Genomic DNA, 230,686 nt, shown 5'->3' on the forward strand with positions numbered 1-230,686 from the left:
ATGATAGGGTCGTTTTTAGTACCTGTAGCTTCAATTTTAGAGTCACGGCTAACAACTAGGTAATCAGAACCGCTGTTACCGAATACTACCGCACCTGCTTCAATCGTTAATGTTGCACTGTCTGCTTTATCGTTACCAACAAATACTGCACCATCAAGTGCCCAGAATGCGTCTGTTGATAATGTTGTATCTTCAGTGATTACGCCTGAAAGAACTTGTACTGTCACATCACGACCTAATGCAGCAGACACTTCATTCGAAAGACTTTGGCTGTATACACCCGGTAACTCTTCAGTTGTTGGTGGTGTAGTTGGGTTAGTAGGTGTAGTTGGTTGCTCAACTGTTTCTTCTACGTTGATGTTGATATCACCACCGCCACAACCTGCTAGTGAGATTGCTGTAGCTACAAGACTAACCTTGAATAAGCCAGATAATTTCATTGTTCACTCCGTTAAGATAGATATTTAATTATTGTGTTAGCGCATAAACTCAAGTCACCAAAAAGCACTGAAACTTAATGCTTTTGGGTCACTTGAGTTTTAAACTGCGACTACCTTACGGGAGCTGTATGACAAACTAGTTACACTTTAATAAACATAAAATGACAATATTAATTATTTAAAAAAGAGTAAGTTAGTTTATTTTTAAAACGGAAAAAAGCCGCCCGAAGGCAGCTTTGGTGTTGCGATTATAAATTAGTTCTTTTGTACGCTTACCTGTTGAATACGATTTAGAGTAAAGCGGTACGTAATGTTTCGGCGTGCACTTTTTCACGCTTCACATACTTGATCCATTGCTCAGCTAAACGCTGCGACTTTTTGTGTTTTTCCGCTTGTTCAAACGCTAAAATCGAGGCATCAAAGTTTTGTAAATTGTACTGCGCCATACCTAAGGCAACATATACATTTGATTCGAACTCTAAGCCGCCTTTATCTAGAGCTTTACGTGCTGCATCCGCTGCTTCTTCGTATTTTTCAAGATTAATACTTACCTCTGCAATACGTTGTTCGTACTGACCATGCGTTACTAAATCAGCGGCTTTTGCAAAGTAAGCAAGTGACTTTTCAGCTTCTTTTGCTTGTACCATTGCTTCTGCAACAAAGGCATAGTTTTTCGCTGATTTTTCAGCGACACCGTCTTGCATAGCTTTACTCATCACGTTCGCCGCTTTAAAAGCCAGGCCGTTGTATAAATACACTTGTGATAATTGACGTAAATCTGATTTAGATTTCATGAAACCTTGTTGGTATGCCGCTTCTAAAATCGCTAATTGCTTTTTCTCTGCGCCTGTTTCACCGTACATGCCACCTAACTGAACCCAGTACTCTGGCTTGTTGTAAAGCTTAACTAAACGCTCAAGTACCTCGACCACTTTGTCAGACTGATTAAGTGAGTAGTACATTGCACGTTGTAAGATTAACCAGTTTTCTTTTGGCATTTCACCTTTGCTGTCGGCTTCTGCGATAGCTAGGTTAATGTTCTCAATGCCTTTTTGGTAATCTTTAAGCTGATAATACGCTTGAGATTTCAATACGTAATAAGCATCTGTTTTAGGCTTGTCGTTAATCACATCCCACTGTGCTAAATATTTGATTACCTTTTCGTAATCGCTATTAGCCATTGCAAGTTGCGCTAAGCTAAAGGTGGTGCTTACACGTAATGTTTCTGGGATCGCATCTTCGTTCACTACTTTTTCAAACGATGCAATTGCTTTATCAAGGTCGTTTTCGTTGTAGTAAATAAAACCATAGAAATTATGCATCATGGCAATTTCATACGAGTTCATGCTCGAAGAGCGCTCTTGAATACTATCAAGAGCTTCTAGCCCTGCTTTTGCATCACCATCATCAGCCAGCTTCTGTGCTCGTGCTAATTGGCTATACACTTTTTCGCGCAGTGCAGGTACTCGTTTAGTTTTTTGTTCTTGTGCGTAAGCTGTTGCCAGTGTTACACCTGGTAACATGCTAACAACGCTTGGGACTACAAGGCTGCTTGTGAAAGCAGCCGCGCAAATCACGGCAACTTTTAAAGGTTTCATAATCGCATTCCTCTTTTCTAACCGTTAATTTGGAAAGAAATTTTGTTCTGTACGCCCGCTACTTCAACAGCTTCACCGTTAACAACGCGCGGTTTATATTTAAATTTAAGTGCTGCATCCATCGCAGCGCGGTCAAACAATGACTCTGGTTCAGCTTTAATAACTTTCGGGTCACGTACTGTGCCTTGCTTGGTTACTGTAAACTCAACAATCACATAGCCTTCGATCCCACGCGATAAAGCTCGGCGCGGATAAACAGGCGCTACTTTTACAATCGGTAAGTATTCACCGTCGCTTGATTCAAGGGCTAAGCCGCCAGCTAAGTTAACGTCGGCTTCAACACTAGCACCAAAGTCAAAATTGGCATTGCTCGCGTTAGGATCACTGTTTTGCATTTGCGGTGATTCCATTGGCGGAGGTGGCTCTTTTGGCGTTGGTGGCTTTTGCGGTTTACGTTCTTTCTTTTGCACTGTCTCTTCTTTTTTCAGACGAACAAAATCAAGTACGTTTCCTTTTACGGGCTCAGACATGGCCCCTTCACCACCGGTGATCAGTGCCTGCATGCCTAAAAACAGCATGACAGTCACGATACCAGCGATGATTAATGCAACTATATAACGCATCGCTCACATTCCTTATGATGCTTCTTGCGCAGCAATCGACACATCAAATGCGCCTGCAGCTCGCGATGCATCCATTACTTTAATAAGTACATCGGTTGTGGCTTTTTTATCAGCTTGAATAACCACGCTACCTTGTGGGTTTTCAGCTTTTAAGCGCTCGATATTTGCTTGTACTGCACGAACATCTACTTGGCGTTTGTTGATCCAAATTTCACCTTTGTCAGAAATAGCAACTAAGATGTTGGCACGCTCTTTTTTCACTGCCGTTGCTGCTTCTGGGCGGTTTACATCAATACCGGCTTCTTTTACGAATGATGCTGTTACGATAAAGAAGATAAGCATGATGAAAACAACGTCTAGCATTGGCGTCATGTTGATTTCTTCTGCGTCGTCTTCTTGAAATAAGTTACCTAGTGGCGCTCTCATTGTTAGTCTCCTAATGGGTGATGCTCACATCACCCTAAAATTCGTTTAGTGGTCTAAGACCATGTTGTCTTCAAGTAATTGCACTTCGCGTTTTGCACGACGTTGTAAGAACGTTGATGCGAAAACCCCTGAAAGTGCACCCACCATACCGGCCATTGTTGGGATAGTGGCTTTAGACACCCCTGATGCCATCGAACGTGCACTGCCTGTGCCTGTGATTGCCATTACATCAAATACTTCGATCATGCCGGTTACGGTACCTAACAGACCTAAAAGTGGACATAACGCAACCATTACGTTGATTAGCGCAAGGTTATTATTTAGTTGCATGCCAGCGCGTGAAATCATCGCTTGGCGAATTTGCTCTGCGTTCCAGCTGTTACGCTCTGCTCTATTGCTCCAAGTGCTTTTTACGTCTTTCTTGTAGCGTTTAAAGCCACCAAAGAAATACATAAAACGCTCAAGTATCAATAACCACATCGCGAAGATGAGGACCCCGATGACCAAGAGAACTTGGCCACCTGTGTCGAGGAAATCACGTAGAGCATTGATTGCATCAATCAATAGCACCATGATTTATGCTCCTTTCTCGCTTCGCTCTGCGATGATACCTGCGCTTTGCTCTTGTAAAATCAACAGCATATTTTTAGAACGCGTGTTAAGAAGTGTGTATAAGAATACTGTTGGAATAGCCACAACCAGACCAAGTACCGTTGTTACAAGTGCCTGAGAAATACCACCCGCCATTAGTTTAGGGTCACCTGTACCGAACAAGGTAATTGCTTGGAAGGTGTTAATCATACCGGTTACCGTACCTAGTAGACCAAGTAGTGGTGCTACCACAGAGATAATCTTAATTAGTGTCAGGTTACGAGTAATTTTTGGCATTTCACGAATGATTGCTTCGCTTAATTTAAGCTCAAGCGTGTCGTACGCTACATCTGGGTACTGATCTTTCACTTTCATTACGCGACCAAGTGGATTGTCATCACGTGCCACTGTGTCTTTAAGCTGACGACGGATTTTACTACCCATAATCATCAGAGATACAAAACGCTCAAGTGCAATTAGTAAAGCGATTAAACCAACACCTAAGATGATGTAACCAACCGTACCACCTTGGTGAACTTGCTCTTCAGTATCTGGTGCTTGTACTAAAAGACCTAAGATTGAACCGCCAGTTGGGTCAAGTGCAAACGGTACAACACCTGAGTTTGCTTGTTGTAAATCAGCTGCAGTTGCTGTGTAACGGCTGCTTGGCTGACGCGTAAGCTGGCTGATTGTATTTGTAGCCGGTGTGTACTCAAGGTATTTACCATCTGCGATTAAGTTAAATGCACCAACACGCACCACTTCTTTTTGTGCTTTGCTGCCACCTTCAACGATTACATCTGTTGTAAAGCGAGATACTTTACCTTGTTCAGTCATTTCGCGTTGTAATTCAAACCAAACTTTTTCGATATCATCGATAGAAGCAAGCTTTGACGTTGAACCCATTTTTTGTGCTAGCTCATCCATGAAGTTACTACGACCAGGAAGCTCTGCAGAAACAACTGACGTCATGAATTTATTGCTTGAATCGCCCGCTACTTGTTGTAACACACCGAATAGCTCTTTAAGTGAACCCATACGGTTTGAAAGCGTGTCTGTTAAGTTAGCTAGCTTTACTTCGTTTTCTTCAAACTGAGTTTCTAATCGCTCAGATTCGTTAAGCATTGCAGTACGTTTTGCTTGTGTATCTTTAAGCATTTGTACTTGTTCGTTTTGACGCGCCATGAACTCTTGTTCACGTTGCTTATTCTCAGCGCTTTGTTGTGCTTTACCTTGCTCTAATGTTTTTAGTAATGAGTCTAAATCCATTGGCTCAGCCGCTAGGCTGCTACCAGCAAAACCAAGGCCAGCTGCAAACACGGCCATTTTTGTCATTTTCGTTAATAATTTCATCTCAAACCTCTTATTCAGCAGCGTGGACTGGCAGTGTTAACATATCTGGGGCAAGTTGCTTACGTGCAATGCGTAAACCTTTGTTGATTTGGCTGATTGCAGAATCTGGTAATTCAACAAACGATTTTGTTTCTTTATCCCAGCTACCTGCTTTTTTGCCGTCGCGTGTTAAATAAATAAGTTCTAAACGACCGATGCGTAAGAAATCCACTTCGCGCTCTTGGCCATCTACATTAAGTAATGCTGTGTACGCTTCGATAGTGCGACCGTAATCAACTTCTACTTGGTAAGCTTCAAGTAAGCGGCGGAATTTTTCACTTGAAGTGATGTCTGCGCGGTCCATCATTTCTTTTAATGATGCAATACGCTTGCTACGCTCTTCAGTTAAGAAAGGTACGTCTAGTGCAACAAATTGCTCAAGACCTGTGATCATACGCATCATTAACGGCGTGATTTGACGCTCGATAACCGATACCTGATCCATTGACTCGTTTAACGCGTCCATTTCAGCAATTTGGTTGTTTAATTGCTTAGTAAGTTGCGCGTTATAAACAGTTAAGCCGTCAATTTCTTTATTAAGGGCTTTGAATTGTTGTAAACGACCTTGCATTGAATCTGCAATCTTGTCGATTTTAGTTTGTGATTGCGCTGCAGATTTGTTTATCTCGCTGCTTTTATCAATTACTTTATCTAGATCGTTTGCATGTACTGCTGCAGATGCCGCTACAATACCTGCTAAAATCAGTGGTTTAACGCCTTTCATCGCATACACCTTTACTCGTTAAGTTAGCTTAATTTGCTAGTTGGGTTGTTTTATTGTGCGAAAGGATAACGATGAAAAATGACAAGCATGTTGCGCAAAAAATACAAAAATATGACAGCTGTAACAATTAGTTTATATTGGGCAAGAATAAGGCAAAAGTTGCAGAATTGTGTCCTTATTAATTTTCAATTTTTAGCTTTGGGTTCGGTTTGTTACCCTAAAGAAGGGTAAAATACTAACAAAGTAGAATACTAAAAAGTTTCTTTGATATATTACAACTCAAAATATATCTGAGATAAACAGTATGGGTAAAGTCAGCTTCTTAAAATTAAACGGTAATATTGCAGATCAAGTTATCAACCTCAAAGTTAAAGAATCTCAAAAGCATCTTATCGACAACAATGCCGAGTGGATTATTCAAGCTATTTTCAACGAAGATAGTATCAGTTATGGCATTTATGTAGATAATAAACCTGCTGGTTTAATATCTTTAATCGATCCAAGAATACTCGAAGATTTCGATGAACATTTTCAAAAAGATTATCTCTACTTGTGGCGCGTTATGGTTGACTATAATTTTCAAGGTCTTGGGCTGGGAAAACAAGCAATTAATTTTAGTAAGCAATACGCCTCACTCGTAGGTTTGCAAGGTGTGTCACTAACCACAATGGATAAAGAAGATGGTAATGCACTTTCAATTTATCAAAAGCTTGGATTTGCTCCAACAGGAAGAAGACTAGATGATGAGATTGAATTGATTTTTAATTTTGAGCATATACATTTGGCCTAACTCCCTGATATATGATCTTTATTTGAGCTATTTTCATCTTCGGGCTCGTTACAAAGCCAAAACGAGGTTAATTATCACGTTTGGCTTAAAACTTTTTAATTCAATAGGCTTAACCAGCAACCAAATTAAATAACGTCTATAATTTGCTGATAATTGCTTTGCCAATCTAAATAATTAACCGGGATAGCAGCATACTTCCCTTTATTTTCAAGGACTAAAGATGGAAAACCTTGAATAGGTAAGCTTCTCGCTTGGTTTATTTCGGCCATAAGCAATGAATTTATTTTTTCACTTTCAATTTCTTTAATGAATACGTTTTTTTCTAACCCAATTTGCTCTGCAAGGCTTGTAAGGGTGCTGATGTCAGATGGATTTTGTGCATCTAAGTAGTAGGCTTTTTGAATGGCGTGTAGCATCTCTTGCTCTTTATTGTGCTGCCTTGCAAGAAGCACAGCACGGCATGCAGGGTAAGTAGAGCGTCGTGGTTGCGCGGTATGCCAAAACTCATGATTGAATGGCGTGCCAAGCTGCTGTTCAATACGTTGCCATGTTTGCTGTAAAAACTGCTGCATATCTTTTGGCATTGGCTCATCTGAATCAGGCGCGAGGCCACCCACTTTATATTCAATAGCAAGTTTATCGCCAAGGGCTGCTTGGAGTTTTAACCAGGTTTCTCTGTAGCCCCAACACCAACTACACATTGGGTCGTATACATAAATTAACTTTGCCATTTAGCTTATCTCAGTTAGATCAGAGACCACTACATTACGCCCTTTTGCTTTGGCTTTATAGAGGTTGTCGTCAGCTTGTTTAATCGCTTTACTAAATTGGCTACCACGTTCTAGGCTGGCAATACCGATACTACAGGTAATAGTCACAGACTGCCCCACATCATAAGGGATCTGTTTCTCGGCGACATAACTACGCAGTTTTTCAGCCACGGCATGGGCAATATTAAGCCCCGCTTTTGGTAGCAAAATAATAAACTCTTCGCCGCCATAACGGGCTTTTATATCTGTGCCACGTAACTTATCGTGCAGCATAGAGGTAAAGGCTATTAATGCCTGATCGCCAAAGTCATGACCATAAGTATCGTTAAGTGATTTAAAGTTATCTAAATCAATTAATAATACCGACATAGGTAAATAATTAGCCGCTTCAGCTTCAAGGCGCGGCTGAATATGCTCATAAATGTAACGACGATTGGCAAGACCTGTTAGCGGGTCTGTTAATGCATCGCGTTTTTCTATTAAAGTAATGTCAGCAATTTTTTGATGGCTTTTTTGCCTAAAGTATTCACTGATCCCAGAAAACAAAATCACCATAGAGAAAGAGGCTAAAAAGCGTGAGGTTTCAACTTGCCCGTAATGCGCTTGCCCGAAGTTGGGGCTAAACAGCAGTGCAACTGCACTAGCATACATAATCCCAACCAACACACTGCCCACTTTTAACCCTAAGGTGACATAAGCCACAATAGGGTAAAACATAAGCCAATATAAAGCGGTGTTTTCTTTGCCGCCGGTGTATACCAATGCTACACAGAGCAGCAAAATGATCGATAAAATAATGCAGCTTACAGAGACTAAAGCACCAGTGCGAAAGTAATAGAGCATGCACAGCACAATAGTTATATCGCTCACCACTAACATAATAGTGAGCGGTAAGGCGTAAATTTGATAGTTAGATAACACTAACGAAGTGATTAATACGATGGCAAAAAAAGCCATGGCAAATAACGTGAAGGCACGACGCTGTTTATCCGCCGTGTCGACACTGTTTAAAGTAATGGCATTAAGCCAATTTTGATCCAAAATTGCAGTCTCTTAACAACTAAACTTTAAATTTAAGTACCAATTGCTCAAGCTCATAGAACTGGGCTTTCAATTTAGTGCACTCATTCAAGGTGTTATTAAGATTGCTTTGACCTTGATTTGAAAGCTCACTAATTGAGTGTATATCACTGTCTAGGCTTTGAATCACTTGGTTTTGCTCAGTCGTGGCATTGGCAACACTGTGGTTCACCTCATCAATTGACTCAATGGCACGGGTTACCTCAGCCATTTTATCGCCTGCTACATGAGCTTGCTCAACACTCTTTTCACTGTCGCGGATACTGGCCGTCATAACTTCAACGGCAGACGCAGAACCTTGTTGTAACTGAGAAATGGTGTCTTCGATTTCTTGTGTTGATTGTTGTGTACGGTGCGCAAGTTGGCGTACTTCGTCGGCTACAACCGCAAAACCACGACCTGCTTCACCTGCACGTGCTGCCTCTATCGCTGCATTAAGTGCTAGCAAGTTAGTTTGCTCACTCACACCTTTGATCACTTCAAGTACTTGGCCAATGCTTACAGTGTGTGCATCTAAGCTATTAATGGTTTTTTGCGCCTGCTCCATATTACGAGATAAAGCATTAATAGCTGATAAGTTGTCAGCTAATGCAGATTGGCTTTGTAATGATTGGCTGTTAGCACTGGTTGCTAACGTTGACGCATTACTTGCACTATTTGAGATTTCTACCGCACTCGATGTCAGCTCATTGATTGCAGTTGCCACGTTATCAGTACGTTTTGTTTGGTCAGCATACATGTCGAGCGTGCCTTGAGTTTGATTAACTAAACTCTCAACTAAGCGCTCAAGCTCAACGGTGGTATTTTTAACTTGCTCAATTGATGTATGAATTTTCTCGATGAACGCATTAAAGTAATGGCTTAGCTCGCCAAACTCGTCATTGTTTTCAACCTCAAGACGGCGGGTTAAATCCCCCTCACCCTCTGCAATATCTTTAATTGCATCGTTTAAGCGCTGCATTGGACGCATTAAATAGCGAAGTAAAAACTGCATCATTAATACAATCGCAACTATACCTAATAGCATGTAAATAGCCGCCATATTTCTAAATGAGGCAACTGATGAGTAAGCAATTTCTTCGTTGATCACCACACCTAAATACCAATCAACGTTTTGAATTCCTTTGATTTTGGTAAACGATACTAATTTATCTAAGCCACCTACCTGTACTTCAACAAACTCAGATTGTAACGACAAGCTTTTACCGAACAAGTCACTCATGTTTTTGTCGTTAAATTTAGTTTCTGGGTGGCTTAAAATGCGCCCTTCACTATCTAGTAAAAAGCCATAACCAAACCCTAAAAAGTCAATTTCGTTGACGATTTTAGTGATGGTTTTCATGTCGATGTCGGCACCTGCAACACCGCTAAACACACCGTTAGCTTGCATTGGCGCTACGGCCGAAATAGTCAGTTCATTGGTGGTTACATCAATATACGGGGCAGTAAAGGCTGTGTTTGTTTTGTTTTCAACAAGCTTGTACCACGGACGTGTTGTTGCATCGTAGTCAGGTGGTAAGACAACAGATTGGTCATTCAATACAAAGGTACCGTCGGTGATACCGATGTAGGTATTTTTAAAGCTCCCCGCTTTGTCGGCAGTGTTCAGCTGAGTAAGTGTAAGCTCTTTGCTATCACCAAGTTGATAGGTATCAGCAACTGACGAAACAATGGCTAATTTAGCATTTAACCAGTTAGCTATATTTTGCGACACTGACTGAGAAATCTCTTGAAGAACAAGCGAAAGCTGCTCCTGCGTTTGGCTGCGCATAGAGATGAAGTTATTAATGGTGAATAAACCGAGCACTATCACTAAAACCAGTGATGCAGCCACAGTTACCTTGGTGGTAAATTTAAGAGTGCTTTGCATGACAAACCTGTTTGTTATTTTTTTCGTTGTTAGCCTCTTTATATTTAACAAATTTAAAGCTCTTTGTCTTATAAAATTAAGCTAAAACTAGAAAAACGTTCCTTTTATTAAAGTACGCTTTCTTTGAAAATCAATTACTTTGTTAACGGCAGCCAATTTCACTTCTTAAGTCGTATTAATAAAAAAGCAGCAAAAAACCACTTGGAACGTTCCTATAAATTATTGCTTAAACCGTCCCTGAATACGTATTCATTAAATCATTCTGTCATCTAGTTTTTTCGGTATAGCAAAAAAATGGCACAAAAAAACCCCGCAACTCAGTGCGGGGTTTTTATTGATAGTAATTTTAGCCGATGCGTTTTTTCCAGCTATCAGCTAAACGTACAACATTTAAGCCATACCAAGCGATAAATGCATAACAAATCACTGGTACAAAGAAGCTTTGTTGGATGTTTACTGTATCAGCAACTACACCTTGTACTAATGGTACTAAGGCACCACCAACGATTGCTAAACATAACCAACCCGAACCTTTACTGGTTAGTGAGCCTAAACCTTCAATAGCAACAGAGAAAATAGTCGGGAACATAATTGAGTTGAATAAACCAATTGCAAGTACAGAGTAAAGCGCCACATCACCTTCAGTGAATATAGTCACTAACAGCAATACAATAACCATCATGGCATTAAAGAATAACGCTTTTGAAGGCGCAATTTTTTGCAGTGCTGCAGAGCCAATGAAACGACCTACCATTGCACCGCCCCAGTAATAAGCAATTAAGCTTGCAGCCGCATGCTCTTCAAGGCCAGCGATGTGTTCTTCGCCAAAATAGTTAACTAAGAAGCTACCAATTGAAACCTCTGCACCTACGTAACAGAAGATACCTATAACACCCATCATTAAATGAGGTGCTTCGGCAAGGCTGTGGCCTTTCGCTTTACAGTCTTGCTCTTCTGTATGCTCTGCAATCACTGGTAATTTAAAGAAAGCAAATACTACAGCAATGGTCAGTAGTGCTGCTGCAAGCATAAGGTAAGGCACTTTTACAGATTCTGCAGTTGCTGCGTTTGCAGCTAGTGTGCCTGCTGTACCAAAGAATAAAATACCACCCACATATGGACCAACGGTGGTACCTAGTGAGTTAAGTGCTTGAGCTAAATTTAAACGTGACGACGCCGTTTTTTCAGGACCTAACGCCACAACATACGGGTTAGCAGATACCTGTAATACGGTAATACCTGCTGCTAGAACAAATAACGCACCTAAGAATAACCAGTACTCATGCACAACAACCGCTGGGTAAAATAACATACAGCCAATTGATGCCACGACTAAGCCGGTTAGTACGCCATTTTTGTAGCCCATTTTTTTAACCAACATACCCGCAGGTAGCGAAACAATAAAGTAAGCACCAAAGAAACAAAACTGAACCAGCATTGCCTCTGTGTAGGTTAAATCGAATACCCCTTTTAAGCGCGGGATCAACACGTCATTTAAAACTGTAATGAAACCCCATAAAAAGAACAGGGTTGTCATTGCTGTCAGTGGTAGCAGGTAGTTTTTATTTTGCTGCGAACCATCGGCGACAAACGATTGGTTTGTATTTATTTCACTCACGTGGTTTTCACTCCGTTAACAAGTTACCTTTGATTCTACACATTGAAGTAAAAATAGCACAAAGATTTACTAGGAACGTTCCAATTTTTTTATTTCCTGCTATAGTTGCAAGATGTACACAGATTTATTAATAACCCATGGCCAAAGTTGACTTTAAAAGCCCCGATTTTCTTAAGCAGCATATTCAAGATACCCTTGCTTTTTATCACCCCCATTGTGTTGATCATTCAGCCCATGGCTTAGCTGGCTTTTATCAGTTCTTTAAAAATAATGGCGCGATTTACGATAAACACACTCGCCATTTAGTCTCGAGCACCCGCTTTGTTTTTAACTATGCAATGGCGTACATAGAGTTTAAAGACCCAGAATATTTAAGCCTCACTAAACATGGTTTAGCTCACCTTGAACATGCGCATAAACAAGCATCTGGTGGTTATGCTTGGCTTATTGAGCAAGATGATAACGGCAAAGTAACCGTGTTAGACGACACCAACCATTGCTACGGGCTCGCTTTTGTAATGCTTGCAAACGCGGTTGCTTTAAAAGCAGGGGTGAACGACTGCAAAAAAACTATTTCACAGGTATGGGATTTATTAGAGCAGCACTACTTTGAACCACAGCATAATGCCTATCTAGATGAGCAAAATGCCGATTTTAGCTGTGCAGATGACTATCGCGGTCAAAATGCCAATATGCATTTATGCGAAGCCTTACTCATGTGTTTTGAAGCAACTAACGAGACCCGTTATTTAAAACGCGCTACAGAGCTTGCCGAAACTTTTACGGTAAAACTGGCAGCTCAGAGTCAGCAGTTAGTGTGGGAGCACTACTCTAAAAATTGGCAAATCGATTTAGATTACAACAAAGATGACCCGCAGCATTTATTTAGGCCTTGGGGATTTCAACCAGGTCATCAAACTGAGTGGGCAAAACTGTTACTTATTTTAAACCGCCATATTGATGAACCTTGGTTGGTGACGCGCGCTAAAAGCCTGTTTGATGAAACCCTGAGCATCGCGTGGGATCAGCAACATGGAGGCATTTTCTATGGCTTTGCACCAGATAAACAAATTTGTGATAGCGATAAATACTTTTGGGTGCAAGCCGAATCATTAGCCGCAGCGGCCCTACTCGCTGATGCCACACATGACGAAAGCTATTGGCAATGGTACGAAAAAATTTGGCAATACAGTTGGCAACATATGGTAGATCACCAATATGGTGCCTGGTATCGCATTTTATCAGCACAAAACCAACCATACAGTGACGAAAAATCGCCAGCAGGCAAAACCGACTACCATACTATGGGTGCCTGCTACGAAGTATTAAGAACCTTAACCTTGAGGAATGCATAATGAGTTTAGTGTGTTTTGGCGAAGCATTAATCGACTTTTTATCAGATGGTAAACAACCAGAGTCATTTACCAAATACGCAGGTGGCGCACCTGCCAATGTTGCTGTTGCAGCAGCAAAACTAGGCCTAAACACCAGCTTTTGCGGCATGTTAGGCGATGATATGTTCGGTCACTTTATTAAACAAGAGCTTGACCAGCATGCAGTAAACACCCAGTACTGTACATTCACCGATGCGGCTAAAACAGCATTGGCGTTTGTATCTCTTGATGACAGTGGCGAACGCTCGTTTAGCTTTTATCGCCCACCAGCCGCCGATTTACTATATCGCGTAGACGATTTTGACTATGCAATGTTTGCAAATCACGCCATCATGCATGTATGCAGCAACAGTTTGACTGAGCACAACATTTATCAAACCACTATTTATGGTTTAACTCAGGCGAAAAAAGCCGGTGCAATTTGTAGCTTCGATATGAATCTGCGCGAAAACCTATGGCCAAGTATGCGCCATACGCTTGATAGAATGTGGCATGTTATTTCTCTGGCAGATATCGTAAAACTCTCATTTGAAGAGCTTGAGTTTTTAAATCAAAAAAGCCATCAAGAAATGCCACTTGAGCATACCATTGATGCCATTTTAAAGGCCGGTGTAACCTGTTTGCTAGTTACCAATGGCGGCGAAGCAATCAGCTTTTACCACGCAGACTTTAAAGGCCAAGTTAACCCACCAGCTACGAAAGTGGTTGATACCACCGCCGCAGGCGATGCGTTTATTGGCGGCATGCTATCAAAGATTGGTCAGCACTGTGAAAACAAACAAAGCTTTAAAGCGTTTTGCCAAACCCCAGCTAATATCGAACAAACCATTGCTTATGCAGCTAAAGCCGGCGCTTTTGCTGTAAGCCGTTATGGTGCATTTGCGTCTTTACCAAGCGCAGCCGATTTAGCCTAGAACTTTGTTTAGGTTGAGTAAAAAGCCCGGCATCAGTAATTAATGCCGGGCTCATTCGCTATTGCTCCGTTTTACATTTATCGATAATTGGTAAATACCTAAACACCTTCATGTTTGGATCGACCACCACATGATCCCCCGCTTTTAAAGCAATGCTAATCTCGCCATTTCAATGTTAAGTTGTTCACTGATTGAATAACAAAACGAAAATATTTCATCATAAAATCAATGCAAAAAAGCCCAGCGTTTCTATAATTAATACTGTGATTTACTTAAAAGGATTTGATTATGCTCACTTTAAAACAACCTCGTATGTTAACGATTTTATCTTTCGGTTTAGTATTCGCCTCACCAACTGTTTATGCCGACCAATGGCAATTTTCTGTAGAGCCTTATTTAATGGCCACTGCGATTGATGGCAGCTCGGCAATTGGCACTATAGAAGCCCCCCTTGAAGTCGAATTTGATACCATTTTAAACAACCTCGACAGCGCATTTATGCTCCATCTTGAGGGATATCATCAATCAAACTGGGGTTTTATTGCTGACTGGGGCTATATGGATTTAAGTAAATCTCATAACGCCCCAAAACTTGGCGTGCTCAGTGCTCGGGTGCGTCAAGCGGTGCTCGAATTAAGTGTTGCTTACCGTTTTTCTAGTCCTTCGATGGGTGATTGGGTTAACTATGTGGGTATTCGTCGTTGGGATAACACCTACGAATTCGATCTTGATCCTAACTTTATGTCACAAGTGTCCGTAGTCGACAGAGATGAAGATTGGATTGATCTCATTTTTGGCTTTCACTTTAACAAACAATTAAGCGAACATTGGCAATTAACAACTGCTGGGGATCTCGGTGGCTTTAACTTAAATGCTAAATTGACTGGCAGCTTTAAATTAGGTGCGGTGTATCAAATAAACCCGCATTGGGATCTGGGTATGAGCTATAAAACCACTTATGTAGATTACCAAACAGGCCAACGCGGAAATAAAAACTTCTTTAGTTATGATACATTTACCCACGGCCCGCAAATAAGCGTGAGCTATCAGTTTTAGTCGTTAGCCTGCTAGTAATTTGTTTCTATTTCATGGTATGTTTTTTAACTAATTAAAGAAAAAGGAATTCATCCTATGAATAATAAGCTTCTTGCTGGGGGCGCAATTGCTATTGTTGCAGGTGCGTTGTTGTACTCACAAAATAAAGCCAGTGTTGATGTAGATTTACCTGAGCTTGCCTACGTACCTGCCGACACGGCGGTTTTTTATGGTCAACTTAAACCGTTTCCGTACAGCAAATACTTTGCGCTTATGCCAGATGCAATGAAAGGCACGAGCGATTTAACTCCCATCATTGCTGAGCTTAAAACAGTTGATGATAAGAATGCCCTATTCCTTGCATCACTGATGGAAAAATACCAACAATCACTGAGCTCTTACGATGCCTTCAAATCGATTTGGGGCTTTGGTGATGACTACAAAGGCATGATGTATGCGCAAGGTTTAATGCCGATTGTACGTTTTCAGGTCGCTGATCAAAGCAGCATTATCAATAGCATTAAGCAATCTGCTGATGAAGCAGGTATTGCGTATACAACAGAAAGCCTTGAAGGCGTAAGTTACACGCGCTTTACCATTGAACTTGAAGGCTTAGATAACTTCAACCTAATTGCATCAACTCACAACAATTGGGCTACCATCACGCTAACCACTGCGCTTTCTAATGATCAAGATTTACGTATTGCCCTTGGCGTAGAAAAACCGGCTCAATCACTGGCTGAAACTAAAAAACTACCTGAGCTTATTAAAACTTTCTCACTTGATGGCAACTCGGTTGGCTTTGTTGATCATCAACGTATCGCTAATGCTGTAACAGGCAAAGAGGACTCTCGCTTACACCAGATGCTTAAAGAGCTACTTGATAAAGCCCAGCAATCCAACGCATTAGCAATGATTTCAACACCTGAGTGTCAAGATGATATTGCAGCTATTGCCGCTAAATGGCCTGCAACAGTATCAGGCACAACAAAAACCCGTATTACCGCCGACTACGCCGACTTTGACGTAAAAGCGGTACTGCAAAGCACAGATCAAGACTTACTTAATACGCTACAAGCCGTGCGTGGTTTTGTACCAAAACATACCACTGAGCTTGACGGGCAAATGATGAGTGTTGCCTATGGTATTGATGTAGCAAAAGTACTGCCGCTTGCCAACACACTAACCGGTGCAATTAAGTCAGCTGAGTTTAACTGTGGCCCAATTGTCGCACTACAAAATGAAATGCAAGAAGTAAGCACCGCTGGCCTTGCTATGATGTCGGGTTTTGCAAACGGCGTGCAAGGTATGAGTGTGAGTGTTCAAGACGCTGCATTGACCATTGATGACTACAACGGCCCACAAATAGACAAACTTGATGCCATCGTTACCCTATCTGCGACCGACGCCCATGGCTTGTATTCAATTGCGCAAGGTTTTGTGCCGCCACTTGCGAACATAAAACTACCAGCCAATGGTGATGCCGTACTGATCAATGAATACATTCCATCGCCTGTGCCACTTAACTTTGATATTAAAATGGCCCTTAAAGGAAATCATATTGTGATTTTCACGGGTGATAAGTCAGCGCAGATTGCCGAGACTTTAGAGTCGCAAAGTGTCACTAAAAATGGCTTTGTGAACATGGCATTCGACGTACAAAAAATCTTATTACCTTTGCTTGATACGATTGCATCAACGGGTCAATTAAGTGATGAAGAAATGGCTGAGCTTGATTCGCTACGCGACCAACCTGTGGGTGTTTATTTTGCCACAGACATTACCGACAACGGCATTGGCCTTGAAAGTAACGTACAAATTACTAAAAAGTAGTTTTGAGTTTGAATCTAAAAAGAGCGCTATTTAGCGCTCTTTTTTTGTTGCCATTTAAGTGAGTTGTTAGTGTCTCGACTATTACAAATGGTGTCGTTTGAACTCTCAATACCACCGAGTTTGGCAAGTCGGTCGTACAGCACAACATTGCAGGTTGCGGCTAGGTTCATACAGCCTATGGTTGGCACATACACTACTTCATCACACCATTTCAGCACGTCTTTACTGACCGAGCCATCTTCAGGGCCAAATACATAAAATGCGTTTTCAGGGTGCTTAAATTCAGGCAGTGGCGTTGCACCTTCAACAAGCTCAATCACCACCGTTGTGGCACCTTCAGGCTTTGCTTGCTCAAGGCTTTCGACTTGCGTGAGCGGAATATGCTCAAGCACATTTTTGGTATCGGTGTGATACTTATTAGCGCGTAAATAGCGGCTACCAGTAAAAAACACCTGCTTGGCGTTGTAACAACCCGCGGCACGTAATACGCCCCCCACATTGGTTGGGCTTTTTGGGTTTAACAGGCCAATGCTTGCTTGAAGGGCGCTCATTAATCAATGTCTCTAGTTGGCCACTCGGCCACGTATAGATCAAAGTCATCTAGGTCTACATCACAGTCTTTTACTGTTTTGTCACGCACAGAAATACCCAACTCATGCATCATGTCTTTACTACCACCGTTCAGTAGCGGGTGCCAAGACGCAAGGCCACGGCCTTCGTAAAGGCGGCGGTAGCTACAGCTTTGCGGCATAAAAAAGATATCTTTGAGGTTTTCTTTAGTGAGCTTTACACATGAAGGCACCAAGGTTTGGCGGTTCGCATATTCACTGCAACCACAGGTGTCGTTGTCTAGGTATTGGCAAACGATATTAGTGAAGATGAGTTCTTCACCCTCGCGAAGTTGATCCGTAGCGGTAAATTCATCTTCGTCTTCACTGTCGATAAATGTGTTTAAACAACATTTACCACAGCCGTCACAAATGGCTTCCCATTCGGGTTGTGACATTTGCTCAAGCGAGCGCTTAAGCCAAAATTGATCTTCTAACATGGTATTACTCAAAGCCCCTAAACAGCGCGCATTCTAGCGTAAAGCCAGCATGCGCGCAAAGGCGGTTATTTTTGCTCGTTAACCCAACGCTTAATTTTCTCTTCAAGAATTGGCATAGGTAATGCGCCATCAATCAGCACTTGCGTATGGAAAGCTTTAATATCGAACTTATCGCCTAGCTCTTTGCTAGCGTAGTCACGTAGTTCTTGAATTTTGAACTGACCTAACTTGTACGACAACGCTTGGCCCGGCCATGCAATGTAACGCTCAACTTCGGCAATAATATCGCTTTCTGCCATTGATGAGTTAGCCAACATGTAATCAATACCTTGTTGACGTGTCCAACCTTTCGCGTGGAAACCTGTATCAAGCACTAAGCGCATTGCACGTAATTGCTCATCTGATAAACGGCCGTACCACATGTAAGGGTCGGTAAATAAGCCAAGCTCTTTACCTAAGCTTTCTGCATACAATGCCCAACCTTCTGCAAATACCGTATAGCCACCAAATTTACGAAACAGCGGTAATCCTTCAATTTCTTGTTGCAAGGCAATTTGAAAGTGGTGACCCGGCGCGGCTTCGTGAATAGACAGGGTTTCTAGTAAAAACTTAGGCTGTGCTTTTAGGTTAAAGGTATTGATATAGAAAATACCTGGGCGTGAGCCATCTGGTGCTGGCGACTGATAAGATGCACCCGCAGCTGATTCAGCGCGGAAATCTTCAACTGCTTTTACAACGTATGGCGCTTTTGGCGCAATATCGAACATTTGCGGCAGCTTAGCATCAATCTTTTCTTTTACTGCTTCGTACGCGGCAATTAACTCTTCTGGCGTATCGTAGTAAAACTCATCTGAGGTTCTTAGGTGTTCAAAAAACGCTTTTAAGTCGCCTTCAAAACCGACAGTCTCTTTAACTTTTTTCATCTCAGATAAAATGCGCGATACTTCGCTTAAACCAATATCATGAATTTCATCGGCGTTTAAGCTAAGCGTTGTATGCTGTTTAATTTGATACTCATACCATGCTTTACCATTTGGCAGGTCGCTGTAACCAATGCTTTCACGGGCATTTGGAATGTAATCATTCGCTAAAAAATCAGCCATTTTTTGATACGCAGGCACTAAACGCTCACTGATCATCGCCATGTACGCGCTTGTTAGCTGTGCTTTTTGTTCGTCGCTGAAAGACTCAGGTAACTGAGCAATTGGGCCCCAGAATAATGACTCTTCTGGTTTTTCTACAATATGAGTTTGAAATTGCGGTAACAGTTTTTCAGCAAGCGGTTTAGGAAGAACCACTTTGTCTTTCATGCCTTGGCGCATTGATTGCTCAACACTGTCTAACCAAGCGATGAAACCATCAGCACGTTTTTCAAATGCTTGATAATCTTCAACCGTATTAAAAGGCTGTGCGCTTTGCCCAGAGCCTAACGCAGCAAAGGTATTATGCGCCCCGCCCATTTGGTTAATTGGCATTAAGTAACTTGGAAACTGAGCGCCTTCAATCGCAAGGTCTAAATCGCGGGCTAGAATTTCGTAGCTCAATAATGACTGACCCGTTAATTGCGCTTTGTCGATATTTGCTAGTTTGTTTTTGTATTCTTTAACAAAGTTAAGCTGCTCGTCGCGGTTTGCTTTACTAATAGGTGCAATAAATTGGTCGTTATATTCGCTACGGCCAATGTAAGTACCGCCAATTGGATTAAACTTTAAGCCTGCTTCAAAGTAGTCTGCTAGTAATGTATCAAGTTGCTCTGTGGCTGACGTTGCGCTTGGTGCTTGTTTGCTTACTGCCTGAGTTGTTTTTTCGTTGCTTGGCGTTGATTCATTACAACCAAGTAATGCAAACATCACCGCCGAACTAAGTAGTGCTAGTTTTACGTTTTTCATTCTTTCCCTGCCCTTATATTAAGTACGCGTAAATTATGAGGGTTTAGTTCCCTATTTAGCAAGTAGCGCTGCAACTTATCGCAGTTTATTTACACTTTGTGAGCTGATTGCTAGAGTGACGCCTCGACTTACCAATTTTGAATAAAAATGAAAAAGACAGCTCTCGCTATTAGCCTAGGCCTAGCTTGCCTAACCTCTTTAAATACCTACGCAACAACCTACTTATCGGCAAAAGCCATGGTAGATGTAAATTCAGGTAAACTGATTAAATCACCACTTATCAGTATAGATAACGGTCAAATTACAGCTGTACAAAGCAATAAACAGCCTAGCTTAAAAGACGGCGATAAGCATATTCAATTACCAGAACTGACTTTGGTGCCAGGTTTAATGGATATGCATGTGCATTTAACGAGCGACCCTACCGTGCCGCGCAGTGAGCGAATTGGTCAATCGATTCCGCGCAAAGCAATTAAAGCGGCGCATTTTGCCGAAAAAACACTGTATGCAGGTTTTACAACGCTGCGTAACTTAGGCGCAGAAGGCTACAGCGTGATTGCAGTACGCGATGGCATTAACGCAGGCGACATTGTTGGCCCACGTATTTGGGCGGCTGGCCCGTCTTTAGGTGTTACTGGCGGTCACTGCGATAACAACCGTTTACCACCAGAAATGAAATACACCGCCGAAGGCGTTGCTGATGGCCCATGGGCTGTGCGCGCTAAAGTGCGTGAAAACATTAAGTACGGTGCCAATGCTATTAAGTTTTGTGCTACAGGCGGGGTATTTTCAAAAGGCACAAAAGTCGGTATTCAACAATATAGCCAAGACGAAATGAACGCCATTGTTGACGAAGCTCATTTACGTGGCCTAACCGTTGCAGCCCATGCGCACGGTACCAGTGGTATTAAAGCAGCCATTGTTGCTGGTGTAGACAGTGTTGAGCACGTTAGCTTTGTCGATGACGAAGCCATTAAACTTGCCAAAAAACACGGCACTTGGTTCTCAATGGATATTTACAACACTGAGTACACGCTTGCCTTTGGCGAACAAAACGGGGTTGCAGAAGAAAACCTTAACAAAGAACGCCAAGTATCTAAAAAGCAACGTGATAGCTTTAGTCGTGCAGTAAAAGCAGGCGTAAACATGGTGTTTGGTACTGATGCAGCGATTTACCCTCATGGCGATAACGCGAAGCAGTTCTCGCGTATGGTTGAATTTGGTATGACACCACTGCAAGCCTTACAGTCTGCCACCATCAATAGCGCTAAACTGCTAAAAATGGATGATCAACTTGGGCAAATCAAAAGCGGTTTCTTAGCCGATATTATCGCCGTTAAAGGCAATCCGCTTGAAAACATTGCAGTACTTGAAGATGTACAATTTGTTATGAAAGACGGTAAAGTTTTTAAATAAGCTATTTTGCTGGCTTTGCATGAGTGGAGCCAGCAACCCTTCCTTGTATCTATATCGTAAACAAAATTTCCAATCATAAAACCAATTGTTAGCAACTTGTATCTAAATAAAGAAATTACCCAAAACAGATAAATAAAACTTGAAATGAAAATAGCTCGCATTATCATTGCCGAAAAATTTCGACAATTTACCTATAATGACGACACATAAATACTCAATTTTAGCCCTTGCCTGCTTAAGCGCATTCAATGCAAACGCCAACGATTTAGACTCAGTTGAACGTATCACCGTTTACGACAAACAAAACCGTGTAGTACTTGATTCGGGCCTTGCCACTAAATCAAATATGACCCTAATGGAAACGCCAGCCCCGGTTGTAGTTGTTGATCAAGAGCTTATCAACTCGCAAGGCGCAACAAACTTACAAGACTTAGTGCGTAACATCAGTGGTGTAACCCAAGCCGGTAATAACTACGGTATTGGCGATAACTTAGTGATCCGCGGTTTAGGTGCAAACTATACATACGATGGCATGTACGGCGGTGCAGGCCTAGGTAACACTTTTAACCCAACACGCTCAATGACCAATGTTGAATCTGTAGAAGTTCTTAAAGGCCCTGCAACTGGCTTATATGGTATGGGTAGCGCAGGTGGTGTTATCAACCTTATTGAAAAGAAACCACAATTTACTGAAAAACACACCGTTAATGCCGAGCTTGGTCAATGGGATAGCTACTCATTAGGCTTTGATCGCACAGCAGCATTAACCGACAATCTTGCTTATCGCGTTAACGCAAAAACCGCACGCAGCGATGGTTACCGCGATTTAAAAGACGACCGTGATGAAATTTATGGCGCGTTAAAATACGTATTAAGCGACAAACAAGACATCATGATTTCTGCCGCTTATATCAAAGATGCCATTGCCGTTGATTCAATTGGCCACCCTATTCGTATTTTTAACAGCGACTCAGTGAATGGCAAAACCGCAGGTGAAGTAACCGCTGCCGATTTAATTAACGACGCAACGGCACAAGGCCTGCAACTAACCGATCAGCAACGTCAGCAATTAGCAGACTCACTGGCAGCAAATGATGGTTTAACACCTTATACCTTTGGTCATAATGGTATTATCTCGCCAATGGCAAATGATAACGAAGGCGAAGAGCTGCGCTTTAAGTTAACCCATAACTACTTCATTACTGATAATTTATTTTTAAATCAGCAACTACAATACCGTAATTACGAATCAAGCTTTGCCCGCCAAACGGGTGCTTATAACTATGTTTATTGGAACCGCAGAGGCGTGATCAATGCCGACCCACGCGCTCCTTTAGTGGTTGATGACGAACTTTACCCATTTGCCGCTCGTCGCCAAGAATACCGCCAAGTAGAAGCTGACGAAAAATCATGGCAATACTTTGCTGACTTGCGTTATGACTTTAGCTTTGCCGGAATTGATAACGAGCTACTTGTAAACGCTAACTACGAAGACCGCGATATTCGTTTTAAACAATACTCAATTTACGATGCCGACAAGGTTATTAAAAACAAAGATGGAGAGGTTATTTACCAAGGTCAATTACCTTACATTTTTGATATTCGTAACCCGAGCTGGGGCGAAGGTAGTTTTTTTGATTACGACCCGCTAAAAACCAGCGATTACAACAAAAAGGTTCAGGCTTGGGGTGTAGGTATTCAACATGTTGCCTATATTCACGACACATTCACTACCCGTGTAGGTGTTGCGTTTAACCGTATTAAACAAAGCTACGAACACTTTGGTGTTGATGCGCGCTACCGCGCTAGTGCCGCCGAGCCAACGCCAGAAGCAGATACATCAGACAGCGGTATGACCTACAACCTAGGTGCAACCTACAAACTGAGCGATGATATTTCGTTCTTTGTAAACCACTCTAAAGGTCGTACAGCTTACAGCGTACTTGGCAGTGTATCGGGTAACGAAGCAGACCGCGATGACGCCGAGTCAGTCAGTAACGACATTGGTATGCGTGTAAAAGCCTTTGACGATCAACTACTAGCCTCACTGGTGGTATTTGATAGTGCCCGTACAAACCTTGAGTATGCCAACCCAGATTACGAAGCCGGTGTATCTGATGCTTCAGTACCAAAAAGCTTTTACGATGGTGAAGAGCAAACCAAAGGTGTTGAGCTTGATTTAAATGCTGATTTAAACGAGCAGTGGAAACTTAACGTAAACGCGGTGTATCAAGACGCCCGCGATAAGAAAAACCCTAACTCATCATCTTTCGATACTCGTCAAAAAGGTGTGCCTTATGTAACAGCAAGCAGCTGGTTAAGCTATGACGCTAAATGGTTTGATTTAGCCGAGCCACTGACAATTAACGCAGGCGTGCAATATGTTGATGACCGCAGCACAAACTCAACCTCGTTTGGTATTCCTGATGGCTACGTACCAAGCTACACGGTTTACGACGCCGCCATTAAATACCAAACAGATGATTGGAAACTACAGTTAAACCTAAATAACTTGTTTAACAAAACCTATTATTCAAAAGCAATGTTCTTAGGCGGAATGCCAGGAGAAGAACGTAATGCTAAATTAACCTTTAGCTACACACTTTAATTGTGAATTGATAGCAAAAAGTTTGAAGAGAAGACTGGTTTGTGTCAAATCGACTACGGTACTAACTCGTTTATATGCCAAAATGAGTAAACGAAAATGTTCAGAGGGTGGCTTAGAGCGTTCAAGAATAGTTCTTAGTGAATACTTTCGAGTGGACATATAGCCTACAATGTAATTTAAATAAGGGGATTGAGTTTTCATTTTCAATCGCTCACATAGTCAAGGAAACGACCCAATCGCGCGTTTTATACATCCAAGATAAGCAAGATACGCTGGATTTTATTAACACTGGCAATTAGTTGACAAATTTGTTAATAATTAACCAGCGGGCTAAGTTAAGGTAAAAAGCGCGCAATTAGCTCGCTATAAGAATGTTAGTTGTTACATTAAACACCGGAGGTTTAAATGAAAGATTATTCAATTTATGTTTCAATGCTCGCCTTACTACTATCATTTTATACGTGGTATAGTCAAAAGCGTGATGCTCGAGCGAATGTTACATTTACACATAGGTTATTATTGAACTCAAAGAATTTAAGAATAACGTTAACAAACCTAAGTACTAAGCCCTTAAATATCATTGAAGTAAAGTACGCATCTAAATCATCAGTAATAGACAGAAAAATTAGTTTAAAGTCTAGTTTACAAATTCAACCTGGGGTCAGTGTTGATATTGATATCGATTTAGAGAAAGAATCTGAGTATTTAGATGGGGTGACTGAATTCGAATTTATCTCATCAGTAGGTGTAAAACATATTTATAAACTTCAGCACCCACTTACTGTTGATCTTCAAATTGAATATTTAAAACTGGCAGCAACTTCTTTCGAGACAATAGATAAAGAACATAAAAAAGCTCAGACTGAACTCATAAATAATCTTGATCCAAATATTACCAATAACTAACTTTTAAAAAGTTGGCTTTAGGCTCGCTCTTGCTTCGCTTATATTAACCAACGATTTTTTGCTTCTCAATGGGCGTCAGCATTATTTTTAGTTCCGAGTTAACTAGGGTATTTAATAAAATGTCGACAAAAAAATATTATTCGTTCTGATACTGGTCTTTATTGCTGGCTTTATATCAAGCCAAGTAGCCGACCTTTCTATCCCACAATACGCAGTTACTTTTATGGCCATGATTAGTGGCTTTGTGGCAGTAGCTTTAAATAGGTGAAAGCACTTGGATGACCTTAATTTAACACGCAAAAAAGATGCAACTTTAGAGTATATAAAATATTTTAGCGAGTACCGTTCAGCTCTGCTTAACTTGATTGAGCCCGCTGTAAAAGAAGAAACATTTCATTCTAATTTAATGGAAGCAACCAAGAATATGATCGCCTCCCTAAATAAGTTTCATGTCGTATCTAAAGATTTAGTATCTGTTAAAATAGAATAAAAAAAACGCTCAGCTAGTAACGCTAATGATAAATTTCAAAGCTAAATCTAATGAATATGGCGAAGATAAAGCGGCATTACTTAAGTGGTTTGTAGATGAAGATATAGGATCTAAACTCAATATCATAAGGTATGAGGTAATCTTACTGATCAACTCTGAGGTTGGTGACGGCTCAGGCACTGATAGTTTTAAATCAGCAATTGAGTCAAATAATGCTTTTTTTTAATTTCGGACCTCTCCAAATAGAATGCTAACAAATCACTAATCTCAGAGATTTTATTCGCTAAGCTCTCCAAATTCTGGTGAGAGGGGGAGGTAGGGCTAACTTAGTTTTCAAATAGCTTAAGGCAACGAATGCAAAATTTTGATTTCATAAACTCGGATTTAATATCCATATTTTCAGCATGTGTCGGAGTTCTTTCCATTGCTGTTGCGATATACTTCGCAAGGAAGACTCACAACTATCAGAAACAAATTGCAGAATCCCAAGGTGTATTTAAAAAAGGGGATATAAAGCTTTCTATTTTCAACTTGGATAAAGACTTAAATGGTGGCTTCCTAGACTACCTCTTTATAGCAGGGCCGATAAGGAAAGATACCATTTCATATCTACCATTTCCGATTCAAGTTACTAATGAAGGTTCTAAATCAGTTAATGATATTGAAGTTATGACTCGAATTCATAGGAGCTTACGTGTAGTTAATAGTCAAGATATGGGGGTAAAGTTATCTTCAACGGTGAAAAATATTAGATATAGCTATAATGATTCTGGTAATCACCAAATAAGCTCTCTTTATATCGACAGTATTAATCCTAAGCTTTCGGTTAATTTTGAGGATGGTTTCTTACTCAAAGATGCACTTCCAATATTTATGGATATTAAAAATGAGATAAATTTATCCTTTCACTTTATTGCATCAACACAGTTGACTATGAATCTATACATGAAAGATGAAGAGCCAATTATGCGTAATTTAAAGGTCGTAGTTATTGACACTTCAGAATCTACATTGAAGCACCAGCTTAATCAATATAATAAAGCTATGGAGCAGTCCTATAAAAAGCCTAGTTTTTTCAAATGGCTTTTGGGGTCGAAAAATAACATAAAAAAGTTTACGCTGTTAGAGTTTGATAAAGAAAGCTATTTAGATAGTAATTCGGGCCTCTCTAAAATTGATTTAACTAGTGTAAATGCTACTTCTGGATTTTTTAATATAAACGGAACTATACATTCACATTATCAATGGAATAAATAAAGTCCTAACAATTTAAATTAGTGAACTTGAAGGTGTATATGCACTCTGTCTTACGAAAGCCCCGTAAACCTATCATCATTGGAAGGTATTTTCTTCTGGCTCTAACGGAACATGTATAGTCTTTGACCGTGAGAAAATTTATTGCTGCTATAGAAAGATTAATGGAGTGTCAGCCAAACCTTTTAAATATAAAACCATTAGTGAAATGCATAGTGTATCCTTATCAAAAGACGATTTGCCATTTTTAAAGCGCTCCCTATACAGTGATGAGTGTGAATTTCGTTTATTTAGTGCCCCTTCAAAATCAAAAAATGGAGTACTAAGATTAGCTATTCCGAAAATCACAGTTAGTCAAATAAGCTTGAGTCCTTGGTTGCTCAAATCAGTGGTTACCCATGTGAAGCAATTACTAAAGGGCATAACCCATGCCTGACCATAAACTCATGAATGTCCAAAAACGAGTTTCTCGGAATTATCGTTCAAAGCAAACCTTTGCGCATCTACTAATTCCAGTTACGTAACATGCTAGACAAGATCTTCATTTGTCATTATAAAAACTGTCAGATTCAATTGAGTCACTCAACCAAACCTGACAGTAATAGTTAATTAACCTAGCTTAAAGCGTCATTACGATTCGGCCAGTGATGTCGCCTTTTAGCATGTCGTCAAATATATCGTTGATATCTTCTAGGCGTTTTTCTTCAATTATGGCCTTAACTTTACCTTTAGCAGCAAAGTCTAAGCATTCTTGTAAGTCTTTACGCGTACCAACGATTGAGCCTACAACAGACACACCATTTAACACGGTATCGAAAATTGGCAATGGCATATCTTCGGGTGGTAAACCTACAAGTACGCATTTACCGCCACGGCGCACGCTTTTATAAGCTTGCTCAAAACCGGGTTTTGATACAGCTGTACACACAACACCATGTGCCCCGCCCACTTGCTCAAAAATGGTTTCTGAAGGCACTTGCTTCATAAAATCTATGGTGATGTCTGCGCCAAGCTCTTTGGCTAATGCCAACTTGCTCTCGCCGGTATCAACGGCAATCACATTAAAACCCATTGCTTTTGCGTACTGCACTGCTAAATGGCCTAGGCCACCAACACCGACAATTGCCACCCAATCACCCGCTTTTGCATCGGTCACTTTAAGCGCTTTATAGGTAGTAACCCCAGCACAAAATAGTGGTGCGGCTTCTGCAAACCCTAATCCTTCAGGAATTTTCACCACGTAATCACCATGGGCTACACAGTACTCGGCGTAACCACCATCGACTGAATATCCTGTGTTGTGCTGCTCAAGGCATAAAGTTTCTTTACCTTCTAAACAAAACTCACAATGACCACAGGCGCTGTATAACCAAGGAACACCGACACGGTCGCCTACAGATAAGTGTTTAATGTTTGCGCCTACTTTTTCGATAGTACCCACCCCTTCATGGCCCGGCACTAATGGCATTTTTGGTTTGACTGGCCAATCTCCATGACAAGCATGTAAATCTGTGTGGCACACTCCACATGCGGCAATTTTAACTAGCACATCGTTAATTCCCACCTCTGGGCATGGGATATCTTCGATAGTTAATTTACCCTTGTACTCTTTATTTACTGCAGCTTTCATAACGTTCCTCCATGGTATTATTAGATTTCAGCCTATACGATAAACTTATTAACTGTCACTATTATTGATCCACATCAAATAGCTAATCACTGCGACATTTAATTAAACTTTTATTTAAATTCAATGGTTTAAATTTAAAATATGGCGTATCTACACTTTAGTAGTAGCAGATTGCATAGTGGCTATTTCTTTTAGTTATACCCCGAGCGTGCTAGCATTTAATTTCTGAAATTTTTGAATACTAAAAATTATGAGCCTATCTGAAAAAAACTTAGCTTTTGTTATGCACTGCGGTGAAATGGGTAGCCGTTGGGGCTTTAACCGCACCATTGGTCAAATGTGTGGATTATTAACCATTACTAAAGAGCCAATGACCGCCAATGAAATTGCCGATACCTTAAGTATCTCGCGCGGAAACGTAAGTATGGGTATTAAAGAGCTACAGTCTTGGCGCTTAATTAAAGTGCATCATATTCCCGGTGACCGTAAAGAATACTACGGCCCTGCTGGCAGCATTTGGGATATGGCCAACCGCGTATTCGAAGAGCGTAAAAAACGCGAGATAGACCCAACCCTTAGCCTGCTTCGCGATAACATTTTAGAAGAAGCCCACACTGATGATGAGCGCTTTGCTCAGCAGCAAATGCAAGAAATTCACGACCTACTCGAAACTGTAACCAAGTGGTCAGCAGAGCTACAACGCTTAAGCCCTGAGCAGCTTCAAAGCCTAATGAAACTAGGTTCTGGCATTGGTAAAGTGCTTGATTTTAAAGACAAGATTTTGAAAAAGCCGGGGAAAGGGGAATAAGTTAGCGAGTTACAAGGGGAAAGTTTCGAGTTACAAGAGTAAAGTTTGCAAGTTACAAGAGTAAAGTTTGTAGGAGGCGTTTTAACGCCGAACATGAAGCAGCGATTTTATATCGCGTCCCAGAGCCTAAATCCTAGAGCCTAATGTTTTCTATCTTAGGCGTGAAACTTGTTTCGCGCGCTCTCTTGTAGGTCGTGCTTTAGCGCGTTTTGAACGCGGCAATCATAACTACACTTGCCTTTGCTATACTAATAATTAAGTGTTTATTTACGTTCTGACTTAAAAGGATATTAATCTATGTATAAACAGACAGAAATAAATTACTCGTTAATTGTTATTTTATTAGTGATTAGTGTCTTTATAATTTTATCGCCTGAACTGGCTGACCTCAAAATAATTATATTATCGATAAACCTGCTTGTTACTTTGTTGTTCTTTTCACTAACAATAGTCATCAATGAGCAAACGCTTCGTTGGTATTTTGGGTTTGGGATTATTAGCAAAGATGTTGAATTATCTCAGATTGCAGAGACCTCAGCTTACAAAACAAAGTGGTATCAAGGAATTGGCATTCGTATGCTAAATGATGGCTGGTTATACAATGCGTCAGTTGGACAAGCCGTTAAAATAACTTTAACTGACGGAAAAAACATATACCTTGGCTGTAAAGACGTTGATGCACTGCAACAAGCACTCAAGGTAAAGGTTTAAAAATTGTATCGAGGGGAAAGTTTGCGAGTTTGTAGGAGGCGTTTCAACGCCGAATAAGTTAGCAAGTTGCTCGGGTAAAACTTGTAGCTTTACCCTTGGACCTTGCTAACTTTTATTAATCAATTACTTAATCGCTGGGTAACCGATGCGATCTGATAAGTAACCAACACTGGTTGCAAAGTAATACGAGCGATTCCAGTGCATAAGTGCTTTGTAGTTATCGTAGGCTAGATACATACGGCCGTTTACGTCATCTGGCATTACCATTGCGGCAGTAACATCAACGTTTGGTAAGTCGCTACCATCCATTTTACGAACACCGATTGCTTGCCAATCAGCAAGGCTGCGCTCTGAATCTTTCCAATACTCTAACCATTGGCTGCGTGTTCTAGTGCCACGCTTAAGAATATTTGAGTTATCAAAGCCTTCTGGTAGTTTAACTTGGCGACCCCAGGTTAAATCATCGTTCCACCCTGCTTGCTTTAAGTAATTGGCGATTGAAGCGAATGCGTCTTCTTCTGTGGTCCAAATATCTTTGCGGCCATCACCATTGTAATCAACAGCGTAAGCGTTAAATGAGGTTGGCATAAACTGCGTTTGCCCCATTGCACCAGCCCATGAGCCTTTGAACTTATCAAGGGTAATGTGGCCCTCTTTTAAGATATCAAGCGCTGCCCAAAGTTGGTTTTTATACATGGTTTCGCGGCGACCATCAAAAGCAAGTGTAACTAATGATGCAATTACACTGTGACCACCTTGGATTTTACCGAAGTTACTTTCAAGGCCCCAAAGTGCAACAATAAAGCGTGCTTGAACGCCGTATTCTTTAGCTACTTTTTCAAGAACCTCTTGGTTTTCTTTGTATAGCTTACGCGCGCGGTCAATTTTCCATTGCGGCACACGTTTTGGTAAATAAGTTTCGAGGGTTTCTTTTACTTCTGGCTGATTTTTATCAGCTGAGATCACTTTCTTTTTGAATTTAGCTGTTGCAAGTGCTTGATCAACTAAGGCTTCATCATAGCCTTTTTCAAGTGCTTCTTTTTTTAATGCTGCAACATAAACGTCAAAATCAGCTTGTGTTTTTTGTTCTGCCAATACTGAAGTACTTAGTGAAGCACTGAGTAAAATGACGGCAAGTTTTTTAATCACTCTCAACTCCCTTGTCTTTTTTAAATTGGGTTAACAGATTTTCTTCCGGCGGAGGTAATTGCAAGTAGAACCCTTGGTCAATTAACGCTTGCTTAACCGCGTCTAAGTCTGCCACACCTAACTTTTCACGGCTTGCTAGATTAATCATCATCACGTACTTAGGTTGACCAAACGTTTCTAGTAATGGTTCAGGTACGCGTGAGAAATCATCTCTTTTTTCTACAAAAAGGTATGTATCCGCTTTTTTAATACTTTTATACACCGCAGTTAGCATTATGGCCCTATAATATCTTGCTTAACGAAGGCGCACACTATAACATGAGTGATATAATAAGTTAGAAAAAATAGATTAGATTTTTACTGTATATGCCTTGTTCAGCCTGTGTTTATACTTAAATAATGCTAATCCAGACAATTCAATTGAGCGTGTATGTCGGAACAAATTTTTGAATTAAAAGGGAACCTTTTTACGTTATCTGTTTTACATTTATTTTCAGCAGATACAGCCCTTTTAAGTAAGCAGTTAGATGAGAAAATCGCCCAAGCACCTAAGTTCTTTGCCGGTGCGCCTATCGTAATCAACTTAAGCGACGTACAAGATGAAGCGCTTGATTTCTCTTTCTTAAAATCAATGTTAAGCGGCCTTTCGTTAAACCCTGTTGGGGTTTGTAATGGCTCTCAAGAGCAAAACGAAAGCGCAAAAGCTGCGGGCCTGTCGGTGTTAAATTATTCACAAGACGTTAAGGGTGCAACCGCTAAACAACAAACAAATACATCTATCGTTGAAAAAACCGTTCACCTGCCTGCGCAAGTTATTCATGGCACTGTACGTTCGGGCCAGCAAGTGTATGCAAAAGACCGCGACCTAATCGTAATTGGTGCTGTAAGTCATGGCGCCGAAGTGATTAGCGATGGCAACGTGCACATTTATGGCACCCTTCGCGGCCGTGCAATTGCAGGGGCTAAAGGTTACAACGAAGCAAATATATTTTGCCAAAAATTAGAAGCAGAACTTGTTTCGATTAATGGTAGTTATTGGATCAGCGACTCTCTACAAGGTGAACACTGGGGCAGCGCAGTACAAATCCAACAAAAAAATGATTCATTAGAAATTTCAGCTTTGGTTAAAGGATAAATCTCATGGCAAAAGTGATTGTCGTTACTTCTGGTAAAGGTGGTGTTGGTAAAACCACATCGAGTGCTGCGATTGGCACAGGTTTAGCGCTTAAGGGCTTTAAAACCGTTATTATCGACTTTGATATTGGTCTACGTAATCTTGACCTTATCATGGGTTGTGAACGCCGTGTTGTTTATGATTTCGTAAACGTAATCAATGGCGAAGCTAACCTAAATCAAGCACTTATTAAAGATAAGCGCGTTGATAAGCTGCATATTTTACCTGCCTCACAAACCCGTGATAAAGACGCCCTAACCCGTGACGGTGTTGAGCGCGTATTAAACGAGCTGAAAAAAGATTTTGATTACATTGTGTGTGATTCTCCAGCGGGTATCGAAGCTGGTGCAATGATGGCAATGTACTTCGCTGATGAAGCGATTGTAACAACGAACCCAGAAGTATCATCAGTACGTGACTCTGACCGTATTCTTGGCATTTTACACAGCAAATCAAAACGTGCTGAAGAAGGCCTAGAAAGCGTAAAAGAACATCTACTATTAACTCGCTATAATCCTGAGCGTGTTGAAAAAGGCGAAATGCTTTCGGTAGAAGACGTACAAGAAATCTTAGCGATTAAACTACTGGGCGTTATTCCTGAATCACAAGCTGTACTTAGTGCATCGAACTCTGGTCAACCGGTTATCCTTGATGGTGAATCGGATGCAGGCCAAGCATACACAGATGCAATCAATCGTTTATTAGGCGAAACTGTTGATTTTCGTTTCTTAGACGTAGAGAAAAAAGGCTTATTTAAACGGATTTTTGGAGGTTAATGTGTCTTTACTTGACTACTTCCGCTCAGAAAAGAAAAGCAGTGCGTCATTAGCAAAAGAGCGATTGCAGATCATTGTCGCGCACGAACGTTCACAGCGTGGTACACCAGATTACCTACCACAGCTAAAACAAGACATCCTTGATGTTATTCGTAAATACGTGAATGTAAACACTGATGCTGTTCAGGTGCAGTTTGACCAAAACGAAGATGACTTAGCCGTACTTGAGCTAAACGTCACCTTACCTGACGAAGAAAAGAAATAGTCAAAATTGGGCGCTTAGTTTTTATAACAGCGCCCTTTTTTATTTCTGCCACTGCATATGAAACTCATAGTCGTCTTCGCCTAGAGTTTTAAACCCTGCCCGCTGATATAGCCCATAAGCTGGATTCGCTTTTAGCACCGTTAAATTGATCTCTGCTGTTTGCGCTTTGAGTGCATCTAACACCTTAGTGCCTAACCCTTTGCCCTGCTCTTTAGGTGCAATTTGTAGCTGTAATAAACTGATTGCTTGGTCACTCACGATGAATTTGGCTGCGCCTACACATTGCCCATCATTTAACACTAAATGACTGTATTCAAAGTGCTCTGCTACTCTTGCTTTATGCTGCTCAAGTGATAAAAATAACCCCTGATTTTCTAAGTGCTCAACCATGGTATTTAATCTTAAGTCGAGTAAATAGGCTTTGTCTTGCTCCGTTGTTTTTACAAATTCAATCATTATTGTCTTAAAAAAGAAAAAGGTACTTTAATAAAAGTACCTTTTTAGGTTGCAACAAACAACATCTCTTGGGTTAGAAATTATAATTTGCGCCTAGGTAAAAACGGCGGCCTGAATATTGGTTATAGGTAAAACGATTGCTTTGTTTCCAATATCCTTCTTCTATTTCTTCTGTTAGGTTCACCACTGACGCGGTAAACGAAAGATCCTCTGTTAAGTTATACGAAGCATTCACATCTAGCTGACCATAATCTTTGGTATACAAGTTGTAGCCTTGGTGAATACCGTTGGCACGGTCATCTTTCCAGTTGTAAGACGCACGAACACTAAAGTCGTCATTTTCAAAGTACACCGACACATTATATTGGTGCTTAGCGGTACCTGGTATTTCGGCCTCTGTTTTTTGCCCGTCTGTCGAGACTTCGCTGGTGCTGGTATCTGTGTAGGTATAGTTAGTTAAAATACCAAAACCATTATCAAATGAGTGCTGGAAGAACAGCTCTAAACCTTCTGACTTTGCATCACCACCACCTACTTTGGTGTTCATTTCGACTTCTATTGGGCCGTTACAGCAATCGTGTTCACGCTCTACAATTTCTACGGTCGAAATTGGTAAATTAGAAATATCTTTAGAGAATAACGTGGCACCCAGTGCAGAGCCATCGCCGTAATACCATTCAATACCCAAATCGAATTGATCAGATAACATAGGTTCAAGGCCTGTGTTTACCGAGGTACCATTACCACGGCCAGTCCATGAATCTGGCGAGTTAATATTAACTGGAGGACCGTATGACTCTGCTTGGCTTAAGTCTGAATAGCTCACTCTTGCCATGGTGCGTGCTGCTGCAAAGCGCACCACAAGATCTTCGGTTGCATCCCATGCAAGGTTAAAGCTTGGTAGTACTTCACTGCCATCGCTACTGCGCTCATTTGGATCGGTATCGTCATCGTCTTGACCAATGACATCATCGTAGGTCAAGGTGCTAAGCTCTGTATTAACATAGCGCACACCGACATTACCGCGGAAGTCTTGCCATTCAAAATCAGCTTGGGTGTAAACGGACCAAATTTTTTCTTCTAGGGCGTACGTGCCCGAAAGTGTTGGCACCACTGTTTGGCTAAAGTTTTCTTTTAAGTAGTTATCAAGGGCTCCAAAATCAAATGCTAAGAAGTTAAATGCACCTGTATCACCTGCACTGTTATCAACTACATGGTCGCTTACCAATGTTGGTGCATCTGGGTGAAAATCTGGATTATGGAACCACTCAGTTCCTGGTAAGTAGCCGCGGTAGCCACCGTTATCCGCTATACCGTCATCCCAACGAAAGTCGTTACGAATACCTTTGATTTCGTGGTCGCGGTATTTAGCACCTACATACACACGGGTGAAAAAGTTGCCATCAAGGTCAAATTTTACATCTGTTTGAATGTAATCTTCTGAGTCTTCATTTTCAGATGAGTAAGAGTCAAACCAATCATAATACTGGTATGCTTCTTTATCGGTGGCTAAATCAGTCGACACTTCGTAGCTTGGTTTTCCGTTTTCAATAGACCACAACCAGCTGTTTACTGAGCCTAAACGTGCATCAATATTGGCGTAGGTTTCTTTTGAAGTTCCGCCTTCAGCTTCAGTATGACCAAGTTTTACTGTAATGCTGTAAGTGTCGCCATAATAAGTACCTTCAAAATCATAGGTGTTTGATTTTGACTCGCCAAAACGCTCACGTCCTGTTAACTGCGGTGATAACAAACCACGGCGAACAGCCACACCACCATTTACATCGGCATCACCCCAGTTATTATCATTAAGTAAACCATTATCGCCATTACCGTAGGCAACCACAGTATCGCCATCAAGCACAATGCCGTAATACGGGTTGTGGTTATCGTTCCATTCTGCAAAAGTAATGCTTTGCCCTGTTTGGTCGTAGCCTAACTTGGCACCAAAATAGTTAAAGTTTAAATCAAGTCTGTCACTCGGTGCCCACTGAACAGCCACTTGATACCCATCGCGTGTACGGTCTTGGTTTGAGTTATTAACACTCATCGCACGAGGTGCCCATACATTGTTGTACACTTCGCCAGTGGCTTGGTCTACCAGCGCTGGGCGTTCTGCCCCTTCAACGGTATCTGAGTGAAAACGCCAGTGTGATGCGTTGTTAGTGATGGTTGTTACGGTGCGATCTTGACGTGTAAAGCCGGCCAGTACACCAAAGTTTTCGTCGTCATTTTTCCAAGAATACAGCACGTTGACTTGTGGCTTAGTGTCTTCAGACACATCATCGTAAGTCACCTCTGCACTTAGCGCCCCTGAGTTTGCTTCCATCTCAAGAGGTTTTCGGGTGTGTAAAATAACCGTACCACCAATACCGCCTTCATCGATGCGTGCTTCAGCACTTTTGTACACTTCTACACTTTTGATCATGCTTGAAGGCAATAACGTGTAATTAAAACTACGGGTAGGAGTACCAGAACCTGATGAAGCAATATAGTTACCGTTTAATTGGGTGAGAGTCCAATCTGGTGACGTACCACGAATACTCACGCGGCTACCTTCGCCACCGTCGCGGTCAATCAAAACGCCCGATACACGTTGCAATGAGTCAGCGACGTTTTTATCAGGAAACTTACCAATATCCTCTGCGGTGATTGCATCAACTGTCGCCGTTGAAAGTCGTTTTATTGCTAAATTCTCTGCGGTTGAAGAACGAATACCACGTACTTCAATCACTTCTACATCTTCATTTGCTTGCTCTGCTGCATAGCTTGTATTGATTGCCGTCAGTAGCGAAATTAAAATTGCATTACGCTTAAAATGCCTTCCTTGCCCTTTTGTTTTTATTGCAGTTTGCTTGCCCATGCCTATCTCCAGTTGTGTGTTCTGTTTTTGTATAAGAGGTTTTAATTCTCAAAAAACGATTTATTGTTGTCGGTTTTTAAACTGATTATTGGTAGTTAACAGCTTGTTAAACTCAAACTCAGAATAGGGTGAGTGGTCAAAAAGTGATAATAAAAATTCGGTGAGAGATATGACAAAATCGGCGTTAGGAATATTTTATATTCATTTTTATATTTTCTGAATTATAGTTAAGCTCAGCGAATTTGAGTTAACTGGCTCAGCAAAACAAACTCAAAAATACATTTAAAATATTGATAATAAATAACAATTTAACATGTTGCGTATTTATTGATGACTCAGAAATTGAGTGACTAAAAGATAGGTGTAATAGATATGGTAAAAACACGCCCATGAAAAATGGTAAATTTCTTGAAGTATGCCTAAACGAAGGGTGCTTAAAGCAGCTTGCTAACAACATTTCAATGGCTAGTAACTTAGGCGCGAAACGCTTTGAGCTATGCAGTAATTTACACCTAGGTGGCTTAACACCAAGTGTTAATGCGATTGACTGTGCTGTGAAAAACCTGACTAATAGTGCAGAGTTAGTGGTGATGATACGCCCCGAAGCAGGCAACTTTTTTGTTAGTGCTGAATGTCGCAACCTAATGCAAAAACAAATTACACTGGCAGCGAATGCGGGGGTGCACGGGGTGGTATTCGGTGCAGTAAAACACGGCTTACTTGATTTAGAGGTGACCCGCTCTTTAGTTGCCACAGCCAAACAGCATGGCCTGATGGTGACCTATCACCGTGCATTCGATACCCTTACAAACCCGTTAAGCGCACTTGATAAACTGATTAGTTTAGGCGTTGAGCGCGTATTAACAGCAGGCACGCCATGGCAAAGCGGTCAAAGTGCTGTTGATGGTCTAAATCAGCTCAACACATACTTAGCACACAGCGCTAATCAGATAGAAATTGTTATGGGTGGTGGCGTTACTTTAGAAAACGCGGCAACACTTTGGCAATTAATAGAAAACCATTCAGCAAAGGCGGCTGTGCATGTACACTCATGCGTCCACAACGAAAATGGTGCAATTAATGCTGAGGATATCAATAAGCTTCTTTCAAAGGATTAAGCATGGCAACGTATTTTTTAGGTATTGATGGCGGCGGCAGTAAGTGTAAAGTTCGTTTAGAAAATGAAAATGGCTCACTAATTAGCGAAGCCATAAGTGGCTCAGCAAACGTGGCCACCAGCTGCAAACAAAGCCAAGAGTCAATACTGCACGCTACTGAACTTGCATTTCTTGAGGCAGGGCTTGCCTTAAGTGAGCTGAAAAACACTTATGTGCATGCAGGACTTGCCGGTGCTAATATCGACTCTGCCTATCAAGCTATGACCAAATGGCAGCACCCTTTTGCCAAATTTACCCTGTCAACAGATATGCTGATTGCCTGTAAAGGCGCGCATCAACACCATGATGGTGCGGTGATTATTCTGGGCACAGGCTTTTGTGCGGGTTACCAACAGCAAAACCAATTTAGCGAATTAGGTGGCTACGGATTATTACTAAGCGATGGTGCCAGTGGTGGTTGGTTAGGCTTACAACTTTGCCGAAAAGCATTTGCAGTGCTTGATGGTGTTGCGCAAAGTTCAGCTGCAATAGATACCCTACTCACCGAGCTTAACTGCGACTCAAGCCAAGCATTAAGTCAGCGATTAATATCAGCGCGCCCGGCTGAGCTTGCCAAATTTGCGCCGCTCGTTTTTAGCCATTCTGACGATGCTTTTTGCCAGCAATTAATCAATGAAGCTTGCGCATACATTACCCGCTATATCGCTTACTTTGAAAAGCAAGGCATTGAAAACGTTACTTTGATGGGCGGTATTGCTAGTGCTATCACGCCTTACTTAACTGATGCCAGTAAAGCGCGTTTAACCCCCGCCCTTGCCAGTGCAGAGCAAGGGGCTATTTTAATGGCGAGAGAGGCAATTTAATCACCTAATTGCGAGCGCATTTGTGAGGGAATTTCGCCAAACAAACGCCGAAATTGTTTACTGAAGTAACTCGGTTCAGAAAACCCGCACTGATAGGCCACTTGTGAAATGGGCAGTTGCGTTTCAATCAGTAGCTTGCGGGCATTTTCGAGACGCACTTCGTTTATAAATTGATTAGGTGTTTTTGCTAAGTGTTTTTTAAAACGGCGCTCTAAAGCACTTACCGACAAGTGTGCAAGCTCAGCTAATTCATCAATGCTGATATGACGATGATAATGCTCGCGAATAAATTTTACCGGCTCTTCAATTGCCCTTACATGAGAAAGCGCTTTTGAGGTTTTTTGTAAATGTCGGGTCACTCCGTAAGTGCCGATCACATTGCCATCGTGATCTTTTAAAGCATGCTTTGATGTAGAAAACCAACCAAGCTCACCTTGCTGGGTTTGGTTAAGTTCTAAACGGTCAGTCACTATATAGCCTTCCATCACTCGTTTATCGTCATTGACGTACTGAAACGCAAGGTGCTTTGGTGAAAAATCGAAGTCTGTTTTTAGCAATATTTGCTCCAGTGTTTTATAACCCTGATGCTCAATAAAATGCTGATTACAATGCAAGATTCTACTATCTGTGTCTTTTACCCAAAAGAGGATATCTGGCAGTAAATCAAATGCAGCAATCAACTGATTTACGCCAGCTTTTTTTATTATTTCTTGAATATCCATCGCTTAATTTTGTCTCAATAAAGAACAGCCCTATATATTTTAAACGCCGATTTTGTTGCATTGTCAACCGAATTTTTATTAGCGCTTATTGGCTAAGCTTTCCTATTATCAATAACATGATATTAACAGTAGCAAACGCTATTTAAATTAGGAGCGCTTAAGATGAGCAAAGCTAAGATCCGCATGGCAATGGTAGGCGGTGGCGATGGTGCCTTCATTGGCGCTATTCATCGAATTGCAGCGCGATTAGACGGAATGATTGAGCTTGTTGCAGGCGCATTCAGTTCAGACGCAAACAAATGTAAAGCAACTGGCGAACTACTTGGGCTTGATAGCAGCCGTTGCTACGACAGTTACCAAACGCTTTTTGTCGAAGAAGCAAAATTACCTGCTGATGAGCGTATTGATTTTGTGGCTATTGTCACGCCAAACCACTTACATTTTCCGGTCGCGAAAATGGCGCTTGAACATGGTTTTCATGTGCTCTCAGATAAACCTGCAACGCTTACTCTCGCAGAAGCAGAGCAATTACAAAGCATTATTGCAAAACAGCAAGTTTTATATGGACTGACCCATACTTATACCGGTTACCCAATGGTCAAAGAAGCCAAGCATCGCGTTAAAGCTGGTGAGCTTGGCACCATACGTAAAGTAATTGTTGAGTACACTCAAGGCTGGTTAGCTCAAAGTGAAGACGAGGGCTCAAAGCAAGCGAGCTGGCGTCTAGACACCAGTAAGGCTGGCATTAGTTGTTGTATGGGCGATATTGGCGTGCATGCAGCTAACTTAGCCGAGTATGTCTCTGATCTCGAAATCACCGAGCTTTGCGCCGATTTAAATCATGTGGTTGAAGGCCGAGCCCTCGATGATGATGGTACTGTGCTTCTTAGATTCAATAATGGTTGTAAAGGCGTTTTACTGGCAAGCCAAATTGCCATTGGCGATGAAAACAACTTACGCCTGCGTATTTATGGCGATAAAGCCAGCCTTGAATGGTCGCAACTTGAGCCTAATAGCTTATGGCTACGAGGCCACAATCAAGCCGCAACATTACTTAGAGCGGGCTTAGGTGAGTTACACCCTGACACACAAAATGCCCTGCGCGCCCCTGCCGGCCACCCAGAAGGTTACCTTGAAGCATTTGCCAACATTTACAGCAATTTTGCAGCACAAATTCATGCATTTAAGCAAGGCGACAACGCAACAAATTCAGCATTTGATGTGCCAGGCATCAATGAGGCTGTGCGTGGTATGGCGTTTATTGAGCATGTTGTTGCTTCAGCTAAACAAGATACTAAATGGCACAAATTACAGATTGGATAAAAAAGAATGAATAAAATCAAAGGGCCAGCAATATTTTTGGCGCAGTTTATTTCAGAGCAAGCACCCTTCAATAACTTTAAAGGTTTATGTGAGTGGGCAAGCGGTTTAGGTTACAAAGCGATTCAAGTGCCAACCTCAAACCCTGAAATTTTCGATTTAGAAAAAGCAGCTCAAAGCCAGCATTACTGCGATGAAGTCACTGGTATTGCTATGGAATATGGACTTACAATTTCAGAGCTATCAACACATTTGCAAGGCCAGTTAATTGCTGTGCACCCTGCCTACGATGAAATGTTTGATAACTTTGCCGCAGAGCATGTAAAAGGTAACCCTGCAGCTCGAACTAAGTGGGCAACAGAGCAACTGATGATGGCTGCTCAAGCAAGTAAAAACCTTGGCTTAACAACCCATGCGACGTTCTCAGGATCTTTTTTATGGCATACCTTTTACCCGTGGCCACAGCGTCCACAAGGACTTGTTGAACAAGGCTTTAGTGAACTTGCTAAGCGTTGGTTACCCATTTTAGATTGCTTTGACGAGTATGGCGTGGACGTGTGTTATGAATTGCATCCGGGTGAAGACCTGCATGATGGTGTGACATTTGAGCGCTTTTTAGCAGCAACCAATAATCACCCACGCGTTAATATTCTTTATGATCCGAGCCATTTTGTATTGCAACAGCTCGACTATTTAGCGTTTATCGATATTTATCATTCGCGCATTAAGGCGTTTCATGTCAAAGATGCCGAATTTATCGCAAATGGCCGCTCAGGTGTTTATGGCGGATTTCAAAACTGGGAAGACCGACCAGGGCGTTTTCGTTCTTTAGGTGATGGCCAAGTAGATTTTAAGCAAATCTTCAGCAAGTTAACTCAATATGGTTTTGATGGTTGGGCTGTACTTGAATGGGAATGCTGCTTAAAGCACCCAGAAGATGGGGCAAGAGAAGGCGCTGAGTTTATTAAAGCACACATAATAAACCCAACAGATAAAGCCTTTGACGATTTTGCCAGTGGCGCAACAAACACTGAGCGTAATAATCGAATTTTAGGTTTATAAAACCGACAACAATAGAACACACAGGACACACAATATGGACAACAATAATTATAACCGCATTGTCTTTCGGCTTTGCTGTATAGCACTGATTGTGACCTCTATGACCTTTGCCATCCGTGCTGGTATTTTGGGTCAACTTGGCAGTGAGTTTGGCTTAACCGACACCGAATTAGGTTGGGTTAATGCCATGGCATTTTTAGGTTTTCCCGTTGCGACTATGGTCGGCGGTATTATTTATAATGCCATTGGCGCGAAGAAATTAGTGGCTTTAGCGTTTATTTGTCATTTACTTGGTCTTGTTTTAACTATCACTGCTGATGGTTTTTGGGGCTTACTGGTTTCTACCTTTTTGATTGGTTTTGCCAACGGGGCTGTTGAAGCGGGCTGTAATCCACTGATTGCAGAAATGTACCCTAAAAATACCACCACTATGCTAAACCGTTTTCATGTTTGGTTCCCTGGTGGCATTGTGATAGGCGCACTTGCGTCGAATTTTATGTCGGGAGCGGGTTTAAACTGGCAATGGCAAGTGGCTTTAATTTTAGTTCCTACGGTTATTTATGGCGCTATGCAGATCAAAGCGCAGTTTCCACGCTTTGATACACGCACTCACTCAACTAGCAGCAATATTCGCCACTTATTCACGCCGTTATACATCTTTTTAATTGCCTGCATGACATTCACCGCAACCACTGAGTTTGGCACACAACAATGGATTGAGCGTATTTTAGGTTCATCGGGTGCCTCTCCTATGGTGGTATTAGCCTTGATCACTGGCCTAATGGCTGTTGGTCGCTTCTTTGCAGGCCCCATTGTGCATAAGCTCAACCCTACTGGTGTATTACTTGGATCTGCCATTTGTGCAAGCTTAGGTATCTTCATGATGAGCCAAGCCGAGGGCAGCATGATATATCTAGCAGCGATGCTTTTTGCACTTGGCGTTACCTACTTTTGGCCGACCATGCTTGGCTGCGTTGCTGAATACATTCCAAAGTCAGGGGCGCTGGGTATGTCGTTAATGGGTGGTGCAGGCATGTTTGCTATGAGCATTTGGAACCCTGTAATTGGTAGCTGGATAGATACCGCACGCTCATCGGCACAGGCAAGTGGCGCAAGCGCTGAACAAATTGAAATTTTAGCCGGACAGGCTGTATTACAAAACCTACTGATCTTCCCAATTATTTTAATCGTCGCATTCATTGGGTTGCATCTAGTAATTAATAACAACAAACGCACCGAAAAATGTGCGTCTTAAGCAAGTAAATCGTCGAGGAACACTATGTTTAAATCTCTTAAAGCACTGACTTTAATGCTCACCGTTAGTAGCTGTGCACTCGCTAATGCGGCTGATAATCAGCTTACACAACAAGAAAAGCAAGCTGGCTGGCAGTTGTTGTTTGACGGCAAAGATATGTCGAAATGGCGTAATTTTAAAAGCGAATCTTTAAATCCTGCATGGGTCGTTGAAGATGGCGCTATAACATTAACCAAAGGTGGTGGCGACCTGCTTACTAAAAAGCAGTACCAAAACTTTGAATTACAGATTGATTGGAAAATCTCTACCAAAGGCAATAGCGGTATTTTTGTGTTAGCTGATGAAACCGGACAGATGATTTACTCTCATGCGCCTGAAATTCAAATTATCGATAACGAAGAACACCCAGATACCGAAATTGACTCGCACTTAGCAGGGTCAATTTACGATTTATTTGCAGCGCCAGTTGCGGCGCACAAACCAGCAAATAGCTGGAACCATGTACGCATTAAAATGCAAGACAACCACTTACAAGTTTGGCAAAACGGTATTAGCACCACCAGCATTGTGATTGGCAGTACAACATGGAACACCCTTGTTAAAGGCAGTAAGTTTGCAACTTGGAAAAACTTTGCAACGGCTGAACAAGGTCATATCGGGCTTCAAGACCATGGTGACAAAGTGTGGTTTAAAAATATAAAAATCAAGGAGCTATAAGATGTCTGATTTTAAACATAAGGTATTAGTTGTTGGCTCTGGTGCTGGCGGTGCAATGGCCGCATACACGTTAACCAAGCTTGGTCACAAGGTGTTATTACTTGAAGCGGGCCGTAATTATGACCCGAAAACAGAAAGCCCGATGTTTCGTCGTAACAACGAAGCCCCACTTATGGGTGCAGGTAACAAAGACAAAAACTTTGGCTTTTACGACGCAACCGTTGATGGCGGCTGGCAAGTACCTGATGAGCCATACACGAGTGCCAAAGGGAGCGACTTTTATTGGTGGCGCGCACGTATGTTAGGTGGTCGAACTAACCACTGGGGCCGCTATTCATTACGCTTTAGTGAGCACGATTTTAAAGGTAAAAGCCGTGATGGTCACGGTGCCGACTGGCCATTTGAATACGCTGATTTAGCACCTTGGTACGATAAAACAGAAGAGCTTGTTGGCGTATGTGGCACTAATACAGGCCATGAAGATATGCCAGATTCGTCACCGGGTATTTTACAGCCGCCACCAAAACCGCGTGTGCCTGAACTTCTAATTGCCGCTTCTGCAAAGAAAATGGGCATTCAAGCAGTGCCGATGCATCGCGCGGTATTAACTCGCCCGAAAGATGATCGCATGGCGTGTTTTTATGCAACACCTTGTGGCTCTGGTTGCTCAATTGGTGCTGCTTTCCAAACTACGACATCATTACTGCCAATGGCAAAAGCCACCGGAAACTTAAAAGTCATTACCGATGCTATGGTTAAATCAGTTAAGGTTGATGAGCAAGGTAAAGTCACTGGCGTCACTTATGTTGATAAACACACAATAACCGAACATGCTATTGATGCCGATGTGGTTATCTTAGCCGCCAGCGCCTGTGAATCAGCACGTATTTTATTAAACTCAAAGAATAAAAAGCACCCTAAAGGCCTTGCTAACTCAAGTGGCCAAGTAGGTCGAAACTTGATGGATTCGACGGGTGCATGGTTAGGTGCGCAAATTCCGGCACTTAAAGGTCGCCCACGTTATAACGAAGATGGACATACCGCTAATCACTTATTTATTCCTTGGTGGGGTCATCAAGCACAAGCTAACAATGAATTAGATTTCCCACGTGGTTATCACTTTGAAATTGGCGGTGGCTTTAGACAACCAGGCTCGGGTGTATCGGGTGATAAACAAGGCTATGGCCCTGCCCTTAAACAGCAAATTCGTGATGCATATGGCTCTTACGTTGGTTTTGCTCTGCGTGGCGAGATGTTACCGAACAAAGATACCTACATGGAAATTGACGAAAACGTTAAAGACAAATGGGGTATTCCGGTATCAAAGTTCCACTTTAAGTGGTCTGACAGAGAATTAAAGCAAATCGAACATGGTTTAAAAACTGCGAAGCAAATTCTAGAAAACATGGGGGCGACCGTTGGCGAACTCCCGCCTGCTGAAAAAGCAATTTCAAAAGGTGGCGAAATCATCCACGAAGTGGGCACAACACGAATGGGTAGCTCCAAGAAAGACTCGGTCACCAATCAATGGGGTCAAACATGGGATTGTAATAACCTATTTGTAATGGATGCGGGCGTATTTGCTTCTAACCCTCATAAAAACTGTACGCTCACCATCATGACACTGGCAATGCGTAATTCAACTTGGCTTGCTCAACAAATTGATAACGGGGTACTTTAATTATGCATCATCGTAACGAACACGACTCATATAACTATGTTTCAAACATGAGCCGCCGTGAGTCTTTAAAATGGCTTGGTCTATTAGCTGCGGGCTCAGCGGTTGGTTTAACTGCTGGCTGCACAAAAGCACTTGAAGATGACGGTGCAGTCTCTGCAAAAGAGCATTGGCCTGATTTAGATATTAAGCCTGTGACCGCTAAAGGCTATGGTCAAGATCCAAATTTAGTGATGCCACCAGAATCACCTTGGCCGCTGACCTTAACGGCAGACGAGCTTACGTTGGTAGCGCTATTAGCTGATTACATTGTGCCACGAGAAGGCGCTATTCCTTCAGCCAGTGAGCTAGAAGTACCGGCAGTTATTAATGAGTGGGTAAGCGCGCCTTATGAAGGCCAACAACGCGATAGAATTAAAATTTTAAACTCTCTAGCGTGGCTTAACGATGAAGCGCAGCTTCGCTTTAAAAAGCAATTTGTTGCGCTTAACGAAAAGCAACATCGTGCGATTTTAGACGATATTGCATTTTTAAACGAGCAAACACCTCTGCAATTTCAGCGTATTGGTAAAGCTTTTTTACGCTTTAAAGAATTAGTGCTTGCTGCCTTTTTCTGTACACCTGAAGGCTGTAAAGACATTGGTTACCTTGGTAATGTACCTATTGCAGGTGATTACCCTGGTCCTTCTGATGAAGCAAAAACCCATTTAGATCAGGTTTTAGCTGAGCTTGGTTTAAGCGAGTACGCCTATATCGATTAACTTTCCCCCTTGTGTTATTTGTAACACAGTGCAGGGGGTCAGCCCCCTGCTTTTTTTAGGATTGAAGTATGTTTAAAACCCGCATTTTATTGCTCATTATTAGCCTTGTATTTAGTGGTCAATTATTCGCAAAACTGCCAGTGAGTGTGCAGCTATGGTCAGTCAAAGACACCTTAAAAAGTGACTTTCATGGTACGCTTAAGTCTCTTGCCGAAATGGGGTTTGACGGCGTGGAGTTTGCCGGAGACTTTGGCCCATACTCAAATAATCCAGCAGCCTTAAAAGCAGAGCTCAGTGAATTAGGCTTAGTTGCCAGTAGTGCCCATATAGGCTTTGATGCACTCAGTGAAAACACTATTGATAGCACCCTGCTGTTTTACAAGACCCTTGGCGTTACTACACTTTATGTACCTTGGGATGAAAGAGCATGGCACCCTGAGGGAGTTAAATCTCTAGTTAAAGAGCTTACTAAAGTCAGTGATTATGCGACCCGCTTTGATATGAAGATCGGTTTTCACAATCATAATAAAGAGTTTAATGCTTTTAATAATGCAACGTTTTGGGATTACATTGCCAGTAATACCCCCAAGACCATGCCATTGCAGTTAGATATTGGCTGGGTCAATTACGCAACTAAAGATCCAATCTACTTTATTAAAAAGTACCCTAACCGCACGCTTGCTACGCACATTAAAGTTCGTACGATTGAGGGTAGCAACATGAGCCCGATAATCGGCGAAAACAACATTGATTGGCCTGCCATCATCGATACTTTAGAGTCACATGGAAACACCAAGTGGTTAGTGCTTGAGCAAGAAGAATATCCAAGCGGATTAACCCCACTACAAAGCGTTGCTAAATCAAAACAAAACTTAGATAAGATTTTACTTGGTTTGTAGGGTTATTTTAGAAATGAGCTCGCTTTAAACAAGTGAGCTCATGGCTTGGATTTAAAAAGTCGTTCACTCATAGCTCTATATTAAGGTTCATCTTGCCAAGAGCTACTACCTTCAGTACGTTTTGCAAAGCTTTCTGGTTTCCTAATTGGTTTATCTATGCTTTTATAGAATATCAAGATTCCAGCTCCACCTATGACGGGGAGTAACCAAACCAGAACTATTTGTGCTACTTTTTGAAAAGTTTCAAAATCATTTCTTTTATAAATTTCTAAACTAATCAAAATATTGAACACTATTAGCAACCCCAAGCCTGCTAGTGTATAGTTTTCCATATCTTAATCCTATTGATGTCAAAAACATTCAGTAAAAACGACCGAACGACGGCTTAAATTGTTTGTTATACGCTTTAAAACGAACAGCTAATCGTCCTTTCTTCGGTGTTTAAAGATAAATCGCCCAAATTGAAAACACAAAACCAAAAATACAATGAGAAATATAAGTCCATTTACCCACTCAGGCAAAAACTCCACAATCTTCGGAGCAATGAGTTTTAGAATACCGAAAACTGCTACGATGAGAAGAATGAATGCAGTCCCTTTCACAAAAGCACTCCTAAATTTCCGTTCAATGCATCTGTTTATATTTTAAAATACCAACGTCAAAATTAATTGCGGGAATATCCTTAAATGTACCACCCATCTAGCATAGGGACAAAAAGGATGGCTATATTAACAAGCGGGGACGATTCACATTCTTTAATCCCAGCATGTTCCTCCCAGATCTACAGCGGTTTGTTATGTGGCTTACCTCTTTGATATAGTTTTAACAAATTACTTAAGGCATTGCTATCACAAGTTTTTTAAAATCTTTTATGTAAAATTAAATACATTAATATGCTCGCGTCGATCATTTTAATAAAAATATGTGCAAAGAACAGCTTGGCAGTTTTCAATGGCTCATAATCCTTAATGAAGATATATAACGTGACTTATTCTACCAACCTATTTTACATTTATTCTTATATCTTTCATCGTTTAACATCTTATTTAATTTCAACAAGCTAAATAAAGCACAGCATTAAAAATTAATAATAAAACATTAAAAATAGCGTTTACTTTCATTTGTTCGGCAGATTGTTTTATCTAAGTAGCGAAGTACTATATTAAAAAAGCCTCTCAGGGACTGAGAATGAAAGTATTGAATTTAAGGAAGAGTTCAGAGAAAAGCACACTTGCGATCCTCGTGACTTTAGCCGTCTTAACATTGTCTATTCTAAAAGCGACATCCCAAAAGCATCCACTTTATGACCTGCTTTTGCTGGCTTTTATGCTTACATCGTTAATAATTATTTTATTGGTATTGAGCAGTAAAAATGAGCTGACTATATGTCGACACGGTATTTTTTATAGCTCAGCGTTTGGAAATGTTCATATTGAACCAAACAAAACTAAACTAATTAAACAATACTCTAAATATGGTTTTAATTGTGTGGTAATCATTGGTCATGGCTACTTTATATTCGCGCCATTTTATTATTTAACGTCGAAACAAAAACAACGACTTAAAAGATATGATAATAACTTACTGCATTGGCTAGAGGTTACGCGTAAACGCAGTAAGTTTCAGGGCTTTTAGTACGAATACAAAGCATACAAAAGCCCTTTAAAAAGTTAGTTACTTAGTTTTGCCACTCTTTAAGTACGTCTTTCACATACTCATAGCGCCATGAGTTAAACAGATCTGGCTTTGATGCAGCTTTACGCTCATCGGCATCGAGCTTCCAATTCCAGCTGATCAGTTGGTTAATCTGTTTTTTAGAGGCCAATACATCTTCAGGAATACCCTGCTCTTTTGCAGCTTTGGTAATTTTTTGTTTAATATCTTTAGCCGCTTTTTTGTATGCCGGAAAATCAATTAAACGTTTTAATTGTGCAGGTTGTTCGCTATCAGGAACGGCTTTACCACGCTCAATACATTTTAAAATTTCAACACCCGAACGGTTCACTTCCATTGGCTCAACACCCGGTACTCTGCGTAACGCATTTAGACTTGCAGGCTTACGCTTAGCAATTTCAACCATGTTATGCTCTTTTACCACGAAGTTAAGCGCGAGGTTTTTGCGCTCTGCCTTTTCACGGCGCCATGCGGCAAGTTCGCGTAATACTGCTAAGTCGTGCGGTCGTAATTGCCAAGCATTTTTAATATCTTTATAAAGCTGATCTGCTGGTGGTTGGTAAGCACGTTTTTGCGCGACTAACTCGCTTTCGCTGATCACGATGTCAAAAAAGCCAGCTTCATCAATTTGTTTTTTAATAATTTCAAAACAAGGCAGTAAGTGATACGTATCGGCAGCGGCATAATCTAGTTGTTTTTCTGTTAGCGGTCGCTGTAACCAGTTAGTGCGCGATTCACTTTTATCTATTTCGATATCAAGTAACTCTTTAACCATGTGGGCAAAGCCCATGCAGTTTCCATGACCTAGTATTTGTAGAGCAAATTGGGTATCAAACAGCGGTGTTGGTACAAAGCCAGCGTATTTTTGAAACACTTCAATATCTTCTGACGGTGAATGCAATACTTTTAACACCTCTGGGTTTTTAAGTACTTGCCAAAAATCAAAAAGCGACAACTCAGCCAGTGGGTCGATTAACGCTAAATGCTCACCATCATATACTTGAATAAGTGCAACTTCAGGGTAAAGCGTACGACGACGCATAAACTCGGTATCAATTGCCAGTACCGGTTTTCCTGTTATTTTTTCTACAAAATCATTTAATTGATTTTGAGTTTCGATCAGTTGATATTGCACTTATACCCCTTTCTTTACCATAAAAAAGCCGGCTAATGCCGGCTTTAATTATTTTTCTTCGTCCTTTAAGGCTCTTCTTAGAATCTTACCAACGTTTGTTTTTGGTAGTTCATCTCTAAACTCAACGAGTTTAGGCACCTTATAGTTCGTTAAATTATCACGACAGTGCTTTATTATATCTTTTTCAGTTAAAGATTGATCTTTTTTCACGACAAAAACTTTAACTTGTTCGCCACTGACCTCATGAGGGATACCGATTGCCGCTACTTCAAGCACGCCATCGTGCATAGCAACAACTTCTTCGATCTCATTTGGGAACACGTTGAAGCCAGATACAATAATCATGTCTTTCTTACGATCAACAATATAGAAGAAACCTTCATCATCGTAAGTTGCAATATCACCTGTTGCAAACCAACCGTCTTTTAAGCACTCGGCTGTTGCATCAGGGCGGTTATAGTAACCTTGCATAACTTGTGGGCCTTTAACCCAAAGCTCGCCTGGCTCACCTTTCGCTGCTTCTTCACCATTTTCAAGCATAAGCTTAATATCAGTGCTAGGAGCAGGTAAACCAATTGAACCGTTATAACCTTCAAGGTCGTAAGGGCTAACAGTTACAAGTGGTGCACACTCAGTTAGGCCATAACCTTCCATTAATTTGGTTTTTGTTACAGCTTGCCATTTTTCAGCAACTGGACGCTGTACCGCCATGCCACCGCCAAGTGACATTTTTAGGCTTGAGAAATCAAGTTCAGCAAAACCTGGGGTATTTAGTAAACCGTTAAATAGCGTATTTACACCTGTTACCGCAGTAAATTTGTGTTGTGCTAACTCTTTTACAAAGCCAGGCATATCACGAGGGTTTGTAATAAGTACGTTTAAACCACCGTATTTCATAAATGTTAGGCAGTTCGCAGTCAAAGCAAAGATGTGATAAAGCGGCAGTGCTGTAATAACCACTTCTTTTCCGCGATCTAAAACGTTATCTAGACAACCTGAAACTTGTTCAAGGTTACCAACCATGTTGCCATGCGATAGCATTGCACCTTTAGATACACCCGTTGTACCGCCTGTGTATTGCAAGAATGCTAAGTCGTTTAAATCAACATCTGGCTTTTTATAGCTTGCTTCGTTACCAGCAAGTGTATCGGCAAATTTGATTACATTTGGCAATGAGTAGCTAGGCACCATTTTCTTAACGTGCTTAACCACAAAGTTAACGATGTGCTTTTTAAGGCCGCCCACCATATCACCCACTTGGGTAACCACAATGTGCTTAACGTTGGTTTTTGGTAATGCTTTTTCTAGGGTATCGGCAAAGTTAGCAAGAATGAAAATTGCTGATGACTCTGAGTCATTTAACTGATGCTCTAGTTCACGCACGGTGTAAAGTGGATTTACGTTTACCACTACACAGCCTGCACGAAGAATACCTAAAATAGTTACAGGCGTTTGCAGTAGATTCGGCATCATCACCGCTACTTTATCGCCTTTTTTCAGACCAAGATCATTTTGAATGTACGACGCAACACGTTTTGTAGCACTGTCTAACTCACTATAGGTCAACACTTTACCCATGTTGGTAAAGGCTGGAAGGTCACTATAGTCAGCAAAACTTTTTTCAAACAAGTCGAGTAGCGAGTGATAATGCTCAGGGTCGATTGTTTCAGGCATACCTTCTGGGTAGCGTTTAAGCCAGATTTTTTCCACTCTTAGCTCCTGTTTATAATTATATTTTTTAATAACCTTAATCTAACTAAGGCCGTTTCTCAATGGAGTAAATACTCTAATGGTGCAGATAATCCCACATTTGGTGCAATTATACAATTAACTTGCTTTATACTGCCCAATAAATGCATGAATGTGCTCTAAGGTTAATGCAGGACTTTGCATATGGCAATGGTGACCTCCAGGTATCTCATGAATTTTTAACTCCTTGTAATATTTACCATATGCCTCTAGGTTATCCCTAACGAAAGGGTAACCCTTATCCCCTAAGATAAGCTGACATGGTGCGTTAATTTGTTTGATGGTTGCAATACATTGTGCCTCATCAAAGCGAAATCCTGAGTGATTTTTAAGCTTAGGATCGGTTGTTAAATACCACTTACCTGCTTTTTCGTAACTATTCCGTGTCATTAAAAGCTCTGCTTGTGGGTATTCAAGGTCGCCACTTGCAAGCCTTGCACTAATAATGTGCGCTATTGAGTCAAATGCACGAGGGCCTTTGCTGTTTACCCGCGCTCTATTTAATATCGCTTTACGAAGTTGGCCGCTCATTTCATTGCTGTTGGTTGTAACGCAGCCAATTCCCTCAATAAAGTTTACCGATGCCACCTTTTCAGGGAAGCAGCTCGCAAAAACGCCAGCGACCATAGCGCCCATAGAATGGCCAACTAAATGCACTTTCGTTACATCAAGCGACTCAATAAACTTATAGACGTCATCAATGTAGTCAATAAAGTAATAATGGGCGTCACTACTTCGCCAATCAGATAAACCATGGCCAGGAAAATCAAGGCAATACCAACGCTGATTTAGCTGCGCATTTTGTAACATAGGTATGTAACTATGTGCGTTATCAAGCCAACCATGTAAGGCAATCACAACCTCTTTGCCATCACCAAAGGTTAGGCCATGCATTGCCTGAGTGCCAGTTTGAAAAGAAAAAGGTTGCACAATTACTCCTATTTATTAAGCGTTTCAACTTAAAGGCGTTTATTTATCGTCTGGCTAGTATACAATAATCCTCGCAGTATAAATAAGGGCACAATAATAAGGTTACATCAATGAAATTAAAATTAAGTCTTTTAGCATTATTATGCTCAGCAGGCTCAGTAATGGCTGAATCAGCACCAAAAAACATCATTTATATGATTGGTGATGGTATGGGCCCGGCATACACAACTGCATATCGTTACTTTAAAGATGATCCAAATACTAAAGTTGTTGACCCAACTGTTTTCGATACTATTTTGCGTGGTATGGCACATACCTACCCTGACGATCATACCTATGTAACAGACAGCGCAGCAGGTGCAACAGCTCTGAGCAGTGGTCATAAAAGTTATAATGGCGCAATTGCCGTTGATACTGATAAAAAACCAGTAAAAACCATGCTTGAGGTTGCTAAAGAGCGTGGCATGACAACAGCACTCGTAGCTACTTCGCAAATCAATCACGCTACACCAGCAAGCTTTGCTTCACACAACGAATCACGCCGTAACTACGACGAGATTGCTAACGACTATATCGATAACAAAATCGCAGGTAAATTACCGGTTGATTTAATGCTAGGTGGCGGCACGAAATATTACGTTCGTGAAGACCGTAACCTTGTAGAAGAGTTTAAAGCGGCTGGCTATCAATACAGCGATGACTTTGCAGCAATGAATGACTTAAAGCAAGTTCCTGCTCTTGGTTTATTTGCTGAAGTTGGTTTACCGTTTGCGCTTGACGAAAATCCAACGCGCCTTACGCAAATGACAACTAAAGCACTTGATTTACTTAATGGTCAAAATGACAAAGGTTTCTTTGTGATGATCGAAGGTAGCCAAATTGACTGGTGTGGTCATGCAAACGACATTGCATGTGCAATGGGCGAAATGGATGACTTTGCTAAATCGATTGAACAAGCAAAAGCGTATGTAGATAAAAACCCTGATACCCTGCTTGTTATCACTGCCGATCACTCAACAGGAGGCTTAACACTCGGTGCTCATGGTCAATATAAGTGGGAAACTGACATTGTTAAAGGTGTTAAAGCAACAGCTGGCACTATCACAAAAGATCTACTTGAAAGCGATGACTTAAAAGCAGTATGGCAAAAGTATTCTGATATCGAGTTTACTGATGCAAACAGCATTAAGCTTAGCCAAGCTAAGAAAATGGGCGAGAAAGCGTTGCTACTTGCAGTAAAAGATATCATCAATCATGCCAGCTTCACAGGTTGGACTACTGGCGGCCACACCGCTATTGATGTACAAGTATTTGCCTATGGTAAACGTGCTGAAGATTTCTACGGTTCGCAAAACAATACTGCGATTGCCGACAAGCTGATTGATTTTATTAAACAGTAATTTATATTGAATACAGTCCAAGCATAAAAAAAGCCTAAACATTTTGTTTAGGCTTTTTTTTGTGAATTCAGTTTTACCAATTAGCTAAGCATATACATCAACGCCAATAAGGCTTTGCACTTCGGCGCGGCGCTCTAAGTTAGCAAATTCCGTATAGGTTGAAATAGCGCGACTGGTTTTTGGGTTGCTTGGTTTATCATAAATTGTTTGCTGATAGCTTTGCGACTCAGCTTTAAATTCATCAGCAATAGCAACAGCTTGAGGGCTTGATTTAACATACTCTGTTGACGATTTTTGCTCAGCCGTTTGGTCTGATATCGCTTTAGGCTTATCAGTAACGGTATTTTTACGGCTATATTGACCGGGAATGTCACCGGTATAAAAGCCTGAGCCAATAGGTAAAGTCAAACTCGTAATTCCACATCAAACATGACTAAATTATGTGCCATAACTGACGGGCACGCAAGTCCCGTTATTCTTTCTGTTATTCTCGGCCTGGTAGCTTTTTCCAAGTCACTGTATCACGAACATATTTAGGCTGCGCATTAGCTGCAGTCACCGTTTCACCGTTAGCGAATGCAGTGGCAACCGAGGCCAGCATGTACTTCGCATCAGGCAGTAAAATGTTTTCATTTAAACTTACATTTGCCAGATCTGTAACAAGTGCAGGATAGGTCTGCCAACCCGTCCCCACCGCTGCCGCCGTTGTTTCAGGTAACGTTAGCAACTCAGGTTTAATGACTTGCTCTTCATCAACAAGCGTCATTAAGCCATTATCATCAGCTTTATAATGAGCGTAATAAATCTCACCCATACGTGCATCAATGGCAGAAAACACATCGCTGGCTTGATCTTGTTCAAACGCTTGTTGCGCCATCATCTGCAATGTTGATACGCCAACCAAAGGTAAGCGTGCGGCATAAGCTAAACCTTGTGCAATCGCAACACTGATACGCACGCCCGTAAAGCTACCCGGTCCTTGGCCAAAACCAATTACATCTAAATCGGTTAGTTTACATTGCGCCTTTGCGAGTAACTCATCAATTAAAGGCAAAATCTTTTGGCTGTGCTGCTGAGGGCACTCTTCAAAATGATGAAATGTTTGCCCTTGATAATGTAGCACCAGCGATAAAGCTTCAGTTGATGCATCTAAGGCAAGAATATTGTGTTTAATCATCTAAGTTACTCTAATTGATCTGTTCTAAAAACGCGTTTGCCATTGCTAAGTCGCGCGTGCGGCGCATGGGTGGCAAACTTTTTAAAAATACTTGGCCGTAATGGCGTGTTACTAGGCGGTTATCGCAAATAACCAACACACCTTTATCTTTACTATCGCGAATAAGTCGCCCTACCCCCTGCTTTAATGCAATGACCGCTTGGGGTAATTGAATATGCGCAAATGGGTCTTTGCCTTGTAACTGGCAATCTTGCATTTTTGCTTGCAATAATGGGTCATCTGGTGCGGCAAACGGCAATTTATCAATGATAACACAACTTAATGTGCTGCCTCTAACATCTACGCCTTCCCAAAATGAGGCTGTACCGAGTAAAACGGCATTACCGTGACGGGTAAACTTCTCAAGGATAATGCGTTTAGACATTTGCCCTTGCATATAAACCGGATAATCCATTTGTGTGGTTAAACCTTCCGCCACTAAATGCATCATACGATAGCTAGTAAACAGCACAAAGCAGCGACCTTTTGCTGATTTAATCAACTCAAGGGTCAGCTTGATAATAGCATGAGGCATATTATTCGCATGAGACTCAGGTAAGTAGCGCGGTAAGCAAAGTAGCGCTTGTTGTTGGTAATCAAACGGACTTTCAACAATCATGCTTTGCGTTGGTTTTAAACCAAGGCTAGCGTTAAAGTGTTCTAATTCGTTATCGACCGATAGAGTCGCCGATGTAAACACAAAGCCTGCTCCTGTGTCTTTCATCATTTGTGCGAATTTAGCCGATACATTAAGCGGTGTAATGTTTACCGTTAGGTATCGGCGAGTGGTTTCATACCAATAACTATAGCCCGTTTGTGCGGTATCAAATACCCGCTCTAACTGACCTTTAAAGGCCAGCGTACGCTCAAACGGATGCTCTATTTTTTCGCTACGGTCTAAGCATAACTTTAATACTTGGTATAAAAAGTCGAGGTCGCTAATGACCCGGTGCAGTGCTGCACAAATATCTTTATCAGCCAGCTTTTCACGCCAATCACCACGGCTACCATCAACCCCAAACTGCAAGCGTAAATCTGCCACGCTGGTTTCTAACTTGTTGAGGGTTTTACCTAATTGCAGCATATCGGGGATATCGGCACGGTAAATTGCTCGTAAGTCATTAATTAAATCCACCAGCTTTTTGGTGCTAACACTTTCACCAAAATAGTCACTGGCAATTTCACTGAGTTGATGAGCCTCATCAAAAATATAGGCGTCTGCCGTTGGCATTAATTCAGCAAAGCCTGTGTCTTTTACAGCCATATCAGCAAAGAATAAATGATGGTTGATCACCACCACGTCAGCTTCCATGGCATTTAAGCGGGCTTTACGAATATAGCAATCTTGAAAATCGGGGCACTCTTTACCCAAACAGTTATCAGCGGTTGAGCTAACATAAGGCAGTACTTTGGCGTCTTCTTCTATGCCAATACAATCTGCTAAATCGCCTGAACGGGTTTCACTGGCAAACTTTGCCACCATCGCGAGTTGATGCATTACATCAGGATCATCTGTTGGAACATGCGCAACATGCTGACTTAAACGATACGTACACAAATAATTCGCGCGTCCTTTCAAAAGGGCGACTTTTTTAGTGGCGCTCAGTGCTTTGACTAAGTTGGGTAAATCACGGTGAAACAACTGCTCTTGTAGTGCTTTTGAACCCGTTGAGATGATGGTTTTGCCTTTTGATTTTAACGCAGGCGCTAAGTAAGCATAGGTTTTACCCGTGCCTGTGCCCGCCTCAACCACTAATTGGTGACGTTTTTTTAAGGCATCGTCAACTGCAACAGCCATGTCAATTTGTGGCTGCCGAGGAGTATATCCATCAAGAGAAAGTGCAAGGGGGCCAGTGGCACTGAAAAGTTGTTTGATAAACTTCGCCAATAGATTAAAAGTGATGGGCAGATTTTACGTAACTGACTTGCCAAGGGCAAGACTAAATGAGGAAGCGTTGCTTCCTCATGGTTAAAAGTATGATTGGGTTTAAATCATTGTCCTTGAATCGTTAATGTAACGCCCGATACAGCTCGATAACCTTGTAAATCTATGTACCAAGTACCAGCTTGTGGGTTATCAAATTGACAACTTTCTTCATTACCATTTTTGTACGGCCGACAAAGATAATTTGAACTTGTTGACGCTGAGCCATAGTTAACATACAAATCTGCATCGCCACTACCGCCAGAAATAGTCACTGTTAAATTACTGAGGCCTGCGGGTATTTGTTGAGTAAAGCGCTGCCAACTTCCGGTAGCCACACTCACGTTTGTCTCAGTTCGGTCAACGTTTTCGCCGCCACCTGAGGTGCTATAACTTCCCGTGAGTGACACATTCGAAATCTCATTCCACGCTTCAACCATGACATGATACGTGCCAGTTTGAACTGACGACATCACACAGCTTTCATTACTTGTAGAGGTTGTGCTTTTACAATCAAAATCCTGTAAGGTCGGCTTACTGCCAAATTTAACGTATAAATCGGCATCGCCCGAACCGCCCTCGGTTACAAACTCAAGGTTACTGCTCATTGCAGGTACCTCAAGCGTAAAGAATAGCTGCTCTTTTGCTGCGCCCGACAAACCTGTTTTAGCTACGCCATTTTCAAGCTGATTAGTCGGCTCAGTTACCACATCACCAGCGTTCTTTGCCATTTCAGCAACATAGCTCACTGCCAATTTTGCAAATTTACTCGCGTGAGCCGCATCAAATTGGGCATCATTTGATGTGTGGATCAATGGGTTAATATCACTCATTGTTGATTCAAATGGCATTGAGGCGGCAAACCCTTGTTGATACCAAGAGGCATGATCTGAGCAGCCGTAACCACATTGATCAAAGCCATAGCTCACTGTGGGCTGGTAAGCATCGAGCAACTGCGATAAATACTGATTTTGCGAAGAGTTTGTGTAATCGGTCATCATCACAATATCTGTGCTGCTGCCGTTATTGCCAGTCATATCAAACTGCACCATACCTACAACATTCTTACCCTGAGTTTTATAACTCTGAGCAATATCTTTTGAGCCCCTAAGACCCACTTCTTCAGCGGCAAACCCCATAATTTGAATGGTTCGCTGAGGTTGGTAGTTATTTTCCACAATTGCTTTGAGGGTTTGTGTGAGCACTGCAATACCAGAGGCATTATCATCTGCACCAGGAGCACGACCATTACTTGGATTAGACTGATTGATTGAGTCTAAATGACCACCAATAACGACGATTTCATCTGCTTTTTCTGCACCAGGAATGGTCACAATAACTGATGATTGCGAAAAACTATGGTTAAAATACTCAACGCTTATATCACTGCGGCTACTGGCTATTTGCTGCCAATGGCTCTTTAACCAATCAGCTGCATCAATACCACTTTGCACTGAATAATATCGGTTATGAAAGTTCATCATGCTATTAACTGTATCGCTCAGCTCACTACTATCAATCGATGATATTAGCGCGTTAACTGTCGCGGCATTATCAATACTGTAGTTTACTAGGCTCGCATTCATAGCTGTCTGAGATACAGCATTTAATTGCTGAGTATAGAGCTCGGCATCTGCTAATGAGTCATGGGCTACAAAACCACCGCAGCGATGATAGTTATCGTGCATAAACTCACTTAAACCAGCGATATCCTGCTTGTTAACGCGCATAAAATTAACTTGATTCAAAGCCGATTTTTGCATCGCAAAATTACTGCTTTGTTTACGTTTACTTACTGTATCTTGTTGAAAGTGCTCTGCAGCCAGGGCATCAATAGTGACCCAAATTGTTTCGTCTTGCGCTGCATAACTTAGTTGGCTCAGTGACAGTGTGGCAAAGCCCACTAGGCACTGTATTAGGCGGGTTGTCATAATCAATCCTTTTATGATTTGCATTTTAATGAAAATAAAAAAGGGAGCCGAAGCTCCCTAAAAGGGTGGCTAGTTAGCCGAAATGGTGAGTGTTACACCACTTGCAGCGCGATAGCCGCGAAGGTCGATATACCAAGTACCCGCTTGTGGGTTTGTAAATGTGCAGGTTTCGCTATTGCCGTTTTTATATGGGCGGCAATCATAGCTCGATGTTGTCGATTGAGAACCAAAGTTCACATACAAGTCAGCATCACCAGAGCCACCAGAAATAGTCACATCCAGTGACGAATAACCCGCATCTAGCTCTTGCGTGAAACGAGTCCAGCTATTTGTGCCAACACTTAAGTTAGACTCAGTACGGTTTATTGGTGTTACACCACCACCGCTGCCCGAATCAAAGCTACCTGTAAGTGATACACCAGAAATTTGATTCCACGCTTCTACCATTACGTAGTAAGTACCCGCTTGTACATTACTGATAGCGCAGCTTTCTGTGCTAGTAGATGAAGTACTTTTACAATCAAAGTTGCTCAGTGTTGGTTTTGCGCCATACATAACGTAAAGGTCTGCATCACCACTTCCACCTGTTGTATTGAATTGTAAATTCGTTGCGTCTGCTGGTACTTCAAGAGTAAAGAACATTTGCTCTTTCGCCGCACCACTTATCCCAGTGCGTGCAACGCCATTGGTTAGCTCTTCATCACCGCCCGGAGGTGGCTCAGTTGTACCACAGCTACTACCCGCACTTAAGCTTGAAGTCACACCAACCGCCGCAAGCGCTGCTTGAACATCGGCTGGGTCATAGCTTAAATCACACGCCGCATCCATCACGCCGTTACCTGCTAAATCCCAGTTTGTGCTGGCAGTCCAGTAAAGTTGGTTAGCGCGCGCCATCACAACAAACGCCTTTTGCGTATCCCAACCTGGTGTGGTTGCAAGGTTATAAAATGCCTTGTTGAATACACCTGAGCTGTAATGTACATCCATACCAGAGTAGTAATTGTTTTGATGATCAATTGAGCTGCCATCTTGGGTTGGGTTATTCATGTAACGTAATGCACCGTTACCTTTAAAGATTTCCTGACCCACTAACCAGTCATTTGAGCCTTTCATGTAAAACTCGGCCGCTTCACCTGCCATATCAGAGAACGCTTCATTCAAACCACCTGATTTACCAGAATAAACGAGACCTGAGTTTTGCTCGGTAAAACCGTGGCTTACTTCATGTGCTGATACGTCAAGACTTACCAGTGGATAGAAGGTATTTTGACCATCACCAAAGGTCATAGCACTACCATCCCAAAACGCATTTTCGTAATTACTGCCGTAATGAACGCGCATTTTTAATTGGAAAGTTAATGGTGCAGTGCCTACCCAATCGTTATACATATTAAAAATTACATTACCGAAATAATGCGCATCATTTAAAGGCGAGTACGCACCGTTAATTTCTTTAAAGGTATTTTCAGGACATGTAAACGAATACGCTGTTGAACCACTTGTACTACCATTTAAGTTAATGGTTCTTACATTGGCGTTATTCATCGTACAAGTATTGCCAGATTGGGTAACATCTAGACTATCAAAGTCAGTACCGTAGATGTATTTACCGGTTTTTAAGTTACCACCAGGGCCTGTTGCACTAGCATGTTGTAAGTTATCGAAGCTAAATAAAACTTCACCGCTGTTGGCATCAATAATTTGATACGGACGAGATGGGTTATCACCATAAGTCACATAAGATACTTCATACACTAGGTGTGCAACGCTGTCTTCATCAAGCCAAATTGCTAAACGTGACTGTTCATTATGCTTTTTTAACCCAACCGATTTAATTGCAGCAGGTGAGTTCGCAAGGCCTTTCGCCATTGCTTTTTTCTTGTTTAGTGCCGGAGACACTGAGTCGATGTCGGCGGCGATATCATACACCGCTGCACCATGTGCACGTTTTAATTGACCATTATCATCAAATGTGAGGCTAACCGTATCGCCGATAACTGGTAGACCTTGATACATCTGCTGATAACGGCGCGTGGTGTTGCCGTTACTGGTTTTGATTTCTTTTAATACAACTAAATCATTCCCTGCACCTAAACCAACTAACTGATTTGGATTTGCACTCAATACTGATGACGCATTGGTTTGCAAAGCTTGGTTAATCCCTGTTTGTTCGTTTAGGTATTTCTTGTTCGCAGCTACTGCACTTGTTGCTTGAGTCAAAGCAAAAGCAGCAAGAGTTGCTAATGTGATTTTAGATAAATTCACGTTTACGCTCCGTTAGATTGTTATGTATTTAATATTTTCCTAGTAACCGGACTGCACTGTTCCCGATTAGTGACCAGCCTAGATTGAATGGAGCGAAATTGAAAATGAAACAAAAAATTTACAAACAAAGTATTAGCTCTAAAATAAAAGCCCTTAATTAACAGTAGGATAATAAATTTTAAGTTTATTAATTGTTAACAGATAAACTATCCGTGTAAATTTATTGATACAAAATAATAACATTTATTAAACATTTGTACCTTTTATTTGTTTTTATTTTGCTCACCTTATTATTTGTGATTCACAGCTAAAAGGATTAGATATCCATAGAAAAAGTCTGGGTACATAACTTGCAGCAATGCCAAGTATCTAGGATTTAAGGACTAAGCATGATTACTGATCTGATACAAAACGAATGGCTAAATGAGCCATGGCTGGTCGTCATTGGTGGTACTGTATTAGCCGCCACAGCTTTGTTTTTATTAAAGTTTGTAATCATCTATTGCTTAAAGAAATGGACCCAACGAACCGACTTTGTTTTCGACTCATTACTGGTTGACTCACTGTCTACACCATTGACCTTGTGCACAATGATGGTGCTTGTGATCATTTTTGGTCAGTTATTAAACACCACCGGCTTTATGGCTGAGCACCCCTTACCTATTGCGGCCACTGCTAAAGCCATTTGTATTTTTGCCTTAGTGTTATTTTTAGATCATTTTTTATTTGGTACCATTGATTATTACAGTGCCCGCTCAGTGGTAGTTTCCAATAGTCATAGCATCATTAAAGGATTAATCCGCTGCGCAATTGTGTGTGTTGGCTTATTGGTGTTATTAGGCACGTTGGGTATATCAATCACTCCGATTATTGCCTCTTTGGGCATTACCTCTCTTGCCGTCGCTTTGGCTTTACAACCGACACTCGAAAACTTCTTTTCTGGCGTTCAGCTGGTGATTGATAAACCTATTCGGGTCGGCGACTTTATAGAGCTTGAAAGTGGCGATCAAGGCTTTGTTGAGAAAATTGGTTGGCGCTCAACCTGGGTAAAAATGTTGCCAAATAACATGATAGTGATCCCCAATAGTCAGCTGTCTAAATCGCGCATCATTAACTATTTTTACCCAGAAAAAGAGCTCAGCGTCCCCGTTGAAGTGGGTGTTCATTATGGCTCAGACCTTGAAAAAGTTGAGCAGGTTACGTTGGATGTTGCTAGGCAGATATTAAAAAGCCATGAATGGGGCGTTGATGATTACGAGACCTTTGTGGTCTTTCATACCTTTGATCAATCAAGTATCAACTTTACAGTCATGTTAAGAGTAAAAGAGTATTTTAATCGCTTTTGGGTGAAATCTGCGTTTATCAAAGCATTACATCAACGTTACGCAGAAGAAGGAATTGTGATCCCTTATCCAATTAGGGCAATTAATACCAGCCAAGAATCAGCTCAATTTAAACAGGCTGATTGACCTAACTGAGGTTATCACTATTGCGCTTTTATCAGGTTTATTTTGTCTCTTTTGAGACATTATTAACAGCGATTATACATATGCAATCAGCGCCTTGAATTTTTACTCTAAAATGTCATAAAAATCGCATAAACACTGTGACATACCTATTTTAGAGGCGTACTATATGCGGCCAGAAAGTGACTGCTTTCTGCGTCTTGTTATACAAATATTTAAGGTCAAACAATGAATGCTTGGTACCTCATTTGTTTTCTTTCAGCATTAGCTATTTTTATTGCTTTTGCTAACCAATTCATCCTCAAAATGCAAACCACGATTGCTATAACAACTGGCTCTGTTGTTATTTCTTTACTACTTATTCTTGCCGTTAAAATGCTTGGCGATACTACCGCCCTCGAAATGACCCAAATTGTTTCTAGTATCAACTTTAATCAGTTGCTATTAAAAGGCATGCTCGGCTTTTTGCTATTCGCAGGTGCGCTGGAAATCAACTTAGCAGCCCTTCGTAAGCAACGGTGGGAAATTACCGCATTAGTATTATTTTCAACCATTACCTCAACGGTTATCGTTGGTTACTTAAGCTATTATTTGTTTGCTTTTGTAGGCTGGCCAGTACCGTTTATTTATTGCTTGTTGTTTGGTGCTTTAATCAGCCCAACTGACCCGATTGCAGTTTTAGCCATTATTAAACAAATGCGAGCCCCAGAAGGTATTTCTGTGCAAGTTGAAGGTGAGTCTTTGTTTAATGATGGTATTGGTTTGGTGATTTTCACAACGATATTTTCAGTGGCCTTTTATGGCACCGAAGCCACCTTTACTGACGTTGCTGAATTGTTCTTAGTTGATGCAATTGGCGGTATCGTGTTTGGTCTCGTGATTGCGTTAGTCGGGCATTTTTTAATTATTAATAGCCGCGATGTGAACATTCGTTTGCTACTAACCTTGACCATTCCAACAGCCGGCTTTGCAGCAGCGAATATTTGGGAAATCTCAGGTGCGCTTGCTATGGTCACCAGTGGTATTTTACTTGGCAATATTACTCGTTCAAAAGCAACAGAGCGTACGGGGCCTGAAGATACTCGCTACGTAAAAGACTTTTGGCATGCCACCGATAGCTTTTTAAATGCCTTGCTGTTTTTGATTATCGGTATGCTAATTGTCACTATGCCGATTACTCTTGAAGAAATTGGCTTAGGTTTACTGATGGTACCTGTGGTGTTGCTAGCGAGATTTATAAGTGTAGGTGCGCCATTTGTATTCTTTAAAAAGTATCGCCAATACGATAAGCACTCGGTGAAAATACTCACTTGGGGTGGCTTACGGGGTGGTTTAGCACTAGCAATGGCAGCTGCTATCCCACGCGATCAAGTGATGATTGCAGGCTCAGATCTTCACAACCTAATTGTTATTGTCACCTACGTGGTAGTGATTTTCTCGATTATCGTACAAGGTTTAACAATTTCGCCGCTGATCCAAAGTAGTATTCAATCAGCAGAAGCGAAAAATTAAGCACTGTTTTTTATTTTAAAGGCTCGTTTATCGAGCCTTTTTTTGTGCTTTTTCTGCATACATTCGCGCGTCTGTAACAGACAGCAATTTAGTCAGCGAGCAAGGCTGCTGATCAGAAAAATCAGCAATGCCATAAGAGAAACTAAGCTCAATTTGATTATTAAAGCTATTAGGTAAGTGACTGAATGATAATAACAAGCGCTGCATTATAGTGTCGCATTCACTGCTATTTAAATCTGTAAATAAAATTACAAACTCATCACCGCTCAAACGAGCAAGTAAATCCGCTTTGCGACAACAGTTCTCTAGTAATCCTGCAAAATCTTTCAGTACTCTATCGCCAGCGGCATGACCAAATTTATCGTTAATTGTTTTAAAATTATCTATATCAATAAACACTAATTTTGCTTTTAAGTGCTGGCGAATACATAAATCAAGGTAATGCTCTGCAGTGCCAATAAAGCCGCGACGATTAGGCAATAAGGTAAGCTCATCGGTAGTGGCTAACTGCATAATTGCAAACTCTCGCTCGACGATTGCAGCAAAGTCTATTAGCGCTTTAGTTTCTTGTTTGCTAAAACTGCGTGGTTGATGATCGATAAGGCACAAAGTACCAATTCTATTTCCTGATTTAAGTGTAATTGGGCAGCCCGCATAAAAACGGATATTCGGATCTCCCATTACCAGTGGGTTATCTTCAAAACGCTTATCGTTTAAGGCATTTTCAACTACTAGCGGGTCTTTGTATAAAATTGCATGGGCGCAAAATGAAATATCTCTTGCGGTCTCTGTCACATCTAGCCCCACACATGACTTAAACCACTGTCTATGCTCGTCAATTAAGCTAATAACACAAATGGGTACAGAGAAAAATTGTTGGGCAAGGCGAGTTATTCGGTCAAAGGCAGGCTCACTTTGAGAGTCTAAAACATTCAACGAACGAAGCTCTTCAAGTCTAGCTTGCTCGTTTAATGGTAATAAAGGTCGTTCCATTGAATTGCCTTGTAAGTAACAACACAAGTGTCTCTTAACGTTAGCAGAAAAAAACACTCAGTTGCATAAAAACAAATTCTTATATGGAGTATTAAGCCCATGTATCTAGGTGTTTATTACCCTCTTCATCTTCTTCTATGGCACTTTTGTTGCCTTTATCATCTTTTTTCGCAGCTTTTTTGCGGCGTTCTATTTCACGTTTTTGGCGCTTTTCAAGCTCAATTCGCAGCACGTTCGCATCTTTTACGCCCGCAATATGAAACGCACCTTTACTTTCCACTTGTAAACGCGTTATTCGACCTAAAAAGGGGATCATGATATCCATTTGTACCTCCTGCTGTACCTCCTATCTAACCATTATATATCGGCAGTTATAAGATATACTTTAATTTCGAAAAAAAATGCTTGCCAAAGATTAGCAAAGCATGTTTATCTATATACGTAACTTATTTAAACAGATATACGCACTGGTTTACAAAAACGAGTGCAATACAGGAAAAATTATGCGCTTCAATCTGACAACTATCCATCATCACCATCATTCACCGGAATAGCCTGTCAGGTTTTTCGCTGAGAGGTTATTCCTAAAAGGAACCTCTGGCGAGTAATCAACCAAATTATTTATTTTCGCCCTGAGGTTCCCTCGGGGTTTTTAGTTTTTGAATTAAAGGAAAATGAATAATGAGCAATACCAACCGTTTACGAATCGCCATCCAAAAAGGCGGCCGCTTATCAAAAGACTGCCAAGATTTACTAAAGCAACTTGGTGTTAAATTAAATCTTCGTGAACAACGTTTAATCGCACACTCTACCAACATGCCAATTGACGTACTACGCGTGCGAGATGACGATATTCCGGGCCTAGTAATGGACGGTGTGTGTGACCTAGGTATCGTTGGTGAAAACGTACTTGTTGAAGTTCAAGCCGAACGCGAACGCCAAGGCGTGGCATTCGAAGTAAACAAACTTTCTAAACTTGATTTTGGTTACTGCCGCCTAGCACTTGCATGGCCACAAGAACTTGGTCCACAAGATAAAAGCTGGTTTGAAGGTAAACGCATTGCCACTACCTACCCAGAAATCTTAAGCCAATACCTAAAACGTGAAGGCATTAATGCAAGCACCGTCATGTTAACAGGCTCTGTTGAAGTCGCACCGCGTGCTGGTTTAGCTGATGCAATCTGTGACCTAGTGTCTACCGGTGCAACCTTAGAAGCTAATGGCTTAATGCAAGGCGACACCATCTTAGAATCAAATGCATGTTTAATTCAAAACAAAGACCTTACTGATCAAAGCAAACTTGATTTAATCAACACGTTAATGCCGCGTTTACGTGGTGTGCGCCAAGCAAAAGAAAGTAAATACATCATGCTACACGCACCAAAAGCAAAGCTTGATGAAGTATGCGACTTACTACCAGGCACAGGCCAACCGACTTTACTATCGCTTGCTGGTAGCGACGATTATGTAGCACTACACATGGTTAGCAGCGAAACCCTTTTCTGGGAAACAATGGAACAGTTAAAAGCACTGGGTGCCAACTCAATTCTTGTTATGCCAATTGAAAAAATGATGGAGTAATTATCCATGTTTCGCTGGAATGAGGAAAATCAACAAGCACAGCAGGCGGTTCTTACCCGCCCTGCTGTTACTGCAAGTAAAGAGGTTGAAGCAATTTGTATCGACATCTTAAATGCAGTTAAAACTGAGGGTGACGCAGCGTTATTAAAAATGGCAAAAGAGTTTGATAAGCGCGAAACACCTCGCTTATTAGTGCCAATTGAAGAAATTAATCAAGCTGAGCAGTTATTATCAAACGAGTTAAAAGCCGCCATCGAAACGGCCTATGCCAATGTAAAACGTTTTCACCAAGCACAATTACCAAAAGACATTAAGTTAACAACGCAACCTGGCGTATTGTGTGAACTTAAATATCAAGCCATTGAAGCGGTAGGCATTTACGTGCCAGGTGGCAGTGCGCCACTGCCATCGTCAGTGATTATGCAAGGGGTACTTGCACAGTTAAGTGGTGCACAAACCGTTGTGCTTACTACACCTGTAAAAGCCGATGAAACTATCAACCCAGCCATTTTATATGCGGCAAAACTATGTGGTATTAAAACCATTGTAGAAAGTGGCGGCGCCGGAGCGATTGCAGCAATGGCATACGGTACAGAATCAGTGCCTAAGGTGAACAAGATTTTTGGCCCGGGAAATAGCTTTGTCACCATGGCAAAACAACTTGTTGCGCAAACTATTCCGGGCATGGCGATTGATATGCCAGCGGGCCCTTCTGAAGTGCTAGTGATTGCTGATGAGCGTGCAAACCCAGAGTTTATTGCGGCAGATTTATTATCGCAAGCAGAGCACGGTGCGGATTCACAGGTTATTTTACTGTGTAACAGCGAACGCATTATTGAAAAAACACAGCAAGCATTAACAGAGCAGCTAGCAAAGTTGAGTCGTAAAGACACTGCCGAGCAAGCCCTTGCTAACTCAAGCTTGATATTAGTCGACTCGGTTGAGCAAGCCTTTGCAGTGTCTGCTGAATATGGCCCTGAGCACCTTATTCTTCAGCTTGCTGATGCGCAGCCTTATTTAAGCTTAGTGAAAAATGCCGGCTCAGTATTTGTAGGTGATTACACTCCGGAGTCTGCCGGAGACTATGCATCGGGTACGAACCACGTACTACCAACGTATGGTTACAGTGCGACCTATTCGAGCTTAAACTTACTGGACTTCTTTAGAACTTACACAGTGCAAACCATCAGTAAAAATGGCTTACGTGAATTATCTAAAGCAATTTTACCTTTAGCTGCAGCAGAGGGGCTTGATGCTCACGCTAATGCTGTTTCAATTCGTCTTGAGGCTATGAACAATGAGCGATAATTCAAAAATAACAACGCTGTTGCCAGATAACATTGCAGCGCTTACAGCCTACAGTTCGGCGAAAAGTGAAAAGCTGACAGGCACAACCTGGTTAAATGCCAATGAAAGCCCTTATTCTCGTACGCCAAAAATCAATTTAGCTGATTTAAATCGCTACCCAGATCCGCAGCCTCAGCAAGTGATCAATCGTTACGCTTGCTATGCTAATTTAGAGCCAGAGCAAGTACTGATGACTCGTGGCGCTGATGAAGGTATTGAGCTATTAGTACGTACTTTTTGTAGCCCAGCTAAAGAAAGCATCGCACTCTTTTTGCCAACTTACGGCATGTACAAAGTCACTGCTGATACCCACAACATTGCGATTAACGGTTTAACTCAAGAGCTGTTATTAAAAGGCACGGTTGATGAAATTGTCACTGCAGTTGCTGATTCAAAGCTGGTGTTTATTTGTAACCCAAATAACCCTACCGGCAGCATGACAAGCTTAGACAAAATCAGAAAAATCACCCAACAACTTGCGGGTAAAGCGATTGTAGTGGTTGATGAAGCTTATATAGAATTTTGCCCAGAACAAACAGCGGCAAGCCTAATCAACGAGTTTAGTAACCTTGTGGTACTAAGAACCTTATCAAAAGCATTTGCACTTGCAGGTTTAAGAACAGGCTTCACGCTAGCCAACAGCGAGCTGCTTGCACCTATTCGTAAAGTGATTGCGCCTTACCCTGTATCAACGGTGGTGGCGAGCATTGCAGCAGATGCATTAAGTAGTGACAACATCGCTTCAATGCGCCGTCAGGTGACTATTCTAAATAGCTTAAAAGGCAAACTGAAAAGCTGGCTTGAGCAATCACCTGCCGTTATCAAAGTACTGAGCGGTGAAGGTAACTTCGTCACCTTAAAACTAAAAGACAAACAATCATTTAATATCGCACTTGAGCAAGGACTCGTGATGCGTGCCTTCACCTTATATGGTGAAAATGATTGGTTACGAATTTCTATCGGTAACGAGCAAGAACTAGAACAAGTAAAAATTTGGTTAGATGGTTTATCACTGACCAGCAAAACAGTAGAACAGGAATTATCATGAGCAACCCGTATTTATTTATTGACCGCGATGGCACGATTATCGAAGAGCCTATCACCGACAAACAGGTTGATAGCCTAGAAAAATTAGTGTTCTTGCCGAATGTGATCCCTGCTCTATTACAACTTCAAGCGGCAGGTTACCGCCTTGTGATGGTTTCAAACCAAGATGGTTTAGGCACTGATAGCTTCCCGACAGCTGATTTTGATATTGCCCAAGACAAGATGATGGATATCTTAAACAGCCAAGGGATTAAATTTGATGAAGTTCTGATCTGCCCTCACTTTGATGAGCAAAATTGTGACTGCCGTAAACCAAAAACTGGTTTACTTACTGAGCTGATGCGCTCAGGTAAAGTCGATTTAGCACGCTCATTTGTGATTGGCGACCGCCAAACAGATATCGGACTTGCTAATAACTTATGCTGCGAAGGTATTTTGTATGATGGCAGTTGGGATGCCATTGTCACTAAGCTGACAACCGCGAACCGTGAAGGCCGTGTCACTCGCAATACCAAAGAAACGCAAATCGATGTGCAAGTTAATTTAGACCAAACAAAAAATGGCGAAATTAGCACTGGCCTTGGCTTTTTCGACCACATGCTTGACCAAATTCGTACACACGCCAATATCGGACTTAATATTCAAGCCACTGGCGACTTACACATTGATGAGCACCACCTAGTTGAAGATATCGGCATTGCACTTGGCCTTGCCCTTAAACAAGCGCTAGGTACAAAAACGCAAATTGGTCGCTATGGTTTTGCACTCCCTATGGATGAATGTAAAGCAGAAGCGCAAATTGACTTATCGGGCCGTGCCTCGTTTGTATTAAATGCTGATTTTAGCCGTGAAAAAGTCGGCGACTTAGACGTACAAATGGTTGAGCACTTCTTTAAAAGCTTAAGTGATAATGCCGCCATGAGCTTAATTCTGTCGGTTAGCGATGGTAATTGTCACCACCAAGTTGAAGGCCTTTTTAAAGCGTTTGCAAGAGCACTTCGCGCTGCGATTGCAAAAGATGCTTCGCAACAAACAGCAAGCTCTAAGGGGTGTTTATGATTGCCATAATTAATACCGGTTGCGCCAACATTAACTCTGTTCGTTTTGCCTTTGAACGCTTAGGAAAAACGCCTGAGGTTATCACCTCACCTGAGCAACTAAAAGGCTTTGAACGTGCCATTTTACCCGGCGTAGGTCATGCTTCTGTTGCCATGAAACGCTTAAAAGACGGTGGTTGGCAACAAGCAATTGATGAATATCAGCGTCCGTTGATGGGCATTTGTTTAGGCATGCAATTACTTTGCGACAGCACTGAAGAAGGCAATGTTGATTGCCTTGGCAAAATTCCAGGTATTGTTAAGCACTTAGATGTGGGCACATTAACTTCACCGCACATGGGCTGGAACGACCTAAGTGTATTAAAAGAGCATGCCCTCACCAAAGGGTTATCAGCGCAAGATCAAGTGTACTTTGTGCATAGCTTTGCTCACACAGTGAACGATGCCACCCTAGTTAGCGGTGAATACGGGCAAGCTTTTTCAGCAATTGTTGCCAAAGATAACTACGCAGGCATGCAGTTCCACCCAGAGCGAAGCGCCAAAGTAGGCACACGACTTTTACAAAACTTTTTAGATTGGCAGCTGTAAGCGCAGCAAAAAATAAGAGAAATAAACGTGATTATTCCAGCACTCGATGTATTACAAAACCAAATTGTGCGCTTATACCAAGGTAAGTATGATACCGCACAATTTTACCCTTACGAACTTGGCCCACGCTTACAAGAGTACGCAAATAGCGGCGCAGGCAAACTACACTTAGTTGATTTAGAAGGCGCACGCGATCCAAATAAAAAACAGTGGCAGCATATTCAAGCTGCAACCAAAGCGCTTAATGTTCCTTATCAAGTTGGCGGCGGTATTCGCTCTGAACAAGATGTTGCTGACTGGCTTGAAGCCGGTGCTAATCAAGTCGTGATCGGCTCAATGGCCGTTGAAAAACGTGAGCAAGTACAGGCCTGGATTGAAAAGTTTGGCAGTGAACACTTTGTTATCGCACTAGATGTTAATAAAACTGACAACGGCTGGGCACCAGCAACACATGGTTGGTTAAGTGAATCTGAGTTTGGCTTGTTCGAACTTGTTGATTTTTACGTGGCACTGGGTGTGGTTGATTTTCTGTGTACTGACATCAGCAAAGACGGCACCATGACCGGCCCTTCGTTTGCACTTTATGAAGATTTAACTAACCACAACAGTGAGATTAAAGTTCAAGCATCAGGCGGTGTAAGCTCACTGGATGATATTGCAAAGCTGAAAAAACTGGGTGTTGGCGGTGTTATCTTAGGTAAATCATTACTCGATGGTGCCTTTAATGTTGAGGAGGCGCTAGCATGTTATCAAAACGCATAATCCCTTGTTTAGATGTAAAAGACGGCCAAGTCGTTAAAGGCGTTAAATTTAAAGGCCATGAAGTGGTTGGTGATATCCTAACGCTTGCCAAAGCCTACAGCGATGCCGGTGCAGATGAACTGGTGTTTTATGAAATCAGTGCCAGCGTCGAAAAACGCCTACTTGATGTTAATTGGGTAGAGAATATTGCACGCCACATTGATATTCCATTTTGTGTAGCGGGCGGCATTAAATCTGTTGCTGATGCAGCACGTGTTTTAGAGCGTGGCGCAGATAAAATCAGTATTAACAGCCCTGCAATTGCTCGCCCAGAGCTTATCAAAGAATTACACGATGAGTTTGGTAAACAATGCGTGGTTGTGGGTATTGATAGCTTTTATGATGAAAACACTGACGAGTATTTAGTGTATCAGCTGACTGGCGACCCAAATGCATCAAGCCGTACTCGCTACAAAACCGAAGAATGGGTTAAGCGTGTGCAAGACCTAGGCGCTGGTGAAATCGTGCTCAATTGCATGAACCAAGACGGCGTGCGTAAAGGCTACGACAATGTTCAGCTATCAAAAATGCGTGCACTGTGCGATATTCCACTAATTGCATCGGGCGGCGCAGGTACGATGCAAGACTTTGTTGATGTGTTTCAACAAAGCCAAGTTGATGGCGCGCTCGCTGCCAGCGTATTTCACAAGAACGTCATTGATATTGGCGAACTAAAACAATTTTTAACTGATAATAATGTAGCGGCTAGACTATGCAATTAACCAAAGACACTCTTTCTCAAGTCGATTTTGCCAAAAGCGAGTTGATCCCAGCTATCGTGCAAGATGCACGCTCTGGGGTGATTTTAATGCAAGGCTTTATGAATCAAGATGCATTAGCTGCCACTTTCGACAAACAAAAAGTAACCTTTTACTCGCGCTCTAAAGAGCGTTTATGGACCAAAGGCGAAACATCAGAAAACTACCTTGAAGTAGTCTCAGTTCACACCGACTGCGATTACGACTCACTATTAGTCCTGGCAAACCCACTTGGGCCAACATGCCACCTTGGTACACAAAGCTGCTTTGGCGATGATGCTAAACCTAGCTTGTCGTTTTTAGCTGAGCTTGAACAAGTGATTGTTTCGCGTAAAGACGATGACCCGAGCAAAAGCTACACTGCGTCTTTGTTTGCAAAAGACTTAAGCCGTAGTTGCCAAAAAGTGGGTGAAGAAGGTGTTGAAGTTGCCCTTGCAGCCATGAAACATGATAACGATGAATTAACCAATGAATCGGCAGACTTACTGTATCACTTAACCGTGTTATTACAGCGCCAAGGCCTATCATTGGCTGATGTGGTGAACTGTTTACAAGGCCGCCATAAGTAATAAATATAGAGTGTGGTATCTAAATACCGCACTCTATTGCTGTTTTAACGCTTCTAACACAATTTTAAATGCAGGCGAAGGTTGCCTTCGGCTCGGGTAATACAAATAATAACCGGGAAATGCGGGGCACCAATCAGCTAACACTTTAATTAAATTACCATTTTTTATATGCTCACCAAACTCTTCTTCAGGTAGAAACGCAATACCTAACCCCTGTAAAGCCGCATCAACAATATGATGAGAGGTATTAAAGATTAATTGACCGCGTACATTCACATTAAGTTCTTCACCCTCTTTTTCAAACTCCCACGCATATAAACCGCCATGAGTCGGAAAGCGAATATTGATACAATTATGTGCAGTAAGATCCTTTGGTGTTTTAGGCTTTTGATGCTTAGTAAAATACTCAGGGCTTGCAACCGCTGCCATATTGAGCTCTTTACCAATAGGCACTGCAATCATATCTTTATCTATAGTTTCGCCAAGGCGAACACCAGCGTCGATACGCTGAGCAACAATGTCTGTGTAGCCATAGTTAACATTAAACTCAATATTAATATCTGGGTATTGCTTTAATACATTGGCCAGTTTTGGGAGTAATGTGTTCTGAATGATAAAATCACCACAAGTAATTTTTACCGTACCCGCAGGTTTGTCTCTGAGTTCAGTTAAGGCTTCTAGCTCATTTTCGATATCATCAAAACGATGCCCGATTGCATTGAGTAAACGCTCCCCGGCGAGTGTCGGTGATACGCTTCGAGTTGTTCTGGTTAACAAACGAATATCTAAGTTTGCTTCTAGTGAACGAATAGCTTGACTCAAGGCAGACTGAGTTACGCCTAACTGAGCAGCAGCACGCGTAAAACTGCCAGTTCTTGCCACAATGACAAAATAGTTCAATTCATTGAGGTTTTGTTTGATCATCCACCAGCCTATTAATAAGTATTACTAATAAAGCATATTAGTATTCATTAGCTAGTCTATTCAACCTATGTCTGAAAAAATACTCCATCACATTTAACTGTATGGACTAGCATGACAAGTTACTCAACCTATCAAGATGATCAGCCTATCGAGCAGCAAGCTAATTGGAGTGGGGTTTTTGCGATGACATTATGTATTTTCGCCTTAATAGCCTGCGAGTTTATGCCTGTAAGCTTATTAACACCTATGGCTGAAGATTTATCAATTAGTAAAGGCATGGTTGGTCAGGGGTTAGCAATATCTGGCTTTTTTGCGGTGGTCACAAGTCTATTCATGAGTCCTTTATTTGCTAAAAGTGATCGAAAAACCTTACTAGTCGCTCTGACCTTGATAATGCTACTGTCAACTTTAACAATCTCTGTAGCTGATAGTTACGCTGTTTATATGCTTGGTCGTGCGTTAATCGGCTTAGTCATTGGTGGCTATTGGTCACTTTCAACTGCTTCTGCAATGCGCTTAGTTCCCGAGGAAAAAGTGCCTAAAGCACTGGCAGTATTTAATGGTGGTAATGGTCTTGCCATGATAATTGCAGCACCAATTGGCAGTTATTTAGGCAGTGTTCTTGGCTGGCGAGGCGCGTTTATGTGTTTAGTGCCATTTATCGCTATTGCTGTATTTTGGCAATGGCAGGCTTTGCCTAGCATGCCAGCTCAGCAGCAATCAAAAGGACCTTTTTCTGCATTTAAGTTATTTAAAAAGCCACTCGTCCGTTTTGGTATGCTAGCTGTCGCGCTGCTATTTATGGGGCAATTTACTTTATTTACCTATGTAAGGCCCTTTTTAGAGTCAGCGTTTCAAGCCACCAGCCAACAAGTCTCTATGGTGTTATTTGTTATTGGTTTTGCAGGCTTTATTGGCACCTTATTGATCAGTAAGGTCATAAAACTCAGTTTAGCGTTTGCCTTAATAGCTGCCCCTACGGTTATGGCTTTAATAGCATTTTGTTTAGCTAATCAAATATCTCTTTTTAACATCAACATCGTATTACTTGGATTATGGGGGTTAATTGCAACTGCAGCGCCTGTTGCTTGGTGGAGCTGGGTAGCTCGTGCTTTACCAAAAGATGCTGAAGTTGCAGGAGGATTGATGGTAGCAATTATTCAATTTTCGATAGCGCTAGGCTCAACATTCGGCGGCATATTATTCGATGTTTATGACTACCCTATTACCTTCTTTGTTAGCGCAGCTATCTTATTTTTTGCAGCCATTGCCAGCTATTTCACTATAAAAACACCCTAAAAAATCATTAGGTGCTCATACTTGGGCTACCTAATGTTCATTTTAAGCACATAAAGATACAATCGACACTTTTAGGCAATAAATCGACTGTTCTAATATAACGCCAAACTGCACAAATAACCGACAATAACCTCATCAAAGCTGCATTGTGAAAACAAATTGCAGTCCCTGTTAATCAAAAAATAGGAGAGTGTTATGACAACCTCAACTGATAATTTTTACCAAAGCGATGCTGTTAACTTTGAAAAAGTAATTTTCAAAAACCAATTACAAATGAATGTAGTCGGTAATCTTTTTACACCTAAAAATGCAGAAAAAGGTGCGAATCTTCCAGCACTTGTAATTGGTCATCCTATGGGTGCGGTAAAAGAGCAAAGTGCTACTTTATATGCAACTAAACTGGCAGAGCTAGGCTTTGTAACTTTGGCAGTTGATCTTAGCTTCTGGGGCGAAAGTGACGGCGAACCACGTAATACTGTACTACCTGATTTATACGCAGAGTCATTCAGTGCCGGTGTCGATTACCTTGCTAGCCGTTCATACGTCAACAAAGAAAGCATTGGTGGTTTAGGTGTATGTGGTAGTGGTGGTTTCATCATTAGTGCCGCAAAAATTGACCCACGTATCAAAGCTGTGGCAACAGTTAGTATGTATGACATGGGTGGCGCAACGCGCAATGGTTTAGGCAACTCTATTGATCTTGATATGCGTAAAGATATGCTCGATGAGGCTGCAGAGCAACGTAATGTTGAGTACCTTGGTGGCGAAGTACAATACACTGGCGGCTGCCCCCATCACATTGATGAAAGCTCACACCCAATTGCAAAAGAGTTTTATGACTTTTACCGCACTGAGCGTGGTGAATATACACCAGAGCGTTCATCAGCAGATTTAACAACTCACCCAACATTAAGCAGCAATGTGCGTTTTATGAACTTTTATCCATTTAACGATATTGAGACTATTTCACCACGTCCATTACTGTTTGTTGCCGGTGAACACGCTCACTCATTTGAGTTTAGCCAACAAGCCTATGATTTAGCTGCTGAACCTAAACAATTATTGGTTGTACCAAATGCAGGTCATGTTGATTTATATGATGATGTGGGTTTAATTCCATTCACTAAAATTGCTGAATTTTTCACAGCAAGTCTTTAACTAAAACGTGTCATGGTAACGAATGGGACATAGGGATATGCCCATTCGTTTTTTATACCAATTCGCTTAATTAACTATTATTGCCCATTGGTATTATATGTAGCCGGCTATTTAGCCGTTGCTAAAAACGCCTCTACATCTCGTTTTGGTGATAAACCAAAAAACCGAGAATACTCACGAGAAAATTGTGAAGGGCTTTCGTAGCCAACCTTAAAAGCAGCACCTGAGGCATCCATACTCTCGCCAACCATCAACCTTCTTGCTTCCATTAACCTTAAACGCTTTTGATATTGCAACGGACTCATTGAAGTTAGATCTCGAAAATGATGGTGGAAAGTCGATTTACTCATTTTCGCAAGACCCGCTAAGTCCTCTACACTCAAGGGTTGATCATAGTTTTCTTTTAACCACTTAACACTACGTGCAATTCTAAGCCCTTGGCTACCTGTTGACACTATATGGCGAAGCTCTGCCCCATGCTCACTGTTAAGTACACGCCAAAAAATTTCGCGTTTAATTAATGGCGCAAGTACTGACATAGACTCAGGATCATCAACCAGATCAATTAATCGTGTAAAAGCGTTAAGTAGTGGCTCAGTCATCTCACCTAAGGTCATTCCCTTATTGAGTGATTGCTTGTTTAATTTGTCGAGCGGTATTTGCGAAATCAGTTCACCTAACATAGCCAAATCAAGCTTTAACACTAAGCCTAAATAAGGTGCGTCGTCTTTTGCTTCAAGAACTTGCATTTTTGCAGGCAAATCAATTGAGGTAATCAAGTACTTGTGTGGGTCATACTTGAAAACATCTTCGCCCAAGGTCATGCTTTTTGCCCCTTGTAGCACCAGTGCAATACTTGGTTCAACCACACACATTGAACAAGAGGTGGCGGCCTGTGTTTGTCGATAAAAAAACAAATCCTCAATCACGCTATCAGCGGTTTCTTGCTGGCCAATAAGCGGCGCAATCTTATCTGCTAAAGCAGCGCTCATTTTAGCAATAGCATCATAATCTGAATGCATAACCAACCCAATTAAATTCAAGATACTTAACTATACGCTCGGTTATACAATATTGACCAGTGGTAAATTTGCCGCCTCGGACTAATAGGCAATAACTTGCGTGCATTGTACTTTTTAAAGGCACAGTTTTTAGCCAAAATGAAGATTCGTTCGGTTACAAACACATGGAGAAAAGTATGAAGTATATTATCGGTACCCTTATCTTAACGATGAGTGCATTTAGTCATGCAGAAAACGCCTCTTCACAACGTTTAGAATTACCGCAAATCACAGTGCAAAAAAATGGCACTCAGTACCCAATGACTGGGCTCGACAAGTATTTCACGGGCAAAGTACGCGTCGAGCCTAGTTTCCAAGCTCATGGCGAAGCGAAAGCCGCTGGTGCCATGGTAACCTTTGAGCCAGGTGCTCGCACAAACTGGCACACTCACCCTGTTGGCCAAACCTTAATTGTTACATCAGGTATGGGTTGGGTTAATCCGTGGCACGGACAACCTCAGGTTATAAAACCAGGTGACGTTGTACATATTCCTGCTAATGTTAAACATTGGCACGGTGCTACAGATAAAACAGCCATGATGCACTTAGCTATTCAAGAGTCAAAAGACGGTAAGGTTGTTGATTGGTTAGAGCCAGTAACAGATAAGCAATATTTAAAAAAGCAGTAAAGATGGTAAGTGAAATGCAAATAAAGTTCACCAGTAACGGCAAAACTATGCAAGCGACTCTAGAAAGTAACAATGCCGCTAAGCATTTTTATCAACTTCTACCACTGACTCTAAAAGTAGAAGACTTTGCCAATGCTGAGAAAATTGCCACTTTACCAGAGAAATTAAATCTACAAGGCTTACCTGCTGGCACTGATGCTAACGCAGGAGACATTACTTATTACGCACCTTGGGGTAACCTTGCGCTCTTTTATAAGCAGCAAAGTTATGCAAATGGTCTGATAAAACTTGGTAAAATAACGGGCGATAGTCAGTTTTTTAAAAGTTTAGGCCAAGCGGATGTCACTATAGAGCCCTTGTAGTAGATACTAACTCTCCAGTTAGCAAAGCTGCTTCTGTACGCCACAAAGCAGCTTTTTTATTGCCTGACTTTATCTGCCCAGTGCTTTTAAAACATCACGAGCAAAATCATGCTCACTAAAGCCTTTAAGCCCTGCAAGGTCGTACCCTCGCCTAACAATCACTATCTGCTCGCTTGGAATGATCACTAAAAATTGACCACGGTTGCCTCGCGCTGCAATGGTATCGTTTGGTAACTCAGGAAAACGTTCGTTATAAAGCCACCACTGTGCGCCGTATCCTGGTGCCGTTTCTGGGGGTTGAGCAGGGGCTGGTTTACTAATATAACTTAACCAGTCTTTTGGTAATATTTGCTCACCTTGCCAGCGGCCATTATTCAGGTGTAATAGCCCTAAGCGAGCAAGATCCCGAGAAGTAGTCCACACTTGCGATGACAAAATATAGTCACTTTGCCAATCTGACTCTAAAAACGTGTGCTGCATGCCGATTTTATCGAGTAAATTGTCATATGGATAACGTAAATAGCTCGCTTCATCGTTAAACGTTTCTCGTAAGGTACGTAGCGCTAACATGGTGTCGTTATTAGCGTATTTCCAACGGCTACCTGGCTTAACTTCTAACGCAGTATGCGTTGCTGTGTCAGACACTAAACCTCCGCCCATATAGACACGATCCGTACGATTGCCCGCTTTATTACTGTCTAAGCCCGATGCCATATGAAGCAAGTTTTCAAGGGTAATTTCGCCGCGTGGGTCAAGCGGGTGAGACCAGCTTTCAAGCCCCGCAGGCTTAGTAACATCAAGTCGCTTTTGCGCTACCGCCACACCAATAATGCTCGCGCCAATACTTTTTGCAACAGACCAAGTACGCTGGGCGGTTTCAGGGGTAAAACCGGCTTTATATTGCTCTGCTAGAATCGCCTCAGGGCTTGCTATTAAAATTGCCGAAGTTCGTGCGCCTTCACCATAATGACGAGTAAAAGCCTGTGCAATAACCTCATCAAGCGCCTTATTGCCCGTCGCTTTATTAACACCATTTAGCGTTTGCCAAGGCTTACCATCATCCTTTTGATAGGCTAAGTTTTCTTTAAACGGTGCTTGCACGAGTGTTGCAGCTTTAAGGCTTACCCCTACGGGTAAATCAACACAGCCTAAACGAGGCCGCCACACCGATATACGTTGCTTATCTTTATCGTAATCAACAATGACTCGTTTATGCTCAGTATCAATGTTCGCTTTTAGTGTTTTTACAGTGTCTGCGATTAAAGGGTAAATACCGGTAAGTTCATCAATATCGATTTGATCTTTGCTTTTGCCAGCGTTAAACGTGGCACTACAGGTAAAATTGGCGACGTACCCAGCGGCATAAGCGTTCAAGGTTGTATCTGTTTCTTCGCTACAAACAAAAAAGCTAGTGCACAACAACGTACTCAGGAAGGTTATTTTTTTCATTATTACTCCATGGAGGCCAAAGAGTTTAAGTTAGCAAAAGAAAAAAATAATGATATGTTTTTACGTCAGTATTCGCTCTTTAAGCGATAAATCACCGAATAAAAAAGGAACAACAAAAAACGCCATACTGGGTATGGCGTTTGGCTTACTCAATCTAAAAATTATTTAAAATGTCGAGGCATCAATTACATAACGATAGCGCGCTTTTTTCTCCACCACGCTTTGCCATGCATTATTGATTTCAGAGGCTTTGATTAACTGGGTTGCTGGCAGAATATTATTCTTAGCACAGTAATCAACAACTTCTTGCGTTTCTTGCATATCACCAATTAACGAAGCATTAAAGTTTACCCGGCTTGCAGCCAATGCTAATGCATTCATATTTAATGAAAACTCTTCTGGCATACCCACTTGGGTATACGTGCCGAATGGTTTTACTAATGATGCATATTTAGCAATATCATATTTCACTGGCAAGGTATTAATTAAATAATCAAGCTGCGACTTATGTTCGTTGTAAGCGTCTTCACCGTCAACAACAACCACTTTAGCGCCAAAGGCTTTAATATCAGCTACTTTATCTTTAGAGCTTGTGAATGCATAAACATCAGCACCTTGCGACACAGCCAATTTAACAGCTAAGTGCCCAAGCCCACCAATACCAACAACACCTACTTTATCGCCTTTTTTCAAGTTAAATTTAAGCAACGGAGAATACGTTGTAATGCCGGCACATAATAAAGGAGCAGCATGCTCTAAACTAATGTTTTCAGGAATATGCACTGCAAAATGATCGCGAACAACAATGTTATTCGAGTAACCACCTTGTGTGATACCCGTCGGTGAGCGTTCATCAGGGTAGCCATAAGTGAATTTTGTTTCTGGGCAATATTGCTCGCCTTGATCTTTACAGCTATTACAGTCAAGACAGCTATCAACCATACAGCCTACACCAGCACGGTCGCCCACTTTAAACTTAGTCACATTCTTACCGACCGCAGTTACGATACCTGCAATTTCATGACCTGGTACTTGAGGGTATTGCTGTGCGCCCCAATGCCCTTTCATCTGATGAATATCTGAGTGGCAAATACTGGCGAATTTAATTTCGATTAAAATATCGTTATCGCCTACTGGGCGTCTTTCGAACTCCCATGGTTTTAGTAAGCCTGAATTATCAAAAGCCGCATAGCCACGAGATTTTATATTGCCATTTGCAAGCTGCTCAGATGATGCTGCAAATGAAGGCGCCGCAAAGCCACCTAATAACAGGCCTGCACCTAAAGCTGAACTCGTTTTAATAAAATTACGACGTGATAAGTCTTGCGTTTCATGTTTGTCACACATTTCAATGTACCTTATGCTAAATAATCTTCATCTGAAACAGCTTCGAACCAGTCAACAGGTTTACCATCGAGTGCTTCTTGAACTGCTACATGCTTCATTGCACTATCAGCAGTCGCACCATGCCAGTGACGCTTTCCGCAGTTACACCAAATTAAATCACCTGGATTGATGACTGTTTTCTCACCACCCTCGCACTGTGTCCAACCTTGACCTTCTGTAACTAATAAAACTTGGCCGAGTGGATGAGAATGCCAATTTGTACGAGCTCCTTTTGAAAACTCCACCACAGCAACACCAACGCGAGCAGGTGCTGGTGCATTAAATAAAGTACTGATTTGCACTTTACCTGTGAAACATTCTGCTGGCCCTGCGATTGGATCTTGAGAACCTGACTTAATTACTTGCATATCGCTTGTTTGCGCTGAATCACTCATATGTTTCTCCTTGGGTTGCTTAGTTTTTGGTCTACTATTTCAGTCTAAAGCATCGCGAAAAACCATAAATGCCTGAAGCTCGCGCTTTCTTGCCTATTTGTGTAAAAAAAGTTTTTAAAGCCTTTAAACCTTTTTTATCAGCACCTGCGACTAAGCTAATAACACCACACATATGAAAGGGAAGAACCATGTTAAGTACAGTAAAAACACTCTCACTAATTGCCGCAGGCTTATTATCAGCACAAACATTTGCTTGGGGTGATATGCCACTACAAGAAACAAAAAACCTAACGCTAGATGCAGCCTCATTAAGCGCTTTAAAAGTAGAAGCGGGCTCTGGTTTTTTACACATTACTGGTAGTGACAGTGATGAAGTAACCGTTAAAGCCGAGATTTATCAAGAAAAGCCTCATGATGAATATTGCTTAAACCTTGAAGCCAAAGGCAATAACGCAGCACTTAGTGCAGGCCAGTGCGATTACCACACCAATAAGCAAACTCGCATTGATTTAACCGTTGCGATCCCTCGCTCATTTAATGTTGATGTACACGATGGCTCTGGTGAAATTATCATTAGCAAAGTTGCGAATACTGTGATCAACGATGGTTCTGGTTCAATTACCGCAAATGACATTACAGGCACATTAGAAATCAATGATGGTTCGGGTAGCATAGAGGCACGTAATATCAGCCGTGATATTAAAATTCATGACGGCTCAGGTAATATTGATGTTGCCAACGCACAGGGCAATATTGAAGTACACGATGGCTCTGGTGGTATCGACTTAAATGATATTTCGGGTGATGTTGTCGTTTCAGATGGCTCAGGCAGCATTCGCGTTGATACTGCAGCAAACTTTGAGTTACTTAGTGATGGCTCTGGCTCAGTAAAAGTAACCAACATTGCAGGCAAAACCAAGATGTAAGCTTACGCTTTTATAGTTTTTAGCAACTAAAATGCCTTCCTTTGCGAAGGCATTTTAAATTGTAATAGCTAATCTTTATTAGCATTTTTACAAGGGCTTAGGTATCCTTTAGGAAACGTTTAAGGAACTGCTATTTAAAAGGATAGCCTGATATGAAAAAGCCACTCGCCGCCTTACTAACTGGCCTTGTTTTAACAGGTTGTACAGGACTAACAACTGAACAACAAACGGCCATTGATAACTTAACCCCTTGCGAGAAAATTAACGCCCTATTAGGTGCTTACGACAACCGCTTTGAAGGCTTAAAACGTAGCCGTGTAAATACTAAATACATGGAAACATGGACAGCGAAATACAACCTTATTGCCGATAACTGTCAAATCACGGCGCTTGATAAAGACAATGTTACCTACCGCTGTGTAGGCAATTACGAGCAACAGCAACAGGCTGTCGCCGATCACACCCGTGCGGTTAATTTTACCCAAGCGTGTTTAGCGGGTAATAATTGGCATCAAACACAAAAAGAGTCAGCTGAATCGTTACGTACCACGTTTGTGCTTGACGAAAACAACCCTGTTATCTCAATTCATTCGGGTAAAACCCTATCACGCAAACAGCCTTGGTCTACCACTCTTGAAATTGGTAAGCCAATTGAAGGCAAGTAATACACTAATGAAGGCTACATTAGCCTTCACATCACTATGACAAAATCAAAAAAACCAACCAGCCAATTTAAAACAGATTGCATCGGTCAATGTCATCGCCTAAATGGCTATTGCACTGGCTGTGGTCGCAGTAATGATGAGATTTTTGATTGGATCATTTTATCCGAGCAAGAAAAGCAATCTATTTTAAATACTCCTCGCCCTGACATAAAAGCGAAATAGTTCTGACACCCAAGCGTCATTAAAGCTTGTTAGCCTGATTCAAACTGACCATCAGGTAACGATAATGACCGCTATTTTTGTAATTAACTTAGCAAGCTCTACTGAACGATTAAACCGTGTTAGCCATGAGCTAAATGCACAAAATTTGGCATTTGAACGCCTTGATGCAATTGATGGTAGAGAGCTGTCTGATACAGAGATAACCAAGCACTATAGTGCTGATTTAAACCTAAAAAAATTCCATAAGCCCTTGAGTAAAGGTGAGATTGGCTGTTACCTGAGTCACAGAAAAGCATGGCAAACCATTGTCGATAGGCAATTAGATTACGCCATTATTTTAGAAGATGACTTTCTGCTCGACCGCTCTATTCACAGTGCAATTGAAAACATTAGTACATTAAAACAGCCTTGGCAGCTAATAAAATTGGCCGCTTATAAAGACCGAAGTCGGGAAATTGCCTTTACAAAACCCCTTGCTGATGAGCAACACTTAGTCATTCATAAAAAGCTTATGTCTGGCTGCTGTGCAACGGCTGTTAGTTTTGAAGGTGCAAAAGCGCTGTTAAAAGCCACTGCCGAATTTGGCCGCCCCGTTGACTGCGATTTACAGCATGTGTGGGAAACCGGTGTTTATGGATACTCTTTGCTGCCCTACCCGGTATCACAACCCGATAATGCACAAAGTGATATTCGGGATAGATCAACCAAAGTTAAAAAGTCATTTTGGCGACGTAAAAAACAGCAACTTCACAGTGCACTACTAAACACAAAGTACACAAAGCAGTTTGTAAAAGCGCAGCAAGTACCAAACAAAAAAAAAGGAGCCGCAGCTCCTCTCTTACCAATAAAAAATCATTAACGATTTATTTTGCTTAGCTGTTATTTAGCTTGATTTGGGTGGTCAACACCCATCCATGCTTTAAACAATGCCATTTGAGCTGGTGTTGCATCTTTTAATGCTTTGACCTTTTTCTCTTTATCAAAGTCTTCGCTAAGTGTTAGCGTTGTGCTTTGTAATGCATCGCGTCTAATGAAATCAACAGTCACTGTGTCGCCTGCTTTAAACGTTTCGAGGCTGGCTGTTAAATCTTTACCAACATGCTTTTTGTTAAACGCCACGATTTTGTCATCAGTCGTTAAGCCCGCTTGCCATGCAGCGCCACCACGGCGAACATGAGTTAGGGTTAATAACTCACCGCTGTTTTTTGCAAACGAATCAATACTAGGTACTGATTTTGCGCCTTCAGGGCGAATTAAACCTAAGCCTACTTTTGCAAGTAGCTCATCAAAGTCGATAGCAGCTGGCTCATCCACATTCGTTTGCCACCAAGCGCTGTAATCACGACCTGTTAGCTCTTTTAAAATTGCTTTAACATCATCTGGCGTAAAACCATCTGGTAAACGATGCTTGTTGTAAAGCGCGCGGTGAACGTCGCGGTAACTGATTTTGCCATCGCTGTTTTCTAGCAAATCAATATCAAGTGCCATTGAAATCAATGAACCTTCTAAATAGATATTGGTGCTGTAGTTGCGAGCGTGGTCGCCGCCTTGGTTGATCCACTTATCAAAGCTTGTTTCAGTTGCGCTTTGTACTTCGCGACCCGGTGTTTGTAAGTGACGATTAACGGTTTTCGTTAACGTACCGAAGAACTCATCAGTTGTTTCAATGCCCGCGCGCACCATTAAGTGATCTTCAAAGTAGCTGGTTGAGCCCTCTGCAATCCATAATGTTTTTGCGTAGTTAATATTGGTGTAGTCATACGGCGCAATACCTTTAGGACGGTATGCTTTTACGTTCCAAGTATGAATAAATTCGTGAGCTGCGGTGCTGATAAACGCAAGGTAATCTTTACGAGAACCAAAACGGTCACGTGGGCGCTGGATAATTGTTGAGTTTAAATGCTCTGTTGCACCGCCTGCACCTGACGTAGCATGTACCATAAATACATAACGCTCATACGGGTAGTTATCCCAAATTACGTTGCCCGTTGTCACTAGCTTTTTAAGGTCAATTAGCATTTGATCTACATCGTAGTTGCCTTCACCCCAAATAACGAGTTCGTATTCACGACCATCAACAGTGAACTTGTGTAGCTCATTGATACCCGTTTCGATTGGTGAATCAACTAAAATGTCGTAATCAGCGGCTTTAAAGCTGTGTTTAGAACCCGCATTTTCCATTCCCGATACTGAGCGCCATTCTTTTGGTACATTTAGCTCAACTTTAACTGGGTCTTGGCGGAATGATTCGCTGAACATGAAAAAGCCAGATGCATCAATGAAGGCATGACTGTCATCAATATGACGAGCACGTTTACCTAGCTCGTTAGCGTACACTTGGTAATCTACATTGACTTGAGTAGGTTCGTTTAGGTGAACACGCCAAGTGCTGTGGTCAATTTTTTCCCACTTTAATGCCTTACCATCATCATCTTTTGCTTCGAAAAAGCGCACACCATTGGCAAGATTTAAAATTTCGTAACGGCCAGTACGCCAAGCTGGAAGTTTAATATCTAAATGCGCTTGCGCTGTTTGCGGAAACTCAACACTTACATTACCTAAATGGTGCTCAGGCTGAGTGATAGACAGTGAGTAGTTCACATCTGCAAACGCACTGCTAGAACAGGCCGCCAAAATAGACATTGCCAAAAACTTTTTCATAACAACTCTTTTTATTACTATCAAAATTGCGAAACAGCCTAACAATTGCGAGAAAAAATGTGAATTAAAAACCGATAAACAGCCATTGCAACAAGTTTGATAGACAAAATAGCTAAGTTTTTGACTTGGAACCTACATTTCGTATTAATTTGTTGTAAACTTAGCGTATAGCAATTTGAATTTTTGATGGCGGTATTACTAGGTGCAGCAACAGCATGATGTTCTTAATAAAAAGCTAAAGCAAGCGATCGACGCTCGAACAGTGGTCGAAGATGCGCGCAAACATCAAGTTGAAGTTCTTTCTCAGTTTGCAGCGAAACTATCGCTAAGCTGTAAAGGACTAGACATTGAACTAGACAATCGTTTAGCGAAATTTAGAAATGCCCTTAAAAAAGGGGTTAAATTCGAATTACTCACCCCCTTTATCGATGATGTGCTTGGCCTGTTAAAACAACAAGAAACTAAGCAAATGGCACTGCAACGTGAGCTAAATGAAAGCGTCACTGACGCTGGCAAGCAACTGCAAAAAGTACGAGGCTTGCCTGAAGATGCTCGTCGCTCGCTACGTTACTTACTCGATCACGAATTAAATAATATTCAGTCTAATCATGACTTTGTGCCACTACTTTCAAAGCTGATTTTAATTTATCATCAAGCCTTACAAGCCAAGCTTGCAACAACAAATACAGCTGAGGCGCAAATAAGACCAGAGCTTGCCACACAGCTGCTTTCTCTTGCCAATGACTTAGTGCTCGAAGATGAAAGTGCCGAGCAAATTAAGACTATCAAAAGTAAAATAACCCATAATGATAGTGTTGACGATCTGCTTGATTCTGCACTGAATATTATCAGCATCGTTACGCGCAATATGAGCAAAGAGCGCCAATCAGCGCAAAGCTTTTTGATCTCATTAAATCAAACAATCGAAGATTTACATCATTCCATTGTTTCTACCAGCAAGCATTCAGAATCTCTGAGCGCTGAATACGACACGCTTAACAAGCAAATCGAAAGCAAAATTAAAAACCTGCATACGCAAACACAGCAAGCGACGTCTATTTCTTCGCTTAAAGAGCTTGTAGAAGAAGAATTAAAATCATTAAGTGATGATTTAATTGCGAAAGAAAAGCTAGAACAAACCGAACGCGAAAACTTACTAGCCAGCTTTAACGATATTAATAGCCGCATTAGTCATTTAGAAACCAAGCTTTCGACCTATAAGCAGCGCCTAAATGAACAGCGCTTTAAAAGCTTACTCGATGGCCTAACTAAGTTGCCAAACCGTGCGGCGTTTGATGAACGCTTTAATCATGAATTTAACTTATTTAATGTGCAAGAATCAGACATTACCTTTGTAGTGATTGATGTAGACCACTTTAAATCAATCAATGACCAATATGGCCACAGTGCTGGTGATAAAACACTGCAAGTAATTGCTAAAGCATTACAAAAATCAATTCGTAAATCAGACTTTATTGCCCGTTACGGCGGCGAAGAGTTTGTGTTACTAATGAGTGGAATGTCGATTGAAAATGCCACTGTGCCGCTTGAAAAAATGCGCAAAACAATTCAAGGCATTCCGTTTAAATTTAAAAATAAGCAAGTAGAAATCACCATTTCTCTTGGTGCAACCCAGTTGAAAAAAGGTGATACCCCGCTGATTGCCTTTGACCGTGCAGATGAAGCACTATACAAAGCCAAGAACGAGGGACGAAATAAAGTTTGCATTAGCAAATAAAGGCCTCATCTAGTATGTGAGGTCTTTGACACACAATGATAAAGGCTCATAGACGAGCCGGGAGAGTGCTTATGTTAAAACAACTGAATCCTACAGGTGTACTGGATTTACTATCGCAACTAGAAGTTGATCTACTCGAACAATCATCCACCAGCGAGCGCTATAAATTATTTAGGAACTGTGTGCTCGCTGTTCTCAATGTGGGCAGCCACACCGATTCAAGCTTAGAAATTTACAATAAATACGAAGACTTTGATATTCGCTTATTAAGCCGCGAACGCGGGATTAAGATCGAACTTGAAAACCCACCCGAATCCGCCTTTGTTGATGGCGAAATCATTACCGGTATTCATGAACATATCTTCTCGGTTATTCGCGATATTCTGTTTATTTGTCAAAAATACGAAAAAGATTTAACAGAGCAAAAAGCCATTACTCATATGGTATTCGATATGCTGCGAAACGCAGGCGCATTGAGAGTAAATAGTGACCCGAGCATGATAGTTTGTTGGGGCGGCCACTCTATTAATGAAGTGGAATACAAATACACCAAGCAAGTTGGTTATGAGCTAGGCCTTCGTGGCTTAAATATTTGTACTGGCTGTGGCCCTGGTGCAATGAAAGGCCCGATGAAAGGCGCAACCATTGGCCATGCCAAGCAACGTATTACTAATAATCGTTACTTAGGTTTAACCGAGCCAAGTATTATTGCCGCTGAGCCACCTAACCCGATTGTAAATGAGCTGGTGATTTTGCCTGATATCGAAAAGCGTTTAGAGGCTTTTATTCGTACAGCCCATGGCATTATTATCTTCCCAGGTGGGGCGGGTACCGCAGAAGAGCTGTTATACCTTTTAGGTATTTTGCTACACCCAGATAACGAAAAACAATGTTTACCAGTGATCCTTACTGGCCCTAAAGAAAGTGAAAACTACTTTATTGAGCTGTGTAAATTCGTTGAGAAAACACTCGGTAAAGCGGCGCTAGATAAGTTTGAAGTGATCATCGATGATCCAGAGCGAGTTGGTAAAACGCTTAAAGCGAAGATGGCTGAAGTACGCGAATACCGTAAAAGCCAAGGTGATGCTTACTACTTTAACTGGACGCTAAAAATCGATCATGATTTCCAACAGCCGTTTGCACCAACACATGCTAATATGTCGGGCTTAGATTTACATTTAGATCAACCAACTCAGCAACTCGCAGCTAATTTACGCCGTGCGTTTTCAGGCATTGTAGCTGGTAATGTTAAAGACGAAGGCTTACAAGCCATCAAACAACATGGCCGATTTGTGCTAAGTGGTGAACCTGCGCTTATGGCTGATATGGACAAACTACTGGCAGCATTTGTTGAGCAAGGCCGAATGAAATTGCCTGGCAGTAAGTATATTCCTTGCTATGAGATAAAAGCCTAACAGGAGCCTATGTGACAACCCAATTACTTTTAATAGATGCGCTAAATCTTATTAGGCGCATCTATGCTGTTGATAGTAATCAGAGTCATCACAGTGAAGAGCATATGATAAAAGCAAGCTGTGCCCGAGTGGCACATGCTTGTAAAAAGTTACGCCAGCAAACGAATGCGACTCACGCGATTGCCGTGTTTGATGGTGAAAGAAGTTGGCGTTATCACTACTTTGAGGCCTACAAAAGCACTCGTTCACCAATGCCTGACACCCTCAAGCAAAACTTATCACGCTTTAAACAAGCAATTGAAGACACTGGCATTGTGGTGTTTTCACCTGATAATGATGAAGCCGACGATATAATTGCTACTCTTGCTTACAAGGCCGCAACTAATAATGTGCCTTCTACCATCGTTTCTACCGATAAAGGGTTTTTGCCGTTTTTATCTGAGCAAATTACAATTTTTGATTACTTTAAAAAACAGTATATTGAGCTTGAAGATATCAAGCAGCGCTTTGGTGTACCAAAGCATCGGCTTGCTGATTTTTGGGCATTAGCAGGTGATAAAACCAATGATATTCCGGGCGTTAAAGGGATAGGTAATAAGTCGGCGCAGCAATTAATCAACGATTATGAGTCGATAGAAGCGGCCATGAACGATGATGAGCTAAACCCGACTCTAAAACGTAAGCTGAGTTCAGAAATGGACATGTTCGTAATATCAAAAAATCTTGTTATGCTGCGTACCGATATTAACTTAGGCTTTAGTTTAAAGCAGTTAAGGCTCAATTAGTCGCAATCTCGTAGCACAGTTTGCCAACTGAGCGTATACTGAAAATTCGCGTTAGTTTTATAGAGTTACACATGTTCAAAAAGGTTTTCCAATATCTGGTACTTGGGTTAGGTGTTTATGCACTGATAGCAACCCTAGTGATCACTTTTTATAAAGATGATCCGCAAGCCATGATCTGGCAAGACCGCGAAGCTTTTAATAAACGCTATATCGCAAAACTATCGATTGATAAGCCTGAAAACCTGAATGCGGTGCTTGATTATTTAGGTAGCCCCGATCTAACCTATGCTAAACGAGTCGAAGACAATGTTTGGCAGATTATTTTTTACCGCACTCAGCATGTTAAATCTGATGGCATAACCACCATCGATGAGTGCACAGGCCTACTATTTAAAAATGGTCAGCTGGTATTATGGGGGCCAAGTGCCTATGAAAGCTATCAACAAGAAACTTAACCGCTTATGATGGAAAACGTGACGCCACGGGAATTGGCACGCTTATTTGATAGTACACACCAGCTACTTAAGCTTTATCATCAAAAGCAAAAATGGTCACAAATTTTCCCTTTGTTAAGTAATCTAGCTGAGCGTTATTACCTGCTGTATCAAGCCTGCCCAAAAGGTATGCAAGCACAACTAAGCTTGTATGTACCGAACCATGGTTACACCACAAACTTAGTTGTAAACCAATGTGTTGTCGCTTGCATTTTGTGCCGCAGCCTTAACTACAACCAAGCCATTAGCGAACAAATTATTAGTTGCTGTTTAGCCAATTACCTTTGCGTTCAATCCCAAAGTAATAAGTTAGCGGCAGGACAGACCCTGACGGCTCAAGATAAAAAGCTTTGGCAGTGTCGCCATCAATTAGCAGCAAAATTACTAAAAGACTCAGGCCCACATACGCTTTCTATTCAGCATTTATTAGCGCGATTAAATAAATATAAACAAGCCCTATTAAGCGCGCCAAAAATTATGATTTACGATGGCGCAACAACCTTAGTTGCTTTGGCTAATATTATTGCCATGAATACGACTTACCGCGAGTCAGGTGGTCACATTAGTGTGCACAAAGCCTTAGCTGATATTTATTTACGCACCCCTAATGAATTTGCCCAAAATGCTATAAAAGCACTGATTGCGCATATTGGCCCATACATTCCGGCCAGTGAAGTAAAGTACGCCGAACAAGTACTTATTTATTTAGCCACAGATGAACATGGCCGCCATATATTGGTTGATGCCAGCCGCCCTGAAAAAATTCGTTGGCATCGCTTTAAAGCAAGCTTAACTATTTTTGACAAACAAAGGCATTGTAAAGACTCTCGTTTGCTATACACAGTTTGGTTTAGTGAAAACATTAACTTTGCTGAGCCACAGCCAATAAATCAGCAGCGTAGGCAGCAGTATTTAGAGCTAATTAGCACGTTAAAAGTATCGCAGGAATATAGCTATCGTGGCTTAAATAAGCTTTTAAGCCCCTACCCTGAATTGATAACCCAGCTTACCGTTGCTTCTAAACCCTACAATAAAGAGCAGCAAAGAGCTAAAGACTTGCGCCATTGTTTGTCTATGGTCGGATACGATAACGCCCCTGCTATTATCCAAAAAGTATTATTTCAACGCTTGGTTGCAACCACATCACACCCGCTTTTTCAGCATATATCTAAGCGCCTTGAGAATATGGTGCGCATTATTCAGGCGCTATTTAAGCACAACGATTCAATTCAATTTGAGCAAGTTACTTTGCCCTTATATGCCTATGTTCTTTATCTTTGCGAACATCAAGCAACCTGTATTTCTCGTAAAACTGTATTTGAGCAGGCCGAAGAGCAAGTAATAAGTCCACCGCTTGCCTGTTTGTTTGGGGTTAGTCACTTAAATCAAGAGCCACTAACGGCGTATTTAAATCAACTGATTGGCGATAACAGTTGGACACAGCATTTACTTGGTAGTGAGCAACATAAAAAGCAAACACTCGATATCAATGAAAAACATTGGGTCGCGATTAAGCTATTTACTTATTATGTTTTTCAACCCAAAGCGCTATTTAGTAGTTGGCAAGAACAGATTATTTTCGACAGCTTATCGGCTGCTGGTTGGCAATCAAAAGCAGATTTTTATGCATATCTGAAAAACTGTGAATTTGCAGACAATTTTTAGATTGTGTTGTTAAAAAGTGCGAAAACGTTAAATAAATATGAACTTTAGTCTGTTTATAGTCAGTATTCACAGGATAAACTGGCAAAAAGCTGAATAAATTGCTATAAAAGCCGCTTAAATTTTCAAACACATCCACGTAAACCCTCTAACAAGTAAATCGCATGCTATTTCGCGATAAGTTTACGTGTTTATCTACTCATAAATAGGAAAAGTAAATGGCTAAACAAACCATCACAGTGATCAAAGGCGACGGCATTGGTCCTAGCATTATTGATTCAGCACTTGAGATCCTTAAAGCTGCAGGTTGCGATTTTGATTATGAATTCGTTGATGCTGGCCTTGCTGCCCTAGAAAAAACTGGTGAGTTACTTCCGCAAGAAACAATCGACACAATCGCGCGTAACAAGATCACTTTAAAAGGTCCTTTAACGACGCCAGTTGGTGAAGGTTTTACCTCAATCAACGTAACTTTACGTAAAAAGTTTGGCCTTTACGCTAACGTTCGCCCTGTTAAATCATTCGCAGGTACACAAGCTCGTTACGACGACATCGATATCATCACTATTCGTGAAAATACACAAGGCATGTACTCAGGTCTTGGCCAAGTGGTTTCTGAAGATGGTAACGAAGCAGAAGCAATGTCAAAAATCACCCGTGAAGGTGCAGAAAAAATCGTTACTTTTGCATACGAACTAGCGGTACGTGAAGGCCGTAAAAAAGTAACTGCTGTACACAAAGCTAACATCCTTAAATCAACATCTGGTTTATTCCTAAAAGTTGCACGTGAAGTAGCTGAGCGTTACCCACAAATCGAATCAACAGAAATGATTGTTGATGCAACTTGTATGAAACTAGTTATGACTCCTGATGAGTTTGATGTAATTGTTACTACAAACTTATTCGGTGACATCCTATCTGACCTATGTGCTGGTCTTGTTGGTGGTTTAGGTATGGCTCCTGGCGCAAACATCAGTGAAGATGCAGCAATCTTCGAAGCTGTACACGGTAGCGCACCAGACATCGCAGGCAAAAACCTTGCAAACCCAACGTCAGTGATCTTAGCATCTATCCAAATGCTAGAGCACCTAGGTATGGGCGACACTGCAGAGCGCATCCGCAGCGCAGTTGCTGATGTTATCAAATCAGGCGACCGTACAACTCGCGACCTAGGCGGCAGCCACGGTACTACAGACTTCACTCAAGCTGTAATTGAGCGTCTATAAGAGAATACTTGTTTAAGGCTTATGACAAGCTAATAACCCTTAAACACCTCCTTCCAAAAGCCAGTCTAAGACTGGCTTTTTTATACCCTCTATTAAATTGAATACTTAATTGGACATCCACTTTTATTTTTTTAGTAAAACCTCAACATAAAGCTAGACACCCATCTTTAAATTTCTCACTTCTCAAAATTATGACTAAACTTAAATTGTTCAACTCATGGAGGAGAAGAGCATGGCAACCCCACGTAGAAACTTAATTAGTGTTTCAAATACACCTTACTATCACTGTATTTCACGCTGCGTTCGTCGCGCTTATTTGTGCGGGCAAGACCCACTAACGGGTCGTTCGTATGAACACCGGCGCGATTGGGTTGAAAAGAAACTACTTCAACTTGGGCGAATATTTTGTATTGATATTTGTGCCTACGCAGTTATGAGTAATCACACACATCTAGTTCTTCACATTGATATAGCAAAAGCAAAGCGCCTAAATAATAAAGCGATTCTTATTAGATGGCACAAGTTATTCAAAAGTACATTCCTTTGCCAACGATTCTTAAATGGCGAATTGCTAACACAACCTGAACACGCTGCGGTTAATACCAGAGTAAATTTATATCGAGAACGGCTCAGCAGCATTAGTTGGTTTATGCGCGTGCTTAATGAAAGTATTGCACGAAAAGCGAATCAAGAAGATGAGTGCAAAGGTCGATTTTGGGAAGGTCGCTTTAAATCACAAGCTTTACTTGATGAAGCAGCACTTGCTGCATGCCTTGCTTATGTAGATTTAAATCCTGTTAGAGCAAAAGCGGCTGATTTACCTGAGCAATCTGACTACACCAGTATTAAATCTAGAATTAATGCAGCTCAAAATAATAAGCAACCGAAATCGCTTATGCGCTTTGCAGGTAAACCTCGTAAACATATGCCTAAGGGACTACCATTTGAGCTCAAAACATACCTGCAACTTGTTGATTGGACTGGGCGGTCAATACGAGAAGATAAGCCAGGGAAAATCCCAGAAAAGGCATTACCAATACTTGAAAGGTTAAACATTTGTACTGAAAACTGGCTCACACTCACCACTTCCTTTACCCGCTCGTTTAAAAATACTGCAGGTAAAGAACAAGCAATCACAGCTTATACTAATCATATGAAACGAAAACGAAGAAGCTCTATAACTAATAGCTTAGCCTTATTTACTTAGTTACGCATTCGACACTAGAAGTCAATTTTACAAATCCAATCCTTTTAATTCTAGAGGCATAACGACTACTGCGACTAGCGCTGACCAGTGTGTAAAACTAAAAAATTAACTCAGCACATAAGGCTGAAATTTAATTGATAACAATAAAAAATCACCATTCTTATAGCAATTCAACTTGTTCTGAATAATTCACATCTATCTTTAGCTGATTCTTATTAAAAATAAGATGGGTGTCTGGTTAAATATTTAAGTTGGCTGTCTTTTAAAAATTAACCAAACCTTATTGTAGCGAGGTGTTAAAGTGGGTGTCTAATTATAAAAAAGAATCCGATTCTGATAGTAGCTAAGTTATGCAAGGCAGTAACGTAAATGCATTATCTATTGGTATAGTTAGTAATTTGCCACACGAACAATTCAATGCATAGTTACACCCCAAAATAATGACAACTAAGCATCTAGATGCAACAAAAATATCAAAAAACTCAAATATAGAAAAATTAATGCAAAAAGCCACATTTGCGGTTGACATCAGTTTCCAAAACGCTTAAAAATACTCCTAACATTTTTTAAACAGCAGCCATCTAGTCGGCTGTGCATTTTTTAAAAGAAAATAAAAGATAATGAATATTCGCCGTCACCTTTTAGTCGTCAACGTTCTCGTACTGGTCTTAGTTACAAGCCCAGCGGGAGGCTATTAAAAGGTGAAAGCACGCTTTTTAAAAAACCCCCGCCCTATGCGGGGGTTTTTTTATGCATTTATGCTTGCACACACAGAGGAATGAGGATGAGTACAACTGAATATAATGGATCCGAACTAGTTGTTCGGGCACTTAAAGAATTGAATGTTAAGTATATTTTTGGCTACCCTGGCGGGTCTGTTCTTGATTTATATGACGCGTTATTTCAACAAGAAGATATTGAACATATCTTAGTACGTCACGAACAAGCAGCTACTCATATGGCTGATGGTTATGCCCGGGCTACCGGTGAAGTCGGTGTGGTGCTAGCAACTTCTGGCCCTGGCGCTACAAACTGTGTAACAGGTATCGCAACAGCATACATGGACTCTATCCCAATGGTGGTGTTATCTGGCCAAGTTCCTACTGGTTTAATTGGTGATGATGCATTCCAAGAAACTGATATTGTTGGTTGTTCTCGCCCTATCGTAAAGCACAGCTATAACTGTCGTAGCGCAAAAGATATTCCAACAATCTTAGCTAAAGCATTCTACTTAGCCAGCACAGGCCGCCCTGGCCCGGTTGTGGTTGAATTACCTAAAGATATGCTTAATCCAGAGTTAAAGTTCCCATTCGAATTTCCAAAAACAACTGAGCTTCGAACTTATAACCCGAACACTAAAGGCCACTCAAAACAAATTCGCAAAGCGGTTAGCGCAATTTTAGAAGCTAAAAAACTGGTTATTTACTCAGGTGGCGGCATTATTCTATCAAATACCTCTGAGCAACTAACTCACTTGGTTGAATCATTAAATGCGCCAATCACTAACACCTTAATGGGCCTAGGTGGTATCAGCGGTACTCACCCTAACTTTATTGGTATGTTAGGTATGCATGGTAGCCTTGAGGCAAATAAAGCCATGGCAAATGCTGATGTTATTTTAGCTTTAGGCGCTCGATTCGATGATCGGGTAACAAATAACGTTAAAAAGTTCTGCCCTAATGCCACGATTGTTCATGTTGATGTTGACCCAACCTCAATTTCTAAAACAATTAAAGCGCATATCCCGGTTGTTGGCTGCTTGAAAACAGTGCTTGAGCAGTTACAAACGGCGATTGATAAGAGCCCTATTTCAATTGATCGTTCGGCACAAGAAGACTGGTGGCGTCAAATTATTAGCTGGCGTGAACAAAAATGCCTAAGCTACAGCACTGATGGCGATAAAATCAAACCTCAAGCGGTTATCGAGGCAATTTACAAAGCAACCAATGGAGATGCTTACATTAGCTCTGATGTAGGTCAGCATCAAATGTTTGCTGCTCAGTATTATCCGTTTAAACACCCTCGCCAATGGATTAATTCGGGTGGCTTAGGCACCATGGGCTTTGGTTTACCTGCGGCAATGGGCGTTAAGCTTGCCTTCCCTGAAAAAGAGTCTATCTGTGTGACAGGTGATGGTTCAATTCAGATGAACATTCAAGAGCTATCAACTTGCTTACAATACAATTTGGCTGTGAAAGTTGTGTCGTTGAATAACCGCTCACTGGGCATGGTACGTCAATGGCAAGATATGATGTACTCTGGTCGTCACTCATCTTCTTACATGGAATCACTTCCTGATTTCGTAAAATTAGTTGAAAGCTATGGCCACGTAGGTATTCGTGTTGATCATATTGATGAGCTTCAGCCTGCTATTGAAAAAGCCATGTCTATTAACGACAGACTGGTATTTTTAGACATCTGTGTAGATGAAAAAGAACATGTTTACCCAATGCAAATCAAGCTAGGGGCTGTCGATGATATGTGGTTACGTAAAGGAGTAAAAGCATAATGCGCCGTATTTTATCAATCTTATTAGAAAACGAACCTGGCTCGTTATCGCGCATTGTAGGCTTATTTTCACAGCGCGCTTACAACATCGACAGCTTGACTGTTGGCACGACTGACGATCATTCTCTTTCGCGTATTACCATTACAACCATGGGTGATGATCGCATCGTTGAGCAAATTACTAAGCAGGTTAACAAACTGGTAGATGTTCTTAAGATTATTGACTTAACCGAAATGGCGCACATCGAGCGTGAGCTATTATTGGTTAAAGTTTTTGCCCAAGATGAAACCACTCGAGCAGCGGTAACGCGTGTTGCTGATGTGTTCCAAGGTGCTATTTTAGATATGGGTCGCCACAGTTACACACTGCAACTTGTAGCGAGCACAGAAAAAATTGAATCTTTTCTTGATACCCTGCGTCACGAATCAGACATTATTGAAGTTGTACGTTCAGGTGCGGTTGGTATTGGTCGTGGTGATAAAGCGTTAAAGGCATAAGCCTTTTTCGCTAGCGCGACAAAACTCCAGATACAAAAAAAGGGCTATAAGCCCTTTTTTCAATAATTAGTAAGTTACCCTATTAAGGATTAACTTGGTCTTTAAGACCTTTACCCGCTTTAAAGCTTGGGATAGTTGCTGCTGCGATTTGGATTTCTGCACCAGTTTGTGGGTTACGGCCAGTACGCGCTGCGCGCTCTTTTACTGAGAAAGTACCGAAACCAACTAATGCTACTGAGTTACCTTCTTTAAGAGAGCTAGTAACTGCGCCAGTGAATGCATCTAGTGCACGAGTTGCTGCCGCTTTTGAGATTTCTGCATCAGTAGCAATTTTTTCAACTAATTGAGCTTTATTCATTGTTAGATTCCTATTCGTTATTATTTTGCCTTCGCAAAACCTATCTTTATGCATTTTTGAGAAGTTAGCAACAGCAAATTGCTATTTTTACGTAATTTATTCAAAAATGACTACTATTTAACTATCAATCACAAGGTTAGTGATATCAGTATTAATAAAGACTTAATTTAACTTCCATCACAAAATTTTATGATAGCTAAACCATCATTCAATTTTCTCGATAACCAAGGTAACTTCCCCGACCTCAAAGCCAAACTTATCAATAGCGGTACGGTTTATCAAGCGTGATTGTGTTACCAAGTACATCCAATCATCGAAATTTACCACTAAAGTACTACCATCATATGGAAGCTCGACAGAATATGTCCAATGGAACACGCTTCCATTGCTCTCACCCTTTGCTTCGCCAATCACATCTGATGCTGTCCCTGTGATACTGCCATCATCATTAATGGTAATGTACCAAACACGCGTTTGCGTTTCGCCATCATCATAAACAAATTGCTCGTCAATCACTCCCTGATTGCCGTTCCAAGATGCTTGCATGTCAACAACCAGCTTACGTGTTAACTCACCCTTGTGGTCTTGCACAACGCCGTAGGCTTTGAGCTCACCACTAAAAAACTGCTTAAAGTCAAACTTAGGCTCTGTGCCTTGATAATAATCAACATCAGGCGCAGAGCAGCTGGTAATTAACAGTACCATAGCGAAAATAAAGAGTGCTTTGAGCTTAATCATGTTTCCCTCCAATAAGCTGTTTACGAAGTGATGGTTCAGACGTGTCGGCGCTTAGCCAAATTGCTAAGAAGTTGTCAGCGAATCTATTATCATCGATCCGACCTAGCTTTTTATCATTAAAGTAAAAAGTACCGATCCCTTGCTCGTTGGTTTGAAACGACAACGAATCGTTTTTTTTGATATCAGGCCAAAGAGTTAATAATTGTTTATCGTAAGCACCTACCATGTCATTAAGCTTTAAATGTTGCCATTGCTCGTTGGTTGCTTTGACGATATCTTTCGCATCGAAATCCCGCAAATAGGTGAGTGTAAGTTTGCTGGGATGTTGGCCAAACTGATACGAACCCGATGGGGTCTCTAATTTCGCGTTATAAACATCCCAAAACAGATACTCCATTTTCGCTTGGCCCACCGTTTTAAAGCCATTTGCATACACGCCCGCAGAGAACAATAACGCAGCAAATAAACTTAAATTAAGTGATTTTTTCATCAAATAATCCTTAAAGTTGTGTTGTTAAACACTACGAAAAACCACCTAAAACTGATCATTTAGCCGCTAAAAATCGCTTATTTATAGCGATTATAGCCATAAACATACTTGCCCAACCTAAGCCATAAACAAGCCAAAATTGCCAAAGAACAAGCTCAGTATTAAGCACTCCAAAGCGCATTCCAGCGTAGTAACTAGCAGGAGCAAATAACGCGCAAACACCCCAAGCAATATACCAAGGCAGCTTTTGTAGAAACTGCATCGAAGTATTAATGGTTAAAAGCAGTGCAGCCCAAAGTACAGCAAGCCATAAAGGAAAAGGGCTTACTTTAAAGGCAAGTAAGTTTAAGCTGCTGGCAAGCCATTCATAGCCCAGTGCGAGAGGCAAGCCACATAAGAGTAGCCAACTATCTTGCTGGCGTTGCTTTGATAGATAAATCATCAAAGCGACAACAGCTAAAGCGGGTATCAGAGAGTTATGCTCAAGGAGTAAGGCCATAAACCAGACTCCTTGAAACAGAGCAAAATTAATAATCGAGCGCGATATCATCGCCAGAATGGCCAAAACGAGGTTTACGGGCAGCTAAATGAACTGTACTGATAGCACGGGTTCTAAACGCACCTTCACAGTAAGCTAAATAAAATAACCATAAACGATAGAATCGCTGGTCAAATTTGACTTTATCTATTTCAGGCCAGCTAGCGACAAAGCGCTCTCGCCAATCAGCCAGTGTTCTTGCATAGTGAACACCAATATCTTTTACACTATGCACAACCATGTCTGTTTGCTGCTTTATTTGCTTATTCATTTCGTCTAAACAAGGTAAACAACCACCCGGGAAGATGTACTGCTGGATGAAATCGGAATTTTTAAGGTAATGGCTGTAACGCTGATCAGCTATGGTGATTGCTTGAATAAGCATGGCACCACTGTCTTTTAATAAAGACTGACATTTTGCAAAAAAGCCAGGCAAATACTCATGCCCGACAGCTTCAATCATTTCAATTGATACAAGCTTATCGTACTTGCCTTCTAAAAGACGATAATCCTGCTTTAATAAAGTAATTTTATGCTCAAGGTTAAGCTCTCTAACCTTTTGTTCAACATAGGCATGTTGCTCATCAGAAATGGTGGTCGTCGTTACATGGCAATCAAAATGCGTTGCTGCATAAATCGCAAAGGCGCCCCACCCTGTGCCAATCTCAATCACCGAATCACCTGGTTGTAAATCAACCTGCTCACAAATCAATGCTAGTTTGTGCTCTTGGGCCTGTTCAAGGCTAGCTTGTTTAAAAGGGTAAACAGCACATGAATACAACATTTCGTCACTTAAAAATGCACTGTATAAGTCGTTGCCTAAATCATAGTGCGCCGCAATGTTCTTTTTTGAACCGCTTGCTGAGTTTTTATTTTTAATGTGATTAACTCGGTGCGAAATGCCACTTAAAAAGGCAAATTTTTTCTCGAATGCATCTAGCTGGTCTTGATTTAAAGCGAATATTTCAATAAGTTTAGTGAGGTTGTCACAATCCCAATAGCCAAGAATATAAGCCTCTCCGGCACCCACACTGCCAGATAACGCAAATGACTTATACATAGCAGGATCATTTACCGTGACCGTTGCATGTAAATCACTTGTAATGTCACCGAATTGCTCTTTTTGATTACCCTCTTTTAGGGTAATGCAACCGACATTGATACTGTTGAATGCACCTATTACCAGTTTTTTATAAAGCTTTGTCATCCAGCCGGTCGTTTGGGCTTGTGTTAAATTTGATACTTTTTCCATCACATCACCTAGTTGAATTCTCTTGTTTGCCCGAGTGGCCAATAAATGGCACACGTTTGCAAAACAACTTCAAAGCATGAAGGTAAATACCTTTAAAAATACTTAACGTCATAGCCGGAAACTGTTTAAGCACGGCACTAACCTGCTCTTTCGTGAGAGGGTGCTTTTGCAAACGCAGGGTTGCATCAAACAAAAGAGTGTCGTCTTTTTTATTTTCAATATGAATCATGGTGTTATCAGAATTCATTCTAATATGCCAATGATAGTTCATATCTAAGTTCATGAAAGGTGATACGGAGAAAACCTTTTTAAAGTTCACTTTTTTTTCAAGGGGTACGACATAATAATGACGTTCATTCCAAGGTGTGTTGCTGACTTCAGCAAGCATGTGAGTGAAATCGCCATGACTAGTTTGAAAGAAGAAAAAATTAACCGGGCTAAAATAAATTCCTAAACAGCGCACCTGTCCGAGCATAAAAACATGGGTAAATTCATCGTCAATGCCAAGCTCTTTAATTTTATTAAGTGCACGCTGTTTGAGTGGCAGCTGCATATCGGTTTGATAATTAAAATAGTCGCTCTGATTAAATTTAAGCGCCTTGAAACCACTTAAGCCAAGCCAAGGATGAACTCCATTAAGCTCATCAGGCTTAGCTAAATCGACCCACATCATATAAAGCGGGTATTTAAAGTGATGCTCTTTGACGGCAAAGCGCCTGTGGCGAACATCACCTACATATATGGCGCTATTCAAACTCGACTCCGAGTTGCTTTGCCACATTTACAGCACTTCTTACACCGTCTTCGTGGAAGCCGTTGTACCAGTACGCACCGCAAAAATAGCTATTATTTTTACCGTCAATAAGAGACTTTTGCTGCTGAGCGGCAATCGACTGTTTATTAAATACCGGATGATGATAAGTAAACTCACGCAGAATTTTGTCTTTTTTAATGCCTTCAAGGTGATTAAGCGTGACACAAAATTGCGTGTCGCTCTTAATGCCTTGCAAAATATTCATCTGATAAGTCACAACAGCAGCTTTGTCTGTGTTGTTATTTAACAGATAATTCCAGCTCGCCCATGCTGCTTTGCGTTTTGGTAGCAGTGTAGTATCAGTGTGTAGTACCACTGAATTAGCCGTATAAGGTATAGCTGATAGAACACTTTTTTCGTCTTCAGTCGGATCTAATAACAGCTTTAAAGCTTGATCTGAATGGCAAGCAAACACAACTTTGTCGAATGTTTCACTATGGCCATCATCGAAATGGACATGCACACTATCATCTTTTCGAGATACCGAGCTGATATTACTATTTAAACGAATTTTATCAGCAAAACCTTGGATCATAGGTTTAATGTATTCGCGAGAGCCACCCGGAATAACATACCACTGCGGGCGATTCGTGATATCCAACAAACCGTGGTTATAAAAAAACTTAACAAAAAACTCTACGCCAACTTCCGCCATTTCTTTAATGCTTGTTGACCAAATAGCAGCGCCCATCGGCAAGATATAATGAAAACGGAAGAACTCGTTAAAATCATGCTCGTCTAAAAACTCACCTAGAGTTTGATTTTCTTTATAATTTTTTTCAGCATGTAATGATTTACACACATCATTAAAGCGTACAATGTCTTTTAAAAGTTTCCAGAATTTAGGGCGAAAGATATTGCGTTTTTGTGCGAACAAACTCCAAAAAGTATGACCGTTATATTCAAAGCCTGTTTGTTCGTTATGCACACTAAAGCTCATTTGGGTTTTCTGACGCTCAACGCCCAAGCGCTTAAGTAGCTTTTCAAAATATGGGTAAGTTCGGTCGTTAAAGACAATAAAGCCAGTATCAACAGCGTACTCAACGCCATCAACTTTTACGTCTATGGTTGCAGTATGGCCACCTATGTAGTCGTTTTTCTCAAATACGGTTACATCGTAGTGTTTATGCAATAGGTGCGCACAGCTTAAACCCGCTATGCCAGATCCAATAACAGCCACTTTTTTCAACGTGATAATCCTTTTGCAAGCTTCAGCCAAAGTGGCGTAGGAAGCATTCTTAAAAATTTTAAAATGAAGGTAAAACGGTGCGGAAAGTGCACTTCTTTGCGCCTTTTCGCGACCCCTTTATAAATATAATTTGCCGCTTTTTCTGCACTCACAGCCATAGGCATTGGAAAGTCATTTTTGTCTGTAAGCGGCGTTTTAACAAAACCTGGGTGAACTAAAGTGACATCGATATCTTTTAAATCAACCGCTAAGCTATTAGCTAAATAACTTACACCGGCTTTAGACGCACCATATGCTTGGCTGCGTGGTAAGGGTAAATAAGTCACACTAGAGCTTACTATTACAAGCTGACCACCGGGCTTTATTTTTGGTAATAACGCCTCCAGGCAATAGCCCATACTGAGCAAGTTGGTCGTGATCACCCGCTCAAACAAACTGCTGTCAAAATTGCGAGCATCATCAATGTATTCACAATTGCCAGCATTTAGAATAACCCGGTCAAATTGTGTATAAGCCACTGTGCTCGAACGAATATCTTGAAGGTCGGTTGCGTCAAACTGGCAAGACTCTATATTTTGATGCTGGCTCAATTTAGCAAGCTTTTCTGTATTTCTACCGCATGCAATGACCTGTTCATTATTGTCTGCATAAAGCTTTGCTAATGACTCGCCAATACCTGAGGTTGCACCTGTAATTAATGTCGTCATTATGCACTCGCTCTTTTATCGATGTATTTCACAGCCGAGCCAAGCACTGGAATATGCCTGTAGAGCATAGCACCTACATCAAAGTAATCGCGATGGTTAATTATTTTATCGCCAGCAAATTTTAAACGACTATGGCCTGCAACCGAGATTGCTTGGCCTTTATTGAGCTTTGGATGGCGATAATGCATGGTCCAATAAATAAACGCGATGTCATCTTTGCTCTGAATATTTTCAGTCACATAGCTGTCTTCGATAGCGAATTCGCAAGAAAGCACATTGGCATAAAGGTTTTTAAAATAGTCACGCAGCTCCCCAAGACCATTTACCGCATGCAAGGGATCTGCAAACTGAATATCAGGATGATAGATTTCATCCAATAACTGTAAATTGTCTTTATTGAGTGATTGATAAACATCAATAAACCTATCAAGGGTCGCCTTGTCCATATCACACCTTAAATGCGTTTAGCGCTCGCTCTCGCGCGGCTTTATGATCAACAATTGCTGCCCAATAACTGCTCGACTTACCCTGTTTCGCTAAATAATCATGCGGAAAATGGATTTGTTTGGCAGGTATTTTTTCCAGCTCTGGTAAATATTTACGGATAAATTCACCATCTGGATCAAATCGCTCGCTTTGGGTGATAGGATTAAAAATTCGAAAATACGGCTGAGCATCACACCCCGTACTTGCAGCCCATTGCCAGCCACCGTTGTTAGATGCAAGGTCGCCGTCTATTAGGTGCTGCATAAAAAAACGCTCGCCTTTACGCCAATCAATTAATAAGTGCTTGGTTAAAAAGCTCGCGACCACCATGCGTAAACGGTTATGCATCCAGCCAGTTTGCAGAAGCTGCCTCATTGCAGCATCAACTAACGGGTAGCCTGTTTTACCTTCACACCATGCCTTAAAGTCGCTTTCATCATCACGCCACTTCACAGCGTTGTATTTCTCATTAAAGTTATCGTATTTATTTAGGTTTGGATAAATCGCGATAAGATGGCGGTAAAATTCACGCCAAATCAACTCATTAACCCAACAAAATAAGTTACTTTTACTGCTGCGTAGTACATCTGGGTGGCGCTGTTGGATCAGTGCCAATAATTGATGAACGCTGATAATGCCAAGTGCTAAGTAAGGGCTTAAACCTGAGGTGCCTTTAATGCTTGGGATATCACGCTGGTCTTGATATGTTGCTAGCTTCTCTTCAATAAAGCGCGCGCAAACGTGGCTGAGCGTTTCATCATCAACAGGCCATTTTTCTGACTTGCCGTCTGAGGCTAATAACTCACTTGGCTGCCACTCAATGGGTTCGAACATCTGTGGCGGCTCAGCAAAATAAAAGTGGGTGTCTTGGTAAACTTTTAGCCATGCATTTTTAAATGGCGTGAATACTTTAAACATTTCGCCGCTTTGATTTTTGATGCTTCCCGGTGGCGCAATTACATCACCGTCGTATGCATAAAAAGCAATATTTTTACTGTCAGCATGCTGTAAAAACGCTTTATCTCGGTTTACTTCGTTAAGCTCATATTCGTTGTTAGCGTATACATTTTTTACCTGATGTTGCTCACAAAATGACGCTAATTTTTCAACACAACCGGCGTAATCAGCTGCATCAATAATATGTAATTCAATACCTTTGCTAGCTAAAAGCTCCCCCAAGAAGCTAAGCCTACGCTTTAATAAATCTAACTGAATAGCAGCCACATCATGCTTTTGCCATTGCTTTTCAGTAATAAAAAATACCGCATTTCGGCAACCATTTTCGATAGCCTGATACAAAGCGTCGTTATTAAAAAGGCGCAGATCGCGCCTAAACCAAAATAATGTATTCATTAAATTCCGTAGCGTAGTTTTAATTCGTTCGGATAGGGGTCAAGATACACTTGCTTAGCAAGATACTCGTTTGGGTGCACTTTTAAATGATGCTTAATTAGCGTAAGTGGTACGTATAGTGGCACCAAGCCTTGGCGATATTCATCGATGGCATCACGTAGTTCTTGCTTTTCAATCTTAGAAAGCGATTTTTTAAAATAACCTTGCAAGTGCATTAATGTATTAGCGTTATTTTTACGTGAAGCTGGTTTTTTAAGGGCTGTCATTAACCCTAAAATGTATTCATCAGCCAAAGTTTGGATATCTTCGCCATCAAAAGTGCCAAGCAGATTTCCTAAGCTACGGTAAGCTTCGTAGTTATGTGCCATCAATAAGTACTTATATTGGGCATGAAACTGAGTCAATCTATGTACTGTGAGTGGTTGCTCGCTTAATGTTTGCCAGTGCTTATAGGTATAAACACGCATTACAAAGTTTTCGCGAAGATGCATATCATTTAAACGACCGTTTTCTTCACATGGTAACAATGGGTTATGTGCCATTATTTGCTCTGCAAAAAAACCCACACCTTCTGAAGTATTGCCAGTACCCGCTTCGTTATAAATTTTAATACGTTCCATACCGCAACTAGGACTTTTCGCGCAAAACACAAAGCCGCTTAACTCAGCGGTTTGCTCTGTTGCCACTCGTTTACCATATTCTGTTAGTTTAGGGCCAACATCGCCTGTGCCATCTGGGCGGCACACTTTAATAGTATCGCCAACACGCACTTGGCGAATAGTTGGTCGAGGGATTGGCAGACCTACCGCCACTTCAGGACAAAACTTTTTATATTCAACATGGTTAGCCAACTCATCCATGCAAAAATTAGATTTTTTGTGGCCGCTGTCAAAGCGAACCTTGTCGCCTGCTAAGCAGGCGCTTAAACCAATTTTAATTGTCGATTGCTGCATATAAACTCTACTAATAGATTAGATTACCAATTGGATTTAGTAATTTACTAATACCTTTATTGAAGTGTAGGGCACTACTAACAACTGTAAAGCACAAGCACCCTTCAATTGTTTTTGGCGTGTGATTGTGGCGACCATCTAACATCATAAAGTCACCTGGTACATAGTGTCCGTCTTCATCACTAAACTCCCCATCTAATAATAAAGTGAGCTCAAAACCCGTATGTGTGTGCTCAGGTATTTCACCACCCGCATCAATGTGCAGTAGACTTGCTCGTAATGGACCGTCGTCTAAATCTATGCGAGAGCGAGCAAGTTTACCTATTTGCATAAAGTTACTGTGTCCGATACGTGTAAGTGCTCTAGGTAAAGTGTAGGTTTTATCTTTAACATCAACCGACACTTGTTCTTGCTCGTACACTTCATCAATTGATTCATCAGCGGTGATGGCATCAAAAAGTGTTTTATCGAACATATCATCCGAGTCGGTAGCTGATTCAGTAAATACATTGTCAGCATTTTTCGCTTCGAGCGCAGCGAGTTCTTTTTGACACACAGGGCACATTTCAACATGAATAGCGACTGCAACACTCAAAGTGGCAGGTAGATTACCTTCACTGAACTTGGCAAGTAATTCGTTGCTAGGATGGTGCTTAATCATGGTGATCTCCCATTTCATTGCGTAACTTCTGCAAGGCTAAGCGAAGACGAGATTTCACTGTGCCTACGGGAATGTTTAAATGCTCAGCAAGCTGTTCTTGCGACATATCTTGAAAGTACACCCCGCGCACAACTTCACGTTGCGCAAGCGGTAATTTATCAAGGTATTGTTTGATCTGTTTATCTTCTAAGTGGTCACTAAATTCGTGCTGGCCGGGCTCGGCTTCATCAATCAATGGCCAGATATCTTCACTAATGCACTCTTCTTTACTGCTCTTCATTTTTCTTAGCATATCGAAAGAGGCATTACGCATTACTGTGTATACCCAAGTTGTCGCTGCACCTTTTTCTTTATGGTAAAGGTGTGCTTTACGCCAAACTGAGGTTAGTGTTTCTTGAACTAATTCCATCGCTTGTGCTTCAGAACCGAACTGCTTTATTCCAAAACGTTTAATTTTTGGTGAGAAATATTGGAAAAGTATTGCAAACGCACGTTTATCACGGTGCTCAGCAACAGCAAATAAAGCATCTGCAAGCTCTTTGCTTGGAGTATCTGGCATGGCAGAGTATTGACCTGTGTTAGGTTTACAACCTGTTTGAAGTTGTTGACTTACCATCTTTATGTCATCCAATTATTGTCGTTAGAAGTAATACGGCAAAAAGTTGATGTTAGATCACATTAATCAGTAAATTCGTTGTTGATTAGAGTATGGAGGAAACTTAGCAAGTTTTCAAAGTTAGATTTATAAGCAAGTTGTTGTTTTTTAACTAACGATATAGGCAAAATTTCAAGCCAGCGAGCAACAACCCAAGCAAGGTTATCAAATTGTGGGGCTTTATATAGACCTGCTAAATCCGGCTGATTTGCAAATACAGCACGAAGTGTGTCACTCAATAAAGTGTTTTCGTCATTAATTGGCGTGCTTACATACCATGAAGGTGACGTAATTATTTCGATGTCAGCATGTCGAAGTTGCTGCTTATCCTGAAAAGCGTTATGCATAGACACTGCATGCTCAGCATAAACATCAATTAATAATTGACCATTATCATCTTGATTGAAGTCGGTTATTTGCACTAAACAACCAATTTCGGGCAAGTTAAGATCTGTATCGTGTTGGTAAGTGCACAGCACAAAACCAGTGTTATCTTGTACAGCTTCTTTGACCATCGTTAAGTAACGCTGCTCAAAAATTCTTAGCTTGGTGAACCCTTCAGGTAAAATAAAAACCGGTAAAGGAAAAATCGCACGCTTCATAAAGTCTACTATTCTAAAACCACATGCCTTTAATTACGTGCGCTTTTAATCCGCCGATCAATATTTCATGAAATCTTAATATCTACTTTGTACCTTAGAAGTTGAACCATTGTGCAACGTTACGAAATAATTCGATAGATGCATATGCACTGAGTAAACTCAAAACCGGTGCAACCATAAGTAAAAATAAGCTGATTTCACTACTCATTGTCTTGTTTCCTTACTGCTTGTTTGTTGCTTTAGGAGCTTGAGCAACTTTTAACTCTTCTTCTTTCGAAGCAATTGCATCTTCACTCATGTAAGTATCTAGTAACTTTTGAGCATCAAACTCAATGCTGTTCATTACGCTTTCCTTCAGCTCGTTACTCGCTTGTTGAACATAGCTTTTAACAGATTGTGTAATTGTGTTGCTGATATCTAATTCAAAGTCAGTAGCACTTGCTTGAGTTGACCCTAATACAAGTAACGCAGCAGTAGTTAATTTAAGTGAGTTATTCATAGTGGTATTCCTTGTCTCTTTAAGTAATTAGTCGTAATTACTTAATCAAAGGTTGTGCCACCCTGAAAATAAATTTTAAACTATTGATTTTTAAGATTTTAATTATTGATTGGTTTTTTAGCCTTATTCAGGGTTGGTTAATAAAACCAATAGATTTAAATGTTTTGACCAACATTTAGTGAAAAAATAAGCATTGCCAATTTCAGCGCACACTTGTACACTGAAACTGTTTTATTCACTCATTTTTAGTAGATAGATATGACAGAGCAACTCCCTTATTCACGCCAAGAAGAACAACTTAACGTGCTTACTCACGGCATGGGAGTCCTGTTTGCGGTATATGTACTGTGGGACTTAGTTTCACAATCTAAAGCTGTGTCAGCTACGGTAAGTGCCATAGTGTATGGCTCAAGCCTACTGGTATTATTTTTAGCCTCGACCTTATATCACGCCAGTACCAGAGAGCGTATACGAGCCATTTATAAAAAATGTGACCACTGTGCGATTTACTTGCTTATTGCAGGTACCTACACGCCTTATTTGGTTATTTCGTTATCTGGGGCTTGGGCAATTGCTGCTTTAGTGTTTATTTGGTCTTTAGCGCTTGGTGGTGTTGCATATAAATTACTGGTCAAAAACACGAATAAAAAAGTCTCGCTCGCTACCTATTTATTAATGGGCTGGTTTGCACTAGCACTTGTTTATCCACTTTATTTGAACCTTGATTTAAGCGCTTTATGGTGGCTGCTAGCTGGCGGGATTGCCTACAGTTTAGGCACTGTATTTTACAGCGCTAAAACCCGCCATTACAGCCATGCAATTTGGCATGTATTTGTGCTAGTTGGATGTGTTTGTCACTACTTATCAATTAGTTTGTATGTTTATTAGTCCCATTGATGCAGGCGCATATTAATTTTATCCTTATTAAAAGTAACACCTTCACTGAGTAGTTTTTGTCGTTGCTCAAGGTGTTTATTGCTGCCTTCTGGAAACGATATTTTACCTTGGCTATTAACCACCCGGTGCCATGGAATGCTTGATCCCTCGGGCATCACTTTTAATAACCGCCCCACTAACCTTGAGTTATTAGGGTATCCCGCAAGCTTTGCTACTTGCCCATAACTGGCAACTTTCCCCTCAGGAATGGTGCAAATAATGGTATAAATTAAATCTTCTTTAGTTGCCTGCTGCACGACTCGACTCCAAATACTGTTTACTGACCTCGCTAAAATCTTGCCAAATAGCTCTTGCAACAGGGCCATGATGAACTGAGTGCTGTCTAAAAACTCGAATTTCTGCGCCAAACTGGTGTTCACGATCGATAATTTTAATTTGTTGTAATAAACCAGCATCGATTTCCGCTTGGCAATGTTGCAAACTGATCATTGCCCAGCCCGCACCAGAGAGCAAAAACGACTTAACACTGGTTATATCGTCAATTTTCATTAACGCAGAGCCTAGCGTATAAGAAAGCCTATCACTGTCAAAACTCAAGTCACTTTCAAACATGGCTAAACACGGGTAATTTTGAATATCTGCAAAACTGATTTCACTTGGCACTACATCAGGCGCACTAACTATACCTATATCAAATTTACCAATCGGTAAACTTTCAAGGTCTCCTGTTGCATGAAACAAATCAAACCAAGGGCCAATTCCTAAATCAGCCTGATGACTATTAACCTGCTCTAGAGATACAAAGCGCTTACCTGAAGAAATACTAAACTCAGTACTAGCAAAACGTTTGAAGGTTTGGCTGATCACTTGGTTATAACTATTTTGATGGCAAAGTTGCTCGTAACAAATTTTATAATTGGCTTCATTACCTAGTGCCAGCTCTTTTGCAAGTGAGCTTAACTCACTGTTTGCATTAAGTAATTGCTTGGCCTCACGATAAAAAATACGGCCCTTCTCAGTTAAATGCAACCTGTATTGGCTTCGGTCTAGTAGCTCAAACCCTAGCTCTGATTCTAGCTTCTTAATAGCTAACGTGAGCGCAGGTTGAGTCTTATGCAATTTAAGTGCGGCTTGGCTCAAACTAGAGCTTTGCACAATAGCATCTAGAATGATTAATTGATTTAAATTCATTAATGGCAAACTATATAAATAAAACTTATGCTGTTTCTAAAATTTAATAATTTTTATTTTATATCTTTGCAGCGTATCCTGCAGCAAATTTATGCTTTCTTATCTATGGAGAAGACAATGAGATTGGCAACCGCCGCGTTAATGAGCAGCATGTTTTTGCTTCTTGCGGCATGTTCAGAGCAAGCACAGCAAGGTGAAGCAGAGCCGGTAGTACGTCCTGTTAAACTTTTTAATATTGGCAATAATTCAGAGCAAAGCATTCGCAGCTTTCCTGCTGAAGTGGTTGCTAACCAAGGTTCTTATCTCGCTTTTAGAGTAAATGGTGAGTTACTTGAGTTCCCTGCACTTGCGGGCCAACACGTTGAAAAGGGAGAGCTTTTAGCAAAACTGGATCCTGAAGATTTTCAACTGCAGTACGAAGAACGTAAAGCACGCTTTGAACTTGCTGCGTCTCAACTTGAGCGTGTGCAAAAGCTTTTTAACCGCTCTATTGCCAGTCAATCTGAGTTAGACCAAGCCCTTGCCAATAAACAGGTTGCTGAGTCAGCGCTAAAAATTGCCAAAACCAACCTCGATAATAGCGAATTACGCGCGCCGTTCGCCGGTACTGTAGCAAAGGTATTTGTGAAAAACTTTGAAAACATTCAAGCAAAACAAAATATCCTTCGCCTTGAAACCCGCGACCTAATGGACGTGGTTATTCAAGTACCCGAAAAACTCATTGCACGCATCGATAAAGACGTTCACTACCAACCTGATGTTGTATTTGATGGTTACCCAAACAAGTCATATCAATTAACGGTCAAAGAGTTTGATACCCAAGCCGACCCAATTACTTTAACGTATAAAGTTGTGTTTTCTTTACCTGTGCCAGAAGATTTTAATCTACTTGCCGGTATGACTGGCCGCGTTGATATAGATTTAAGCAAAATCACCAGCTCACAGTCACCTTATACACTACTGCCAGTTGAGGCGGTATTCTCTGAGCCTACTGAGTCTGAAAACGATAACAGCTATGTGTGGCTTTATGACGAAAACACCGGTTTAGTGCACAAACAAGCTGTTGAAGTTGGCCAATTACACCGTGATGGCATTGAAGTACTCTCAGGTATTAAAGAAGGCCAAATCGTTGTGGCTGCTGGCGTGCACTTTTTAGAAGAAGGCATGAAAGTGCGTCCATGGCAAAAAGAGCGAGGCTTATAATGAGCTTTGCTGCACTCGCTATTGAAAGAAAAGTCATTAGCTGGATGTTCGCGCTGTTTTTACTGATTGGTGGAACGGTCGCTTACTTTGGCTTAGGACAACTAGAAGACCCTGAATTCACCCTAAAAAAAGCCATGGTGATCACCCTTTATCCTGGCGCGTCACCACAGCAGGTTGAAGAAGAAGTCACCTTCCCTATTGAAAATGCAATTCAACAGCTGCCGTATGTTGATTACGTAACCAGTATTTCATCACCGGGTAAATCGCAAATTACCGTTGAGATGAAAAGCAATTATCGTAAACAAGACTTACGCCAAATATGGGATGAGTTGCGTCGCAAAATCAATGATCAGGCATCGTCGATGCCCTCTGGTGTTTATCCAAGCAAGATTATGGATGACTTTGGTGATGTATACGGAGTGATGTATGCAGTCACTGGCGATGGTTATTCTTACGATGAGCTAAAAGATTACGTTGATTATTTAAAACGTGAGCTTGTTTTGGTTGATGGCGTTAGTAAAGTAACCGTGGGTGGCGAGCAACAAGCACAAGTCATGGTCGAGATTTCAACCCGCAAACTGGCCCAGTTAGGTATTTCGCCTAATCGAATTTATCAGCTTTTACAAACTCAAAATAGCGTGTCGAACGCAGGTAAAGTCCGCGTTGGCGATGAATCAATTCGCTTACACCCAACTGGTGAATTTAAAGACGTAAAAGAGCTCGAAAACTTACTTATTTCTAAGCCAGGTGAAAATGAGCTTATTTACTTAGGTGATGTTGCTACCGTTTTTCGTGAGTACGCCGAAGTCCCTAACAATATTATTCGCTATAACCAACAGCAAGCATTACTGGTAGGCGTATCGTTTAGCACAGGCGTTAACGTTGTTGATGTAGGCGCAAATATTGATGCCCATTTAGCGTCACTGGAATATCAACGACCACATGGTATGGAAATAAACAGCGTTTATAACCAACCTGCCGAAGTTGAAAAGTCAGTAAGTGGCTTTATTATCAGCCTACTTGAAGCCGTTGCCATTGTTATTATCGTGCTTTTAGTCTTTATGGGCTTTAAGAGCGGCGTATTGATTGGTGTAATACTCCTACTGACCGTACTAGGTACCTTCATTTTCATGAAGTTATTTGCCATTGATTTACAACGAATTTCGCTTGGTGCTTTAATCATTGCCTTAGGGATGCTGGTAGATAATGCCATTGTGGTAACCGAAGGCATATTAATAAACCTCAAGCGCGGACAAACAAAACTGCAAGCTGCAACTAATATTGTTAATCAAACCAAGTGGCCATTACTGGGGGCTACGGTTATCGCAATTACTGCCTTTGCGCCGATTGGCTTGAGTTCAGATGCCAGTGGTGAGTTTGCTGGCAGCTTGTTCTGGGTGTTATTTATTTCATTGTTACTAAGCTGGATCACAGCCATTACTTTAACGCCTTTCTTCGCTGATTTAATGTTTAAACAAGCCACTGAAAAACAGCCACATCACGATGAAGACCCTTATCAAGGTGTTATTTTTAATGTTTATAAAGGCGTATTGCATACAGCAATGCGGTACCGTAAAACTACGCTACTGCTGATGGTGATCCTGCTTGTTAGCTCAGTTTATGGCTTTAAATTTATCAAGCAGTCGTTCTTTCCTGCATCGAATACTCCTATGTTTTATGTTGATTATTGGCATACGCAAGGCGCTGATATTCATACCACTATGGATGGTGTTGCAAAACTCGAAAAATTCTTACAAGCCGACCCACTGGTTGAAGAAATAACCACAACGGTTGGTCAAGGTGCACCGCGTTTCATGCTGACTTACGCACCTGAAAAATCATACCCAGCTTATGGGCAATTGATTATTCGAGTAAAAGACCGCGAAGCTGTTACAACCATGATCAAAAAAGTACGCGATTACCAACACGAACATGTACTTGATGCTCAGCTTAAAGTTAAACGTATGGAAATTGGCCCATCAACAGATGCAAAAATTGAAGCGCGTTTTTCTGGTGCAGATCCTGTTGTACTTCGCCAGTTAGCAAAAGAGGCGAAAGATATTCTGCATCAAGATGCGGGAGCATTTAATATTCGTGACGATTGGCGTGCTCGCTCAAAGTTAATTCGTCCGCAATTTAACGAGCAAAAAGCCCGTCGTTTAGGAATTGCCAAATCTGACCTTGATCAGCTGCTGTTAACTAGCTTATCGGGTAAACAAGTGGGCGTTTATAAAGACGGCACACAAATGCTGCCAATTATTGCTCGATCGCCTGCTGAAGAGCGCTTAAACGTTGAAAGCCTGCGAGACTTACAAATTTACAGCCCAGTGTTAGGTGTGTTTGTACCGGTGACACAAGTGGTTGACGACTTTGTTGTTGAGTGGGAAGACAGCTTGATCATGCGACGTGATCGTAAGCGTACCATCACTGTAATGGCCGACCACGATGTCATTGGCGATGAAACTCCAGCGAAGCTCTTTGCACGTGTTCGCAAAGACATTGAAGCTATTGAACTACCACGTGGTTATGAATTGCAATGGGGCGGCGAATATGAATCGTCAACAGATGCGCAAAAAGCTATTTTCGGTTCATTACCTCTTGGTTACTTAGCCATGTTCGCAATCACAGTGTTACTGTTCAATTCAGTTAAAAAGCCTTTAGTGATTTGGGCAACAGTGCCACTAGCCATTGTGGGTGTATCAGCTGGTTTATTACTAATGAATGCAGCATTTAGCTTTATGGCACTGCTTGGCTTACTGAGCTTAAGCGGTATGCTCATCAAAAACGGCATTGTATTAGTTGATCAAATTAATCTTGAACTCGATAGTGGTAAAGACCCTTACAAAGCAGTATTCGACTCAGGTGTAAGCCGTGTTCGCCCTGTAGCGATGGCTGCAATTACCACCATTTTAGGCATGATCCCACTGCTATTTGACGTGTTCTTCCAGTCTATGGCGGTAACCATTATGTTTGGTCTTGGTTTTGCGACAGTGCTGACACTAATTGTTGTGCCTGTGCTCTATACCATGCTGTTTAAGATCAAAGTACCTAAACAGCGTCACGCTAATTAATACAGATTGGCTCTCAACCAAAAGCCCTAACAGCAAACTGTTAGGGCTTTTTCTTAATTAGAATGACTGGTAACTAAAACTGCCACAGCTTAAAAAGCTATTCAAACACTACATTTTAAAAGCTCAAGCTTACTTTTTCAGGCTTAATGTACCTGTGCGTTTGGTGCTGCTACGTTTCGTTTGATTTGGTTTTGCTGAGTGCGAATTGCCAGCCTTTGCTCTTGATTGACCTTGTTTGGCATCATTACGTGCTTTTTTCACGTATTTAGAAAAATCGCGCTTTTTTTCTTCTTCATTGCGTGGTTTTTGCTTAGCACGAGCTTGCGTTGGCTGTTTGTTTTCATCAATTGAGCGCTCTTCTGTTTTACCTGAGTCGGCAATTGAGTTATTGATCTCTGCCATTTCTTGCTCGGTTAAATGACGCCACTGCCCTACTTTTAAACCTTTTAGGGTAACGTTCATGATACGTGTGCGTTTAAGAGTCACCACTTCATAACCTAAATATTCACACATGCGGCGAATTTGGCGGTTTAAGCCTTGTGTTAGCACTATAGTAAATTGCTGCGGGCCTGTTTGTTTAACCTTACATTTTTTAGTAACGGTATCTAGGATAGGAATACCGTTTGCCATCTTATTCACGAACTGGCGATTAAGTGGCTTATCAACCGTCACTACGTATTCTTTTTCATGATTATTACCAGCGCGAAGAATTTTATTAACGATGTCGCCTTCGTTAGTTAAGAAAATTAAGCCTTCTGAAGGTCTATCCAAGCGTCCGATTGGGAAAATACGCTCTGGGTAATTAACGGCTTTAACAATATTGCTTTGGATTTTTCGCTCAGTCGTACATGTAATACCAACAGGTTTGTTATAGGCAATATAAACCAGCTTAGGCTTTGCTTTTAAAGGTTTGCCATCAATAAGTACATCATCGGCTTCACTAACTTTTACGCCCATTTCAGGCAAGCTGCCGTTAACAGTAACACGACCTTCTTCAATATATTTATCTGCCTCACGGCGTGAACAAAAACCTGTTTCACTGATAAATTTATTTAATCGCTTTAACTCTGTCATGGCACACTTCTGTCTGGATTTTAAAGCCGCTAGTTTATACCAGAAGCCTTTACCAAGCTAGGTAGAATCTAGGCTCTTTCACTACACTTTTAGTGTTGCGCTGCGTTTTTGGGCTTTTCGCTCAATAAACTATGTAGCGTATCAAAATCGAAGGCGTACTCAGTGCTTTTGCTGTTTTGCAGTAAGAAGGTTTCAAAAGGGATAACCGACCAATCTTTGATGTTTCTTAGCCAGCTATAACTTTGAATATTGTGCTTTGTTATCACCCCAAGCTGAAACTTAATCTCATCGTGATTTTGCCAATAAGGGTTCCCATTATGATGATCGACCACGCTAATTAAAGCCCATGCTCCCATCATAAAATGCCCGCCAACACTGGCTGTGAGTTTTTGTTGTTCTATTAAGTCTAAATTATCATCAAGCCAATCAATGCCACCAATGAAATAGGCTTTATCTTTTTTACCTTTTACTGCTTCTAGGGCACCTTGCGCCATTAAATCAGACGCACACCAAATCACATTCGTATCTGGGTATCGTTGTAATAATCGGCTCACTTTATTCTCGGCTTCTTGCTTATTCCAACTGGCATACACAACTTGCTCAAGCTCAACATCTTGTTTTCGTAAATAATGGACAAGGCCGTCACTACGGGTGTCAGATTCAGTGCCATAATGGCCATTGATAGCAACAAAGTGAGGTGTTTGCTTTGTATTTATCGCCTCATCAAGTAAGGCTTTGCCAAGTTGCTCACCCGCTTTGAAGTTATCGTGAAATACTTCACCTAACCAATACTTAAAGCGCTGACGGGGTTTACCCACTTCGTCACGCTCTACGCCAACAATCGTTTCTTCAAGGGTGATAAAATTCACTTTATGTTGTTCAAGCAAGCTCATTGACTGCTCTGCACCACCTGGGTAATTGATTAAAATTGCGTAATCAGGTTTGGGCTTATATTGCAGGTATTGTTTGAGTTCGGCTAATTGAATGTGGCGATTTCCACCACCATAAATTGTTGTGAGAGAAACATTATTTTGCTTGGCAGCAACCTGCATCACATCAGTGACTTTTTGCCAAAATACATCGCTTTTAACTGAGGGATTAACTAACAGCACAGAGAATTGCTCGCCAGCATAAAGTGGTGAACAGCAAAGCAATGTAAAAACCAACAAGCAAACTCGCATTACCACTCCGCTTTGTTTTTCTTTGATTGTAGTATACGAGGAATTATCTAGACAATTTCCGCCAAATTAATTCACACGGACCATTTGTAAAGTACTGACTATACACTTTACAAAAAAACAATTGAAAAACAAGCACAATAGCAATAACCAACCAATAATCTATGCGATCAAAATTAAGTGCTGCGGTTGGATATGCGACTTTAAAAAACAGGATAAAAATCACTGTTTGCATTAGATATAGCGTTAATGACATGCGACCGGCTTGCTGTAACAGCAACCAGTTACTGGGGGAATTTTTAACTATTTTCACAATGATGTGGCAATAACAAATGGCCATAGCTAAAGCAGCAAGCCAATTAATCGGTTCAGCAATCGCGTACATGAATACACTTTGGTCAGGCTCTATCATCAACCTTAGGGCCGTAAAACTTATCGCTGCAGCAGTAATCAACTTAAGCTGAGAGTGTGTTAAACCTTGAACAAATACCCCTTGTTTATATAAATAAACGCCCACCAGCATTAACCCTGCAGCCATCCACATTGTGATGAGTGGCACAGCAATAAGCATTATTATAAAAATCAAAAAGTTACTGACGAATCCTGCAAAATAAGAAGAATAAGCCGCGTCATATGCCATTAAAAAACTCTCAGAGCTTCTCGTTACAGGGCTAAACTCTGGCTCTATAAAGGAGAGTAAAAATGAAATGAAGGCACCAAGAAGTAAAAACAGCATGCCCATACGCAGTATTTTTTCGTCATCTTGCTGGCTAAATTTAAGCGTTAACCAGCCTGCACAAGAATAAATAAACAAAATATCGCCAGCCCACAATAAAAAACCATGGGCAAGGCCTATAAAAGCCAAAACTTTTAGTCGCTTATGTTGCTTCTCGACGCTTTGCCAAAGCTGCCATTGAATAACTAAAGAGGCACCAAATAACAAGCAAAAAAGGCTCCTAAAGCGCCCATCAATAAAAGCAGTATTAAAAATGTATATTAGTGAATCTGAAAGTGGTGGCGTAGCACTTGGGGTATAATCGTACTCGAACACAGCAAAAGTGTAGATGTTCATAAACATCAAGCCGAGTACTGCAATACCCCGTAAAACATCCATATTTATATTGCGCATAAATCCCTTATAGGTTCTGTCTGCAGCTATCGCTCCAATTTACCGCATTTTCGTATATCTTGGGAAGGTCAGCACTTTCAATACTTAAATAGGCAACAGCCTGTTCAAGTGCCCACCAACTGCCAGTTTCGTAAGCTTTGACGGTTTCTAGTATGTAATAGAGGATATTTTTTTCTTGCATGAGAGCAGCATGAATTTCGTCAGGAAACGGCAATCGATCCAATAGCTTTTCCATTGGCTGATCTAATATGGCATCGAGCAACGAAAACAGTCCCGTTAAAAATGCCTCACCTGTTTGTTGCTTAGCAACACGCTGCGCTATTAATTCGCAAAAGCGCGCTCTAACAACACAAAGCCGAGTAAGCTCGGCTGGTTTTGACTGGGCACTGTGGGCAGTAATAATTAGGCTAACAAACTTTTTCAGTCGTTCATGGCCTAAATATACAAGCGCTTGTTTTAGAGAGCCAATTTTGCTTTTAATAGGAAACACGCCGCTATTAATTAAGCGCAGCAATTTATAAGCAAGTGCGGTATCTAACGAGAACAAGCCCGCAATTTCACTTATATTTGGATCTGGGCGCATGACTTCAGCATAAATTGATAATACCAGCGCGTAGTTGTAATCAATATCGCGATGCTGAATCATTTTGGGTTTAGCAAAGAAATAACCTTGAAAGAAATCAAAGCCCATTTTATAGGCTTTGTCGTAATCATCGGCTGTTTCAAGCTTTTCTGCCAAAAGCTTTATTTTTTTATGTTTTTTAAGCTTATTTACAACAGGGGCAATTTCTTCAAAGGGTGTTTGCTGAACATCAAACTTGATAAGACGAATAAGTTTTAAAAAGCGATCCCACTCAGGTTGGTAAACAAAATCATCCAGTGCCAACTTGTAGTTGTTGTGAAAAAGCTCGCGACAATATTCGTAATTTTCGTCGGTAGGTTCCATAGTTTCGAGTAACTCAATCACCACATCTTGAGTTGGCAAAAACGCACAAAGGTCCAGCTTCAAAGACTCTGGACCTATATTAATTAATGCTTTTTTGCCCGACGTAATATGACGGGTACCTAAATTGAGCTGGTTTTCCATAATCAGCCGAGCCGTTGCCGTACTCTCTGACACATCAGGAAAACTATTTTTTAAACTATCTCTAAATAGTAGCTCATAGGCGACAACTTGTTGACGACGATTAAAGACCGCTTGCCTAGCAACAAATACAGCCACTTTACCTACTTTTTATATTTTATCTCACACTAAGTAATTAATAGCTGAAATTGACAAAAAAGTCACTTAATTACCATGAATCACGCATTTTTTATTGATATAAGCCTGATAAATAGCCTTCTGCAACGGATTGCCACGTAAAACGGGCATTTTTAGCCTGTTCACAAATTGCACACCATTGTTCTGGTTGTGATTTTTTAAGCTCAAGCGCATCGCTAAAACTAGTAACAAGTTCGTAGCTTTGTGATGCTAAACTCTCACCTTGGAAACTAAAACCACTCACATGATGCTCTACCGTATCACGCAAACCGCCAACACCGTGGACTAAACATGGCTGACCTGCTCGCATTGCTAACATCTGACTGATACCACATGGCTCAAACGAACTTGGCATTAAAAATAAATCGCCTAAGTGATACATGTATTCGCCAACAAAATGTGCGTACCCTTTTAAAAATAGCAGGTTTTCTTGGCGAGCCATAACCGATGTCATAATTTGCTCAAGTTCAGCATCCCCTGAGCCTAAAATAATCATATAGCCGTTATGTTGTTTTAAGCGCTGACACAACTCATCTAACACCAGTCCTTTATCAAAAGACTGGCGAAGTAACAGTGCTTTTTGGTCCGTTAAACGGCCCACACTGGTTACTAATGGCCCTGAAAACGGCTGAGTTTTAAATTTAAGTAAGCGTTGATGCGCTATGTAATAGCTTGAATCTAAAACAGGACTTTTTGCCATCCATTGAAATAATGCATTTTCGGCATGTTGATAAAGGCTCGCTAAACTAATGTCCTCAAGCTTCATTCCAGGGTATTCGCAACCATTAAGAATGCCCACTACGCGGCCTTGTTCATAAGCAGCTTGTAGGTCAGCTTCAAGCCCCTCACCACCAAAGAAGCCTTTTTCTGCATCACTAGGGCGCAATACTTCTTGGCAATAAGTTGGCGATACAAGATGAACTTTATCCACTAGATTAATTGCGCTGCGCATTGGGTTAAAACAATCAAAATAACGCGGATCGCATAACCTTTCGCCGTTATAACCTAGACTTGGGAACCAGGCTTCTAGGCTTGAGCTATCGCCTTTGAAAGGGCGTATCCCTTGCAATGCAAGGTTATGTACTGTGTAAGCTAAAAATAAGTGCGATAGTTTTTTATAGCGGCTATCTGTTTTAAGTAATAGAGCAACACAAGCACTGTGCCAATCATGTAAATGCACAACATCCGGCGTGCGGATAAGCCCTTGTAATAAAGCCTCGCAAACTGCAGCGTTGAAAAGAGCAAACTTACTTGCATCGGTTGCAAACGGGCGGCCTGGTTCATCATTACAATAAACAGCACCATTATGGCGGCTAAATTCCCAATGAGATATAAGCAGTTGCGTTACACCTTCATCACTTTTAGCGAGCTTCCACACATCCAGTTTTTGCATTTGACCTGCAAATGGCACATGCACAACACCTATGTGATGACGCTCCAAATAATCAAAGCCATAATCAGGGATCACCACATCAACACTAAGGCCTTTTTCAACTAAAGCTTTAGGACAATCTCTAACAACATCCGCTACACCACCGACTTTTGCATTCGGTAATGCATCATTCTCTGCAGCTACCATCAATACATGCATGCTTTGCAGTACTCCATAAAACTGTTATACCAATCAGCAATAATACTTAATTAAGCGAATTGGTATTATTCAAATATAAATAAGGGAGGGACATGCCCTCCCTTTTTCATTTAACGCGATTGCTTAAGCAAGTCGTTTATTATCTTGCTCTTGTTGTTTTAACTTTTTTGCAAGTTCATTCAACATATCACGAGTTACCAACACAATCCCTTTTTTCGAGACTCTAAAGCCATTTTCTTTGTCAGCTTTGTGATCGTAGCCAATTTCTAGACCTGCTGGGATCTCACAATTACGGTCAATAATAGCACGCCTAATTCGGCAATTTCGCTGTATTTTCGCACCAGGTAAAATCACAGACTCTTCAATTTCACAGAATGAGTGAACATATACATTCGAGAACAGCAGTGACTTTTTAACTTTAGAGCCAGAGATAATACAGCCACCCGAAACTGTTGAATCAACAGCCATTCCACGTCTGTCATCATCATCAAAAATAAACTTAGCAGGTGGTAACTGCTCCTGATAAGTCCAGATTGGCCATTTTGGATCATAAAGGTCAAGCTGAGGCTCTGGCATTACCAGCTCCATGTTAGCTTCCCAGAATGAATCAAGCGTACCCACATCGCGCCAGTATGGTTGACCATCTGTGTTAGAGTCTCTAAACGGATATGCAAACACGTTATGCTCTTCGATGATAGCTGGGATGATATCGTGACCGAAATCACGGCCTGAGCCTTCCGTTTCTGCGTCTTTTTTCAATTGTTCAAATAAGAACTCAGTATTGAAAATATAGTTACCCATTGATGCTAAGCAGGTTCCTGGTTTACCCGGTACAGACGTTGGCTCAGCAGGCTTTTCATCAAAACGACGGACACGATTACTTTCATCAACCGTCATTACACCAAATGTATCTGCAGCTTCTTCGCAAGGTACTTCAATACAACAAACCGTCATATCAGCACCTGTCTCAACATGTTTTGCCAACAAACCACCGTAGTCCATACAATACACGTGGTCACCAGAGAGGATCATGACATACTTAGGCAGTTCATGACGGATGATATCCATATTTTGGAATACCGCATCAGCTGTACCGCAATACCACTCGTCACCATATCGCTGAGATGCAGGTAAAATCTCTACAGATTCACCCAATTCTTTCTTAAAGTGACCCCATGCACGGTTTACGTGACGAATTAACGAGTGCGACTTATATTGAGTAGCAATACCAACTCGACGAATACCTGAATTAATACAATTCGACAATGGAAAGTCGATTATTCGGTGTTTACCACCAAAATAGACTGCTGGTTTAGCACGCCAGTCAGTTAATTCATGTAAACGTGAGCCGCGACCACCGGCAAGAATTAGGGCATACGTTTCTCTGGTTAAACTACTTATGTATCGGTTTGCATAACTTGGCATAACTCTCTCCGTCTTAAGCTAGCTGCTTTTCTTCTGTGTGTTTTGCTGTGCACTAGTATCCAGTAATGGCTCCAAATGCCAGATGTCGTCACTGTATTGACTAATGGTTCTATCGCTCGAAAACATGCCACTGGCTGCAGTATTCAAAATACTCATTTTGGTCCAGTGAGCAGTGTCTAAGTAGGCTTGTTCAACTTGCTCTTGCGCTTCTACAAAGCTGGCAAAATCATGAGCAACTAACCATGGATCGTGCGGGCTCTTAATTGCCGCAATAATGTCGTCAAATAAATTAGGCTCAAACAAATTGAAGTGACCGCTCTCAAGTAATTGCATTACTTTATAGAGGCTGTCAGTTTGGTGAATAATCTGCTCAGGGTTATAGTGCGCTTTGATATCATCAATTTGCTCTGCACGTGCACCAAATAAGAAGAAGTTGTCAGCACCCACAGCATCACGAATTTCGATGTTAGCGCCATCTAACGTACCTATAGTCAATGCGCCGTTCATCATGAACTTCATGTTACCTGTGCCAGATGCTTCTTTACCTGCTGTAGAAATTTGCTCAGATAAATCCGTCGCTGGGCAAATAGTTTCCATTGCTGTCACGTTGTAATTAGGTAAAAAAGCAACTCTTAAATACGGTTTAGCAAGCGGATCTTTGTTGATCACTTCTGCTACGTTATTAATTAATTTAATAATTTTCTTCGCCATGTAGTAACCTGGTGCAGCTTTGCCGCCCAATAGCACACAACGAGGAACAATGTTTGCTGTATCGCCTTGGCGAATACGGTCGTAAAGGTGAATAACGTGCAATACGTTTAATAGCTGACGCTTATATTCGTGAATACGTTTCACTTGCACGTCAAACATCATTTCGGCATCAAACTCTACGCCACAGCGGTTTTTCACTAACTCAACAAGGCGTTGCTTATTGCTGTGTTTTACAGCTTGCCATTGTTTATGGAATTTAGGGTCGTCATATAAACGACGTACCTGACTAACTTTACTAAAGTCTGCAACCCATTCATCACCAATATGTTGATTAAGCAGTTTAGCCAACTCAGGATTACAATGTGCTAACCAACGACGAGGTGTTACACCATTGGTTTTGTTATTAAACTTCTCTGGCCATAGCTGATAAAACTCATTGAATAGGCCCGCTTTAAGTAGCTCAGTGTGAAGTGCAGCCACACCATTCACCGAATAGCTACCAACAATCGCTAAATACGCCATGCGAATTTGTGGCTCAGGGCCTTCTTCTATAAGCGATAGCGCACGTTGTTTTTCAACATCACCTGGCCATGCTAACGCAACTTCAGCGAGGAAACGTGCATTGATTTCGTAGATTATTTCTAAAATACGCGGTAATAATCGAGCAAATAAAGATACTGACCACTTCTCTAATGCTTCAGGAAGCAAAGTGTGGTTTGTATAAGCCATAGTTTTAGTCGTGATAGACCAGGCTTCTTGCCAATCAAGCTCATACTCATCAACCAAAATACGCATAAGCTCAGCAACAGCAATACTAGGGTGCGTATCGTTTAATTGAAAAACATGGTAATCAGCAAAATCAGAGAAGTCTTCGCCATGTTTGCTAACCCACGTGTCAATAATGTCTTGTAAGCTCGCTGATGATAAGAAGTACTGCTGACGTAAACGCAGTTCTTTACCGTTCTCACTGCTGTCATTCGGGTAAAGAACCATGGTAATTTGTTCAGCTAAGTTTTTACGCGCTACTGCTTCTGAGTAACTACCCGCATTAAATTCGCTTAAATCAAATTCGTCTGTTGCTTCTGATTTCCATAAACGTAAGGTATTTACAATATCATTCTTGTAACCCGGAATTGGCACATCATAAGGCACAGCTAAAACATCATGAGAATCTAGCCATTGACGGTGCTCACGACCATATTTATCAGTATAACTTTCAACATGACCAAAGAATTTTACGCGCTTTGATTGCTCAGGTGCACTTAGTTCCCAAGGGTGTCCCTCACGTAGCCAGTTATCTGGTTGTTCAATTTGATGACCATTTTCAATAGCTTGATTAAACATGCCGTATTCATAGCGAATACCATAACCAACCACAGGTAGTGCAAGGCTTGCACAGCTATCTAAGAAGCATGCAGCTAAGCGCCCTAAACCACCATTACCAAGGCCTGCATCATGCTCAGCCTCAGCAACTTGCTCGAGCTCTGTGCAGTATTCTTGTAACGCTTTAGCGACTTGCTCATCTAAGTCTAAGTTCAAAATCGCATTACCAAGAGCACGCCCCATTAAAAACTCAAGTGATAAGTAAGCTGTTTTACGGCGTTTTTGTTCATGGATTTGCTGTTTGGTCACACGGCAACGAGCAACTAATCGGTCACGAATAGTTAATGCTAATGCATGGTATAAATACAGCTGTGATTTACCCACTTTGTCACGCCCAAGGGTGTAATAAAAATGGCGTGATAAGTCATCATCTAGTGTACTTTCATCAACTGTAGGCGCATCCTGCCAGCCCTTTACAATACATACTTGATCGGCATTTTTAGCCATGATTTAGATCCTCTGAATTGGCGGTAAAAACCCAGCTGCTCATTGCAGCAATCTGGTGTTCCTTATCAACAAATTGTGCTGACATAGGATGAATGCTGGTCAGTGCTAACTGCCACTTTCCTTTATCTAAACTAGGAAGTTGGCAAGTTACCGGCTCTGCTCCTGCATTTAATATGATCAATAAAGCTTGATTTGTATGCTTGTCGGTCAGGCTGTATATCAACACTTGGCGATCACCTTGATGCCAATCATCTTGTTGCATATTGGAGCCTGATTCGGTGAACCACGCGACTTCATAACGTGGGTCATTATCGTGAACAAAAAAGCGGTGTTTAAAAATGCTGAACTGCTTACGAATGCGCAGTACATCGTCAATAAATCGAGTCAGAGGATGACTGAATTGAGAGTCTTTCCATGCAAGCCAGCTTGTACGATTGTTTTGACAATAGGCGTTGTTGTTACCGCCTTGTGAGTGTGCCATTTCGCTTCCTAATGAAAGCATAGGCACGCCTTTAGAAAGTAACAAAGTTAACAGCATATTTTTTTGTTGTTGTAAGCGTAATTTGCTCACTTGTGGATCGTTGGTAAACCCTTCGACACCACAATTGAATGAGTGATTGCCACTGTGGCCATCACGATTTTGCTCACCATTAGCTTCGTTGTGTTTATGCTCGTAGCTGACTAAATCAGCCAGCGTGAAGCCATCATGACTGGTGATAAAGTTAATACTGTTAAGTGGCCCACGTAGGTTGTGCTCAAACAAGTCAAACGAACCATGTAAACGTTTTGCAAGCTCGCCAATTACGCCCTGCTCTTGTTTCCAAAAGCGTCTTATCGTATCGCGATACTTATCATTCCATTCACGCCAAGGCGCAGGAAAAGCCCCTAATTGGTAACCACCTGGGCCAATATCCCACGGCTCTGCAATCAGTTTAACTTGGCTTAGTACTGGGTCTTGATTAATCGCTTGGAAAAACGCATGTGCCTGATTAAAGCCATTTGGGTTACGCGCTAAAATGGTTGCTAAGTCAAAACGAAAGCCATCGACCCCCATCACTTCAACCCAATAACGCAAGCTATCAAGTACCAGCTGTAAAGAGCGAGGCGAATCAATATTTACGGTGTTACCACAGCCGGTATCATTAATATAATGCTGGGGTTTATCAGCAACGGTGCGGTAGTAACCTAGATTGTCTAAACCACGTAGCGACAAGATAGGTCCATCTGTGCCCGCCTCTGCAGTGTGGTTATAAACCACATCGAGTATTACTTCGATATCTGCTTTGTGAAGCGCCGCCACCATTTCTTGAAACTCGCTAATATCATCATTAACCAGATACTCTTTATGCGGTGTAAAGAAATTAAGTGTGTTGTAGCCCCAGTAGTTTTGTAAGCCTTTGGCTGTTAAAAACTGCTCACTGATAAAAGCATGAACGGGTAATAACTCTAAGCAAGTCACACCAATAGTACGTAAATGTTCTATAAAACTAGGATGGCTTAAACCTAAAAACTTACCTTGTAACGGTTTTGGGATCTCAGGGTGGCGGCAGGTTGCACCAACCACATGACACTCATAAATTACCGTTTTTCCCCAGCAGTGATTCGGTTTTTTACCTGTGTAAGGTGCCAGTTCACGGACTCGTGATTTTGGCATATCAATGGCATTATTAACCTGACTTAACTTTCCTACAGGCATTTGCCCATAGTGACGTTCACTCCAGGTAAACTCACCATACAAATCGCGGGCATAAGGGTCTAACAGCAATTTGTGATTATTAAAAAATAGTCCTTTTTCAGGTGCGTACTCACCATCAGCTCGAAAGCCATACAAGGCGCCACTTTTCAGAGGGCTCACTTTCAGTGTCCAGATGCCACCTTCGTTCATATGCATCGCAAGGGTAAGAATTTCTGAATGACCGCTGCTATCAAATAAGCACAGAGACATATGCTGTGCTTGTGGTGCGTACACAGCAAAGTTTACGCCCTCACCAACAACAGACGCCCCTAAAGGTGAGCTCACACCGACTTCTAGTTCGACACTATGACTCATCGCTCACCTTCTTAAGGTAAATTGTCGCAAGGCCAGGCAAAGAAATACTAATACTTTGATTAAAGCCATGACTTTCTTTCGCTTGGCTTACAATTATTTGCTCTGCATGATTAGTTGCTTCAACGCCGGAACCAAAATAATCCTCTTTGTCGGTATTCAAAATAACTTGATAGGTACCAGCTTTTGGCACACCAATCACGTAGTCGTGATACACCTGCGGCGTTAAATTACAGATCACCACCACAAAGTCTTCAGCTTTTTTTGCATAGCGAATAAAGCTAAACATACTTTGCTCAGCATTATTGCTATCAAGCCACGCAAAACCCGCAGGGCTTGTATCCTGCTCGTATAAAGCTGGCGTGCTAGTGTATACAGCATTTAAATCTTTAATCGTTTGCTGCATGCCTCTGTGGCTAATATGTTCAAGTAAATGCCAATCAAGCGATTGGTCGTGATTCCACTCTTTACGCTGGGCGATTTCTGCCCCCATAAACAATAATTTTTTACCTGGATGTGCCCACATAAAGGCATAATATGCACGTAAGTTCGCAAACTTTTGCCAGTCATCCCCTGGCATTTTTTCAATTAATGAGCCTTTACCATGCACCACTTCATCGTGGCTAAGCGGTAGAATGTAGTTCTCGCTGTAGGCGTAAACCATTGAAAACGTCATTTCATGGTGGTGATGCGAACGGTAAATTGAATCGCGCTGCATATAATGCAAACTGTCGTTCATCCAGCCCATGTTCCACTTATAACCAAAACCTAAACCATCATGGTCAACTTGGCGCGTAACACCAGGCCATGCTGTTGACTCTTCGGCCACCATCATAATGCCCGGATTTTTTGCATAGCAGCGCATATTGACTTGTTTTAAGCACTCAATGGCGCCTAAATTTTCTCTGCCACCGTATTGATTTGCAACCCACTGCCCTTCTTCACGGCTATAGTCTAGATAAAGCATTGAGGCAACCGCATCAACGCGTAAACCATCAATGCCAAATTCATGCAGCCAATACATTGCATTCGCAATTAGGAAGCTACGAACCTCTGCGCGATCATAATTGTAGATATAGGTATTCCAATCAGGGTGAAAACCTTGCCTAATATCAGCATGTTCGTATAGATGGGTGCCATCAAAACGATGTAAACCATGGGGATCACTTGGGAAATGACCTGGTACCCAGTCAAGAATAAGGCCAATATCGGCTTCGTGACATTGCTCGACAAAGTAAACAAAATCTTCAAAGCTGCCATAGCGACTGGTCGGGGCAAACAATCCAACAGGTTGATAACCCCAAGAACCATCAAATGGGTACTCGCTGATTGGCATTAATTGTAGATGCGTAAAACCGAGCTCTTTTGTGTAAGGAATAAGATTATCAGCAAGTTCACGCCATGTGAGATAGCGCTCGCCATCATCTCGTCTTTGCCAAGAACCCGCATGCACTTCATAAATACTAACAGGCGCATCAATACTGTTTCGTTTTGCACGATTTGCTAACGCCTTTTCAGAAAGCTGAATACCTGTTTTTAGCTTTTGTAGCACTGACGCCGTACCCGGTGCTTGTTGCATCTTAAACGCAAATGGATCGGCTTTATCAAGCACTTCTCCTGTTAGAGTGGTGATAGCAAATTTATAGCATTGATGCTCTTTAAGCCCAGGAATAAATAACTCCCATACCCCACTGGCAGGATGAAAACGCATAAAATGACGATTACGCTGCCAATAGTTAAATTCACCAATAACCGATACACTACTGGCATTCGGCGCCCACACTGTAAAGCGAACACCATCAACGCCTTGTTGAGTCACAAAATGTGCACCAAAATGTTGATACGCATGCTCTAAACTGCCTTCATTAAACAGATACATTGCCTGTTCATCTAAGCTGCTTTCAAAGCTGTACTCATCGTATTGTTGATGAGTAAATTCATTGCTATAGCTAACATCTAGCTGGTAGTCAGGCTTAGTTTTTGATTTGATATTTGCGATAAATAAATGACTATCACCTTGTTGCTGCGCAACGATTTTTTCTGTGCCAAGCAGAATCGAAACACTGCTTGCGCCAGGCAAAAAGCAACGAATTTCATAGCTTGTAGGGCCACTTTTATGCGCCCCAAGAAAGCTGAAAGGATCTCTAAAACAACCACTGGCTAATGCATCGATTTGTTTTTGATAAATAACAGGTTGTGCACTTTGCTCTTGACGAACACGACTTCGCATTATTGATTCCTTATCGAAATTAAATTGGCTAAGAATGACTGTTGCGCTTCGATAATCTGCGCCGCTGGACGCGACAATAAACGCCGCCAATTTGGGTACTCTTTATCAGTACCGGGGATATTTACAGGCAGTATTTGCTGATCTAAGTCATCTATTTGAATAGTAAATAGCTTTGCTGGTGCTGCCGCTAATGAGGATGCCAACGCTTCATAAACCGTAAAGGCATCTGTTTCTAACGATAAATGCTGATTTGACTCTCGTGCGATAAAATTAAGCATACGATGCTTTTCAATGTTTCTCGCATCGAATTGAGCCCGAGTTTGCTCATCATCAAGCAAACCATATTGTTGTTTAATCGTAATATCATGGCCAATCCACCAGCCTTTAAATGGTGGTACGTCATGGTTGGCTATCATTAAAAGACTATGAGGAGCAAAATGCTCAGCCGCTAAAAACTCACCTTGGTGGTCCTTTTCAAAGTAAAACAACCCGTTTGAATAGATTGCACTTGCTTTTAGTGCTTCACGCACTTCATTAGGTACAACACCTAAATCTTCGCCAATCACCACACATTGATTGAGGTGAGATTCAATCTTTAGAATTGCTAATAGTTGTTCAAAGGGATAATAGACATAACAACCATCTTGCTGGGAGTTATTTTCAAAACACCACCAAAGTCGGCGTATCGCCATAACGTGGTCAATTCTAAGACCACCAACATCTTCCATATTGGCGCGGATAAGTGAGCGATAAAAAGCAAAATTGTCTTTACTTAACTTTTGTGGATTAAGTGCCGGTAAGCCCCAATTCTGACCATGTTCAGCCCAAGGGTCTGGCGGAGCTCCAACATGTGCATTTTCGGCAAATAATTCATTTTGGCTCTTGAACTCACTACCATCACCTGCACAGCCAACGGCTAAGTCATTAATAAGACCAATTGCCATACCACTGTCACGGGCAGCTTGCTGGCAGATATTTAATTGAAGGTGAGCTTGCCATTGTAAATAGCTAGCATAATCACGGTCCCCAACCAACATAGTTGCAAGACTGTGTTTATGGGTTTCACAAAAACGAGTGAACTGCTGTTTTCGCTCTGCTGAGCCAAATTCACAAAAGTGTTGATATAAACAGCTAAACACTTGATATTTAAAGTCACTAACTGATGTATAATCAATGTAAGTCGCATCGGTTTGCGGTTTATCCGCTAACAATTTAATAAGTGCATTATTATTTTTGGCGTCTTCGCATAATGACACTGCAATATACAGCGGGTTCAATAACGCTCGGCTATTTGGACTATAGGGACTCGCCCTCTCTGGGCTGTGTTCAAACAGTAAATGCAGTGGATTAAGCAACACATAATCCATGTTTTTAGTCGCGGCTGCTTTAATAAGCTTTGTTAAGTCAGCGAAGTCACCAATTCCTAACCCCTCTTCATTGCATAAGCTATAAAGCTGAATGGATAAGCCCAAACGCTTTTTGTCATCAATAGAGAAGCTTTCTTTAGGTGTGATCCAAAGCTGACTGTGAGATTGCTGATCTGCCACAGTAATGAGTGCATCATGATAACCAATTGGCATTTCAGGAACTGGCAATGCAAGTTCAAGATAACGAATACCGTTTAGACCATAATCACCAAGAATAGCTAAACCTTGTAAGTTTTCACAAGTAAAATGAATATCAAGCGAAGGCACGCTTAGAGTACATGAGCGTGATAATAAACGCTCATCAACGCGTACTTTCAAAATTGGGTGGTGTGCCTCAATAATGCTTGTATGAGGCAACAAATTCAGCCATGTACCTGCATCCAATGCAAAATTAAGTTGGTTAACTGCATCAGTATCCTGAGTATCTACACCACAACAACTAAGTGCCTGCATGCGTGTACTTTCATCGAAAATAACATGCTCACCAGTGTATTTAGTATATTCATAGCCTATGCCATGCAGGTAATATAACTGCGAAAGTGACTGCATCAAAATACCTAAGCGCGTTGGGTATTAACAATGCTGTTATCAGTACCAAAACCGTTAGGAATATAACCATCTGCTTGGTGGTCATTGTCCCATGTTTCGCCATTGATTAAGTAACGGAAGTGAAATTCTTGATCAAGCGGTAAGCGCTGCTTGCATTTGAATACTTGTTCTTTTTTATTAAACTTCATTGGCACTGGCTGCCAATCTGTGAACTCTGCAACTAATTGCACATCATCAGCATCAGGGTGTTGAAATTCAAAGGTAACTTCTGTTTCGTCTTTAGTTTTAAAAAAACGTTTACTTAGCATAGTGGGCTCCAATTCAACCAATTGGTAAATTAATCCTTGCCACAGTACCGCATTCAACGACTCATTCAGCGGAAGCTGTGCGTTTCAGGTTTCTAAACTTGCTTACTAAAACATCAAGTTTGAATCTAGTAAACCAAACCTATATTTACGCATTATGACAGTGCATCTGTATGTTTTTCGCACCACCATAGTGCATAAAACACACAAAAACTACAACAATCATATTGCTGTATTATTACGAGCAATAACTGAACCAAGTTGATAATAAAATATACTTTATTTTCAGTACCTTTTTTATCAACCCTATTCGCAACTTATAAAAAAATAGATAACAATTTAGATTGGGTAAAGTGAATAAAATTGAAGTGAAAAGTTAGAGCAATCATACTAAAATAAACACAACTTCGTTCGTCAAAAATACACTGCCAACAATTTATAAAAACAAGACAAAACAGATTTACACCGTACATCCTCGTTAAATAAATTAACAAACAAGATGGTAATAAAATCTTTATTTTTGACTGATTTTTAATTTTTTATCACATGAAAAATGATAAAACGCAACGCAAATTTAATTTTATAAACCAGACGCTAATCCCGCACTACCCAATTAACGTTTTTAAAAATTATCTCAGTGCATATACAAACACAATAAGTAGAAAAGCGTAAATTCGAACGGACTACCAATCCCTGAAAGCATTAACAGTGCTGCTTTTCAGTAATGTTATAACCACTTTTTCTGACCACAAGAATAGCTAGGTTAAAACTAGCAGGCCACATCAAAAGTTGGTATATAACATTTAATAATTAACAATCAGCCGAAAAAATAATAAATTCCACACATGGCGAGAAGAGATAATAAAATAAATACTAAGTGGTGACTTATTGTTTAGCTAAACAATAACCATAAATATTATTAGTATGAAAGTATCTAAGCATTTTTATCGTACCAGTGCTAAAGTTTGCTCGATGAATAGCAACAATGCAGTATAAAAGTAAGACTTCAATTAACTAGCATAAGAAAAACATTTTAGAGTATTAACACTAATGACTATGAATTTTCACATTCTATACTCATCCATGCCCCAAAGTATGAGAAAGGTTTTGTCTAATCTAGATACAAACAATATACTCGATGTATTAACTGGTGAGGTTTTATTGTAAAACAAAGACACCACAATGGTAGTAATGTATGGCCAATGCTCTTCGAACTTTATCAATAAGTATTATAACTTTAATAGCTTTTATATATGGCTTAAATATCTTCTTGACTAAACAGGTCAATGATTTGATGTACGCGCCAAAAGGCTTAGAACTACATACCTTCCAAGGTACAGATGTTACAGTGGTAACAGCTCCTTGGTATAACCTCGTGTTAAGTGGCCAGCATTTAGTTTACGATAATAATATTTCTTATATTGTTATTAATACAACAAATGAGTCAGTCGTAACCGCGATGACTTCGGATCTTATACTCACTACATTATTCTCACCGGTAAACATTATCATTTTAATCTTGTTAGCATTAGCCATCAGTTGGTTAGTTAACTTAAGATTTCAAAATAATCATGAGAAATACACTCTCAAGATGCTCAATACTAAAGCAATTGAATTACTCAACAGCCTAAACTTAGCCAGTGAATCAGGTATAAACAAGCATACACAGCTTGAACAGTTACAAGTTAACTTTCAAACACTTACAACCCATATAACTAATTACACACGTGAATCTGAAGTCAGTATTTATCAAGATAAGTTAACCCACCTTATTGACCGACATGCCTATATAGAACACCTTGCCAAACAATTGAGACTTGCTGAGATGGATAAATTCAGCTGTGCTTTACTATTTATAGATTTAGATGGATTCAAACAAGTAAATGACTCTTTTGGTCACAGTTTTGGTGACGATGTGTTAATTCAAGTAGCAACACGCTTGAGCAGTGTTTTACGCCATCATAAAATAAGTAATATTTCCCCAATTAGTCAATTAGAACAAAACTTAGCACGCCTTGGTGGTGATGAGTTCTCTATTTTCATTAACTTAAAAGATGATAAAGACAAAGCATTAGAGGTTGCACAAAATGTGCTGCACGAAATCGAACGTGATTTTGTCTTAGGTAACAAGCTAATCAAAATTAGCGCTAGTATAGGTATAGCGGTTTACCCAGATAGTGCATCCACCCCACAAGCATTACTGCAGATGGCTGATGTTGCCATGTATCGAGCCAAAACAGATGGTCGTGGAATTTTTAAAGTCTATTCTCCTGAAATGGGTAAAAAGATTAGGCGCTATCATTACTTGCTAGAAGAAATGCGTCTTGCTATTGCTAGCAGCAGTTTTCATTTGTCTTTTCAACCTATTGTACATGTAGATGATTGTGCCATTGACTACTTCGAAGCGTTAGTTCGCTGGGATCACCCTGTTGAAGGCTCAATCACGCCTGATGAGTTTATCCCCATTGCTGAAGAGTCTAATCTGATACTAGAACTTGGTGATTGGATCATGCTGGAATCATGTAGGCAAATGTCTGCTTGGTATAATGCGGGGATGAAGAAAGTATCTATTTCTGTGAATATATCCGGCGTGCAATTAAAACATTACGATATTTATGAGTGGGTCATGGAGAAGCTTGCCAAAACGGGGCTGCCTGCAAAAGCGCTGATGCTAGAAATAACCGAATCAACCTTAATCAAAGCAAGCAACAAGATTATTCAATCGTTAGAAAAACTCAGAAGCGAAGGGATCACCATTGCGATTGATGATTTTGGTACCGGTTTTAGCTCGTTAAGTACTCTTGCAGACTTACCTATCGATGTGATCAAACTTGATAAACTGTTTGTTGCGCAAGCTAACGACAACCTTAAATACAATGAAATAATGCACTCTGTCAGTGAACTTGGCCGAAAACTCGGCCTTAAAGTTGTCGCCGAAGGAGTTGAAGAACTCGCTCAATTTGAACTAGTTAAATCGATGGGCATAAACAGTGTTCAAGGCTACCTAGTGAGCCACCCTGAGTCGTCTGTTAATGTTGGCCATAAAGTATTGCAAGATAACATTAACTTTATGTCTGTTACTGGAACAGGGGTTTGGAATATACAGCAACCGCTTTAGTAAGTTATACTAACGACATTATTCAAAGCCATTCCCTTGTTAATGTTAAAAAAAAGCTTACTTACAGTTTTTATCTTATCAGTCACCATCATTGGATTATTGGTCGGCTCTTCTATTTATACCCTTTACAGCAAAAAACGTTTAACGGTAGACCCAAAACTGAGAGAAATCTCCGGTATCGAATTTGATAAGTTCAATCGACTCTGGGCTATTAATGACAGCGGTGACGAGCCAAAACTTTACCGTCTTAATGAAGATGGCTCTATAGCAAAAGAAATTTTGGTAACCAATGCTAAAAACATTGACTGGGAAGATATGACACAAAACAAATTTGGTCACTTTTTCTTGGGCGACTTTGGCAATAATAAAAACGACAGAAAATGGTTAACTATTTATAAAATAGAAAACCCTATCGATATCAAAAGCGACACCACAGAAGCAGAGATAATCAAGTTCACTTATCCTGAAATGGACGGCAGCCCAATCCAACCAGATCAACGTAACTTTGATTTGGAGGCCTTTGTAGCCCTTGGCCGACACCTCTATTTATTTACTAAAAATCGCACTGAGCCATTTGATGGTATTACAAAAGTGTATAAAGTTGGCGATCATGCGGCTAACTTTGATGCACAATTAATAGATTCGTTTCAAACTTGCACCACAATGGAAAAACTTTGTTGGATCACTTCTGCGGCTCTAAGCCCTGATAGAACCAAGTTAGTTCTACTAGATTCAACCAGCATTTGGTTATTTGAAAACTACCAAGGCGATAAGTTTTTTTCCGGAGATGTATCTCGTATTGATCTCGGGATCGTAACGCAAAAAGAAGCAATCACTTTTTACGATGACAACACAATTGTTTTTACAGACGAAGAGTTTAAAGGCATTGGCGGTAATGCCTATGTTATAAAGCTCGATGAAGTCGAAAAGAAAGTCATTCGCAAAGCGCCCAAAACCAATCAATGACTAAGTGCGTTATTAGAGAGCGCTTTTTCGATATCTACACCTAATATCAGCACTCCCATGTGCTGATTTTCCTTATCAAATATGGGCACACTAAACTGTACCTGAAAGTGTTTAGTCGATTCATCAAACTCCACTGTATCAATGTAATAGTCATCATCTTGCTGGTACATATTTAAAAATTTGGCTTCATCACCCTGCCAATAGTCAGTTGTGACTTCACTAATAATGACATTTTTACCTTGTTTATCGCTGACAATTATTTCTGTAATAACACCTAGCATCTGCTTTTGCCATACTTGTAAGAATTGTGAACCTTCAAGTTTTAAGTAGCGCTCTGCCAGTATAGATGTATTGTCACGGACTTGTTGTGCCCACTGATGATCAAGCTGTTCGAGATCTTGCTGTGCGAGTGGTTGCTGATTACTTTTAATTACTGCTTGCTGCACCTGTTCTGAATTCGCTAATTGCTTTATTTTTTCTAAAAGCCCTTGCACTAAAGTAAGTTTTTCAATTTTTGACAACACAAAAGGGCTTTGTGAGCAGCTACTTATGTGGCTGTTAAAGGTTTTTAAAAACTCAGGAAACTCCTCGAGTGTTTTATTTGCTGCAAATAAACCCAAAGGTACGTAACGATAGAATGTTTGAGTATATTCATCCGGCTTTATCTGTAACTGCACAGCATTGAATTCAAACTCTTCTAAATCAAGCAAAATTCTATCTACCCGCTGCTTTTTAAATACTTTTATAAGCTCTTGGGTGGTATTGACTTCGACTTCAATTTTCCGATTAGTTAATTGATACCAATCCGCCTGATGACTCCCTCTTACTACGCCATAACGAAGATCGTGTTCGGCTATTGAAGCTGAATCTGCATGGGTAAACCAGTACCAGTTTTCTAAAAACATCGGGGCAGAAAGCTCACCATACTCTTGCATTTGCGATAACAGGTTTGCGGTAAAGTAACCATCGAGCCGATTTAGCTGCACTTCCCTTTTAGCCCTTAACCAAGGTAACTTCTGCAAGTGAAATGGCACATTGATTTGCTTGAAAATACATTCAACATGCGTAATTGCGTTGTGTGGTGCGTTAATTGGTAAGTTAGTACCTAACTGAAAAGGCTGAGCTACAGTGAGTGACAGCAATAATGAAGCAAGCATCAATACAAGCCTAAATAACTAACGAGTAACAGTTATTATAGACAAAAGAAGCGGTTTTACCTGATTAAGGGTTAACGCTTAAACTTTGTCTCTAAAATCACAGACGACGTTGTTCGCTCTACGCCATCTAAGTTACCTATGTCATCTAATAGGTGACTTAACTTTTCAAGGTTTTGCGCTTGCACAACAGCAATCAAATCAAATTCACCACTAATTGCATAGAGCTGTGAAATAGCATCAATCTGCTTTAGTTCAAGATTCGTTTTGGTGGTCAGTTTTTGTTTCACTTTAATCGAAACGTGGGCCGATACCATTTGGCTCAAATAGGCGTCACCATAGTCTACGCTGTAGCCTTTGATCACACCTGTTTCTTCTAATTTCAACATTCTGCTTTGAACAGTTGAGCGCGATAAATTAAGCGCTCTCGCTAGGTCAGAAATACTCGCACGCGCGTTGGTTCTTAAGATAGCTAATAGTTTTTCATCTTGTGAAGTTATCACTTTGACTACTCTTTTCGTTAATTTGCTTTTTATTTTAGTCATTTTTCACAAAATAGCACTGCAAATTTAAGTCCCTAACCCAGATAATAAGAAAAATAGATAAGAAAAATAATCTCATCGTGCTTAATTAGGCAGGAACGGCTTAACTGACCTATTTTTTGCAATTTAACTTTTTTCATACTAAGCCAGATTTAGGTGCAATAAATGCAAGTAACAAGAGAACTTTTTAACGACGTAATGGTACCAAACTACAACCCATCAGAGGTGATTCCTGTTCGCGGTGAAGGCTCACGTGTTTGGGATCAAAACGGTAAAGAATTTATCGATTTTGCAGGTGGTATTGCCGTTAATTGTTTAGGCCATTGTCACCCAGCTCTTGTCAATGCCCTAAAAGAGCAAGGCGAAAAAATTTGGCACTTATCAAACGTAATGACAAACGAGCCTGCACTTCGCTTAGCTAAAAAGTTAACTGACGCTACATTTGCAGATAAAGTATATTTTGCAAACTCAGGTGCAGAAGCTAACGAAGCGGCATTAAAATTAGCGCGTCGCTGGGCATTAGATGTACACGGCGAGCAAAAGAACCAAATCATCGCGTTTAACAAAGGTTTCCACGGTCGTACATTCTTCACTGTTACCGTAGGTGGTCAAGCTGCTTACTCAGATGGTTTCGGTCCTAAGCCTGCTGCAATCGATCACTGTGACTATAACGATTTAGCGGCGTTTGAAGCACTTATCAGCGACAACACGTGTGCTGTGATGATGGAGCCATTACAAGGCGAAGGCGGTATCATTTCGCCAACGAACGAATTTATTAAAGGTGTTCGCGCGTTATGCGACAAACACAATGCTTTACTTATTTTTGATGAAGTACAAACAGGTGTTGGCCGTACAGGTGATTTATACGCATACCAAGGTTTAGATGTAACACCAGACATCCTAACTACAGCAAAAGCGCTAGGCGGTGGTTTCCCAATTGGCGCGATGATCACAACAACTAGCATTGCAGAGCATTTAAAAGTAGGCACACATGGTTCAACTTACGGTGGTAACCCACTTGCATGTGCTGTAGCAGAAGCGGCTTTTGATACTGTGAATAGCGAAGAAGTACTTGCTGGTGTTAAAGAGCGTGAACAACTTTTACGCGATGGCTTTGCAGCAATCAACGAAAAATACGACGTATTTAGTGAAGTACGTGGTAAAGGTCTATTATTAGGTGCGGTTCTTAACAGCAAATTCGAAGGCCGTGCACGTGACTTCCTAGTAGCAAGCACTAAACACGGTTTAATGAGCCTTGTTGCTGGTACAAACGTTGTGCGCTTTACGCCATCTTTAGTTATTCCATTAGAGGATATCAAAGAAGGTTTAGCTCGCTTTGAAAAAGCGGTTGCAGACGTTGTAAACGGTTAATCCTAGTTGGCGCATGCTCAAAGCATGCGCCATTGGAGTGCACTTAATGCAAGTATTACGTCCTATAACAGCAAATGATTTTGCTGCGTTAAAACAAATTGCTGTTGAATCTGGTCATGGTTTTACCTCGTTACCGGTTGATGACAATTTACTACAAGAAAAAATTGAACGCGCTGAACGCAGTTTTGCAAAAGATATTAATAAACCACAAGACGAAACCTACTTATTTGTATTAGAAGACAGTGAAACGGGTGACGTTATCGGCACAACGGCTATCGAAGCTGCCGTGGGTATGTCGGTTCCTTTGTATCATTACCACCAAGGTAAAACTGTTCACCATTCACCTACTCTCAACGTATATAACACGGTTGATATTCTGAGTATGTGTAATGACTACACAGGTTGCTCTGAGATTTGTACCTTGTTCTTACGGGAGCAAAATCGCAAAGGCTTAACAGGTCGCTTTTTATCACGTTCTCGCTTTTTATTTATGGCCCAACACAGCGAACGTTTTGCTGACACCATTATCGCAGAAATGCGTGGTGTGAGTGATGAAGACGGTCACTCGCCTTTCTGGCAGTGGTTACAAGAGCACTTTTTTAGTATTGAGTTCCCACAAGCTGATCACTTAGTGGGTTTAGGCGATAAAGTCTTCATCAGCGAGTTAATGCCTAAGTACCCTATTTATGCCAACTTACTGAGCAAAAAAGCCCAAGCTGTGATTGGTAAGGTTCATGAAAAAACCAAGCCTGCGCTTAAACTTTTGGAAAAAGAAGGGTTTGAGCACCGTGGTTATGTTGACCTATTCGATGCAGGGCCAACGGTTGAAGCAAAGCTTGGCAATATTCGCAGTGTCCGTGAGTCACAAGTGTGCCCTATCAGCATTGGTGAGCTTGCGCATATCAATGAGCAAAGCTCAGATACATTAGCTATTTGCAACCAAGGCGTGAATGACTTTAGAGCCACATTCACCAAACATGCTCATTACAACCACGCTAAGCACACATTAATCGTCAGCCAAGAAGTGGCAGATGCACTTAAATTAAAACAAGGGGATGCAGCACGGTTCTTCCGTTTGTAACCACTTAAGGAGTTTAAAATGAGTGTAACAACTCAACTTATTGCTAACCAATGGCAAGCAGGCCTTGGTCATGATTTTAGTTCAATCAACCCAAGTAATGGCGAGGTTGTTTGGCAAGGTAAAACAGCCACGGCTGAACAAGTCGCCGATGCAATTAAAGCAGCTCGTAATGCGCAGCTAGGCTGGGCTGATATGACTCTTGAAGAGCGTATCGTTATTCTTGAAAACTTTGTAGCAGAGCTTAAAGAGCATAGCGAAGAGTTTGCAACGATCATCGCCCGTGAAACAGGTAAACCGCTTTGGGAAACACGTACCGAAGTAGGTGCAATGACGGGTAAAATCGCCATTTCGGTCAGAGCCTATAACGAACGTACGGGTACCACAGAAAATCCAATGCCTGGCGCTAAAGCGTTTATTCGTCATAAGCCACATGGTGTTGTTGCGGTGTTTGGTCCTTACAACTTCCCGGGTCACTTACCAAATGGCCATATTGTGCCAGCTATTTTAGCGGGTAATACAGTTGTATTTAAGCCATCAGAACTAACGCCTCATGTTGCTGAGTTCACCTTAAAGCTTTGGCTAAAAGCAGGCTTACCATCCGGTGTCATCAACCTTGTTCAAGGTGAAGTTGACACAGGTATTGCTTTGGCATCTCACCAAGATATCGATGGCTTATTCTTTACGGGTAGCTCAAATACAGGTCACCTATTACATAAGCAATTTGCAGGTCATCCAGGTAAAATCTTAGCGCTAGAGATGGGCGGTAATAACCCACTGATCGTAAAAGATGTCGCAGATGTAAGTGCGGCTGTTCACGACATTATCCAGTCTGGTTTCATTACGTCTGGCCAACGTTGTACCTGTTCTCGTCGTTTATTCATCGAGAACTCGGCAAATGGCGATGCAATTTTAGAAAAATTAATTGCTGCAACAAAAAACATCAAAGTAGCCGACAGCTTTAGCGAAGATCAACCGTTCATGGGTGCAATGATCAGCGAAAAAGCGGCTTTAGGTATGGTTGCAGCTCAGCAGCAGTTACTTGATATGGGAGCAACCTCTCTTGTCGAACTTAAGCATCTTGAACCGGGTACTGGTTTTGTAAGCCCGGGTATTATTGATGTAACGGCTGTTAAAGATATGCCTGATGAAGAGCACTTCGGTCCTCTTATCAAGGTTTATCGCTACACAGATTTCGATAGCGCGATTAATGAAGCAAATAACACCTCATTTGGTTTATCTGCTGGTTTATTAAGTGATGATAGCGATGACTACCAACATTTCTTAAAACGTATTCGTGCCGGTATCGTTAACTGGAACCGACCAATTACAGGCGCATCAAGCGCTGCACCGTTTGGTGGTATTGGTGCTAGTGGTAACCACAGAGCGAGCGCTTATTACGCTGCTGACTACTGTGCTTACCCTGTTGCTTCTGTTGAAGCCGAAAAAGTTAACTTACCACAGACCCTTGCGCCGGGCTTAATTATTGAATAATTGTTTGGCGGCCTCGCCGCCTTAATTGAAGGAATTAAACATGCACACAGATGTAAACGCCCTATTTGAAAACCTATGGGACAACTATTTATCAGTTACGCCATCGGCGGTAAAAGTACATGAGTTACTTGGCTCTACACAAAAAGATGACGTGATTAACGATCACATCGCACTGCGTACTTTTAACCATGAGAAAATCGGTTTAGAGAAACTAGCTGCGCACTTTTTAGCAGTTGGCTACAAAGAATGCGGCGAGTACCATTTCGAAGCGAAAAAACTATACGCAAAGCACTTCGAACATTCAGATCCTAAGCAACCTAAAGTTTTCATTTCTGAATTACTTGTTGAGCAATGCTCAGAAGAATTACAAGCTATCGTTAACGACATGGTTGAACAGATTGACGAAGACGCTGTAACAGCGGATAATTTCCTATATTCAGGTACGCACTGGCAAGTAAGTTCAGACACTTACAAAAAGCTGCTAGCAGAAAGCGAATACGCTGCATGGATGTCAGCATGGGGTTACCGTGCTAATCACTTTACTGTGAGCATCAATGAATTGGCTAAATTCGATGATATCGAAAGTGTAAACCAAGCACTTAAAGATGCAGGTTTTGCGCTAAATACATCTGGCGGTGAAATCAAAGGTTCACCAGAAGTATTACTTGAGCAATCTTCGACTCTTGCTGATGACAGCGAAGTTGAGTTTAGCGATGGTGTTGTTGCTGTACCGAGTTGTTTTTATGAGTTCGCTCTGCGTTATGCAAAACCAGATGGCGAGCTATACACAGGTTTTGTGGCAGCATCAGCTGACAAAATTTTTGAGAGCACCAATGCTCGATAAGTAAGTTATATTTTAATACTCAGGTCATTATGAAAAAACTAGCGTTTAACTATCAAAAAAATCGTTTTTTTTATCAAATGGCTTGGGTATTTAACCTTCCTTTAGTACTTGTTGTAACCTTTATTAGTATAACTGTTAAAGCCAATGAAAAGAGTTCTTTAACTATTCTAACTCCTTCCTATTTTGCGAATGAGTATGACGAAAAGAACATAAATCAACACTTTTATAAAGTGATTGAACCTGCGTTAAGTGATGAATTTCAGCTAAGTGTCCAATTAACTAATCACGCTCGGTTAATGAAACGCCTAGCAAGCGAAAAAACGAGTTGTACTTACAATGCGATTAAGACACCCGAACGAGCTAAAAACATGTTGTTTTCAAACGTGCCTACGTATATGCACATGCAAAGACAACTGTTCGCTTTAAAACCGAATATCGAGAACCTTCCATCTTCTGCATCCGTTGAAAGCCTTTTAGCAAATAAACAAATTTTTGGTGTTATAGGCTCTACAAGCTACCAACAACTGGACCCTATTTTTGACAAGCATAATACGAAAATAGCCCGTATTTATGGTGAAAACCCGTTTTTACAATTAAGTAAGTTACTACTAAATCGACGTATTGATTATATCGTCGCGTATCGAGAGTCTTTATATTCGCACCTAGACGCGCAGCAATTAAAATTGCTCAGCTCACGAACGATAAAAGAATACCCTCAATTTATTAATGGCTTTTTTACCTGCAGTAAAACCGCGGCGGGTTATCGTGCCATTGCACTTATCGATGAATATATGAAAAGTGCAGAAATGGCTGCCTATATTCAGCAATTACACAACCAAAGTAATCACCCAGATGACGCAAAAGCCATGCTCAACATTTATACACAAAGCTATGGAATACGCTTCGAAAACAGTGACTAAGCCAACTCGATTTGCTGTACAAAAATAACTCGAAATATTATAAAAAAATACTTGCGCAAATAAAAAAGCAGATCTATTATCTCGCCGCTTCTTGATGATAGCCAATCCGAGTACATTACAAACTCTGTTTGTAGCAAGGCGATAGAGCAACTATCCAAGAGTGTATTTGATTGCACAGAACATACTGTGCGCTTAATAACACTCAACTGACTCGGACTTCCATTTTTCCGAGCAGTTGCTTAATTGCCGGAGAGTAAAATGGCTATTTCACCACTTACACAAGACTTAACAATCAAAGTACCTGCAGCGTCGGTTGCTGCAAACGAACCAGTCGCACAACCATCAAACCAATTTATTGAGCAACTTGTTGCACAACATGGCGCGCCATTAATGGTGCTAGATTGTGAATCAGTTCGTCATCAATACCGTGCATTAAGCCGTGCTTTACCTGGCGTTGCTTTACACTTTGCATTAAAACCACTGCCTCATCCAGCGGTTGTTCGTACGCTTTTAGAAGAAGGTGCCAGCTTTGATTTAGCAACCAGCGGTGAAATTGACTTAGTCGCCAGCCAAGGCGTACCAAGTGACCGTACGATTCACACGCACCCAATCAAACGTGATCGTGATATTCGTGATGCACTTGAATACGGTTGCAATGTGTTTGTGGTAGATAACATCAACGAACTAGAAAAGTTCATTGCATACAAAGACCAGGTTGAGTTACTTGTTCGCTTAAGTTTTCGTAATGCGGAAGCTTTCGCAGATTTATCGAAAAAATTTGGTTGCAGCCCAGCAATGGCCATTGAAATCATTAGCTACGCGCAACAATTAGGTATTCGTATCAAAGGGTTGTCGTTCCATGTTGGCTCGCAAACAGCAAGCCCAGCTAAATATGTCACTGCTATTGCTGCATGTAACCAAGTGATTAACGACGTAGCCACATTAGGATTACCAGCGCTTAGTACGCTTGATATTGGCGGTGGTTTCCCAGTGCCTTACAACAAAGACGTGCTGCCAATTGATGAGTTTTGTGCGCCTATTAATGATGCCTTAGCACAGTTACCAGAGACAGTTCGCGTAATTGCTGAACCAGGTCGCTTTATTGTAGCCAGTGCTGTAACCAGTGTTGCATCAGTAATGGGTCAAGCAGTTCGTGATGGCAAGCCTTGGTACTATTTAGATGATGGTATTTACGGCTCATTCAGTGGTTTATTGTTCGATGAAGCCTCGTACCCTATCGACTCGTTAAAGCAATCAAACGAGCGCGTAGAGTCAGTATTAGCAGGCCCAACTTGCGATAGCATCGACTTAGTAAGTGAGTCAATCATGCTACCAAAATTAAACAATGGTGATTTAATCATCAGCCGTATGATGGGTGCTTACACATTAGCAACCGCAACAGATTTTAACTTCTTCAAACGTGCAGAAGTTATCGTACTGAATGATGTAGTGCAGGTTGACGCACTCACCGGTTAATCGTTTCCTCGACTAAAAGCATGTAAGGCAACATGCTTTAACTCTTAAAATGCAGCTGCTCATTCCAGCTGCATTTTTTTATATATTTATTCAAATAAAGAGTGGTTTATAGTCGTTTTCTAATTGCTCAAACGACAAGTTACCGATAAAACGGCCAAAGCTTAGCCAGGTTGCTAGGCCTCGTAAGTCTTTAAAGTGTGGCGGAATAAATTTAGGGTCTTCAATCACACCTAAATCATGTAATTGCGATATCAGTCTAAAATCATCAATTGAGATTTTACCGACCAATAACAAGTGCAATTGATCAATTCGACCTAACTGAATGGCAACCCGAATAAGGTTATACACCAACACGAAACCTTTGATGTAGGCGATATCTTTGGTAAAAGGTAAGCCTGTTGCTGTACTGCCTCTAAACACCCGCTGAGTAAGCGTATAACTGTCGTCTTTACTCAAACCTTGCGCTACATAATCACGATAAATATCAACGAACTCCGCGCCATCAATAACCTTAGTAATACCTTGAATACGGTTCACTAATTTTGCTAAACGTCGTGGCGTCGACTTTAAAGTAATAATTTCGGTTAAGACAGCAAGGCCCTCTTGGGTCACTGTAGAGCTCGGTGTGCCTTTACTTAAACAGGTTAAATAGGGCTGAGCAAGACCGTTTTGCGTGGTCCCCACATGAATCCAGCCTTCATGCACCTCTAGAATATCTAGCTCTCTTTGAGAGAATTTAACATCTTGATTAAGTTTAATATTATTTGCACCTGCCGCAGCATCACTCACAATACCGTCGCTCAGAATAACCTCAACATCGATACCCGGCATCGTTTGAGCCACTTGTGATGCTAGAATTTTCACTGCATCTTGTGCATCTATGTTTTTTGGATCATCCGGTAAAATATCCGCATCAAGCATACTCTTTAGCGGCTGCTCAAGCATGGTTGCAAGCTCAGAAAGTGAAGGCTCCCCTGCATGGAATAAATCCTTGGGATGACCGAACAACTCAACTGACAAATCATGAAATTCAGGGGTACCACGATACTCAATCATACTGAGTACTGTTTTATATTCAGTGCACATCTTGCTCATGTATTGGGCAATTGGGTTTAGCTGCCCTAACTGGCTGATGATATCGCGATTTAAATCAGAAAACGCGCGGCGCAACTCGCTTGGTACAAAACCAAGATCACGCTGTTGGTAATAGGCTTGATCAACCGTTGGGTTCTTTTGGCATTTATGCTTAAAAAACTCTTCTTTGATTTGTTTATCCCAGTTGATCGCATCAAGAATACGAATGGGTGTTTGCAATGCGATTAATCGGTCAGATAACTCGCGTGTTTTTGCTAATAATGCCTTATCTATCATGCTCTAGGCTCACTGTTAAATGAGCCTTGAGCATAGGCTAAATTTGCATAATTACAAAGTAAAATTAAGCGGTTTTGAGCTAAAATTTAGCATGCTTAGAAACTAATTTTCCATCGTTGTAGAGAAGTAAACTGGGTACTGAATTAATGCCATTTTCGATAAATAAATCATTACCATAATCGATTGAAACCGGCATAGTTGCAGAGAATTTATCAACATATTCTTGCACTGCACTTTGATCAGTCCACAGCTGACTCACTTTAACCTCGACATCAATTCCTTGCTCTGCCAGCTTATTAATGTGTTGCTGCGCTAGTACACACTGTTTTGCCATTGCAGGGCGCGTGTCGGCTAAGTACCAGTCGCACCACGTAGCGGTGAACAGCACGGCTTTTTTACCTTTGTTCGGAATTACCAAAGGAGTCGCTTGGCCTTGCTTTTCGCCTAGTAAACGCGCTTTATCAACTTTGCCATTGTGTGATAACAAACGTAATGTGTTATCAAGCGGTTTATCTGCTTCGTGGCCCTGAAAAATCACCTTTTTATCACTATCAATCAACACATGAAACGGGGTGCCCATAAATTCATAATGTTTAGCAACCTGGGCTGTGTGATCAGTAAATAGTGGCATAGTGAGTGAAAAACGCTCTTTAACCTTAGCAACAGCGTCTGCGTCATCATTAAGGTCAATATTAATAGCCACAAATTGAATTTTATCGCCATATTGCTCATATGCATGCTGAAAATGTGGCATTTGCTCCATACATGGCTTGCACCAAGTCGCCCAAAACTTTAAGTAAACGGGTTTTTCGCCCAAGTAACTGTGAAGTTTGACTATTTTCCCTGCTTCATTTTCTAAAACCAAAGGGGCTGTATTTGCCGATGTGCTTTGGCTTACAAGCAACAAGCCTGTTAGTAGTATCAGGGGTATAAACTTATATTTCATTGTGTGTCCCTAAAATAAAATCTATCTTAAGTTTAAGGTAAGAGAAAATATTGTAAATTTTCGACATCTGCTATCTAAATGTGATTTTAGTGATTTATCGCAAAGTAAGGTTATAAAAACACACAGCACGTTTAATACCTGCATAAAATAACACTAAACTTTTTATAGATCTGAAACGTATTACTTCAAAAAGGAGTCATCATGAAAAATGAGCTAGACGGTAAATTAATTCTATCTGTGTATGAAAAAATCATTCAACACGGTGAAGATCATGAAGATGGAAAGCTTTATGAGGGTATTTGCGCTTTTTCGGATATCGATGGTTATACGGTATATCTAAAAGGCAGTGGTGTGTTACTGCGCTTTGGCTTTCATAATACTTACCACCTTGACTATCAACATGAAAAGAACAAAGAAGACTTTTTAAAGAAAGTGCTTTATATCGCAGAACAGGAACTGTAAAGAAGTAATGAAACGACGGGTAAAAGCTGAATCAAAGCAACAGCAGGCATTTATCAACCAAGTTATTAATGAACTAAAAACTAACCCAAGTAAGTTAGATATTATTCGCGAAAACCTTAGCTACTATCGCGAACAACAGTTCCTCAAGCGTGGCTTTTTGCTTGCTATTGAGCGCTTTGATTGGGTATTTGAAGCAAGTAACGATGTAGATCAAATCTGTGCGCAAATTTTAGCCGATGATTACATTGGCAAACGTTTGCGCCTATACCCCTTGCTATATAAGGGCGTATTGGAACGTACCTATTAGATATCCCACCGCTAAAATATGATCTGTTCGGTAAAAAATGCTAGGTTAGCGCCATTTTGAAATAATGAGAACTGGACATGTCAAAAACTATAAACTCTCACAACACCCATGAGGGTGGCAATAATGGGTTGTTTAACCGATTTTTAGCCACTGTTGAATTTTTGGGTAATATGCTACCCCACCCTATCACTTTATTTGCAATGTTCTGCGTTGCCATTATAGTTTTTAGCGGCATTGCCGATTGGTATGGTTTAAGTGCTATCGACCCACGCCCAGAAGGCGCTGCAGGTCGAGACCCTGATGGTGTTATTGAAGTTGTCAGCCTACTTAGTGCCGAAGGCCTGCAGCGCATCGTTACAGGCCTTGTTACGAACTTCACCAGCTTTGCACCACTTGGTACGGTACTGGTTGCTTTATTAGGTGTGAGTGTTGCAGAGCACTCTGGTTTACTCTCTGCTGCTATGCGCGGCATGGTAATGGGCGCATCTAAGCGTTTAGTTACTTTTATGGTGGTGTTTGCTGCGATTTTATCAAATACGGCATCAGAACTTGGCTACGTCGTACTAATTCCATTAGCAGCCATGATATTCCACAGCCTTGGTCGTCACCCTCTTGCCGGTCTTGCTGCGGCATTTGCTGGTGTTTCAGGTGGTTACAGTGCAAACTTATTGCTCGGCACCATTGACCCGCTACTTGCTGGTATCACCACACCTGCAGCACAAATGATTGATCCAAATTACCAAGTTGGCGCTGAAGCAAACTGGTATTTCATGATGATTTCAGTATTTCTAATCGCTACTCTAGGTACGTTAGTTACAGAGAAAATCGTTGAGCCTCGTCTTGGCAAGTACAACCCAGATGAAGCAAGCAATGATTTGCCAAAGAACGACATTGCAGGGCTAACTGATAAAGAAAAGTCAGGTCTTAAGTGGGCAGGTATTTCTCTGTTAGTGGTTTCATTATTACTTGCTTGGACAATTGTTCCTGAAGACGGCATTTTGCGTAACCCAGAAACAGGCCTTGTTGCACACTCGCCATTTTTAAAAGGCATTGTGGTCTTTATCTTTGTGACTTTCGGTATTCCGGGTTTTGTTTACGGCCGCGTTGTTGGCACGATGAAAAACGATAAAGATGTCATCGATGCCATGAGTAAAAGCATGAGCTCGATGGGGATGTATATTGTGCTGGTTTTCTTTGCAGCACAGTTCGTTGCTTTCTTTAAATGGACCAACCTAGGCACAATTTTAGCTATTAACGGCGCCGCTCTGTTACAAGCATTAAACCTTACTGGCCCAGAAGTATTTGTGCTCTTCATTTTAATGTGTGCTTTAGTAAACTTAAGCTTGGGCTCTTCATCTGCACAATGGGCTGTAACGGCACCTATCTTCGTGCCAATGTTAATGCTCATCGGCTATGCGCCAGAGACTATTCAAGCGGCGTACCGAATTGGTGACTCGGTAACTAACCTTATCACCCCAATGATGAGTTACTTTGGCTTGATACTGGCTGTTGCGACTAAGTATAAGAAAGACATGGGTATTGGTACATTGGTTGCGACCATGCTTCCATACAGCATGATCTTCTTTGTTGGTTGGGTTGCATTATTCTACTTATGGGTATTTGTTCTGGGCTTCCCAGTTGGCCCTGAATCACCGATTTACTATCAGCCTTAATCTTCTTAGAGAGGTAAAAAGCCAAGCATTAGCTTGGCTTTTTTGTACCTGAGATTGTTGAAAGCTAACTTTACGACTATTATTAAGACATTAATTTTTATTGTTATTTTATATGAAAAAGCTATTTAAGCTGTGGTTTCTATTGCACGCATTAAGTGTATTTAATTTATATGCCAATCCAACAAAGCAACTCGAAACCGCATTTGCAACGTCGTTAGTTTTAACGGATGGTGACAGTATTACTCTTGGGTTTGGTGATTTTGATCCACAAACACTGTTTGACCCGCAACATGCCAACAAAGATGAAGACAGTATCGCACTTAGGAAGGAGCTTAAACTCTACAGTATTCCTTACACTTGGCAGCTTGATGAGCCAATTTATCAGCACCAACTAAGTGTAACCAGCAGAATAAGTTATTTAAATCAATCAGATTTTATCTCACTGTATGAGAATGTCGCTGACGACTATATTTCAGAAACGGTGTATAACGGGATGCTCGGTTTTAATGCCGAAAAAGCACTTGGCTCTAAATGGTCATATCAATTTGGCTTTAATACTCACTACTTACATTACAACAATGACTATGAGTATAACTCTCCCGAGTCTAGGCGTAACTTTAAGCCTTTAGCTGAAAATCTTTACACCAACCTCAACAGTAATGCGCTGGTGTTAAACCCAAATGCGACCATGATCTACCGCTTACCTAGGCATTGGGGCTATTACGAGTACAAGCTTAACTTCAATTACTACTATGGATGGGCACTCTCTCACCCTGATGGGATAAGCAATGCAACACCCGAAACATGGCGCACACTTAATGGTATTAAAGCTAAATTTAACATGTTCAAAATCGGGGTTTTTGAGCAAGCTTTTTACATTAAAGGCCAGCGTATCGATTTAGGCGGCGATAGTCGCGTAGCATTTGAGACCGATCACTTTTATGAATATGGTATCGGCTTATTATGGGACAGTAGAAAGTGGACGTCATGGTTTGACAACTTTGGCATTGGTATCAACATTCACAACGGTAGTAGCCTCGATGGCGCAGCTATTGTCTTGTACTTTAACGAAATTTAATACTATTTTTTAAAGACAAAAATTTTAAACAGACTATATTCTTAGACATAGTTAAAATTCATGGAAGATTTATATGAAACATCACCTCGCAATCGCTTGTTCATTACTTGCCTTAACGGCTTGCGATAACCCCCCTGAACAAACAGTTAAAACCCTACCTCTGCAAGTGAGTGCTGCAGATACCATTTATTACGGTGGCGATATTCTTACAATGGCTGGCGATGAACCCGAGTATGCGCAGGCTATTGCTACCCAAGGTGACAAAATCATCTTTGTGGGTGATAAAACTAAAGCCCTTGAGCATAAGTTTGGCAAAACAAAGCTGATTGATTTGCAAGGCAAAACCTTAATGCCAGGCTTTGTTGATGGCCATAGCCATGTCTATGGTGTTGGTTTGCAAGCCATGGTAGCCAATGTATTACCTAGCCCAGATGGAGATGCCAATAGTGTTGAGCAAATCGTTAATATTCTTACCGCCGCACAAAATAACCCTGACTACACCACATTTATTGAAAAAACGGGTGCTATTTTAGGCTTTGGTTACGATGATGCTGAGCTTGATAGATACCCAACTAAAATGGACTTAGACCGCGTTAGCACCGAAAAGCCGGTCATTATCATTCATACCTCGGGTCACTTAAGTGTCGCAAACAGTAAAGCCTTAGCCATGGCGGGCATCGACGAAAACTCAGAAAACCCTAACGGCGGGCTAATTCGTCGTATGGCGAACTCACAAGAACCCAATGGGGTGCTCGAAGAAAATGCGCACTTTGGTTTACTGTTTAAGCTCATGCAGTCGTTTGATCCTGACTTACAAGATTTAATGCTGCAAGAAGGGCAAAAACTCTACACAAAATACGGCTACACCACAGCACAAGAAGGCCGAGCAACTCAAGAAGCCTATGATTCGATGGTAAGAGCATCCAAAGCCGATAAGTTCGTGATTGATGTGGTTGCCTATGCCGATATGGCCACCAGCAGCAGTTTTATGGACTCACCCTATAACAGTAAAAACTACACAAATCATTTTCGTATTGGTGGTGTAAAACTTAACTTTGATGGCTCACCACAAGGGAAAACCGCTTGGTTATCTCACCCATACTTAAAAGCACCTGAAGGACAAGAGCAAGGCTATGCAGGCTACCCTACTTTTAATGATGAACAAGCTTATCAGTATATTGAAACTGCCTTTGCCAATGACTGGCAAGTGATGACTCATGCAAATGGTGATGCCGCTATTGAGCAATTTTTAAATGCTGTTGAAAGTGCCAATAACAAGCTTGGTAAAAAAGACCGCCGCCCGGTACTTATTCATGGCCAAACTATTCGTCAAGATCAGGTAAACCGTCTTAAAGAATTAGGCATATTTCCATCGCTCTTCCCAATGCATACCTTTTATTGGGGCGACTGGCATGTAAATTCGGTGCTTGGTCACCCCCGTGCAGATTTTATTTCACCCACCCATGCGGTTCGCAAACAAGGATTAATGTTTAGCACCCATCATGATGCACCTGTAGCTCTGCCCAATGCACTGCGTGTATTAGATGCAACGGTTAACCGTACGACCCGTACAGACCAAGTATTAGGCCCAGATCAACGCGTTTCTGTGTATACTGCACTACAAGCAATGACGACATGGCCGGCTTATCAACACTTTGAAGAAAGCTTAAAAGGGCAATTAAAACAAGGGATGCAAGCAGATTTAATTATCCTTGATAACAATCCGTTGAAAATAAAGCCTGCAGAGCTACATAATTTACAAGTGCTAGAAACCATTAGCCGCGGTGAAACCGTCTACAGCAAAAACTAAACACTTTTCAAGGAGTAACATGAATAAGTTTATACAATTAGCCTGTGCTGCGCTGCTGTCATTTTCAGCGTTAGCAGCACAAACAGCTGCTACAAAACTGGATATTTTAAATCTTAAGGCGCAGTCTGAGCATGTGCTAACTTCTGGGCAGCCAAGTCAAACTGATTTTGCGAAATTAAAACAACTTGGTGTTGAGAACATTATCAACCTTCGTGGTGATAACGAAACGAATTGGTCTGAGCAAGAGTTAGTCACTGAGCTTGGTATGAACTATTACCATATTCCTGTGCAATCTAAAGCTGATATTACCATTGAAAATGCTACGAAACTTCAGGCTTTGCTCAATGAGCACCAACAGCAAACCACCTTACTGCACTGTGCGAGCAGCAACCGTGTCGGCGCTCTTGTAGCGCTATACAATGCCATAACCTTGAAAAAGCCAGTTGATGAAGCTGTTGAGATTGGTAAGCAATGGGGCTTAAAAAGCCTTGAAGGCGTGGTAAGAAGTAAAGTAAACGAAGAAGTTGGTCAGCTATAAGCTGACCAACATGCTGCTTTATATTGCCTTTTTCTGACTTTCTTGTTGTTTCTTAGCTTCAACTTGCTGAAACATCGAATCAACGAGCTCAATGATTTTTTCGTTCGCATCAATAAACTTATCTAAACCACCACCCGTGCGATAGCTTGCCTGAGCAATTGTTTCAGTTTGGTCAACATTAGTGACCCAAATATTGGCATATGCCATATAAAGGGCTAAATCCCAACGCCAGTTAGCAACATAAAACGCAACAGCATCACAACCATCTGTGTTAGCAGTTGAGATGTCTGTTTGATACGCTTGATGTTTCATAACATAGTTGGCTGGGATCACACGCGTTTTCACGTTATGTTTTGCAAAGCCTGATTGTAGTGATGTTACAACACCTTCTTTTACCGCTTGATGCTCTGCAATACACACGGTTTTTGGTTTTTCCGCTTCAAAACGACTTACATCTTGTTTCGCTGCACAACCCGCAAGTACAGTAGCTGCAACTGCAACAGCTGATATTTTTGCAATATTCATTATGATTTTCCTTTTTTATAATTTTTAAAGCTGCCATGCATAGCTTAGCTTAGTGAATAAGGTACGCTGATCTCGCTCAAGACTCTTCAACGAATCATCTTGATACCCTTTATCAGAATATCCTAAATAAAACAGTGTCTGCGAGTTAATCTTGTACGAATACACTAACTGACTGCCATAATCACGGTTAGTTTGGCTTACATCAAATCGATAAGCTTCGTTGTTTCGATCGACATCTTCAAACTGCAAAACGAGTTTCAGCATTGAACGCATATTAAATTTATAATAAACGCGTAGATCCGTTAAGTTAGCAGTATAAACACGCTCATTTTGCTCGTTATCTAGGTAGCTGTAGCTGTGCTCTAGTTGCACCTGCCAATGATCGTTTATATCCCATGTCATCTCAGGTTCAATGCGAACCATAGTACCTAAAGCTGCATTATTGTAATCAATTTTACTGCCATATTGAGCATACAATAAAAAGCTAATGTCACGAATGGGTCTAAAACCGCCGTAGATATAACCTATGTTTTGATTAAAAAACTCGCCAGCATAAAACTCATTACGATGGATAAAGCCAATTTCTGTTTGCGACTGCATCTTACCTTTAAAGGTAAAAAAGCCATCGTATTCTTCTTCGAGTAGGTCGCCATTTTGCGCCCATGTTTTATCCCACTCAACATTGTAGCTGTACTCTGTGATTGCATCATCAGCATCGCGATACCATGTTTGCCCACCACCTAATTGTACTTGCTCGTAATCAACTTTAGCTTGGTAACCTAAGTCTGAGCGGTATTCTTTACCTATATTTTCGTAATTAGCATAAACTTCGTAATCACGCTTAGTTCTTGTAAATTCAATAGCATAAGCTTGATCTGATTGATTTTTATCAATGCCATAATAATCAACTAAAAATTCTGAGTTAGTGGTATCTGTGCTTGCTACTTGATACTGCAAACTATCTGATTGATTAAACCAGTAACTACCATCTAAAGATAACACCGTATTATGATAATCATCATTTTCACGGTGCGTGCTCATCACACCAATTGTGCCTTTTTGGCCAATATCAAACTGATAACGCCCCGCTACTGCTTGCGTTTTATCTGCCAGATTAGCAAAGCCCGAACCTTGATTTGTCGGAAGTAAGACACTGGTATTCTGATCGTCAGCGTACATAAAGCCATAGCTGTGCGCGCCGGTTTTACCTGTTAATTTTAAACCCACATCAGGTTCAGCAATCATTCGCGTGTATAAAAGCTCTAGTTGGCTGGTATCAAAATAAGACGCCCCATCTAAAAAGAATGGGCGCTTTTCAGCATAATAAATTGAGTAAGTAGTATTTACATCAAGCTCAAGTGAATCTGCCTCGACCTGCGAAAAATCAGGGTTAATGGTGGCATTAATAACCGCATCTTGCGTCACCCCCCAACGTAAGTCCAAGCCCGCTTCAGTATCAATATCACCATTTTGCCAATCACCCGGCACTTTATCTTTGGTATCATGGCGAAGCGCAGTTAAAGTGGGCGTAAGCTGAATGTTTTGGCTTTCTGTCATGTTGGCAAAGCCTGTGAGTTTATCAAACTGGCAAAAGCTACATTTCACATCTCGGTCAAAACCAACATTCGACATTTGATAATACACATCACGCGGATAATTTCGCCAAACTGCAAAACTCCACGTCAACTCTGTTTGATCTTTTGGAAAGCGAAGTGCAGTGAATGGAATACGCATTTCAACCACATAACCGTCGTCGGTAATTTGCCCTGCACTATCCCAAATGGCATCCCATGATGGATCTTCCACCCAATCATCAATATCCGTCATGCGCATATCGCCTTGCGCACCCAGTGGGTTTACATAAAACTCATAGCCGGTTCGTTCATCATTGAAGGTATCAATCATCAAGGCAACATTGTCGTCTTGCCAAAGCGTATCACGATCTCGAAGGGCGGCACGAATTTGAGAAGGGTCATTATCTTTTGCAATAAAACCAACATACAAGTATTTACCATCTTCATACATGTAGGCATCGGTTTGTACGAGCGGCGTGCCTTTTTCGGTTGGCTCATTCTGATATTTTAATGGTACTTTTGTGGCGTATTGCCAATGCGACTCATCCATCACACCATCAACGCTAATAGACTCTTTAATATGGGCAAGGGAGAACTCTGCTTTATCAAATGCATTGGCAGAAAAAGGCATACAGGCAACACTAAGTAAAAAAGTAGGGGCGACTATTTTATTTATTATTCTTTTTAAGTACTGCATAAACATCCATTTAGACACTGACGCGCTAGAAACGCTACTTGACTGATTTCAAAGCGATTGTAATTCAGTAAGGTACATTTGTTAATCTAATTTTCAGTTTTGTGTCATAAAATTTAACAAAATACTCCATTTGTACTAATAAAAGAGCCAAAAAAGCCCCATTGCCAAACAGCAATGGGGCTTTTCATACGTTTGTTATCGAAACCTATTACTTTTTAAGGCTTAATTTATTGCCTTTCAAAGATTTGCGAACATTTGCGATTCGTGAACGGTTCTTTGCACGCGCTTCACCCGTTGCCTGACCCGAAGCCTTATTTGTACGGCTACGACGTAAGTGCGACGGCTTCTTACCAATTTTATCAATCAGTACTTCACGGCTGCTTACTTCGTAACCTGGTAAAACAACACGCTTGATGCGCTGTCCGATTAGCTTTTCGATATCGAATAAAGTGTTTTCTTCTTCACGGCTGACAAACGAAATTGCTTGACCCGGCTTACCAGCACGACCTGTACGGCCGATACGATGCACGTAGTCTTCTGCAAGCCAAGGTAGATCGATGTTGATCACACGTGGCAACCCTTCAATATCAATACCACGAGCAGCTACTTCAGTTGCGACCAGCACGCGAACTTTACCTTCTTTAAACTCGCGTAAAGCGCGGCGGCGGTTACCTTGGGTTTTATCACCATGACAAACAACAGCAGGAATACCATCAAGGTTAAGCTCTTTTACAAGCTCATCGGCAGTTTCTTTCATGTTTACGAAAACAAGTACCTGCTGCCAGTTTTTCTTACCTATCAATTCAGATAAAAGCTCTTGCTTACGGCGCTCTTCAACTGGATAAACAACGTGTTGCACTGTTTCTGCGGTACTGTTGGTTTGATCTACACGAATAATTTCAGGCTGCTTTAGTACTTTACTCGCAAATTGTTTAATTGCCGCCGGGAAAGTGGCAGAGAACAATAAGATTTGACGCGCTTCATCACAGCCATTAATAACCGTTTGCATATCGCTGATAAAGCCCATGTCTAGCATACGGTCAGCTTCATCAAGCACTAAATGCTTAACATTAGCTAAGCTGATGTTACCTAAACGAAGATGATCAAGTAAGCGCCCTGGCGTTGCAACTACGATATCGACACCTGCTTTCAAATCGTTAGCTTGACCCGCTAGATTAATACCACCAAACAAACACACTGTTTTGAGTTCGGTGTATTTTGCAAACGCTTTAAAATTATTGGCGATTTGCTCAGCTAACTCGCGGGTAGGTGCAAGCACTAATGCACTTGGTGCATTATTTTCACTAACCGCTGATTCTGATAATTTTTGGATAAGTGGTAAAGCAAATGCAGCGGTTTTACCCGTGCCTGTTTGCGCACTAACAAGTACGTCTTTGCCTTTTCTTACCGCAGGAATTGCACTACGTTGAACGGGAGTAAGCGTTTCGAAATTAAGCTCTTCTAATGCCTGTAAAAGCTCAGAAGAAAAACTAAATGATTTAAAATTCATGCTGTATAACCTGCGGCCATCATATCAAGGGTCGCAAATTATACAGAAAAAAAATGACTTTAGTTAGTTATAACTTAACTAAAGTGCCTTTTAATGCCACGCCGGCAACAAATGTGCCCGCACCACATTGATATTCTGTTTGGCTAATAAACTCACGCTTCTTGTAATACGACTGAATATTTACAACTGCATTCATGCCTTCACGAACAGCACGCTCTTGTAATGCTTTTAAAGCACTCAGCATTACCCACTCACACGCCTCTCGGTCAGTTTTATTAAATGCGTTAGTTTTCTTGTTGGTGATCACTTCACCATAATTGGTTTTAATGCTGTTATGGCTTTGATCAGCAAAATACAGCGGAATATCTAACAGCGCTTGTTTCGCTTTGCTAGTTTCAAGTAGTGCTTGTACAGGTAGCGTTTGTATATCATCACGAGCAAAACTGTTTATTGAAAACAAACAAGCTACTAAAACACAGGCAAGGGTCAATAACTTCATTTAAAAATTCCTTCTATAAAATTTCCATGCAACACCAAAACCGACTGAAACATTATAATCTTGCTTCACGAGTGGGCTTGCATCTTGTTGACTGTTAGCAAGGTGATGATATTTAACAAAACCACCTAACCAATACTTTGGTGTGTCAAAATGTACCCCAATTGATACATCAGCACCAGAAAAACCTGAACGACTTGAGTATGCTTGGCGAGTTTCATTGCTATGTAAGTCACTCACTCCATAGTAGTAATCAAGGTATTTATCGCTAGCAAAGTTGATATTGCCACGAAACGCTAATGAAAATTGTGAATCCGCCTTTTCGATGATCGGCACTCGATAATACACACTTGGCCCATAACGCCAGCCAATATCATCAATACCTGAGAAATCTGTCGCAATGGCTTTGCGTGCAAACAGGCTTAAATACAAATGCTGTTTAGCGTTTGGTTCACCTATTAGGTAGTAATTAAGTGAAGGCCCTAATTCAAACACCCAATCTAGATCATCCATACCTTCTCGGGCTTTGTTGTCCTCACTGTCTACTGCAAGACCTACGTTGGCAGATAAATCTAAATGGAGATTTTCTTGTTGCCACAAAAAGCCAGTGAAGTTATTACGGTCGATGGCCATTTTATCACTTTGATAACGAAAATAAGGCACAGGCAATAGGTATTGCTCACTTTCATCTGAACCTAAATAATGGGGGATATCAGCATAAAAAAGGCCTGCACCGAACTCCATTTTTGCAGTGCCCTTTTCTACACTGTCTTCTGCAGCATAAGCATTAAAAGTTAGAATAAATAAAATACTTATGATGCAGCGCTTGATCATGCTTGCCACTTTTTAAAAATTAACGAGGTATTGATGCCACCAAACGCAAAGTTATTACTCATAATGTAATCTGTTTGCATTTCACGGCCATCGCCCTTGATATAATCTAAATCAGCACACTCAGGATCGACATCTGTTAAATTGATAGTAGGTGCAAACCAACCATCATTCATCATATTGATACTTGCCCATGCCTCAATGGCGCCACATGCTCCTAAGGTATGACCTAAATAACTCTTTAATGAGCTAATAGGTTTCTTACCAAGGGCATTGAAAGTCGCCAGAGACTCCGCAATGTCACCCCGATCTGTTGACGTACCATGAGCATTCACATAGCCAATTTGGTCGGCAGTAAGCTGTGCATCATTAAGTGCCATTTCAATAGCTACTTGCATTGTTTCTGCGGTAGGTTGCGTCACATGTTGACCATCTGAGTTGCAACCAAAACCGACGAGCTCCGCATAAATGGTCGCGCCACGGGCAAGGGCATGCTCATACTCTTCTAAAATGAGTGTGCCTGCACCTTCACCAATAACCAGACCATCACGATTTTCATCAAATGGTCGTGGCGTACTTTTCGCATCATCATTTTTTGTGCTGGTCGCATACAAGGTGTCAAATACCGCAGCTTCTGTGATGCATAACTCTTCTGCGCCACCAGCCACCATGGCTTTTTGGCGACCATACTTAATCGCTTCATAAGCATAACCAATACCTTGCGAGCCTGATGTACACGCAGAGCTGGTAGTGATCACCCGACCTTTTAAACCAAAAAAGACACCCACATTCACAGGCGCTGTATGCGCCATCATCTGGATGTAACTGGTGGCCGTTACGCCTGTCATTTCGCCGGTTTCCATCATTTTTGCAAAAGCCAATAATGGTGGCGTTGACCCCGTAGATGAGCCAAAAGCAATGCCTGTAGAGCCGTCGGTTAGACTTGAGTGCTCTAATAGCCCGGCTTCTTCTAAAGCAAGCTCTGTAGTACGGGTCGACATCATAGCAACACGCCCCATTGAGCGAACTTGTTTACGCTTATAGTGGCTTGGTTTAGTAAAATGAGTAACAGGTGCTGCTAGTCGAGTGTTTAATTCTGGCGCCACATCCCAGTCAGTCATGTACTGAACAGCATTTTCACCTTTTTGCAAAGCGGTTTTAAACTCGCCCCAGGTATCACCTAATGCAGTAATGGCAGACATGCCTGTAACAACAACGCGCTTCATTACACCATACCGCCATTCACAGAAATAACTTGGCGGGTGATATATGCAGCGTCATCGGAACACAAGAACGACACAGTACCCGCGACTTCACTAACCGACCCCATACGTTTTAATGGGATCATTTTTAGCATTTCATCAACCGGTAAATCGTCTGTCATTTCGGTTTCGATTAACCCTGGAGCTACGCAGTTAACGGTGATCTTACGTTTTGCAAGCTCAAGCGAAAGCGCTTTGGTCGCACCAATAATGCCCGCTTTAGCGGCACTGTAGTTAACTTGCCCGCGATTACCGGCAATCCCTGACACTGACGCCATAGTGACAATACGGCCACCTTTACGACCTTGCACCATTGGCATCACCGTTGGATGAACCACATTATAAAAACCGTCAAGGCCAGTACGGATCACTTTATCCCAATCATCACCTTGCATCGCTGGGAACGCCATATCATTCGTGATACCTGCATTACAGATGACCCCATAATACGCACCGTGCTCGGCAATATCAGCTTCAATTTGTTGTTTTGCAAGCTCTCTATCGCAAACATCAAATTGCAATAAGCTAGCATGACGACCAAGCGCACTGATTTCTTCACAGGTTTGCTCTGCTTCAGCCACACCACTGCGACAATGAACAGCAATATCAAAGCCATCGTTAGCTAATCTAAGTGCGATTGCTTTGCCAATACCACGGCTTGAGCCGGTGACTAAAATACGTTTTGTCATTGATTTTCTCTTATAAACTGCATTGGGTCTTGTGGTTGAAACACATTAATTTTTGCTTCTGCTAAGCATGTTTCATCGCTATGTATTTGACACTCAAATACACTTAACCCTGATTCTTCTTGATATAATTTTGTCACCGATACTTTAAGCGTTTGCTCGTTTTTAAATACCGGTGCATAGGTTTTATATTTGCGCGTACCAATTAAAAAACCGATTTGTACTTCATTTCCTTTGTCTTTTGCCAACGCACCAGCATACGCTGCGATAGTTTGCGCCATATATTCACAGCCAATATAACTGGCAACGCCATTTAAGCTCTCGTCATAAAACGGGCTGTGTGAACTTATATCCACTTCACAACAACCTGACTCTTCGCTGTAATTGGATAGGCGATTGAGCAATATCATTGGTTCGCTATGAGGGACTACTTGCTCAATTTTATAGTGATTCATTTAGATGTCCTAGTACTACACTGACATTATTGCCACCAAAGGCAAACGAATTTGATAAACAAGTGTTAATTTCTGCCGTTTCTGGTTGTGTTATTAAACCAATTTCAGCCAATGATTCGTCTTTTATAACCTGATTGCATACTAATTGATTAAATTCTGGGTAAGCCAAATAGAGCCAACATAATCCAGCTTCTAAAGCACCTGCAGCGCCTAAGGTGTGGCCGGTCAAATGTTTAGAAGAACTGACCTTAGTATCTTTGCCAAATACCTCACTGATTGCCAGAGATTCCATGGCATCATTTTGCGGTGTGGCTGTTCCATGGGCATTAATGTAGTCGATATCTGAAGGCGTTAAATTCGCGTCTTGCAACGCCGTTGTCATAGCAGCAATAGCGCCAGAACCGTCTGCAATCGGTGCTGAAATATGGTGGGCGTCGGAGCTTTCACCACCACCTAAAAAGGCAATACTTTGTTTTGTATGCTGCTCTTTACTCATAACAAATAACGCTGCGGCTTCACCTATATTGATGCCTGCTCTGTCGCCACTAAACGGCTTACAAATTTCATCGCTGATAGACGATAACGAATCAAAGCCATTAATAGTGAGTTGGCACAAGCTATCTACCCCACCACAAATTACCACATCGGCTAAATCGGCATTGAGTAAGGCGCGCGCACTAATAAGCGCCTTGGCACTTGAACTACACGCAGTTGAAATGCTGTAACTTGGCCCCTTCGCAGCGAGTTTTTTGGCAATATAATTGGCAGGTGCGACGAGCGCTTGGTCGTAATAATCAAATTCCTCTGGCCACTTTCCCTTAGCTGAATGGGTAATTCGGCCTCTTTCACCTTCTTGAATTGCAGCAGTACTGGTACCAATCACCACCGCAATACGGCTGCTCGGAATGTCTATGTTTGCTAATGTGTCAGCAATTTGCCCCAGCGCTAAATCGATTAGCTGATAAAATCGCATTGATGCTGTTAATGGCAGTTCATCAACCAACCCCACAAAGGTTGGGCGCTGCTCAAATGCAAGCGACGTCACCTCTGTGAGTGTTTGTTTAGGTTGCAAGCTGATACTTTGCATTGTTTGTTGATGACCAACCCCCAATGCACTAACAATACCTAAGTCGTTAAGCCAAAATGGCATAATCAATTAACCCTTTGAAATTTAATTTTGTAATCTCGCTGAAAGTTTACAAGTTCTGTTGTACCGTCTAAATAGCGAATTTCACTAATTAACTGCTCACCCTGATATAAGCGTCGCGTTGAGCCTTGTTCAACCAAGTTCAAGCCATAAAGCTGCGAGTTAAGCACAGTAACCGGCCAGTGTACAAGCATGATATCAGCAAGAATATAGCGAGGATCAACCGCGTTGATAGGAAGCATTTTTTCGCTTTTAATTGGCCCTAGTGGCGCTTTTTCTAACTGAAAAATTGGCATACCTTGAGCCGTCATAACAGCCAAGTTAATACCCGTTTCACTGTTTAAACTCAGTTGCGCTAGTAATGTATGCTGCTCATCGCCATGGCGTACTTCAAGCACTTGCTGCCAATTATCGGCAACTAATGACGGCGGTGGATCAAGCAAATAAATCCCTGCATTTGGCGCTAAATCAACGCCCGTTTTTACTGCAAATTCACTGGCACAACTTGCCACTAATATGCTCAAAGATAAGAGCAAAGAGCGTGTTAGTCGCGACATAATTCAACCAACGTATTTAAGCGTTTGTTGCTTTGTTTTACAAATGGGTTTTGTAAGTCCCATGCATAACCCGCAAGAATAGCACTGATCATCTCGCGCACTTGTTGGTTTTTCTCACTGTAAAAAATCACGTCCTGAAAGGAGCCATCATACCAAGCACTGACGTAGGTTCTAAAGCAATTAACTCCTTGTTGCAAAGGCTCACTGTAATCGTTTTTGAAATCAACTTGCTCACCACGTAAGTAGCTATCAACTAAAGGAGCGACCAATGAGGCTGATTTTAATGCAATCGTCACCCCAGATGAAAATACCGGATCTAAAAACTCACCGGCATTACCAAGTAGTGCAAAATGTTCACCATACAAGCTCGACACATTAGCCGAATAGCCTTTGATAGCACGCGCTTCGCCAATTGCTTCACGATTGGCTAATAACTCACTTAAATAGCTATCTTGTTCGATAAATTCATTTAAACCAGCGAGTGGTTGTTTATCATTAAGCTGCTCTGGTTTACCAACAACACCAATGCTTGCCGTACCATCACTAAATGGGATCAGCCAATACCAAATATCTTTATGCTCTGGATGAACATTAATTAAGATTTTTTCACGGTCAAACTGGGTATCGCTAATATTATCTTTAAAATGGCTGAAAAAAGCCCAACGTACAGGGAAATTTGATGCTGACTCTAAATCAAGTAAGCGAGGTAATACCCTGCCAAAACCACTAGCATCAAGTACAAAACGCCCTTTAATTTGATAGCCTTGCTGGTTTTCATCCGTAACATCAAGTAAAGCGCCATCCTCACAATCGGTGAACGCTAACACGCTATGTTGGTAACGTATTTCAGCCCCTTGCTGCATGGCACCATCGGCTAAGCATTTATCAAAGTCAGCGCGTTTTACCTGAAAAGTCGTGCCAGGGCCTTCGCTAAATTTCTCGGTAAAATCGATTGTGGTGTGGTCGCCACGACGCTGAAACGCCGCACCATTTTTAAACTGAAACCCAAGTGATTGTGCCTGTGCTTGCACCGCTTGCTCAAGGCCTGCTTCTGCTAAAAAGCTCATGCACTGGGGTAATAAACTTTCACCAATCGAAAAACGAGGAAAGGTTTGCTGCTCTAACACCACCACATGCCAACCTTTTTTCACCAGTAAACTGGCAGCCACGGCACCTGAAGGGCCAGCACCAATAATAACAACATCAGCCTGTTGAACTTGATTATTCACCTATTATTTTTCCTTATTTTTAGGTAATGCAATACTGAGCGGCGCCAGGATATAGATACAAACTAGCCCCACTAATACCGTTAATCCGAAACTGAAAATGGCCGGTGTTTTCGAAACGGCCAACATGCCAAATACCCACATCGATGATGCCGCTGACAAACTAATTGCGAGTACATTGCTCGAGCTTAAATTATTAACCTGATAAAACACCAAGTAATCGATTGCCAACGCTAATATCAATAAACAGCCTAACAAATTAAAAATCGATAACTGAGATTGCAGCGCACTGCATAGTAGCAGTACAGCTGCACTTGTTAGTACAAGTACTAACGTTTGTTTACACGCCGTTTTAAAACCAAATTTAACGCTAAAGAGTAGTAACGCAAAGGTCATCGCAATGGCCAGTGTCACCAGTAACGAATTTGAGTAATGACTTAAACCTTCGCTTATCATCGCGACTTTATCGTAAACAATTAAATCTGGGTCAGCGTTGGCTAAATCCATCAGCTCGGATTTATTTACACCGGTTACCATAAACCAGCTTGCGGTTAGTGTATTGTTTGAGATCACTTGGCTAGCGATTAACGGCGCTAACGGTGAATTAAGTGCCCCGTTTAAATCAAGCATTGATGTTGAAAGCTCAACAGGCGTCCCTGTCATTTGGCTAACTACACTCATAGCTTGCTGGGCTGAATGCAACTGCTCATAGTTTTGCTGTTGTAATTGTTTACTAGGCACTAAGTCACTAAGCATCACAGCAGTGCCATTAAGGCCGCGAATAGTTGCTTTTAATGCTTCTTGTTCTACTAATAACTGCTGCGCATTATCGGCAAATAAAATCATGATTTGGCCATTATCCTTACCTAATAAAGACATATGCAAAGCTTCGTTTTGCATTAAGTCAGCAGGACTTGCATTTAACAGCTTTACATCATCATTAATCACAGGGGGTTTTAGTAAAGCAAAGGCACTTAATAGCACTAACATCAGCATACTGAGTGCGACGCGGTAATGCGTTAAGCGTTTTAAATAACCACTTAACATGTTTGCTAACTGATGCGCAGCAGTGTTAATGGTTAATCCTGTTTGCCAATAAGGCAATAAGATACGTGTGCAGAGCCAAGCTGTAACTAGCCCTGCAACAACAAACACGCCCACTTGACTGAGTAACTGCACCGGTGAGAAAAACAAACTCGCGTAACCGAGTGTGGTGGTTAGTAACGACAACAACAGTGCCAGTTTGAGCCCTTGGCTAAAACCTTGTGGCTGCTCAGTTAAATCAAGCATGCCATGAAATGCATAATCAATGGCAATACCAATCAGCGTCACGGCAAACACCATGGTTAATACATGGATTTGACTAAAAATACAGATCAGCGCAATGGTGCCGCCAATAGCGGCGCTTATCACGGTTACAGAGGCCAGCCACAATGCATTTATCGAGCGAAACACCCACACCACCATCACAATAAGCGCCAGCAAGCTCACCGAACCAAACAAGGTCATTTCAAATTTGGCTTGCTGCGCATTTGCTGCGGTGTGAAATAAAGCACCAGCATAACGAATTTGTGTATCGGGATAGCGGCTTTCAAGCTCAGCGATATAGGCAACTATCCCATTGCTTAAAGCTATTGATTGATTTATTGAAAAGGCATTGTCAGCACTTTGCACGAATAACATTAAATACTCATCACCTTGATAGTTAATGTTAATTCGGCCATCTTGCAGCTCAAATTGCTGCATGTGTGCCATAGCCTCAGATAAGAACCCCGCTGTGGCAAGTGTAGGGTCTTGGTTGATAGTGCTTGAAACAAAAGGATCAGCGACTTTACTCAATTGGCTAAAGTAATACTGTTGAAAGCGATTAGCATCGCCAATCGCTTGCTTATATTCCTCGGAAACTAAATGCCCTGCGTACTGACCGTAAAATGCTGCCAACTGGGATATTTCTGGTAACTTAAAACGAGGCTCAATATGTTTACTCGCCAGCCACTGTTCTAAATTATCATAAGCTTTTACTGCATTTTCACCACGAAAAGAAAAGCTCAACTGCTGTTTATTAGCCGCAAAAAAGTGTTCTTCGACTTGCTGTAAACGCGGTTCTGACTTTGGTAACAAAGCCAAAATATCATTATTCAACGTAGGCTGTTTTAGAATAAAAACAACCACTAAGGCGCTAACTAATAGGCTCAGCCAAGCAAGCGTTAGGCCCCATGCTTTCACTGTTTTTGCTCTTTATGAGGATAAGCAAAGCGTAATACAGTAAAGTTACCATTTGCTTCTTGCAGACGCACACGGCTCACTTGCTCTGCTGCTACACATAATTCGAACTGACTAAATAGCTGCTTTAGCAAGTCATCTTTAGGCAATAAAGTCTGACAACCGGACTCTGCATGCTCTGCCATCGTAAATTGCTCAGCAAGTGCCACTTCATTATGCTTTAAAATTGCTTGCAGTAAATTAACGTAAGGCTCAGCGCCTTTTTGTAGCTGCGGCTCATCTTGATCGTTAAGGGTATATACTTGCCCTTGCTTGATTAATAGCGTGCTTTTAACCGGAGATTCAACCTGCCAAGTGAGGCCATCTTCAGTAAGTTCAAACGAACCTGTTGAAATAAAAGGTTTACTAAATCCTTTAAAATGCTTCTCTTGGCTAAATGTGCCTTGCTCTGTCACCGCGCTTGATGCAAACACAGGGAAAAGAACTAGCACACTCAGTAACAACACGCTTAATCGCATTAAATCACCTTTTGAAGTTTTTCATGTAGCACAGGCGGCGAAACAAACTGCATTTCTTTTTTCTCTATATCAACCGCAACTTGGATAGTCGTTGCTTTGGTTAACTTTTTACCTGTAGCACAATCAGTGATTACGTAATCAATACGTAATCGAGTTTCATATTCTTTTAAGTAGGCATCAACGCGGATTTTTTGTGTAAACAATGCAGAGCCGACGTACTTAATATGCATGTCAATAATCGGCCATGCATAGCCAGATTCTTGCATTTGCACATAATCATAATCAAACAAACGCAGTAATTCACAGCGCGCGACTTCTAAATAGCGCGGGTAATTACCATGCCACACCACATTCATTGGATCGCAATCATGAAAAGGAATTTCAATCTCAACATGAGTACTCAACAGCGAGCCACGACTATGCATATAAACTCCAACGTTTTGTTTGAATAGCGTCTACCGTAAAGCGAAGAACAGCCTCTAGAGGACGGTCTTCATCAAGCAGCGGGAAAAACTCGCTAATGTCTTGATACATACTTTGTACATCACTAGTTAAACTAGCAAATTCAAGCTCACCGCTATTAATACGTAAACGTAGACCTTGAATACTCGCAAGCAAGGTACTTGCAACCACTTGTTCGGTTAGCTGTAAGATACGCAAACAATCTCGTGCAGCGATGGTTCCCATGCTCACTTTATCTTGGTTATGACACTCGGTTGAACGAGAAAACACACTTGCTGGCATGGTCAGTTTTAATGCTTCAGCCGTGTATGCACTGGCGCCAATTTGGACCGCTTTAAAACCATGGTTAATGTAACGACGTTCATCATTACTCGCCGATAAATTAGAAGGCAAACCATTGTTATAGCGCGTATCAACTAAGGATGCGATTTGTCTGTCTGCTAAGTCGGCTAAATTAGCAACAGCAGTTTTCATGCTATCCATTACCATTGCAATATGACCGCCATAGAAGTGACCACCATGCAGTACGTGTTCACCTTCACCATCGATGATTGGATTATCATTTGCCGAATTTAGTTCATTTTCAATCATTTGCCTAAACCACGGCAAACTATCTTGCAGCACACCAATTACATGTGGAGCACAGCGAATTGAATACCTATCTTGTAAGCGGTCTGCATTACGGGGGTGTTCTACATGGTTTAAGTCTCCACGGATCCATGCAGCTACTTGCTGCTGCCCTGGATGTGGTTTCACTGAAAACAAAATATCATCAAAGTGATGACTGTTACCTTTTAATGCAAGGCTTGCAAGGGCTGTTATACGGCTGGTCAATTTAACTAGATAATCAGCTCTATCATAAGCAAGGCATGCCAAAGCTGTCATCACGGCAGTGCCATTCATGACTGCCAGCCCTTCTTTCGGGCGCAGCTTTAATGGCTGTAAGCCAAGTTCTTGCATCACCTCTAGACTGTTTTTTATTTCGCCTTTGTAATACACATCGCGCTCGCCAACCATAGCACCGGCTACATACGAAAGTGGCGTTAAATCACCACTGGCTCCCACTGACCCTTCTTGTGGGATCACCGGTACGATATTGTGATTTAAAAAGTCACGTAATAAATTTAACATCTCCCAGCTAACACCAGAATACCCTTGTGAAAGCGAGGTCAAACGAGTCGCTAAAATAGCGCGCCCTTGGACTTGATTAAACACATCACCAAGGCCACAACCATGAAAACGAGTAAGATGCAGTGGTAACTCATTGACTAAATCAAGTGGCACTTTTACGGTTACTGAGTCGCCATAACCTGTGGTAACACCATATATCACGCCATCGTCTTCGAGCAACTTATCTAAAAAGGCCACGGCGCTGTCTATTTTATTAGCAAATTGACGGTCTGATGTTAACGCAACAGCACCTTGCTCTAATGCAATATGAACAATATCTTCGATTGATAAACGCTGTTGGCCAAAAACGGTAGTCGAGTGCTCTGACACCTTAGTTCTCCTTGTTTTGACTACGAGACACTTGCTCGTCATTTTGCCAAAAATCATAAAAATTAAACCATTGATACGGATAGGCCGCAGCATAAAAACTGAGCCTTTGCGCATAATCGCTAACAATTTGTTGTAATGTTTGTTGCCTCGTTTTACGTGGTAAAACGAGCTTGTCGGCGTATTTTTCAAAAATCACGCGGTAAAATGTTTCGCCATTGGGCTTTTTATCTTTTAAACAAAACAGATGAAAAACCGGGCAATCTAACAGCGCAGCTAAAATAAATGGCCCTTGTGAAAAAGGGGCTGGCTTACCTAAAAAGTCAGCTTCAATAACTCTTCCTGCGGTGGTTGTACTGGTTCTATCACCGACAATCACCACAATTTCACCCTGCTCGACTTTTTCTTTGAGCATAATTGCCATATCAGGGCCAAGATCGGTTACTTGAATGAGGTTTACCGCAACATCCGGATTAATACTTTTCAGTAATTTATTAAATTCAACAGCATGATGCGTAAACACCAATACATTGATTTTTTTACTGTTTCGATGTTGGCTAAGAGCTCTACATACCTCTAAGTTACCAAGGTGTGAGCCGATAAAAATAGCCCCTTGCTGTTGCTCATCAAGTTGTTTAAACAGCGCTTCGTTGGTGTAAAGAATATTATGTTGCTGAATTCGTCCAAGCCAGGCATCTATTTTGTCAAAGGCGCTGTCAGCGAAGCAGCGAAAATGACGAAAGCTATCGCGCCAAGTAACTGCTTTACTATTGCCATTCACCTTGCGCGCTTGGGTTAAGAATGCATGTGATGCTTGGCGGGCAGTTTTGCCTGTTAAAAACAAATAAAATACCACCGGAAACAAAACCAACCACAAGCCTTTTCGACCAAATACGCGATAACATACGAGCAATATTTGCATGCCTAAGCGATTGCCACGTTCTTGCATTTTTGACCAGTGCTTTACAGCCATTAGCCTGCCACCTTACGCCAAAGTAGCTTAGGTGAGCGTAGCAACATGCCAAAGAATAAGCGCGTGTGCAGCCAAGAAATACCTACATTATCGTGTAAGGCTCGAAAATGAGATACGCCACTTTCAGGGTAAATGACCTGGGTTGGCAAAAACGTGACTTTAACACCTTGCCAATAAAGCCTGACTAAAATTTCAATATCAAAGTCCATGCGCTTGCCAAGCGTTTGCTTAGCCATTAATTGCTCAACGGCTGCTAAGGGATAAACCCGAAAACCACACATTGAATCAACAATATCAAAGCTGAGTGTTTCTACCCAAACCCAAAAATGGGTGATATAACGACTCAAATAACGATGCTTTGGCACGGAGCTATCATAAATAGGACAACCACTGATCACCTTGTTAGGTGATGCATTACTTAGTTCAATCAACTTACTAATATCGGATAACGAATGCTGACCGTCGGCATCAACCTGAATGGCATGGCTAAATCCTTGCTGGTAGGCAGCCATCAAGCCAGTTTGAACTGCACCACCCTTACCTTGATTTTCAGCATGGCTTATCAAGGTTAAAAAATCGTACTGTGCGTCAAGCTCTGCAAATACTTGCTTGGCATCTGCGTCACTGCCATCATCAACCATGATTATCGGCAGCTTTAGCTCTTTTAGCTCATCGAGTACTGCAGCGATAGCATGGGTGTGATTGTAATTAGGAATAACAATACAAAACTGGTTCATGGCTTAATCACAAAATACAATTCGACCAGACGCATGCTGGCCTTTTTCTGATTGATAGCTAAACAAACATTTGCCTTTTGCATTGCGCTCAAGGGTTAGGTTTACCGTCATATCAGGGGTTGTTACTACCTGAAACTTTAACACTTCTAAATCTTGTATTAGTTTGCCAAAACCCAAATATTGCTGAGCATATTTTACTGCCCAATCCAGCTGTACTACGCCTGCTAAAATTGGCGCATCAGGAAAGTGGCCGCGAAAATAATCTAAATCAGCCGCAATGGTTAACGCTAAACTCACGCTAGTTTCTGTTTGTGATAAAACGGCCACCTCTGGGGTCACGTTATTCAGGCTTGGCAAAATACTGCTCCAATGTTTTTAAACTTAATTTAGCTTGGCTGTTAAAAGGAAGTGCATCGATGTAGCGCCATTTACGTGGTAAGCAAATACGTTCAAAGCGGTTTGAGAGGTGTGCTTGTAAAGCGCGGTTAATTGCCAATTTACCCTGTTGTTCAAGCTCTTTATTTGCCTCATCACTGAGTACAACCACCGCACCAATTTGCACGCGCTTAGCTGGAATAACCACCACTTTTACTTCTTTTACCCAGTCGTGACTTTGCAGATAACTCTCAAGCTCATCTAGATTCAAACGTTTTTCTTCAATTTTTATCGTTCTGTCTATACGGCCCAACAGTTTAAATTGACCATTTTTATGAATAAGCGCTCTATCATCTAAAGGGAAATTCGATTGCTCTAAAATCGCAGAATCTAGCATCAAGCGCCCTTCATGATTCAGCGATAAAAAATTACCATTAAACGGCTGCCATGGTACATCAACCGCCGCCTGTGTAACTTGTCGATAAGCAATACCGCCGGTTTCGGTACTACCAAATACTTGGGTAGCAGGGCGAGCTAACTGGTTAAATAAAGTTTCGGCATGCTCATTATTGAGTGGTCCGCCAGAGGAGAATAACCACTTAATTTTGTCGCGATCAGGAATTAACACATTATCAGCACATAAACGGCCAAGTTGCGCAGGGCTTGAAACGAGCGCTGCATAACGAATATTTTTTAGTCTTTGCGCAATATGTTCAGGATACTGAATTTGTTCACTATCAATTATATGGCCTTTCGCCAACGGCCAAAGTAAACGAAATAATAAGCCGTAAATATGTTGATGCGAAACAGTTGCTAAAAACGTAAATTGGCTGGGTAAGTCAAATGACATTGAAAGTACTGCAAGCTCTCGATTTAATACCCGCCACGGTTTTACTATCGGTTTAGATTGTCCAGATGAGCCTGACGTATAAAATATAACCGCTGTGTTTGTTGGCCATTGTAAACGGTTAGTTTGCAAGGGCGTGTGACCAAGGCTGTGCTCAAGGTTAGTAAAAAGCACATCGTCATCGATATTGGTCGCATCGCCGGCAAAAAAAGCAGACTGTGCTAGCAATAAACTTAAGGTTTCGTGCTGACCATTAGGTGGCAAAATAACATTATAACCACTACACGCTAAGGCAAATAAGCGCACTGCAAATTGGTAGGTATCAGGATGGAATAACACCACATGGCTGCCAGCTTTAAGCGCTGTGAGCTTACTTTGATAAGCCGCAATATCAGCAAAAAACTGTGTTTGTGTTATTGGCTGCCCTGTAACAACAAATGCAGCGTCTGGGTGAAATTTCAGGTTACTCGCTACCATTACTTTTAACCTTTTGTCTTACAAGCCATTCCACAAGGCCTAAGAGAGCTATCAGAATATAGGCTATTAATCCGTTATACAGAGTCCATGTCTGTAACGAAGTAAATAGGCTAGTGTATAACGCAATACTGCCATTAATAATAAAAAACGCGCACCATACTTTAGTAACTTGGCGCGTGTAATTAACCCCTTTTTCATCAAGATCAGGCTCTTTAATTCGAGCAAAACTTTCAATGACTGTTGGGCCACTTTTCAACGAATAAGCAAAGGTTATGGCCATTACTGTATTTATAATGACTGGGTAAAGCTTTAAGCCCAGATCACTGTTAAAAAACTGCGTCGTTGCTAAAGCGATAATAGCCAAAATAGAGGCTGGCTTTATCCATGGCATAGATGTCAGTAACTTCTTGCTAAGTAAAAGCCTTAAACCTAACAATACCATCAATACCAAGCTCACTTGCCTTAATGAGATATGCTGTAATCCAAAATACACAATAAATGGGTATAAAGATAAGCATACTAAGAGCAGTGTTGTGGTTATCACTTTGAGCATAGTAATGTTTATGAAACGAGCTTTTCTACTTCGTTTACAACATCTTGCACAGTACGCACTTGCTTAAATGCATCTGGCTCAATTTTCTTACCAGTGATTTCGCGTAGTTTTACAACTAAATCAACAGCATCAATGCTATCAAGATCTAGGTCTTGATACAGGTGCGCATCTAGGCTGATATCATCAGCATCGATCTCAAATTCATCTACTAAAATGCCCTGTAAAACGTTGTAAATGTCAGCAGCGGTTTTCATGCTTATTCCTACTTCTAAGTCTGTATTATGATTGGTGTTGGTTAATAAATTCTGCCAATGCATCTACCGATGCAAAATGGGCTTTTGTTTGTTCTGAGTTTGCGTCAATCTTAACGTTAAACTCTTTTTTAATGGCTAAGCCAAGCTCAAGCGCATCGATACTATCTAGGCCTAAACCATCAACAAACAAAGGTTGGTCATTTTCAATATCATCCACGGTAATATCTTCAAGATCTAAGCTGCTAATGATTAATTGTTTTATTTTGTTCTTTAGTTCAGTCATAGGTGCCTGAGTTCCTCTGAAAAGTAATGTTGCAAATCACGGGTTAATTGTCGTGCTTGCATGGCGGGTTGTTCATTATTAAATGTGTCGTTAAACGTAAATGGGTCAGTGGCAAAGCGCATCTCAAAATGCGCTTTTGTTGCGGCAACGCAATACCATGGTGTGCCTTTAGTCAAAGTGCTGGGTTTCATACTAATCAGCACTGAGGTAATTGGGGCTTCACAACGCGCAGCAATATTCGCAGCGCCACGCTTAAATTTTAACTGTTCACCTGGGGTTGTGCGGGTGCCTTCAGGAAAGATAATCAGGTTATTTCCAGCAGCGAGTGATGCTTCACAATCATTAAGTAACTCTTGCGGGTCTTCATTACTAATATAACCTGTGCCTTTAATGACACCGCGCATAAATGGATTTTTAAATAGGTGTGCTTTGACCACGCAGTCAGCATTTTTAATCACAGATATCAGCACCACAACATCAATTAATGAAGGATGATTGGCAAGTACTAACTGCCCTTTAAGATCATGAAATTTCTGTTTATCTTGCACAGAGAAATGGATAGCACCGGTGTAATGCATTAAGGCAACAAAGAATTTAAAACTATAGTGAACCGTTAAACGGGCTTTTTGCTTACGTTTCGCTTGGCAAGGTTCAAATAAACGTTGTAGAGGCAAAACCAACAAGGTGAGTACAATACCGCCAAAACCAAATACAGAAAAACAAAACCCGGTTGCCAGTACCCGCCAAATTTTATTCAACTTAATGTAAACGTTAGTCGCCATGGTACTGTAGCATCCAAGCTGATTGTTGATGTGAAAGCAGCGATTGTGATCCTTTGCTTGTTAAAGCAGCTGCTAATTGCAAACTCAGTGGTAAACACGAGTCACTTTGAGTATGTTCTGATTCAGGAAGTTTCGTTAATTCAAAATATGGCTTACCGGTCTGCGCTGTTGATAATACGAACGATACACTATGAGCAATTTGTTGCTCGTCGCTAAATGCTAAGTACTCATCTGGTAATACACTTTCGGCATGAGCAATCAAAATTTGCTGTTCAATACCACTATGAACACGCGCAAAACCATCTATCATGGCTGAAATAATACTGTCTTGACCACCAGCAATAGCATTCATCGGGGCTTTATTTTTTGCAATAATCGAAAATAATCCGGTTGCAGCATTATGTACACTCAAACCAAATGCGGTCGGAGAAAGAGGTTCTTGTTCGACAAGTGAATGTAACAGTTGCGATGTTTTTGGTAAGTCGCCATGACGCGATGAAAAATTAACAGCTAGCTGCTGATACTCACCTTGCGCTTGATGCATAGTATGAAGCGCCATTTTCATAAATGGGCTTAAGCGGCGGCGCTGCATCGGTGCAACCCAGCTTAAATCAAGGTCAGCAAGATTGAGATGGCTTAATTCTGCTATTTGTTGCTCGGGTGCAACCCATAAACTCAAATTCTCAACAACAAATTTCACAAATATTATTCTTATAACGCCAAACGATTGCTAATTTTACCTATTAGCTACAAAAAAGTAAAACAATGGTGCTTAATTACAGCCGTAATTAAGCACTCATTCATTTTTATCGTAAAATAACGTCTTTTTCGGTTAAAAGTTGTGCTTTTTCACCTACTATATCAGCAACATCGAGTTCGTTAATGTAACCTAAACCGATTTGTTGCTGAGCACTTGTTAGTGGCACATAAGGAAGACGGAACACAGGATTTACCGCGCCTGTCATCATAAGTGCCGTATTGATTGCAATTGGATTAGGCTCGCAGAATAACCAGCCCATAAGTGGCTGTAGTTTTGCATTAAGTGCATCATTTTGCTCATCCATTAACTGACGGAATAAGCCTGGAATAATATTAGATGTAACCGAGATAACACCGTGGGCTTTATGAGTGTGTCTTGCATCATGCGCTTCATCGTCGTTACCTGACCAACAAGCAATACCTTGCTGTTCATAATGAGCAATACGCTCATTGCCACCGCACTCTTTTACACCGATAAAGTTTTCGTGCTTCGCAAGTGGCTCAATGATATCGGGTGTTAAGTCTTGGCCTGTACGACCTGCTACGTTGTAGATAAACGCAGGACCAATATCAAGTAAACGGTTAAAGTGCTCTTTCACGCCCGCCAGCGACGTACGTCCGTAATAAGGGTTAATTTGTAGCGCTGCATCCATACCGGTGGCAAAACCATACTCGGTTGCTTTAATCGCTTCGCGTGTATTGTTGCTACCTGTATTACCGACAATTAATAAACGGTCAGAGAATTTGCTAACACTGTGAGCAATTAGCATTAAGTGTTCTTCCCAATTCATTAATTGCCCTTCACCTGTGGTACCACCGACAATAATGCCATCAACACCAGCTGCAATTTGCTGTTCAACAAGGTCGTCATAACATGCAAGATCAATTTCACCATTGGTTAAATAAGGTGTTTTTATAGCGGTGATCAAACTTGCTTGTTTAATTGTTTCTAGGTTGCGCATAACTTTTTTAATGTTTGGAAAATTTGCGCTAGTTGTATCACAAACACAGGCATTTTCCGAGTAGTGTGCTGCAATAAATAAAAATACTTGAGAAAAAATCAAAGTTAAGCCAAAATCAAACACTGTATAAATTAACAGTGTTTATTGTGAGTATTTGATAATGCAACTTTCAAAATTTTTGGCAACCTACTTTTATACCACCGAAGAGCTGTGCCATACCCTCTCAATTGATGAGGAGACGCTATCGGCATGGCAACAAAGTAGTTTATTTCCAAAGCCGAGTTACTGTTTGCAGAGTCAATTAGAATGCTGTTCGTATTCGGGCATTTATCAATGCGAAGAATATCAAGACTATTACCCTCGTGGTGCCGCTAGCTGGGGGCAATTAATTATCAAACATGACATAAGCTCATCCTGCCAAGCATTTAATTATTTTGCTCAGCAATATTCAAATCAACTCAGTAAGCTTGCTGAGCAAGGCTTTGCTATCGATGAAGAATTATTTGGCAGTGAAATTGACGAGCACTTACAGCAAGTTTGGCAGCAGTTTTTATGCAGTAAATACGGTGTGCTAACACAAAATGGCTTAGTTGAAGAAGCCGTACAGCTCGATGTGGCTAAATTATTAATTGATGATATTACGGAATTACGCACAAAAACGGGTTTAAGCGTGGAAGAGCGCCAAAGCTTACATAAAGCGCTCAAATTAATGAACCGCGCGTTAAGCCATGGTACGGGCAACGAAGGTAAAAACACCTTGCGCCATCGTTATATTGATGACGTAGTGGCAAAGTACGATCTATCGGTAAAATAACCTCTCATTTTTGCGCTTAAAATGAAGCTAAACTGAATGACCGCACAAAGTTACAACAGTGTTTATTTTGTTATAAATAGGTTAATACAATTTGCTACCTTTGTTTTGTAGGTTTTCATCTGCTTGATCGATAGATTGGTCTGGTTGAGTTATTGCTCTTGTCATATTTGTTATTTTGACAGCTAGCAATAACTCCTTTCTTCCAAACTAATTACATCAAAATAAAGGATGAAAAGATGAAACCTTTTCCAAGGCTTGGTCGCTTAAAGGCGACCTACTTAGCCATGCTCGGCTTATCGATTGCCCAACCAGCAACCGCAGAAGAAACATTTGTTACACAACAAAGTAAAGCGGATGCCCTTACATTCACTTTGATCACTGGGGACAAAGTATCGGCTGTTGTCAATAAAGACGGCAAGCTAGGCGGCATTCGATTAGTGAATGCAGATGGTTCAGATACATTCACCAGTATCTTTAAACGTGGTAACAACACCTATGTTGTTCCAAACCATGCTCAAGCCTTAGTTGATTCAAATGCGATCGATTTAGAGTTATTTAACATTAATAAGTTATATGAATCGGGTTACGATGATGCATCAACCGACGCGCTCCCCGTCATTGTTGAATACCGCGATGGCACCCTTGCAGGACCTGCAGTCCCAGCAACGCTTGCTGGTATGTCATTAACCGGTGAAATTGAGCTAATCGACAGCGCCGCATTTGCAATCAACAAAGACAAAGCAGCGCAAACTTGGCAAACCCTGGTTGCACAAGCTGACGTTGAAGGTATTTGGCTTGATGCTGTCGTTCATGCTCACAAGGTTACCCAGTCAGAAACACTGACTCCAACAGTCCCACTAACCGGCGCATATGGTGAGTCAGCGATTAACTATAATGGCGAAGGTATTAAAGTTGCCGTACTTGATACAGGCTACGACACCGAGCATCCAGACTTACTAGGTCGTGTCATTGCATCACGTGATTTTACGTATTCGAGCAACGGTGTAGATGACTTAAATGGTCATGGAACTCATACAGCCTCAACCGTTGCAGGCAATGGCCATGAGTCAGCAGGCAAATGGGTCGGTGTGGCACCAGCCGCCGATTTAATTATCGGTAAAGTACTTGGTAATACAGGAGGAGGATCAACCTACGGTATTTTAAATGGCATGCAATGGGCGGTGCTTTCAGAACAAGCTGACATTGTAAATATGTCATTGGGTGGCACAGCAACAACCTGTAGTGGCCCATTGGTTGAGATGGTTGAAGCGCTTAGCGATAAAGCTTTATTTGTTATCTCTGCGGGCAATAGCTTTACCCGTGAAACGATTGGTTCACCGGGCTGCGCGCCAAGTGCATTAACCGTGGGTGCTATTGATCGTGATGGTAATACGGCGTCGTTCTCTTCACGCGGTCCATCGCCAGATGGCCACTCAGCAAAACCAGATATTGCCTCGCAAGGTGTCTCTGTGGTTGCCGCGGCTTCTGGTGGCTTAGGTGATACGGCCTACCGCGTGTATTCAGGTACATCAATGGCTGCCCCTCATGTTGCCGGTGGTGCTGCAATTGTAATGCAAGCTCGCCAAGACCTTACGCCAAAAGAAATTAAAGACGTGCTTACATCATCTGTATTTAGTAGTGATGCTCACGTCCTTGAGCAAGGTGCCGGTGCCATGAATATCGACCGTGCCATTGACCAAGCTATTGTGGCCCCTGCAAACCGTGAACTTGGCTACTTTGATAATGCCAATAGTGCATTTACCGAAACACAGATCACGTTAACAAACACCTCTGATGAAAATATTAAATTAAAATTGAAATTAGATTTAATCGGTGAAGATGGCAAAACACAATTACCGGCGACCTTGGCAGGGTTAGATGTTAAATCTGTAACAATCCCAGCCAAAGGTGTTGCTCAAGTCCCTATATGGATTGACCCTAGTGTGGCACTTAATAACAGTGCTTATGGTGCAATTACAGGTCGTATCACAGGCACAACCGTTGGCAATGCAGATCAGCAAGTGACTGTACCAGTGTCATTTTGGATTGACCAACCTCACGTTAATTTAACAGTAAACCTAACTGATCGCTGGGGTAATCAAGCAGGCTCGCCATCTAAGCTTTACTTAATTAATGAAGAAGATGATTGGGGCAGTCTTGTTAGGCTCACTGGCGGTAAAGCCAATATCGATGTACCTGCTGGTTACTATACGTTGATTGCTAACATTATGACTTACGATAACCCGCAAACCAGCTCTGGTTTAGTTGAATCAGCGGCACAAATGGCTGTATTAAATCGTAAGATTGATGGCAAAACAGAGATTAACTTTGATGCACGCAACGCTCAACCTGTCACCTTTAAAGCTGACCAGCCTCTTGATCCACAAGGTTATTCATTTGGCTTTACTTACGCGATTGACGATCAAGAAGTTGCGAAGCTTGCAGCTATCGAAATGGCTCCTGATTACGTAAATGATATGTATGCTTGGTCACAAGGTCATGACGATCGCTTTCGCTCATTTATCACCACCCGCGCAGTGGCTCCAGAAACAACCGTCACAATGCAAAACGGGGTTGAACTTGATTACATCAAACAAGGTTTAGCACTGTCTTTTCATGGTGAAGGCTCTGCAGAAGTCGTGCCAGTAGGTGATGCTGGTTACAGCACTGACTGGAGCCAATTTGAGTTAGACGGAAAAATTGCGCTTATTGCTAACCCTAATTACCTCACGTCTTACATGGTCGGTAATGCAATGAAAAATGGTGCCAGCGGTGTGATTTTTTATCGTCCTGGTCGTGGCGGCCGATATAAAGGCGCGATCACAGGCACACCAAAAGTACCCGTGATTGGTATTAGTACCGAACAAGGTGAAGCCTTAATGGCAGAAATCGAAGCTGGCAACAATATCGTTAGCTGGTCTGGTATTGCGGCTGAACGCTCACCTTATGCTTATTCAATAAACCATATTACTGATGGCCGAATTCAATCTGGGAAAATCAATATTGCTGAACATAAAATGCATAAAATAAGTGCGTCTTATCACTCGCAAAATGATGAGCGCCCTGCATGGACTGATGTTATGGCAATGACCAACAGTACCGGAGAGTTCTACTCAACAGGTAGCTCACAGTTAATTATGTTGCCTCATCAGCGTGATGAATATTACACAGCAAGTACAAAAAATGCATGGACGAATGTCGTTATGCCAAACTATCAAATTCAAAGTGCTGGCGCTTATTTTGATGGTCCACGCGCTATGACTGAAGGTGCAGAGCAAAACACCACTTGGTTTAAAGGTCCACGTGCTGGTAGCTTAGGCAGCAGTGGCTCGGCGATTATTAGCCGCGATACCAACGTTCTTTACTTTAACCTTGCCTCGTTTGGCGATGCCGCAAACCATGATGGTATTTTTGGCTTTATGGGTAGCTCAGCCTTTGGTTTAAAAGTAAATGGTGAGCCAGTATCTCCGTATCAAGGTACGTTAACTCTTGAGCCGGGCTCTCATCAAATTACCTTAGAAATGCGTTCTTATGCCCGTGGTGTTGGTGAGCGCTCTCCAGTCAATGATAAGCTAGGTTCTCTTTACCAAGGTTTCTATACATTTACGGCTGACGAGCAGCAACAAGGTGTTCAGCCAATTTTAGTGCCTATGGTTGATTTACCTGTTGATATTAACAACAGCATGAAAGCAGGTGAAGCGGCTCAAGTTAAGTTAACAGGTTTACTTGACGGTGTAGGTGAAGTGGCGCTGGCAGATGTACAGTTCCAATATGCGTACGGCCAAGAATGTACGATTGCTAACGTGCCTGCTTATATCTATTGCCCTGTATCAACGAAGTTCTCAAGCGAAAACTGGTTAGATGCACAAGTTGAACACATTGACGGTGAATGGGTAGCTACGATCCCTAATACTGGCAACGTCGGTGACTTTGTCCATATTCGTACGATTGTTTCAGATTATGGTTCAAGCCAAGCCGAGCAAATTACCATGCGAGCTTACATGTTAGATTAATTAGTTAGCGCTAATCAGCAAAGCCGCCTTCGGGTGGCTTTTTTCATGTAAAAACAACATGATCAAGTATTAAGAATCTAAATGCTCGTACTGACCACGATACACTTCGAAAGTCTTCACAACGGTGTGTTGCTCTTTACTTAGATTATCAAACCAGGTATCGAAACGCTCATCATCATCTTGCTCACTCAGAGCTAAATACTGTGCCAACAACTCAATAATATCGTTGTGAGTACACGACAAGGTGTCTACATGATTAGCTAAAACAGAATGGTCTTTATCGCGAAGCGTGTTCATTACATTTTGATCTAGTTCTTCACGGCTAGTTTTATCATTCACTTCCTTATCCTTCTTTAAAATAAGCACGCATACCTAGTTATAACAGCCTTACCGACAATATCCAGCTTTTTAAATCTAACTGCTTATTGATTGTTCAGCTTGTACAAAATTAAGACAACCCAATATAAATAAGAATCATTTTTATCTTGACCCAAATAGTCAACCACTCTATACTTGCTACATTATCACATAACAAAAAGGTGCATTATGAAGCCAAATATCCACCCTGATTACCAGCAAGTCGCGTTTCATGATACAGCGGCAGACAGCTATTTTATTATTGGTTCGACAATTAAAACTTCGCGCACAATTGAACTTGAGGGAAAAACCTACCCTTATGTGCCAATTGACGTATCAAGCGATTCACACCCGTTTTATACCGGTAAGCAAAAAGCCGTTGCAAGCGATGGCCGTGTTGCTGCGTTTAATCGTCGTTTCAAAAACTTAGCGAGCAAGTAGTTGCTATAGGTAAGAACATGAAAGTATTAAGTTCATTAAAAAGCGCGAAGAACCGCCCGGGCTGCCAAATCGTAAAGCGTAAAGGTCGTGTCTATGTTATTAATAAAGACAATCCGCGCTTGAAGGCAGTTCAGGGTAAAAAGAAAAAGCGTTAAAAAAGGTGCCTCGGCACCTTTTTAAAATTATAGTAAATCTAACTCAATAACTTTACTTACCAAATAACAACTCCCAAAAACCTGGCGGCTCATGTAGCTCATGGTATTTCTTACGTAGCTCATCAATAGATTTAAGCGGCGCTTTTGCAGCTTCAAGGCCACGGGTCGTTGCAAGTTGCTTAGCTTGCTTTGCTTGATTTATGACTTTATCAAGCCCTTCTAAAGACGCTGTTTTATGCTGTTTAAAATCAGCTGTTTTGGCTGTCTCTAACAACTCAATAAATTCATCGATAGCGGTATTAAAGGTGGCTAAATCAGTTGCTCGCACTGAGTTTTTATAAGCAAGCCCCATGTTTTTCATATTGGCCTCAAGGTCAATATTGTTGGCCGCGCTCAGACTGGAAAAAACGATTAAAAAACTAATAAAAATGGCTTTCATACACTCTCAACCAAATACAAATTATGCACCCATTATAAAGCGAAACGCTACGTAAACCTAATGCCATTAAAATACCGAATACAGCAACAAAGTAAATATTCTGTAATCACCTTTTCACAACAAACAAAAAAAACACCTAAACCCCACAAAGAACCTAACACACTGTTTAAATTGAAATTAGATGTGTACAAATTGATACGTAGTTTTTGTTTGCAAATAATAGGGACAATGATAAAGTGCACCGCGTTAACATTTTAAGAACAACCGTTAACAACCCTTTAAGGGATAAAATAAAAACTAACAGGTGAAACAATGAAAAAACATAACATCTTAGGTGCAAGTATTAAGCTTGCCCTGTGCACATCTGCACTTGCAATTTCAGGTCAGTCATTTGCTGCTGATGAAGAAGGTGTACAAACAATCGACCGTATCGAAGTAACAGGTTCTCGTATTTTACGTGAAGGTGCTATTGCCCCTGCGCCAGTGACAGTTATCACTGGTGATGACTTAGTTAACACAGGCGCGGTTAATATCGGTGAGGCACTTAATAAATTACCAGCTCTTGGTAATACTTTTTCACTTTCAAACTCTGGCCGTTACATCGGTACTGCGGGTTTAAGTATTCTTGACTTACGTAATATGGGTACTGACCGTACGCTAGTACTTGTTAATGGTAAACGTCACGTTTCTAGCTCTGCAGGCTCTCAATCAGTTGATACAAATACAATTCCAAGCACATGGGTTGAGCGTGTTGAAATTATCACCGGTGGTGCGTCAGCTGTATACGGTGCCGATGCTGTAACGGGTGTAGTTAACTTCATTCTTAAAAAGAATATCGAAGGCTTTAGCGCAAGTGTAACTCGAGGCGAATCAGACCTAAGCGATTACAGCAACGAAAAAGCAACACTCTCTTACGGCACAAACTTCGATAATGATCGCGGTAACGTGGCATTCTCTGTTGAGTATTCGGGTCAAGATACTTTAAATGCGTTAGACCACCCTTGGACTGATGGCTCTTACCGCAATATGCGCAACACAGCTCAAACAGCTGAAAACAAAGATGATCCAGCTTTTCCTGACTACATTTATACGCCAAATGCAGGTTACTATGCGATTAATAACGCAGGTGTGTTTGCGCTAAGTAATGGCTTTGTAAATTCATTTAACCCAGATGGTACTTACCGCGAACTTAACATTGGTGACCAAGTTGATGGCCTTGCATGTGCTAACTGTGATTCATTTAACCTAGCACAGTTTAACCAAATTCAACCTGAGTTTGAACGCTACAACATTAACTTCAAAACGAACTACGATATCGCAGAGGGCATGAATGCGTATCTTGAAGCAAAGTATGTTAACAGCGAAGGCCAAAGCATTGGTCAGCCTGCATTCTTCTTCTTTAACCCAAATAACAGCATCAAGATTGATAACCCTTACCTTGACTCAAGCGTTAAAGATCTAATGGAACAAGAAGGTGTTAGCTCAATCATGGTTAACCGCATGATGACTGACTTAGGTCGTCGTGTTGAAAACAATACACGTGAAACAACCCGTTTTGTTGCAGGCTTAAAAGGCACGGTATTCAATGACTGGGAATTAGATGCGTCAGTTGTATATGGCCAAACTGATTTAGAGCGTGTTAATGGCGCTAACATGATCATGGCAAACTACTACAATGCCCTAGATGCTATTGATGATGGTTCAGGCAATGTTGTTTGTCGCAGCGAAGAAGCACGTGCTGAAGGGTGTGTACCTGTTAATATCATGGGCTTTGGTGCACCGAGCCAAGAAGCGATTGATTACATCAATACTGTTTCAGTAGGTACTTCAAAGATTACCCAAACAGTTGTGTCTGCTTCACTTGCAAATTCAGCAATTTATGAATTACCAGCTGGTTACATTGGTTTTGCAGCGGGTGTTGAATACCGTAAAGAAGAAAGCGAAACTGAAGAGCCAGACAACGCAGCCGGTACCTTCTTTAACGCGCTTGGCGAAGACAAAGGTGAGTTTGATGTAAATGAAATTTACTTCGAAGCATCAATCCCACTTCTTTCTGACTTACCTCTTGTTCAAGATCTAGTACTAGATACAGCGGTACGTTACGCTGACTACAACACAATTGGTGATGCAACAAGCTGGAAACTTGGTTTAGATTGGACTGTAAACGATCAACTACGTGTACGTGCAACACAATCAGAAGCACTTCGTGCTCCAAACATTGGCGAAATCTTTGGTGCACCGAGCCAAACATTCTACAGTGTTGACGATCCATGTTTAGCTGATAACTTGAATGATCTACAAAATTCAGAAGTACGCCGCGCGAACTGTGCAGCTCTTGGTGTACCTGCTGATTTTGAATCAGACTACGATGCGCAAACACTTGAAGGTTTAGTAAGTGGTAACCGAGATGTGAAAGGTGAAGAGTCAACCAGTACAACAATTGGTTTTGTTTACCAACCTTCATTCATTGAAAACGCTGTAGTGACAGTTGACTACTGGAAAATTGAACTTGAAGATGCGATTTCGACCATCGGTTCACAAGACATTCTTGACCGCTGTGTAGATGCAGAAGGTGGTATTAATAACCAATACTGTAACCTAATCACGCGTGATAGCAGCTCACATGAAATTACACTTATTCAAAACTCAGTTCTGAACGTGTCTGGTCAAGAAGCATCAGGTGTTGACTTTGAATTAGGTTATGACTTTGATGCACTAGAAGGCAACTTCTCAACACGTTTAATTGGTACGTACTTAATTGAGCGTAAAACTTTCCCATTCCAAGACCAACCGAGCGACTACTATGAGTACGCAGGCACAACTGGCGAAGCGAAATGGCAAGCAAACCTTTCAATTTCTTATAAGCGTGATGGCTTCTTTACAACGTTTGATACACGTTATCTAGATGAAGTAAGCCTTTACACAGACCAAGAACTTGCAGATAACCCGAATCCAAATAGCTTAATGACATTTGGTACTTACGTTATCTCTGATGCAACAATTGGTTATAACTTTGAAAATGGTTTTGGTGTGAAGCTGGGTGTAGATAATATCTTCAACCGCAAACTTCCATACGGCACGTTAGGTACAGGTTCTGGTAGTGCAAGTTACGACAACATCGGTCGTTTCGGCTACTTAAGACTATCTTACGATTTCTAATCGTAAAATATTTGATTCTCTTGGGGCTGCACATTTGTGTAGCCCTTTTTCTATCAGATATTTAAAAACTATCCTATGCCAATCATTTACTTAAAACCTGACAATTCAAGCTATACTCTTTCCTATCGGCCTTTTAACTTAATAAGACTATGCTCAAAACGGTATTTATCATTATCTGCCTATTTTGCTTACCAAGTGTTTTTGCCAAGCAAAAAATTATTTTTATAAACCCAGGTCATGCCGATACCAATGTCACAGGCCCGTTTTGGTTTGAAGTGTCAGAGTTGATGCGTGATGCTGCTAAAGACTTTGATCTCGATTTAACAATTCATTATGCCAACCGAAATCATATTGAAATGAAGTCATTAGTGGCTAATGCGATTAAAGCAAAGCCAGATATGCTGATTTTAGTTGATGAGAAAAGTGTGCTTACCCAACAACTTTTAAGCTTAAAGCACATCTCTACGCCCATCTATTTTTTACTTAACCGCCCATCAGAACAAGAGCTAAAACGTTTGATTGATCATGGCATTAATATCGCTGGTAGTGTGGTGCCCGATAACAAACAAGCGGGGCAACTATTAGCCGAAAAGCTATTTGAACAAGCTCAGCACACGGCAAATATTCTCGCGATTAATGGTGATTACACGACCCATGCAGCACTTGATAGAGAACAAGGTTTAGAGCAAAGTGTTCAAGCGTATGATAATGCTACTATTACCGCTAAAACAGTCGCCAACTGGTCAGCAACACAAGCGTATCGCCAGAGTCTTGGCTACTTTAGCCATCAATCTAACATCAATATGGTTTGGGCTGCCAATGATGCCATGGCATTAGGGGCTATTGCAGCGCTTGATGAGTTAAATAAACGCAAAGATGTATTGGTTGGCGCAATAAATTGGCCACTCAGAGTTGTGGCAGAAAAAATAGACGTCACTATCGGCGGTCATGTCACACTAGGAGCTTTAGCTATAGTAAATGTTCATGATCTACTCAATAATTACGCAACCGGAACTATGCATCATGAAGTGGCCATTTTCAGCCAACATAGCGAACAAACGCTTAAGCTAGTTGAACAAATTCACAGTGATAACTTAGCAATTAACTTTCGCGTTTTCAGTAATGCGAATAAAAATGCCCTTCCCTTCAGTGTTGAATCACTTCTTTTAGAGGTAACCAATAGCAAACTGTAAAGGGCATTTACATTATTTATTACTGAGCCAAACTGCTTGATATGGGGTTAGCGACATTGTTTGTGTTTGCTCAGTAATTTGCTCACCGCTAATTAAATCTCGCCATTGCTCGGTACCAATCAAATTTAAGTCGGCAAGCGTAAGCGTTTGCGGCTCGTCACTAATGTTATAAACACAAAACATACTTTGCGAACGGTTGATACTTTGTCGCCAAAAACCAAAGAGCCCTTCGCTTAAATGTAACGTATATTGCGTCGCATTAGGGTGAAATGCACTTTGCGCCTTACGAATAGCCATTAGGTTTTTCATCGCTTTAAACACAGTACGATGATGGGCATTTTCATTACTCAGCTTTGCTAGTAAATCTGACTCTTGCCAGCGGTGTCGGTTAATCGCTCGGTTATGTTGGCTGTTTTCAAAGCGTTCATAATCATTGGTGGTACCGAGTAAGCTATGAATATACAAACCTGGAATACCTTCAAGCGCAAACATAATGGCATGCGCACATAAAAAGCGTGCAACACCCCATTTATCTGGGCCTTTATGGGTACCTTGCAACGCATCAAATAAGGCAATGTTTAACTCATAAGGGGTATTGGTGCCATCTGGGGCGGTACGTAATGAAACTTTTCCGCCATATTTCGCAGTCGTATTCACCATTTCGGCAATTTCACTTTGCTCTAACAAGCCTTCAACGGGGCGCAAGCCAATACCATCATGTGAAGCTATAAAGTTAAAGTATGCCGTCCCTTCTTGAGGAGGAGGCATACTCATCATCCAATGTTTTAATGCGGTGCTGTCACCACTGAGTAAAGTGTGTAATAACAGCGGTGGTAATGAGAAGTTATAGATACAGTGCGCTTCATTGGCATTACCAAAGTACGATAAGTTTTCACGGTTCGGGATATTAGTTTCTGTGATAATAATCACATTAGGCTCAAAATGCTCAATAAGGGTGCGAAGCAGCCTGATCACTTCGTGCGTCTCAGGCAGGTTAATGCAGCGGGTATTGAGTTTTTTCCATAAAAAAGCCACCGCATCAAGGCGGAATATACGCACACCGTTATCTAAATAATGACGAATAATGCTGACAAATTCATTGAGCACATCTGGGTTAGCAAAATCAAAGTCGACTTGGTCATGACTAAAGGTACACCACACATGTTGCAAACCGTCTTTAGTTTCAACCGCCTGTAAAAGGGGTGATGTTCTCGGGCGAACAACTTGCACAAGGTCATCACTCTGGCTTGCCGTTTTAAAATACCCTTTTCCCGGCTCTTTGCCCTGAATAAAGTTTTCAAACCAAACGCTACGGCTAGAGCAATGGTTGATCACCAAATCTGCCATCAACCTAACATCCGCTGAAATATCGCGGATATGTTGCCAACTACCTAACGCTTCATTCACTTGCACATAATTCATTACCGCGAAGCCTTCATCTGAGCTATATGGGTAAAACGGCAAGATGTGTAGTGCATTAAGCTCAGGTAAGCATTGGTTTTTTACAAAGCGATGTAACGTATGCAAAGGCGGCTCTTCAGGCTTAGCAACTGCTTCATCCGTATTAGCATGACGAATAATCGAATCACCGTAGGCAATTAAAATCATATCTTGCTCATCCCAACGGTTTTTATGCGGCGTTGGGTCTCGAACAGGATCATCACCTAACATGGTATTGATTAATCTATCTGCGAGTTGTTCAAGCGTTGTTGATAACTCAACTTCGCCGTAGATGCAGGTTAAATGCTGAATAACCCTTTGTTGCAAAAGCTCTAAAGTCACGTGCCTTCCCCGTTAAATATATTCTTTGTTATCAAGCTCTACGGCTTCTTCTAAGCGAGCAAACACCTCCGGCATTGCCGAAGCTACTCGGTTCCAACTCGGCACAAAGGGTGCTTCCATTGGGTTTTCTAAAAAGTGCTGACCTGCATTCATAATATTTTGAGCAAACATTTCAACGGCTTTTTCTTCATGATGAATATCAAGTGTTAAGCCATTCATTAACGCATCGTTGTGATAAGTTTCAATAAAATCGAGAGCAATACGGTAATAGGTTGCCTTTAATGAGCGAATCGTTTCTGTCGTAAAAGTCACCCCTTGGGTAGCCAGCTTTCTGAATAAAGCTTTGGTGATATCAATCGACATTTTCGACAAGCCCGCCGCTTGGTTTTCTAGCGATAAGTCTTGGTGTTTGTGATCATAGTTATCAGCAATATCTACCTGACATAAACGGTTATGCGAGTAATTACGATACATCTCTGATAGCACGCCAATTTCTAAGCCCCAGTCACTTGGAATACGAATATCATTAAGTACATCACGACGGAATGAAAACTCACCCGCTAGCGGGTAACGAAATGAATCCATATATTCTAAATAATCGTTGCTACCTAAAATTGTTTTAAACGAACGCAATAACGGCGTTACCAGCAAACGTGACACACGGCCATTAATTTTGCCCTCAGCGGTGCGCGGATAAAACCCTTTACAAAATTCATAGTTAAAACGAGGGTGAGCAACGGGGTAAATTAAACGTGCTAATAGCGCTCTGTCGTAAGTCAAAATATCGCAGTCATGCAGTGCAATTGACTCTACTTTTGAGGTTGCCAACTTATAGCCCATGCAATACCAAACATTGCGACCTTTACCTAGCTCTCGTGGCGCAACGCCCAATTTTTGTAGTTCTTTATCAAGAGCTTGTAAACGCGGGCCATCATTCCAAAGTACCTTATGAGGCTGATCAAGCTCCGCAAAAAACTGCAGTGCATGGCGATATTGGCTTTCATCAGCGCGATCTAGACCAATGGTAATTTGCGATAAATAAGGCACATGTTTCAGCTCAGCAATAATATTTTGCAGAGCGGGTCCTTCTAACTCACTGTAAAGCGAAGGCAAAATCAGGCCCATTGGGCGTTGTTTTGAAAAGCCCAACAACTCTTTTTCTAGTTCTTCTACTGGGCGGTCAGCAATATTGTGTAAGGTCGTGATAATGCCATTTTGATAAAAATCAGCCATGAGATTGCTCCTGTTTTGCTGCAAAACGCGCTTTGATGATAGTTAACGCAGAAACTTCTTGAACCCAACCTGCTGGGGCGGGCTTTTCGCTGAGCTGCCATGCTTTTTGTAATATTTGTGATTGCACTTGGCTGCCAGGGTTATTGATTAAAATAGCGGTGTCGGCCGCCTTTAGCATGGCTACATCGTTTTGACTGTCGCCAAGCGCTATCACAGTAAAAGGATTGCGATAGGCTTTTTTGAACTGATTTAACAGCCACTTTTGTGCAAGTCCTTTATTGTTACCTTTGGTTAAATGGATAAAACGCCCGCCAACAAGCACTTCGTAGCCTGCTTGGCTCATTGCATCTATCAAACCTTGCTTTTCTTCCTCACTACCCGAAAAACAAACCGGATCTGAGTATTGTCTTTGTAGAGCCAATTCACTTTTATCGACGGGGAGTCCTGTTAACTCGGCTATTTCTTGTGCACTAAATTGGCTAAACAAACGTACACAATGACTAAATTGGCTAGCATATTGTTTAAGATCTTCATGCAATTTATCGGTACTTTGCGTCATGGCAAAGCGCCAATAACCTTTATATTCATCACAGCCAATCGGCTTTACTTTGAAATAGTCTTTCGGGATATAAACAGCAGCACCATTTTCCACAATAAAGGGCTGGTGATGATCCAAACCTTTTTGAATATCAGTGACTTCAGCAAAGGTTTTGCTGGTGTTAAAAATCACATTGACACCGGTATCATTCAACTTTGCCAAAAATGGTTTGATCACCTCACATTCGTAACTATCGTGATCGAGCAATGTGCCGTCTAAGTCAGTAAAAATAAGTGGCTGAGCAATCTGGTCAGCGAGAAGTTCCATCTTGGTGATATCACGCTCGGTATCAAGCAATAATAACGCATCCACGCTGTGCGCAAGAGTGGCTAAGTTTTCCCGCGTAATACGTTCAAAATGAGAGATAAAACGCTTTAAACTCACTTCGTCAAACGTGCCCTGCCCCTGGCCTTTTTTGGCAATTAGTTTATGCTCTTGCTCTAAGCGCCACGCATACACATCTTCAAATGAAGGCGCTTTTAACATAATGGTGTAATCGGCCATTGCGAATACATTTTGATATTCATTCGCTAAGCAACTATTTACGCAGCGACGCCAAATGCCGTCGGCATCTTCTAGTTGCTCTAATTCATTTACCGGAGTTTGCAGTTGATAAGGCTGCTGAGGTGTACTGGCTACACACCAGCCTTCAAAAAACAGGATATCAATCGGTTTTTGGTTGCTAGGCCACTGGTCTTTTGGCACCGGATCATCAGTTAGTTTATCAAATTGAGGTAATGGCACTTCCACTTTGCCTGCCAACAAAGCTGATAAGGTTTGTTCCATTAATTGCGTATCATGCGTACCCGGTACACCACGACTCGCAAACAAAGGATGAACATCTTTAGCAAGCTCGTTGCGTGCATCACGACTTAAATAAAAGTCATCGATTGATAATGACACGCTATTAAATTCGGTATTGCTATTAACCCAGGTCACTAAGAAATCAGCGAGGGTCGTTTTACCTGAGCCTTGGCAGCCATTAATCGCCACCAGCATAGGTTGGCCGGTCATTTTTGCGCTTAAGATATCGTGCGCGAGGGGTATAAAAAACTGCTCACTTAAGTATTGATACTTGAGTGGTAACTGATGCTTCGCTAAAAACGGGGTAATATCCACAACATTTGCCTCTTGCATAATCGCTCCTACCAGTATGACATAGAGATAAATGCAGTTAGTAGACCAGTTTTATAATTCCTTATTTTTTAAATGGTTACAAAAAAAGCGCATATTTAATGCGCTTTTTTGGTGCAATATTCAAGCAGTTTTTAAGTTCTAATCAGCTTGTTGCACTGCTTTGGGGAGAACAGCATTTAAGATAATCCCCAAAATTGCGCATAAGCTCACACCTTGCAAACTAAACTCATCACCACCGATATGCATACCACCAATACCAAACACTAAAATCAGTGCGATGATAGTCAAGTTGCGAGGCGCGGTAAGGTCTTCACCTGATTTTACTAAGGTATTTAAACCAACAACGGCGATAGAGCCAAATAGCAAAATCATGATGCCGCCCATCACCGGTACCGGAATCGTTTGTAAACCCGCGCCCATTTTTGCCACAAACGCCAGCACAATAGCGATGATTGCGGTCCAAAGCATCACTCGAGGGTTGAAGTTACGTGTAAGCATTACCGCCCCCGTTACCTCAGAGTACGTTGTATTAGGTGGACCACCAAAAACCGATGCCGCAGAGGTTGCTAAGCCATCACCTAGTAAAGTGCGGTGTAAACCCGGTTTCTTTAAATAGTCTTTACCTGTTACTTGGCTAATAGCCATCATGTCGCCAATATGTTCAATTGCTGGCGCAATAGCCACAGGCACCATAAATAAAATAGCCTGCCATTTAAACTCAGGATAAGTAAATGCCGGTACCGCAAACCAGTTTGCTTCGGTGACCGCATTAAATTCAACAATACCTATAAATAACGAAGCAAGGTAACCTGCTACCACACCAGCAAGAATAGGAATAAGTTTAAATACACCTTTACCCCATACCGCAAAAATCAGCGTAACCAGTAATGATAAACCAGAAACCCAAATTGCTTGCTCATAAGGAACTAATTGTGCACTGCCATCCCCTGCTTTACCCATTGCCATATTCACAGCGACTGGGGCTAAGGCTAGACCAATCACCATGATCACAGGGCCAACAACCACAGGCGGTAACACCTTGTGCAGCGCATTCACGCCTTTAAATTTTACTATCAAGCTAAGCGCAACATAGCAAAAGCCTGCCACCATCAAACCGCCCATAGTTGCGGGAATGCCCCACATTTGCACCGAGGCGATAATAGGTGCGATGAAAGCAAAAGACGATGCTAAAAAGATGGGAACTTGGCCTTTAGTAACCACATGAAACAGTAAAGTTCCTAAACCTGCGGTAAATAAAGCCACATTGGGATCAAGGCCTGTTAGTAACGGCACAAGTACTAGTGCGCCAAATGCTACAAACAGCATTTGCGCGCCAGTTAGAATGGTTTTTAACGAAAATGTTTGATGATTTTCCACGTGAGCGCCTTACACTGTGCCAAAAATCTTGTCACCGGCATCTCCTAAGCCTGGAATGATATATCCTTTTTCGTTTAAATGACTGTCTAAAGATGCTGTGAAAATTTCAACATCAGGGTGGGCTGCAAGGGTTTTTTCTACGCCCTCTGGTGCTGCCACTAATACAATCACTTTAATATCTTTACAACCTGCTTTTTTAAGCATATCGATAGTTGCAATCATTGAACCACCGGTTGCAAGCATTGGGTCAATAACAAGGCTTAAACGCTCATCAATTTTACCAACCAGTTTTTCAAAATAAGGCACTGGCTCCAATGTTTCTTCGTTACGCTGAAGACCAACAACACTTACTTTTGCAGCAGGTAATAACTGCATAACACCATCCATCATACCAAGGCCGGCACGTAGAATAGGCACAACAGTAATTTTTTTACCTTTGATATGTTCTACATCTAATGTTGAACCATCCCATCCAGTGATTTGTACGCTTTCTAATGGTAGGTTTTTTGTTGCTTCGTAAGTAAGCAAAGTACCTACTTCAGACGACAGCTCACGAAAACTTTTAGTACTAATACCTTCTGCACGCATAAGGCCAAGTTTGTGTTGAACTAACGGATGAGTAATTACATGGATAGACATAAGTAGAACCTAAATGAGATAAATTACGCCTATTTTAGCGCAAAATAGTCTTCTCGACTGCAAAAAATGCATGTTCATCGCATTAATTCTTTGAATTGGTCTAAAATTACACTATCAGCTGCAAATATTAATTTTTTTGCAACAACACGCACCGGCAATGTTTAACATTTTATTTATTTTGGGCCTGCAGTAATGAAAACGTTTATCTTCACTTCGATACTACTTTTGTGTATTTGCCTACCGGTCCACAGTGAAACACTCGATATTCAAGTTATGGCAGACTTTGTTCCGCAAGATGGCGGTAACCCTGAAAATGAGGCCACCACGTTTTTGCTGGCTGCCGCAGCTGAATTAGGCGATGAAATCAGCCTACATTTTATACCTGCAAGCCGCTTAAGAGAGTGGCAGCAATTAAGAAAAATGAACAATGTTTGCTTGTACAATAAATTAAAAACCCCAGAGCGTGAAGCTCATGCTGTGTTTAGTCAGTACCCTCTGATGGCATTTCCTTCAAATAAACTGGTGGTATTTAATAAGCCCACCATTCCAGACGCTATTACCCTACTACAAGCTATCTATTACTATGACTTAACAATTGGCGTCACTAAAGGCCGTTCATACTCAGAAGAGATTGATAAGTTTGTTCGTTTAAATGATGAGCACTTTTTTATACTCGATGGGGCAACAAATGCACCAAGGCTCGGGCAAATGTTATTTCAAAATAAAATTGATGCCGTTTTAGAATACCAAACTGTATTTAGCAACCGTTATAAACGTTTCCCCGGTCTGAGTAGTATTCGTTATATAAGCCTTAAACCAGAAAAAGCCGCCGTGTTTGGTTATATTGCTTGTTCACCAACAGAGGTCGGCAAACAAGCAATCGCGCTGTTCAATAAAGCGCTTAAAACTGAAAAGGTACGCACATTAATTAGTGAGCGCCTGATGGAGTTATTTCACGAAGGTGAAAACACACAAATAGTAAATGCCTTCAATGCAGCGTTTGAGCACTAAGCCGATAAAATCTGCTCCATAACCCAACTTGTGTGTAGTGCGCTCTCACCGGTTGATGGGTGGGGTTGCTGAGCATGAAAATAGTTCGCCATATTTTCAACATGATATTGTTGAATATGTGCAGGGTTATCAATTACGAACTGTTGTTTGCCCTGTGCGTTGTTAAGCACAATCGGTTTTTCGTCAAACACACTAAAGCTAAGCTCGCCTTCACTGCCATAAATCATCACATCATCAAAACGATTTGCTGAAGCAAAGTTCCAGCTCCCGGTGCCGGTAACACCAGATTGATGCTGCCAGTGCGCGGTAATAGCATCGAATGCTGAATATGAGCCCTGTTGATTAGCACATAAACCATGCACCGTACTAAAGTCACCTAAAAGGTAGGCAAGTAAATCAAGACCATGGCTGGCTAAATCGTCGAAGTAACCTCCTCGTGCCACATTTTGATCTGTGCGCCAGTTGTACTCACCCGATAAATCAAGAGCGTTAGGAGCTTTACTTAAATGCCAACTAACATGACGAGGCTTACCAATCGCACCTTGCTCTAATAACTGTTTAACGTGATTAAAGCGTGGTAATGAACGGCGATAATAAGCCACAAATAGCGGCTGTTTAGCCTCTTTAAACGCTGCAACAATATCAAGGCTGTCTTGATAACTTGGCGCCAGTGGCTTTTCAATACAACAAGGTTTACCTGCCGCAGCAACCTCAAGAGCATACGCTTTATGGCTATCTGGCGGCGTGGCAATATACACGGCATCAACACTGGTATCGTTAATGAGTTCGCTTGGCGATGCGAACACCTTTGCGACATTATGGCGTTTAGCGTAATCATGTGCTTTTTCTAAGTCGCGGCGTGTCACCCCAATAAGCGCAATACCTTTTGCTTGTTGATAAGCAGGGCCGCTTTTCACTTCAGTTACAGCACCACAGCCGATAATGGCAAATCGCATTGGCTTATTCATTGCTAATCCTTTATTTTTAAATACGTTACAAATTGCTGCTGCATGTAGCCGTTTATTTTTGCATGATCAGGGCTCCAACCTGCTAAAAAGCGATAAAAATCGCTCCATGCGTAACACCAAAGCGCTCGCCAACTGCTAACAACATGCGCTGGGTTTACATTCGGTTGATAACGTTTTAGTGCCTGTATGAGGGTGTCAAAATAGCGATTTAAATAGTCATCTGCAACTGATTTTAATGCCGTATCATCTAAGCAACTGCCTAAAAAATACATTACATCAATCACCCCAACACCCTTGCCAACATATTGAAAATCATAGCCAAGAACATGCTGGTTTTGTGGCGCAATCGCAAAATTGGCAAGCTTAGCATCACCATGAATTAATGTTTGGTAAGGTGACTCATTCAACGCTATATCAATAGCGTGCGCCTGCGCTTTTAAGCTTAAATCGCTCATACGCTTTAGCTCATCGGGCCGCGTTGCTAAATGCCAATAACTACCTCGCGGCCAAAGGCCATCGGCAGAGCTTGCTAAATGAAAAGCATGAAAGTGTGCAAGCCAGTTTATAATTGCTTGAATGTCGCTGTGTGTAGCACTTGCAGGCTGGTAGCCAAGCGCACTGAAATCACTAAATACCAGCGCTTGTTTACTGCCCTGTTGTATTGCCTCAATACAGTGGATAGCCGCAGCTTCATGGGGTAATTGCTCTGCGTAATGCCGATACCAATTAAATTCGAATAAGTAAGATTGGCGCTTTCTGGCAAGTGCAAAATCACTTTGTTTTATACGACTATGATTGATCTGACTAGGCACTTCAATCGCTTTAATTACCGCAGCAGCACCATTCATTTGGCAACGAATAATCTCACCGCATCCACTCCATACTGATGCAGCTTGCTGTAGCTCTGTAATATTTGAAAAGTGACAAGTAACGAATTGCCTAAGATCCATAACGCTCTGTAATTTATATAAACCGATGGCAATGGTAGGTGATATTGGCTATTGGCACAACGGCCTATAGGCAATAAAAAACCCGTGCTAAGCACGGGTTTTCGAAGATAAAGTCCTAATACTACTCAGGACTTGCATTGTTGAATTACTCGTTTACCACACTTTTAAGTGGGTTTACTGGCTTTGCATTGTCATCCAGTAGGTTCATATCAAAGTCGAACTCATCAACACGAATCGCTTTTTCACGCTTCTTGTTGTAATCAATCAGTTTTGCATATTCTTCTTCGTTGATAACACTTGCAACAAGTGCATTATCAAGCGTTTCTGCAAAACGAACGCCCGGCTTAATAGTTTTAGCACGCAGAGCTTTTTTAACTTTCTTAAGTAAATCAAGGCACGCCATTTTCGCTTTGTACGCTTGCTCATTGATGTAATGACCATCACCTTCAATTGGGTTAACCAAGTGAGTGATTTGCGCTTTAAATGCCGTATCCATTTGCGCTTGAGTCGCAAGTTCACGGATTAAATCATCGCTGATCTTAGGCATTTTCATTGAGTAGTTCATCGTAATGAAACGCATAAATTTACGAGTACCACTTGCAGGGAAGTTATCTAAGAACTTATGCAATGCTTCTTCAGCGCTTTGTAGTGCAAAGCGAGTCGCATAGTGGAAGTAAGGCGCAGCTTGCTCACGTTCACTGCTTGCTACTTTTTGCTCGTAGTATTTAATTGATGCCATCGCCGCATATAAGAAGCTCATTACGTCGCCTAAACGTGCAGATAACATTTCTGCTTGCTTAAGTTTGCCACCTAGTACCAATAACGAGAAGTCAGCGTAAACTGCAAGTTTTGCAGATAATTTATGCGCTGCTTTTTCGTATTCACGTACTTCTGGTAGTGACGATTTAGCACCCGCAGTAAACGGTAATACGCCTAAACGGAAAGCTCGTAAGCTATTAGCTACGCTGTAACCCACTGTTTTACGTAAGATGCTGTTGAATTCTTTATCTGCATTTTTGTCTTCGCTGTGGATAGACTCAACCATAGTTTGTAGGTAAGGGTGACAACGCATTACACCTTGACCAAAAATCATAAGGTTACGAGTAAGAATGTTTGCACCTTCAACCGTGATTGCGATTGGTTGTGCAACATATCCACTTGCTAATGTATTTTGCGGACCATTTTGAATTGCTTTACCTGCTTGAATATCCATTGCTGAATCAAGCACGTTACGACCAATTTCTGTCATGTGGTATTTAGCAATCGCAGTAACTACAGATGGTTTTAAGCCCATGCCTAAACCTTCTGTTGTTAGAACACGCATTGCTTCTTGAAGGTAAGTTTTACCTGCGATATCAGCAAGCTTCTCTTGGATACCTTCGAATTGACCAATCGCCAGACCAAACTGCTCACGTACTGCTGCGTACTCAGAAGCACCTTTGAATGCCACTTGTGATGAGCTAACACCTAATGCCGGTAGAGAGATACCACGGCCTGCACCTAAACAGCTAACCAGCATTTGCCAGCCACGACCGATGTTCTTTTGACCACCAATGATGAAGTCCATTGGTACAAATACTTTTTCGCCGCGAGTCGTACCGTTGTAAAAACGGATACCCATAGGATCATGACGATTACCAAGTTCAACACCTGGGTGATCTTTAGGAATAAGCGCACAGGTGATACCTAAGTTTTCTTTACCACCTAGTAAACCATCAGGGTCAACTACCTTAAATGCTAAACCTAATACTGTCGCAATTGGCGCAAGTGTGATGTAGCGTTTGTCCCAGGTAATTTCTAAACCTAATACTTCTTCGCCATTGAACTGACCACGTTTAACAACACCGATATCTGGAATACCACCCGCATCTGAACCCGCTTCTGGGCTAGTTAGTGCGAAACATGGAATATCACGACCATTTGCAAGACGCGGTAAGTAGTGATCTTGTTGCTCTTTAGTACCAAAGTGAAGTAATAGCTCACCTGGGCCTAAAGAGTTAGGAACCATCACGGTTACCGCAACCGCAGAACTCTTAGTCGCGATAGTCGCAACGATTGTTGAGTTTGCATAAGGGCTGAACTCTAAACCGCCGAATGATTTAGGAATGATAAGCGAGAAAAAACGCTCTTTTTTCAAGAAATCAAGAATGTAGTCAGGAAGATGAACACCGTTTTGAATTTCAGAATCATCAATCATAGATAATAATTCTTTCACTGGGCCATCTAAGAATGCTTGCTCTTCAGCGCTCAGCTTAGCTGCTGGCACGTCACGAAGTGCATCGAAATCAGGTTTACCTTGGTAGATTGAACCTTCTAACCAAACATCACCCGCATCTAACGCTTCTTGTTCTGTAATTGAAATACTAGGTAATACTTTTTTTAATTTTGTACGTAAGCTCATAATAAACTCATCCGACCAGATAGTAATACCTACATTACGTCATAAAACGAGCAATAGATCAATTGGTCCAACCAGTTTTTTTAACATTTTTTTATATTTATTTTTTCTTTGCACGCTAAGCACTTGAATACAATGGGTTTACACGTGTACGCTCAAACGCCTTTTTTTATCCCGAAATGGTTAACAACTAAAGGCTGAAAACAAAAAGCCCAACTAAAAAGTTGGGCTTAGGTATAAATACTGAAGGAATGGCTTAGAGCTCATCTTCGATAGGGAATAACGAAATAAACCACACTTGAAAACGTCGCCACGAAGACGTTTGTGGCTCTTCATCAAACTGCTCATTACTCACTGTGTCGAGCCAAACTAAGTCATTATCTTTAAGCTCGACTTTCCAGGCATATTCAGGCATTTGCGTATCAACCCAATGGGCCAAAAAGCGGCTAAGCTTTTCGCTTTCGATTAAAACGCCCATCTCGGTATTTAAATCAAGCGAGCGAGGGTCGAGGTTCATGGTGCCCACAAAAATCTTTTTATCATCAAAGGTCATGGTTTTTGCGTGTAAACTTGCTTGTGATGACCCAGTTACTTTAAGCCCCGCTTTGCGCTTAATGGCCATTAAATCACTGGGTTTTAACTCCCACAGCTTAACCCCGCCTTTTACGAGATCTTCTCGGTACTTTTTATAACCAGCATGCACCGCAGATACATCGGTAGCAGCTAAAGAATTAGTCAGTACAGTGACATCAACACCCTGCTTTGCCCAATTGGTCAGTAATTTAACGCCCTGCTCACGAGGAATAAAATACGGCGACACAATAATTGCTTTTTGTTTCGGCTCGCCCATTTCTTTAAACAACATTGGCGACATATTGGCCGATTTTTCACTGACGTCGTTCATTACCTTATCGGGATGATCATAAAACAACACAGACTTTTGCCAATCGAATTCTATTTCATCGTGCAATAAGCGTTTTACAAAGGCGCTTTCGCGTAACTGCTCAACGTAATTACTCTGCTGATTCTGCTCAACATAGGTCGATAAGGATTTAGTGATATCAATAAGTGATTGCTCATCACGTTCACCGTGCAAATCTTCAACAGGGTAAGACAGCTGATGATTCCAATATAAATCAAATGCTTTTGATGCCTCTGGCACAATTTCGCCAACACTCATAACATCTAAATCAATAAATTCAGAATGATCTTCAGCCGAGAAATACGCATTACCTATGTTGCGCCCACCGGTGATAAAAATCCGATTATCAACGATAAAGCTCTTGTTATGCATGCGTCTAGAAAGCTGGCTAAAGTTGGTAACAAAACCAAGCGCTCTAAAACGACGGTTAGGAAATGGATTAAATAATCGAACTTCAATATTAGGGTGAACAGCCAGTGCTGCTAAATCAAGCTCACTGTCGGCTTGCGATAAGTCATCAAGCAACAAGCGAACTCTTACTCCCCTATCTGCGGCTTTTAATAAAAAGGCCGTAAATAAAATGGTGGTTTGCTGTCTGTGGTATAAATAGTACTGCACATCAATAGTGTGCTCTGCAGAATCAATGAGTGCCAACCTAGCTACAAAGGCATCGACCCCATCTGCTAAAGGATAAAACCCTGATAACCCAGGATGATTATTACCCACTGCATCTCCTATGGTACTGGGTGTATCCGCTGCAATGGCATAGCTTGGTTGAATGGACTCTCGTGAAGGTAACTGCGCACAGCCCGCGGTGATTAAAATGAGTACTGCACAAAAAAGTGATTTTGAAGAGTCTATTATCATGGCTTCCTACCAATGACCGTGTGATACACGTATCTGCTTTGTTATAACCCTAATAAATGAAGGGGTTAAAAGCAAATAAAAACTCGTAAGTATGGGGATAAATTAGAAGAATTAAACGAAGGAAAAATTGTTAAGCACGCATGCTTAAGAGCAAGTAATTAAGCTACTTGCTCAGTGATATCTGCAATTTCGATCAGTTTGCGATTAAGTATTTTTTTACAACAACCACAACACTTGCCGCACTGGCTACCCACTTGCAGCTCTTTAGATAAATCGCGCATCGTCATAGCGCCATCATCAATTGTTTGTTCGATTTTTTTATCAGTCACACCATGACATAAACAGATATACATGAATGCAAACCACTCTCATTTCTCTTGATGGTCAGCATATTAATCTAAACGGTAATAGTTCGCAATAGTGTTATAGGCAATATTTGCATAACTTTTATACCTAAAACTCATAATTAGCACACAACTAAAAATTTTCCCTTATGATTTGGGCAGTTAGTTAAAAGCGAGCAAAGAAAAAATTTTTAACTTTTTTGAGAGGGTTTGGTTTGGAGTTGAAAGAAAAAGAGAGGATGGCTCAGATACAGAGCATTGGTAAATAACAGAGAAGCCGACACTTCAACAACTGGAAAAACATGCGCCTTGATTAAGGGAAGAGCAACTCGTCCTTAGCTGCTTTTAAAAGTTCATTCCATCCCTCAGGTGGATGACCAGAATTTAACATCTTTTCGAATACTTTGTAGGCATCGGTTTTACTACCGTATGCACGTTTATTATTTTCATCATTGACCCATGCATAAACGATGATTTTTGACCCTAAATGATATCGAAAAAACAAACGGTATTGTTGGAAGAACTTTGCTCTAAACCAGTGCTTGTTATCATCACCTAATGTGCTTCCTTGGCGAAATTCAGGGCTGGTAGGATCGTGCGGTATGAGTTCAAAGATTAACCGTTGAATAGCGGCTAATCGTTTCGTGGCATTTTTTTTAAGGTAGCCCTTTGGATCTTTATTCCGAAGAGCCTCAACTTGAACTTTAAGGCTTATGTATTGCTCTTTAAACAATGGATGAGTGTAAAGTGTCCAACCATTTACGACCATTGGTATCGTTTTTTGCAAACTTACTCGTCCTCATCCAATAACGGAGCATCTAAATCGATTTCAACACCTTCAATCAACACATCAACGTTTTCTCGCATACTTGCTGATAACGGTTCTATTCTTTCAGGATGAGCCTGCATATCACGCGCTATGAATGATAAGAACTCGCCAAGCACAGGATCGCTTTCTTGCACTGCTGCACGCGAAATAACAACGCTGCCATCAGATTGAATCGTGTATTTAATTTTATCTTTTTTACCTAAGTGCAACGCCTTACGAACAGGGCTAGGCACCGTAGTTTGAAAACGGTCTGTCAATGTTGATTCAGTTTCTAAAGCAACTTGTGCCATAACAACCTCTGTCTTTTATTTGCTTCATTAGCTTTGATTTTAGTACGAACGAACAGGCAATGCAAATGCATTACCCTTTAAAAATGAGCTAGAAAATACTCAAGTTGCTTAATGCTGTAAGGGGGGACTTGTCTAGACACTCAGCTAGCTGAGTGTGCGCTCATTCCCTCACGACGTAACATGATACAAAGCACCTGCAAACTCTAATCGTAGTAGCCTAGCCATCCTTTCACGTATCAATCTTGGTTAGTTAATAACTAAAAATTAGGCTTCAATAATCTTAAAGGCAAAAAGAAAGACCTGACCCTGTTTGTTTTTCCTTTGCCGATTTCAAGCCAATCTGGAGCTATTGCTTGTCTCATTAGTGGCTCCGACACAGATTGCACAATCAGCTATTAGTGTAGTGCACTGTTCTACTGGGGTTTATTGCTATTATTTTCAGGAAAAACATAAGAAACAACAATCTTTTTCTTTTCCTGATCAATGGAGTTAATTTTAACTGAAACAATTTCACCTTCAGACATCTCAGGTATAGACTTTTCATTATGTAGCAGAGCTCTCAATCCTTTTTCTAGTTCCAGAAAATAGCCAAAATCAGTTCTCGTAACTACTTTTGCTTTATGAATAGTATTTATTAAATATTTACTTACTTTATTCCACGGACTTAGCTCTGGGTGAGCGTCTTTAAAAGAGGCATTAAAGGGTACTGTTGAGCTATCAAGCACCATTGCATCTAAAATATCACCTATGGAAAAATAGTTGCTCATTCCCTTTTGAACTCCATAAATATTCCATGATAAATTAGGAATAAGAACAATCCCTTCATAACCATCAGCCTCTACTAGAACACCATATTGCTCAATGCTTTTAACTTTTACTGAAATAATTTCATTCGATTGAATTTTCAAACCAAAATCCTCACTAAATATTATTTAGCATTAAAAACGGAGCATCTATGGGGCAGGTATTTCTTTTGCCACTACCCGACTCAAGTTTGAATAGTGTAATTGAAAATAATCACCCAATTCTTTTTTTTGCTCGACAAATAGCGCAAACTTAAGGCTTGATGTTGCTTTAGATTTTCCAAATAGGGGTAACACTTTGCCGATTTCAAGCCATTCTTGAGCTTGTGCTTGCCCATCGTAAAATGCCCTACACGTTGAGAACTTCTATTAAACCATTGCTTATATGACATTGGACGAGCTAATAGGCAAAAAAATACCTGACCCTATTGGTTTATATGAAAATAGTGCTTTAAACCTAGAGTAAGTTTTAAGTCCTGACTGTCACTAATAACTAAAGTAATTTGCTCATCAAAATTTGTAAAACAGTAAGACTTAACCCCACTTAGTATACATAATCATCCCATTTCTAAAAAATATTGTTGCAACTTTTTCAATTGGACTAGTGAAAGAAATCCAAGTATCAAAATGGTAATAGTTTTCCAGTAATGAGGTTTAGAAAACATATCAACTGCTGCAAATAAAGCAATTACAACAATATACGATACAAAAACATGCTTATCTAATGTTCTGACATTACTACGAATATTTTTAATGTAGGGCAAAAAGCTATAGCTACCCAAAAACAATAAGCACATCAAAATACCTAATTGCCAGCCATGTTTAGCTAAAAGTACAAGGGGTGCACCATACAAAATAAAGCAGGCTAATGCTTTGTTATTTGAAGATTGCTCCATTGAATTACCTATATTCCTTTATTAATTATGCAAGTGTGCGATATGCACATATGAGGTCTGGGCTTGTATTTTTCTCTCAACTAATAGCTTAAATTTAAATGGTTTTCATAATTCAGTTAGGGAAAGTAAAGCTTAACCGTATTCTCAAATTTTGGTGTACATTTTTTATGATGATGGTAGAGATAACCATGTCTCTTTACTTATCAAAATTACACTTATAATTGACTTTCCCTCCAAATTCAGCACCGGCATATTCAGCGCTCGTCTTCAAAACCAATACCTTCTCTCCTCTAAACTTTGCTGAAATAAGGCAATAATCAGAAAAACCCAAAAACTTTTCAAAAAGACTGACTTCTATAATTAAAAGCCCACCGTCAAAAAATAAAGTACCACTTTCAAATTCATCTCCGGCGCCAATCAATACTGATTTAAAACCTTGATCATAAGTGTACTCAGAGTAGGCAACACCTTCCTGTGTTCTTATTGAACTAAATTCTGTATCAAAGTGAAAATAAAAAGGCTCAAACTGATTTTTAATAAATACACCAGCATCTTTTGTTATGTACCAAAATAAAGTTAATACAATAAAGATAACTAAAAATAGTTTTCCAAAGACTTTCATAAAAACACTCATTAAATTTGAAAAACAAAATCGAGATTATGGATTATCAATACAACGGCCAGCCTACATAGCTGAAGGTCTTTCATATTTACCTCAACTAAAGACTAAACTGCATTGGTTATTATGATTTAGAAGGAAAAATGTAGCTTGACCTCTTTGGATAGATAAAAGCTACTTACCATTATTCTTTATTTTTAAAGCTTAAATCATTTTGACAAAAAGCATCTATTAAACCATCACTATCCGCTTTATTTATTTTTGCTTCTTTAGGGAGCTCTATATACAAATAATCATAGTTATATTTACCTTCATCAGTCATTCGATTAAGTTTATATCCAATCATGAATTTATCACCTCTACTGTAATCTAAAACTGATATGTTACAATGAGTTGTGTAGTTAATCGAAAATACTAATGAAGCTTTAGCATCTTCGAATTCATCATAGCTCCCAAATAGAGGCACTGAGAAACTATCTATCACTCCAGTGTATTCATCAAAAGCTTTTTGTTTATCTAAAAATGAATCTACTTCAGAATTGACAATATTGATAAACTTTTCTATTGAAGGTTTAATATCATCGAATTCAATACTTGTGTTTCTATTCTTAAAGAAAGTCATATCCTCAGCAGTGTAACCATATACTAGGCATTTTTTTGCTGTAAAAATATCACCTCCGATTCGGCCTAACAGATAAGAGTCTTCACAATATTCTGATATAGGCTGTAACGCCATGCAAATGCCACTTTGGAATAAAAGGATAAAAATTAAATACTTCATAGTATCTCCACCATTTAACTTGAGTCTCTTCGATTAGCTCAGAAAAAAACTGTTACGTTTTTGGCATAGTGCTTAACCATAATCCACGAAAGAAAAACAAGAACCGACTCCTAGCTCTGTTGAATTCCATTCAATTTTATTAAAAAAACCATAATGAAAAACATTACTACAATTGCTATAGATGAGTATTTAATGGCTTTACAAGCCCAAACTTTGTCTTCCCGATAGGATTCAACTTTGAACAGCTTAAAACCATGATAAATTGCACCTGTTCCGCCGTAGTAGTTTATGAAAAGCTCTTTTTTGCGTATTTTGGAGCTAAGATAAACAAAACCATTACAAACAAAAATAAAACAGCCGAAAGTACCATCAAAATAATAAGAAAATAATCTATCATTTCACCAGTTCACATTTACATATTTATCAGTAACTTACTATACCAATAAAAAGCAAGTTGTGCTCCAACCAAACTTAAACACAATCTGGTGTTTTTAGTTGATAGTAAGGTACTGCATTTGTTATTTTACTCCTAATACTAAATATGTAATCGAGGACACATGGAAGCGCCTACTTTTGAATTAACCCGTGATAACTTTAACTTAATCTTTTTTCAGACTTTCATAAAAACGAAAGTGCAAGCTGAAATACCTATCTTGAGATGCGCAGTCCCTTTACCTAAAGCACAGAAATTCAAAGCAAAATTAATCACCGGTGCTATATTCATCATTGCTTGCCACCTTGTTTGGAAAACACAATCCGGTGCAGGTGCAATTGCCGCTGTGATCATTACATATCTCAGTTACTTTTTAGTTCAAATGTTTATCGCCAATAAGCGTTACTTCATCCATGAATCCCCGTTGTGCGAAATTAAAATAAACCAAGAACAGGTTTACCTGCCTGCACTTTTATTCGATGACAGAAAACCACGAACAATTAAAAGAGAAGATTTACTTAATGTTGAGGCCATATGGAATTTTACACGCACCAAAAGCGGCTACGATATTAACGATCCACAACCTAGGCGTGCCTATCTATTTTCTGTTATTTTTAAAACTCGCTATGGTGATTCAATTCCTTTAAATGACTGGAGCTTAGAACATCCTGAGCTTTTCAAGAAACTTGTTGAGTATGATTACCCAGTAACTATGATCAGAACAGCCAAACGCGGGTCACCAATAACAGTTCACATAAAATGGTTCTTCCTATTTACCTTTATATGTACTCTCATCTACTCACTTATAAAGTATGTAATTTAGCGGACTTATAAATATGCAATTGGCAAAGTAACTGCGAACAAGCGCTTTGCCTTAAACTTACGCTTTATTGTTAAACAGCATACCAGAGTGATTACTAGAAGTAGGAGCAAACAATAAGTTTATCATCGTAGAAACATTACTTTTTACGGCAAGCTGGACTGCATTTATTTCTTCATCAAGTTGTTCATTAAGCTCTAGCAACTCACTTTCTCGTTGTTCTGGAGCTAGGTCTTTGTTGCTTTTTAAACTATTAATCTTATTTTGTAACTCCTTTATTTTCACTACTAGCTCTTGCTGTGTTTGTGATGTCTTTGATTGAGCTTCTGCTTGTGGATCAGAATCAACGCCCGCTTCTTGTTGTTTAGAGCCTTGAAGGTTTGTTGCTTTTTCACTTGCTGGGTTTAGCTCATTTTTATTTTGCTGATCTAATAATGGCTCTTTTAGGAATGAGGATATGTACGAAGTTAGCTGCATAGTTTTCCTATCGTTAATTTTTTGACGTTTAGCTATAAACCTTTTGAAAACAAAATAGATGCACAATCCGTACCTATTTACCACCCAAAACTTTTATGTTGCTAAGCATGTTTTTTCCTTTAAAGTTAGCGATATTAAACTTTAACTATTAATCCCCTCTTTCAACAAACCAATACTAAAGAATCAGTTTTTAACTTTTAAATAACCTTTTGTGATCTCTTTTTAAACACCTGCCGTAAGCCTTATTGAAATGGACACGTCGTAACGTCCGAACATACAAAGATATAAGGAAGAACGATGAAATACATACTCCTGGCTAGCAGCTTACTTTTTCTCACCGCGTGTAGCGATGATGATGACGATAATACCGAAGTTGTTACCCCTCCCCCAGTTCAAGAATTCACTCCAAGTAAAACCTATTCTGTAACTTTAAGTGGCAAACAAGAAGTGCCAATGAATGACTCAATGCAAACAGCAACTGCAACGGTAGAGCTTGACGAAAGTTTAATGCAATTTCGTGCAACACTTGATGCAAGCTCAGTCGAAGGTTTTAGCGCAGCACACATACACGACGGTGATTTAGGCGCTAATGGTGATGTTGCTTTTGCATTTGAAGCCACTACCGATGGTATGTATGAAGTCGCAATTACCGACCTTGATGAAAGCTTGATTGCTGATTTAATGGATGGCGATTGGTACATTAACCTTCATACCGAACAATATGCAAACGGCGAACTTCGTGCGCAAATTGTGCCTGATACAACCAGCATCATCACGTTTGTTTTAAATGGCGATCAGCAAGTGCCTATGAACGACAGTGACGCAATGGGTTACGGCTATGCATCTTATGATAGCGCCACGACAGAATTACGACTTCGTGCGGTGACTATGGGTGTTGATGACGCTACAGCAGCTCACATCCATACAGGAAAATTAGGTTCAAATGGTGATGTATTTGTGACTTTAGAGCAAGACGACGAAGTCATGACTGACTGGGTTGTACCTGAAGATACCATGATAGACAGCGACACTCTGGCAGTACTTTTAGACGGCGGTCACTATGTTAACGTTCACACACCAGAATTTGCCGGTGGCGAAATTCGCGGCCAAATCTTAACAGACAACTATGCAGTTGCGACCTTTGACTTGAGTGGTGCACAAGAAGTGCCTATGGTCAGCACCATGGCTGATGGTGATGGTTATGCCCTTGTTGATACAACAGACTACAGTGTAGAGCTTACTGTTGTCACGTCAGGCTTAGACGATGCAAGTGCTGCGCATATTCATACAGGTCGTATCGGTACTAATGGCGATGTATTAGTAGCTCTTGAACAATCAATGGACGACAGTAACGTCTGGATGACACCAAGCAACACGCAAATCAATGCAGATATTTTTGCAGTGCTGGCTTCTGGCGGTCACTATGTCAATGTTCATACACCTGCTAATGCTGGCGGCGAGCTTCGTGGGCAAATCCTAACCAGTAACTATGGCTTTACGAGTTTTAAACTAAGCGGTGAGCAAGAAGTTCCTGCCATCGAATCTGATGCAAGTGGTGAAGGTTATGCATTAATCAACATGGATAACTATGCCTTAGAGCTATTAGTAAACACAATGGGTGTTGATGATGCGACAGGTGCACACATTCACACTGGCCGAATTGGCACGAATGGCGACGTACTCGTTGCACTTGAGCAGTCAACAACTGACGCGGGCATGTGGATGACACCAGCAAATACCATGATCAACGCAGAGATATTTGAGGTACTTGCATCAGGAGGTCATTACGTTAACGTACATACGCCTGCTAACACGGGTGGCGAAATTAGAGGTCAGATCCTAACAGACAACTATCAGCTCGTTACTTTCCCACTCAGTGGTATGCAAGAAGTTCCAGCGGTTGATACGATGGCATCAGGTAGTGGTTATGCCTTAGTCAATATGGATAATTACCATCTAGAATTAAGAGCGTTAACCGAAGGTGTGAGTGATGCTACTGCTGCCCACATTCATACAGGTCGTATAGGCACCAATGGCGACGTTCTTGCCGCGTTAGAGCAATCAAGCGATAACATGAACCTGTGGCAAACACCTGAAAACACCATGATCAGTGCAGATATTTTTGCAGTACTCGCATCAGGTGGTCACTACGTTAATGTGCATACTCCAGCTAACCCAGGTGGTGAACTACGTGGTCAAATCCTTACCGACAACTACGTGTTTGTAACCTTCCCGCTTTCTGGTGAACAAGAAGTACCCGCGGTCACAACGGATGCATCTGGTGATGGTTATGCGCTAGTGAATACCAATGATTACAGTGTTGAGCTGCAAGTATTAACATCGGGTGTAATCGATGCAACTGCTGCACACATTCATACCGGTGTAGCCGGTGAAAATGGCCCTGTGTTAGCTCCTCTTGTACAAGACAGTGATGATATGAATCGCTGGATGAGTAGCACAGGCTTAATGATAGATGCCGATATCTTTTCAGTTTTAGCTTCAGGCGGTCATTATGTAAACATTCATACGCCTGCAAATCCAAGCGGTGAGATACGAGGCCAAATTCAATAATTTTATAAAGTCAGAGGCCAATATTTTTGGCCTCTTTTATGACTAAGCATGAGAACATTACTTCATAAAAAGTTATACCATTAACTTTATTGGCTCATGATATTTGGCACTCTAATCCGCTCTGATTCACTCTTATCTTTATTCAAAACTGCGAGTGTCTCATTATCAATCCATCTAATATCGCCTAGTAAGCCATTAAACAGAAACTCATCAGGCTCAGCACTAAATAAACGTTTTGAAAACAGCACTTCCCCGATTTTATTTTTGATTTTTACAAAACAATCAAAGCTCATCGATTCGTGATGGCACTCTAATTCTGCAATAAGTTTTCTGTTACGGTTATGCTTTTTTCGAAAGGTATAATGGTTAACAAAACTATCTCTCAAAACCGCTGCATATGCTTGATTAAACGGCTCTATTGGCCATTCATACATTACTGTTAATTTAACTAATGCTTGCTGCAACGTATCTAATAGGCATAGTTTCTTTTCATTCTCACCTAATCTATTAAATGCTATAAAATCAAAAGGTTGATAAAATTTAAGCACAGAACTACTTAACTCTGTGGTCCCATCACGTTTATCCGATTCACTTAACTTAATAATTACTCGGTAAATTCCGTTAGTCTCTATCTGACAAAAATACCGTTCATAATGGGCGTATACACTTCTAGAAAATAAGATAAATTTTCTACATTCGGCTAGCTCTTGTTTAAAGGCCCACAGATCAAATTCTTTTAATTTCATGTTTATTTTAACGCTGCTTTTTTAATAGCTCAATTAATCTCACAATAGCACCCCTCAGCATCTGAGTTAATAAACTGGCTATTAAAACCCGCACGTAAGTTTGCGATTACTAGCTCAACAAAGCCATTCTGACTTGAACAGGCGAGTCCCTTTGATAATGGCCCTGCATACACAAGCTGTTGATTTTCTGAAACAAGTACTGCGGCAGGTTGAGCGGGTAATATTGCAGCAACCGCAGATGTTGGTTTAAGTTTTATTACTTCAATACCTTGCTCTGCTGCATAGCTGCTAAGGCTTGTTATGTGCGGTTGTGAGCGCTCTGAGCATACACAGGTATTTTCATCAATAATGTACAAGGTATCGGCATTGTTGATGTCAAGCCGCATACTTTGTTGAAAAGCAGGTAACCAATTAGCTGTGGCTAGCTTTTTATCTGGATCAAAGGTGCTTGCTTGTTGAGAATAAGCAAACACCAAGGCTAATGCTACAGAGGCAACCCAAAGTAGAGTTGCCATTATCAGCCATTTGCTATTTGAATTTAGCAATACCTTGCTCCAGTACATCGATACTTACATCAATTAACTGTACGCGATCGGTGAGCTTTTCAATCATCAAGTTGTCGTTGGCTTGGTTAGCAATTAAGGCTTGTGAGTTCTCGGCAATAGCACGTGTATTACCCGCTTGATTTTGCACTACATGAGCAACCGATTGTGAGCTACTTGCGGCAACATTCACCTGCTCTGTCATCTCGGTAATTTGCAGTTTCATCTGCGAACTAATGGCCGACAACTGCTCTATAAGCGCAACACTACCCTGCATCGACTTAGTTGATGAGGCACTGTTTTGCATCAAGCTTTCAAGCGTATTAGTTATTTTATCCGTCGTGTTTTTACTGCGTGTTGCCAAGTTTCTAACTTCATCAGCCACTACCGCAAAGCCGCGGCCTTGTTCACCTGCACGTGCAGCTTCAATTGCAGCGTTAAGCGCAAGTAAATTCGTTTGCTCAGCAATTGACGAAATTTCATTAAGTAATTCTGAGATATGCGAACATGCACTCACCAGTTGGCCTATATTTTGATCTGCTTCTTGAAGGTTATTAGCAAGCTCAGCCGTTTTGCTGTCTGTATTCGCCACTTCATTTAATGCCTCTGTAGCACTTAAATGGAGCTGCTCAAACTGTGTTTGTAGCTCATTACTTTCTTGTTCAACATGAGCAAAGCCTTCGGCGACTCGTTCACCTGACTGCGCGATATCCGTCGATAGCTGCTCACGATTAAGTGCTTGCTCATGCAGTTCGTCGTGTACTTCAAGTAATTGTTTAGACTGGTTTTTTAAAACACTACTTTGGCTTTGAACATCACCAATCACGCTCGATACAAAACCTAGTAAGCGGTTAAAACCCGCCACGGCTTCACTGTGGCTATCATCCGCTCTTAAGCTAATATTTATGCTGTTTTCGTCGGCCATTATCTGCTCTGTAGTTGTGCTTAACGATAAGCCAGAACTACGTTCAAGATGAAGGGTTTTTGCAATGTAGCCAGCTACAATCGCTTCAACAATGGCATACACGGCATGGATAAGTACGGTGCTAAAATACAATCGATCTGGGTCAAAAACGTATAAACCGACTTCGTTTATCTGTAAAAAGTAAAAGCTCAAATGGTGAACTGCCACAAAAGCAAGTGCAGTAATAAACACGCGCCATTCAACAAACATGATCAACACGGCCATTAAAATAAATATTTCAAAGTGAACTTCAATTAAGCCGTAGCTTTGTTGGATGTGTAAAAACGAAAACATCATGCAACCGGCAGCCACAACATGGGCTGTTAATTTGCTCGTTGGGTATTGATGGAGCATCCAAAGCGGTAAAGATAGCAATAATAAACCGGTTACCACACCTGTAATTAGGGTCGAATAGATAAAACCCAAAACTAAAGATTCAACAAACAATAAAAGGAACAAATAAGTAAAAAGGCGGCGCACACTCGTCATAGATAAAGCCTTAATTATTAAATAATATACAAAAATACAATTAATCGAGCCAATACGGTTTGATGCGCATCATGGTTCACTTTATTAATTGCAATAATGCTCTAAATTGATCAGTCCCTGCTTTTTCTAGCCATTGAAATATCAAACTTTCTGTACAAGTAATAATAGCACCTGCTGCCGATAGCTGCTTAATTGCTAACTCTTTGTGTTTTTCGTTACGTGATGCAATGGCATCTTCCACTACAAACACTTGGTAACCATTGGCAATTAAGTCTAAACATGTTTGCAGTACACACACATGCGACTCTGTACCCGTTACCACTATTTGCTTACGGTTAAAGCCAGCCAATAGGTTGTTAAATTGAACCTCTTGGCATGCGCTAAAATGTATTTTGTGATGGCAGTTAGTGCCACTTATAAAAGGTAAAAGCTGTTCACTACTTTTACCTAACTTGGTTGGGTTTTGTTCGGTAAATAAATAGGGAATATCTAAAGCTTTAGCTGCTTTTATTAACTTTTCGGTCTGATTAACAGCTAAGCCAAAGTCGTTAATTACCGGTTCAAGCCCTGCCTGAAGGTCAATAATCAATAACAATGCATTACTTTTTTGGCTTATAAATGAATGGCGCATCACGTTCTCAAATTGCTGATAATTGAACTAGTTATAGCATAGGTTTCAGTTTCAGCAACAAGTAGACCTTATTACTATTTTTTCTTTTCAGAACCATTAATTACGGTCATAATTGTGCTATATTTTGTTAAAAATTATGCGCAAATAATAATTTAGGGTTAATCAGTCAGTGCCTAAACTTTTTCTTTTGATTTTCAGTTTGCTGTTCTTCACGCTTTCCTCTTCGGCGTTGGCACAAAACTATGCTTTGCAAATGCAGCGTATTTCAACCGATGAAGGCCTTACGCAAGGCAGTGTAACTAAAATCGTGCAAGATGATTTAGGCTTTATCTGGATTGGTACCTATCAAGGCTTAAATAGGTATGATGGTTATCAGGTAGCGCCTTTTGCTGGTGAGTACATACTTGATCAGCGACAAATTACCGCAATGCATAAAACTGACGACGGAAACATTTTCGTCAGCACTGAGTTTTCAGGTGCTTTTCTAATAGACCCAAAAACACTAAAAGTTGAAAAAATCTATTCTGGCAAACTAGACCCTGAAGATGTTTTCTTTTCGCCTATTTTAGCAATCACTGAAGACGATTACTTTTTTTACTTCGCTATTGCTCAGCACGTTTATTCATACAACAAGCAATCAAAAAAGTTTTTGCATGAGTTTTCTATCAATAAAGAAGAGCATATTGTTCGGGCACTCACCCTGCACGACAACTTTTTATATATCGGCACATCAAATGGGCTTTTCTCAAAAAACCTTGCAGATGATCATATTTCGCATATTCCGCTAACCGATAAATCTCAGGTCACCGAAGATAATAAAAACGTAAAATTTTTAAGGGTCGATGCGCAACTGGGCTTATTTGTTGGCACTGTAGAGGGCATGTTTGATATACCTTTTAACGCTAACCGTTTATTGGCATTTGATAAGGTAAGGCTGTTAATCCCTAACTTAAATATTTGGGACTATTCTGTTAGCTCATTCGGTGAATATGTTGTCACAGAAAAAGGATTGTTCGAATTTAATCGCCAAACAATGTCGGTTGAGTTCATCTTAAACTTTGAACAAAGTAAGTTTTTGATGTCTGACAATTCAATTCAAGATGTCATGATTGATAAAACAGGGCTGCTGTGGCTTGCCTCTCGCTCACAAGGTGTTTTTACTTGGTCAACACTCGCAAGACGTTTTAAACATATTGAATTAAAAAATAACCAAGCTCGCTTCAACAATAATGTCTGGTCGGTATTACAAGATCAAAACAATACCGTTTGGATAGGTACAGATAATGGCCTAATGAAGTACAACCAAGTTACTAAAGATATTACACCCTACTTAGTTAGTAACGATGAAAAAGCCTTTCATGGTGAGCATGGTATTTATGGTATTACCGAGGCTAACATTGATGACAACAACCGTTATCTGTGGCTAATGAAATACATAGGACTTGCCTTGTTTGATAAACAGACCGGCGAACTAGTGCCTATAAAAGGCAATGCTGAGACCATGCACCTCATAAATTACGGCCCAAACTGGGGCTTTCGTGCTATGGGTAATGATCAATTTGCATTTTTAGATGAGCAAAATTTTTATAAGTACAATGGTAAAACAGGCGAACTTACCACTATTAAAGGATTAAAAGAACAAGTTGACCTAGTTAATGCCCATGCTTTTTTAAAGCCACTGCCTGATCATCCTGATGAATATGTACTGAGTATGTCTGGAAAATTGTACCGCTACAATGAGCAGACTCAAAAGTTAACACTGATATACCAAACAGATAACTATAACCCTTTAGCGTTCACAACAATTGATGACTGGGTGATGGATTATAACAATACGCTTTGGCTTGGCTCGGCTGACGAAGGACTTATTGGCATAGATGCTAAAACTTACGAAGTTAAACACCGTATTAATATACAGTCGGGCTTAAAAGCTAAATCTGTTTTTGCATTGCAAATAGATCGTTTTGGTTTTTTATGGTTAGGGACTCAAAATGGCCTTTACCGCCTTGACTTAAGCTCCTTAGAACTTGACCGTTACTTTATTCGCGATGGTTTAGCCGTTAATGAATTTAACATTGATGCCGACACCACCTTACATAACGGACAACTTGCATTTGGTAGTACCCGAGGCGTACTTTTACTTTCACCAGAAGACTTTTTATCGTCGCCTGTAGAGGCTGGTAATATAAATACCGAAATAACCAATGTAACTTTGCTTTCGCGAGAGCTTAACTACCATCCATATAAATATGTGAATACGCCTCTGCAGATCACCTATGATGATATGGGCTTAGCAGTCACCTTTTCTAATTTTGATACCATCAATAAAGATAAAACATCGTACCGAGTGACCCTTGATGGGCCAACCTCACTGCAATACGACAAGCTAACAACCAATGAGGTCTTTTTCACTAAGTTACCGCCTGGTGATTATGTGTTATCAGTGTCGTCGTCAACCGAGTTAAGCGATGCAATATCAGCGTCTAGACAACTAAGATTCAATGTTGCACATGCACCTTGGTCATCCCCTTCTGCAAAAGCAAGTTATGTCATTATTGTTTTAGCTGTTTTGTTTTTCCTATTTTGGCAATACCGTGCTCGTCAGCAAATGATCGGCCGTGCGCATGCAGAAGCTGTAAAATCACAACAACAAACCGAACTCGCTTTAAGTAGTACTAAAAGTGGTGTTTGGGAGATTAACCTAGCAGAACAATTTTTAAGAACGACTCGCTTTTCTGCTGAGCTGGGCTATGCCGAATATAAAGATGGTATAAACCTCAACAAGTTTGTGGGCTTAGTGCACCCGCACGATCGCAATAATGTAACTAGCCAGTGGCAACTATTTTGTAAGCAAACAAATAACCAACAATGGAATACCACTTACCGTTTAAAACATAAAAATGGTAGCTGGCTTTGGTATGAAGACATTGGTCGTATTGTTGCAACCGATGAAAACAACCGCCCATTAAAAATAACCGGTATTTATACCAATATTACTGAGCAACGCGCTAATGCCCAGCAAGCCAGTGTGCTCGGCGAAGCATTTGGGCAAATAAACGACTGGTTGCTAATTTTAGACAATCAACTCAAACCATTTTCTGCTAATGCCAGTTTTGGTGAAGCATTCGCCACGCCAAACAATGTTGCAGAGCTTACTAGTCGCGACTTTATTGCAGCCATAGGCCGTGCAAAATACCTTGAATATATAGACGTATTAAAAACACTTAAGCCAAAGCAAAACTGGAAAACAGAAGCTGTTATTCGCACGCTAAAAAGCCCTGCACACCCGGTTCATATTAGTGTCACGGCTGTAGCCAAGGAAAACCAATCAATTAGTCATTATGTAATTGTAATTTCAGACTTAACAGAGCAAAAACGCGCTGAAGACGATTTGCGCTATTTAGCAAATTATGACCCGTTAACGGGCTTGCCTAACCGCTCCCTAATGCATACAAAAATTAGTAACTGTATAAATAACGCAAAAAAATACAATAAACTAGCTGCATTATTGTTTATTGATTTAGATAAATTTAAGCCTGTAAATGATTCATTCGGTCATGCTGTCGGCGACCAATTACTTTGCGATATCACGCAAAGAGTAAGCCTAATGTTACCTGATAACGCCGTAATAGGCCGTCAAAGTGGCGATGAGTTTTTGGTACTTGTTAAAGATTTACACTCCCCGCAAACACTCAGTGAGCTCGTTAAAAAGCTCACAGAAGAACTGGCAAGCAAAGTTATAATTGACGACTTTTCAATCAATATTTCTGCGAGTGTTGGTGTCGCTCTTTACCCATTTGATGCGAAAACAGCAGATGATTTAATTAAAAATTCAGATATAGCCATGATGCACGCCAAGCAATCTGGCCGTAACAATTTTAAATATTTCACTGAGCAGATGAATAACCAGCTAACCAAAAAGCTGTTACTTGAAAATGCCTTGAAAGATGCGTTTAAAGACGATGAGTTATTTAATAACTATCAGCCTATTGTTAATGCTAAAACTAAAAAAATAAACGGCGTTGAGCTTTTAATGCGCTGGAAGAACGAGCAAGGTTTTGTATCACCTGCTGAGTTTATCCCTATTGCCGAAGAAATTGGTTTAATCGATGCGCTGACTGAGCAAGCCCTTGATAGATCGCTAACAGAGCTGCTACCTATGCTGCGTGCTAACCCTCAGTTTTATTTATCATTAAACCTGTCACCGACGCATATTTTAAAATCGAACTTAACTGAACGTTTATTACTTATTTTGAATAATCACATGGTTAAGCCGGTTCAACTACGTCTTGAAATTACAGAAAATACGCTTTTAGAAGATAAAGAGAAAGCCTCTAAGCAGCTGCAAAAACTTAAAAATGCCGGCTTCAAACTATTACTTGATGACTTTGGCACAGGTTACTCGTCACTAACTTACCTAAGTCAATTCCCGATTGATGTGATCAAAATAGACCAAAGCTTCGTGCGTAATATCGGCCAAGATAAAAGTAATGAATCGATTATTAAAACCATCCATGCGCTGTCATCGAACTTAGGCTTATATTGTATTGCTGAAGGGGTTGAGACAGGAGAGCAAATCAGCTTCTTAACAGAGATGGGCTGCGAAGATTTACAAGGTTACTACTTCGCGAAACCCATGCTGGCCGATGACCTCATTGCAGAAAGTACGATTCAGGCAATCATTGATCGACTAAACGCGCTTTAAACCATTTATTTAAGCAGCGATAAAGCTCATCTTTATTTATGGGCTTTGAGATAAAGTCATCCATACCCGCTACAAGGCAACGTTTTTGGTCCTCTTCAAAGGCGTTCGCCGTAATAGCAATAATGATAGCTTCGCCATACAGCGCAGGATTCTGTTTTATTTCTTGTGTACATTGATAGCCATCCATGTGAGGCATTTGGCAGTCCATCAAAATAATATCTGCCGCAAAGCTTTTAAGCTGCTCAAGCGCCTGTAAGCCATCGTTTGCCATTTTGATAGAACACTGGGTGTCTTGCATCATTTTTTGCAGCACGATTTGATTGACAGGGTTATCTTCAACAATTAATACATTTATGCCACTAAGTGTTGGCTTGTCTGTACTTTGTTCTGCCGTTGCTTCTGCGTCGCTCACAGTGACTGGGATGGCAACAGTAAACTCACTGCCCTCACCTTCTTGACTCACCAAAGAAAGCTCTCCATCCATCAACTCTATAATACGTTTACTAATGGTTAGCCCAAGCCCAGTACCACCATATTTACGGGTGGTCGATATATCGGCTTGAGTGAACTCTGTAAACAGTTTGGCCTGTTGATTGGCTGAAATACCAATGCCTGTATCACGAATTGATATTTCAAGAGCGCCATCGACCATTTGGCATTGCATGTTTATTTCACCTGACTCAGTAAATTTACCCGCATTGCTCAAAATGTTATTGATTACTTGGCTAAATCTTAGCGGATCTAAACGGATATACTCAGGTATATCGTTTGCTATGCTTAAGTTAAATTCGACACCTGTTTTCACGCTGGTATTACTAAATACTTTTGCTAACTGTTGCAATAAAGCCTTAATCTCAACGGCGCGGTTTTCTAATTTAAGTGCACCCGCTTCAATTTTAGAAAAATCTAAAATATCATTTAAGATCAATAGCAAATTATTAGCGCTTTGATGGATCATCGCCAGCTCATCACGTTCAGTTTCGGGCAGTTTAGGGTTTTCTAATAGCAGTTGAGTCATGCCTAAAATACCATTGAGCGGGGTGCGGATTTCATGGCTCATGTTCGCTAAAAATTGCGACTTAGTACGGTTAGCTTGGTTCGCTAAGCGCACAGCTTCGACTAGCTCATTAGTTTTATCATTAACTTGTTGCTCGAGCTGGGCATTAAAATCGGTCAATTTGTTATTCAACACTTCGTTTTCGTGATTCGCTTGATGTAAGCGATTAAAATTAAGCGCCAGCTTATTTGCTAAACTCGAAAACTGCGACTGCAAACGACTCACTTCTAGCCAAGTTTGTGGTAAGTCGGTATCTGTGATTGCCCGCTCAGGTTCAAATTTGTCTATTTGTTCAGCTAACTTTTCGATAGGAGCAATTAACCAGCGGCTTAACTGCGTTATGAACACACTGGTTAATAAAATAATGAACAATATCATCACCAAAGACTGACCCCATGCACTCACCGCAACATTGTTGGCATGTTTGCGATTGAGCATGGTCATTACAATCCAGTTATGCTCTGTTGAGCGAGCTTCTCTGGCGTAAAACTGCTGCTCGTTCTCAGCATCAAACATTTTAAAGCGTGCTTCGTCTGCAAATGAATCTATTTCTTCATCTGTTAATTGTTGTAACTCTTTAAAGTCATCTAATGTGCTAAATACCACTTTGTTGCTGGCATCTAAAATCAACAACTCGCCTTGGTGACTAAATAGACTGGGCCTAAGGCCTGCAAAATAATCAAACATCAGTGAGCCTTCAACGACGCCGGTAAAGGTATTTTCAATATAAATCGGTGCTGATACCGCAACTATAGGTAAAGAGCCAAAACCGCGGCCCTTAAATATTGTTGAGATATAACCAAGCTCATTATTAGGCGCATTGATAAAGTAATCTCTATCTGCCACATTGGCGCGAATGTTTGACTGCTGCAAACTAATCGCTAACGATTGTGGATAAAAGTGAGTGACATCAGCAAGGGCATCAACAATGATTTGTGTTCTAAAATCAGGGTATAGATTTGCCATATTTTCAAGGGCAATTTGACGAGGAACTCCATTGGCTATACTTCTGGCAGTAAGTACCACCCCTTTTTTATGGTGATCGAGGTGACCATCAATTGTGCGTGCGATTTCTTTGGCTTTTTCTTTTAACTGTGCATTTATCTCATACTCAATGCGCGCATAATGGTTATTGGTTAGTACTACTGAGGTTAATATAACTACCAGCACAACCAGCAAAGTAACAACATAATTAAGTATTTTATAGAGTGACGAATAATGTTTATGCCACGAATAGCGGCTAAAGAAGAAGCTTAGTAAATCAATAACAGATAAGTAAATTGCCGCATTTAAGCAGTATTTAGCAAGTGCGATGGCAATGGTTAAAATTGGAAGACCTAAAAAGAAATGGCCAAAACTCCAAAGTAGGGGTAAACCAATTACAAACCAAAACAGCATGCCTCGTAAAAAAACTGGCCGCGCTTTTGACAAACAGAATACCTGCAAGCAGATCAATTCTAAGGCAAATACAATGGACGGCCAAGCATGCCCCCAGCGGTAAAAAATAAACCCTGTACTTAAAATAAAGGTGATTATTGCGAACCGCCAACCGAATAGCAGCAAGCTTAAGATCACAAAAAACTGACCAAGAAGAAATTCTGAGCTATCTAAAAACCAAATTGGTAATAAATTAACAACTCCCGCAACACAACCAAGCAGTACTGCGGCTAAAAAGTTGAAATATGAAGGCTTATTTTGAAGCAAAAAAGGTATCCTAACTTCATAGTGATACCTTTAAATTAAAAGAAAATTAAACTTTTTGCCACTTTAATTAACATGGTGGCATTCATGACTTTCTATTTGCAGCACACTTTTTCCAATTTTAAAGCGCGATTGCAATAGTTTTTCGACCTTTAAGCGACATGCTTCGTCATGCTTTTCAACGGTACAATGCTGTTTTAAAACAACGTGCGCGCCAACAATAATGTCTTTGTCTTGGCGCATTACCGTGACATTATGAACATTTTGTACATGTTCAACCGAAGCGATACTTTGTTCAATATCAGCTACATTCGGCAGCTTACTTCTATTTTCAAGTAAGCCTTGAATACAACGAATGATCACTTTAACCCCAGTAAACAAGACAAAGGTAGCAATCAACATACTCGAAATAATATCAATTTCGGCCCAGCCAGTTAGGTGGATTAAAATACCAGCGAAGAAGGTTGAAACCGTTGAAATTAAATCAAAAAACGAGTGTAAAAACACCGCATACACATTAATGCTTGCTTTGCGCCCTTTGTATAGCACCCATGCTGCAGCACCATGAAATAAAAAGCCTATCGCCGAAATCACCGACATCAGATAGCTATTAATTTGTAAATCATGACCATCGCTATGATGAAGGTAGCGCTCACCCCCTTCATAAAGAATAATTAAGCTAATGCTTAAATATAAGATGCCATTGATCAAGCCACCCGTAAGCTCTGCGCGCTGATAGCCATCATTAAAGTTTTTTGCAAAATATATCGCCATGCTTGAGGCAATAAGTGCAATAAATAAAGAACTGTTATGAACAAACAAATGCCCAGCATCAGCAAGTACAGCAAGCGAATTCGAATAATAGGCGCCAATAACCTGTATCACCATAAACGAGCACGTTATGGCTAAGGCAATCAACAAGCGGCGTCTAGATGCTTGGTGTGTTGTAATATCTGTCATGAAGAAGTGAAATACCTATCAGCTGGAAATGCGGTAATGATATAAAGTCTCAATTGTAATACGCAGCGCACTTAAACGCACTAAAAACTTAGTTAATAGTCCCTTTTTGAAAGTTTTTTGCACGATGTGTTGCTAATAAGAAAGGAATTAGCAGCGAATAAGTAAACTGAATCACTCACTTGTAAGCTAAAAAATAGTAAGGCGTTAACAACACGTGTTGTTAACGCCTTTTACTCGAAGCAGATTTAAAAAGCAGGCTATTAAACTTTAAACTGACTGACTAAATCTTTAAGGTGCTGAGCACGCGATAATAAGCTTTGCGTACCACGCTGTTGTTGCTCAGCGTTATCATGTATTTGCATTGCACTGTCTGAAATATCATGAGCCGACTGATTGATATGCTCAACCACCGTGCCCTGCTCTTCTGTGGCTGCTGCAACTTGGTGATTGCCTTGGCTTATAATCTCAAACTTCTGCTGAATAGACTGAAGTGCAGACACTGCAATATGCGTAAGTTCTGTGACCTTTTGACTACTTTGCGTACCTTCGGCAATCGCTTCTTGTGATTGCAATGATGAGCTTTGTAAGCGCGAAATCTGTTCCCTAATTTCAGAAGTCGATGTTTGCGTACGCTGTGCAAGTGAGCGTACTTCATCAGCAACCACCGCAAAGCCACGGCCTTGCTCACCCGCCCTTGCTGCTTCAATTGCCGCATTGAGTGCCAATAAGTTAGTTTGCTCTGAAATTGCATTGATCACTTCAACAACCGAGTTGATCTCAGCTGCTTGATTAGCAAACTCACCGATACTTTTATCAACCGTGATCAAAATATCATTCAATTCATTCATGGTTTGTGCTGTGGCAGCCATACTTTGATTGGTTTGCACGGTTTCTCGTACCGCTTCTTCCGTGTCACTTGCTGTACGATGAGCAATATCAGACACCTCGTTAATAGTTTGCCCCATTTCTGTAATAGCTGTGGCAACTTGATCGGTTTGCGCGCGCTGATCTTCGGTAGCAACAAAGGTTTTATTGGCAAAGCTCGCAAGATCGTCGATCCCTTCTCGCATCGCTTGCTCTGTGACACTGATTTCATCCACCAGCTCGGCTACTTTACCAATAATGGCATTAAAGCCCTTAGCAAGATGTCCCAGCTCATTATCAACACTGTCATCTAAACGTTTTGTTAAATCACCGCCGTGACCTGCCATGCCCAGTAGTTCATCACCAACACTGCGTATTTTCTTACTTAGCCAATTAGCAAAATAAAGTGTAAGCACCAAAAAGATACCCGCAAGCACGACACTTACGATAATCGACATCCAAACGACTGTATTAATCGCGCTTGATATCTCTTGCTTAGGCTGAACCGCTACAAGAGTAAGGCCTGTTCCTTCAATTGGCATAACCCCAGCATAAACATCTTCATCTGCGAGCTCGACTTGCGATAGAGTAAAGCCAATATGTTTGCTGCTCAAAAAGCTTTGTAATGCGCTTAATGAAGCGACGCTTGTGACTTGTTTACCAATATAAGCATCGTTTGCGTGTGCAATAATTCGCTTGCTGTCATCAATTAAGAATAAATACCCTTGCTCACCAATTTTACGCGACGTAACAATGCTAGAAATATCTGAAATATCATAACCAAGCCCTGCCACACCGAGGCGTTGCCCTGCAATTTCAACCAAGGTGTTAACGTATAAAGTGAGGTGTCCACCCTGCTCACTCACATCTAAGGCGAGCGCTTGGCGTTTATCTGAGCTAATAAAGTCAAAAAACCAACTGTCTCTTGACTCACTTTGTGAGATTGATTTGAAAAAGCCGTCTTGTGTGTAATAACTCATTGAGTTTTTGCTTACCCAAAACACCGATGACGCACCGCTTTTTCTTTGTAAGTCAGCAAAGTACGCCATAACACGTTGATGAATTGGCGAGCTTTTCTCACCTTCGTTCATCCACGTATGCAGAATTTGGTTTTCAGCTAAAGACTGTGACACAGAGATCGGGTAACGCATTTGAGCGTCAATTTCGGCAGCCACTTTACCCACAGCGTCAGGCAATAATTGCTTTTCGGTTTGTTGGTAATAAAGCCGAGAAAATTGGCTGGTATTGATTAAGGCGCTAACCACAGTGACAACAAACAATGCAATTAACACAAAACTAATAAAAATAGTGCGCAGCGATAGATTTCGCATTCAGCAAGCCTCATACTTAATGGTGGAGTTTTGGTTTTAGATCATCCTTGCGTCCTATCAATAATTTTAGGTAACAAGTCTGTGTTAAGCAATTGCTATTTAAGCTTTTACTGTTGTTTTTGTATGAATAATTATCAAACTCAAACAGAATAGGAACAAACGCCAACTTGTACCTTTTTTCTAGTTAAAACAATAGATACAAACAGCTCACTGAAAAAAGCCGTGCTTATTATGACCCTGCTATTATTGCCATTTTTTGCTTGTAGGTTTTTGGCGACATGCCATACCAGCGATGAAATGCATGATGGAATGCGCTAATTTCAGAGTAGCCACATAGAAAGGCTATTTCTGTGACTGAGAGATCTGTTTCGTTTAACAATGACACACTTTTTTGCTGTCTTAATCTTGCTAATTCGTTACTAAAATTTGTACCCTCTTTTGCAAGACGGCGCTGCAGTGTTTTTTCACTCATATTAAGTGCTTTTGCCATTGCTTTACTGGTAATTTGGCCTTGAATTAAATGCTCTTCAAGTAAAATTCTAAGTACCTGTGTCACATTCGTTTGTGTCACCAGTTTCATCTGGCTTGATAACACAGGTTCACTATCGGTATTTTCGCTAAAAAACAGGCTATGGGTCGTTGCGCCGTATTCAATTTTGCAATTAAAGTGCGTATTAATCTCACTGTGTGGCTCTTTACGTTGCAAGCAAATTCGCGTTGGGTGCCAATCTTTTCCCTTTACAGTGCGTGCTATTTTTACACAAAACGCCATGGGCGCTTCGTAGCTTAGCAGTGACATATCACGTTCACCATCACTAAAGTTAAAGCGAAGCTCATACTCACTACCGTGATCGATCAAAGATACATTATGGGTATCGCCCATTAATTTTTGATAACGCAATATCAGCCGAAAAGCACTCAATAACTGAGTTGACTGAATAATCGCCATGCCTACCACCGGAATAGCGCGTACATTCATGTTACTGCCAACATAAAGACCTAAATGGGTGTTTGGTAACATGGCTTGCGCCTGCTTCCAAAGCATACTGACACTGGCTTGTGGGTATCGGGCTGTTTGGCTACTTAATTCTGCCAAAGGAATATTTGCCGCTGCAAACAATTCATTAATTGGTAAACCCTGCCACTTAAACGACTCAGCCATAGCACGAAGCCACCAGCTTGATAAGGTTCTCATGCACGTCCTAAATAAACAATTTAATGACCTATATTATCAAGTAAATAAAAGAATAAAAGCCTATTGTTAACCTGTAATTAACAACGGAGACAACAATATGGGCACTGTAGCAAGTAAACGCGAGTTCGCGAGCTTTAAAGAGTTTTACCCCTATTACTTACAAGAACACAAAAATAAAGTCTGTCGACGCTTACATTTCATTGGCAGTTGGATTGTTTTGGCTATTTTGTTTGCCGCTATTTATCAGCAGCAATATAGCTGGCTAATTTTATGCCCAGTTGTGGGCTATGGCTTTGCTTGGGTTGGTCATTTCTTTTTTGAAAAAAATCGCCCCGCTACTTTTACACACCCTTTTTATAGCTTTATTGGTGATTGGGTCATGTTTAAAGACATTATTATTCGCAAAGTACCATTTTAGGAAAACACCATGACCATGAAACACACAGTATCAGAGCAAGAATGGCAAGCCCGTGTTGAGCTCGCTGCCGCGTATCGCCTAGTTGCTATATATGGCTGGGATGATTTAATTTTTACCCATATTTCAATGCGTGTTCCCGGCACAGATAACGAATTTTTGATAAACCCGTATGGCATGATGTTTCACGAAATTACCGCATCAAGTCTTATCAAAGTAGATCAACAATGTAATAAGCTGCATGACAGTGAATACCCAGTTAATCCTGCGGGGTTTAATATTCATAGCTGTATTCATATGGCGCGTGATGATGCCCATTGCGTTATTCACACCCACTCACTCAATGGCACGGCAGTGTCTGCTAACAAAGACGGCTTATTGCCTATCTCTCAGCAAGCTGTTGTTGTGCACTCAGGTTTGGGTTATCACGACTACGAGGGCATTGCCCTTAACCCTGCTGAGCAAGACCGTTTAGTGAATGACCTAGGTTCTAATAACTTTCTAATGCTACGTAATCATGGCCTATTAACAGTAGGTAAAACGGTCGCTGATGCATTTTTGTTTATGTATGTTTTTGAAGCTGCATGCGCTGTACAAACTCGTACTTCACAAAATACCGAGCAACTCGTACAAGTACCTAGCGCGATTATTGAGGGTATCAAAGGGCAAACTGAAGTTGCTACTAAGGGACTGGGTGGCGCAATTGCTTGGCCTGCCTTACTGCGCTTACTCGACAATAAAAGTCCGGGTTACGATCAATAAGGATATACCATGCAAATTGATATCATGACTAAAATAGTGCTGCCTTTAGCACTATTTATCATCATGTTTGGCATGGGGTTAGGGCTTAAAAAGCAAGACTTTGGGGCATTATTTATTAGCCCCAAAGCACTTTCATTAGGCTTAAGCTGCCAACTACTGTTATTGCCAAGCGTTGCGTTTTTATTAGCAATGAGTTTTACCCTAACCCCAGAGCTCGCTATAGGTCTGATTTTAGTAGCTTGCTGCCCTGGCGGTGTGACCTCAAACCTTTATACCTATTTATTCAAAGGGGATGTTGCGCTGTCAATAAGTCTAACAACGCTAGCCACATTTATCTCACCCTTTACCTTGCCACTGATTATGCATTTTGCCATGCAAACATTGAGTGTGCCGGGCCACGAATTCGCTTTGCCAGTGATTAAAACCATAGTGCAAATGCTGATGATAACGGTGCTTCCTGTTTGCTTAGGAATGGTATTTAATCACTTTAAACCCCATTTGAGCTTGAAAATAGAACCCTTTATACGTCGTTTTTCGAGTGTGTTCTTAATTGTGATAGTGCTTAGCATTATTCATAAAAATGCTGACCAAATGCTGAGTTTTTTGCGACCAGTGGCATTGCAACGCTGACATTAAACCTCAGCACGCTGTTACTAGGGCTGTTTTTTGCAAAAATATCGGGCTTAGATCACAAGCAACAAATGAGCATTGCGGTTGAAGTTGGGCTACAAAATGGCACTCTTGCCATTTTAATTGCGAGTACCTTAATCAATAATGCCGCCATGGCAATTCCTGGAGCAACCTATAGCTTATCAATGTTTGTAACGGGTTATATTTTTTGTCGCTTATTTAGCGCGCATCATACAAAACACCTTGCCATTCTCAACAAAGCATAAAAGCCAAAGTGATGACTAAAAACAAGGAAGTTTTTAATCACACAGTAATAAAAAATAGTTAAAATTTGAGATAACCAAACGAGTCTAAAACACACCTAATAACAAAGTTCATCACCCATTCCAACTATTAATTTTTTATTTATTTTTCAAAACTATACATAAATCATTAGTTATAATTTTTGCTCTGTGGTCAGTCTTGTTTAATAATATATTTTCGTTCACTATCAATTTATGGCTTGTTATATAGGGACATATTGTGGCCGAACTTAATAACTCTAAATTGCCCGTTCATGTTGCTGAATTAAAGTTTGCACTTGATAACGTACCCGCATACGTTTACATAAAAAATGAGCTCGGGCATTACGTTTATGCTAATAAGCTTACCTTGAGTTTATTTGCTTGCTCTGAGCAAGAATTACAACATAGAAGTGATGTGGACTTTTTCCCAATTCCTGACGTAAAAAAGCTAGCCAAAATAGACAAGCGGGTGCTCAGCGGTGAGCGTACCCGTGAAGAAGTTGAGCTTACCTTTCCCGACGGACACCAATATATTTTCTGGGAAGTGAAAACCCCTATTATTTGCGACACAGAGCCTAACAAAGTCATCGGCATTTTAGGTATTGCAACAGACATTACCGAACGAAAACACCTTGAAGAACAACTCCTCTACGCTGCCTCCACCGACCCGCTAACTGAACTTTTAAACCGCCGCTATTTTTATATTCGCTTATCGCTTGCGTTACAAATGAGCAAGCGCGACCAAAACTATGGTGCAGTAATATTTATCGACCTCAATAAGTTTAAAAAGTTAAACGACCAATATGGCCACAATACCGGCGATGCTTACCTTGTTGAAATTGCTAATCGAATGAAAACGGTTGTGCGCGAAAAAGACTGTTTAGCTCGCATTGGTGGCGATGAGTTTGTTGTATTACTTGAAGGGCTTGGTCGTGATGAGCAAACAGCCAAACAAAATGCCTATCGCGTTGCCGATAAACTGCAAACAGCCATCGAAGTTGAGTTTATTCACCAAGATCTTAACTATAAGGGCTCAGCCAGTGTCGGCGTCACCATGTTTTTAGGTACACAAAAAACAGCCGATGAAATCGTCGCACAAGCTGATCAGCACATGTATTTGATAAAACATGCACTTAAGTATTAATACAAATCCTAAATAATTGGACGGTTTTTAAGCTGGTTGCAATTACAAATCATTGGCGCAGGTTGCTTTGTGGTGGTAATCTGAGCAGTGAAAAATAATATTAATTGTATTAAGGAAAGTACATGGACCCCGTTTCTAGCATTTTAGACCTGTTGTTAAATGTAGAAGTCTTTCTTCTAATTTTTGTTTTAGTACTACTAAAAAGTAGCGTTAAATTTGTGCCGCAAAATCGTGCCTGGTTAATCGAGCGTTTTGGTAAGTACCATTCGACCAAAGAAGCCGGCTTAAACTTTATTGTGCCATTTATCGACCGTATTGCCGCTGACCGCAGCTTAAAAGAACAAGCGCAAGATGTGCCTTCGCAGTCTGCTATCACTAAAGATAACATCTCGCTTATCGTCGATGGTGTGCTGTATTTCCGCGTGCTTGACCCGTATAAAGCCACGTATGGTGTTGATGACTATGTATTTGCGGTTACTCAGCTATCGCAAACAACGATGCGTTCTGAACTTGGTAAAATGGAACTAGATAAAACCTTTGAAGAGCGCGACATGTTAAACACCAACATAGTTACCGCGATTAACCAAGCATCTGAGCCTTGGGGTATTCAGGTTTTACGTTACGAAATTAAAGATATTGTGCCACCTAATTCTGTAATGGAAGCCATGGAAGCACAAATGAAAGCTGAGCGTGTAAAACGTGCGCAAATTTTAGAGTCTGAAGGTGACCGTCAGTCTGCCATCAACGTGGCAGAAGGTAAAAAGCAAGCCCAAGTCCTTGCTGCCGAAGCTGAAAAAGCCGAGCAAATTTTACGCGCTGAAGGTGAAGCGAAAGCGATTATCGCCGTTGCTGAAGCACAAGCAGATGCACTACGTAAAGTAGGTGAAGCCGCTGACACCGAACAAGGCCAAAAAGCAATTCAACTCGACCTTGCCACAAAAGCCATTGCTGCTAAAGAAGCCATTGCTCGTGAATCATCTGTGGTATTACTTCCTGAGAGTGGTACTGACGCAAGCTCGCTTGTAGCTCAAGGTATGTCTATTATTAACTCTTTGAATAAAAAGCAACAAAGTTAGGTGAGCTAATGGCATTTTTAGATACCCATTTAGCCGAAGCACTGATGATTATAGGTGTTATCGCGCTAATTGTTGAAGTTGCTGTACTGGGTATGAGTACCTATGTATTACTGTTTTTAGGCTTATCTTTATTTGCCAGTGGCTTACTAATGAATATAGGTCTACTTGATACGAGTTACACTACCGCGCTTTGGAGCAATATCGTGTTTACTCTTGGTTTTGCACTCGTGCTTTGGAAACCTCTCAAACGCATGCAGGATAAAACCGATACTAAGCCGATACATAGCGATTTTGCTGAGCTTACCTTTGTCGTTAATGCCGATGTTGATGATAAAGGGTTAACCACACATCAGTATTCGGGTATTACATGGCAATTAAAAAGTCAGTCTCCCATTGCTGCTGGTAGCACAGTAAAAGTAACCGACAAACAAGTTGGCGTACTTTGGGTAGAGGCGCTATAACTCAGCAATAGTTAAACCTCATTTAGAGCCAAAACTCTATTTAGTTTTGTAACCGTGTTTGCTATGGTTAGAAGCACTCACGGTTACAAGCAAGGTTGCAAAAATGAACAATAATAAGGCACTCGTTGTAGAAGGTGGCGCAATGCGTGGTATTTTTGCCACTGGCGTACTAGATGCTTTTATTCAAGCCAATTACCAACCTTTTAATCAATGCTATGGTGTTTCTGCCGGAGCCACTAACATTGCTGCCTATTTGTGCGCCCAATACAAACGTAACCATGCAGTGATCACCGATTACTCTTGCCGGCCAGAGTTCATCGATTTTGTTCGTTTTATCAAAGGTGGTCACCTGTTTGATTTAGACTGGCTGTGGCAAGAAACCATCCGTGATATTCGTCTAGATCTCGACACCTTCGAAAAACAAGCTAGTGAATTTTATATTGTCACAACCAACATACAAACTGGACAGGCAGAGTACTTAAAAGCAAATGCAACTCATCTTGAACAGCAATTAAAAGCCTCTTGTGCGCTGCCGATTGCTTATCGAGAATTTCCTGTTATCGACAATTTGCAACTTACTGATGGTGGCGTGGCAGATTCTATTCCAATCCGTAAAGCATACGAGATGGGCAATAAGGAAATCACCGTTATTTTATCTCAGCCTCTTGGCTATAAGAAAAAGCCTTCAAAAGCGCCTTGGTTCGTCAAACGTCTTTATAAAAACACCCCTGCATTAGCAGAAGCCACCTTAAGACGCGCAGAAAATTACAATCAAAGCATTGATTTTATTACCAACCCACCAAGCGATTGTAAAATTAATATTATTGCACCGCCACCCAACTTTGCAGTTGGTCGAACAACAAAATCATTTGAAAAACTCAGTGCGGGCTATGAAATGGGCTTAAATGCGGGCTCAAATTTTTTAACTCAAGTTGCCTAAGCTAACGCTTTAAAAATAGGAACAATTTTTAAGCGTTTTCGATGTCATTGGCTATACTTTTAAGAGTTATGTTAGCCAAGGATTGACCATGAAACTCCCCCTACCTTTTATTATTGCCTGCAGGCTTTTAATACTCTCTTTTCTATGTTTGTTTTCATTTTTTAGCCAAGCCATTGAGTGGCCTCAACAAGTGCAAACGTCACAAGGCACACTCATTGTTTACCAGCCACAACCCGAGAAACTAAACGGTAATACTTTAACAGCCCGTGCAGCGATGTCATTTTCGGTTTCAGGCAATGACGCTGTGTTTGGCGTATTTTGGTTTAGAGCTAAACTAGATACTGATCGCGAAAACGATACCGTCACCGTTCGCAATATCACTGTCACCGATGTACGCTGGCCTGAATCAAAAGATGCAGAAGAACAAAAATTTACTGCTGTCGTTAATGAAGCAATAAAAGCCAGTCAATTCGAAACCTCGCTTTCGCAACTCACCGCCAGCCTTGAAAGTGCAGAAGCAGCAGAACAAAGTTTAACGCAATTAAAAACCGACCCTCCAACGATTATTTTCAAAGAGCAACTGTCGGTATTACTGAGTTTTGATGGTGAACCTAAGTTTAGTAAAATTGAAAACAGCCAATATGAGCGTGCTTTAAACACCGCTATGACAGTGATTAAAGATAGCAAAAGCAA

At 41.0% G+C, this 230,686-nt stretch carries 211 protein-coding genes (2 of these 211 running past the window's edge); 90 read left to right on the forward strand and 121 right to left on the reverse strand.

Annotated elements, in window-relative coordinates:
* The 7 genes from PASHI_RS10790 to PASHI_RS10820 form a co-directional block, all read right to left on the reverse strand.
* A protein-coding gene (locus PASHI_RS10790) for a hypothetical protein (RefSeq protein WP_062565603.1) crosses the window boundary here: on the reverse strand, nucleotides 1-440 show its start. 2,314 nt of this gene lie to the left of the window's left edge; 440 of the gene's 2,754 nt are visible here — the first part of the coding sequence; its start codon is at nucleotides 438-440; the stop codon falls past the left edge of the window.
* Between the two features lie 290 nt (nucleotides 441-730).
* On the reverse strand, nucleotides 731-2,038 hold the full coding sequence (locus PASHI_RS10795) for a tetratricopeptide repeat protein (RefSeq protein ID WP_062565604.1): 1,308 nt from the start codon (nucleotides 2,036-2,038) through the stop codon (nucleotides 731-733).
* Nucleotides 2,039-2,055: 17 nt separating this feature from the next.
* Nucleotides 2,056-2,661, reverse strand: coding sequence for an energy transducer TonB (locus PASHI_RS10800; protein WP_054552071.1), 606 nt, complete (start codon nucleotides 2,659-2,661; stop codon nucleotides 2,056-2,058).
* A gap of 12 nt (nucleotides 2,662-2,673) precedes the next feature.
* The gene (locus tag PASHI_RS10805; RefSeq protein WP_036971869.1) at nucleotides 2,674-3,087 is read right to left on the reverse strand and encodes an ExbD/TolR family protein; all 414 of its coding nucleotides are present in this window, start codon (nucleotides 3,085-3,087) and stop codon (nucleotides 2,674-2,676) included.
* A 45-nt stretch (nucleotides 3,088-3,132) separates the two neighbouring features.
* The gene (locus tag PASHI_RS10810; protein WP_054552070.1) at nucleotides 3,133-3,660 is read right to left on the reverse strand and encodes a MotA/TolQ/ExbB proton channel family protein; all 528 of its coding nucleotides are present in this window, start codon (nucleotides 3,658-3,660) and stop codon (nucleotides 3,133-3,135) included.
* Between the two features lie 3 nt (nucleotides 3,661-3,663).
* Nucleotides 3,664-5,031, reverse strand: coding sequence for a MotA/TolQ/ExbB proton channel family protein (locus tag PASHI_RS10815; protein WP_054552069.1), 1,368 nt, complete (start codon nucleotides 5,029-5,031; stop codon nucleotides 3,664-3,666).
* Between the two features lie 10 nt (nucleotides 5,032-5,041).
* Nucleotides 5,042-5,794, reverse strand: coding sequence for a DUF3450 domain-containing protein (locus tag PASHI_RS10820; RefSeq protein ID WP_062565605.1), 753 nt, complete (start codon nucleotides 5,792-5,794; stop codon nucleotides 5,042-5,044).
* A 304-nt stretch (nucleotides 5,795-6,098) separates the two neighbouring features.
* Here PASHI_RS10820 and PASHI_RS10825 point away from each other — a divergent pair, with 304 nt between their 5' ends.
* Nucleotides 6,099-6,584: a GNAT family N-acetyltransferase gene (locus PASHI_RS10825; protein ID WP_062565606.1), complete on the forward strand. Its 486-nt coding sequence runs from the start codon at nucleotides 6,099-6,101 to the stop codon at nucleotides 6,582-6,584.
* Nucleotides 6,585-6,709: 125 nt separating this feature from the next.
* Here PASHI_RS10825 and PASHI_RS22085 read toward each other — a convergent pair whose 3' ends face one another.
* The 4 genes from PASHI_RS22085 to fucP all read right to left on the reverse strand — a co-directional run bounded on the left by PASHI_RS22085 (nucleotide 6,710) and on the right by fucP (nucleotide 11,922).
* Nucleotides 6,710-7,315 carry a DsbA family protein gene (locus tag PASHI_RS22085; protein WP_062565607.1) on the reverse strand — a complete coding sequence of 202 codons (606 nt, stop codon included), beginning with the start codon at nucleotides 7,313-7,315 and terminating at the stop codon, nucleotides 6,710-6,712.
* Nucleotides 7,316-8,395, reverse strand: a complete 1,080-nt coding sequence (locus PASHI_RS22090) for a diguanylate cyclase (RefSeq protein ID WP_240701533.1) — start codon at nucleotides 8,393-8,395, stop codon at nucleotides 7,316-7,318.
* 19 nt (nucleotides 8,396-8,414) lie between these two features.
* Nucleotides 8,415-10,304, reverse strand: coding sequence for a methyl-accepting chemotaxis protein (locus PASHI_RS10840; RefSeq protein ID WP_062565609.1), 1,890 nt, complete (start codon nucleotides 10,302-10,304; stop codon nucleotides 8,415-8,417).
* Between the two features lie 346 nt (nucleotides 10,305-10,650).
* Nucleotides 10,651-11,922, reverse strand: coding sequence for an L-fucose:H+ symporter permease (gene fucP / locus PASHI_RS10845; RefSeq protein WP_062565610.1), 1,272 nt, complete (start codon nucleotides 11,920-11,922; stop codon nucleotides 10,651-10,653).
* A 137-nt stretch (nucleotides 11,923-12,059) separates the two neighbouring features.
* On the opposite strand from fucP, the gene PASHI_RS10850 reads away from it, so the two are divergent.
* The 4 genes from PASHI_RS10850 to PASHI_RS10865 all read left to right on the forward strand — a co-directional run bounded on the left by PASHI_RS10850 (nucleotide 12,060) and on the right by PASHI_RS10865 (nucleotide 17,098).
* Complete coding sequence (locus PASHI_RS10850; RefSeq protein WP_062565611.1) at nucleotides 12,060-13,277, forward strand: AGE family epimerase/isomerase; 1,218 nt, start codon at nucleotides 12,060-12,062, stop codon at nucleotides 13,275-13,277.
* Nucleotides 13,277-14,230 (forward strand): carbohydrate kinase family protein, encoded by a 954-nt coding sequence (locus PASHI_RS10855; RefSeq protein ID WP_062565612.1) that lies wholly within the window; start codon nucleotides 13,277-13,279, stop codon nucleotides 14,228-14,230. Before PASHI_RS10850 ends, PASHI_RS10855 begins: the two co-directional genes overlap by 1 nt.
* Before the next feature lie 288 nt (nucleotides 14,231-14,518).
* On the forward strand, nucleotides 14,519-15,286 hold the full coding sequence (locus PASHI_RS10860; protein ID WP_062565613.1) for a hypothetical protein: 768 nt from the start codon (nucleotides 14,519-14,521) through the stop codon (nucleotides 15,284-15,286).
* Between the two features lie 75 nt (nucleotides 15,287-15,361).
* Complete coding sequence (locus tag PASHI_RS10865) at nucleotides 15,362-17,098, forward strand: hypothetical protein (RefSeq protein WP_062565614.1); 1,737 nt, start codon at nucleotides 15,362-15,364, stop codon at nucleotides 17,096-17,098.
* Nucleotides 17,099-17,124: 26 nt separating this feature from the next.
* Here the strand turns inward: PASHI_RS10865 and PASHI_RS10870 are convergent, their stop codons facing one another.
* The 3 genes from PASHI_RS10870 to PASHI_RS10880 form a co-directional block, all read right to left on the reverse strand.
* Nucleotides 17,125-17,649: an RNA methyltransferase gene (locus PASHI_RS10870; RefSeq protein WP_062565615.1), complete on the reverse strand. Its 525-nt coding sequence runs from the start codon at nucleotides 17,647-17,649 to the stop codon at nucleotides 17,125-17,127.
* Nucleotides 17,649-18,146: a YcgN family cysteine cluster protein gene (locus PASHI_RS10875; RefSeq protein WP_054552059.1), complete on the reverse strand. Its 498-nt coding sequence runs from the start codon at nucleotides 18,144-18,146 to the stop codon at nucleotides 17,649-17,651. Before PASHI_RS10875 ends, PASHI_RS10870 begins: the two co-directional genes overlap by 1 nt.
* Before the next feature lie 65 nt (nucleotides 18,147-18,211).
* Nucleotides 18,212-20,035, reverse strand: a complete 1,824-nt coding sequence (locus tag PASHI_RS10880; protein WP_062565616.1) for a DUF885 domain-containing protein — start codon at nucleotides 20,033-20,035, stop codon at nucleotides 18,212-18,214.
* Between the two features lie 147 nt (nucleotides 20,036-20,182).
* Here PASHI_RS10880 and PASHI_RS10885 point away from each other — a divergent pair, with 147 nt between their 5' ends.
* The 6 genes from PASHI_RS10885 to PASHI_RS10910 all read left to right on the forward strand — a co-directional run bounded on the left by PASHI_RS10885 (nucleotide 20,183) and on the right by PASHI_RS10910 (nucleotide 26,712).
* A complete protein-coding gene (locus PASHI_RS10885) occupies nucleotides 20,183-21,451 on the forward strand; it encodes a Xaa-Pro dipeptidase (protein WP_062565617.1) in 1,269 nt (422 codons plus the stop codon).
* Between the two features lie 196 nt (nucleotides 21,452-21,647).
* Nucleotides 21,648-24,059 (forward strand): TonB-dependent receptor, encoded by a 2,412-nt coding sequence (locus PASHI_RS10890; protein WP_062565618.1) that lies wholly within the window; start codon nucleotides 21,648-21,650, stop codon nucleotides 24,057-24,059.
* 405 nt (nucleotides 24,060-24,464) lie between these two features.
* Complete coding sequence (locus tag PASHI_RS10895; RefSeq protein WP_062565619.1) at nucleotides 24,465-24,965, forward strand: hypothetical protein; 501 nt, start codon at nucleotides 24,465-24,467, stop codon at nucleotides 24,963-24,965.
* Nucleotides 24,966-25,239: 274 nt separating this feature from the next.
* A complete protein-coding gene (locus PASHI_RS10900) occupies nucleotides 25,240-25,455 on the forward strand; it encodes a hypothetical protein (RefSeq protein WP_062565620.1) in 216 nt (71 codons plus the stop codon).
* Nucleotides 25,456-25,480: 25 nt separating this feature from the next.
* A complete protein-coding gene (locus PASHI_RS10905; RefSeq protein ID WP_062565621.1) occupies nucleotides 25,481-25,681 on the forward strand; it encodes a hypothetical protein in 201 nt (66 codons plus the stop codon).
* A gap of 128 nt (nucleotides 25,682-25,809) precedes the next feature.
* Nucleotides 25,810-26,712: a hypothetical protein gene (locus PASHI_RS10910; RefSeq protein ID WP_062565622.1), complete on the forward strand. Its 903-nt coding sequence runs from the start codon at nucleotides 25,810-25,812 to the stop codon at nucleotides 26,710-26,712.
* 616 nt (nucleotides 26,713-27,328) lie between these two features.
* On the opposite strand, the gene adhP is transcribed toward PASHI_RS10910, so the two are convergent.
* Nucleotides 27,329-28,339 carry an alcohol dehydrogenase AdhP gene (gene adhP, locus PASHI_RS10915; RefSeq protein ID WP_054563854.1) on the reverse strand — a complete coding sequence of 337 codons (1,011 nt, stop codon included), beginning with the start codon at nucleotides 28,337-28,339 and terminating at the stop codon, nucleotides 27,329-27,331.
* A 250-nt stretch (nucleotides 28,340-28,589) separates the two neighbouring features.
* Between adhP and PASHI_RS10920 the strand changes: the two genes are divergently transcribed.
* Nucleotides 28,590-29,147 carry a GbsR/MarR family transcriptional regulator gene (locus tag PASHI_RS10920; RefSeq protein WP_055021667.1) on the forward strand — a complete coding sequence of 186 codons (558 nt, stop codon included), beginning with the start codon at nucleotides 28,590-28,592 and terminating at the stop codon, nucleotides 29,145-29,147.
* Nucleotides 29,148-29,444: 297 nt separating this feature from the next.
* Nucleotides 29,445-29,858, forward strand: coding sequence for a hypothetical protein (locus PASHI_RS10925; RefSeq protein ID WP_062565623.1), 414 nt, complete (start codon nucleotides 29,445-29,447; stop codon nucleotides 29,856-29,858).
* 123 nt (nucleotides 29,859-29,981) lie between these two features.
* On the opposite strand, the gene PASHI_RS10930 is transcribed toward PASHI_RS10925, so the two are convergent.
* Nucleotides 29,982-31,007 carry a lytic murein transglycosylase gene (locus tag PASHI_RS10930; protein ID WP_062565624.1) on the reverse strand — a complete coding sequence of 342 codons (1,026 nt, stop codon included), beginning with the start codon at nucleotides 31,005-31,007 and terminating at the stop codon, nucleotides 29,982-29,984.
* Complete coding sequence (locus PASHI_RS10935; RefSeq protein WP_054552050.1) at nucleotides 31,000-31,281, reverse strand: YcgL domain-containing protein; 282 nt, start codon at nucleotides 31,279-31,281, stop codon at nucleotides 31,000-31,002. Before PASHI_RS10935 ends, PASHI_RS10930 begins: the two co-directional genes overlap by 8 nt.
* A gap of 156 nt (nucleotides 31,282-31,437) precedes the next feature.
* Between PASHI_RS10935 and minC the strand changes: the two genes are divergently transcribed.
* Genes minC through minE form a run of 3 tightly spaced genes read left to right on the forward strand, consistent with a single transcriptional unit; the run spans nucleotide 31,438 to nucleotide 33,222 of the window.
* Nucleotides 31,438-32,142: a septum site-determining protein MinC gene (gene minC, locus PASHI_RS10940; protein WP_054552049.1), complete on the forward strand. Its 705-nt coding sequence runs from the start codon at nucleotides 31,438-31,440 to the stop codon at nucleotides 32,140-32,142.
* Between the two features lie 5 nt (nucleotides 32,143-32,147).
* Nucleotides 32,148-32,957, forward strand: coding sequence for a septum site-determining protein MinD (minD, locus tag PASHI_RS10945; protein WP_054552048.1), 810 nt, complete (start codon nucleotides 32,148-32,150; stop codon nucleotides 32,955-32,957).
* Between the two features lies 1 nt (nucleotide 32,958).
* The gene (minE, locus tag PASHI_RS10950) at nucleotides 32,959-33,222 is read left to right on the forward strand and encodes a cell division topological specificity factor MinE (RefSeq protein WP_054552047.1); all 264 of its coding nucleotides are present in this window, start codon (nucleotides 32,959-32,961) and stop codon (nucleotides 33,220-33,222) included.
* 39 nt (nucleotides 33,223-33,261) lie between these two features.
* Here minE and PASHI_RS10955 read toward each other — a convergent pair whose 3' ends face one another.
* Together PASHI_RS10955 and PASHI_RS10960 are read right to left on the reverse strand one after the other, a co-directional pair.
* Nucleotides 33,262-33,678, reverse strand: coding sequence for a GNAT family N-acetyltransferase (locus PASHI_RS10955; RefSeq protein ID WP_062565625.1), 417 nt, complete (start codon nucleotides 33,676-33,678; stop codon nucleotides 33,262-33,264).
* 73 nt (nucleotides 33,679-33,751) lie between these two features.
* Nucleotides 33,752-36,541 carry a TonB-dependent receptor gene (locus PASHI_RS10960; RefSeq protein ID WP_062565626.1) on the reverse strand — a complete coding sequence of 930 codons (2,790 nt, stop codon included), beginning with the start codon at nucleotides 36,539-36,541 and terminating at the stop codon, nucleotides 33,752-33,754.
* Between the two features lie 389 nt (nucleotides 36,542-36,930).
* Here PASHI_RS10960 and PASHI_RS10965 point away from each other — a divergent pair, with 389 nt between their 5' ends.
* Together PASHI_RS10965 and PASHI_RS10970 are read left to right on the forward strand one after the other, a co-directional pair.
* The gene (locus PASHI_RS10965; RefSeq protein WP_062565627.1) at nucleotides 36,931-37,659 is read left to right on the forward strand and encodes a copper homeostasis protein CutC; all 729 of its coding nucleotides are present in this window, start codon (nucleotides 36,931-36,933) and stop codon (nucleotides 37,657-37,659) included.
* Between the two features lie 2 nt (nucleotides 37,660-37,661).
* Nucleotides 37,662-38,522, forward strand: a complete 861-nt coding sequence (locus PASHI_RS10970) for a glucosamine kinase nucleotide-binding domain-containing protein (RefSeq protein ID WP_062565628.1) — start codon at nucleotides 37,662-37,664, stop codon at nucleotides 38,520-38,522.
* On the opposite strand, the gene PASHI_RS10975 is transcribed toward PASHI_RS10970, so the two are convergent.
* Nucleotides 38,519-39,244: an AraC family transcriptional regulator gene (locus tag PASHI_RS10975; RefSeq protein ID WP_062565629.1), complete on the reverse strand. Its 726-nt coding sequence runs from the start codon at nucleotides 39,242-39,244 to the stop codon at nucleotides 38,519-38,521. The two genes, PASHI_RS10970 and PASHI_RS10975, sit on opposite strands and share 4 nt — an antisense overlap.
* 162 nt (nucleotides 39,245-39,406) lie before the next feature.
* Between PASHI_RS10975 and PASHI_RS10980 the strand changes: the two genes are divergently transcribed.
* The 7 genes from PASHI_RS10980 to PASHI_RS11010 all read left to right on the forward strand — a co-directional run bounded on the left by PASHI_RS10980 (nucleotide 39,407) and on the right by PASHI_RS11010 (nucleotide 46,936).
* Nucleotides 39,407-40,567: a Gfo/Idh/MocA family protein gene (locus tag PASHI_RS10980; protein ID WP_062565630.1), complete on the forward strand. Its 1,161-nt coding sequence runs from the start codon at nucleotides 39,407-39,409 to the stop codon at nucleotides 40,565-40,567.
* Between the two features lie 6 nt (nucleotides 40,568-40,573).
* The gene (locus PASHI_RS10985; protein WP_062565631.1) at nucleotides 40,574-41,626 is read left to right on the forward strand and encodes a sugar phosphate isomerase/epimerase family protein; all 1,053 of its coding nucleotides are present in this window, start codon (nucleotides 40,574-40,576) and stop codon (nucleotides 41,624-41,626) included.
* 34 nt (nucleotides 41,627-41,660) lie between these two features.
* Nucleotides 41,661-42,881, forward strand: coding sequence for an MFS transporter (locus PASHI_RS10990; RefSeq protein WP_062565632.1), 1,221 nt, complete (start codon nucleotides 41,661-41,663; stop codon nucleotides 42,879-42,881).
* Between the two features lie 24 nt (nucleotides 42,882-42,905).
* Complete coding sequence (locus PASHI_RS10995; protein WP_062565633.1) at nucleotides 42,906-43,598, forward strand: 3-keto-disaccharide hydrolase; 693 nt, start codon at nucleotides 42,906-42,908, stop codon at nucleotides 43,596-43,598.
* A gap of 1 nt (nucleotide 43,599) precedes the next feature.
* On the forward strand, nucleotides 43,600-45,279 hold the full coding sequence (locus PASHI_RS11000; RefSeq protein WP_062565634.1) for a GMC family oxidoreductase: 1,680 nt from the start codon (nucleotides 43,600-43,602) through the stop codon (nucleotides 45,277-45,279).
* A gap of 2 nt (nucleotides 45,280-45,281) precedes the next feature.
* Nucleotides 45,282-46,037: a gluconate 2-dehydrogenase subunit 3 family protein gene (locus tag PASHI_RS11005; RefSeq protein WP_062565635.1), complete on the forward strand. Its 756-nt coding sequence runs from the start codon at nucleotides 45,282-45,284 to the stop codon at nucleotides 46,035-46,037.
* A 68-nt stretch (nucleotides 46,038-46,105) separates the two neighbouring features.
* Entirely contained in the window at nucleotides 46,106-46,936 is an 831-nt protein-coding gene (locus PASHI_RS11010; protein ID WP_062565636.1) for a sugar phosphate isomerase/epimerase family protein, read from the forward strand.
* Nucleotides 46,937-47,016: 80 nt separating this feature from the next.
* Here the strand turns inward: PASHI_RS11010 and PASHI_RS11015 are convergent, their stop codons facing one another.
* On the reverse strand, nucleotides 47,017-47,268 hold the full coding sequence (locus PASHI_RS11015; RefSeq protein WP_062565637.1) for a hypothetical protein: 252 nt from the start codon (nucleotides 47,266-47,268) through the stop codon (nucleotides 47,017-47,019).
* A gap of 856 nt (nucleotides 47,269-48,124) precedes the next feature.
* On the opposite strand from PASHI_RS11015, the gene PASHI_RS11025 reads away from it, so the two are divergent.
* Complete coding sequence (locus PASHI_RS11025) at nucleotides 48,125-48,571, forward strand: hypothetical protein (protein WP_062565639.1); 447 nt, start codon at nucleotides 48,125-48,127, stop codon at nucleotides 48,569-48,571.
* Nucleotides 48,572-48,614: 43 nt separating this feature from the next.
* Here PASHI_RS11025 and rnd read toward each other — a convergent pair whose 3' ends face one another.
* From rnd to PASHI_RS11040, 3 genes are all read right to left on the reverse strand, one after another.
* Nucleotides 48,615-49,745 carry a ribonuclease D gene (gene rnd, locus PASHI_RS11030; RefSeq protein ID WP_062565640.1) on the reverse strand — a complete coding sequence of 377 codons (1,131 nt, stop codon included), beginning with the start codon at nucleotides 49,743-49,745 and terminating at the stop codon, nucleotides 48,615-48,617.
* Between the two features lie 48 nt (nucleotides 49,746-49,793).
* Entirely contained in the window at nucleotides 49,794-51,455 is a 1,662-nt protein-coding gene (gene fadD, locus PASHI_RS11035) for a long-chain-fatty-acid--CoA ligase FadD (protein WP_062565641.1), read from the reverse strand.
* Between the two features lie 117 nt (nucleotides 51,456-51,572).
* Nucleotides 51,573-52,424, reverse strand: a complete 852-nt coding sequence (locus PASHI_RS11040) for an alpha/beta fold hydrolase (protein WP_062565642.1) — start codon at nucleotides 52,422-52,424, stop codon at nucleotides 51,573-51,575.
* 110 nt (nucleotides 52,425-52,534) lie between these two features.
* Here PASHI_RS11040 and PASHI_RS11045 point away from each other — a divergent pair, with 110 nt between their 5' ends.
* On the forward strand, nucleotides 52,535-53,824 hold the full coding sequence (locus PASHI_RS11045; protein ID WP_062565643.1) for an alkaline phosphatase: 1,290 nt from the start codon (nucleotides 52,535-52,537) through the stop codon (nucleotides 53,822-53,824).
* An 84-nt stretch (nucleotides 53,825-53,908) separates the two neighbouring features.
* On the opposite strand, the gene PASHI_RS11050 is transcribed toward PASHI_RS11045, so the two are convergent.
* From PASHI_RS11050 to PASHI_RS11070, 5 genes are all read right to left on the reverse strand, one after another.
* Nucleotides 53,909-54,232: a hypothetical protein gene (locus PASHI_RS11050; RefSeq protein WP_062565644.1), complete on the reverse strand. Its 324-nt coding sequence runs from the start codon at nucleotides 54,230-54,232 to the stop codon at nucleotides 53,909-53,911.
* Between the two features lie 76 nt (nucleotides 54,233-54,308).
* Nucleotides 54,309-55,001, reverse strand: a complete 693-nt coding sequence (gene tsaB, locus PASHI_RS11055) for a tRNA (adenosine(37)-N6)-threonylcarbamoyltransferase complex dimerization subunit type 1 TsaB (protein ID WP_062565645.1) — start codon at nucleotides 54,999-55,001, stop codon at nucleotides 54,309-54,311.
* A gap of 10 nt (nucleotides 55,002-55,011) precedes the next feature.
* Nucleotides 55,012-56,928, reverse strand: a complete 1,917-nt coding sequence (yoaA, locus tag PASHI_RS11060; RefSeq protein WP_054563876.1) for a DNA repair helicase YoaA — start codon at nucleotides 56,926-56,928, stop codon at nucleotides 55,012-55,014.
* Nucleotides 56,929-57,032: 104 nt separating this feature from the next.
* A complete protein-coding gene (locus tag PASHI_RS11065) occupies nucleotides 57,033-58,895 on the reverse strand; it encodes a M28 family metallopeptidase (RefSeq protein ID WP_062565646.1) in 1,863 nt (620 codons plus the stop codon).
* Nucleotides 58,896-58,964: 69 nt separating this feature from the next.
* Nucleotides 58,965-61,160 (reverse strand): M4 family metallopeptidase, encoded by a 2,196-nt coding sequence (locus tag PASHI_RS11070; RefSeq protein ID WP_062565647.1) that lies wholly within the window; start codon nucleotides 61,158-61,160, stop codon nucleotides 58,965-58,967.
* Between the two features lie 389 nt (nucleotides 61,161-61,549).
* Between PASHI_RS11070 and PASHI_RS11075 the strand changes: the two genes are divergently transcribed.
* Both PASHI_RS11075 and PASHI_RS11080 read left to right on the forward strand, forming a co-directional pair.
* Nucleotides 61,550-62,629: a mechanosensitive ion channel family protein gene (locus PASHI_RS11075; protein ID WP_082710909.1), complete on the forward strand. Its 1,080-nt coding sequence runs from the start codon at nucleotides 61,550-61,552 to the stop codon at nucleotides 62,627-62,629.
* Between the two features lie 225 nt (nucleotides 62,630-62,854).
* Nucleotides 62,855-64,138, forward strand: coding sequence for a cation:proton antiporter (locus tag PASHI_RS11080; RefSeq protein ID WP_062565648.1), 1,284 nt, complete (start codon nucleotides 62,855-62,857; stop codon nucleotides 64,136-64,138).
* A gap of 27 nt (nucleotides 64,139-64,165) precedes the next feature.
* On the opposite strand, the gene PASHI_RS11085 is transcribed toward PASHI_RS11080, so the two are convergent.
* Together PASHI_RS11085 and PASHI_RS11090 are read right to left on the reverse strand one after the other, a co-directional pair.
* Nucleotides 64,166-65,131: a sensor domain-containing diguanylate cyclase gene (locus PASHI_RS11085; protein ID WP_062565649.1), complete on the reverse strand. Its 966-nt coding sequence runs from the start codon at nucleotides 65,129-65,131 to the stop codon at nucleotides 64,166-64,168.
* Nucleotides 65,132-65,222: 91 nt separating this feature from the next.
* The gene (locus tag PASHI_RS11090; RefSeq protein ID WP_062565650.1) at nucleotides 65,223-65,456 is read right to left on the reverse strand and encodes a hypothetical protein; all 234 of its coding nucleotides are present in this window, start codon (nucleotides 65,454-65,456) and stop codon (nucleotides 65,223-65,225) included.
* A 356-nt stretch (nucleotides 65,457-65,812) separates the two neighbouring features.
* Here PASHI_RS11090 and hisG point away from each other — a divergent pair, with 356 nt between their 5' ends.
* The 8 genes from hisG to hisIE are packed head-to-tail and all read left to right on the forward strand — an operon-like array spanning nucleotide 65,813 to nucleotide 72,880.
* The gene (gene hisG / locus PASHI_RS11095; RefSeq protein ID WP_062565651.1) at nucleotides 65,813-66,712 is read left to right on the forward strand and encodes an ATP phosphoribosyltransferase; all 900 of its coding nucleotides are present in this window, start codon (nucleotides 65,813-65,815) and stop codon (nucleotides 66,710-66,712) included.
* Between the two features lie 6 nt (nucleotides 66,713-66,718).
* Entirely contained in the window at nucleotides 66,719-68,020 is a 1,302-nt protein-coding gene (hisD, locus tag PASHI_RS11100) for a histidinol dehydrogenase (protein ID WP_062565652.1), read from the forward strand.
* The gene (hisC, locus tag PASHI_RS11105) at nucleotides 68,010-69,107 is read left to right on the forward strand and encodes a histidinol-phosphate transaminase (RefSeq protein WP_062565653.1); all 1,098 of its coding nucleotides are present in this window, start codon (nucleotides 68,010-68,012) and stop codon (nucleotides 69,105-69,107) included. Before hisD ends, hisC begins: the two co-directional genes overlap by 11 nt.
* Nucleotides 69,104-70,165: a bifunctional histidinol-phosphatase/imidazoleglycerol-phosphate dehydratase HisB gene (hisB, locus tag PASHI_RS11110; protein ID WP_054563884.1), complete on the forward strand. Its 1,062-nt coding sequence runs from the start codon at nucleotides 69,104-69,106 to the stop codon at nucleotides 70,163-70,165. Before hisC ends, hisB begins: the two co-directional genes overlap by 4 nt.
* On the forward strand, nucleotides 70,162-70,752 hold the full coding sequence (gene hisH, locus PASHI_RS11115) for an imidazole glycerol phosphate synthase subunit HisH (protein WP_062565654.1): 591 nt from the start codon (nucleotides 70,162-70,164) through the stop codon (nucleotides 70,750-70,752). The genes hisB and hisH overlap by 4 nt, the downstream gene beginning before the upstream one ends.
* 27 nt (nucleotides 70,753-70,779) lie before the next feature.
* A complete protein-coding gene (locus tag PASHI_RS11120; RefSeq protein WP_062565655.1) occupies nucleotides 70,780-71,514 on the forward strand; it encodes a 1-(5-phosphoribosyl)-5-[(5-phosphoribosylamino)methylideneamino] imidazole-4-carboxamide isomerase in 735 nt (244 codons plus the stop codon).
* Nucleotides 71,496-72,275 carry an imidazole glycerol phosphate synthase subunit HisF gene (gene hisF / locus PASHI_RS11125; protein ID WP_062565656.1) on the forward strand — a complete coding sequence of 260 codons (780 nt, stop codon included), beginning with the start codon at nucleotides 71,496-71,498 and terminating at the stop codon, nucleotides 72,273-72,275. The genes PASHI_RS11120 and hisF overlap by 19 nt, the downstream gene beginning before the upstream one ends.
* Nucleotides 72,266-72,880: a bifunctional phosphoribosyl-AMP cyclohydrolase/phosphoribosyl-ATP diphosphatase HisIE gene (gene hisIE / locus PASHI_RS11130; RefSeq protein ID WP_062565657.1), complete on the forward strand. Its 615-nt coding sequence runs from the start codon at nucleotides 72,266-72,268 to the stop codon at nucleotides 72,878-72,880. The genes hisF and hisIE overlap by 10 nt, the downstream gene beginning before the upstream one ends.
* 33 nt (nucleotides 72,881-72,913) lie before the next feature.
* On the opposite strand, the gene PASHI_RS11135 is transcribed toward hisIE, so the two are convergent.
* Nucleotides 72,914-73,804 (reverse strand): LysR family transcriptional regulator, encoded by an 891-nt coding sequence (locus PASHI_RS11135; protein WP_062565658.1) that lies wholly within the window; start codon nucleotides 73,802-73,804, stop codon nucleotides 72,914-72,916.
* A 111-nt stretch (nucleotides 73,805-73,915) separates the two neighbouring features.
* Between PASHI_RS11135 and PASHI_RS11140 the strand changes: the two genes are divergently transcribed.
* Nucleotides 73,916-75,103 carry an MFS transporter gene (locus PASHI_RS11140; RefSeq protein ID WP_062565659.1) on the forward strand — a complete coding sequence of 396 codons (1,188 nt, stop codon included), beginning with the start codon at nucleotides 73,916-73,918 and terminating at the stop codon, nucleotides 75,101-75,103.
* Between the two features lie 195 nt (nucleotides 75,104-75,298).
* On the forward strand, nucleotides 75,299-76,261 hold the full coding sequence (locus PASHI_RS11145) for an alpha/beta hydrolase (protein WP_058584162.1): 963 nt from the start codon (nucleotides 75,299-75,301) through the stop codon (nucleotides 76,259-76,261).
* A 107-nt stretch (nucleotides 76,262-76,368) separates the two neighbouring features.
* On the opposite strand, the gene PASHI_RS11150 is transcribed toward PASHI_RS11145, so the two are convergent.
* Complete coding sequence (locus PASHI_RS11150; RefSeq protein ID WP_062565660.1) at nucleotides 76,369-77,283, reverse strand: AraC family transcriptional regulator; 915 nt, start codon at nucleotides 77,281-77,283, stop codon at nucleotides 76,369-76,371.
* Nucleotides 77,284-77,459: 176 nt separating this feature from the next.
* On the opposite strand from PASHI_RS11150, the gene PASHI_RS11155 reads away from it, so the two are divergent.
* Entirely contained in the window at nucleotides 77,460-77,951 is a 492-nt protein-coding gene (locus PASHI_RS11155) for a (R)-mandelonitrile lyase (RefSeq protein WP_156426481.1), read from the forward strand.
* 14 nt (nucleotides 77,952-77,965) lie between these two features.
* Nucleotides 77,966-78,313: a cyclophilin-like fold protein gene (locus PASHI_RS11160; RefSeq protein WP_062565934.1), complete on the forward strand. Its 348-nt coding sequence runs from the start codon at nucleotides 77,966-77,968 to the stop codon at nucleotides 78,311-78,313.
* Nucleotides 78,314-78,382: 69 nt separating this feature from the next.
* On the opposite strand, the gene PASHI_RS11165 is transcribed toward PASHI_RS11160, so the two are convergent.
* The 3 genes from PASHI_RS11165 to PASHI_RS11175 all read right to left on the reverse strand — a co-directional run bounded on the left by PASHI_RS11165 (nucleotide 78,383) and on the right by PASHI_RS11175 (nucleotide 81,543).
* Nucleotides 78,383-79,762 carry a serine hydrolase domain-containing protein gene (locus PASHI_RS11165; RefSeq protein ID WP_130167614.1) on the reverse strand — a complete coding sequence of 460 codons (1,380 nt, stop codon included), beginning with the start codon at nucleotides 79,760-79,762 and terminating at the stop codon, nucleotides 78,383-78,385.
* A gap of 165 nt (nucleotides 79,763-79,927) precedes the next feature.
* On the reverse strand, nucleotides 79,928-81,109 hold the full coding sequence (locus tag PASHI_RS11170) for an NAD(P)-dependent alcohol dehydrogenase (protein WP_054563894.1): 1,182 nt from the start codon (nucleotides 81,107-81,109) through the stop codon (nucleotides 79,928-79,930).
* An 11-nt stretch (nucleotides 81,110-81,120) separates the two neighbouring features.
* The gene (locus PASHI_RS11175; RefSeq protein WP_054563895.1) at nucleotides 81,121-81,543 is read right to left on the reverse strand and encodes a (R)-mandelonitrile lyase; all 423 of its coding nucleotides are present in this window, start codon (nucleotides 81,541-81,543) and stop codon (nucleotides 81,121-81,123) included.
* A gap of 188 nt (nucleotides 81,544-81,731) precedes the next feature.
* On the opposite strand from PASHI_RS11175, the gene PASHI_RS11180 reads away from it, so the two are divergent.
* From PASHI_RS11180 to PASHI_RS11195, 4 genes are all read left to right on the forward strand, one after another.
* Entirely contained in the window at nucleotides 81,732-82,469 is a 738-nt protein-coding gene (locus tag PASHI_RS11180; RefSeq protein WP_062565662.1) for a DUF4097 family beta strand repeat-containing protein, read from the forward strand.
* Between the two features lie 152 nt (nucleotides 82,470-82,621).
* Nucleotides 82,622-83,134: a hypothetical protein gene (locus tag PASHI_RS11185; protein WP_055021702.1), complete on the forward strand. Its 513-nt coding sequence runs from the start codon at nucleotides 82,622-82,624 to the stop codon at nucleotides 83,132-83,134.
* Nucleotides 83,135-83,170: 36 nt separating this feature from the next.
* The gene (locus tag PASHI_RS11190) at nucleotides 83,171-83,356 is read left to right on the forward strand and encodes a DUF1289 domain-containing protein (RefSeq protein ID WP_062565663.1); all 186 of its coding nucleotides are present in this window, start codon (nucleotides 83,171-83,173) and stop codon (nucleotides 83,354-83,356) included.
* A gap of 64 nt (nucleotides 83,357-83,420) precedes the next feature.
* Nucleotides 83,421-84,215, forward strand: coding sequence for a glycosyltransferase family 25 protein (locus PASHI_RS11195; RefSeq protein WP_062565664.1), 795 nt, complete (start codon nucleotides 83,421-83,423; stop codon nucleotides 84,213-84,215).
* A gap of 20 nt (nucleotides 84,216-84,235) precedes the next feature.
* On the opposite strand, the gene PASHI_RS11200 is transcribed toward PASHI_RS11195, so the two are convergent.
* On the reverse strand, nucleotides 84,236-86,017 hold the full coding sequence (locus tag PASHI_RS11200) for a M61 family metallopeptidase (RefSeq protein WP_062565665.1): 1,782 nt from the start codon (nucleotides 86,015-86,017) through the stop codon (nucleotides 84,236-84,238).
* A 202-nt stretch (nucleotides 86,018-86,219) separates the two neighbouring features.
* Here PASHI_RS11200 and PASHI_RS11205 point away from each other — a divergent pair, with 202 nt between their 5' ends.
* The 9 genes from PASHI_RS11205 to ilvN all read left to right on the forward strand — a co-directional run bounded on the left by PASHI_RS11205 (nucleotide 86,220) and on the right by ilvN (nucleotide 97,550).
* Entirely contained in the window at nucleotides 86,220-87,755 is a 1,536-nt protein-coding gene (locus PASHI_RS11205) for a GGDEF domain-containing protein (protein WP_062565666.1), read from the forward strand.
* Nucleotides 87,756-87,826: 71 nt separating this feature from the next.
* Nucleotides 87,827-89,170, forward strand: coding sequence for a nucleotide 5'-monophosphate nucleosidase PpnN (ppnN, locus tag PASHI_RS11210; RefSeq protein WP_062565667.1), 1,344 nt, complete (start codon nucleotides 87,827-87,829; stop codon nucleotides 89,168-89,170).
* 11 nt (nucleotides 89,171-89,181) lie between these two features.
* Nucleotides 89,182-89,955 (forward strand): flap endonuclease Xni, encoded by a 774-nt coding sequence (gene xni / locus PASHI_RS11215; RefSeq protein ID WP_062565668.1) that lies wholly within the window; start codon nucleotides 89,182-89,184, stop codon nucleotides 89,953-89,955.
* A 71-nt stretch (nucleotides 89,956-90,026) separates the two neighbouring features.
* Complete coding sequence (locus tag PASHI_RS11220; protein ID WP_054563904.1) at nucleotides 90,027-90,410, forward strand: DUF3192 domain-containing protein; 384 nt, start codon at nucleotides 90,027-90,029, stop codon at nucleotides 90,408-90,410.
* 18 nt (nucleotides 90,411-90,428) lie between these two features.
* The gene (locus PASHI_RS11225) at nucleotides 90,429-92,114 is read left to right on the forward strand and encodes a hypothetical protein (protein WP_130167615.1); all 1,686 of its coding nucleotides are present in this window, start codon (nucleotides 90,429-90,431) and stop codon (nucleotides 92,112-92,114) included.
* A 215-nt stretch (nucleotides 92,115-92,329) separates the two neighbouring features.
* Nucleotides 92,330-93,337: an isocitrate dehydrogenase gene (locus PASHI_RS11230; RefSeq protein WP_054563906.1), complete on the forward strand. Its 1,008-nt coding sequence runs from the start codon at nucleotides 92,330-92,332 to the stop codon at nucleotides 93,335-93,337.
* A gap of 232 nt (nucleotides 93,338-93,569) precedes the next feature.
* Nucleotides 93,570-94,544, forward strand: a complete 975-nt coding sequence (locus tag PASHI_RS11235; RefSeq protein WP_062565670.1) for a transposase — start codon at nucleotides 93,570-93,572, stop codon at nucleotides 94,542-94,544.
* 784 nt (nucleotides 94,545-95,328) lie between these two features.
* Nucleotides 95,329-97,053, forward strand: coding sequence for an acetolactate synthase 3 large subunit (locus tag PASHI_RS11240; protein WP_062565671.1), 1,725 nt, complete (start codon nucleotides 95,329-95,331; stop codon nucleotides 97,051-97,053).
* Nucleotides 97,053-97,550: an acetolactate synthase small subunit gene (gene ilvN / locus PASHI_RS11245; protein WP_054551998.1), complete on the forward strand. Its 498-nt coding sequence runs from the start codon at nucleotides 97,053-97,055 to the stop codon at nucleotides 97,548-97,550. Before PASHI_RS11240 ends, ilvN begins: the two co-directional genes overlap by 1 nt.
* 82 nt (nucleotides 97,551-97,632) lie before the next feature.
* On the opposite strand, the gene PASHI_RS11250 is transcribed toward ilvN, so the two are convergent.
* From PASHI_RS11250 to PASHI_RS11320, 15 genes are all read right to left on the reverse strand, one after another.
* On the reverse strand, nucleotides 97,633-97,908 hold the full coding sequence (locus PASHI_RS11250) for an HU family DNA-binding protein (protein WP_004586404.1): 276 nt from the start codon (nucleotides 97,906-97,908) through the stop codon (nucleotides 97,633-97,635).
* 204 nt (nucleotides 97,909-98,112) lie between these two features.
* Nucleotides 98,113-98,646: a DUF3833 domain-containing protein gene (locus PASHI_RS11255; protein WP_054562353.1), complete on the reverse strand. Its 534-nt coding sequence runs from the start codon at nucleotides 98,644-98,646 to the stop codon at nucleotides 98,113-98,115.
* Complete coding sequence (locus PASHI_RS11260) at nucleotides 98,639-99,136, reverse strand: chalcone isomerase family protein (protein WP_062565672.1); 498 nt, start codon at nucleotides 99,134-99,136, stop codon at nucleotides 98,639-98,641. Before PASHI_RS11260 ends, PASHI_RS11255 begins: the two co-directional genes overlap by 8 nt.
* Nucleotides 99,137-99,191: 55 nt before the next feature.
* Nucleotides 99,192-99,686, reverse strand: coding sequence for a DUF2878 family protein (locus PASHI_RS11265; RefSeq protein ID WP_062565673.1), 495 nt, complete (start codon nucleotides 99,684-99,686; stop codon nucleotides 99,192-99,194).
* Complete coding sequence (locus PASHI_RS11270) at nucleotides 99,664-100,926, reverse strand: SAM-dependent methyltransferase (RefSeq protein WP_062565674.1); 1,263 nt, start codon at nucleotides 100,924-100,926, stop codon at nucleotides 99,664-99,666. The genes PASHI_RS11265 and PASHI_RS11270 overlap by 23 nt, the downstream gene beginning before the upstream one ends.
* A gap of 4 nt (nucleotides 100,927-100,930) precedes the next feature.
* Nucleotides 100,931-101,680, reverse strand: a complete 750-nt coding sequence (locus PASHI_RS11275) for a DUF1365 domain-containing protein (protein WP_062565675.1) — start codon at nucleotides 101,678-101,680, stop codon at nucleotides 100,931-100,933.
* Complete coding sequence (locus PASHI_RS11280) at nucleotides 101,673-102,929, reverse strand: NAD(P)/FAD-dependent oxidoreductase (RefSeq protein WP_062565676.1); 1,257 nt, start codon at nucleotides 102,927-102,929, stop codon at nucleotides 101,673-101,675. The genes PASHI_RS11275 and PASHI_RS11280 overlap by 8 nt, the downstream gene beginning before the upstream one ends.
* Nucleotides 102,926-103,636, reverse strand: a complete 711-nt coding sequence (locus PASHI_RS11285; RefSeq protein ID WP_054562359.1) for an SDR family NAD(P)-dependent oxidoreductase — start codon at nucleotides 103,634-103,636, stop codon at nucleotides 102,926-102,928. The genes PASHI_RS11280 and PASHI_RS11285 overlap by 4 nt, the downstream gene beginning before the upstream one ends.
* On the reverse strand, nucleotides 103,636-104,082 hold the full coding sequence (locus PASHI_RS11290) for a nuclear transport factor 2 family protein (protein ID WP_062565677.1): 447 nt from the start codon (nucleotides 104,080-104,082) through the stop codon (nucleotides 103,636-103,638). Before PASHI_RS11290 ends, PASHI_RS11285 begins: the two co-directional genes overlap by 1 nt.
* 1 nt (nucleotide 104,083) lies before the next feature.
* Nucleotides 104,084-105,475: a deoxyribodipyrimidine photo-lyase gene (gene phrB, locus PASHI_RS11295; protein WP_062565678.1), complete on the reverse strand. Its 1,392-nt coding sequence runs from the start codon at nucleotides 105,473-105,475 to the stop codon at nucleotides 104,084-104,086.
* Nucleotides 105,475-106,428 (reverse strand): YbgA family protein, encoded by a 954-nt coding sequence (locus PASHI_RS11300; protein ID WP_054551988.1) that lies wholly within the window; start codon nucleotides 106,426-106,428, stop codon nucleotides 105,475-105,477. The genes phrB and PASHI_RS11300 overlap by 1 nt, the downstream gene beginning before the upstream one ends.
* Nucleotides 106,429-106,438: 10 nt before the next feature.
* The gene (locus tag PASHI_RS11305) at nucleotides 106,439-107,089 is read right to left on the reverse strand and encodes a ChrR family anti-sigma-E factor (RefSeq protein ID WP_062565679.1); all 651 of its coding nucleotides are present in this window, start codon (nucleotides 107,087-107,089) and stop codon (nucleotides 106,439-106,441) included.
* Nucleotides 107,082-107,705 (reverse strand): sigma-70 family RNA polymerase sigma factor, encoded by a 624-nt coding sequence (locus PASHI_RS11310; protein ID WP_054562364.1) that lies wholly within the window; start codon nucleotides 107,703-107,705, stop codon nucleotides 107,082-107,084. The genes PASHI_RS11305 and PASHI_RS11310 overlap by 8 nt, the downstream gene beginning before the upstream one ends.
* A 62-nt stretch (nucleotides 107,706-107,767) precedes the next feature.
* Nucleotides 107,768-108,346: an LON peptidase substrate-binding domain-containing protein gene (locus PASHI_RS11315; RefSeq protein WP_055021069.1), complete on the reverse strand. Its 579-nt coding sequence runs from the start codon at nucleotides 108,344-108,346 to the stop codon at nucleotides 107,768-107,770.
* 220 nt (nucleotides 108,347-108,566) lie between these two features.
* Nucleotides 108,567-108,845 carry a hypothetical protein gene (locus tag PASHI_RS11320; protein ID WP_054562366.1) on the reverse strand — a complete coding sequence of 93 codons (279 nt, stop codon included), beginning with the start codon at nucleotides 108,843-108,845 and terminating at the stop codon, nucleotides 108,567-108,569.
* A gap of 258 nt (nucleotides 108,846-109,103) precedes the next feature.
* Here PASHI_RS11320 and trhA point away from each other — a divergent pair, with 258 nt between their 5' ends.
* On the forward strand, nucleotides 109,104-109,733 hold the full coding sequence (gene trhA / locus PASHI_RS11325) for a PAQR family membrane homeostasis protein TrhA (protein ID WP_062565680.1): 630 nt from the start codon (nucleotides 109,104-109,106) through the stop codon (nucleotides 109,731-109,733).
* Here the strand turns inward: trhA and PASHI_RS11330 are convergent.
* Nucleotides 109,730-110,038: an MGMT family protein gene (locus PASHI_RS11330; protein ID WP_062565681.1), complete on the reverse strand. Its 309-nt coding sequence runs from the start codon at nucleotides 110,036-110,038 to the stop codon at nucleotides 109,730-109,732. The genes trhA and PASHI_RS11330 overlap by 4 nt on opposite strands.
* Nucleotides 110,022-110,933 carry a LysR family transcriptional regulator gene (locus tag PASHI_RS11335; RefSeq protein ID WP_055021070.1) on the reverse strand — a complete coding sequence of 304 codons (912 nt, stop codon included), beginning with the start codon at nucleotides 110,931-110,933 and terminating at the stop codon, nucleotides 110,022-110,024. The genes PASHI_RS11330 and PASHI_RS11335 overlap by 17 nt, the downstream gene beginning before the upstream one ends.
* A 117-nt stretch (nucleotides 110,934-111,050) precedes the next feature.
* Between PASHI_RS11335 and PASHI_RS11340 the strand changes: the two genes are divergently transcribed.
* On the forward strand, nucleotides 111,051-112,136 hold the full coding sequence (locus PASHI_RS11340) for an efflux RND transporter periplasmic adaptor subunit (protein ID WP_062565682.1): 1,086 nt from the start codon (nucleotides 111,051-111,053) through the stop codon (nucleotides 112,134-112,136).
* Nucleotides 112,136-115,207, forward strand: a complete 3,072-nt coding sequence (locus PASHI_RS11345) for an efflux RND transporter permease subunit (RefSeq protein ID WP_062565683.1) — start codon at nucleotides 112,136-112,138, stop codon at nucleotides 115,205-115,207. Before PASHI_RS11340 ends, PASHI_RS11345 begins: the two co-directional genes overlap by 1 nt.
* Before the next feature lie 129 nt (nucleotides 115,208-115,336).
* On the opposite strand, the gene rluF is transcribed toward PASHI_RS11345, so the two are convergent.
* The 11 genes from rluF to PASHI_RS11400 form a co-directional block, all read right to left on the reverse strand.
* Nucleotides 115,337-116,281, reverse strand: coding sequence for a 23S rRNA pseudouridine(2604) synthase RluF (gene rluF / locus PASHI_RS11350; protein WP_062565684.1), 945 nt, complete (start codon nucleotides 116,279-116,281; stop codon nucleotides 115,337-115,339).
* An 89-nt stretch (nucleotides 116,282-116,370) separates the two neighbouring features.
* Nucleotides 116,371-117,462 (reverse strand): ABC transporter substrate-binding protein, encoded by a 1,092-nt coding sequence (locus PASHI_RS11355; protein ID WP_062565685.1) that lies wholly within the window; start codon nucleotides 117,460-117,462, stop codon nucleotides 116,371-116,373.
* A 43-nt stretch (nucleotides 117,463-117,505) separates the two neighbouring features.
* Nucleotides 117,506-118,588, reverse strand: coding sequence for a DUF418 domain-containing protein (locus tag PASHI_RS11360; protein WP_082710912.1), 1,083 nt, complete (start codon nucleotides 118,586-118,588; stop codon nucleotides 117,506-117,508).
* 7 nt (nucleotides 118,589-118,595) lie between these two features.
* Nucleotides 118,596-119,810, reverse strand: coding sequence for an EAL and HDOD domain-containing protein (locus tag PASHI_RS11365; RefSeq protein ID WP_054562379.1), 1,215 nt, complete (start codon nucleotides 119,808-119,810; stop codon nucleotides 118,596-118,598).
* 91 nt (nucleotides 119,811-119,901) lie between these two features.
* Nucleotides 119,902-121,440, reverse strand: coding sequence for a glycogen synthase (locus PASHI_RS11370; RefSeq protein ID WP_062565687.1), 1,539 nt, complete (start codon nucleotides 121,438-121,440; stop codon nucleotides 119,902-119,904).
* 123 nt (nucleotides 121,441-121,563) lie between these two features.
* Nucleotides 121,564-122,865, reverse strand: a complete 1,302-nt coding sequence (glgC, locus tag PASHI_RS11375; protein ID WP_054562381.1) for a glucose-1-phosphate adenylyltransferase — start codon at nucleotides 122,863-122,865, stop codon at nucleotides 121,564-121,566.
* An 18-nt stretch (nucleotides 122,866-122,883) separates the two neighbouring features.
* Nucleotides 122,884-125,406 carry a glycogen/starch/alpha-glucan phosphorylase gene (locus PASHI_RS11380; protein WP_062565688.1) on the reverse strand — a complete coding sequence of 841 codons (2,523 nt, stop codon included), beginning with the start codon at nucleotides 125,404-125,406 and terminating at the stop codon, nucleotides 122,884-122,886.
* Nucleotides 125,399-127,456: a glycogen debranching protein GlgX gene (gene glgX, locus PASHI_RS11385; protein WP_062565689.1), complete on the reverse strand. Its 2,058-nt coding sequence runs from the start codon at nucleotides 127,454-127,456 to the stop codon at nucleotides 125,399-125,401. The genes PASHI_RS11380 and glgX overlap by 8 nt, the downstream gene beginning before the upstream one ends.
* A complete protein-coding gene (glgB, locus tag PASHI_RS11390; protein ID WP_062565690.1) occupies nucleotides 127,446-129,683 on the reverse strand; it encodes a 1,4-alpha-glucan branching protein GlgB in 2,238 nt (745 codons plus the stop codon). Before glgB ends, glgX begins: the two co-directional genes overlap by 11 nt.
* Nucleotides 129,683-131,659: a 4-alpha-glucanotransferase gene (malQ, locus tag PASHI_RS11395; RefSeq protein ID WP_062565691.1), complete on the reverse strand. Its 1,977-nt coding sequence runs from the start codon at nucleotides 131,657-131,659 to the stop codon at nucleotides 129,683-129,685. Before malQ ends, glgB begins: the two co-directional genes overlap by 1 nt.
* A gap of 8 nt (nucleotides 131,660-131,667) precedes the next feature.
* Nucleotides 131,668-131,967, reverse strand: a complete 300-nt coding sequence (locus tag PASHI_RS11400; RefSeq protein ID WP_054562386.1) for an isoamylase early set domain-containing protein — start codon at nucleotides 131,965-131,967, stop codon at nucleotides 131,668-131,670.
* Nucleotides 131,968-133,258: 1,291 nt separating this feature from the next.
* Here PASHI_RS11400 and PASHI_RS11405 point away from each other — a divergent pair.
* Together PASHI_RS11405 and PASHI_RS11410 are read left to right on the forward strand one after the other, a co-directional pair.
* Nucleotides 133,259-135,082 carry a putative bifunctional diguanylate cyclase/phosphodiesterase gene (locus tag PASHI_RS11405; RefSeq protein ID WP_425272498.1) on the forward strand — a complete coding sequence of 608 codons (1,824 nt, stop codon included), beginning with the start codon at nucleotides 133,259-133,261 and terminating at the stop codon, nucleotides 135,080-135,082.
* 42 nt (nucleotides 135,083-135,124) lie between these two features.
* The gene (locus tag PASHI_RS11410; protein ID WP_062565693.1) at nucleotides 135,125-136,048 is read left to right on the forward strand and encodes a hypothetical protein; all 924 of its coding nucleotides are present in this window, start codon (nucleotides 135,125-135,127) and stop codon (nucleotides 136,046-136,048) included.
* On the opposite strand, the gene PASHI_RS11415 is transcribed toward PASHI_RS11410, so the two are convergent.
* Both PASHI_RS11415 and PASHI_RS11420 read right to left on the reverse strand, forming a co-directional pair.
* Nucleotides 136,042-137,205, reverse strand: coding sequence for a hypothetical protein (locus PASHI_RS11415; RefSeq protein ID WP_062565694.1), 1,164 nt, complete (start codon nucleotides 137,203-137,205; stop codon nucleotides 136,042-136,044). The genes PASHI_RS11410 and PASHI_RS11415 overlap by 7 nt on opposite strands.
* 71 nt (nucleotides 137,206-137,276) lie before the next feature.
* A complete protein-coding gene (locus PASHI_RS11420) occupies nucleotides 137,277-137,705 on the reverse strand; it encodes an Lrp/AsnC family transcriptional regulator (protein WP_054554593.1) in 429 nt (142 codons plus the stop codon).
* A 204-nt stretch (nucleotides 137,706-137,909) separates the two neighbouring features.
* Between PASHI_RS11420 and PASHI_RS11425 the strand changes: the two genes are divergently transcribed.
* The 6 genes from PASHI_RS11425 (at nucleotide 137,910) to PASHI_RS11450 (ending at nucleotide 144,927) form a co-directional block, all read left to right on the forward strand.
* Nucleotides 137,910-139,115, forward strand: coding sequence for an aspartate aminotransferase family protein (locus tag PASHI_RS11425; protein ID WP_062565695.1), 1,206 nt, complete (start codon nucleotides 137,910-137,912; stop codon nucleotides 139,113-139,115).
* A gap of 46 nt (nucleotides 139,116-139,161) precedes the next feature.
* Complete coding sequence (gene astA / locus PASHI_RS11430) at nucleotides 139,162-140,196, forward strand: arginine N-succinyltransferase (protein WP_062565696.1); 1,035 nt, start codon at nucleotides 139,162-139,164, stop codon at nucleotides 140,194-140,196.
* 18 nt (nucleotides 140,197-140,214) lie between these two features.
* A complete protein-coding gene (astD, locus tag PASHI_RS11435) occupies nucleotides 140,215-141,687 on the forward strand; it encodes a succinylglutamate-semialdehyde dehydrogenase (protein ID WP_062565697.1) in 1,473 nt (490 codons plus the stop codon).
* Between the two features lie 40 nt (nucleotides 141,688-141,727).
* A complete protein-coding gene (locus PASHI_RS11440) occupies nucleotides 141,728-142,531 on the forward strand; it encodes a DUF1338 domain-containing protein (protein ID WP_055021080.1) in 804 nt (267 codons plus the stop codon).
* Nucleotides 142,532-142,560: 29 nt separating this feature from the next.
* Nucleotides 142,561-143,451 carry a transporter substrate-binding domain-containing protein gene (locus PASHI_RS11445; RefSeq protein WP_062565698.1) on the forward strand — a complete coding sequence of 297 codons (891 nt, stop codon included), beginning with the start codon at nucleotides 142,561-142,563 and terminating at the stop codon, nucleotides 143,449-143,451.
* Nucleotides 143,452-143,709: 258 nt separating this feature from the next.
* Entirely contained in the window at nucleotides 143,710-144,927 is a 1,218-nt protein-coding gene (locus PASHI_RS11450; protein WP_062565699.1) for a type III PLP-dependent enzyme, read from the forward strand.
* 90 nt (nucleotides 144,928-145,017) lie between these two features.
* On the opposite strand, the gene PASHI_RS11455 is transcribed toward PASHI_RS11450, so the two are convergent.
* Both PASHI_RS11455 and PASHI_RS11460 read right to left on the reverse strand, forming a co-directional pair.
* Nucleotides 145,018-146,298 carry a flavohemoglobin expression-modulating QEGLA motif protein gene (locus PASHI_RS11455; protein WP_062565700.1) on the reverse strand — a complete coding sequence of 427 codons (1,281 nt, stop codon included), beginning with the start codon at nucleotides 146,296-146,298 and terminating at the stop codon, nucleotides 145,018-145,020.
* Between the two features lie 79 nt (nucleotides 146,299-146,377).
* Nucleotides 146,378-147,244 (reverse strand): TlpA family protein disulfide reductase, encoded by an 867-nt coding sequence (locus PASHI_RS11460; protein WP_062565701.1) that lies wholly within the window; start codon nucleotides 147,242-147,244, stop codon nucleotides 146,378-146,380.
* A gap of 201 nt (nucleotides 147,245-147,445) precedes the next feature.
* Between PASHI_RS11460 and PASHI_RS11465 the strand changes: the two genes are divergently transcribed.
* The 6 genes from PASHI_RS11465 to PASHI_RS11490 all read left to right on the forward strand — a co-directional run bounded on the left by PASHI_RS11465 (nucleotide 147,446) and on the right by PASHI_RS11490 (nucleotide 153,112).
* A complete protein-coding gene (locus PASHI_RS11465) occupies nucleotides 147,446-147,706 on the forward strand; it encodes a DUF3081 domain-containing protein (RefSeq protein ID WP_054554528.1) in 261 nt (86 codons plus the stop codon).
* Nucleotides 147,707-147,713: 7 nt separating this feature from the next.
* Nucleotides 147,714-148,013, forward strand: a complete 300-nt coding sequence (locus PASHI_RS11470; RefSeq protein WP_062565702.1) for a hypothetical protein — start codon at nucleotides 147,714-147,716, stop codon at nucleotides 148,011-148,013.
* Between the two features lie 77 nt (nucleotides 148,014-148,090).
* Complete coding sequence (locus PASHI_RS11475) at nucleotides 148,091-149,686, forward strand: AbgT family transporter (protein ID WP_062565703.1); 1,596 nt, start codon at nucleotides 148,091-148,093, stop codon at nucleotides 149,684-149,686.
* Between the two features lie 112 nt (nucleotides 149,687-149,798).
* Nucleotides 149,799-150,764 (forward strand): Solitary outer membrane autotransporter beta-barrel domain, encoded by a 966-nt coding sequence (locus PASHI_RS11480; RefSeq protein WP_062565704.1) that lies wholly within the window; start codon nucleotides 149,799-149,801, stop codon nucleotides 150,762-150,764.
* 73 nt (nucleotides 150,765-150,837) lie between these two features.
* Nucleotides 150,838-152,574: an amidohydrolase gene (locus PASHI_RS11485; protein ID WP_062565705.1), complete on the forward strand. Its 1,737-nt coding sequence runs from the start codon at nucleotides 150,838-150,840 to the stop codon at nucleotides 152,572-152,574.
* 19 nt (nucleotides 152,575-152,593) lie between these two features.
* On the forward strand, nucleotides 152,594-153,112 hold the full coding sequence (locus tag PASHI_RS11490) for a protein tyrosine phosphatase family protein (protein WP_062565706.1): 519 nt from the start codon (nucleotides 152,594-152,596) through the stop codon (nucleotides 153,110-153,112).
* Between the two features lie 18 nt (nucleotides 153,113-153,130).
* Here PASHI_RS11490 and PASHI_RS11495 read toward each other — a convergent pair whose 3' ends face one another.
* The 25 genes from PASHI_RS11495 to dapA form a co-directional block, all read right to left on the reverse strand.
* Nucleotides 153,131-153,637: an Sbal_3080 family lipoprotein gene (locus tag PASHI_RS11495; RefSeq protein WP_062565707.1), complete on the reverse strand. Its 507-nt coding sequence runs from the start codon at nucleotides 153,635-153,637 to the stop codon at nucleotides 153,131-153,133.
* A gap of 24 nt (nucleotides 153,638-153,661) precedes the next feature.
* A complete protein-coding gene (locus PASHI_RS11500) occupies nucleotides 153,662-155,908 on the reverse strand; it encodes a carbohydrate binding family 9 domain-containing protein (RefSeq protein ID WP_062565708.1) in 2,247 nt (748 codons plus the stop codon).
* Between the two features lie 208 nt (nucleotides 155,909-156,116).
* Complete coding sequence (locus PASHI_RS11505) at nucleotides 156,117-157,418, reverse strand: DEAD/DEAH box helicase (RefSeq protein WP_062565709.1); 1,302 nt, start codon at nucleotides 157,416-157,418, stop codon at nucleotides 156,117-156,119.
* 67 nt (nucleotides 157,419-157,485) lie between these two features.
* On the reverse strand, nucleotides 157,486-157,917 hold the full coding sequence (locus PASHI_RS11510) for a hypothetical protein (protein WP_062565710.1): 432 nt from the start codon (nucleotides 157,915-157,917) through the stop codon (nucleotides 157,486-157,488).
* Nucleotides 157,918-158,748, reverse strand: coding sequence for a MipA/OmpV family protein (locus PASHI_RS11515; RefSeq protein WP_062565711.1), 831 nt, complete (start codon nucleotides 158,746-158,748; stop codon nucleotides 157,918-157,920).
* Nucleotides 158,745-159,971: a beta-ketoacyl-ACP synthase gene (locus tag PASHI_RS11520; RefSeq protein ID WP_062565712.1), complete on the reverse strand. Its 1,227-nt coding sequence runs from the start codon at nucleotides 159,969-159,971 to the stop codon at nucleotides 158,745-158,747. Before PASHI_RS11520 ends, PASHI_RS11515 begins: the two co-directional genes overlap by 4 nt.
* The gene (gene fabG / locus PASHI_RS11525; protein ID WP_054562409.1) at nucleotides 159,971-160,696 is read right to left on the reverse strand and encodes a 3-oxoacyl-ACP reductase FabG; all 726 of its coding nucleotides are present in this window, start codon (nucleotides 160,694-160,696) and stop codon (nucleotides 159,971-159,973) included. The genes PASHI_RS11520 and fabG overlap by 1 nt, the downstream gene beginning before the upstream one ends.
* On the reverse strand, nucleotides 160,693-161,148 hold the full coding sequence (locus PASHI_RS11530; RefSeq protein WP_062565713.1) for a hotdog family protein: 456 nt from the start codon (nucleotides 161,146-161,148) through the stop codon (nucleotides 160,693-160,695). Before PASHI_RS11530 ends, fabG begins: the two co-directional genes overlap by 4 nt.
* A complete protein-coding gene (locus PASHI_RS11535; protein WP_062565714.1) occupies nucleotides 161,135-162,298 on the reverse strand; it encodes a beta-ketoacyl-ACP synthase in 1,164 nt (387 codons plus the stop codon). Before PASHI_RS11535 ends, PASHI_RS11530 begins: the two co-directional genes overlap by 14 nt.
* Nucleotides 162,299-162,300: 2 nt before the next feature.
* Entirely contained in the window at nucleotides 162,301-162,852 is a 552-nt protein-coding gene (locus PASHI_RS11540) for a DUF3261 domain-containing protein (RefSeq protein WP_062565715.1), read from the reverse strand.
* Nucleotides 162,840-164,081: an NAD(P)/FAD-dependent oxidoreductase gene (locus tag PASHI_RS11545; RefSeq protein ID WP_062565716.1), complete on the reverse strand. Its 1,242-nt coding sequence runs from the start codon at nucleotides 164,079-164,081 to the stop codon at nucleotides 162,840-162,842. Before PASHI_RS11545 ends, PASHI_RS11540 begins: the two co-directional genes overlap by 13 nt.
* Before the next feature lie 3 nt (nucleotides 164,082-164,084).
* On the reverse strand, nucleotides 164,085-166,304 hold the full coding sequence (locus PASHI_RS11550; protein WP_062565717.1) for an MMPL family transporter: 2,220 nt from the start codon (nucleotides 166,302-166,304) through the stop codon (nucleotides 164,085-164,087).
* Nucleotides 166,301-166,819, reverse strand: coding sequence for an outer membrane lipoprotein carrier protein LolA (locus PASHI_RS11555; RefSeq protein ID WP_062565718.1), 519 nt, complete (start codon nucleotides 166,817-166,819; stop codon nucleotides 166,301-166,303). Before PASHI_RS11555 ends, PASHI_RS11550 begins: the two co-directional genes overlap by 4 nt.
* Nucleotides 166,819-167,244 (reverse strand): acyl-CoA thioesterase, encoded by a 426-nt coding sequence (locus tag PASHI_RS11560; protein ID WP_054554548.1) that lies wholly within the window; start codon nucleotides 167,242-167,244, stop codon nucleotides 166,819-166,821. The genes PASHI_RS11555 and PASHI_RS11560 overlap by 1 nt, the downstream gene beginning before the upstream one ends.
* On the reverse strand, nucleotides 167,237-168,781 hold the full coding sequence (locus PASHI_RS11565; RefSeq protein ID WP_208855492.1) for an HAL/PAL/TAL family ammonia-lyase: 1,545 nt from the start codon (nucleotides 168,779-168,781) through the stop codon (nucleotides 167,237-167,239). The genes PASHI_RS11560 and PASHI_RS11565 overlap by 8 nt, the downstream gene beginning before the upstream one ends.
* Before the next feature lies 1 nt (nucleotide 168,782).
* Nucleotides 168,783-169,751: an LpxL/LpxP family acyltransferase gene (locus tag PASHI_RS11570; protein WP_054562416.1), complete on the reverse strand. Its 969-nt coding sequence runs from the start codon at nucleotides 169,749-169,751 to the stop codon at nucleotides 168,783-168,785.
* The gene (locus tag PASHI_RS11575; protein WP_062565719.1) at nucleotides 169,751-170,488 is read right to left on the reverse strand and encodes a glycosyltransferase family 2 protein; all 738 of its coding nucleotides are present in this window, start codon (nucleotides 170,486-170,488) and stop codon (nucleotides 169,751-169,753) included. The genes PASHI_RS11570 and PASHI_RS11575 overlap by 1 nt, the downstream gene beginning before the upstream one ends.
* 3 nt (nucleotides 170,489-170,491) lie before the next feature.
* Nucleotides 170,492-170,845, reverse strand: a complete 354-nt coding sequence (locus PASHI_RS11580) for an ApeI family dehydratase (protein ID WP_062565720.1) — start codon at nucleotides 170,843-170,845, stop codon at nucleotides 170,492-170,494.
* Complete coding sequence (locus tag PASHI_RS11585) at nucleotides 170,829-172,187, reverse strand: AMP-binding protein (RefSeq protein ID WP_062565721.1); 1,359 nt, start codon at nucleotides 172,185-172,187, stop codon at nucleotides 170,829-170,831. Before PASHI_RS11585 ends, PASHI_RS11580 begins: the two co-directional genes overlap by 17 nt.
* Complete coding sequence (locus PASHI_RS11590; protein ID WP_062565722.1) at nucleotides 172,174-172,740, reverse strand: COG4648 family protein; 567 nt, start codon at nucleotides 172,738-172,740, stop codon at nucleotides 172,174-172,176. The genes PASHI_RS11585 and PASHI_RS11590 overlap by 14 nt, the downstream gene beginning before the upstream one ends.
* A gap of 8 nt (nucleotides 172,741-172,748) precedes the next feature.
* Nucleotides 172,749-172,994 carry an acyl carrier protein gene (locus tag PASHI_RS11595; protein ID WP_054554554.1) on the reverse strand — a complete coding sequence of 82 codons (246 nt, stop codon included), beginning with the start codon at nucleotides 172,992-172,994 and terminating at the stop codon, nucleotides 172,749-172,751.
* A gap of 25 nt (nucleotides 172,995-173,019) precedes the next feature.
* Nucleotides 173,020-173,277: a phosphopantetheine-binding protein gene (locus PASHI_RS11600; protein WP_054554555.1), complete on the reverse strand. Its 258-nt coding sequence runs from the start codon at nucleotides 173,275-173,277 to the stop codon at nucleotides 173,020-173,022.
* Nucleotides 173,274-174,059, reverse strand: coding sequence for a lysophospholipid acyltransferase family protein (locus tag PASHI_RS11605; protein ID WP_062565723.1), 786 nt, complete (start codon nucleotides 174,057-174,059; stop codon nucleotides 173,274-173,276). Before PASHI_RS11605 ends, PASHI_RS11600 begins: the two co-directional genes overlap by 4 nt.
* A complete protein-coding gene (locus tag PASHI_RS11610) occupies nucleotides 174,049-174,759 on the reverse strand; it encodes a beta-ketoacyl synthase chain length factor (protein ID WP_130167652.1) in 711 nt (236 codons plus the stop codon). Before PASHI_RS11610 ends, PASHI_RS11605 begins: the two co-directional genes overlap by 11 nt.
* A gap of 106 nt (nucleotides 174,760-174,865) precedes the next feature.
* The gene (gene dapA / locus PASHI_RS11615; protein WP_062565937.1) at nucleotides 174,866-175,780 is read right to left on the reverse strand and encodes a 4-hydroxy-tetrahydrodipicolinate synthase; all 915 of its coding nucleotides are present in this window, start codon (nucleotides 175,778-175,780) and stop codon (nucleotides 174,866-174,868) included.
* 160 nt (nucleotides 175,781-175,940) lie between these two features.
* On the opposite strand from dapA, the gene PASHI_RS11620 reads away from it, so the two are divergent.
* Both PASHI_RS11620 and PASHI_RS11625 read left to right on the forward strand, forming a co-directional pair.
* Complete coding sequence (locus PASHI_RS11620; RefSeq protein ID WP_062565724.1) at nucleotides 175,941-176,594, forward strand: DUF6058 family natural product biosynthesis protein; 654 nt, start codon at nucleotides 175,941-175,943, stop codon at nucleotides 176,592-176,594.
* Between the two features lie 236 nt (nucleotides 176,595-176,830).
* Nucleotides 176,831-180,607, forward strand: coding sequence for a S8 family serine peptidase (locus PASHI_RS11625; protein ID WP_062565725.1), 3,777 nt, complete (start codon nucleotides 176,831-176,833; stop codon nucleotides 180,605-180,607).
* A 69-nt stretch (nucleotides 180,608-180,676) separates the two neighbouring features.
* Here the strand turns inward: PASHI_RS11625 and PASHI_RS11630 are convergent, their stop codons facing one another.
* Nucleotides 180,677-180,904 (reverse strand): hypothetical protein, encoded by a 228-nt coding sequence (locus PASHI_RS11630; protein WP_220095044.1) that lies wholly within the window; start codon nucleotides 180,902-180,904, stop codon nucleotides 180,677-180,679.
* Nucleotides 180,905-181,153: 249 nt separating this feature from the next.
* Between PASHI_RS11630 and PASHI_RS11635 the strand changes: the two genes are divergently transcribed.
* Nucleotides 181,154-181,405, forward strand: a complete 252-nt coding sequence (locus PASHI_RS11635) for a type B 50S ribosomal protein L31 (protein ID WP_058584106.1) — start codon at nucleotides 181,154-181,156, stop codon at nucleotides 181,403-181,405.
* A 17-nt stretch (nucleotides 181,406-181,422) separates the two neighbouring features.
* Nucleotides 181,423-181,560, forward strand: a complete 138-nt coding sequence (ykgO, locus tag PASHI_RS11640; protein WP_058584105.1) for a type B 50S ribosomal protein L36 — start codon at nucleotides 181,423-181,425, stop codon at nucleotides 181,558-181,560.
* Between the two features lie 52 nt (nucleotides 181,561-181,612).
* Here ykgO and PASHI_RS11645 read toward each other — a convergent pair whose 3' ends face one another.
* A complete protein-coding gene (locus tag PASHI_RS11645) occupies nucleotides 181,613-181,999 on the reverse strand; it encodes a cytochrome b562 (RefSeq protein ID WP_062565726.1) in 387 nt (128 codons plus the stop codon).
* 312 nt (nucleotides 182,000-182,311) lie between these two features.
* Between PASHI_RS11645 and PASHI_RS11650 the strand changes: the two genes are divergently transcribed.
* Nucleotides 182,312-185,158 (forward strand): TonB-dependent receptor plug domain-containing protein, encoded by a 2,847-nt coding sequence (locus PASHI_RS11650; RefSeq protein ID WP_062565727.1) that lies wholly within the window; start codon nucleotides 182,312-182,314, stop codon nucleotides 185,156-185,158.
* A gap of 149 nt (nucleotides 185,159-185,307) precedes the next feature.
* The gene (locus PASHI_RS11655; protein WP_062565728.1) at nucleotides 185,308-186,351 is read left to right on the forward strand and encodes an ABC transporter substrate-binding protein; all 1,044 of its coding nucleotides are present in this window, start codon (nucleotides 185,308-185,310) and stop codon (nucleotides 186,349-186,351) included.
* 12 nt (nucleotides 186,352-186,363) lie between these two features.
* On the opposite strand, the gene PASHI_RS11660 is transcribed toward PASHI_RS11655, so the two are convergent.
* The 5 genes from PASHI_RS11660 to upp all read right to left on the reverse strand — a co-directional run bounded on the left by PASHI_RS11660 (nucleotide 186,364) and on the right by upp (nucleotide 193,117).
* Nucleotides 186,364-188,133, reverse strand: coding sequence for a sugar phosphorylase (locus PASHI_RS11660; RefSeq protein WP_062565729.1), 1,770 nt, complete (start codon nucleotides 188,131-188,133; stop codon nucleotides 186,364-186,366).
* A gap of 12 nt (nucleotides 188,134-188,145) precedes the next feature.
* Nucleotides 188,146-189,366: a glycosyltransferase family protein gene (locus PASHI_RS11665; protein ID WP_054562434.1), complete on the reverse strand. Its 1,221-nt coding sequence runs from the start codon at nucleotides 189,364-189,366 to the stop codon at nucleotides 188,146-188,148.
* Entirely contained in the window at nucleotides 189,359-191,101 is a 1,743-nt protein-coding gene (locus PASHI_RS11670; RefSeq protein WP_062565730.1) for an HAD-IIB family hydrolase, read from the reverse strand. The genes PASHI_RS11665 and PASHI_RS11670 overlap by 8 nt, the downstream gene beginning before the upstream one ends.
* A gap of 138 nt (nucleotides 191,102-191,239) precedes the next feature.
* Entirely contained in the window at nucleotides 191,240-192,478 is a 1,239-nt protein-coding gene (locus PASHI_RS11675; protein WP_062565731.1) for a uracil-xanthine permease family protein, read from the reverse strand.
* Between the two features lie 9 nt (nucleotides 192,479-192,487).
* Nucleotides 192,488-193,117 carry a uracil phosphoribosyltransferase gene (gene upp, locus PASHI_RS11680; RefSeq protein WP_054562437.1) on the reverse strand — a complete coding sequence of 210 codons (630 nt, stop codon included), beginning with the start codon at nucleotides 193,115-193,117 and terminating at the stop codon, nucleotides 192,488-192,490.
* A gap of 192 nt (nucleotides 193,118-193,309) precedes the next feature.
* Here upp and PASHI_RS11685 point away from each other — a divergent pair, with 192 nt between their 5' ends.
* Nucleotides 193,310-194,128 (forward strand): ABC transporter substrate-binding protein, encoded by an 819-nt coding sequence (locus tag PASHI_RS11685; protein WP_130167654.1) that lies wholly within the window; start codon nucleotides 193,310-193,312, stop codon nucleotides 194,126-194,128.
* Here the strand turns inward: PASHI_RS11685 and PASHI_RS11690 are convergent.
* From PASHI_RS11690 to PASHI_RS11740, 11 genes are all read right to left on the reverse strand, one after another.
* On the reverse strand, nucleotides 194,125-195,096 hold the full coding sequence (locus PASHI_RS11690; protein ID WP_062565733.1) for a Gfo/Idh/MocA family protein: 972 nt from the start codon (nucleotides 195,094-195,096) through the stop codon (nucleotides 194,125-194,127). The two genes, PASHI_RS11685 and PASHI_RS11690, sit on opposite strands and share 4 nt — an antisense overlap.
* 2 nt (nucleotides 195,097-195,098) lie before the next feature.
* Nucleotides 195,099-196,046 carry an aminoglycoside phosphotransferase family protein gene (locus tag PASHI_RS11695; RefSeq protein WP_062565734.1) on the reverse strand — a complete coding sequence of 316 codons (948 nt, stop codon included), beginning with the start codon at nucleotides 196,044-196,046 and terminating at the stop codon, nucleotides 195,099-195,101.
* Between the two features lie 145 nt (nucleotides 196,047-196,191).
* Entirely contained in the window at nucleotides 196,192-198,447 is a 2,256-nt protein-coding gene (locus PASHI_RS11700; RefSeq protein WP_054562441.1) for an acyl-CoA dehydrogenase, read from the reverse strand.
* A gap of 253 nt (nucleotides 198,448-198,700) precedes the next feature.
* Nucleotides 198,701-200,233, reverse strand: coding sequence for a phospholipase D family protein (locus PASHI_RS11705; RefSeq protein ID WP_062565735.1), 1,533 nt, complete (start codon nucleotides 200,231-200,233; stop codon nucleotides 198,701-198,703).
* Between the two features lie 158 nt (nucleotides 200,234-200,391).
* Entirely contained in the window at nucleotides 200,392-200,586 is a 195-nt protein-coding gene (locus PASHI_RS11710) for a (2Fe-2S)-binding protein (protein WP_054554573.1), read from the reverse strand.
* Between the two features lie 304 nt (nucleotides 200,587-200,890).
* Nucleotides 200,891-201,346 carry a type II toxin-antitoxin system YhaV family toxin gene (locus tag PASHI_RS11715; protein WP_062565736.1) on the reverse strand — a complete coding sequence of 152 codons (456 nt, stop codon included), beginning with the start codon at nucleotides 201,344-201,346 and terminating at the stop codon, nucleotides 200,891-200,893.
* Between the two features lie 20 nt (nucleotides 201,347-201,366).
* Nucleotides 201,367-201,696 carry a type II toxin-antitoxin system PrlF family antitoxin gene (locus tag PASHI_RS11720; RefSeq protein ID WP_062565737.1) on the reverse strand — a complete coding sequence of 110 codons (330 nt, stop codon included), beginning with the start codon at nucleotides 201,694-201,696 and terminating at the stop codon, nucleotides 201,367-201,369.
* 413 nt (nucleotides 201,697-202,109) lie between these two features.
* Nucleotides 202,110-202,604 carry a S1 RNA-binding domain-containing protein gene (locus tag PASHI_RS11725; protein WP_062565738.1) on the reverse strand — a complete coding sequence of 165 codons (495 nt, stop codon included), beginning with the start codon at nucleotides 202,602-202,604 and terminating at the stop codon, nucleotides 202,110-202,112.
* Nucleotides 202,605-203,056: 452 nt separating this feature from the next.
* Nucleotides 203,057-203,395 carry a hypothetical protein gene (locus PASHI_RS11730; RefSeq protein WP_062565739.1) on the reverse strand — a complete coding sequence of 113 codons (339 nt, stop codon included), beginning with the start codon at nucleotides 203,393-203,395 and terminating at the stop codon, nucleotides 203,057-203,059.
* A 196-nt stretch (nucleotides 203,396-203,591) separates the two neighbouring features.
* Complete coding sequence (locus tag PASHI_RS11735) at nucleotides 203,592-204,017, reverse strand: hypothetical protein (RefSeq protein ID WP_062565740.1); 426 nt, start codon at nucleotides 204,015-204,017, stop codon at nucleotides 203,592-203,594.
* Between the two features lie 181 nt (nucleotides 204,018-204,198).
* Complete coding sequence (locus tag PASHI_RS11740) at nucleotides 204,199-204,795, reverse strand: hypothetical protein (protein WP_062565741.1); 597 nt, start codon at nucleotides 204,793-204,795, stop codon at nucleotides 204,199-204,201.
* Between the two features lie 557 nt (nucleotides 204,796-205,352).
* On the opposite strand from PASHI_RS11740, the gene PASHI_RS11745 reads away from it, so the two are divergent.
* Nucleotides 205,353-206,051, forward strand: coding sequence for a hypothetical protein (locus PASHI_RS11745; RefSeq protein ID WP_062565742.1), 699 nt, complete (start codon nucleotides 205,353-205,355; stop codon nucleotides 206,049-206,051).
* A gap of 57 nt (nucleotides 206,052-206,108) precedes the next feature.
* Here PASHI_RS11745 and PASHI_RS11750 read toward each other — a convergent pair whose 3' ends face one another.
* A complete protein-coding gene (locus tag PASHI_RS11750; protein ID WP_062565743.1) occupies nucleotides 206,109-206,525 on the reverse strand; it encodes a hypothetical protein in 417 nt (138 codons plus the stop codon).
* A 297-nt stretch (nucleotides 206,526-206,822) separates the two neighbouring features.
* On the opposite strand from PASHI_RS11750, the gene PASHI_RS21840 reads away from it, so the two are divergent.
* Entirely contained in the window at nucleotides 206,823-209,096 is a 2,274-nt protein-coding gene (locus tag PASHI_RS21840; protein ID WP_082710914.1) for a CHRD domain-containing protein, read from the forward strand.
* 86 nt (nucleotides 209,097-209,182) lie between these two features.
* Here the strand turns inward: PASHI_RS21840 and PASHI_RS11760 are convergent, their stop codons facing one another.
* From PASHI_RS11760 to PASHI_RS11775, 4 genes are all read right to left on the reverse strand, one after another.
* Entirely contained in the window at nucleotides 209,183-209,842 is a 660-nt protein-coding gene (locus PASHI_RS11760) for a hypothetical protein (protein ID WP_062565744.1), read from the reverse strand.
* Nucleotides 209,843-209,871: 29 nt separating this feature from the next.
* A complete protein-coding gene (locus PASHI_RS11765; RefSeq protein WP_082710915.1) occupies nucleotides 209,872-210,357 on the reverse strand; it encodes a DUF6436 domain-containing protein in 486 nt (161 codons plus the stop codon).
* A gap of 13 nt (nucleotides 210,358-210,370) precedes the next feature.
* On the reverse strand, nucleotides 210,371-211,837 hold the full coding sequence (locus PASHI_RS11770) for a methyl-accepting chemotaxis protein (protein ID WP_062565746.1): 1,467 nt from the start codon (nucleotides 211,835-211,837) through the stop codon (nucleotides 210,371-210,373).
* Between the two features lie 76 nt (nucleotides 211,838-211,913).
* Complete coding sequence (locus PASHI_RS11775) at nucleotides 211,914-212,468, reverse strand: isochorismatase family protein (protein WP_062565747.1); 555 nt, start codon at nucleotides 212,466-212,468, stop codon at nucleotides 211,914-211,916.
* A 253-nt stretch (nucleotides 212,469-212,721) separates the two neighbouring features.
* Here PASHI_RS11775 and PASHI_RS11780 point away from each other — a divergent pair, with 253 nt between their 5' ends.
* On the forward strand, nucleotides 212,722-217,173 hold the full coding sequence (locus PASHI_RS11780; protein WP_082710916.1) for an EAL domain-containing protein: 4,452 nt from the start codon (nucleotides 212,722-212,724) through the stop codon (nucleotides 217,171-217,173).
* On the opposite strand, the gene PASHI_RS11785 is transcribed toward PASHI_RS11780, so the two are convergent.
* From PASHI_RS11785 to PASHI_RS11800, 4 genes are all read right to left on the reverse strand, one after another.
* Nucleotides 217,148-219,934 (reverse strand): response regulator, encoded by a 2,787-nt coding sequence (locus PASHI_RS11785; protein ID WP_240701535.1) that lies wholly within the window; start codon nucleotides 219,932-219,934, stop codon nucleotides 217,148-217,150. The genes PASHI_RS11780 and PASHI_RS11785 overlap by 26 nt on opposite strands.
* A 63-nt stretch (nucleotides 219,935-219,997) precedes the next feature.
* Nucleotides 219,998-220,891 (reverse strand): cation diffusion facilitator family transporter, encoded by an 894-nt coding sequence (locus tag PASHI_RS11790; protein ID WP_055198783.1) that lies wholly within the window; start codon nucleotides 220,889-220,891, stop codon nucleotides 219,998-220,000.
* A 260-nt stretch (nucleotides 220,892-221,151) separates the two neighbouring features.
* Entirely contained in the window at nucleotides 221,152-223,086 is a 1,935-nt protein-coding gene (locus PASHI_RS11795) for a methyl-accepting chemotaxis protein (protein WP_062565750.1), read from the reverse strand.
* A gap of 229 nt (nucleotides 223,087-223,315) precedes the next feature.
* Entirely contained in the window at nucleotides 223,316-224,281 is a 966-nt protein-coding gene (locus PASHI_RS11800; protein ID WP_062565751.1) for an AraC family transcriptional regulator, read from the reverse strand.
* 97 nt (nucleotides 224,282-224,378) lie between these two features.
* On the opposite strand from PASHI_RS11800, the gene PASHI_RS11805 reads away from it, so the two are divergent.
* The 9 genes from PASHI_RS11805 to PASHI_RS11840 form a co-directional block, all read left to right on the forward strand.
* Nucleotides 224,379-224,699, forward strand: a complete 321-nt coding sequence (locus PASHI_RS11805) for an Mpo1-like protein (RefSeq protein ID WP_054562470.1) — start codon at nucleotides 224,379-224,381, stop codon at nucleotides 224,697-224,699.
* Between the two features lie 9 nt (nucleotides 224,700-224,708).
* Complete coding sequence (locus PASHI_RS11810; protein WP_062565752.1) at nucleotides 224,709-225,458, forward strand: class II aldolase/adducin family protein; 750 nt, start codon at nucleotides 224,709-224,711, stop codon at nucleotides 225,456-225,458.
* A gap of 9 nt (nucleotides 225,459-225,467) precedes the next feature.
* On the forward strand, nucleotides 225,468-226,088 hold the full coding sequence (locus PASHI_RS11815) for a bile acid:sodium symporter family protein (protein WP_208855493.1): 621 nt from the start codon (nucleotides 225,468-225,470) through the stop codon (nucleotides 226,086-226,088).
* A 71-nt stretch (nucleotides 226,089-226,159) separates the two neighbouring features.
* A complete protein-coding gene (locus PASHI_RS22165) occupies nucleotides 226,160-226,354 on the forward strand; it encodes a hypothetical protein (RefSeq protein ID WP_208855494.1) in 195 nt (64 codons plus the stop codon).
* A gap of 256 nt (nucleotides 226,355-226,610) precedes the next feature.
* Nucleotides 226,611-227,516, forward strand: coding sequence for a sensor domain-containing diguanylate cyclase (locus PASHI_RS11820; RefSeq protein ID WP_062565753.1), 906 nt, complete (start codon nucleotides 226,611-226,613; stop codon nucleotides 227,514-227,516).
* A 122-nt stretch (nucleotides 227,517-227,638) separates the two neighbouring features.
* Nucleotides 227,639-228,592 (forward strand): SPFH domain-containing protein, encoded by a 954-nt coding sequence (locus PASHI_RS11825; protein ID WP_054562473.1) that lies wholly within the window; start codon nucleotides 227,639-227,641, stop codon nucleotides 228,590-228,592.
* A gap of 8 nt (nucleotides 228,593-228,600) precedes the next feature.
* Entirely contained in the window at nucleotides 228,601-229,053 is a 453-nt protein-coding gene (locus PASHI_RS11830) for an NfeD family protein (RefSeq protein WP_062565754.1), read from the forward strand.
* Nucleotides 229,054-229,156: 103 nt separating this feature from the next.
* Nucleotides 229,157-229,993: a patatin-like phospholipase family protein gene (locus tag PASHI_RS11835; protein WP_062565755.1), complete on the forward strand. Its 837-nt coding sequence runs from the start codon at nucleotides 229,157-229,159 to the stop codon at nucleotides 229,991-229,993.
* A gap of 88 nt (nucleotides 229,994-230,081) precedes the next feature.
* Nucleotides 230,082-230,686, forward strand: the 5' portion of a protein-coding gene (locus PASHI_RS11840) for a hypothetical protein (protein WP_062565756.1). 1,594 nt of this gene lie beyond the right edge of the window; 605 of the gene's 2,199 nt are visible here — the first part of the coding sequence; the start codon lies at nucleotides 230,082-230,084; the stop codon falls past the right edge of the window.

Source organism: Pseudoalteromonas shioyasakiensis, from assembly GCF_001550135.1.
Taxonomy (GTDB): Bacteria; Pseudomonadota; Gammaproteobacteria; order Enterobacterales; family Alteromonadaceae; genus Pseudoalteromonas; species Pseudoalteromonas shioyasakiensis.

What these genes read in the sequence shown, in the direction of transcription:
- PASHI_RS10795 (WP_062565604.1), bottom strand. Translation starts at nt 2,038, where the DNA reads ATGAAACCTTTAAAAGTTGCCGTGATTTGCGCGGCTGCTTTCACAAGC.
- PASHI_RS10800 (WP_054552071.1), bottom strand. Translation starts at nt 2,661, where the DNA reads ATGCGTTATATAGTTGCATTAATCATCGCTGGTATCGTGACTGTCATG.
- PASHI_RS10805 (WP_036971869.1), bottom strand. Translation starts at nt 3,087, where the DNA reads ATGAGAGCGCCACTAGGTAACTTATTTCAAGAAGACGACGCAGAAGAA.
- PASHI_RS10810 (WP_054552070.1), bottom strand. Translation starts at nt 3,660, where the DNA reads ATGGTGCTATTGATTGATGCAATCAATGCTCTACGTGATTTCCTCGAC.
- PASHI_RS10815 (WP_054552069.1), bottom strand. Translation starts at nt 5,031, where the DNA reads ATGAAATTATTAACGAAAATGACAAAAATGGCCGTGTTTGCAGCTGGC.
- PASHI_RS10820 (WP_062565605.1), bottom strand. Translation starts at nt 5,794, where the DNA reads ATGAAAGGCGTTAAACCACTGATTTTAGCAGGTATTGTAGCGGCATCT.
- PASHI_RS10825 (WP_062565606.1), top strand. Translation starts at nt 6,099, where the DNA reads ATGGGTAAAGTCAGCTTCTTAAAATTAAACGGTAATATTGCAGATCAA.
- PASHI_RS22085 (WP_062565607.1), bottom strand. Translation starts at nt 7,315, where the DNA reads ATGGCAAAGTTAATTTATGTATACGACCCAATGTGTAGTTGGTGTTGG.
- PASHI_RS10840 (WP_062565609.1), bottom strand. Translation starts at nt 10,304, where the DNA reads ATGCAAAGCACTCTTAAATTTACCACCAAGGTAACTGTGGCTGCATCA.
- PASHI_RS10850 (WP_062565611.1), top strand. Translation starts at nt 12,060, where the DNA reads ATGGCCAAAGTTGACTTTAAAAGCCCCGATTTTCTTAAGCAGCATATT.
- PASHI_RS10855 (WP_062565612.1), top strand. Translation starts at nt 13,277, where the DNA reads ATGAGTTTAGTGTGTTTTGGCGAAGCATTAATCGACTTTTTATCAGAT.
- PASHI_RS10860 (WP_062565613.1), top strand. Translation starts at nt 14,519, where the DNA reads ATGCTCACTTTAAAACAACCTCGTATGTTAACGATTTTATCTTTCGGT.
- PASHI_RS10865 (WP_062565614.1), top strand. Translation starts at nt 15,362, where the DNA reads ATGAATAATAAGCTTCTTGCTGGGGGCGCAATTGCTATTGTTGCAGGT.
- PASHI_RS10870 (WP_062565615.1), bottom strand. Translation starts at nt 17,649, where the DNA reads ATGAGCGCCCTTCAAGCAAGCATTGGCCTGTTAAACCCAAAAAGCCCA.
- PASHI_RS10875 (WP_054552059.1), bottom strand. Translation starts at nt 18,146, where the DNA reads ATGTTAGAAGATCAATTTTGGCTTAAGCGCTCGCTTGAGCAAATGTCA.
- PASHI_RS10880 (WP_062565616.1), bottom strand. Translation starts at nt 20,035, where the DNA reads ATGAAAAACGTAAAACTAGCACTACTTAGTTCGGCGGTGATGTTTGCA.
- PASHI_RS10885 (WP_062565617.1), top strand. Translation starts at nt 20,183, where the DNA reads ATGAAAAAGACAGCTCTCGCTATTAGCCTAGGCCTAGCTTGCCTAACC.
- PASHI_RS10890 (WP_062565618.1), top strand. Translation starts at nt 21,648, where the DNA reads ATGACGACACATAAATACTCAATTTTAGCCCTTGCCTGCTTAAGCGCA.
- PASHI_RS10895 (WP_062565619.1), top strand. Translation starts at nt 24,465, where the DNA reads ATGAAAGATTATTCAATTTATGTTTCAATGCTCGCCTTACTACTATCA.
- PASHI_RS10905 (WP_062565621.1), top strand. Translation starts at nt 25,481, where the DNA reads ATGATAAATTTCAAAGCTAAATCTAATGAATATGGCGAAGATAAAGCG.
- PASHI_RS10910 (WP_062565622.1), top strand. Translation starts at nt 25,810, where the DNA reads ATGCAAAATTTTGATTTCATAAACTCGGATTTAATATCCATATTTTCA.
- adhP (WP_054563854.1), bottom strand. Translation starts at nt 28,339, where the DNA reads ATGAAAGCTGCAGTAAATAAAGAGTACAAGGGTAAATTAACTATCGAA.
- PASHI_RS10920 (WP_055021667.1), top strand. Translation starts at nt 28,590, where the DNA reads ATGAGCCTATCTGAAAAAAACTTAGCTTTTGTTATGCACTGCGGTGAA.
- PASHI_RS10925 (WP_062565623.1), top strand. Translation starts at nt 29,445, where the DNA reads ATGTATAAACAGACAGAAATAAATTACTCGTTAATTGTTATTTTATTA.
- PASHI_RS10935 (WP_054552050.1), bottom strand. Translation starts at nt 31,281, where the DNA reads ATGCTAACTGCGGTGTATAAAAGTATTAAAAAAGCGGATACATACCTT.
- minC (WP_054552049.1), top strand. Translation starts at nt 31,438, where the DNA reads ATGTCGGAACAAATTTTTGAATTAAAAGGGAACCTTTTTACGTTATCT.
- minD (WP_054552048.1), top strand. Translation starts at nt 32,148, where the DNA reads ATGGCAAAAGTGATTGTCGTTACTTCTGGTAAAGGTGGTGTTGGTAAA.
- PASHI_RS10955 (WP_062565625.1), bottom strand. Translation starts at nt 33,678, where the DNA reads ATGATTGAATTTGTAAAAACAACGGAGCAAGACAAAGCCTATTTACTC.
- PASHI_RS10960 (WP_062565626.1), bottom strand. Translation starts at nt 36,541, where the DNA reads ATGGGCAAGCAAACTGCAATAAAAACAAAAGGGCAAGGAAGGCATTTT.
- PASHI_RS10965 (WP_062565627.1), top strand. Translation starts at nt 36,931, where the DNA reads ATGAAAAATGGTAAATTTCTTGAAGTATGCCTAAACGAAGGGTGCTTA.
- PASHI_RS10970 (WP_062565628.1), top strand. Translation starts at nt 37,662, where the DNA reads ATGGCAACGTATTTTTTAGGTATTGATGGCGGCGGCAGTAAGTGTAAA.
- PASHI_RS10975 (WP_062565629.1), bottom strand. Translation starts at nt 39,244, where the DNA reads ATGGATATTCAAGAAATAATAAAAAAAGCTGGCGTAAATCAGTTGATT.
- PASHI_RS10980 (WP_062565630.1), top strand. Translation starts at nt 39,407, where the DNA reads ATGAGCAAAGCTAAGATCCGCATGGCAATGGTAGGCGGTGGCGATGGT.
- PASHI_RS10985 (WP_062565631.1), top strand. Translation starts at nt 40,574, where the DNA reads ATGAATAAAATCAAAGGGCCAGCAATATTTTTGGCGCAGTTTATTTCA.
- PASHI_RS10990 (WP_062565632.1), top strand. Translation starts at nt 41,661, where the DNA reads ATGGACAACAATAATTATAACCGCATTGTCTTTCGGCTTTGCTGTATA.
- PASHI_RS10995 (WP_062565633.1), top strand. Translation starts at nt 42,906, where the DNA reads ATGTTTAAATCTCTTAAAGCACTGACTTTAATGCTCACCGTTAGTAGC.
- PASHI_RS11000 (WP_062565634.1), top strand. Translation starts at nt 43,600, where the DNA reads ATGTCTGATTTTAAACATAAGGTATTAGTTGTTGGCTCTGGTGCTGGC.
- PASHI_RS11005 (WP_062565635.1), top strand. Translation starts at nt 45,282, where the DNA reads ATGCATCATCGTAACGAACACGACTCATATAACTATGTTTCAAACATG.
- PASHI_RS11010 (WP_062565636.1), top strand. Translation starts at nt 46,106, where the DNA reads ATGTTTAAAACCCGCATTTTATTGCTCATTATTAGCCTTGTATTTAGT.
- PASHI_RS11015 (WP_062565637.1), bottom strand. Translation starts at nt 47,268, where the DNA reads ATGGAAAACTATACACTAGCAGGCTTGGGGTTGCTAATAGTGTTCAAT.
- PASHI_RS11025 (WP_062565639.1), top strand. Translation starts at nt 48,125, where the DNA reads ATGAAAGTATTGAATTTAAGGAAGAGTTCAGAGAAAAGCACACTTGCG.
- PASHI_RS11045 (WP_062565643.1), top strand. Translation starts at nt 52,535, where the DNA reads ATGAAATTAAAATTAAGTCTTTTAGCATTATTATGCTCAGCAGGCTCA.
- tsaB (WP_062565645.1), bottom strand. Translation starts at nt 55,001, where the DNA reads ATGATTAAACACAATATTCTTGCCTTAGATGCATCAACTGAAGCTTTA.
- PASHI_RS11065 (WP_062565646.1), bottom strand. Translation starts at nt 58,895, where the DNA reads ATGACAACCCGCCTAATACAGTGCCTAGTGGGCTTTGCCACACTGTCA.
- PASHI_RS11075 (WP_082710909.1), top strand. Translation starts at nt 61,550, where the DNA reads ATGATTACTGATCTGATACAAAACGAATGGCTAAATGAGCCATGGCTG.
- PASHI_RS11080 (WP_062565648.1), top strand. Translation starts at nt 62,855, where the DNA reads ATGAATGCTTGGTACCTCATTTGTTTTCTTTCAGCATTAGCTATTTTT.
- PASHI_RS11085 (WP_062565649.1), bottom strand. Translation starts at nt 65,131, where the DNA reads ATGGAACGACCTTTATTACCATTAAACGAGCAAGCTAGACTTGAAGAG.
- PASHI_RS11090 (WP_062565650.1), bottom strand. Translation starts at nt 65,456, where the DNA reads ATGGATATCATGATCCCCTTTTTAGGTCGAATAACGCGTTTACAAGTG.
- hisG (WP_062565651.1), top strand. Translation starts at nt 65,813, where the DNA reads ATGAGCAATACCAACCGTTTACGAATCGCCATCCAAAAAGGCGGCCGC.
- hisD (WP_062565652.1), top strand. Translation starts at nt 66,719, where the DNA reads ATGTTTCGCTGGAATGAGGAAAATCAACAAGCACAGCAGGCGGTTCTT.
- hisC (WP_062565653.1), top strand. Translation starts at nt 68,010, where the DNA reads ATGAGCGATAATTCAAAAATAACAACGCTGTTGCCAGATAACATTGCA.
- hisB (WP_054563884.1), top strand. Translation starts at nt 69,104, where the DNA reads ATGAGCAACCCGTATTTATTTATTGACCGCGATGGCACGATTATCGAA.
- hisH (WP_062565654.1), top strand. Translation starts at nt 70,162, where the DNA reads ATGATTGCCATAATTAATACCGGTTGCGCCAACATTAACTCTGTTCGT.
- hisF (WP_062565656.1), top strand. Translation starts at nt 71,496, where the DNA reads ATGTTATCAAAACGCATAATCCCTTGTTTAGATGTAAAAGACGGCCAA.
- hisIE (WP_062565657.1), top strand. Translation starts at nt 72,266, where the DNA reads ATGCAATTAACCAAAGACACTCTTTCTCAAGTCGATTTTGCCAAAAGC.
- PASHI_RS11135 (WP_062565658.1), bottom strand. Translation starts at nt 73,804, where the DNA reads ATGATCAAACAAAACCTCAATGAATTGAACTATTTTGTCATTGTGGCA.
- PASHI_RS11140 (WP_062565659.1), top strand. Translation starts at nt 73,916, where the DNA reads ATGACAAGTTACTCAACCTATCAAGATGATCAGCCTATCGAGCAGCAA.
- PASHI_RS11145 (WP_058584162.1), top strand. Translation starts at nt 75,299, where the DNA reads ATGACAACCTCAACTGATAATTTTTACCAAAGCGATGCTGTTAACTTT.
- PASHI_RS11150 (WP_062565660.1), bottom strand. Translation starts at nt 77,283, where the DNA reads ATGCATTCAGATTATGATGCTATTGCTAAAATGAGCGCTGCTTTAGCA.
- PASHI_RS11155 (WP_156426481.1), top strand. Translation starts at nt 77,460, where the DNA reads ATGAAGTATATTATCGGTACCCTTATCTTAACGATGAGTGCATTTAGT.
- PASHI_RS11160 (WP_062565934.1), top strand. Translation starts at nt 77,966, where the DNA reads ATGCAAATAAAGTTCACCAGTAACGGCAAAACTATGCAAGCGACTCTA.
- PASHI_RS11165 (WP_130167614.1), bottom strand. Translation starts at nt 79,762, where the DNA reads ATGAAAAAAATAACCTTCCTGAGTACGTTGTTGTGCACTAGCTTTTTT.
- PASHI_RS11170 (WP_054563894.1), bottom strand. Translation starts at nt 81,109, where the DNA reads ATGTGTGACAAACATGAAACGCAAGACTTATCACGTCGTAATTTTATT.
- PASHI_RS11175 (WP_054563895.1), bottom strand. Translation starts at nt 81,543, where the DNA reads ATGAGTGATTCAGCGCAAACAAGCGATATGCAAGTAATTAAGTCAGGT.
- PASHI_RS11180 (WP_062565662.1), top strand. Translation starts at nt 81,732, where the DNA reads ATGTTAAGTACAGTAAAAACACTCTCACTAATTGCCGCAGGCTTATTA.
- PASHI_RS11185 (WP_055021702.1), top strand. Translation starts at nt 82,622, where the DNA reads ATGAAAAAGCCACTCGCCGCCTTACTAACTGGCCTTGTTTTAACAGGT.
- PASHI_RS11190 (WP_062565663.1), top strand. Translation starts at nt 83,171, where the DNA reads ATGACAAAATCAAAAAAACCAACCAGCCAATTTAAAACAGATTGCATC.
- PASHI_RS11195 (WP_062565664.1), top strand. Translation starts at nt 83,421, where the DNA reads ATGACCGCTATTTTTGTAATTAACTTAGCAAGCTCTACTGAACGATTA.
- PASHI_RS11200 (WP_062565665.1), bottom strand. Translation starts at nt 86,017, where the DNA reads ATGAAAAAGTTTTTGGCAATGTCTATTTTGGCGGCCTGTTCTAGCAGT.
- ppnN (WP_062565667.1), top strand. Translation starts at nt 87,827, where the DNA reads ATGTTAAAACAACTGAATCCTACAGGTGTACTGGATTTACTATCGCAA.
- PASHI_RS11220 (WP_054563904.1), top strand. Translation starts at nt 90,027, where the DNA reads ATGTTCAAAAAGGTTTTCCAATATCTGGTACTTGGGTTAGGTGTTTAT.
- PASHI_RS11230 (WP_054563906.1), top strand. Translation starts at nt 92,330, where the DNA reads ATGGCTAAACAAACCATCACAGTGATCAAAGGCGACGGCATTGGTCCT.
- PASHI_RS11235 (WP_062565670.1), top strand. Translation starts at nt 93,570, where the DNA reads ATGGCAACCCCACGTAGAAACTTAATTAGTGTTTCAAATACACCTTAC.
- PASHI_RS11240 (WP_062565671.1), top strand. Translation starts at nt 95,329, where the DNA reads ATGAGTACAACTGAATATAATGGATCCGAACTAGTTGTTCGGGCACTT.
- ilvN (WP_054551998.1), top strand. Translation starts at nt 97,053, where the DNA reads ATGCGCCGTATTTTATCAATCTTATTAGAAAACGAACCTGGCTCGTTA.
- PASHI_RS11250 (WP_004586404.1), bottom strand. Translation starts at nt 97,908, where the DNA reads ATGAATAAAGCTCAATTAGTTGAAAAAATTGCTACTGATGCAGAAATC.
- PASHI_RS11255 (WP_054562353.1), bottom strand. Translation starts at nt 98,646, where the DNA reads ATGATTAAGCTCAAAGCACTCTTTATTTTCGCTATGGTACTGTTAATT.
- PASHI_RS11260 (WP_062565672.1), bottom strand. Translation starts at nt 99,136, where the DNA reads ATGAAAAAATCACTTAATTTAAGTTTATTTGCTGCGTTATTGTTCTCT.
- PASHI_RS11265 (WP_062565673.1), bottom strand. Translation starts at nt 99,686, where the DNA reads ATGATATCGCGCTCGATTATTAATTTTGCTCTGTTTCAAGGAGTCTGG.
- PASHI_RS11270 (WP_062565674.1), bottom strand. Translation starts at nt 100,926, where the DNA reads ATGGAAAAAGTATCAAATTTAACACAAGCCCAAACGACCGGCTGGATG.
- PASHI_RS11285 (WP_054562359.1), bottom strand. Translation starts at nt 103,636, where the DNA reads ATGACGACATTAATTACAGGTGCAACCTCAGGTATTGGCGAGTCATTA.
- PASHI_RS11290 (WP_062565677.1), bottom strand. Translation starts at nt 104,082, where the DNA reads ATGGACAAGGCGACCCTTGATAGGTTTATTGATGTTTATCAATCACTC.
- phrB (WP_062565678.1), bottom strand. Translation starts at nt 105,475, where the DNA reads ATGAATACATTATTTTGGTTTAGGCGCGATCTGCGCCTTTTTAATAAC.
- PASHI_RS11300 (WP_054551988.1), bottom strand. Translation starts at nt 106,428, where the DNA reads ATGCAGCAATCGACAATTAAAATTGGTTTAAGCGCCTGCTTAGCAGGC.
- PASHI_RS11305 (WP_062565679.1), bottom strand. Translation starts at nt 107,089, where the DNA reads ATGATTAAGCACCATCCTAGCAACGAATTACTTGCCAAGTTCAGTGAA.
- PASHI_RS11310 (WP_054562364.1), bottom strand. Translation starts at nt 107,705, where the DNA reads ATGGTAAGTCAACAACTTCAAACAGGTTGTAAACCTAACACAGGTCAA.
- PASHI_RS11315 (WP_055021069.1), bottom strand. Translation starts at nt 108,346, where the DNA reads ATGAAGCGTGCGATTTTTCCTTTACCGGTTTTTATTTTACCTGAAGGG.
- PASHI_RS11320 (WP_054562366.1), bottom strand. Translation starts at nt 108,845, where the DNA reads ATGAATAACTCACTTAAATTAACTACTGCTGCGTTACTTGTATTAGGG.
- trhA (WP_062565680.1), top strand. Translation starts at nt 109,104, where the DNA reads ATGACAGAGCAACTCCCTTATTCACGCCAAGAAGAACAACTTAACGTG.
- PASHI_RS11335 (WP_055021070.1), bottom strand. Translation starts at nt 110,933, where the DNA reads ATGAATTTAAATCAATTAATCATTCTAGATGCTATTGTGCAAAGCTCT.
- PASHI_RS11340 (WP_062565682.1), top strand. Translation starts at nt 111,051, where the DNA reads ATGAGATTGGCAACCGCCGCGTTAATGAGCAGCATGTTTTTGCTTCTT.
- PASHI_RS11345 (WP_062565683.1), top strand. Translation starts at nt 112,136, where the DNA reads ATGAGCTTTGCTGCACTCGCTATTGAAAGAAAAGTCATTAGCTGGATG.
- rluF (WP_062565684.1), bottom strand. Translation starts at nt 116,281, where the DNA reads ATGACAGAGTTAAAGCGATTAAATAAATTTATCAGTGAAACAGGTTTT.
- PASHI_RS11355 (WP_062565685.1), bottom strand. Translation starts at nt 117,462, where the DNA reads ATGCGAGTTTGCTTGTTGGTTTTTACATTGCTTTGCTGTTCACCACTT.
- PASHI_RS11360 (WP_082710912.1), bottom strand. Translation starts at nt 118,588, where the DNA reads ATGCGCAATATAAATATGGATGTTTTACGGGGTATTGCAGTACTCGGC.
- PASHI_RS11370 (WP_062565687.1), bottom strand. Translation starts at nt 121,440, where the DNA reads ATGCATGTATTGATGGTAGCTGCAGAGAATGATGCATTACCGAATGCA.
- glgC (WP_054562381.1), bottom strand. Translation starts at nt 122,865, where the DNA reads ATGCCAAGTTATGCAAACCGATACATAAGTAGTTTAACCAGAGAAACG.
- PASHI_RS11380 (WP_062565688.1), bottom strand. Translation starts at nt 125,406, where the DNA reads ATGGCTAAAAATGCCGATCAAGTATGTATTGTAAAGGGCTGGCAGGAT.
- glgX (WP_062565689.1), bottom strand. Translation starts at nt 127,456, where the DNA reads ATGAGTCATAGTGTCGAACTAGAAGTCGGTGTGAGCTCACCTTTAGGG.
- glgB (WP_062565690.1), bottom strand. Translation starts at nt 129,683, where the DNA reads ATGCGAAGTCGTGTTCGTCAAGAGCAAAGTGCACAACCTGTTATTTAT.
- malQ (WP_062565691.1), bottom strand. Translation starts at nt 131,659, where the DNA reads ATGCAGTCACTTTCGCAGTTATATTACCTGCATGGCATAGGCTATGAA.
- PASHI_RS11400 (WP_054562386.1), bottom strand. Translation starts at nt 131,967, where the DNA reads ATGCTAAGTAAACGTTTTTTTAAAACTAAAGACGAAACAGAAGTTACC.
- PASHI_RS11405 (WP_425272498.1), top strand. Translation starts at nt 133,259, where the DNA reads ATGTACGCGCCAAAAGGCTTAGAACTACATACCTTCCAAGGTACAGAT.
- PASHI_RS11410 (WP_062565693.1), top strand. Translation starts at nt 135,125, where the DNA reads ATGTTAAAAAAAAGCTTACTTACAGTTTTTATCTTATCAGTCACCATC.
- PASHI_RS11415 (WP_062565694.1), bottom strand. Translation starts at nt 137,205, where the DNA reads ATGCTTGCTTCATTATTGCTGTCACTCACTGTAGCTCAGCCTTTTCAG.
- PASHI_RS11425 (WP_062565695.1), top strand. Translation starts at nt 137,910, where the DNA reads ATGCAAGTAACAAGAGAACTTTTTAACGACGTAATGGTACCAAACTAC.
- astA (WP_062565696.1), top strand. Translation starts at nt 139,162, where the DNA reads ATGCAAGTATTACGTCCTATAACAGCAAATGATTTTGCTGCGTTAAAA.
- astD (WP_062565697.1), top strand. Translation starts at nt 140,215, where the DNA reads ATGAGTGTAACAACTCAACTTATTGCTAACCAATGGCAAGCAGGCCTT.
- PASHI_RS11440 (WP_055021080.1), top strand. Translation starts at nt 141,728, where the DNA reads ATGCACACAGATGTAAACGCCCTATTTGAAAACCTATGGGACAACTAT.
- PASHI_RS11445 (WP_062565698.1), top strand. Translation starts at nt 142,561, where the DNA reads ATGAAAAAACTAGCGTTTAACTATCAAAAAAATCGTTTTTTTTATCAA.
- PASHI_RS11450 (WP_062565699.1), top strand. Translation starts at nt 143,710, where the DNA reads ATGGCTATTTCACCACTTACACAAGACTTAACAATCAAAGTACCTGCA.
- PASHI_RS11455 (WP_062565700.1), bottom strand. Translation starts at nt 146,298, where the DNA reads ATGATAGATAAGGCATTATTAGCAAAAACACGCGAGTTATCTGACCGA.
- PASHI_RS11460 (WP_062565701.1), bottom strand. Translation starts at nt 147,244, where the DNA reads ATGAAATATAAGTTTATACCCCTGATACTACTAACAGGCTTGTTGCTT.
- PASHI_RS11465 (WP_054554528.1), top strand. Translation starts at nt 147,446, where the DNA reads ATGAAAAATGAGCTAGACGGTAAATTAATTCTATCTGTGTATGAAAAA.
- PASHI_RS11470 (WP_062565702.1), top strand. Translation starts at nt 147,714, where the DNA reads ATGAAACGACGGGTAAAAGCTGAATCAAAGCAACAGCAGGCATTTATC.
- PASHI_RS11475 (WP_062565703.1), top strand. Translation starts at nt 148,091, where the DNA reads ATGTCAAAAACTATAAACTCTCACAACACCCATGAGGGTGGCAATAAT.
- PASHI_RS11480 (WP_062565704.1), top strand. Translation starts at nt 149,799, where the DNA reads ATGAAAAAGCTATTTAAGCTGTGGTTTCTATTGCACGCATTAAGTGTA.
- PASHI_RS11485 (WP_062565705.1), top strand. Translation starts at nt 150,838, where the DNA reads ATGAAACATCACCTCGCAATCGCTTGTTCATTACTTGCCTTAACGGCT.
- PASHI_RS11490 (WP_062565706.1), top strand. Translation starts at nt 152,594, where the DNA reads ATGAATAAGTTTATACAATTAGCCTGTGCTGCGCTGCTGTCATTTTCA.
- PASHI_RS11495 (WP_062565707.1), bottom strand. Translation starts at nt 153,637, where the DNA reads ATGAATATTGCAAAAATATCAGCTGTTGCAGTTGCAGCTACTGTACTT.
- PASHI_RS11500 (WP_062565708.1), bottom strand. Translation starts at nt 155,908, where the DNA reads ATGCAGTACTTAAAAAGAATAATAAATAAAATAGTCGCCCCTACTTTT.
- PASHI_RS11505 (WP_062565709.1), bottom strand. Translation starts at nt 157,418, where the DNA reads ATGAATTTTAAATCATTTAGTTTTTCTTCTGAGCTTTTACAGGCATTA.
- PASHI_RS11510 (WP_062565710.1), bottom strand. Translation starts at nt 157,917, where the DNA reads ATGAAGTTATTGACCCTTGCCTGTGTTTTAGTAGCTTGTTTGTTTTCA.
- PASHI_RS11515 (WP_062565711.1), bottom strand. Translation starts at nt 158,748, where the DNA reads ATGATCAAGCGCTGCATCATAAGTATTTTATTTATTCTAACTTTTAAT.
- PASHI_RS11520 (WP_062565712.1), bottom strand. Translation starts at nt 159,971, where the DNA reads ATGAAGCGCGTTGTTGTTACAGGCATGTCTGCCATTACTGCATTAGGT.
- fabG (WP_054562409.1), bottom strand. Translation starts at nt 160,696, where the DNA reads ATGACAAAACGTATTTTAGTCACCGGCTCAAGCCGTGGTATTGGCAAA.
- PASHI_RS11530 (WP_062565713.1), bottom strand. Translation starts at nt 161,148, where the DNA reads ATGAATCACTATAAAATTGAGCAAGTAGTCCCTCATAGCGAACCAATG.
- PASHI_RS11535 (WP_062565714.1), bottom strand. Translation starts at nt 162,298, where the DNA reads ATGCCATTTTGGCTTAACGACTTAGGTATTGTTAGTGCATTGGGGGTT.
- PASHI_RS11540 (WP_062565715.1), bottom strand. Translation starts at nt 162,852, where the DNA reads ATGTCGCGACTAACACGCTCTTTGCTCTTATCTTTGAGCATATTAGTG.
- PASHI_RS11555 (WP_062565718.1), bottom strand. Translation starts at nt 166,819, where the DNA reads ATGCGATTAAGCGTGTTGTTACTGAGTGTGCTAGTTCTTTTCCCTGTG.
- PASHI_RS11560 (WP_054554548.1), bottom strand. Translation starts at nt 167,244, where the DNA reads ATGCATAGTCGTGGCTCGCTGTTGAGTACTCATGTTGAGATTGAAATT.
- PASHI_RS11570 (WP_054562416.1), bottom strand. Translation starts at nt 169,751, where the DNA reads ATGGCTGTAAAGCACTGGTCAAAAATGCAAGAACGTGGCAATCGCTTA.
- PASHI_RS11575 (WP_062565719.1), bottom strand. Translation starts at nt 170,488, where the DNA reads ATGAACCAGTTTTGTATTGTTATTCCTAATTACAATCACACCCATGCT.
- PASHI_RS11585 (WP_062565721.1), bottom strand. Translation starts at nt 172,187, where the DNA reads ATGGTAGCGAGTAACCTGAAATTTCACCCAGACGCTGCATTTGTTGTT.
- PASHI_RS11590 (WP_062565722.1), bottom strand. Translation starts at nt 172,740, where the DNA reads ATGCTCAAAGTGATAACCACAACACTGCTCTTAGTATGCTTATCTTTA.
- PASHI_RS11595 (WP_054554554.1), bottom strand. Translation starts at nt 172,994, where the DNA reads ATGAAAACCGCTGCTGACATTTACAACGTTTTACAGGGCATTTTAGTA.
- PASHI_RS11600 (WP_054554555.1), bottom strand. Translation starts at nt 173,277, where the DNA reads ATGACTGAACTAAAGAACAAAATAAAACAATTAATCATTAGCAGCTTA.
- PASHI_RS11605 (WP_062565723.1), bottom strand. Translation starts at nt 174,059, where the DNA reads ATGGCGACTAACGTTTACATTAAGTTGAATAAAATTTGGCGGGTACTG.
- dapA (WP_062565937.1), bottom strand. Translation starts at nt 175,780, where the DNA reads ATGCGCAACCTAGAAACAATTAAACAAGCAAGTTTGATCACCGCTATA.
- PASHI_RS11620 (WP_062565724.1), top strand. Translation starts at nt 175,941, where the DNA reads ATGCAACTTTCAAAATTTTTGGCAACCTACTTTTATACCACCGAAGAG.
- PASHI_RS11625 (WP_062565725.1), top strand. Translation starts at nt 176,831, where the DNA reads ATGAAACCTTTTCCAAGGCTTGGTCGCTTAAAGGCGACCTACTTAGCC.
- PASHI_RS11630 (WP_220095044.1), bottom strand. Translation starts at nt 180,904, where the DNA reads ATGAACACGCTTCGCGATAAAGACCATTCTGTTTTAGCTAATCATGTA.
- PASHI_RS11635 (WP_058584106.1), top strand. Translation starts at nt 181,154, where the DNA reads ATGAAGCCAAATATCCACCCTGATTACCAGCAAGTCGCGTTTCATGAT.
- ykgO (WP_058584105.1), top strand. Translation starts at nt 181,423, where the DNA reads ATGAAAGTATTAAGTTCATTAAAAAGCGCGAAGAACCGCCCGGGCTGC.
- PASHI_RS11645 (WP_062565726.1), bottom strand. Translation starts at nt 181,999, where the DNA reads ATGAAAGCCATTTTTATTAGTTTTTTAATCGTTTTTTCCAGTCTGAGC.
- PASHI_RS11650 (WP_062565727.1), top strand. Translation starts at nt 182,312, where the DNA reads ATGAAAAAACATAACATCTTAGGTGCAAGTATTAAGCTTGCCCTGTGC.
- PASHI_RS11655 (WP_062565728.1), top strand. Translation starts at nt 185,308, where the DNA reads ATGCTCAAAACGGTATTTATCATTATCTGCCTATTTTGCTTACCAAGT.
- PASHI_RS11665 (WP_054562434.1), bottom strand. Translation starts at nt 189,366, where the DNA reads ATGGCTGATTTTTATCAAAATGGCATTATCACGACCTTACACAATATT.
- PASHI_RS11670 (WP_062565730.1), bottom strand. Translation starts at nt 191,101, where the DNA reads ATGCAAGAGGCAAATGTTGTGGATATTACCCCGTTTTTAGCGAAGCAT.
- upp (WP_054562437.1), bottom strand. Translation starts at nt 193,117, where the DNA reads ATGTCTATCCATGTAATTACTCATCCGTTAGTTCAACACAAACTTGGC.
- PASHI_RS11685 (WP_130167654.1), top strand. Translation starts at nt 193,310, where the DNA reads ATGAAAACGTTTATCTTCACTTCGATACTACTTTTGTGTATTTGCCTA.
- PASHI_RS11690 (WP_062565733.1), bottom strand. Translation starts at nt 195,096, where the DNA reads ATGAATAAGCCAATGCGATTTGCCATTATCGGCTGTGGTGCTGTAACT.
- PASHI_RS11695 (WP_062565734.1), bottom strand. Translation starts at nt 196,046, where the DNA reads ATGGATCTTAGGCAATTCGTTACTTGTCACTTTTCAAATATTACAGAG.
- PASHI_RS11700 (WP_054562441.1), bottom strand. Translation starts at nt 198,447, where the DNA reads ATGAGCTTACGTACAAAATTAAAAAAAGTATTACCTAGTATTTCAATT.
- PASHI_RS11705 (WP_062565735.1), bottom strand. Translation starts at nt 200,233, where the DNA reads ATGATAATAGACTCTTCAAAATCACTTTTTTGTGCAGTACTCATTTTA.
- PASHI_RS11710 (WP_054554573.1), bottom strand. Translation starts at nt 200,586, where the DNA reads ATGTATATCTGTTTATGTCATGGTGTGACTGATAAAAAAATCGAACAA.
- PASHI_RS11715 (WP_062565736.1), bottom strand. Translation starts at nt 201,346, where the DNA reads ATGGTCGTAAATGGTTGGACACTTTACACTCATCCATTGTTTAAAGAG.
- PASHI_RS11720 (WP_062565737.1), bottom strand. Translation starts at nt 201,696, where the DNA reads ATGGCACAAGTTGCTTTAGAAACTGAATCAACATTGACAGACCGTTTT.
- PASHI_RS11730 (WP_062565739.1), bottom strand. Translation starts at nt 203,395, where the DNA reads ATGGAGCAATCTTCAAATAACAAAGCATTAGCCTGCTTTATTTTGTAT.
- PASHI_RS11735 (WP_062565740.1), bottom strand. Translation starts at nt 204,017, where the DNA reads ATGAAAGTCTTTGGAAAACTATTTTTAGTTATCTTTATTGTATTAACT.
- PASHI_RS11740 (WP_062565741.1), bottom strand. Translation starts at nt 204,795, where the DNA reads ATGAAGTATTTAATTTTTATCCTTTTATTCCAAAGTGGCATTTGCATG.
- PASHI_RS11745 (WP_062565742.1), top strand. Translation starts at nt 205,353, where the DNA reads ATGGAAGCGCCTACTTTTGAATTAACCCGTGATAACTTTAACTTAATC.
- PASHI_RS11750 (WP_062565743.1), bottom strand. Translation starts at nt 206,525, where the DNA reads ATGCAGCTAACTTCGTACATATCCTCATTCCTAAAAGAGCCATTATTA.
- PASHI_RS21840 (WP_082710914.1), top strand. Translation starts at nt 206,823, where the DNA reads ATGAAATACATACTCCTGGCTAGCAGCTTACTTTTTCTCACCGCGTGT.
- PASHI_RS11760 (WP_062565744.1), bottom strand. Translation starts at nt 209,842, where the DNA reads ATGAAATTAAAAGAATTTGATCTGTGGGCCTTTAAACAAGAGCTAGCC.
- PASHI_RS11765 (WP_082710915.1), bottom strand. Translation starts at nt 210,357, where the DNA reads ATGGCAACTCTACTTTGGGTTGCCTCTGTAGCATTAGCCTTGGTGTTT.
- PASHI_RS11770 (WP_062565746.1), bottom strand. Translation starts at nt 211,837, where the DNA reads ATGACGAGTGTGCGCCGCCTTTTTACTTATTTGTTCCTTTTATTGTTT.
- PASHI_RS11775 (WP_062565747.1), bottom strand. Translation starts at nt 212,468, where the DNA reads ATGCGCCATTCATTTATAAGCCAAAAAAGTAATGCATTGTTATTGATT.
- PASHI_RS11780 (WP_082710916.1), top strand. Translation starts at nt 212,722, where the DNA reads ATGCAGCGTATTTCAACCGATGAAGGCCTTACGCAAGGCAGTGTAACT.
- PASHI_RS11790 (WP_055198783.1), bottom strand. Translation starts at nt 220,891, where the DNA reads ATGACAGATATTACAACACACCAAGCATCTAGACGCCGCTTGTTGATT.
- PASHI_RS11795 (WP_062565750.1), bottom strand. Translation starts at nt 223,086, where the DNA reads ATGCGAAATCTATCGCTGCGCACTATTTTTATTAGTTTTGTGTTAATT.
- PASHI_RS11800 (WP_062565751.1), bottom strand. Translation starts at nt 224,281, where the DNA reads ATGAGAACCTTATCAAGCTGGTGGCTTCGTGCTATGGCTGAGTCGTTT.
- PASHI_RS11805 (WP_054562470.1), top strand. Translation starts at nt 224,379, where the DNA reads ATGGGCACTGTAGCAAGTAAACGCGAGTTCGCGAGCTTTAAAGAGTTT.
- PASHI_RS11810 (WP_062565752.1), top strand. Translation starts at nt 224,709, where the DNA reads ATGACCATGAAACACACAGTATCAGAGCAAGAATGGCAAGCCCGTGTT.
- PASHI_RS11815 (WP_208855493.1), top strand. Translation starts at nt 225,468, where the DNA reads ATGCAAATTGATATCATGACTAAAATAGTGCTGCCTTTAGCACTATTT.
- PASHI_RS22165 (WP_208855494.1), top strand. Translation starts at nt 226,160, where the DNA reads ATGAGCATTGCGGTTGAAGTTGGGCTACAAAATGGCACTCTTGCCATT.
- PASHI_RS11825 (WP_054562473.1), top strand. Translation starts at nt 227,639, where the DNA reads ATGGACCCCGTTTCTAGCATTTTAGACCTGTTGTTAAATGTAGAAGTC.
- PASHI_RS11830 (WP_062565754.1), top strand. Translation starts at nt 228,601, where the DNA reads ATGGCATTTTTAGATACCCATTTAGCCGAAGCACTGATGATTATAGGT.
- PASHI_RS11835 (WP_062565755.1), top strand. Translation starts at nt 229,157, where the DNA reads ATGAACAATAATAAGGCACTCGTTGTAGAAGGTGGCGCAATGCGTGGT.